The organism is Halosimplex rarum, assembly GCF_047715405.1.
Classification (GTDB): domain Archaea; phylum Halobacteriota; class Halobacteria; order Halobacteriales; family Haloarculaceae; genus Halosimplex; species Halosimplex rarum.
Genome location: NZ_CP180412.1, coordinates 998,308 through 1,222,055 on the forward strand (window position 1 = coordinate 998,308; position 223,748 = coordinate 1,222,055).

210 protein-coding genes, 2 tRNA genes and 1 pseudogene (2 of these 213 only partly in view) are annotated in these 223,748 nt (G+C 68.2%); 108 read left to right on the forward strand and 105 right to left on the reverse strand.

The genetic code is table 11. The features are described from left to right. The 3 genes in view from ACMGFH_RS04910 to tpiA are tightly spaced (at most 47 nt apart) and all read right to left on the reverse strand, a layout consistent with a single transcriptional unit that may run on beyond the window. Positions 1-637, reverse strand: the 5' portion of a protein-coding gene (locus ACMGFH_RS04910) for a CynX/NimT family MFS transporter (RefSeq protein ID WP_415381681.1). It extends 692 nt beyond the left edge of the window; 637 of the gene's 1,329 nt are visible here — the first part of the coding sequence; its start codon is at positions 635-637; its stop codon lies beyond the left edge, outside the window. A gap of 7 nt (positions 638-644) precedes the next feature. Continuing rightward, the gene (locus ACMGFH_RS04915) at positions 645-818 is read right to left on the reverse strand and encodes a hypothetical protein (protein WP_415381682.1); all 174 of its coding nucleotides are present in this window, start codon (positions 816-818) and stop codon (positions 645-647) included. 47 nt (positions 819-865) lie between these two features. Continuing rightward, entirely contained in the window at positions 866-1,516 is a 651-nt protein-coding gene (gene tpiA, locus ACMGFH_RS04920; protein ID WP_415381684.1) for a triose-phosphate isomerase, read from the reverse strand. Positions 1,517-1,687: 171 nt separating this feature from the next. On the opposite strand from tpiA, the gene ACMGFH_RS04925 reads away from it, so the two are divergent. Continuing rightward, positions 1,688-2,248 (forward strand): response regulator, encoded by a 561-nt coding sequence (locus ACMGFH_RS04925; RefSeq protein WP_415381685.1) that lies wholly within the window; start codon positions 1,688-1,690, stop codon positions 2,246-2,248. A 108-nt stretch (positions 2,249-2,356) separates the two neighbouring features. Here the strand turns inward: ACMGFH_RS04925 and ACMGFH_RS04930 are convergent, their stop codons facing one another. Then, positions 2,357-2,896: a multiprotein bridging factor aMBF1 gene (locus ACMGFH_RS04930; protein ID WP_415381686.1), complete on the reverse strand. Its 540-nt coding sequence runs from the start codon at positions 2,894-2,896 to the stop codon at positions 2,357-2,359. Between the two features lie 122 nt (positions 2,897-3,018). On the opposite strand from ACMGFH_RS04930, the gene ACMGFH_RS04935 reads away from it, so the two are divergent. Then, complete coding sequence (locus ACMGFH_RS04935; protein ID WP_415381687.1) at positions 3,019-3,897, forward strand: aldo/keto reductase; 879 nt, start codon at positions 3,019-3,021, stop codon at positions 3,895-3,897. A 69-nt stretch (positions 3,898-3,966) separates the two neighbouring features. Here ACMGFH_RS04935 and ACMGFH_RS04940 read toward each other — a convergent pair whose 3' ends face one another. Further along, a complete protein-coding gene (locus ACMGFH_RS04940) occupies positions 3,967-8,268 on the reverse strand; it encodes an Ig-like domain-containing protein (RefSeq protein WP_415381688.1) in 4,302 nt (1,433 codons plus the stop codon). Between the two features lie 238 nt (positions 8,269-8,506). On the opposite strand from ACMGFH_RS04940, the gene ACMGFH_RS04945 reads away from it, so the two are divergent. The 5 genes from ACMGFH_RS04945 to ACMGFH_RS04965 all read left to right on the forward strand — a co-directional run bounded on the left by ACMGFH_RS04945 (position 8,507) and on the right by ACMGFH_RS04965 (position 14,262). After that, positions 8,507-9,307: a helix-turn-helix transcriptional regulator gene (locus tag ACMGFH_RS04945; RefSeq protein ID WP_415381689.1), complete on the forward strand. Its 801-nt coding sequence runs from the start codon at positions 8,507-8,509 to the stop codon at positions 9,305-9,307. Between the two features lie 129 nt (positions 9,308-9,436). After that, the gene (locus ACMGFH_RS04950) at positions 9,437-10,618 is read left to right on the forward strand and encodes a thiamine ABC transporter substrate-binding protein (protein ID WP_415381690.1); all 1,182 of its coding nucleotides are present in this window, start codon (positions 9,437-9,439) and stop codon (positions 10,616-10,618) included. Between the two features lie 4 nt (positions 10,619-10,622). After that, a complete protein-coding gene (locus tag ACMGFH_RS04955) occupies positions 10,623-12,365 on the forward strand; it encodes an ABC transporter permease (protein WP_415381691.1) in 1,743 nt (580 codons plus the stop codon). After that, positions 12,358-13,386: an ABC transporter ATP-binding protein gene (locus tag ACMGFH_RS04960; protein WP_415381692.1), complete on the forward strand. Its 1,029-nt coding sequence runs from the start codon at positions 12,358-12,360 to the stop codon at positions 13,384-13,386. The genes ACMGFH_RS04955 and ACMGFH_RS04960 overlap by 8 nt, the downstream gene beginning before the upstream one ends. 93 nt (positions 13,387-13,479) lie before the next feature. Continuing rightward, positions 13,480-14,262: an SAM hydrolase/SAM-dependent halogenase family protein gene (locus ACMGFH_RS04965; RefSeq protein WP_415381693.1), complete on the forward strand. Its 783-nt coding sequence runs from the start codon at positions 13,480-13,482 to the stop codon at positions 14,260-14,262. 3 nt (positions 14,263-14,265) lie between these two features. Here the strand turns inward: ACMGFH_RS04965 and ACMGFH_RS04970 are convergent, their stop codons facing one another. The 4 genes from ACMGFH_RS04970 to hisC form a co-directional block, all read right to left on the reverse strand. After that, positions 14,266-14,838, reverse strand: a complete 573-nt coding sequence (locus ACMGFH_RS04970) for a helix-hairpin-helix domain-containing protein (protein ID WP_415381694.1) — start codon at positions 14,836-14,838, stop codon at positions 14,266-14,268. Between the two features lie 528 nt (positions 14,839-15,366). After that, positions 15,367-15,975 carry a CDP-alcohol phosphatidyltransferase family protein gene (locus ACMGFH_RS04975; protein WP_415381695.1) on the reverse strand — a complete coding sequence of 203 codons (609 nt, stop codon included), beginning with the start codon at positions 15,973-15,975 and terminating at the stop codon, positions 15,367-15,369. Between the two features lie 10 nt (positions 15,976-15,985). Next, positions 15,986-16,513, reverse strand: a complete 528-nt coding sequence (locus tag ACMGFH_RS04980; RefSeq protein ID WP_415381696.1) for an adenylate kinase family protein — start codon at positions 16,511-16,513, stop codon at positions 15,986-15,988. Between the two features lie 55 nt (positions 16,514-16,568). After that, positions 16,569-17,651, reverse strand: coding sequence for a histidinol-phosphate transaminase (hisC, locus tag ACMGFH_RS04985; RefSeq protein WP_415381697.1), 1,083 nt, complete (start codon positions 17,649-17,651; stop codon positions 16,569-16,571). Between the two features lie 152 nt (positions 17,652-17,803). Here hisC and ACMGFH_RS04990 point away from each other — a divergent pair, with 152 nt between their 5' ends. After that, positions 17,804-18,259: a CopD family protein gene (locus ACMGFH_RS04990; RefSeq protein WP_415381698.1), complete on the forward strand. Its 456-nt coding sequence runs from the start codon at positions 17,804-17,806 to the stop codon at positions 18,257-18,259. A gap of 17 nt (positions 18,260-18,276) precedes the next feature. On the opposite strand, the gene ACMGFH_RS04995 is transcribed toward ACMGFH_RS04990, so the two are convergent. Further along, a complete protein-coding gene (locus ACMGFH_RS04995; protein WP_415381700.1) occupies positions 18,277-19,896 on the reverse strand; it encodes a GMC family oxidoreductase in 1,620 nt (539 codons plus the stop codon). A 689-nt stretch (positions 19,897-20,585) separates the two neighbouring features. On the opposite strand from ACMGFH_RS04995, the gene ACMGFH_RS05000 reads away from it, so the two are divergent. Both ACMGFH_RS05000 and ACMGFH_RS05005 read left to right on the forward strand, forming a co-directional pair. Further along, the gene (locus ACMGFH_RS05000) at positions 20,586-21,218 is read left to right on the forward strand and encodes a hypothetical protein (RefSeq protein WP_415381701.1); all 633 of its coding nucleotides are present in this window, start codon (positions 20,586-20,588) and stop codon (positions 21,216-21,218) included. A gap of 37 nt (positions 21,219-21,255) precedes the next feature. Beyond that, positions 21,256-21,651 carry a hypothetical protein gene (locus ACMGFH_RS05005; RefSeq protein WP_415381703.1) on the forward strand — a complete coding sequence of 132 codons (396 nt, stop codon included), beginning with the start codon at positions 21,256-21,258 and terminating at the stop codon, positions 21,649-21,651. Position 21,652: 1 nt separating this feature from the next. On the opposite strand, the gene ACMGFH_RS05010 is transcribed toward ACMGFH_RS05005, so the two are convergent. After that, entirely contained in the window at positions 21,653-22,492 is an 840-nt protein-coding gene (locus ACMGFH_RS05010; protein WP_415381704.1) for a lysostaphin resistance A-like protein, read from the reverse strand. Between the two features lie 541 nt (positions 22,493-23,033). Here ACMGFH_RS05010 and ACMGFH_RS05015 point away from each other — a divergent pair. The 5 genes from ACMGFH_RS05015 to ACMGFH_RS05035 all read left to right on the forward strand — a co-directional run bounded on the left by ACMGFH_RS05015 (position 23,034) and on the right by ACMGFH_RS05035 (position 27,975). Further along, the gene (locus ACMGFH_RS05015) at positions 23,034-24,221 is read left to right on the forward strand and encodes a DnaJ domain-containing protein (protein WP_415381706.1); all 1,188 of its coding nucleotides are present in this window, start codon (positions 23,034-23,036) and stop codon (positions 24,219-24,221) included. Between the two features lie 93 nt (positions 24,222-24,314). Next, complete coding sequence (locus tag ACMGFH_RS05020; protein WP_415381707.1) at positions 24,315-25,517, forward strand: ArsR/SmtB family transcription factor; 1,203 nt, start codon at positions 24,315-24,317, stop codon at positions 25,515-25,517. Positions 25,518-25,618: 101 nt separating this feature from the next. Further along, the gene (hisD, locus tag ACMGFH_RS05025) at positions 25,619-26,905 is read left to right on the forward strand and encodes a histidinol dehydrogenase (protein WP_415381709.1); all 1,287 of its coding nucleotides are present in this window, start codon (positions 25,619-25,621) and stop codon (positions 26,903-26,905) included. Positions 26,906-26,965: 60 nt separating this feature from the next. Next, positions 26,966-27,469, forward strand: coding sequence for a GNAT family N-acetyltransferase (locus ACMGFH_RS05030; RefSeq protein ID WP_415381710.1), 504 nt, complete (start codon positions 26,966-26,968; stop codon positions 27,467-27,469). A 137-nt stretch (positions 27,470-27,606) separates the two neighbouring features. Next, the gene (locus ACMGFH_RS05035) at positions 27,607-27,975 is read left to right on the forward strand and encodes a HesB/IscA family protein (protein WP_415381711.1); all 369 of its coding nucleotides are present in this window, start codon (positions 27,607-27,609) and stop codon (positions 27,973-27,975) included. A gap of 18 nt (positions 27,976-27,993) precedes the next feature. Here ACMGFH_RS05035 and ACMGFH_RS05040 read toward each other — a convergent pair whose 3' ends face one another. The 5 genes from ACMGFH_RS05040 to ACMGFH_RS05060 form a co-directional block, all read right to left on the reverse strand. Continuing rightward, on the reverse strand, positions 27,994-28,194 hold the full coding sequence (locus ACMGFH_RS05040; RefSeq protein WP_415381713.1) for a dodecin: 201 nt from the start codon (positions 28,192-28,194) through the stop codon (positions 27,994-27,996). A 62-nt stretch (positions 28,195-28,256) separates the two neighbouring features. Further along, entirely contained in the window at positions 28,257-28,913 is a 657-nt protein-coding gene (locus tag ACMGFH_RS05045) for a hypothetical protein (RefSeq protein ID WP_415381714.1), read from the reverse strand. Next, positions 28,910-29,548 carry a hypothetical protein gene (locus ACMGFH_RS05050; protein WP_415381715.1) on the reverse strand — a complete coding sequence of 213 codons (639 nt, stop codon included), beginning with the start codon at positions 29,546-29,548 and terminating at the stop codon, positions 28,910-28,912. Before ACMGFH_RS05050 ends, ACMGFH_RS05045 begins: the two co-directional genes overlap by 4 nt. A gap of 90 nt (positions 29,549-29,638) precedes the next feature. After that, positions 29,639-29,944: a hypothetical protein gene (locus ACMGFH_RS05055; protein ID WP_415381717.1), complete on the reverse strand. Its 306-nt coding sequence runs from the start codon at positions 29,942-29,944 to the stop codon at positions 29,639-29,641. Positions 29,945-30,111: 167 nt separating this feature from the next. Beyond that, a complete protein-coding gene (locus ACMGFH_RS05060; RefSeq protein ID WP_415381718.1) occupies positions 30,112-30,351 on the reverse strand; it encodes a DUF5816 domain-containing protein in 240 nt (79 codons plus the stop codon). Between the two features lie 85 nt (positions 30,352-30,436). On the opposite strand from ACMGFH_RS05060, the gene ACMGFH_RS05065 reads away from it, so the two are divergent. Continuing rightward, a complete protein-coding gene (locus tag ACMGFH_RS05065) occupies positions 30,437-31,792 on the forward strand; it encodes a bifunctional metallophosphatase/5'-nucleotidase (protein WP_415381719.1) in 1,356 nt (451 codons plus the stop codon). A gap of 74 nt (positions 31,793-31,866) precedes the next feature. Next, on the forward strand, positions 31,867-32,268 hold the full coding sequence (locus ACMGFH_RS05070; RefSeq protein ID WP_415381720.1) for a universal stress protein: 402 nt from the start codon (positions 31,867-31,869) through the stop codon (positions 32,266-32,268). Positions 32,269-32,295: 27 nt separating this feature from the next. Here ACMGFH_RS05070 and ACMGFH_RS05075 read toward each other — a convergent pair whose 3' ends face one another. Then, entirely contained in the window at positions 32,296-33,393 is a 1,098-nt protein-coding gene (locus ACMGFH_RS05075; protein WP_415381721.1) for a mechanosensitive ion channel family protein, read from the reverse strand. 107 nt (positions 33,394-33,500) lie between these two features. Here ACMGFH_RS05075 and ACMGFH_RS05080 point away from each other — a divergent pair, with 107 nt between their 5' ends. Continuing rightward, positions 33,501-34,253 carry a proteasome assembly chaperone family protein gene (locus ACMGFH_RS05080; protein WP_415381722.1) on the forward strand — a complete coding sequence of 251 codons (753 nt, stop codon included), beginning with the start codon at positions 33,501-33,503 and terminating at the stop codon, positions 34,251-34,253. Positions 34,254-34,288: 35 nt separating this feature from the next. Here the strand turns inward: ACMGFH_RS05080 and ACMGFH_RS05085 are convergent, their stop codons facing one another. Both ACMGFH_RS05085 and ACMGFH_RS05090 read right to left on the reverse strand, forming a co-directional pair. Further along, positions 34,289-34,525 carry a hypothetical protein gene (locus ACMGFH_RS05085; RefSeq protein ID WP_415381723.1) on the reverse strand — a complete coding sequence of 79 codons (237 nt, stop codon included), beginning with the start codon at positions 34,523-34,525 and terminating at the stop codon, positions 34,289-34,291. 90 nt (positions 34,526-34,615) lie between these two features. Then, positions 34,616-35,467: a translation initiation factor eIF-2B gene (locus ACMGFH_RS05090; protein ID WP_415381724.1), complete on the reverse strand. Its 852-nt coding sequence runs from the start codon at positions 35,465-35,467 to the stop codon at positions 34,616-34,618. A gap of 159 nt (positions 35,468-35,626) precedes the next feature. On the opposite strand from ACMGFH_RS05090, the gene ACMGFH_RS05095 reads away from it, so the two are divergent. Continuing rightward, on the forward strand, positions 35,627-36,097 hold the full coding sequence (locus ACMGFH_RS05095) for a type IV pilin (protein WP_415381725.1): 471 nt from the start codon (positions 35,627-35,629) through the stop codon (positions 36,095-36,097). A 22-nt stretch (positions 36,098-36,119) separates the two neighbouring features. On the opposite strand, the gene ACMGFH_RS05100 is transcribed toward ACMGFH_RS05095, so the two are convergent. The 4 genes from ACMGFH_RS05100 to ACMGFH_RS05115 all read right to left on the reverse strand — a co-directional run bounded on the left by ACMGFH_RS05100 (position 36,120) and on the right by ACMGFH_RS05115 (position 40,551). Then, entirely contained in the window at positions 36,120-37,583 is a 1,464-nt protein-coding gene (locus ACMGFH_RS05100; RefSeq protein WP_415381726.1) for an RtcB family protein, read from the reverse strand. Between the two features lie 287 nt (positions 37,584-37,870). After that, on the reverse strand, positions 37,871-38,965 hold the full coding sequence (locus tag ACMGFH_RS05105; RefSeq protein WP_415381727.1) for a DoxX family protein: 1,095 nt from the start codon (positions 38,963-38,965) through the stop codon (positions 37,871-37,873). A 69-nt stretch (positions 38,966-39,034) separates the two neighbouring features. Then, positions 39,035-39,451 (reverse strand): archease, encoded by a 417-nt coding sequence (locus ACMGFH_RS05110; RefSeq protein WP_415381728.1) that lies wholly within the window; start codon positions 39,449-39,451, stop codon positions 39,035-39,037. After that, positions 39,448-40,551: a DUF502 domain-containing protein gene (locus ACMGFH_RS05115; protein ID WP_415381729.1), complete on the reverse strand. Its 1,104-nt coding sequence runs from the start codon at positions 40,549-40,551 to the stop codon at positions 39,448-39,450. The genes ACMGFH_RS05110 and ACMGFH_RS05115 overlap by 4 nt, the downstream gene beginning before the upstream one ends. Before the next feature lie 107 nt (positions 40,552-40,658). On the opposite strand from ACMGFH_RS05115, the gene ACMGFH_RS05120 reads away from it, so the two are divergent. The 3 genes from ACMGFH_RS05120 to ACMGFH_RS05130 all read left to right on the forward strand — a co-directional run bounded on the left by ACMGFH_RS05120 (position 40,659) and on the right by ACMGFH_RS05130 (position 43,855). Further along, positions 40,659-41,144 carry a GNAT family N-acetyltransferase gene (locus tag ACMGFH_RS05120; protein WP_415381731.1) on the forward strand — a complete coding sequence of 162 codons (486 nt, stop codon included), beginning with the start codon at positions 40,659-40,661 and terminating at the stop codon, positions 41,142-41,144. Positions 41,145-41,697: 553 nt separating this feature from the next. Continuing rightward, on the forward strand, positions 41,698-42,858 hold the full coding sequence (gene priS / locus ACMGFH_RS05125; RefSeq protein ID WP_415381733.1) for a DNA primase small subunit PriS: 1,161 nt from the start codon (positions 41,698-41,700) through the stop codon (positions 42,856-42,858). 22 nt (positions 42,859-42,880) lie between these two features. Beyond that, complete coding sequence (locus tag ACMGFH_RS05130; RefSeq protein WP_415383196.1) at positions 42,881-43,855, forward strand: hypothetical protein; 975 nt, start codon at positions 42,881-42,883, stop codon at positions 43,853-43,855. A 45-nt stretch (positions 43,856-43,900) separates the two neighbouring features. Here ACMGFH_RS05130 and ACMGFH_RS05135 read toward each other — a convergent pair whose 3' ends face one another. Then, on the reverse strand, positions 43,901-45,064 hold the full coding sequence (locus ACMGFH_RS05135; RefSeq protein WP_415381734.1) for a S1C family serine protease: 1,164 nt from the start codon (positions 45,062-45,064) through the stop codon (positions 43,901-43,903). Between the two features lie 155 nt (positions 45,065-45,219). Between ACMGFH_RS05135 and ACMGFH_RS05140 the strand changes: the two genes are divergently transcribed. Then, positions 45,220-47,151 carry an ABC transporter ATP-binding protein gene (locus ACMGFH_RS05140; RefSeq protein WP_415381735.1) on the forward strand — a complete coding sequence of 644 codons (1,932 nt, stop codon included), beginning with the start codon at positions 45,220-45,222 and terminating at the stop codon, positions 47,149-47,151. Positions 47,152-47,192: 41 nt separating this feature from the next. Here ACMGFH_RS05140 and ACMGFH_RS05145 read toward each other — a convergent pair whose 3' ends face one another. Further along, complete coding sequence (locus ACMGFH_RS05145) at positions 47,193-48,605, reverse strand: serine hydrolase (RefSeq protein ID WP_415381736.1); 1,413 nt, start codon at positions 48,603-48,605, stop codon at positions 47,193-47,195. 130 nt (positions 48,606-48,735) lie between these two features. Here ACMGFH_RS05145 and ACMGFH_RS05150 point away from each other — a divergent pair, with 130 nt between their 5' ends. Further along, a complete protein-coding gene (locus ACMGFH_RS05150) occupies positions 48,736-49,086 on the forward strand; it encodes a hypothetical protein (RefSeq protein ID WP_415381737.1) in 351 nt (116 codons plus the stop codon). Between the two features lie 17 nt (positions 49,087-49,103). On the opposite strand, the gene ACMGFH_RS05155 is transcribed toward ACMGFH_RS05150, so the two are convergent. Beyond that, complete coding sequence (locus ACMGFH_RS05155) at positions 49,104-49,454, reverse strand: hypothetical protein (protein ID WP_415381739.1); 351 nt, start codon at positions 49,452-49,454, stop codon at positions 49,104-49,106. Positions 49,455-49,548: 94 nt separating this feature from the next. Between ACMGFH_RS05155 and ACMGFH_RS05160 the strand changes: the two genes are divergently transcribed. Then, the gene (locus ACMGFH_RS05160) at positions 49,549-50,280 is read left to right on the forward strand and encodes a metal-dependent hydrolase (protein WP_415381740.1); all 732 of its coding nucleotides are present in this window, start codon (positions 49,549-49,551) and stop codon (positions 50,278-50,280) included. Positions 50,281-50,385: 105 nt separating this feature from the next. After that, a complete protein-coding gene (locus ACMGFH_RS05165) occupies positions 50,386-50,784 on the forward strand; it encodes an OsmC family protein (protein WP_415381742.1) in 399 nt (132 codons plus the stop codon). A 13-nt stretch (positions 50,785-50,797) separates the two neighbouring features. On the opposite strand, the gene ACMGFH_RS05170 is transcribed toward ACMGFH_RS05165, so the two are convergent. Beyond that, positions 50,798-51,100 carry a PRC-barrel domain-containing protein gene (locus ACMGFH_RS05170; RefSeq protein ID WP_415381743.1) on the reverse strand — a complete coding sequence of 101 codons (303 nt, stop codon included), beginning with the start codon at positions 51,098-51,100 and terminating at the stop codon, positions 50,798-50,800. Positions 51,101-51,244: 144 nt separating this feature from the next. Between ACMGFH_RS05170 and trxA the strand changes: the two genes are divergently transcribed. Further along, positions 51,245-51,694, forward strand: a complete 450-nt coding sequence (gene trxA / locus ACMGFH_RS05175; protein WP_415381744.1) for a thioredoxin — start codon at positions 51,245-51,247, stop codon at positions 51,692-51,694. A 500-nt stretch (positions 51,695-52,194) separates the two neighbouring features. Here trxA and ACMGFH_RS05180 read toward each other — a convergent pair whose 3' ends face one another. Continuing rightward, positions 52,195-53,271, reverse strand: coding sequence for a CNNM domain-containing protein (locus ACMGFH_RS05180; RefSeq protein ID WP_415383198.1), 1,077 nt, complete (start codon positions 53,269-53,271; stop codon positions 52,195-52,197). A 212-nt stretch (positions 53,272-53,483) separates the two neighbouring features. Here ACMGFH_RS05180 and ACMGFH_RS05185 point away from each other — a divergent pair, with 212 nt between their 5' ends. After that, positions 53,484-54,158, forward strand: coding sequence for a metal-dependent hydrolase (locus ACMGFH_RS05185; RefSeq protein WP_415381746.1), 675 nt, complete (start codon positions 53,484-53,486; stop codon positions 54,156-54,158). Positions 54,159-54,192: 34 nt separating this feature from the next. On the opposite strand, the gene thrC is transcribed toward ACMGFH_RS05185, so the two are convergent. Then, positions 54,193-55,440: a threonine synthase gene (gene thrC, locus ACMGFH_RS05190; protein WP_415381747.1), complete on the reverse strand. Its 1,248-nt coding sequence runs from the start codon at positions 55,438-55,440 to the stop codon at positions 54,193-54,195. Positions 55,441-55,565: 125 nt separating this feature from the next. Here thrC and ACMGFH_RS05195 point away from each other — a divergent pair, with 125 nt between their 5' ends. The 3 genes from ACMGFH_RS05195 (at position 55,566) to ACMGFH_RS05205 (ending at position 57,486) form a co-directional block, all read left to right on the forward strand. Beyond that, positions 55,566-56,252: a helix-turn-helix domain-containing protein gene (locus ACMGFH_RS05195; RefSeq protein ID WP_415381748.1), complete on the forward strand. Its 687-nt coding sequence runs from the start codon at positions 55,566-55,568 to the stop codon at positions 56,250-56,252. Positions 56,253-56,309: 57 nt separating this feature from the next. Then, positions 56,310-56,645: a hypothetical protein gene (locus ACMGFH_RS05200; protein ID WP_415381749.1), complete on the forward strand. Its 336-nt coding sequence runs from the start codon at positions 56,310-56,312 to the stop codon at positions 56,643-56,645. A 136-nt stretch (positions 56,646-56,781) separates the two neighbouring features. After that, a complete protein-coding gene (locus tag ACMGFH_RS05205; RefSeq protein ID WP_415381750.1) occupies positions 56,782-57,486 on the forward strand; it encodes a protein sorting system archaetidylserine synthase in 705 nt (234 codons plus the stop codon). 48 nt (positions 57,487-57,534) lie between these two features. Here ACMGFH_RS05205 and ACMGFH_RS05210 read toward each other — a convergent pair whose 3' ends face one another. Then, positions 57,535-58,821 (reverse strand): hypothetical protein, encoded by a 1,287-nt coding sequence (locus ACMGFH_RS05210; RefSeq protein WP_415381751.1) that lies wholly within the window; start codon positions 58,819-58,821, stop codon positions 57,535-57,537. 135 nt (positions 58,822-58,956) lie between these two features. Here ACMGFH_RS05210 and bioB point away from each other — a divergent pair, with 135 nt between their 5' ends. From bioB to bioD, 5 genes are all read left to right on the forward strand, one after another. Beyond that, positions 58,957-60,186: a biotin synthase BioB gene (bioB, locus tag ACMGFH_RS05215; protein WP_415381752.1), complete on the forward strand. Its 1,230-nt coding sequence runs from the start codon at positions 58,957-58,959 to the stop codon at positions 60,184-60,186. A gap of 24 nt (positions 60,187-60,210) precedes the next feature. Then, entirely contained in the window at positions 60,211-61,377 is a 1,167-nt protein-coding gene (locus ACMGFH_RS05220) for a transcriptional regulator (RefSeq protein ID WP_415381753.1), read from the forward strand. 75 nt (positions 61,378-61,452) lie between these two features. Then, positions 61,453-62,052, forward strand: coding sequence for a hypothetical protein (locus ACMGFH_RS05225; protein ID WP_415381754.1), 600 nt, complete (start codon positions 61,453-61,455; stop codon positions 62,050-62,052). Between the two features lie 69 nt (positions 62,053-62,121). After that, entirely contained in the window at positions 62,122-63,333 is a 1,212-nt protein-coding gene (locus ACMGFH_RS05230; RefSeq protein ID WP_415381755.1) for an aminotransferase class I/II-fold pyridoxal phosphate-dependent enzyme, read from the forward strand. Positions 63,334-63,407: 74 nt separating this feature from the next. After that, entirely contained in the window at positions 63,408-64,073 is a 666-nt protein-coding gene (gene bioD / locus ACMGFH_RS05235; RefSeq protein ID WP_415383200.1) for a dethiobiotin synthase, read from the forward strand. A 254-nt stretch (positions 64,074-64,327) separates the two neighbouring features. Here the strand turns inward: bioD and ACMGFH_RS05240 are convergent, their stop codons facing one another. From ACMGFH_RS05240 to ACMGFH_RS05250, 3 genes are all read right to left on the reverse strand, one after another. After that, positions 64,328-65,392, reverse strand: coding sequence for a phosphotransacetylase family protein (locus ACMGFH_RS05240; protein ID WP_415381756.1), 1,065 nt, complete (start codon positions 65,390-65,392; stop codon positions 64,328-64,330). Next, the gene (locus ACMGFH_RS05245) at positions 65,389-67,491 is read right to left on the reverse strand and encodes an acetate--CoA ligase family protein (protein ID WP_415381757.1); all 2,103 of its coding nucleotides are present in this window, start codon (positions 67,489-67,491) and stop codon (positions 65,389-65,391) included. The genes ACMGFH_RS05240 and ACMGFH_RS05245 overlap by 4 nt, the downstream gene beginning before the upstream one ends. A 108-nt stretch (positions 67,492-67,599) precedes the next feature. After that, complete coding sequence (locus ACMGFH_RS05250; protein ID WP_415381758.1) at positions 67,600-68,073, reverse strand: YbaK/EbsC family protein; 474 nt, start codon at positions 68,071-68,073, stop codon at positions 67,600-67,602. Positions 68,074-68,127: 54 nt separating this feature from the next. Here ACMGFH_RS05250 and ACMGFH_RS05255 point away from each other — a divergent pair, with 54 nt between their 5' ends. Next, the gene (locus ACMGFH_RS05255; RefSeq protein ID WP_415381759.1) at positions 68,128-68,514 is read left to right on the forward strand and encodes a hypothetical protein; all 387 of its coding nucleotides are present in this window, start codon (positions 68,128-68,130) and stop codon (positions 68,512-68,514) included. A gap of 190 nt (positions 68,515-68,704) precedes the next feature. Next, positions 68,705-69,253 (forward strand): DNA starvation/stationary phase protection protein DpsA, encoded by a 549-nt coding sequence (gene dpsA / locus ACMGFH_RS05260; RefSeq protein WP_415381760.1) that lies wholly within the window; start codon positions 68,705-68,707, stop codon positions 69,251-69,253. 12 nt (positions 69,254-69,265) lie between these two features. Here dpsA and ACMGFH_RS05265 read toward each other — a convergent pair whose 3' ends face one another. Then, on the reverse strand, positions 69,266-69,448 hold the full coding sequence (locus ACMGFH_RS05265; RefSeq protein WP_415381761.1) for a hypothetical protein: 183 nt from the start codon (positions 69,446-69,448) through the stop codon (positions 69,266-69,268). Positions 69,449-69,594: 146 nt separating this feature from the next. Here ACMGFH_RS05265 and ACMGFH_RS05270 point away from each other — a divergent pair, with 146 nt between their 5' ends. The 3 genes from ACMGFH_RS05270 to ACMGFH_RS05280 all read left to right on the forward strand — a co-directional run bounded on the left by ACMGFH_RS05270 (position 69,595) and on the right by ACMGFH_RS05280 (position 72,269). Continuing rightward, the gene (locus ACMGFH_RS05270; RefSeq protein WP_415381762.1) at positions 69,595-70,692 is read left to right on the forward strand and encodes a Gfo/Idh/MocA family protein; all 1,098 of its coding nucleotides are present in this window, start codon (positions 69,595-69,597) and stop codon (positions 70,690-70,692) included. 85 nt (positions 70,693-70,777) lie between these two features. Then, a complete protein-coding gene (locus ACMGFH_RS05275; protein WP_415381763.1) occupies positions 70,778-71,608 on the forward strand; it encodes a hypothetical protein in 831 nt (276 codons plus the stop codon). A gap of 169 nt (positions 71,609-71,777) precedes the next feature. Continuing rightward, positions 71,778-72,269 (forward strand): HTH domain-containing protein, encoded by a 492-nt coding sequence (locus ACMGFH_RS05280; RefSeq protein WP_415381764.1) that lies wholly within the window; start codon positions 71,778-71,780, stop codon positions 72,267-72,269. 135 nt (positions 72,270-72,404) lie between these two features. On the opposite strand, the gene ACMGFH_RS05285 is transcribed toward ACMGFH_RS05280, so the two are convergent. The 5 genes from ACMGFH_RS05285 to fabG all read right to left on the reverse strand — a co-directional run bounded on the left by ACMGFH_RS05285 (position 72,405) and on the right by fabG (position 76,707). Beyond that, positions 72,405-72,782, reverse strand: coding sequence for a Zn-ribbon domain-containing OB-fold protein (locus ACMGFH_RS05285; protein ID WP_415381765.1), 378 nt, complete (start codon positions 72,780-72,782; stop codon positions 72,405-72,407). Then, positions 72,782-73,930, reverse strand: coding sequence for a thiolase family protein (locus ACMGFH_RS05290; RefSeq protein WP_415381767.1), 1,149 nt, complete (start codon positions 73,928-73,930; stop codon positions 72,782-72,784). The genes ACMGFH_RS05285 and ACMGFH_RS05290 overlap by 1 nt, the downstream gene beginning before the upstream one ends. An 80-nt stretch (positions 73,931-74,010) precedes the next feature. After that, positions 74,011-74,349 carry a hypothetical protein gene (locus tag ACMGFH_RS05295; RefSeq protein ID WP_415381768.1) on the reverse strand — a complete coding sequence of 113 codons (339 nt, stop codon included), beginning with the start codon at positions 74,347-74,349 and terminating at the stop codon, positions 74,011-74,013. Next, the gene (locus ACMGFH_RS05300) at positions 74,349-75,962 is read right to left on the reverse strand and encodes an acyl-CoA carboxylase subunit beta (RefSeq protein ID WP_415381769.1); all 1,614 of its coding nucleotides are present in this window, start codon (positions 75,960-75,962) and stop codon (positions 74,349-74,351) included. The genes ACMGFH_RS05295 and ACMGFH_RS05300 overlap by 1 nt, the downstream gene beginning before the upstream one ends. A 1-nt stretch (position 75,963) precedes the next feature. Beyond that, positions 75,964-76,707, reverse strand: coding sequence for a 3-oxoacyl-[acyl-carrier-protein] reductase (gene fabG, locus ACMGFH_RS05305; protein WP_415381770.1), 744 nt, complete (start codon positions 76,705-76,707; stop codon positions 75,964-75,966). A 304-nt stretch (positions 76,708-77,011) separates the two neighbouring features. Between fabG and ACMGFH_RS05310 the strand changes: the two genes are divergently transcribed. Genes ACMGFH_RS05310 through ACMGFH_RS05335 form a run of 6 tightly spaced genes read left to right on the forward strand, consistent with a single transcriptional unit; the run spans position 77,012 to position 84,868 of the window. Then, positions 77,012-78,172, forward strand: a complete 1,161-nt coding sequence (locus ACMGFH_RS05310; protein ID WP_415381771.1) for an alpha-1 4-glucan-protein synthase — start codon at positions 77,012-77,014, stop codon at positions 78,170-78,172. Between the two features lie 53 nt (positions 78,173-78,225). Then, a complete protein-coding gene (locus tag ACMGFH_RS05315; RefSeq protein ID WP_415381772.1) occupies positions 78,226-79,449 on the forward strand; it encodes an extracellular solute-binding protein in 1,224 nt (407 codons plus the stop codon). Beyond that, positions 79,446-81,056 carry an ABC transporter permease gene (locus ACMGFH_RS05320; protein ID WP_415381773.1) on the forward strand — a complete coding sequence of 537 codons (1,611 nt, stop codon included), beginning with the start codon at positions 79,446-79,448 and terminating at the stop codon, positions 81,054-81,056. The genes ACMGFH_RS05315 and ACMGFH_RS05320 overlap by 4 nt, the downstream gene beginning before the upstream one ends. Before the next feature lie 17 nt (positions 81,057-81,073). Then, on the forward strand, positions 81,074-82,237 hold the full coding sequence (locus ACMGFH_RS05325) for an ABC transporter ATP-binding protein (protein ID WP_415381774.1): 1,164 nt from the start codon (positions 81,074-81,076) through the stop codon (positions 82,235-82,237). A 1-nt stretch (position 82,238) separates the two neighbouring features. Further along, positions 82,239-84,269 (forward strand): ArnT family glycosyltransferase, encoded by a 2,031-nt coding sequence (locus ACMGFH_RS05330; protein WP_415381775.1) that lies wholly within the window; start codon positions 82,239-82,241, stop codon positions 84,267-84,269. Beyond that, positions 84,266-84,868 (forward strand): gluconate 2-dehydrogenase subunit 3 family protein, encoded by a 603-nt coding sequence (locus tag ACMGFH_RS05335; RefSeq protein WP_415381776.1) that lies wholly within the window; start codon positions 84,266-84,268, stop codon positions 84,866-84,868. Before ACMGFH_RS05330 ends, ACMGFH_RS05335 begins: the two co-directional genes overlap by 4 nt. Before the next feature lie 12 nt (positions 84,869-84,880). On the opposite strand, the gene ACMGFH_RS05340 is transcribed toward ACMGFH_RS05335, so the two are convergent. From ACMGFH_RS05340 to ACMGFH_RS05365, 6 genes are all read right to left on the reverse strand, one after another. Further along, complete coding sequence (locus ACMGFH_RS05340) at positions 84,881-85,528, reverse strand: dolichyl-phosphate hexose transferase (RefSeq protein ID WP_415383201.1); 648 nt, start codon at positions 85,526-85,528, stop codon at positions 84,881-84,883. Positions 85,529-85,789: 261 nt separating this feature from the next. Then, positions 85,790-86,635: a helix-turn-helix transcriptional regulator gene (locus tag ACMGFH_RS05345; RefSeq protein WP_415381777.1), complete on the reverse strand. Its 846-nt coding sequence runs from the start codon at positions 86,633-86,635 to the stop codon at positions 85,790-85,792. Between the two features lie 362 nt (positions 86,636-86,997). Continuing rightward, on the reverse strand, positions 86,998-88,056 hold the full coding sequence (gene trmB, locus ACMGFH_RS05350; RefSeq protein WP_415381778.1) for an HTH-type sugar sensing transcriptional regulator TrmB: 1,059 nt from the start codon (positions 88,054-88,056) through the stop codon (positions 86,998-87,000). 87 nt (positions 88,057-88,143) lie between these two features. Continuing rightward, positions 88,144-89,241, reverse strand: a complete 1,098-nt coding sequence (locus ACMGFH_RS05355) for a glucose 1-dehydrogenase (RefSeq protein WP_415381780.1) — start codon at positions 89,239-89,241, stop codon at positions 88,144-88,146. A 294-nt stretch (positions 89,242-89,535) separates the two neighbouring features. After that, positions 89,536-90,600 (reverse strand): Gfo/Idh/MocA family protein, encoded by a 1,065-nt coding sequence (locus ACMGFH_RS05360; RefSeq protein ID WP_415381781.1) that lies wholly within the window; start codon positions 90,598-90,600, stop codon positions 89,536-89,538. 140 nt (positions 90,601-90,740) lie between these two features. Further along, positions 90,741-92,018, reverse strand: coding sequence for an HAD family hydrolase (locus ACMGFH_RS05365; RefSeq protein WP_415381782.1), 1,278 nt, complete (start codon positions 92,016-92,018; stop codon positions 90,741-90,743). A gap of 165 nt (positions 92,019-92,183) precedes the next feature. On the opposite strand from ACMGFH_RS05365, the gene gfcR reads away from it, so the two are divergent. After that, positions 92,184-92,819: a transcriptional regulator GfcR gene (gfcR, locus tag ACMGFH_RS05370; protein ID WP_415381783.1), complete on the forward strand. Its 636-nt coding sequence runs from the start codon at positions 92,184-92,186 to the stop codon at positions 92,817-92,819. A gap of 145 nt (positions 92,820-92,964) precedes the next feature. Here gfcR and ACMGFH_RS05375 read toward each other — a convergent pair whose 3' ends face one another. The 4 genes from ACMGFH_RS05375 to ACMGFH_RS05390 all read right to left on the reverse strand — a co-directional run bounded on the left by ACMGFH_RS05375 (position 92,965) and on the right by ACMGFH_RS05390 (position 96,290). Beyond that, a complete protein-coding gene (locus ACMGFH_RS05375; RefSeq protein WP_415381784.1) occupies positions 92,965-93,420 on the reverse strand; it encodes a hypothetical protein in 456 nt (151 codons plus the stop codon). A gap of 136 nt (positions 93,421-93,556) precedes the next feature. After that, positions 93,557-94,849: an MFS transporter gene (locus tag ACMGFH_RS05380; RefSeq protein WP_415381785.1), complete on the reverse strand. Its 1,293-nt coding sequence runs from the start codon at positions 94,847-94,849 to the stop codon at positions 93,557-93,559. A gap of 92 nt (positions 94,850-94,941) precedes the next feature. Further along, a complete protein-coding gene (locus tag ACMGFH_RS05385; protein ID WP_415381786.1) occupies positions 94,942-95,733 on the reverse strand; it encodes an HD domain-containing protein in 792 nt (263 codons plus the stop codon). A gap of 80 nt (positions 95,734-95,813) precedes the next feature. Continuing rightward, on the reverse strand, positions 95,814-96,290 hold the full coding sequence (locus ACMGFH_RS05390; protein ID WP_415381787.1) for a redoxin domain-containing protein: 477 nt from the start codon (positions 96,288-96,290) through the stop codon (positions 95,814-95,816). A gap of 149 nt (positions 96,291-96,439) precedes the next feature. Here ACMGFH_RS05390 and ACMGFH_RS05395 point away from each other — a divergent pair, with 149 nt between their 5' ends. The 3 genes from ACMGFH_RS05395 to ACMGFH_RS05405 all read left to right on the forward strand — a co-directional run bounded on the left by ACMGFH_RS05395 (position 96,440) and on the right by ACMGFH_RS05405 (position 97,702). Continuing rightward, positions 96,440-96,748 carry a twin-arginine translocase TatA/TatE family subunit gene (locus tag ACMGFH_RS05395; RefSeq protein WP_415381788.1) on the forward strand — a complete coding sequence of 103 codons (309 nt, stop codon included), beginning with the start codon at positions 96,440-96,442 and terminating at the stop codon, positions 96,746-96,748. Between the two features lie 82 nt (positions 96,749-96,830). Beyond that, positions 96,831-96,903, forward strand: a tRNA-Arg gene (locus ACMGFH_RS05400). A gap of 349 nt (positions 96,904-97,252) precedes the next feature. Further along, the gene (locus ACMGFH_RS05405) at positions 97,253-97,702 is read left to right on the forward strand and encodes a hypothetical protein (RefSeq protein ID WP_415381789.1); all 450 of its coding nucleotides are present in this window, start codon (positions 97,253-97,255) and stop codon (positions 97,700-97,702) included. A 6-nt stretch (positions 97,703-97,708) separates the two neighbouring features. Here the strand turns inward: ACMGFH_RS05405 and ACMGFH_RS05410 are convergent, their stop codons facing one another. From ACMGFH_RS05410 to ACMGFH_RS05425, 4 genes and pseudogenes are all read right to left on the reverse strand, one after another. Beyond that, positions 97,709-99,058, reverse strand: a complete 1,350-nt coding sequence (locus tag ACMGFH_RS05410) for a cytochrome P450 (RefSeq protein WP_415381790.1) — start codon at positions 99,056-99,058, stop codon at positions 97,709-97,711. A gap of 106 nt (positions 99,059-99,164) precedes the next feature. Continuing rightward, positions 99,165-99,896, reverse strand: a pseudogene (locus ACMGFH_RS05415) (enoyl-CoA hydratase/isomerase family protein); the annotation flags it as partial. A gap of 216 nt (positions 99,897-100,112) precedes the next feature. Continuing rightward, positions 100,113-100,391, reverse strand: coding sequence for a UPF0058 family protein (locus tag ACMGFH_RS05420; RefSeq protein ID WP_415381792.1), 279 nt, complete (start codon positions 100,389-100,391; stop codon positions 100,113-100,115). 66 nt (positions 100,392-100,457) lie between these two features. Further along, positions 100,458-100,673 carry a ribbon-helix-helix domain-containing protein gene (locus tag ACMGFH_RS05425; protein WP_274323873.1) on the reverse strand — a complete coding sequence of 72 codons (216 nt, stop codon included), beginning with the start codon at positions 100,671-100,673 and terminating at the stop codon, positions 100,458-100,460. Positions 100,674-100,928: 255 nt separating this feature from the next. Between ACMGFH_RS05425 and ACMGFH_RS05430 the strand changes: the two genes are divergently transcribed. Further along, complete coding sequence (locus ACMGFH_RS05430) at positions 100,929-102,275, forward strand: isochorismate synthase (RefSeq protein ID WP_415381793.1); 1,347 nt, start codon at positions 100,929-100,931, stop codon at positions 102,273-102,275. Between the two features lie 55 nt (positions 102,276-102,330). Continuing rightward, complete coding sequence (gene menD, locus ACMGFH_RS05435) at positions 102,331-104,106, forward strand: 2-succinyl-5-enolpyruvyl-6-hydroxy-3-cyclohexene-1-carboxylic-acid synthase (protein WP_415381794.1); 1,776 nt, start codon at positions 102,331-102,333, stop codon at positions 104,104-104,106. Between the two features lie 17 nt (positions 104,107-104,123). On the opposite strand, the gene ACMGFH_RS05440 is transcribed toward menD, so the two are convergent. After that, positions 104,124-105,347: a J domain-containing protein gene (locus ACMGFH_RS05440; RefSeq protein WP_415381795.1), complete on the reverse strand. Its 1,224-nt coding sequence runs from the start codon at positions 105,345-105,347 to the stop codon at positions 104,124-104,126. Between the two features lie 147 nt (positions 105,348-105,494). Here ACMGFH_RS05440 and ACMGFH_RS05445 point away from each other — a divergent pair, with 147 nt between their 5' ends. The 10 genes from ACMGFH_RS05445 (at position 105,495) to ACMGFH_RS05490 (ending at position 116,385) form a co-directional block, all read left to right on the forward strand. Further along, positions 105,495-105,881, forward strand: a complete 387-nt coding sequence (locus tag ACMGFH_RS05445) for a RidA family protein (protein WP_415381796.1) — start codon at positions 105,495-105,497, stop codon at positions 105,879-105,881. An 86-nt stretch (positions 105,882-105,967) separates the two neighbouring features. Beyond that, positions 105,968-106,870: a 1,4-dihydroxy-2-naphthoyl-CoA synthase gene (locus tag ACMGFH_RS05450; RefSeq protein ID WP_415381797.1), complete on the forward strand. Its 903-nt coding sequence runs from the start codon at positions 105,968-105,970 to the stop codon at positions 106,868-106,870. Positions 106,871-107,237: 367 nt separating this feature from the next. Further along, positions 107,238-110,285: a 5'-nucleotidase C-terminal domain-containing protein gene (locus tag ACMGFH_RS05455; RefSeq protein ID WP_415381798.1), complete on the forward strand. Its 3,048-nt coding sequence runs from the start codon at positions 107,238-107,240 to the stop codon at positions 110,283-110,285. A 72-nt stretch (positions 110,286-110,357) separates the two neighbouring features. Next, positions 110,358-110,885, forward strand: a complete 528-nt coding sequence (locus ACMGFH_RS05460) for a hypothetical protein (RefSeq protein ID WP_415381799.1) — start codon at positions 110,358-110,360, stop codon at positions 110,883-110,885. Positions 110,886-110,979: 94 nt separating this feature from the next. Further along, on the forward strand, positions 110,980-111,936 hold the full coding sequence (locus ACMGFH_RS05465; protein ID WP_415381801.1) for a 1,4-dihydroxy-2-naphthoate polyprenyltransferase: 957 nt from the start codon (positions 110,980-110,982) through the stop codon (positions 111,934-111,936). After that, positions 111,933-112,997 (forward strand): o-succinylbenzoate synthase, encoded by a 1,065-nt coding sequence (gene menC, locus ACMGFH_RS05470; RefSeq protein ID WP_415381803.1) that lies wholly within the window; start codon positions 111,933-111,935, stop codon positions 112,995-112,997. Before ACMGFH_RS05465 ends, menC begins: the two co-directional genes overlap by 4 nt. Before the next feature lie 2 nt (positions 112,998-112,999). Continuing rightward, positions 113,000-114,589 (forward strand): class I adenylate-forming enzyme family protein, encoded by a 1,590-nt coding sequence (locus ACMGFH_RS05475; RefSeq protein ID WP_415383202.1) that lies wholly within the window; start codon positions 113,000-113,002, stop codon positions 114,587-114,589. A gap of 71 nt (positions 114,590-114,660) precedes the next feature. Continuing rightward, complete coding sequence (locus tag ACMGFH_RS05480) at positions 114,661-115,464, forward strand: NRDE family protein (protein ID WP_415381804.1); 804 nt, start codon at positions 114,661-114,663, stop codon at positions 115,462-115,464. Between the two features lie 26 nt (positions 115,465-115,490). Then, positions 115,491-115,835 (forward strand): helix-turn-helix transcriptional regulator, encoded by a 345-nt coding sequence (locus tag ACMGFH_RS05485; protein WP_415381805.1) that lies wholly within the window; start codon positions 115,491-115,493, stop codon positions 115,833-115,835. A gap of 73 nt (positions 115,836-115,908) precedes the next feature. After that, positions 115,909-116,385: a phosphatase gene (locus ACMGFH_RS05490; protein ID WP_415381806.1), complete on the forward strand. Its 477-nt coding sequence runs from the start codon at positions 115,909-115,911 to the stop codon at positions 116,383-116,385. Positions 116,386-116,394: 9 nt separating this feature from the next. Here ACMGFH_RS05490 and ACMGFH_RS05495 read toward each other — a convergent pair whose 3' ends face one another. The 4 genes from ACMGFH_RS05495 to ACMGFH_RS05510 all read right to left on the reverse strand — a co-directional run bounded on the left by ACMGFH_RS05495 (position 116,395) and on the right by ACMGFH_RS05510 (position 119,085). After that, positions 116,395-116,847: a hypothetical protein gene (locus ACMGFH_RS05495; RefSeq protein WP_415381808.1), complete on the reverse strand. Its 453-nt coding sequence runs from the start codon at positions 116,845-116,847 to the stop codon at positions 116,395-116,397. A 40-nt stretch (positions 116,848-116,887) separates the two neighbouring features. After that, positions 116,888-117,235 carry a hypothetical protein gene (locus ACMGFH_RS05500; RefSeq protein ID WP_415381810.1) on the reverse strand — a complete coding sequence of 116 codons (348 nt, stop codon included), beginning with the start codon at positions 117,233-117,235 and terminating at the stop codon, positions 116,888-116,890. Further along, positions 117,232-118,251, reverse strand: coding sequence for a PGF-CTERM sorting domain-containing protein (locus tag ACMGFH_RS05505; RefSeq protein ID WP_415381812.1), 1,020 nt, complete (start codon positions 118,249-118,251; stop codon positions 117,232-117,234). Before ACMGFH_RS05505 ends, ACMGFH_RS05500 begins: the two co-directional genes overlap by 4 nt. Before the next feature lie 78 nt (positions 118,252-118,329). After that, positions 118,330-119,085, reverse strand: a complete 756-nt coding sequence (locus tag ACMGFH_RS05510; protein WP_415381813.1) for a DUF2797 domain-containing protein — start codon at positions 119,083-119,085, stop codon at positions 118,330-118,332. Positions 119,086-119,238: 153 nt separating this feature from the next. Between ACMGFH_RS05510 and ACMGFH_RS05515 the strand changes: the two genes are divergently transcribed. Beyond that, positions 119,239-119,700, forward strand: coding sequence for a YbhB/YbcL family Raf kinase inhibitor-like protein (locus ACMGFH_RS05515; protein ID WP_415381814.1), 462 nt, complete (start codon positions 119,239-119,241; stop codon positions 119,698-119,700). 42 nt (positions 119,701-119,742) lie between these two features. Here the strand turns inward: ACMGFH_RS05515 and ACMGFH_RS05520 are convergent, their stop codons facing one another. After that, positions 119,743-120,666 (reverse strand): NAD-dependent epimerase/dehydratase family protein, encoded by a 924-nt coding sequence (locus tag ACMGFH_RS05520; protein WP_415381816.1) that lies wholly within the window; start codon positions 120,664-120,666, stop codon positions 119,743-119,745. 139 nt (positions 120,667-120,805) lie between these two features. Here ACMGFH_RS05520 and ACMGFH_RS05525 point away from each other — a divergent pair, with 139 nt between their 5' ends. The 13 genes from ACMGFH_RS05525 (at position 120,806) to ACMGFH_RS05585 (ending at position 130,649) form a co-directional block, all read left to right on the forward strand. Next, complete coding sequence (locus ACMGFH_RS05525) at positions 120,806-121,471, forward strand: DsbA family protein (protein ID WP_415381817.1); 666 nt, start codon at positions 120,806-120,808, stop codon at positions 121,469-121,471. 67 nt (positions 121,472-121,538) lie between these two features. Then, complete coding sequence (locus tag ACMGFH_RS05530; RefSeq protein WP_415381819.1) at positions 121,539-122,084, forward strand: tRNA (cytidine(56)-2'-O)-methyltransferase; 546 nt, start codon at positions 121,539-121,541, stop codon at positions 122,082-122,084. A gap of 156 nt (positions 122,085-122,240) precedes the next feature. After that, positions 122,241-122,771, forward strand: a complete 531-nt coding sequence (locus tag ACMGFH_RS05535; RefSeq protein WP_415381821.1) for a transcription factor — start codon at positions 122,241-122,243, stop codon at positions 122,769-122,771. Then, positions 122,771-123,457: a DUF2110 family protein gene (locus tag ACMGFH_RS05540; protein ID WP_415381822.1), complete on the forward strand. Its 687-nt coding sequence runs from the start codon at positions 122,771-122,773 to the stop codon at positions 123,455-123,457. Before ACMGFH_RS05535 ends, ACMGFH_RS05540 begins: the two co-directional genes overlap by 1 nt. Further along, complete coding sequence (locus tag ACMGFH_RS05545; protein ID WP_415381823.1) at positions 123,454-124,242, forward strand: DUF5803 family protein; 789 nt, start codon at positions 123,454-123,456, stop codon at positions 124,240-124,242. Before ACMGFH_RS05540 ends, ACMGFH_RS05545 begins: the two co-directional genes overlap by 4 nt. Positions 124,243-124,350: 108 nt before the next feature. After that, a complete protein-coding gene (locus tag ACMGFH_RS05550) occupies positions 124,351-125,043 on the forward strand; it encodes a competence/damage-inducible protein A (protein ID WP_415381825.1) in 693 nt (230 codons plus the stop codon). Positions 125,044-125,286: 243 nt separating this feature from the next. Continuing rightward, positions 125,287-126,369 (forward strand): ATP-NAD kinase family protein, encoded by a 1,083-nt coding sequence (locus ACMGFH_RS05555; protein WP_415381826.1) that lies wholly within the window; start codon positions 125,287-125,289, stop codon positions 126,367-126,369. Between the two features lie 179 nt (positions 126,370-126,548). Continuing rightward, complete coding sequence (locus ACMGFH_RS05560) at positions 126,549-127,601, forward strand: PhoU domain-containing protein (protein ID WP_415381827.1); 1,053 nt, start codon at positions 126,549-126,551, stop codon at positions 127,599-127,601. A gap of 105 nt (positions 127,602-127,706) precedes the next feature. Beyond that, a complete protein-coding gene (locus ACMGFH_RS05565) occupies positions 127,707-127,904 on the forward strand; it encodes a hypothetical protein (protein ID WP_415381828.1) in 198 nt (65 codons plus the stop codon). Positions 127,905-127,940: 36 nt separating this feature from the next. Further along, positions 127,941-128,165 (forward strand): hypothetical protein, encoded by a 225-nt coding sequence (locus ACMGFH_RS05570; RefSeq protein WP_274323849.1) that lies wholly within the window; start codon positions 127,941-127,943, stop codon positions 128,163-128,165. Positions 128,166-128,200: 35 nt separating this feature from the next. Further along, the gene (locus tag ACMGFH_RS05575; RefSeq protein WP_415381829.1) at positions 128,201-128,629 is read left to right on the forward strand and encodes an SRPBCC family protein; all 429 of its coding nucleotides are present in this window, start codon (positions 128,201-128,203) and stop codon (positions 128,627-128,629) included. Continuing rightward, positions 128,626-129,435 (forward strand): nitrilase-related carbon-nitrogen hydrolase, encoded by an 810-nt coding sequence (locus ACMGFH_RS05580; RefSeq protein WP_415381830.1) that lies wholly within the window; start codon positions 128,626-128,628, stop codon positions 129,433-129,435. The genes ACMGFH_RS05575 and ACMGFH_RS05580 overlap by 4 nt, the downstream gene beginning before the upstream one ends. Positions 129,436-129,494: 59 nt before the next feature. Next, a complete protein-coding gene (locus tag ACMGFH_RS05585; RefSeq protein ID WP_415381831.1) occupies positions 129,495-130,649 on the forward strand; it encodes a DUF4349 domain-containing protein in 1,155 nt (384 codons plus the stop codon). A 914-nt stretch (positions 130,650-131,563) separates the two neighbouring features. Here the strand turns inward: ACMGFH_RS05585 and ACMGFH_RS05590 are convergent. Together ACMGFH_RS05590 and ACMGFH_RS05595 are read right to left on the reverse strand one after the other, a co-directional pair. Further along, positions 131,564-133,096 carry an aldehyde dehydrogenase family protein gene (locus ACMGFH_RS05590; protein WP_415381832.1) on the reverse strand — a complete coding sequence of 511 codons (1,533 nt, stop codon included), beginning with the start codon at positions 133,094-133,096 and terminating at the stop codon, positions 131,564-131,566. Between the two features lie 109 nt (positions 133,097-133,205). Then, positions 133,206-135,407, reverse strand: a complete 2,202-nt coding sequence (locus ACMGFH_RS05595; protein WP_415381833.1) for an AAA family ATPase — start codon at positions 135,405-135,407, stop codon at positions 133,206-133,208. A 486-nt stretch (positions 135,408-135,893) separates the two neighbouring features. Between ACMGFH_RS05595 and ACMGFH_RS05600 the strand changes: the two genes are divergently transcribed. Both ACMGFH_RS05600 and ACMGFH_RS05605 read left to right on the forward strand, forming a co-directional pair. Continuing rightward, positions 135,894-136,976 carry a class I SAM-dependent methyltransferase gene (locus ACMGFH_RS05600; RefSeq protein ID WP_415381834.1) on the forward strand — a complete coding sequence of 361 codons (1,083 nt, stop codon included), beginning with the start codon at positions 135,894-135,896 and terminating at the stop codon, positions 136,974-136,976. A gap of 120 nt (positions 136,977-137,096) precedes the next feature. Beyond that, entirely contained in the window at positions 137,097-137,231 is a 135-nt protein-coding gene (locus ACMGFH_RS05605; protein ID WP_268895806.1) for a hypothetical protein, read from the forward strand. 48 nt (positions 137,232-137,279) lie between these two features. On the opposite strand, the gene ACMGFH_RS05610 is transcribed toward ACMGFH_RS05605, so the two are convergent. Further along, positions 137,280-137,708 (reverse strand): DUF5796 family protein, encoded by a 429-nt coding sequence (locus ACMGFH_RS05610; protein ID WP_415381835.1) that lies wholly within the window; start codon positions 137,706-137,708, stop codon positions 137,280-137,282. Between the two features lie 193 nt (positions 137,709-137,901). Here ACMGFH_RS05610 and ACMGFH_RS05615 point away from each other — a divergent pair, with 193 nt between their 5' ends. Then, entirely contained in the window at positions 137,902-138,756 is an 855-nt protein-coding gene (locus tag ACMGFH_RS05615; protein ID WP_415381836.1) for a shikimate kinase, read from the forward strand. Continuing rightward, positions 138,753-139,055 carry a chorismate mutase gene (locus tag ACMGFH_RS05620; protein WP_382260925.1) on the forward strand — a complete coding sequence of 101 codons (303 nt, stop codon included), beginning with the start codon at positions 138,753-138,755 and terminating at the stop codon, positions 139,053-139,055. Before ACMGFH_RS05615 ends, ACMGFH_RS05620 begins: the two co-directional genes overlap by 4 nt. 80 nt (positions 139,056-139,135) lie before the next feature. Here ACMGFH_RS05620 and ACMGFH_RS05625 read toward each other — a convergent pair whose 3' ends face one another. From ACMGFH_RS05625 to ACMGFH_RS05635, 3 genes are all read right to left on the reverse strand, one after another. After that, positions 139,136-139,774, reverse strand: a complete 639-nt coding sequence (locus ACMGFH_RS05625; protein ID WP_415381838.1) for a plastocyanin/azurin family copper-binding protein — start codon at positions 139,772-139,774, stop codon at positions 139,136-139,138. Between the two features lie 215 nt (positions 139,775-139,989). Continuing rightward, a complete protein-coding gene (locus tag ACMGFH_RS05630) occupies positions 139,990-140,583 on the reverse strand; it encodes a cupin domain-containing protein (RefSeq protein WP_415381839.1) in 594 nt (197 codons plus the stop codon). 177 nt (positions 140,584-140,760) lie between these two features. Further along, on the reverse strand, positions 140,761-141,756 hold the full coding sequence (locus ACMGFH_RS05635; protein ID WP_415381840.1) for an ArsR family transcriptional regulator: 996 nt from the start codon (positions 141,754-141,756) through the stop codon (positions 140,761-140,763). A gap of 165 nt (positions 141,757-141,921) precedes the next feature. Here ACMGFH_RS05635 and ACMGFH_RS05640 point away from each other — a divergent pair, with 165 nt between their 5' ends. From ACMGFH_RS05640 to ACMGFH_RS05650, 3 genes are all read left to right on the forward strand, one after another. Beyond that, on the forward strand, positions 141,922-142,386 hold the full coding sequence (locus ACMGFH_RS05640; protein WP_415381842.1) for an Lrp/AsnC family transcriptional regulator: 465 nt from the start codon (positions 141,922-141,924) through the stop codon (positions 142,384-142,386). A 488-nt stretch (positions 142,387-142,874) separates the two neighbouring features. After that, positions 142,875-144,362, forward strand: a complete 1,488-nt coding sequence (locus tag ACMGFH_RS05645) for a proton-conducting transporter membrane subunit (RefSeq protein ID WP_415381843.1) — start codon at positions 142,875-142,877, stop codon at positions 144,360-144,362. Next, positions 144,352-146,757: a DUF2309 domain-containing protein gene (locus ACMGFH_RS05650; RefSeq protein ID WP_415381844.1), complete on the forward strand. Its 2,406-nt coding sequence runs from the start codon at positions 144,352-144,354 to the stop codon at positions 146,755-146,757. The genes ACMGFH_RS05645 and ACMGFH_RS05650 overlap by 11 nt, the downstream gene beginning before the upstream one ends. 30 nt (positions 146,758-146,787) lie before the next feature. Here the strand turns inward: ACMGFH_RS05650 and ACMGFH_RS05655 are convergent, their stop codons facing one another. The 7 genes from ACMGFH_RS05655 to ACMGFH_RS05685 form a co-directional block, all read right to left on the reverse strand. Then, positions 146,788-147,468 (reverse strand): carbonic anhydrase, encoded by a 681-nt coding sequence (locus tag ACMGFH_RS05655; protein WP_415381845.1) that lies wholly within the window; start codon positions 147,466-147,468, stop codon positions 146,788-146,790. 82 nt (positions 147,469-147,550) lie between these two features. Then, complete coding sequence (locus ACMGFH_RS05660) at positions 147,551-148,336, reverse strand: NAD(P)H-hydrate dehydratase (protein ID WP_415381846.1); 786 nt, start codon at positions 148,334-148,336, stop codon at positions 147,551-147,553. 99 nt (positions 148,337-148,435) lie between these two features. Further along, positions 148,436-149,248 carry an aminoglycoside N(3)-acetyltransferase gene (locus ACMGFH_RS05665; protein WP_415381847.1) on the reverse strand — a complete coding sequence of 271 codons (813 nt, stop codon included), beginning with the start codon at positions 149,246-149,248 and terminating at the stop codon, positions 148,436-148,438. 72 nt (positions 149,249-149,320) lie between these two features. Then, positions 149,321-150,721: a hypothetical protein gene (locus ACMGFH_RS05670; RefSeq protein ID WP_415381848.1), complete on the reverse strand. Its 1,401-nt coding sequence runs from the start codon at positions 150,719-150,721 to the stop codon at positions 149,321-149,323. Positions 150,722-150,829: 108 nt separating this feature from the next. Beyond that, positions 150,830-151,621 (reverse strand): 5'/3'-nucleotidase SurE, encoded by a 792-nt coding sequence (surE, locus tag ACMGFH_RS05675; protein WP_415381849.1) that lies wholly within the window; start codon positions 151,619-151,621, stop codon positions 150,830-150,832. A gap of 578 nt (positions 151,622-152,199) precedes the next feature. Further along, positions 152,200-153,678 (reverse strand): small ribosomal subunit Rsm22 family protein, encoded by a 1,479-nt coding sequence (locus ACMGFH_RS05680; RefSeq protein WP_415381850.1) that lies wholly within the window; start codon positions 153,676-153,678, stop codon positions 152,200-152,202. Next, entirely contained in the window at positions 153,675-154,499 is an 825-nt protein-coding gene (locus tag ACMGFH_RS05685; RefSeq protein WP_415381851.1) for a prephenate dehydrogenase/arogenate dehydrogenase family protein, read from the reverse strand. The genes ACMGFH_RS05680 and ACMGFH_RS05685 overlap by 4 nt, the downstream gene beginning before the upstream one ends. Positions 154,500-154,624: 125 nt before the next feature. Here ACMGFH_RS05685 and ACMGFH_RS05690 point away from each other — a divergent pair, with 125 nt between their 5' ends. Next, positions 154,625-155,404, forward strand: coding sequence for a fumarylacetoacetate hydrolase family protein (locus ACMGFH_RS05690; protein ID WP_415381852.1), 780 nt, complete (start codon positions 154,625-154,627; stop codon positions 155,402-155,404). Between the two features lie 30 nt (positions 155,405-155,434). On the opposite strand, the gene ACMGFH_RS05695 is transcribed toward ACMGFH_RS05690, so the two are convergent. Beyond that, the gene (locus ACMGFH_RS05695; protein ID WP_415381853.1) at positions 155,435-156,796 is read right to left on the reverse strand and encodes an NAD(P)/FAD-dependent oxidoreductase; all 1,362 of its coding nucleotides are present in this window, start codon (positions 156,794-156,796) and stop codon (positions 155,435-155,437) included. 131 nt (positions 156,797-156,927) lie between these two features. Between ACMGFH_RS05695 and ACMGFH_RS05700 the strand changes: the two genes are divergently transcribed. Both ACMGFH_RS05700 and ACMGFH_RS05705 read left to right on the forward strand, forming a co-directional pair. Then, positions 156,928-157,380, forward strand: coding sequence for an acyl-CoA thioesterase (locus tag ACMGFH_RS05700; RefSeq protein ID WP_415381854.1), 453 nt, complete (start codon positions 156,928-156,930; stop codon positions 157,378-157,380). Between the two features lie 70 nt (positions 157,381-157,450). After that, positions 157,451-157,909: a hypothetical protein gene (locus tag ACMGFH_RS05705; RefSeq protein ID WP_415381855.1), complete on the forward strand. Its 459-nt coding sequence runs from the start codon at positions 157,451-157,453 to the stop codon at positions 157,907-157,909. Between the two features lie 22 nt (positions 157,910-157,931). Here ACMGFH_RS05705 and ACMGFH_RS05710 read toward each other — a convergent pair whose 3' ends face one another. Next, the gene (locus ACMGFH_RS05710) at positions 157,932-158,075 is read right to left on the reverse strand and encodes a rubrerythrin-like domain-containing protein (RefSeq protein ID WP_415381856.1); all 144 of its coding nucleotides are present in this window, start codon (positions 158,073-158,075) and stop codon (positions 157,932-157,934) included. Positions 158,076-158,392: 317 nt separating this feature from the next. On the opposite strand from ACMGFH_RS05710, the gene ACMGFH_RS05715 reads away from it, so the two are divergent. Then, the gene (locus ACMGFH_RS05715) at positions 158,393-158,581 is read left to right on the forward strand and encodes an HEWD family protein (protein WP_415381857.1); all 189 of its coding nucleotides are present in this window, start codon (positions 158,393-158,395) and stop codon (positions 158,579-158,581) included. A 156-nt stretch (positions 158,582-158,737) separates the two neighbouring features. On the opposite strand, the gene ACMGFH_RS05720 is transcribed toward ACMGFH_RS05715, so the two are convergent. Together ACMGFH_RS05720 and ACMGFH_RS05725 are read right to left on the reverse strand one after the other, a co-directional pair. Continuing rightward, positions 158,738-158,811: transfer RNA gene (locus ACMGFH_RS05720), tRNA-Thr, on the reverse strand. Positions 158,812-158,822: 11 nt separating this feature from the next. Further along, a complete protein-coding gene (locus tag ACMGFH_RS05725; protein ID WP_415381858.1) occupies positions 158,823-159,305 on the reverse strand; it encodes a GNAT family N-acetyltransferase in 483 nt (160 codons plus the stop codon). A 363-nt stretch (positions 159,306-159,668) separates the two neighbouring features. Between ACMGFH_RS05725 and ACMGFH_RS05730 the strand changes: the two genes are divergently transcribed. The 4 genes from ACMGFH_RS05730 to ACMGFH_RS05745 are packed head-to-tail and all read left to right on the forward strand — an operon-like array spanning position 159,669 to position 164,083. Continuing rightward, the gene (locus ACMGFH_RS05730) at positions 159,669-160,943 is read left to right on the forward strand and encodes a branched-chain amino acid ABC transporter permease (protein WP_415381859.1); all 1,275 of its coding nucleotides are present in this window, start codon (positions 159,669-159,671) and stop codon (positions 160,941-160,943) included. Further along, on the forward strand, positions 160,940-162,370 hold the full coding sequence (locus tag ACMGFH_RS05735) for a branched-chain amino acid ABC transporter permease (protein WP_415381860.1): 1,431 nt from the start codon (positions 160,940-160,942) through the stop codon (positions 162,368-162,370). Before ACMGFH_RS05730 ends, ACMGFH_RS05735 begins: the two co-directional genes overlap by 4 nt. Continuing rightward, complete coding sequence (locus tag ACMGFH_RS05740) at positions 162,363-163,274, forward strand: ABC transporter ATP-binding protein (RefSeq protein ID WP_415381861.1); 912 nt, start codon at positions 162,363-162,365, stop codon at positions 163,272-163,274. Before ACMGFH_RS05735 ends, ACMGFH_RS05740 begins: the two co-directional genes overlap by 8 nt. Further along, the gene (locus ACMGFH_RS05745; RefSeq protein WP_415381862.1) at positions 163,271-164,083 is read left to right on the forward strand and encodes an ABC transporter ATP-binding protein; all 813 of its coding nucleotides are present in this window, start codon (positions 163,271-163,273) and stop codon (positions 164,081-164,083) included. Before ACMGFH_RS05740 ends, ACMGFH_RS05745 begins: the two co-directional genes overlap by 4 nt. Before the next feature lie 50 nt (positions 164,084-164,133). Here ACMGFH_RS05745 and ACMGFH_RS05750 read toward each other — a convergent pair whose 3' ends face one another. The 4 genes from ACMGFH_RS05750 to ACMGFH_RS05765 form a co-directional block, all read right to left on the reverse strand. Then, positions 164,134-165,501: an ABC transporter substrate-binding protein gene (locus ACMGFH_RS05750; protein WP_415381863.1), complete on the reverse strand. Its 1,368-nt coding sequence runs from the start codon at positions 165,499-165,501 to the stop codon at positions 164,134-164,136. Positions 165,502-165,730: 229 nt separating this feature from the next. Next, positions 165,731-166,309: a cyclic nucleotide-binding/CBS domain-containing protein gene (locus tag ACMGFH_RS05755; RefSeq protein ID WP_415381864.1), complete on the reverse strand. Its 579-nt coding sequence runs from the start codon at positions 166,307-166,309 to the stop codon at positions 165,731-165,733. Between the two features lie 112 nt (positions 166,310-166,421). Further along, positions 166,422-167,210: a GTP cyclohydrolase III gene (locus tag ACMGFH_RS05760; RefSeq protein WP_415381865.1), complete on the reverse strand. Its 789-nt coding sequence runs from the start codon at positions 167,208-167,210 to the stop codon at positions 166,422-166,424. Positions 167,211-167,293: 83 nt separating this feature from the next. Then, the gene (locus ACMGFH_RS05765; RefSeq protein ID WP_415381866.1) at positions 167,294-167,674 is read right to left on the reverse strand and encodes a hypothetical protein; all 381 of its coding nucleotides are present in this window, start codon (positions 167,672-167,674) and stop codon (positions 167,294-167,296) included. Positions 167,675-167,931: 257 nt separating this feature from the next. On the opposite strand from ACMGFH_RS05765, the gene glmU reads away from it, so the two are divergent. From glmU to ACMGFH_RS05780, 3 genes are all read left to right on the forward strand, one after another. Continuing rightward, positions 167,932-169,116, forward strand: a complete 1,185-nt coding sequence (gene glmU / locus ACMGFH_RS05770) for a bifunctional sugar-1-phosphate nucleotidylyltransferase/acetyltransferase (protein WP_415381867.1) — start codon at positions 167,932-167,934, stop codon at positions 169,114-169,116. 99 nt (positions 169,117-169,215) lie between these two features. Then, positions 169,216-169,398, forward strand: a complete 183-nt coding sequence (locus ACMGFH_RS05775; RefSeq protein WP_415381869.1) for a hypothetical protein — start codon at positions 169,216-169,218, stop codon at positions 169,396-169,398. Between the two features lie 307 nt (positions 169,399-169,705). Further along, entirely contained in the window at positions 169,706-170,947 is a 1,242-nt protein-coding gene (locus ACMGFH_RS05780) for a mandelate racemase/muconate lactonizing enzyme family protein (RefSeq protein WP_415381870.1), read from the forward strand. 78 nt (positions 170,948-171,025) lie between these two features. On the opposite strand, the gene ACMGFH_RS05785 is transcribed toward ACMGFH_RS05780, so the two are convergent. Beyond that, entirely contained in the window at positions 171,026-171,655 is a 630-nt protein-coding gene (locus tag ACMGFH_RS05785; protein WP_415381871.1) for a hypothetical protein, read from the reverse strand. A 123-nt stretch (positions 171,656-171,778) separates the two neighbouring features. Here ACMGFH_RS05785 and ACMGFH_RS05790 point away from each other — a divergent pair, with 123 nt between their 5' ends. Beyond that, complete coding sequence (locus ACMGFH_RS05790) at positions 171,779-172,519, forward strand: DUF6293 family protein (protein WP_415381872.1); 741 nt, start codon at positions 171,779-171,781, stop codon at positions 172,517-172,519. Between the two features lie 373 nt (positions 172,520-172,892). Here the strand turns inward: ACMGFH_RS05790 and gfo6 are convergent, their stop codons facing one another. The 3 genes from gfo6 to ACMGFH_RS05805 all read right to left on the reverse strand — a co-directional run bounded on the left by gfo6 (position 172,893) and on the right by ACMGFH_RS05805 (position 176,473). Continuing rightward, on the reverse strand, positions 172,893-173,960 hold the full coding sequence (gfo6, locus tag ACMGFH_RS05795; protein WP_415381873.1) for a D-xylose 1-dehydrogenase Gfo6: 1,068 nt from the start codon (positions 173,958-173,960) through the stop codon (positions 172,893-172,895). 133 nt (positions 173,961-174,093) lie between these two features. Further along, the gene (locus ACMGFH_RS05800) at positions 174,094-175,680 is read right to left on the reverse strand and encodes an AMP-binding protein (protein ID WP_415381874.1); all 1,587 of its coding nucleotides are present in this window, start codon (positions 175,678-175,680) and stop codon (positions 174,094-174,096) included. Further along, positions 175,673-176,473, reverse strand: coding sequence for an alpha/beta fold hydrolase (locus tag ACMGFH_RS05805; RefSeq protein WP_415381875.1), 801 nt, complete (start codon positions 176,471-176,473; stop codon positions 175,673-175,675). Before ACMGFH_RS05805 ends, ACMGFH_RS05800 begins: the two co-directional genes overlap by 8 nt. A gap of 297 nt (positions 176,474-176,770) precedes the next feature. Between ACMGFH_RS05805 and ppc the strand changes: the two genes are divergently transcribed. Beyond that, entirely contained in the window at positions 176,771-179,467 is a 2,697-nt protein-coding gene (ppc, locus tag ACMGFH_RS05810; RefSeq protein WP_415381876.1) for a phosphoenolpyruvate carboxylase, read from the forward strand. An 83-nt stretch (positions 179,468-179,550) separates the two neighbouring features. Then, positions 179,551-179,994 (forward strand): universal stress protein, encoded by a 444-nt coding sequence (locus ACMGFH_RS05815; protein WP_415381877.1) that lies wholly within the window; start codon positions 179,551-179,553, stop codon positions 179,992-179,994. Positions 179,995-180,030: 36 nt separating this feature from the next. Here the strand turns inward: ACMGFH_RS05815 and ACMGFH_RS05820 are convergent, their stop codons facing one another. The 3 genes from ACMGFH_RS05820 to glpA are packed head-to-tail and all read right to left on the reverse strand — an operon-like array spanning position 180,031 to position 184,458. Next, positions 180,031-181,407: an anaerobic glycerol-3-phosphate dehydrogenase subunit C gene (locus tag ACMGFH_RS05820; protein ID WP_415383204.1), complete on the reverse strand. Its 1,377-nt coding sequence runs from the start codon at positions 181,405-181,407 to the stop codon at positions 180,031-180,033. A 44-nt stretch (positions 181,408-181,451) separates the two neighbouring features. Next, positions 181,452-182,729 (reverse strand): glycerol-3-phosphate dehydrogenase subunit GlpB, encoded by a 1,278-nt coding sequence (gene glpB / locus ACMGFH_RS05825; protein ID WP_415381878.1) that lies wholly within the window; start codon positions 182,727-182,729, stop codon positions 181,452-181,454. Further along, complete coding sequence (glpA, locus tag ACMGFH_RS05830) at positions 182,719-184,458, reverse strand: anaerobic glycerol-3-phosphate dehydrogenase subunit GlpA (RefSeq protein ID WP_415381880.1); 1,740 nt, start codon at positions 184,456-184,458, stop codon at positions 182,719-182,721. Before glpA ends, glpB begins: the two co-directional genes overlap by 11 nt. Positions 184,459-184,849: 391 nt before the next feature. On the opposite strand from glpA, the gene glpK reads away from it, so the two are divergent. The 3 genes from glpK (at position 184,850) to ACMGFH_RS05845 (ending at position 188,802) form a co-directional block, all read left to right on the forward strand. After that, entirely contained in the window at positions 184,850-186,382 is a 1,533-nt protein-coding gene (gene glpK / locus ACMGFH_RS05835; protein WP_415381881.1) for a glycerol kinase GlpK, read from the forward strand. A 1-nt stretch (position 186,383) separates the two neighbouring features. Continuing rightward, complete coding sequence (locus ACMGFH_RS05840) at positions 186,384-187,529, forward strand: hypothetical protein (protein ID WP_415381883.1); 1,146 nt, start codon at positions 186,384-186,386, stop codon at positions 187,527-187,529. 97 nt (positions 187,530-187,626) lie between these two features. Then, positions 187,627-188,802: a Cdc6/Cdc18 family protein gene (locus ACMGFH_RS05845; RefSeq protein WP_415381884.1), complete on the forward strand. Its 1,176-nt coding sequence runs from the start codon at positions 187,627-187,629 to the stop codon at positions 188,800-188,802. A gap of 29 nt (positions 188,803-188,831) precedes the next feature. On the opposite strand, the gene ACMGFH_RS05850 is transcribed toward ACMGFH_RS05845, so the two are convergent. The 4 genes from ACMGFH_RS05850 to kdgK1 all read right to left on the reverse strand — a co-directional run bounded on the left by ACMGFH_RS05850 (position 188,832) and on the right by kdgK1 (position 193,719). Continuing rightward, positions 188,832-189,812, reverse strand: coding sequence for an ROK family protein (locus tag ACMGFH_RS05850; RefSeq protein ID WP_415381886.1), 981 nt, complete (start codon positions 189,810-189,812; stop codon positions 188,832-188,834). Between the two features lie 154 nt (positions 189,813-189,966). Then, a complete protein-coding gene (locus tag ACMGFH_RS05855; RefSeq protein ID WP_415381888.1) occupies positions 189,967-190,653 on the reverse strand; it encodes a rhamnogalacturonan acetylesterase in 687 nt (228 codons plus the stop codon). Positions 190,654-190,804: 151 nt separating this feature from the next. Next, on the reverse strand, positions 190,805-192,580 hold the full coding sequence (gene pyk, locus ACMGFH_RS05860) for a pyruvate kinase (RefSeq protein WP_415381889.1): 1,776 nt from the start codon (positions 192,578-192,580) through the stop codon (positions 190,805-190,807). Positions 192,581-192,762: 182 nt separating this feature from the next. After that, a complete protein-coding gene (gene kdgK1 / locus ACMGFH_RS05865; RefSeq protein ID WP_415381890.1) occupies positions 192,763-193,719 on the reverse strand; it encodes a bifunctional 2-dehydro-3-deoxygluconokinase/2-dehydro-3-deoxygalactonokinase in 957 nt (318 codons plus the stop codon). Positions 193,720-193,999: 280 nt separating this feature from the next. Here kdgK1 and ACMGFH_RS05870 point away from each other — a divergent pair, with 280 nt between their 5' ends. From ACMGFH_RS05870 to ACMGFH_RS05880, 3 genes are all read left to right on the forward strand, one after another. Continuing rightward, entirely contained in the window at positions 194,000-195,922 is a 1,923-nt protein-coding gene (locus ACMGFH_RS05870) for a HAMP domain-containing protein (RefSeq protein WP_415381892.1), read from the forward strand. 2,642 nt (positions 195,923-198,564) lie between these two features. Next, positions 198,565-199,002: a DUF5805 domain-containing protein gene (locus tag ACMGFH_RS05875; protein WP_415381893.1), complete on the forward strand. Its 438-nt coding sequence runs from the start codon at positions 198,565-198,567 to the stop codon at positions 199,000-199,002. Beyond that, entirely contained in the window at positions 198,995-200,023 is a 1,029-nt protein-coding gene (locus ACMGFH_RS05880; RefSeq protein ID WP_415381895.1) for a tyrosine-type recombinase/integrase, read from the forward strand. The genes ACMGFH_RS05875 and ACMGFH_RS05880 overlap by 8 nt, the downstream gene beginning before the upstream one ends. Before the next feature lie 666 nt (positions 200,024-200,689). On the opposite strand, the gene ACMGFH_RS05885 is transcribed toward ACMGFH_RS05880, so the two are convergent. Beyond that, positions 200,690-202,141, reverse strand: coding sequence for an aldehyde dehydrogenase family protein (locus tag ACMGFH_RS05885; RefSeq protein WP_415381896.1), 1,452 nt, complete (start codon positions 202,139-202,141; stop codon positions 200,690-200,692). 165 nt (positions 202,142-202,306) lie between these two features. Here ACMGFH_RS05885 and ACMGFH_RS05890 point away from each other — a divergent pair, with 165 nt between their 5' ends. Both ACMGFH_RS05890 and ACMGFH_RS05895 read left to right on the forward strand, forming a co-directional pair. Continuing rightward, positions 202,307-203,545, forward strand: coding sequence for a mandelate racemase/muconate lactonizing enzyme family protein (locus tag ACMGFH_RS05890; protein ID WP_415381897.1), 1,239 nt, complete (start codon positions 202,307-202,309; stop codon positions 203,543-203,545). Positions 203,546-204,441: 896 nt separating this feature from the next. After that, positions 204,442-205,203 (forward strand): IclR family transcriptional regulator, encoded by a 762-nt coding sequence (locus ACMGFH_RS05895; RefSeq protein WP_415381899.1) that lies wholly within the window; start codon positions 204,442-204,444, stop codon positions 205,201-205,203. Positions 205,204-205,577: 374 nt separating this feature from the next. Here the strand turns inward: ACMGFH_RS05895 and thsA are convergent, their stop codons facing one another. From thsA to ACMGFH_RS05945, 10 genes are all read right to left on the reverse strand, one after another. Next, positions 205,578-207,254 carry a thermosome subunit alpha gene (gene thsA, locus ACMGFH_RS05900; RefSeq protein ID WP_415383206.1) on the reverse strand — a complete coding sequence of 559 codons (1,677 nt, stop codon included), beginning with the start codon at positions 207,252-207,254 and terminating at the stop codon, positions 205,578-205,580. Positions 207,255-207,428: 174 nt separating this feature from the next. Further along, on the reverse strand, positions 207,429-208,613 hold the full coding sequence (locus tag ACMGFH_RS05905; RefSeq protein WP_415381900.1) for an ABC transporter ATP-binding protein: 1,185 nt from the start codon (positions 208,611-208,613) through the stop codon (positions 207,429-207,431). Positions 208,614-208,616: 3 nt separating this feature from the next. After that, positions 208,617-209,744, reverse strand: a complete 1,128-nt coding sequence (locus tag ACMGFH_RS05910; RefSeq protein WP_415381901.1) for an ABC transporter ATP-binding protein — start codon at positions 209,742-209,744, stop codon at positions 208,617-208,619. Positions 209,745-209,780: 36 nt separating this feature from the next. Beyond that, on the reverse strand, positions 209,781-210,806 hold the full coding sequence (locus tag ACMGFH_RS05915) for an ABC transporter permease (protein ID WP_415381902.1): 1,026 nt from the start codon (positions 210,804-210,806) through the stop codon (positions 209,781-209,783). 2 nt (positions 210,807-210,808) lie between these two features. After that, on the reverse strand, positions 210,809-211,831 hold the full coding sequence (locus ACMGFH_RS05920; RefSeq protein WP_415381904.1) for an ABC transporter permease: 1,023 nt from the start codon (positions 211,829-211,831) through the stop codon (positions 210,809-210,811). A gap of 38 nt (positions 211,832-211,869) precedes the next feature. Beyond that, complete coding sequence (locus ACMGFH_RS05925) at positions 211,870-212,592, reverse strand: hypothetical protein (RefSeq protein ID WP_415381906.1); 723 nt, start codon at positions 212,590-212,592, stop codon at positions 211,870-211,872. 19 nt (positions 212,593-212,611) lie between these two features. After that, positions 212,612-213,586 (reverse strand): AAA family ATPase, encoded by a 975-nt coding sequence (locus ACMGFH_RS05930; protein WP_415381907.1) that lies wholly within the window; start codon positions 213,584-213,586, stop codon positions 212,612-212,614. A gap of 91 nt (positions 213,587-213,677) precedes the next feature. Beyond that, positions 213,678-214,208: a hypothetical protein gene (locus ACMGFH_RS05935; RefSeq protein WP_415381908.1), complete on the reverse strand. Its 531-nt coding sequence runs from the start codon at positions 214,206-214,208 to the stop codon at positions 213,678-213,680. After that, positions 214,209-216,227, reverse strand: a complete 2,019-nt coding sequence (locus ACMGFH_RS05940) for a DUF58 domain-containing protein (RefSeq protein ID WP_415381909.1) — start codon at positions 216,225-216,227, stop codon at positions 214,209-214,211. Beyond that, positions 216,217-217,224, reverse strand: coding sequence for a DUF4129 domain-containing protein (locus tag ACMGFH_RS05945; RefSeq protein ID WP_415381910.1), 1,008 nt, complete (start codon positions 217,222-217,224; stop codon positions 216,217-216,219). The genes ACMGFH_RS05940 and ACMGFH_RS05945 overlap by 11 nt, the downstream gene beginning before the upstream one ends. Before the next feature lie 288 nt (positions 217,225-217,512). Between ACMGFH_RS05945 and ACMGFH_RS05950 the strand changes: the two genes are divergently transcribed. Continuing rightward, the gene (locus ACMGFH_RS05950; RefSeq protein ID WP_415381912.1) at positions 217,513-219,330 is read left to right on the forward strand and encodes an ABC transporter substrate-binding protein; all 1,818 of its coding nucleotides are present in this window, start codon (positions 217,513-217,515) and stop codon (positions 219,328-219,330) included. Positions 219,331-219,456: 126 nt separating this feature from the next. On the opposite strand, the gene ACMGFH_RS05955 is transcribed toward ACMGFH_RS05950, so the two are convergent. Beyond that, positions 219,457-221,493, reverse strand: coding sequence for an ABC transporter substrate-binding protein (locus tag ACMGFH_RS05955; protein WP_415381913.1), 2,037 nt, complete (start codon positions 221,491-221,493; stop codon positions 219,457-219,459). A gap of 353 nt (positions 221,494-221,846) precedes the next feature. Between ACMGFH_RS05955 and ACMGFH_RS05960 the strand changes: the two genes are divergently transcribed. Beyond that, positions 221,847-222,221 carry a hypothetical protein gene (locus tag ACMGFH_RS05960; RefSeq protein ID WP_415381914.1) on the forward strand — a complete coding sequence of 125 codons (375 nt, stop codon included), beginning with the start codon at positions 221,847-221,849 and terminating at the stop codon, positions 222,219-222,221. 119 nt (positions 222,222-222,340) lie between these two features. Here ACMGFH_RS05960 and ACMGFH_RS05965 read toward each other — a convergent pair whose 3' ends face one another. Both ACMGFH_RS05965 and ACMGFH_RS05970 read right to left on the reverse strand, forming a co-directional pair. Further along, positions 222,341-222,589: a hypothetical protein gene (locus tag ACMGFH_RS05965; RefSeq protein WP_415381916.1), complete on the reverse strand. Its 249-nt coding sequence runs from the start codon at positions 222,587-222,589 to the stop codon at positions 222,341-222,343. Between the two features lie 125 nt (positions 222,590-222,714). Next, a protein-coding gene (locus ACMGFH_RS05970; RefSeq protein WP_415383208.1) for a glycoside hydrolase family 3 N-terminal domain-containing protein crosses the window boundary here: on the reverse strand, positions 222,715-223,748 show its 3' end. Its footprint extends 1,252 nt past the window's final position; only the last 1,034 of its 2,286 coding nucleotides appear in the window; the start codon falls outside the window, past its right edge; the stop codon is at positions 222,715-222,717.

Consider the following 223,748-nt stretch of genomic DNA (forward strand, 5'->3'; position numbering starts at 1 on the left):
CGCCGAGCGCGCGGAAGGTCGGGCGCCACCCGCCGAGCGCCGGGCCGAGGATCGCCCGACCGACGCTGTATGCCGCGGCGGTCCCCGCGTAGGAGCCGAGGATGTACACCGTCGACATCGTCCCCAGCAGGCGCGCGGGGAAGACGCTCGCGACGAGTTTCGGCAGGCCGAACGTGATCCCGGTCGCGCCGACGGCGAACAGGACGGTCGTGGCGAGCATCCCGGGGAAGCCGGCGGTCGCCGAGCGGAGCAGTTGCGCGACGGCGAAGATACCGACGGCGAGGGCGATCCCGCGACGCGCGCCGATGCGGTCGAGGACGAGCCCCGAGAGCAAGGAGAGAGGGACGTAGGTCAGGGGGACGGCGCCGACGAGCGCACCGGACTGGGTGTCCGAGAGGTCGAGGCCGTCCGCGATGGGGTCGAGGAAGGCCGCGAGCGCGAACCAGTTCGCCATCAGCAGGAGGTAGCTGAGCGCGCCGAGGACGACGAGCAGGTAAGAGCTGGGCGGGACGACATCGCCGGCGTCCGTGGTGTCCGGGTTGCCGGGGGCGGGGCCGTCCAAGTCGCTGGGGCCGTCCGAACCGGCGACGATGTCCGCGCCGTTCGAGCCGCCGGCGGAGTCGGCGTCCTCGACCATGAGTCCGCTAGCGACGGACGCCCCCTAATAAGCTCCGTCGCCTCGTTCGCGGCGCGCTCGTCGCCTCGTTCGCGGCGCGCTCGTCGCCTCGTTCGCGGCCGCCGAGACGGTTCGCGACCGCGTCGCCCTCCCCGTGGTCGACGCCCGAGACCGATTCCACGAGCGGGGCGACGGAGGCCATTCCGCGCCGGTGAGACGAAGCTTCCTCTGCGACCGGGGTGACGAGGCTTATTCAACGAGCGGTGCGACGAGGTCTTCGAGCGCGGCCCGCGGATCGTCGGCCTTGGCGACGCCGCTGGCCAGCAGGACGCCCGAGGCGCCCAACTCGCGCGCGGCGTCGAGGTCGTCGCCCGTCGAGATGCCGGCGCCGCAGAACACGTCGACCGAGTCGTCGACCGCGGTGGCCGCCTGGACCGCATCGGTGACGATGTCGGGGTCGGCCTTGCTGACGGGCGTCCCCGTGCCGATGAGTTCGGGCGGTTCGACGGCGACGGCGTCCGGGCCGAGCGCGGCCGCGGCGCCGACCTGCCCGGGGTTGTTCGCGCAGACCACCGTCTCCAGCCCCGCGCGCTCGGCCGCGTCGAGGCCCGCGTCGATGTCGGCGAGCTTGCGCCGGGCCTCGGAGTGGTTGAGGAGCGTACCGGTCGCGCCGGCGTCGGCGACGGCCTCGGCGAGCGTGCTACCGGTGTGGCTGCCGTGTTCGACGGGGCTGACGTGCTGTGCCCACGTCTCGACGCCGGTCTCGGCGACCGCCGAGAGGTGGGCGGCCTGCGGGGCGACGGCGACGCGGACGCCGCTCTCTTCGCTCACGTCGCGGGCCGCCTCGGCGACGGCGACCGGATCGCACGGGTAGGCTTTCAGATTGACCAGGACGAACATACCCGGGAGGCGAACCCGGACGGAGAAATAGGTTGTGAGTCCGGCGAGACTGGCGCCGCGGTCGCCCGAATCGTCGGGCGGAGGGTCCGCCCGAGAACGCGGAGGCGTCGGCGACCGACGCGGCCGCCGAGGGTGAGAGTTAAGGCGGTGTCCTCGTAACCTACGTCCGTTGTGACACAGGGGACCGAAAAGCGAGGGACGGTGCTGGTCGTGGAAGACGAGACCCACCTCGCGGAGCTGTACACAGAGTACCTCGACGGCGAGTACGAGGTGCGGACGGCATACGGCGGCGTCGAGGCGCTGGAGATGCTCGCTTCGGACCTCGACGTCGTGCTGCTGGACCGGCGGATGCCCATCGTCTCCGGCAACGAGGTCCTCGCGGCGATCGAAGAGCGGGCCCTCCAGTGCCGGGTCGCCATGGTCACCGCCGTCGACCCCGACTTCGACATCATCGACATGGGCTGTGACGACTACGTGGTCAAGCCGGTGACCCGCGACGACCTCGAAGCGGTCGTCGACCGACTGATGAAGCTCTCGGAGTACAACGACCGGATGCGGGAGCTCACCTCCAAGCGGCTCAAGCGGAACGTCCTCGAAGTCGAGAAGACCGAATCGGAACTCGCCGAGAGCGACCTGTTCCGTCGCCTCCAGCGCGAGATCGCAGAGATGGAAGACGACGTGCAGGGCATCGCCGACGAGCTCGGCACCGACTACGTGACCAGACAACAGTAGCCTCGCGCCCGCGACCCAGCGGGGCGCGGTCTCTGCCCACCGATACCGTCCGCTTTCTCGACCTATCGTCTGTGTAGAGCGGCCGTCCCGCTCGTTCGCCCGCGACCCTCAGGAGTCCTTCCGCTCGACGACGTCGCCGAGCGTGTACTCGCCGGTCGAGTCGCCGCCCGACCACTCGGACTCGTCGGCGGTCCCGCCGGCCGAGAGGTCGACGTCGAGGGCGCTCTCGAGCTTGGTCTGGACCTCGTCGCTCGGCAGCGTGTCGCCGCGCTCGATCTTTCGGATGAGGCTCGCCTTCTCGTTGAGCTTGCGCGCCAGGTCCTCCTGGCTCAGACCCGCGGACTCGCGCGCCGAGCGGACGGTCTCGTCGTAGTCCTGTGCGAGCTCGTCCATCTCGTCGAACATGTCCCGCCGCGGACGCGAGGACCCACCGCCGGAACTCGAAGACGACGAAGACGAGGACGAGGAGGAAGACCCGTCCGACGAACTCGACGACGTGGAGTACTTCGTCGACGCGCCGGAGGAGGACTGCTGTTTCACCTCGGTCCCGAAGTCCGTGCACTCGTCGCAGACGTCGAGCTCCGCCCCCTCGATCTTGACGCGGTTGGGGGAACTCGTCTCCTTCCCGCACATCTCACACTGAACCATGGTCCACCCTTACCGGCGACTGTTGATAAAGTATACGCCAGCGACGGCAGGAACGCCCGCGCGGCGGCCGCGGCCGCGCCGATGCCACCTGCCTTTTTGCCGCTCTCGCCCGTATCTCGCGTATGGAGACCAGACCCCTCGGCGACACCGGACAGGAGAGCAGCGTCCTCACCTTCGGCGCCATCGCCCTCGATTTCCTCGACCAGGACGAGGCGGACGAACTGACCGACGACGTCCTCGACCGCGGCGTCAACCACGTCGACGTGGCGCCCCAGTACGGCACCGCGGAGGTCAAGCTCGCCCCGACGCTCGCCGACCGCCGCGACGAGGTGTTCCTCGGCTGCAAGACGCTCGAACGCAGCTACGAGGGCGCCTGGGAGAAGTTAGAGGAGTCGCTCGACCGGCTCGGGACCGACCACATCGACCTCTACCAGTTCCACGCCGTCACCGAGTCTTCGGAGGTCGACGCTATCACCGCCGACGACGGCGCCCTGAAAGCCTATCGCGAGGCCCAGGAGGAGGGACTCGTCGACCACATCGGCCTGACGAGCCACGGCTCCCCGGACGTGATCCGCGAGGCCGTCGAGCGCATCCCCGACCTGGAGACGGCGATGTTCCCCGTCAACGCGACCGTCGCCGCCAAGGACGACGCCGCCCACGAGTTCCCGGCGCTCGCGCGCGAACTCTCCGAGCGGGGGATGGGCGTGCTGGCGATCAAGACCTTCGCGAAACAGCCGTGGCCCGACGACCTGGCCGACGAGGAGCGACCGTACAATACCTGGTACGAACCGTACGACGACCCCGCGGAACTCCGGCGGTGTCTCCGCTTCACGCTCGCCCAGGAGGGCGTCACGACGCTGACCAACGCCGGCGACCCGCGACTGGTCGACCCCATCCTCGACGCCGCGGCCGACTTCGAGCCGATGGACGACGACGAACGGGCCGCGATGGTCGAGGAGCGCCGGTCCGACGAGTCGCCCGTACCGACGGTCGACATCTGACCGCGACTGCGTGGCCCGGCCGCGGACGGCTCTCTCGACCGCGCGGACCGAGGGAGGTACAGGCGGGTCTCACGGACCGGAACCGTCGAATCTCCGGTACAGCACGAAGCCGGCGAGGACGAACGGGGCACCGACGACCGCGAGGAACCGCACGTCGAAGCCGCCGTCCTTCCGCGCGGATTCTGCGCTGACCGTGACCACTGGTGACGCGGACTCCGCAGTAGGTTGGGGTGCTGTCGCCGTGGATCTCCCGGAAGACCGGTCTCCCGTGGCCGTTTCCTCGACCGTCGCCGGTGGCGGGGATCCCGCATCGGACGGGGTCGCAGTCGGCGACGGTTCGGGCTCGGTCGAGTCGACCGTCACGGTGGAGAGGACTTCGTTCTCGAGGGCGAGCTCGTAGGTCCCCGGCCGGTCGAACCGGTGGGCGAACGTGACGGTCGAATCGCCGAACGCGCCCACAGAGAGATTCTCGCTCGCGACGCGCTCGCCGTTCGCCAGCAAGTCGGCCGTGTACGTTCCCGAGACACCGCCGGTGTTCTCGACGGAAGCGGTGACGGTCGCGGTGTCGCCGACGGTGGCCGTCCTCGCGGAGCGGTCGGTGGCCGTCACGTCGAACGCCGGGACGGTCGAGCCGACGACGAACAGCGACAATCCCGGCGACGTGGCTTCGAAGACGTACTCCCTGTCGGTCTCGTCGACGAGCGCGGCGTCGAGTTCGCGCCACTGCGTGCCTTCGTCGCGATAGAGCGCCACCGCATCGGCGTCGAGACCGGCGGACTCGACGGCGGCCTTGCCGAGGCGGAAGCGGAACGTGACATTCTCGATATCCGCGTCGCTCACCGAGTGGTTCACCACGACGTACCCCGCGGGCGTCGCGCCCGTGTCCCGATGGAACGACGCCTCGTCGGTCGGTGCCTCGGCGCGTTCGTAGGTGGCGACGTCGAGCGAGAAGTCCGCCTCGGTCGTGACGTTCATCGTCAACCGGGAGACCGACACGTTCCGACCGAACGTGCCCGGCGAGCCCCCAATTTCGTCGTCGTCGAACTCGATGACGACGGGCTCCCCGGGACCGGGGTCGCTGACGGAAACGGTCGCCCGGCCGCTCCCGGTCTCCGCGGACCGGTCGACGACGACGGTCGGTTCGGGATCCGCGTCCGTAGCGGTAGTGCCGCCGCCACTGCCACCGTCGTTCGACGGAGTCGGGTTCGATGGCTGTGGGCTCGATCGCACGGTCACGTTCCGAACCGCCGAGTCGGAATTGCCGGCGGCGTCGGTCACCGTCAGCGCCACCGCGTACGTGCCTGCCGCGTCGTACGTGTGGGCGGCCGTCGCGCCGGTCGCGTTCGCACCGTCGTCGAAGCCCCACTCGTAGCTCGCGACGCCGACGTCGTCCGTCGAGTTCGTCGCGTCGAAGGCGACACTGTCCCCGACTCGAACGGTCGTGTCGTTCCCGACGAGGGCGGTCGGTACGGTCCGGTCGGTTACCGTGACGACGATCGTGTCGGTGTCACGGTTGCCGCTCGTATCCGTCACGGTCACGTCGACGGAGTACCTCCCCGGTTCGGCGAACGCGTGCGTCACGTTCTCGCCGGTCGCATTCTCCTCCTCACCGAACGTCCACTCGTAGGCGGCGATGCCGACGTTGTCGCTCGACTCGTTCGCGTCGAACGTGACGGCGTCCCCGACCGCGACGGTTCGGTCACCGCCCGCATCACCCGTCGGAGCGGTCGTATCGACTGTGACGCTCAGTGGCGACGACCGGCGGGTGTTGCCGGCCGCGTCGGTGATCGTCGCGGTGAGGCCGTGTGTGCCCTCCGAGAGCGCCGCCCCCGGGGTGAACGACCAGTCGCCGCTCCCGTCGACCGTCGCCGTCCCGAGCGACCCGTCACGGTCGGAGGCGATCTCGACGGTCGCGCCGGCCCTCGCGGTCCCCGAGAGCGTCGGCGTCGTCTCGTTGGTCACGCCGTCCGTGTTCGACGCCCCGGTGTCGCTCGCATCGGTGAGGGCGAGGACGGGCGGTGGCGGTGCCGTCGAGTCCACGACGACGAGTGTCGGCGACGACTCGGCGGTGTTACCAGCGCTGTCGGCCGCCCGCGCGACGATCCCGTGGGCACCCTGGGAGAGGGCCGTCCCCGGAGTGAGCGACCAGTCGCCGCTCCCGTCTGCGGTGGTCGTCCCGAGCGTCCCGTCGATCGACGAGATCACGGTGACCGCCTCACCGGGACCGGCAGTTCCCGTGATCGTCGGCGTCGTCTCGTTGGTCACGCCGTCCGTGCTCGACTCACCGGTATCACTCGCGGCCGCGAGGCCCGGAACCGACGGCGTCGCGGGCGGGGTCGTATCCACGACGACGGTCAGTCCGGGCGAGAACGAACCGGTGTTCCCCGCGGCGTCGGTCGCTCGCGCCGTGACCGTGTGGGCGCCTTCGGAGAGGGCCGTTCCCGGGGTGAACGACCAGTCGCCGTCGCCGTCGGCTGTGGTCGTCCCGAGCGTGCCGTCCAGGTCCGAACGCACCTCGACCACCGCGTTCGCCTCGGCCGTTCCCGTGATCGTCGGCGTCGTCTCGTTGGTCACGCCGTCCGTGCTCGATTCGCCGGAATCGCTCGCGGGGGCGAGGGCCGGAGCCGACGGTGCCGCGGGCGGGACAGTGTCCTCCACGGTGACGGTGAGCGTATCGGAGTCGGCGTTCCCGGCGGCGTCGGTGGCGGTGAGCGTGACGGTGTACGTTCCGGGGTCGTCGTAGGTGTGTGTCGGCGTCCGGCCGGTCGCCGTGTTCCCGTCGCCGAAGTCCCACTCGTACTCGTCGATACCGACGTTGTCGCTGGAGGCGCTCGCGTCGAAGGTAGTCGCCGCGCCCTGATCGACGGTCTGGTCCGCGCCGGCGTCGGCGGTCGGCGCGGTCCTGTCCTCGACGGTCACCGTCTCCGTGACGCTCGCATCCCCGCCCGAGACCGAGACCGTGTGGTCTCCGACGTCCCACAGCCGTTCCGTGGTCGTGATCGTTGTGGATCTCCCGCCGGGGACGATGCCGTACTCCCTGGCGACGACCGTACCGTCGACCGCGAACGACACCGCGTACTCGGCGTCCGCTTCCCCGGTGTTCGAGACCGTCACTTCCGCCTCGACGGCGCCACCGGGCGTGAGCGTCGTCGGCGAGACGACGGGCTCGGAGTAGTCGAGGTTCGCCGACGGGAGCGCCCACTGCAATTCCGGGTACGACTCCGTCATCGCCCACGTCGAATCGAAACCGAGGTCCATGTTCTCGGCCGCGTCGGCGCCGGTCATCTCCGCGGTGGTGAGGCCGGTGCCGGCGTCTGACGACGACTGCCCACTGGTCTCGGTGTCCCAGTAGGACGACGTGACGGTGTCCAAGTTGTAACCCACGAGACCGCCCGAGTCCATCCCTGAAACGGAACCGGTCGCGTACGACCGAGTCACGGTGTCCAAGTTGTAACCCACGAGACCGCCCGATTCCGGCCCTGAAACGGAACCGGTCGCGTACGACCGAGTGACGGTCCCCCTGTTCCGGCTCACGAGACCGCCTGCGTAATCTCCCGAAACGGAACCGGTCGCGTACGACCGAGTCACGGTGCCCGAGTTGTAACCCACGAGACCGCCCGAGTCCATCCCTGAAACGGAACCGGTCGCGTACGACCGAGTGACGACCCCGTCGTTCTCGCTCACGAGACCACCCATAATACCGGATCCGGAGACGGTGGCCGACGACGAGGCGTTCGTCACCGAACCGCTACTCCCGACGATTCCGACGACCCCACCGACGCGGTACTTGTCCCCGACGACCGTCCCGTTTGTGCTGACATTCATCAGGGAGCCGTCGCTCTGCCCGGCGAGGCCACCTACGCCGTCCGGGTACGCGCCGTTTCCGTGAACATCGATGTCTTCGAGGGCCACGTTCGCGACGGTCCCGCTACTCCCGATATAGCTGAACACCCCGACATCGTTCTCCGACGGACGGTCGATGGTCAATTCCGAGATCGCGTATTCGTTCCCGTCGAACGTGCCGGTGAACTGGTTCGCCGAGTCACCGATCGGGTCGAACCCCGACCCGCCGTTCCAGTTGGCGGTCCCGCTCGCGTCGATGTCGGAGACGACCTCGTAGTGGCTGCCCAGCGCGTCGGCCCTGTCGACCGCGTCGCCGTGGTTTTCGCCGAGACACTGGAGCTGTGCCGCGGACCCTATCTGATAGGGGTTGGCTTCGCTCCCGTCCCCGGCGTAGTTCACGTCGCTACAGACCGGGGCGGCGTTCCCTGCGGCCGCGACGCCGGCGAACCCGACGTTCGCCGTCGCGGCGGCCACACCCAACAGCACCACCAGATACAGCGCACGCGTCCGAACGGGCGCTCGCGTCACCGAACCCACCCGCCCGAGCACCCTCGACAGTCGTCTGCGAATCGTTCGCTCGCCCGCCTCGGAGCCTCGCGGGCCACCCACCCGTTCGACCGTGGCCGATCTACCATTGCCGCAGTCTTCGCCGTAGATCCGTTATAGCCATCGGTAAACTGAGAGGTCGATCGTGAACAGGCTGTTCACGTCCGAACAGCCGGTTCGAGGGGAGAACGGTTAAGATAATTGCCCCGTCAGAAGCCGCATGGACGGGTCGGATACCGACGAAGCGGTCACGCTCCTCCGTCGAGCGACCGTTCTCTCCGCTTGTCAGGAGGCGGCGTTGACGAGGCGCCAGCTCACCGAGCGTGTCGACACCTCCCGGACGACGATCTACCGGGCGACCGTCGCGCTCGAAGAGCGGGGGCTAGTGCAAAAGACCGGCAAAGGGTACCTGACGACGCCGTACGGTCGGGCGCTGGTCGCCGCGACCGAGGCCTTTCTGGACGCCGTCGAAGCGGTCGACCGCCTCGAACCGCTGCTCGACATCGTCGACCATCCAGACCTCGTCGAACACGCCCACCTGTTCACGGACGCGCGAGTGACCGTCGCCGACGCGTCCGATCCCTACCGCGTCGTCGACCGCGTGATGGAGCGGCTCGAAGGGACTACTCGGTCCCGCGGCACGCTCGCGAGCGTGACCTCCGTCCAGGCGCTCGAAGGGGCGACGCCCCGGCTCGAAGGGACCGACTCGATCGAACGGGTCTTCGCCGCGAGCGCGCTCGAAGGCCACGAGACCACCGGTGGCGAAGCGTTTGCCGACGTGGTGGCCGACGATACCGTCACCGTCCTCGTCGCCGACGACGACGCCGTTCCCTTTTCGTTCGCGATCGACGACGAAGGCGTCACTATCGTCGGCCACGACCCGGCGACCGGGCTCCCCACCGTCCACGGCGAAAGCGATTCCGCTACCGCTCGCTCCTGGCTCGAAACGCTGTACGAACAGTGTCGGGAAGGCGCGCGACCGATCGAGTTCGATATCGCATCCGAGCGCACCTCCGAGTGAGAGGGTCTCCGCGGTTCGTTTCGGTTCGTTGTCTGTTTCTCACGATTAGGCACCAGAACGGGCGAATTTGTCCGGATCCGCCGGTCTCGGATCGCGGGGTATTTCATTCGCCGCCTGTATTCCTCGGTTATGGACCGACGACGTTTCGTCAAGGCGGCGGGTGCGGGAGTGGCCGGACTCATCGCGGGGTGTAGCGCCGAACCGACCGGGGACGGCGACGCGACCGACACCAGCGACGGATCGACCGACAGCGGCGACGGCTCGACGGACTCGACCGGGACGGCCGACGGCACCGTCACCGGGACCGCGTCCGGCGGGACGCCGGTGCTCCGCGTGGGGACGTACCCCTCGTTCGTCGACGCGCCGAGTTCGAGCCCGGGCCCGTGGCTCAAAGAGCAGTTCGAGGCCGAACACGACGTCGAACTGAAGTGGTTCCCGCCGGAGAGCAACATGGACTACTTCCTCCAGCGGCGCCAGCAGAACGTCACCATCGACACCGACCTCTTCCTGGGTCTCACGCCCGAGAACCTGGTCAAGGCGGACCGCGGGACCGGCGACGGCGAATCGCTGTTCACCAGCGTCGACACGTCCGCGCTCTCGAACGCGGGCCACGTCGTCGACGACTACCGCTTCGACCCCCAGGAGCGCGCCATCCCGGTCGGCGCTTCGTACATCAGCCTCGTCTACAACCAGAACGCGCTGGACGAGCGCGGCGTCGGCGCGCCGGAGACCTTCGACGACCTGGCGAGCGACCCCTACGAGAACGGACTGCTCGTCCCGAACCCGCAGAACAGCGAGACCGGGAAGGAGTTCCTCTTCTGGACGATCGACCACTTCGGCGAGGACGGCTACCTCGACTACTGGAGTCGGTTGATGGACAACGGCACGCAGATCCTCAAAGACTGGGGGACCGCCTACGACGCCTACTCGAACGACGAGGCGCCGATGGTCGTCTCGTACTCGACCGACCAGGTGTACGCCGACCGCTACGACCAGGACATGGCGCGCCACCAGGTCGGCTTCCCGAACGGTGAAGGCTACGCCTACGTCGAGGGCGCCGCACCGTTCGCCGGCACCGACAAGATGGGGCTGGCGACGGAGTTCATCGACTTCGTGCTCCAGCCGGACGTCCAGGCCGAGATCGCCCAGCGCAACGTCGCGCTCCCGGCAGTCGACAACGCCGACCTCCCGAAGGACTTCGACGACCTCGTCCACGAGCCGGAGACCATCGTCAGCTTCGGCTACGACGAGCTGATGGGCAACGTCGAGCCGTGGCTCAACGACTGGTCCCAGCAGATAGCCAGCAACTGAGCCGATGAGCGCCGGCCGGGTCGTCGAGCGCGTCGGCGTCCCCCTGCTGGCAGTGGTGACGCTCGCGCTCCTCGGACTCGTCTTCTTCTACCCGGTCGGGATCGTCCTCGTCGAGTCCGTGCGGATCGACGGCGTCTACTCGCTGGCGACGTTCGCCGACGTCCTCGCCGACGAGTTCTACTTCGGCGTGTTCACGCAGGTGTTCTCCGACCCCGCGGTCCTCGTGCGCTCGTTCCCGGACTACCGGCTCGGCCTGTTCGGCTTCACCGCGTACCAAGCGCTGCTCTCGACGATCGCGAGCGTCCTGCTCGGGCTGCCCGGCGCGTACGTCCTCGCGCGGTTCGAGTTCCCCGGGCGAAAGACGATCCGCTCGCTGACGGCGCTGCCGTTCGTGATGCCGACGATTCTCGTCGCTATCGGATTCGTCGCCACCTTCGGGAAGAACGGCGTCCTCAACGTCGCGCTCGGGGCCGTCGGGCTCCCGACGTTCAACCTGCGCGGGACGCTCGCGATCATCGTCCTCGCCCACGCGTTCTACGACGCGCCGCTGATCGCCCGGATCACGGCCGCCGCCTGGGAGGGCGTCGACGCGGAGATGACCGAGACCGCCCGATCGCTGGGCGCCTCGCCGCTGCGCGCGTTCCGCGACGTGATCGTCCCGCAACTGCTCCCGGCAATCCTGACCGGGGCGCTGCTCACCTTCATCTTCTCGTTCATGTCGTTCGCCATCGTCCTCGCGCTGGGCGGGCTCAGCCTCGCGACGGTGGAGGTGTGGGTGTACCACCGGATCAGCCAGCTCGACTACGGGACCGCCTCGACGCTGGCGGTCCTGGAGATGCTCCTCTCGCTCGCGCTCACGTACGCCTACCTGCGCTACGAGGCCCGCCAGCGCGCCGCGAGCGCGGCCCGCCCGCCCGAGCGGATGGACCTCTTGGGCTCGGTCACGAAGAGCCGGCTGTTCGCGTGGGGATACGCCCTCGTCGCGGTCGTCGTCTTCGTCGTCCCCATCGTCAGCCTCGTCGTCGCGAGCGTCACCGGACCCGAGGGGTTCACGCTGCGCAACTACCGGTTCCTGATCGAGCGCCAGGCCACCGCCTACGAGTTCCAGGTCAAGCCGCTGACCGCCGTCACGAACTCGCTGCTGTTCGGCGGCGGGACGCTCCTGCTCGCCGTCCCGATGGGCGTGTTCCTCGCCGTCGTCAGCACGCGTAACTTCCGCGGACGGAAGCTGATCGACACGCTCGCGATGGCGCCGTTCGCCGTCAGCGGCGTCGTGGTCGGCCTCGGCCTCCTCCGCGGGTTCGTCTTCGGCACCGAGGCCTTCGGCTACCGGTTCACGGTCGCCGGGCCGCTCGCCATCGTCGCCGCCCACGCCGTCGGGGCCTATCCCTTCGTCACCCGGAACGTCGCGCCGGCGCTGGCTGGCATCGACGACTCCATCGTCGAGTCGGCTCGCTCGCTGGGCGCGTCGCGGGCCCGCGTCATGCTCGACATCGAACTACCGCTGGTCGTGCCGGCCGTCCTCGCGGGGACGGCCTTCGCGTTCGCCATCAGCGTCGGCGAGTTCGATTCGACGGTTATACTGGCCACGGGCGGAACCAGTTACACCATGCCAGTGGCGATCGAGCGGTTCATCGGCCGACGGCTCGGCCCCGCGACGGCGATGGGCGTGGTCCTGCTCGTCGTGACCGGCGTCAGCTTCGTGATAATCGACCGCCTCGGCGAGGGGAGTGGTTTCGGTGGGTAGACTCGAACTCGACGACGTTCGCAAATCCTTCGCCGACACCGTCGCGCTCGACGGCGTCACCCTCGACATCGCCGAGGGCGAGTTCTTCACGCTCGTCGGCCCGTCGGGTTGCGGGAAGACGACGACCCTCCGCACGATCGCGGGCCTCGAAACCCCGACGAGCGGCACCGTCCGCTTCGACGGCGTGGACGTCTCCGGCGTCCCCACGGAGGACCGGGACGTCGGCATCGTCTTCCAGAACTACGCCCTCTTCCCGCACATGAGCGTCCGCGAGAACGTCGCTTACGGCCTCAAGTTCGCCGACCCGCCGGACGGCACGTCCATCGACGAGCGCGTGACCGAACTGCTCGACCTCGTGGACCTCTCGGGGATGGGCGACCGCGAACCCGACCAGCTCTCCGGCGGGCAACAGCAGCGCGTCGCGCTCGCCAGGGCGCTGGCGCCCGCCCCCGAGATCCTCCTGCTCGACGAGCCGATGTCGGCGCTGGATGCCCGCCTCCGCGAGACGCTCCGCCGGCAGGTCAAGCGCATCCAGGCCGAACTCGACGTGACGACGGTGTACGTCACCCACGACCAGGAGGAGGCGCTCGCCATCTCCGACCGGCTCGCGGTGATGAGCGACGGCCGGGTCGAACAGGTCGGCACGCCCCGGGAGGTGTACGAGCGGCCCGCGACGGAGTTCGTCGCCTCGTTCGTCGGCGAGAACAACCTCTTCCGCGGCGAGGTCGTCGACCGGACCGGCGCGGCGACCACCGTCGCCGTGAACGGGACCGAGTTCACGGTCGACGACGGCGACCTCGCGACCGACGACCTCACCTTCTGCGTCCGCCCGGAGGATCTGGTGGTCGACGCCGACGAGAACCGGTTCGGCGTCGCCGTCGACACGGCGGAGTTCCTCGGCGAGACCACCCGCTACTACGCCGACTGGGGCGACCGGACCGTCGTCTTCCGGACCCCAGAGCCCCACGACGACGAGTCGCTGACGCTCGGCTTCGATCCCGCCGACGCGCGGGTGCTGTGACTGATTCGCGCCCCCGCCGCGTTCCGGTGGTCCAACCCGACGACTCGGATCAATACCGAGTGAATTAACCGACGAATACTCCTGTACCAGCGTATGATAACGCTCGCTTCGGACTTCCCGAGCCCGTACCCCGCGGCGATGCGCGGCGTGATCTGCTCGCGCACCGACGCGCGGATCGAAGACATCGCCCACGACTTCCCCCGCCAGGACGTGCGAGCGGCGGCCTTCTGGCTCCGCGAGGTGCTCCCGTACTTCCCGCCCGCCACCCACTGCGTCGTCGTCGACCCCGGCGTCGGGACGAACCGGGCGGCGGTCGTCGTCGAGGCCGGCGACCACCAGATCGTCGCGCCTGACAACGGCGTCGCGATCCCGGTCGCCCGGGAACTCGCCAGTGAGAGCGATACCGGCGAGAGCGACGACAGCGACGGCTTCACGGTCTGGGACGTCGACTACAGCGACGACGAGACGGCGAGCAACACCTTCCACGGGCGGGACGTGTTCGCCCCGGCGGCCGCCGACGTCCACGACGCCGACTCGGTCGGCGAAATCGACCGCTGCGCCCGGACCGACGAGTGGGTCGACCTGACCTTCCCGGAGCCCGAGGTCTCGGAGTCCTCGGCACGCGGCGAGGTGCTCGTCGTCGACGGATTCGGGAACGTCATCACGAACGTCCCGGGGGGCACCGTGGCAGACCGAGATAGCGTCCGCGTCGGCGGCGAGTCGGTCCCGGTCCGAGACGCCTACGCGGCGCTCGACGTCGGGGAGCGGCTCGTCACCGTCGGCAGCCACGGGAACGTCGAGTTCGCGGTCAATCAGGGCCGCGGCGACGACGCCTTCGGTCTCGACGTCGGCGACGACGTGCGCCTGGAGTGGTGAGTCTCAGTCGACGAACTCCCGGAGGTTTTCGAGGTTCTCTTGGCCGATCCCGGCGACCGAGAGCAACTCGTCGTCGCTCGCCGCGCGCACGTCGCGCTCGGTGACGTAGCCCGCGGTCCGGAGCTTTCCGGCGGTGGTCGGGCCGATGCCGGCGACCTCCTCGAACGGGACTTCGGTCTCGCTGTCTGCGTCGTCCTCGTCGTCGGCCTCCTCCGACTCGTCGGCCTCCGCGCCGGAGAGGATGTCGAGCGCGTCGCGGAGCGCGTCGGCCTTGTGTTTGGCTTTCCGCCCGTCCTCGCGCTCGTAGGCGGCGAGGCGCTCGCGGAGCCGCTCGTACTGCCCGGCGTCGCTCGGCATCTCCGCGCCGGGGCGCGGCCGGTAGCGCGTTCCGAGCTCGGCGTCGAAGCTGCCGCGCCTGACGAGCGTGGTCCCGCCCGATTCGTCCCGGAGGAGGACGACCTGCTCGTCGGTGTAGATGACCTGCCGCAACTCGGCGGTCCGCTGGTCTTCGAGGACGAGTCCGATCTGCGTGCCGATCCTGTTGGTTCTCGATGGATCGAGGTGTGCGTCTGACATGGTGTGCGAAGTCGTGCCTGGTTGTTTCACGGCGGCACGCGCTCCGTACAATTACCACGTCTTCAGGCGATTTGGGCCTGTCGTTTCGATGCTCAGTACAGCCCGTAGAGTGAACAATCGCGGTGGCGCGCGCTGTCGAGCGTGCCGAGCGACAGCGAGGCCGCGAGACGAAGCCGTGCGAGGGATGAGCGAAGGAGCGGACGCGACTGAGCGAATCGGCTGGGGAGGTGTGAGGCGCGGTGCTGTGCGGTGGAGGTGCTGTCTTCCTGGCGGAATGAAAGGGCGAGGCGTGCTCGCGTTCAGTTTAGTCGCCTGAGCGGGCACTATCCGAGCGAAGCGAGGATATCTCGCTCAGCGACCGCGAGCGCGCCGAGGGCTTTCAACGCATGCTGTCCGCTGCAGTCGCGCTCATCTACCTTCATTCCATGACTCGATCCATAGTAACAACTACTCAGTTCGCAGGCTATACTGAACAAAACCGTCGTTCAGTTCTACTGTGACGAGCGATCCAGATCAGCGATGTTCCACTCAGAGCGCCTTCATCGCGTAGTAGAACCGCTGGAGCGCGGTGAAGTGACCGACGACGGCGAAGAAGACGAGCAGCCAGCCGACGACGGTCAGCCCCGAGAACGACTGCGTGACGAAGCCGGCGACGACGCCGACGGCGACGACCAGCGCCAGGCGGTCCGCGCGGCCGACGAGGCCGCCGTAGACGCGGTCGAGGCCGACGGCCTGGGCCTGCGTCCCGAGGTAGGAGGTCATCAGCACGCCGGTCACGGCGGCGAGTCCGATGGCGTAGGCTTCCAGCCCGGCGGCGAGGCCGGCGATGATGACGATGTCGGCGTAGCGGTCGATGACGTGGTCCAACAGGTCGCCGGCGGCGCTCCCCGTCCCGAGATCGCGGGCGAGCTCGCCGTCGACCAGGTCGAGCCAGCCGTTGAGCGCGACGGCGACGGCGCCGCCGACGTACAGCAGCGGGTCGCGCCGGGGCGCGAGCGCGAAGGCGGCCGCGCCGACGACCGCGAGAACGAGGGCGATGACGCTCACGCCGTTGGGCGTCAGACCGACGCGCTTGGCGAGGGTCACCGACGGCGCGAGGGCGCCTTTCACCGCGGGGCGGAACCTGTCCAGGGTCATCTGGGGGTGGTCATAGATAGTCGAGGAACGAAACAGTACCGACCTGTGGCTCCCGCTCGCCCGCGACGACCGCCTCGATTTCCGCCGCGACTGCCTCGGGGTCCAGGTCCGTCGCGTCTATCTCGTAGACGCTCTCCTCGCCGTTGCGCTCGACGGCCTCCGAGAGGATCACGTCCAGCGCCTCCGACTCGGCGTTCTCGGTGGCCTTCGCCGTGGGTTCGCCGCGGTCCGTGAGCCGCCGTTCCAGCTCTTCGGGGTGACAGCGCAGGACGACCACACGATCGGCGTCGAAATGGTGCGCGAGGTGTGACTCGAAGAGCACGTCGTCGCGGTCGGCGAGGTAGTCGGCGAGGGCGTCCAGATCGGCGACGGCCGAGTCGCGCTCCTCGTCGTGTTCGACGACGAAGTCTTCCTCGTGGATCACGTCGTTGAGGTGGAGTACGTCGAGGTCAGCAGCGGGGCCGTCGGCTTCGGCCGCGAGCAGCTCGACGGCCGTCGTCTTGCCCGTCCCGGGCGTGCCGGTGACGGCGACCCGCATCAGGCGACCTCCGCGGTCGGCGCGCGCGCCGCACCCGCGGCACTCGCCACCGCCATCAGGCCGAGACCTCCGCGACGACCTCGTTGACGGTCTCGACGGCGCGACGCGTCTGTTCTCGCGTCCCGCAGGTGATCCGGATGCACTCGGGCAGGCCGAAACTGGAGCAGTCCCGGACGATGACGCCCCGGTTCTGGGCTGCGTCGGCCACGGCGCTCGCGTCGCCGACCTCGACGAGAACGAAGTTACCGCCGCTCTCCCAGGTCTCGGCGTCCAGATTCTCGTGCATGTACTCGCGGGCCCACCTGGCCGTCTCGACGGTCTTCTCGACGTGTTCGTCGTCGTCGAGCGCCGCGAGGCCGGCACGACAGGTCAGTTCGGTCACGCTGAAGGGCGTGTTCACGCGGGCGTAGGCGTCGGCCCACGACTTCGGCGTGACGGCGTAACCGAGGCGCATCCCGGCGAGGCCGTAGGCCTTCGAGAACGTCCGCACGACGGCCACGTCGTCGCGTTCCTCGACCAGATCGACGGCCGACGGCGACTCGGTGAAGTGGATGTACGCCTCGTCGTAGACCACGAGCGTCTGGTCGTCGGTCTCCTCGGCGACGGTGCGCACGTCGTCCAGGCTCATCTCCGAACCCGTCGGGTTGTGCGGGCTCGTGACGTAGACGATGCGGTGGCCGTCGTAGGCCGAGAGGACGCTCTCCGGCGTCTGCGCGAAGTCGTCGTCCTTCGCCAGTCGGTACTCGTCGACCTCCCCGTGGTGGTAGCGGGCCGACATCGGGTAGTAGGCGAAGCCGGGTTTCGGGACGAGGACGCGCTGGCCGGGGTCGATGAACGCCCGAGCGAGGTAGTCGAGCGCGGTGTCGCCGCTCGGCGTCAGCCAGATCTGCTCGTCGTCGACCCCGTGGCGGTCGGCGATCTTCGCCGTGAGGTCGGTGTGGGAGGTCTTCGGATAGCTCGCGACGCGGTCGGCGTGCTCGCGGACGGCGTCGGCCGCCTTCGGGCTGGCGCCGAAGGGGTTCTCGTTCGAGGAGAGTTTGACGAGGTCGTCCGGGTCGAGCCCTCGCTCGCGGGCGACCTCCTCTATCCCTCTCCCGGCGCGGTAGACGGCGTGGGCGGAGAGGTCCCGTGGTTCCATACCCGTGAAAAACGCGCCGCGGGCCTTAAGCGTGCTCACACGCCGTGAGCCGTTCACAGGGACTCCGGACACTCGGCGAGCGACACCGTCGACGCGGACCGCTCCGGCGCGAAGTGGGTACGTTCAAGGTGGTCGCGTCCTCGCGGTCGGACATGTCAGCACTGGACTTCGCGATGTACGTGCTCCACCTCGTGTTCGCCGGGGTGTGGGCCGGTAGCGTGATCTTCGTGACGCTCGGGGTGTGGCCGACGGCACGCGACGGTACCGCGAACGCGAAACCGCTGCGGTTCGTCGTCGAGCGCCTGCGGTGGATCTCTCGGGCGAGCGCGCTCGTCCTCTTCGCCTCCGGCGGACACATGGCCGGACAGCTCTACACCGTCGAGCGGCTGACGGGCCAGCCACGCGGGCACCTCGTGCTGACGATGGTCGCGCTGTGGCTCGCGCTCGCCGGTCTCGTCGAGGTCGGGTCGAGCAAGCTCGCGGACGGGTTCGACCAGAAGAAGGTCCGCCAGCCGGCCCGCGACGCTCGCCCGTTCTTCCTGGCCGCGTCGGTCGTCGCCGCACTGCTCCTTGTCGTCGGGGGACTGCTCGCTGGCGGCTACACCTGAGGCAGGTCTCCGCCCTCTCAGAGGTCTTCGTCGAGGTGGTCGGCCGCCTTCAGCGCCAGCGCCGCGATAGTGAGCGTCGGGTTCATCGCACCGCTCGTGACGAAGACGCTGGAGGAAGCGACGGAGAGGTTGTCCACGTCGTGGGTCCGCAGTCGCGGGTTCACGACGCTCGATTCGGGGTCGGTCCCCATCCGCGTCGTCCCCATGTGATGGGCCGCTGGCCCGGTGTTGTCGGGGCCGACCGTCCACCCGACGTCGACGTCCAGTTCGTCCAGCATGCGGCCCTGAATCTCGTTCGCCTTGGCGAGGGTGCGCCGCGTTCGGTCGTCCAGCGACCACTGCACGTCCGGGACCGGGTTGCCGTGAGGGTCCGTCGTCGACGGGTCGAGCGCGATCCGGTTCGACTTTCGGGGTAACTGCCCCACGAGCCCGCCCATCGCGACGTGGGTCCCGTAGTCCGCCCGCAGCGATTCGAGCAGATCGTCGCCCCACTCGTCGACAGTGAGCGCCTGTTCCACGGGCGAGGGGCCGGCGTAGTTGAGGAACTCCAGCTTCATCGGGCCGACGCCGTCGAAGTCGTTGTCGTAGAACTGGTGGCACTCACTCGTCATGAAGCCGACGTGGTTCTGCCGCGTGGGTTCGTCCAGCGTCCCGCCCGTCCCGGCAAAGAGGTGCTCCATGAAGTACCGGCCGATGAGCCCGCTGGAGTTGGCGAGGCCGTCGGGATGGGTCTCCGATTTCGACAGGAGCAGCAGTCGCGGGATCTCGATCCCGCCGGCCGCGAGGACGAACTGCCGCGCCTCCTGGCGGTGTTCGACTCCGTCGGGTGTCGCGTAGACGGCCGCCTCGACGCGCTCGCCACTGCGATCGGTTTCGAGGCGCTGGACGGGCACGCGGTCGAGAACTCGCGCGCCCGATTCCTCGGCGGCAGCGACCGTGTGGTCGGCGCTGTACTTCGCGCCCGAGGGACAGACCGGGTCGCAAGTCCCGTAGCCGACGCACTCGCCGCGGCCGTCGTAGCCCTCCGAGTTCCGGGCGTTTGGGACCGAGTGCATGGCGATCCCCAGTTCCTCGCAGGCCTCGGCGAACAGCGAGTCGCTGTAGGAGGGCCGGAAGGCGGGCATGGGATGGGGTTCCTCGCGCGGCGGCGCGAAGGGGTTGTCCGACGCCCCAGCGACGCCGATTGCGGACTCCGCCTCGGCGTAGTAGGGCCGGAGGTCCGCGTAGTCGATCGGCCAGTCGGCGGCGACGCCGTCGCGCGAGCGCCGCTCGAAGTCGGACTCGTGGAGGCGCATCACCATCCCCTGCCAGTGGAGCGTCGACCCGCCGACGCCTTTCACCCGCATGGCGTTCAGCGGGTAGAACAGCTCGCCGCTCGCGCTGAAGGCATCGCGCTCGCCGCCCATCTCCCAGACGGAGTGCGGGCCGTGGGCTGGTCGAATCGCCCGTTCCATCCGTTCGCGCCGACTGTCGAAGTCGAACCGCGGTCCCGCTTCGAGGACGACGACCTCGTGCTCGCGGTCGGCCAACCGATTCGCGACCAGCGCACCCGCCGGCCCCGCGCCGACGATGCAGACGTCGACTCGTTCACTCGGCGTCCGGTCTCGTTCGTCGCCAGCGGGGTCTGCCGAACTCACGGCGTGTCACCTCCGGTCGCGCCACAGCGACCGCTCTCGGGCGGAGTCCCGTGTTCGACGCCGGCCCGACGCCAGGTCATTGCCCTCGAATTAGGCGAACCTAAACTTATGGCTTGTCATGACAGTCGGGCGCGTGCACGAGCGGCGGTGCGGAGTGTTTAATCGTCCGCGGCGGGTAGAGAGAGTGCGTGCCTTTAGTCCCCGCCCGAGCGTACCCGGATGGGAGCGATGACAGTGCGGCGAACCCGGGCACGCGACACACGAGTGGCGCCGTAAGCGCCGATCCGCCGAGCGGCTGACGCCGCTTCGGCAACTGGAGGCGCCTGACGGCGCCTCCCGCCTCGGCGGTTCACACCGCCTCGGCATTCGGTCGCCCTGACGGGCGACCCGCCCCAGCGGGCTTCGCCCGCTTCGGCATTCGGTGGCGCTACCGCGCCACCCGCCCGGCACGAGGGTTTCCCGGCTGACCCGGCACGCCGCCAGGGATGATGTCGGTCGTTAGTGTTCCGGGCGATATCTCTCAGGCAGAGCGATGGCTCTGTCAGTTTCACTGGTGAGTCGGAGATCACGACATCAGTTACACGTCCGATGGTATGGGTCCGACAGCGGTTGCAGGTTGCTTACCAGTTACCCATTCTCAGCTACAGTTATATCAAATTTGATATGATGTCGGGAAGATAGTAACCAGTATGGATATCGAAGATGATAGCGAATCAAAGATACTAGCGGAACATAAACGGAACGGCTGGGACGTATCGGACTCAGATGGGAGGGAAACGACGCTGGTCAGGACGACGAACGGATCGATTCGGAATCACGTGATAATTGCAGCCCTCACGATCTGGTGGACGTTCGGGGGTGGAAATGTCGCGTACCTGATTTACTCGCGGTTGAACCCGGAGACGAAGGTGATAGTCGAAGGAGCTGCTCACAGTTCGGGTTCCCAGGTAGGAACCGACGTGGAACGGGCGACGGACGAGGCCGACCAGGAGCAGACACCGGCGCCGTCACAGGGGGACGCGGACTCCGGTGGTTCACACGGGCGTTCCGAGCCTACCGAGCACGAACACGACCCCGTATACGGGGCCGAAGAACGTCGAGAACTCGCGTACAGTATGGGGAAAGCGACGTCGTCAGTTCCGCTGTCCGGATATTTCGTGCGGCCGGTGATCTGGTGGTATCGACTCACCCTCACGCTCGTCCCGGTCCTGTTCGGGGCTCTTGGAAAGCGGGAACTCGGCGAGCGGCTGCGGAACGACAATCAGATCATCACCGAGCACGTGATGGCCGGTCACCGAAACGAGCCCCAGCCCACGAAGTGACCCACCGTTAAGGGACCCCCTGACAAACCCCGTAGCAATGCCTGTCGTCGCCGAGACTGCCCTCATCGTGCTCGTCTCCCTTGCGGGTGCGACGGCGGTCGCCGTCGTCACGCTCCGGCACTACGAACCGCCGCCGCGGGAGGGCGAGGAGGAGACGCCCGAACCGTACTTCGAGACGGCGGCGTTTTTCCTCCTGACCGCTGCCTTCTTCGCTATCCTCGGATACGCTATCGCGACCGCGGGGGAACTGGCGAGCCCGTACGGCCGGATCGCCACGCTGCTGTTGACGCCTCTCGGGTTCTATTCGGCGTACGCGACGTACACGGGCCGGATAGCCGAGAGCACGGACGAGGCGGGCGGGTTGATGGGCGTGATCAGCGCGCTCGTTCTCGGGGTCTATCCGATCGCGTTCGACGTGATCTCGCTGCTCTGAGTCAGAACAGGGCCAGCACCGCGGCGGTCGAGTTCTGCGGGTCGGGGAGCTGGTCGCTGAAAGCGACAACGACGTACAGCAGCGAGAACAACGTCGCGTTGTAGATGCCGTGGATCAGCGCGGGGACGACGATGTTGTCCGTCACCTCGTACGCCGCGCCGAAGACGAGCGCGGGACCGACGAGGATGCCGAGCGCGACGAGGTTGCCAGTCGGGGATCCGCCGCTGAGGGCGAACCAGTGGAGCCCGGCGAAGACGGCGCTCGGAATGAGCACGCCGGAAACCGGTCCGAACACCTCGCGGAGGCGCCCCTGGACGACCCCGCGGAAGAGCAGTTCCTCGCCGGGACCGATGATCAGTATCGAGGCGGGGATGAGGATGAGGAGGATGGCGGGGTTCTCCATCCCCATCTCGGCGGCCTGGTTGGTCCCGGTGTCGACCTGCAGGAGCGTGATGAGAATCGACCCGGCGAAGGCGCCACCGAGGGCGAGGACGTAGCCGCCGACGACGATCGCTACCTGTCGGAGCGAGGGCACCGCGGCGTCGATGTCGAACGGGCCGGGAACGCCGTCGAATCCCAGGAGGGACCGGATCTTCGGGGCGACGATCGGTCTGAGCTTGAGATATGCGAACGCGACGCCGGCACAGCCTACGCCCTGGACGAAGACGAGGCTGAGGACGATCTGTGCAGTGTCTGGCAGTTCGAGACCCAACCCCACCACCAACACGGCGAGCGTGAGAGTCACCAGTGCGAATCCGAGCAGCAAGCCCCCGGCGCCGAGACCGACGGCGGACACCAGCGCGACAGCCGCCCGCAGCGGGGACCATTCTCTCGTTGACATACCCGCCGATTGGCCCGACTGCCTGAAAAGCCGTTCCCTCGACCGCGAGGCCGCGCGTGTCACCGCGATCGCCGGGACGGACCGACTGATTCCCGGCCTGCGAATCGGAACAGGCAGACACCGGGATGGTGTATTAGGTCCTTTTACGCTATCCCGATACGTAAACTCACGTTTAGGGCAAGGTATATGTGAACGCTTGCCACACATAGTAGTACGATGGTAGAATGTGACCACTGCGGCGACGACGTGTTCCACGTATGGAGGCGACGCGAGCGCACGGAGACGATGACTCACCGGACGGTCGTCTGGGTCTGCCGGAACTGTCATCCGGAACTGGGAACCACCGGGAAAACCGACGCGTCGGCGACCAGAGCCGTAGCGGACGGTGGTCGTCGGAGCACGTCGGGATAACCGATCGACGGCCCACAGTCGCGCCGACGAGGTACGTTTCGCGGTCGAGAACGCGAATATTACGTTTTACAGCGGTAGGAAAGTACTTGTAGGATAGGCTGGAAGAGGCAACTTATACGGACTGGGGCGCATGAGTACGACGTTCTACGGCGTGCTGGGGGTGGGGCCCGACGCCGGCGACGACGCGATACGCGCGGCCTACCGGGAGCGGGTCAAAGACCACCACCCGGACGTGAGCGCCGCGCCCGACGCCGCCGAGCAGTTCAAGCGCCTCACCGCGGCGAAAGAGGTGCTCCTCGATCCGAAAGAACGGGGCCGGTACGACAGACTCGGCCACGCCTCGTACGTCGACGCTCACTGCGACCCGTCCCTCTGGGTGGTCGGTGCGGGATCGGCCGGCGGGGAGTCGGCGGCCTCCACCGCGCCGACGCAAGCGGGGCCGACCGCGACGTCGCGTTCCAGAAACGGCCGCAGTCGGTCGACGTCGCGTTCCAGAAACGATGGTAGTCGGTCGACGTCGCGACCCGGGTCGGACGTCGGATCGGCCGCTCAGTCGGGAACGGGCGAACGGTCGAGAAGGGGCACGTCGAACCGCGCCCGCACCGCGGAGTCCGACGAACCGGACGACGCTACGGCGTCGGCGGATAGGTCGGCGACTGGGACGCAGGGCAAGTCGGTGACCAATTCGGCGGATCGGTCGGCGACTGACTCTGTGGGTGGAACGGCGACCGACTCGTCGGATGCGGCGGCTGATCCTACAGGCGCGAGGGCGACCGGCCCTGGACCGTCCTCAGCGTCGGCGGGCGCCGCTTCGTCTGCGTCGTCGCCGACTGGTTCCGCGTCGTCGCGGACCGGACCCGAATCGCGGAGGTCTGACTCGACGGCGACGGGCCGCTCGTCGGCCAACTCCACGCAGTCCGGCGGTACACCGGGGAGCGGCACTCGGTCGTCGAGACGGGACGATCAGTCGCGGAGAGGGGGGACGACAGCCGGTGAGCGGCGCCGGCGGAGTGCGTCGGCGACGGCCGGTTCGTACGCTCGGAGCAGTTTCTGGAACGCCACCGACAACGAGGTTTCGGGCGCCGCTCGATCCGACCCGCTCACCGAACGCGCGGTCGGGGTCCTGCAAGCGCTGGGTGCCTGGGTGCTCGTCCACCTGCTCTTTCTCTCGCTGGCGGTCGGGACCGGGTGGTACGTCTACGCCGTGGTCCTGCCGCCAGCGGCGCGGTCGCTGCCGCTCCTGTTCGTCCTCGTCGGCGAAGTCGGCCTGGCGGTAGTTCTGTCGTCGTTGCACATACTCTCTCGCGTGTACAGATAACGCCGCGCGGGCCGCTGAGGCCTCGACTGGTGCTTCAAACGAGTTTTTGTGTCTTGGGAAAAGCCATTAAGCTAGGCCCACTCAGGACGCACAATGGGTCGTCTGCTGCCGTTCAAGTCGGAACCTACCCGGACGCCTGACGAGCCTCGCGTCCTCGACCTCGACGACGAGGCGACCGAGGAAGCCCTCTCCGCGCTCTCCTCCGACACCGCGCGGCAGATCCTCGGGACGCTCTACGAGGAGCCGAAGACGCCGCCGGAGATCCGCGACGAGGTCGGGACCTCCCTGCAGAACGTCCACTACCACGTCGAGCGGCTGGAGGACGCCGAGCTGATCCAGCCGGCGGGCGAGGGGTACTCCGAGAAGGGCACCGAGATGACCATCTACGCGCCGGCCAGCGAGGCGCTCGTCCTCTTCGCGGGCCGGGAGCACGACCGTTCGCGACTGAAGACGGCGCTGACGCGCCTGCTCGGTGCGGTCGGCCTGCTCGGACTCGCCAGCCTCGCGGTCCGGCGGCTGTTCGGCGAGACCGGCGGACGCTTCGGTCAGTACGATATCTCCGTCGGCATGGGATCCAGCGGGGACGGCGGACGCCCGCAGTCGGAGGGCGCCGACGGCGGCGACGGCGGTGCAGGCGCCGCCGGCGGCGGTGACGGTGGCGGTGACGGTGGCGACGGCGGAGCGGACGCCGGTGACGGCGGCGACGGCGGAGCGGACGCCGGTGACGGCGCCGAGGAACTGACGGAGACGCCGACGCCGGAGGACGACGTCGGCATCTTCGGCGGTCAGGACACCGCGACCGACGCCGGCGAGGCCACCTCGACGCCCGAACCCACGCCGACGGCGACGCCGGAGGCGACGGAAGCGCCGACTGCGTCCGCGACGGCTGCCGGGACGCCTTCCTCCACGCCGGCCGGGACGCCGTCTCCAACGCCCGCCGGAACACCGTCACCCACGCCCGCCGGGACCCCGACGCCGCAGGCGACGCCGACCGCAACGGCGACGCCCGCACCGACGGACACGCCGACCGCGACCGAGACCGCGACGCCGACGGCAGCGATGGACACGCCGACGCCCACCGAGCCCCCGTCGCCGACCCCGGAGCCGACCGGCATGGAGTCGGGGACGGCCGGGCCGGCGACGGACCCGAACCTCACCGCGCAGACCGTCGACAGCGCGCGCCGGATCTCGGAGAGCGGCGGCGACGGACTCCTGGCGGACCCCGCGGTCGCCTTCTTCCTGGGCGGTCTCTTCATGATCCTCGTCGTCACCGCCTGGTGGTACTACCAGGGCTGACGGCGACTCGCCCCTCGCCGATCCCGTGACGCCGACCGCCGGCGCCCGGCGACTCGCCCGCGATAGCAAGTCGTATGGGTCAGTCGCGGCAACGGAGACGCATGAACGTACGAAGTGTGGACGCGCTGGGCCCCGACGACCGGGCCGCGCTGTTCGACCGCGACGCGGGCGTGGACGCGGTCCGCGAGGACGCTCGCGAGATCGTCGAGCGCGTGCGGACGGAGGGCGACGTCGCCCTGCGGAACCTCTCGCGGGAGATCGACGGCGTCGAGGTCGGGAACGTCGACGTGACCGACCAGGTCGAACGCGCGTACGAGGAGATCGACGACGAGGTCCGGCGGGCCATCGAGGACGCCGCCGAGAACGTCCGCGCGTTTCACGAGCGCCAGCGCCCCGAGGACTGGACCGAGGACTTCGAGGGGCGGAAACTCGGCCGGCGGTTCCGCCCGCTGGAGACCGTCGGCGTCTACGCCCCCGGCGGCACGGCCGCCTACCCCTCCAGCGTCCTGATGGGCGTCATTCCCGCGGTCGTCGCCGGCGTCGAACACGTCGCCGTCGCGACGCCGCCCGCGGAGGAGCTCGACCCCGTCACGCTGGCGGCCATCCACGTCGCCGGCGCGGACGCGGTGTACCAGGTTGGCGGCGCGCAGGCCGTCGCCGCGCTCGCCTACGGGACCGAGACGATAAACGCCGTCCAGAAGGTCGTCGGCCCGGGCAACCAGTGGGTCACCGCAGCCAAAGCCGAGGTCCGCGGCGACGTGGAGATCGACTTCCTCGCCGGGCCGAGCGAGATTCTCGTCGTCGCCGACGAGACCGCCGACCCGTCGCTCGTCGCGGCGGATCTGGTCGCGCAGGCCGAACACGGCGAGACGAGTTCGGTCGTCGCCGTCACCGACGACGAGGAGACCGCCGAGGCCGTCGCGGCCGCGGTCGACGACCACGCGGCGGGTCGCGAGCGCGAGGAGACGATCCGCGCCGCCCTCGACAGCGACGCGAGCGGCGTCTTCCTCGCCCGCTCGATGAGCGAGGCGGTGCTGTTCGCCGAGGAGTACGCGCCCGAACACCTCTCGATCCAGGCCGACGACGCCGACTCGCTGCTCGACCGGATCCCGAGCGCGGGGAGCGCGTTCCTCGGCCCCTACAGCCCGGTCGCGGCCGGCGACTACGCGACGGGGACCAACCACGTCCTCCCGACGAACGGCAAGGCGAAGGTCACCGGCGGCCTCTCGGTCGACACCTTCCTCCGCTCGACGACGGTCCAACGGCTCTCCCGGGACACGCTGGGCGACCTACGGGAGACGGTCACGACGCTCGCCGACGCGGAAGGACTGGAAGCGCACGGCCACAGCGTAGACGCGCGTTTCGACGGCGAGGACGACGACGAATAGGGCCGTCCAATTCCGCCGTGGGCCGTCAGGTCTTTCTGCGATACCCTCGTTCGGTCGGGCATGACTGCAGATCCGCTCTACCGACCGGCGCACATGGCCGACGTGGCCGGCATCCAGCGAGTCGCGCGCGAGTCCTGGCACGCCGCCTACGACGACATCCTCGGCGAGGACGTCGTCGACGACGTGCTCGACGAGTGGTACGTCGACGACGCCATCGAGTCCGGCATCGACCACGACGCACAGGACTTCTTCGTCGCCGTGATCGACGACGAGGTCGTCGGGTACATCCACGTCGGGCCGCACCCGCCGCGCCGGGTCCACCAGGTGTACCGCCTCTACGTCGACCCCGAGCACTGGCGAAAGGGCATCGCGCGGAACCTCCTCGCCGAGGCCGAGCAGTCGCTGTACGACCGCGACGTGGGCATCTACGAGGCCGAGGTCCTCGCCGAGAACGAGCGCGGCCTCGCGTTCTACCGGTCGACCGGCTTCGAGCAGGTCGACGAGCGCGAGACGGACCTCATGGGCGCAACTGCGCCCGAGTACATCGTCCGCAAGCGACTGTAGCGGACGCAGGCGAGCGACACACAGCCGCTGTCGGGGCGGCAAGAAACCGCAACGCGACCGCTGTCGAGGCGACGAAAAACCGGCGAACGGATCCCCTCGCCAACAGGGTTAACACGTTCGGCGAAAAACTCTCGTGTATGAGTTCCACGACGGACGCGCCCGAGCCGGGCGGCGAGGAGATCGAGGTGACGGAGGCGGCCGCCGAGGAGGCGCTCTCGCTCCTCGAAGACGAGGACATGGACACCGACATTGCCGGTCTCCGCCTGTTCGTCCAGCAGGGCGGCTGCGCGGGGCTCTCCTACGGGATGCGCTTCGAGTACGAGCCCGATGAGGACGACACGGTCTACGAGCACCACGGGCTCAGGGTGATCGTCGACCCGGCGAGCAACAACTACGTGGAAGGCTCGGTGCTGGACTTCGAGGGCGGGCTGCAGGGCGAGGGATTCCACGTCGAGAACCCCAACGTCGTCAGCGAGTGCGGCTGCGGCGAGAGCTTCCGCACCTGATCGCCGCGCTCGACCCCGTCAGTCTTCGAGTTCGAACGCCACCTCGACCTCGGCCTGGTACTCCCTGTTCTCGACGCTCGCCATCTCGACGCCCATCTCCTCGACCTCCACCCAGTAGACGTTCTGGAGCGTCTCCTCGGCGCGATCGACCGCGTCGTCGACCGCTTCGTCGAAGCTCTCGGTACTGGTCCCTATCAGCGTGATCTTCTTGAACACCATCGCGATCGAACAGTACGGCGCCCCGACACAAAAGGCTCGGGCGCGCGAGGACTGAAGGCAGGTCAGGCCGTTCGCTGTTCGAGGCGGTCCTCGATGTACCGGCTGATGCCGTTGAGGTGCGCCGTGCCCCAGGTCGCGACGACGACGGCGCCGAGGGTGTTGTAGATGAGGTCCCACAGCGAATCGTTGAGGCCGTACTGGGTCAGGATGGTGTCGGTCCCGGCCATCGAGGCGACTACGCCGATCGTGAACTCGAGAATCTCCCAGAAGACGCCGTACGCGAGGGTAAACAGCAGGATGAAGACGAAGATGAACCGTGGCGGGAGCGTGATATCGTCGGAGTGCTCGTCGAGCGCGCGGACGGTCGCGTAGCCGACGCCCGCGACGACAGACGACGACAGCGCGTGGGTCATGTGGTCCCACCACCAGACCGTGGCGTAGAAGCTCTGGCTGCCGGGGACGCCGATCGTCCCGAAGGCGTGGAGGAAGACGGCGCTGGTGATCCACAGCGTCAGTCCGGCGTCGAGCGGGACGCCGTAGTCGCGTTCGAGGACGGGGACGAGCTGCGCGATGAGCAGCGCGACGCCGGCGTTGGCGATGATCTTCACGTTCACCTTCCAGACGCCGACGAGGAAGACGCCCAGCATCACCAGCTCCATCAGCCAGGTCAGCTGGCGCTGGCGTCGCTCGCTGATACCGAGACGGTCACGGACTCTCATGCCGTCCCCTCCGGGATGCGCTCGTCGACCGTCGCCCGATGGCGGACGTAACTCTGGAAGACGATGCCGGCGACCAGCCCCGCGATGCCCGAGCCGACGAACTCGACCATGAGTTCGTGTTCGATCGATTCGTAGTCCGCCTCGGTGAGGACGCCGTCGGGCCCGGGATCGAGCAGGAGCGCCGTGCCGAGGTGGACGTCCGACCCCCAGCGGGCGAGCGCCCACAGGCCCGCGGCCGCGAGCGTCGTGACGACGACGAACAGGACGGCGAAGCCGACGCTCATCTCGACCGGCGTGAACATGTGGAGGTTCACAGCGACCAGCAGCGCGAACGCGGCGATCGAGAGGTAGACTGCCACGTTCCCAGTCACCTGGAGAGTCGCGACGGCACGGCCGACGACCGGGAGCCCCGCGAGCAGGACGACCTCCGCGGGCGGCATCGCTCGCAGGTCGCCGAGCGCCAGCGCGGGGAGGACGACGACAGCGCCGACGACAAGCGCGAAGGCCGCCCACAGGTAGTCGCTGGTCAGCACGCTCTCGACGGCGACCAGCCCGAACATCCCGACCAGGACCCACGCGATCCCCGCGTTGATCCGGGTGTCCGTCAGCAGCTCACCGAGGTTCCCTTGTGCCATCTGTACTCCCTCCCATTCGACTCCACCAATGAAACGCTGACGGCTGGCGGAGTCGGCTGGTCACTCGGAGAAACGCGATATCGCGGCCGGTCAGACCGCGTGCCGCCGGGCGACCTCGTAGTCGCCGTCCTCGTCGACCCCGATTATCGCCCACTCGTAATCGGGGTCCGCCGCCTCGAGTCGCCCTTCGAGTTCCGCTACGTCGTCCGCCCACGCGACGAAACACCGGTACTCACCCGAGTCCGGCGTCTCGTCGAACTCCTCCGCCGGTGTGACGTGGACGGCCCGCCACTTCCGTTCGGCGAGATACTCGCCCCCGCGATCGGTCACCGTGTATCCGAGGTCTGCGAAAATCGACCGGGCCTTCTCGTCGAGGTGCTTGGTAACAGCCCTCATTCGTCCATGGATACCACGGCCCACCCAATAAGTGTTGCTACGTTTCACGTTCCGTTGCAGCGTCCCTCCCCGAAAACGGGGGGTAGTAGCCACCTACTGACCGTTTTACCCGCTAGCACTCCGGAGGGTCGAGATCAGTCGTCGCCGTGGCCGGGCGTCACCGGGGCTTACTCGTGGGCGGCGTCCCACTCGTCGGGTTTCTTGAAGTTGCCGCAGTCGGTGCACTTGATCCGGCCCATCGAGTCCATGGCCGTCAGGAACGACTCGCAGTTCCCGCAGTAGTAGCCCCAGCGGCGCTCCCGGTCGGGCGTCCGATAGACGACGAAGAACGGGCCGTCGGACCCGCGTTCGGCGTCGTCGGTGTCGACGTACAGCGTCTCTTCGTCGGGGCCGGTCTTCGTCTCCATGCCTGGCGTATCGGGGAGGGCGCCCTAAACGCTTCCGTCGCGGCATCGAAGCGGATTTGGCCGCGCGGGGGCTGGTCGGAGACAGATGTCGCCACGGGTCCTCCACTACACCGATCTCGAGAACGCCTACGACACGCCCGAACGGATCGCACGCGTGGCCGGGCTCCTCGCCGACCGAGGGGGCGCGGACGCGCTCCTCGCCGGGTCCGGTGACAACACCGGCCCGGGCGTCCTCTCGCTGGTGACCGACGGGCGCCAGTCCCTGGATTTCTTCGACGCGGTCGGCCCGGACGTCGAGACGGTCGGCAACCACGACTTCGACCACGGGTTCGACGCGCTCGAATCGCTCGTCGCGGACTCCCCCCAGCAGTGGGTCCTCGCGAACGTCCGCCTCGACGGCGAGCGGTTCGGCGCCGCGGCGGGCGCCGACCCCGTCACGACGGTCTCGGTCGACGGGTCGACCGTCGGCGTCGTCGGTGTACTCGACCCCGCGACGCCGGAGATGACTCCCGGCACGGACGCGCTCGACTTCGCCGACCCCGTCGAGACAGTCGCCGAGTGGGTCCCGCGCTTGCGCGAACGTGGCGCCGACTACGCGCTCGCGCTCGCTCACACGACCGACGACGACGCGCGGGCCATCGCCGCCGAGACGGACGTCGACGCGGTACTGGCCGGCCACTCGCACCACCAGCACGCCGGCGCGGTCGACGGCACGGCCCTGACCAGGCCCGGCGCGACCGGCCAGTACGTCTACGAGGCCGACCTCGAATCCGGCGACGTGACACTCCACGACGCCCAGGAGGCGGACCCGGACCCCGCCGTCGAGGCGGCGCTGCGCGACCGGATCGCGGCGGAGGGGCTCGACGAGAACGTCGCGCACGTCGACGACCCACTCTCGCGCGACCGCGAACGGCGCCTCGCGGGCGAGTGGCGGCTTGGGAACTTCGTGGCCGACGCCTACCGGTGGAAGACCGGTGCCGATGTCGCGCTCCAGAACGGCGGCGGGATCCGCGAGGGACCGCCGCTGTCGGGCGACGTGACCGTCGGAGACCTGGTGAGCGTGAGCCCGTTCGAGGAACCGGTCGCCGTCGCCTCGGTCACGGGCGACGAACTGCGCTCGGTCGTCGAGGAGGCCGACGGCCGCCGCGTCGACGGCCTCAACGACTACTGGTACGGCCACGTCAGCGGGATGCGCGTCGCCGCGGAGAACGGCGGGTACGTCCCCTACGTGGACGGCGAGGCGGTCGACCCGGACGAGCGCTACACCGTCGCGGTGCCGAACTACATCCTGATCACCGACCTCGAGTTCCCGACGCTCACGGAGGACCACGCGGTCGAACACGACGACCTGCAGTACGAGGTCGTCGTCGACTACGCCCGCGAGCGCGGGATCGACGCGTCGATCGAGGGGCGGATCCCCGACGCCGTCGCGCGCGAGTAGTCCCGCGCGGACCTCGGTTCCTGTTGCGAGTGCAATAGAAAGCTTGACGCGGGGCGACGGTGAACTCCCGCGGGATGACGCAGGTCGTCGTCCCAGTCCGCTATCCGCTCTCCGACCACTCGGAGGCCACGCTCGCCCGGGCGATCGAGATAGCCGATGACAGAGACGCCCAGTTGACGGTGATCCACATCAACCAGTACCAGGACAATCACCAGACCACTCGCCGCGAGCTCAAAGACGCCGTCGAAGGGGCGTTCGGTTCGCTGACCGACACGCGCTACGTCGTCCGCCGCGGGCTGCTCGTCGAGGAGACGCTACTCGACGAGATCGTCGCCGAAGACGCCGACATCGTCGTCATCGGCAAGAAACAGGCCGGCCGCTGGCGTCGGATGATCCGCCGCCTCGTCGACGACCCCGATGTGGAGACGTTCCTCCGGGACGAACTCGACTGCGACGTCGTCACCGCCGAACTCTGACCGCGACCGCTCGTCGCGAATGGATCTTCAGGACTGGTCGTCCTCGCTCGGTCCGCGCTCGCCGTCGATCGCCGACCCCTCGTCAGGGACCCCTGGATCGACCTCCGGGCGGGCCCCGCCTCGGGCTCGGTCGCCGACCGCGACCTGCATCTCGCCGCTCGTCTCGTCGAAGACGTGGTGCTGGTGCGGGTAGGCGATCTCGACGTCCTCGTCGTCGATCGCCTCGGCGAAGGCCGTCTGGATCTTCGAGCGGACACGCAACAGCCAGTAGGGCTCCTCGATCCAGTAGCGGAGCCGCAGGTTGATCCCGTGGTCGCCGAACTGGTCGATGTAACACGTCGGCTTCGCCGGGTAGCGCGCGGCGCCGACGCGGATCTGGGGCCCGCCGCTCACTACGCCGTCGACGTTCCGGGCGGCCTGTTCGACGAGTTCCCTGGCCCGGGCCACGTCGCTCTCGTAGGTGATCAGCACGTCCAGTGCCTGCCGGGTCCGGGTGTCTTCGGCGGAGTAGTTGACCACGTCGCGCTCGCGCATCGTGCCGTTCGGGATCACGAGGAAGGTGTTGTCGAGCGTGAAGATCTTCGTGTAGCGGAGGGTGATGTCCTCGACGAAGCCGCGCTGGTTCCGCTCGGCGAGTTCGATCATGTCGCCGATCTCGTAGGGCTGGTCGGCGAGCAGGAACACGCCGCTGATGATGCTGCCGACGATGGGCGCGAGGATGACACCGACCACCGCCGAGAACACGGCGACGGAGAGCGTCAGATCGCTGAGGCTGTAGTCGTAGATGCCCATGATCGTCAGCGTCGCGAAGATGAAGACGACGAGCCTGATCCCGCGCAGCGCGGTGCGCGTGAGGCTCGGCCGTCGGAAGCGGCGGGCGATCCGCCGTCCGAGCAACTGGACGAGCAGCTGCGAGACGGCGTAGGCGAGGACGATGACGACGACCACCTGGAAGAGCTGTATCACCGGCGTCGGCAGCCCGTTGACGAACGTCCGCACGCCAGGCGGTACCCACGCCGGTCCCGCCGGCGTCCCCGCAGCAGTCGCGGTCTGGGTCGTCGCGTCGCCGCCGGGCGTCGCTGTCTGACCCGTCAGCGCGGCGAGTGCCCGCAGCCAAGCGACCATGCCCACAGCACCATCGCACCCGGCAAAAGAATTGCGTCCCCGGATCGCCCGCCGACGCCCCGGGCGACCGCGGAAAGCGACTTGTGGACGGTGACCCTATTGACAGTATGGACGGACCAGCGACCGCGGAGCCGACGTTCGACGTGCAGGAGTCCGGCGACACCGACATCGACGCCGACGCGCTGATAGCCGGGTTCTCCGAGTTCGGGCTCGCGGGCCTGACGGCCGTCGACTACCTGGTGCAACAGCTCGAACTGACCCCGGCGGGGCGCGTGACGACGCGCGACATGCCGACGATCACGCCGTTCGACGGCGGGAGGCCCCGCCACCCGGTCCGGTTGTTCTCCGCCGATGAGGTCGACGTCGCCGTCCTCGTGAGCGAGCTGTTCGTCCCCGCGACCGCCGCTCGCTCGTTCAGCGACGCGCTCCTCGACTGGACCGCCGCGGCCGACGTCCCCGAGACGGTCGTCCTCTCGGGCGTGCAGATGCCCCACGCCGAGGAGGACCACCGCACGTTCTTCGTCGCGACCGACGACTACCGCGAGACCCGCCTGGAGGACGCGGACGTCCCGCCGATGGCGAGCGGCTTCACGGACGGCGTGAAGGCCAGTCTGCTCGCCCGCGGCATCGACTCGCCGCTCCGAGCGTGCGTCTACGCGACGCCGGCCCACCCGCAGGCACCGGACGCGGAAGCGGCGCTCAGACTCGTGGAGACAGCCGACGAGGTGTACGACCTCGGCGTCGACACCGAGCCGATGAAATCGTTCGCGGCCGACGTCCAGCAGCACTACCAGGACCTGGCCGAGCGCATCGAACAGGCCCGCGACGAGCAACAGCCCGAAGACCGGATGTACATGTAGCCGACGGACCGACGCGCCCGTCGGTTCGACGGCGGCTACTCGACCTCGCCGCCGAGGCTCGTCAACGGCGACGCGCCGCCGACGATGGCCGCCGCGGCCAGGATCGCCGCCGAGAGCGCGACGAAGTCGCCGGACGGCGAGTACCCGGCCAGGCCCGCGCCGGCCTCGACGATGAACACCGTGATGAAGAAGCTCACGATAGCGAAGACCAGCAGGACGATCGAAGCGACGATGCTACTGACGAGCGCGCCGAACGAGTCGAGAACTCCCATATCTGTGATACTCCGTCCCTCCGTATGGTCGCCAGACACATATGATTACGTGCGGGTCGCGTCCCACGCCGGGACGAGAGACGGGTTCGCTCAGTACTCGTGGACCTGTTCGTCGGTGATCGCGGCGTCGATGAGCCGCGTCGGCGTCGCGTCGTAGGCCGGGTTCTCGACCGCGAAGCCGTCGGCGGGTTCGCGGATGACCTCGCTCGCCTGGCGGTGTTCGTTCTCGAAGGCGAAGCCGCCGGTGACCATCTTCGCCTCGGCGCCGACGACGCGAACGGGGACGCCGGCGTCGCTCGCGGTCGCGGCGAGCGGGTACGTGCCGACGCGGTTGTACAGCGTGTCCTCGACGATGCAGTCCATGCCGACGACGACCTGGTCGACCTCGGGGAGGAAGTGCCCGGCGGCGCCGTCGACGATGAGGTGGGCGTCGACGCCGTCCAGATCCGCCAGCGTTCGCACCATCTTCCGCCCGAGGTAACGGGGGCGCGCCTCGGTGCAGTAGACCTCCAGCGAGGCGCCCTCGTCGAGGGTCCGCTCGATGGCCTCCAGCACGGTCGAGGAGTAGTCGTGAGTGAGGATCGTCCGGTCCGTGCTGAGGTACTCGACGGCCCGCTCGGCGGCGCGCTCCTTCGCGGACTCGACGCGGGTGACGACGGACTCGACGACGTCCCGGGTGCGCTCTTTCGCGGTCGCGACGGAGTCGTCCTCGGCGTCCTCGACGGTCGAGACGATCTCGCGCTGGGTCGTCTGGAGCGATGCGTGCGAGGGGTTCGCCCGACGGAGCGCGTGGCTGTTGCGCTCCAGCGTCCGGACGTACTCCTCGACGGTCGGATACTCGCGCTCCGTCAGCGCCAGCAGGGCCTCGGCCGCCTTCACCGCGACGACGGACGAACTGTGCGTCTGCATGTCCGCGATCTCCTCGACCGTCCCGTCTATCATACTGAATACGTCGCCACTCGCTCTCAAAGGCTTTCCCCTCCCGGCACTCGATTTCGTCCGCGACCCCGCGGGTCGACGCCCGCCGGGCCGCGCGGCTATCGGATCTGATACTCTCGCCGAAGCTGGTTTAGTCGGTGCTCGTCCTATTCCGACTACACGATGGCCGAAGACGGCGCCACCGCCGGGGACGAGCGCGACAGGTCGGGAGGGGGGACCGAGCGGGCCGTCTCGGAGTTCACCGGCGTCGCCATCCTCGTCGCCATCACGCTGCTCGTCACGGGGTCGGTCGGGCTGTTCGTCCTCGTCGACCCCGGATCGGAGGGCCAGGGGCCGAACGCGAACTTCACCTTCCAGTACATCGACGCGTCGTCCGTCCTCATCGTCACGCACGACCGCGGCGACTCCTTCGACGCGGGGAACCTCTCGATCAGGAGCCGGGGAACCACCGTGACGTGGGCCGCGCTCGCGAACACGGACAACTCGACGGTCGTCGGACCCGGCGCGACAGTGCAGCTCAGCCGCCGGAACGCCTTCGGGAGTCCGGTCCCGGCAAGCGGTAGAGCGCGCGTCCTCTACAAACCGCCGACCGGCAACGAGACGGTGCTGGAAACATGGGACGGGAGCGGCTGATCCGACGACCGCCGTCGCGCGGTCAGCCCTTGATGTTACAGACGGGGAACGTGCGCGCGACGCGGTCGCCGATGCCCAGCGCGTCGGAGACCCGGACCACCTCGTCGACGTCCTTGTAGACGCCCGGCGCCTCCTCGGCGACGGTCGCGCCGCTCTGAGCCTTGACGTAGACGTGGCTCTGCTCGCGGAGGTCGTCCTGCACGTCGCCGCCCCAGAACTCCTGTTTGGCCTGCGTCCGGCTCATCAGCCGGCCGGCGCCGTGGGCGGTCGACCCGAAGGTCTCCGAGAGCGACTGCTCGCCGCCGCGCAGGACGTAGCTGCCCGCGCCCATGCTTCCGGGGATGATGATCGGCTGGCCCACGTCCCGGAAGGCGGGCGGGAGCTCTGGCCGGCCAGCGGGGAACGCTCGCGTCGCTCCCTTCCGGTGAACGAACAGCTCGCGCTCCTCCCCCTCTTCTACTTCGTGTGTCTCCCGCTTCGCGATGTTGTGCGCCACGTCGTAGAGGAGGTCCATCTCCAGAGCCTCCCAGGAGGTGTCGAAGGCGTCCGCGAAGACCTCGCGGGTGCGGTGCATGATGAGCTGGCGGTTCACCCAGGCGAAGTTTATGGCGGCGCACATCGCGCCGTAGTAGTCCTCCGCGAGCTGCGAGCCCGCGGGCGCCGCGGCGAGTTCCTTGTCCGGAAGCTGGTCCAGTAGTCCGGCGTGGGCCTGTTCGATGTCGCGCAGGTAGTCGGTACAGACCTGGTGGCCCAGCCCGCGCGAGCCGCAGTGGATCAGCACGACGATCTGGTCCTCCGCGAGGCCGAAGCGCTCGGCCACGTCGTCGCGGTAGACGTCGGTGACCCGCTGGACTTCGAGGAAGTGGTTGCCGCTCCCGAGGCTGCCGATCTGGTTCTTCCCGCGGTCCTTGGCCTTCTGGGAGACCCTGTCCGGGTCGGCGTCGTGGCGGACCCCCTCGTCCTCGCAGTGCTCCAGATCCTCGGGGACGGCGAAGCCCTCCTCCAGCGCCCACTCCATGCCGCGTCCGAGGATCGCGTCGACGTCGCCTTTCGTCCCCTCGTAGACGCCGCCCCCGCCCAGGCCGGACGGGATCCCCTCGAAGAGGGCGTCGACGAGTTCCTCCTCGCGGCCCTGCACGTCCGCGTAGGTGAGGTTCGTCTTCATCATCCGGACGCCGCAGTTGATGTCGTACCCCACCGCTCCGGGCGAGATACAGCCGTTCTCGGCGTCGATGCCGGCGACGCCGCCCACGGGGAAGCCGTAGCCCTGGTGGCCGTCGGGCATACAGACCGCGTACTTCCGGACGCCGGGGAGGTGCGTCGCGTTCTTGAGCTGCTGGAGCGTCTTGTCCTCGCTGATCTCGTCGAGGAGGTCCTCGCTGGCGAGGACGCGCGCCGGCCGGTTCATCCCGCCTTCCTGCGGGATCTCCCAGACGTAGTCCCTGACCTTCTCCAGGGTGATGCCGTCCGCGTCGTAGGTGGTCATGGGCGTAACTCCGCCGCGGGCGCCGGAATAGGTTTCGCTGTCAGTGTGTGCGATCGCGTTCGATTTTTTCGTGTCCCTGTCGCAGTTGTTTCTGGTCGATTGGTCGTGACCGGAAGTCGAACCGGAGTGACTCCACGATCCGTTAGGGGTTGAAAGCCCCCGGCGCGCTCGCGGTCGCTGCGTCTGCTCACGGGCGGCGAAGCCGCCCGTTCGCATGGTATGAGGGACCTTCGGTCCCTCACTAGTCGCGCCACCGCAGTTGATCGAACCTTCTCCGGGTGATCGAATCAGTCGAGCGCCGGTGCTGGTTCGTCGCGGTCCCGGTCGCGTCGGTCGGCAGTCGCGAGATAGGCGTCCAGCGAGAGCGGGCCGGCGCCGAGCGTAAAGACGGCCGAGAGCATCCCGAACAGCGTCACGTGGGCGAGCACGGGGTCGTCGGGCAGGCCGAACAGCGTGAGCACGAGCATCGAGAAGGCGACCGCCGCGGTTCCGCGGGTGTAGAGGCCGACGATCAGGAGCAGGCCGACGCCGATCTCGGTCAGGCCGGCGCCGACCACCCACAGGCCGGCGTCGACGGGGACGACGCTCGTCAGGTCGTACCGGTCGACGACGAGCAGCGCCTGCGAGGGGTTCGCGAGCTTCTCGACGAGGCCGAGGTAGGCGAAGGCGACGCCCAGCCCGACGCGGAGGACGGTCGCGACGTAGCGCTCGTAGGACTCCACGAGCACAGCGAACCGCTCGGCCGCACCGTGAACGGGGTCGATCCGGCCGTAGTAGGTCCCGGGCGCGCTCGCGACTTGCTTGAGCATGTGGTCGGCACTGGGGCGGCCGCTGCCCAGCAGGACGATGGCGAGGAAGCCGGGGATGTACTCAATCGCGAGGACGAGTACGGGGTTGAACGCCAGCGCGGTCAGGTAGGATAGGAGACCAGCCACGGCGACCGCCCGCGTCGCCAGTCCGAACAGGATCAGGAACCCGAGCGAGACCTGCAGGAGTCGCGCGTTGACCTCGACGGCGGGGCTGAAGAGGTAGCCTGCGAACCCGGCGCCGATGAGCGGGAGGCCGATGCTCAGCCGGAGCATCCAGGGGACGTACTCGCGGTAGGAGGCGAGCGCCTCGCGGAGCGCGTCCAGGTCGGGGACGATCGGCCGCAGGAGAACCAGCGCACCGAGGAGCACACCGACCGCGACGGTCCCGCCGCCGAGCAGCGCGGCATTGGTCGGGTTCGAGAGGACTTCGGCAGCGAATTCGACGGCGTCCCGCGCCGCCGTCGGCGGGTCGGTGACGTAGTCGACGTGCGCGCTCGCCCGCCCGGCGAGCGCCGCGAGCGCGACCGCCCAGAACCCCGCACTCAGCGCCATCCGCCGACCCGTTGTTGACATACACGCGGCTAGCCGCCCGGCGGGGATAAAGCCACAGAACCCGCACCGGCGACAGCGACCCGGGCCGGTTCAGACGTCGAAGACGACGTAGGCGTGCCAGCCGTCGGCGCTCTCCGAGAGGTCCATCTCGGAGTAGGTCACGGCTTTCAGGTCGCGCGCCTCGACGCGGTCGAACCCGATCCCGCGCGCAGATCCCTCGACGCGCCACTCGCCGTCCGATTCCTCGACGACGGCAGCCTCGTTGTCGACGGGGAGGACCCCTCGCACGTCGCGCTCGTAGATGAGTTCGTCCAGGTAGTCGAACAACAGGGCCTCGCGGCTCTCGGCCGCGACGGAGAACGAGAATCGGTCACCTCCCTCGGCCGGGATCTCGTCGCACATCGCGGCCGCCATCCCGTCGGCGACGGCGCCGAAGACGGCGTCGAGCGAGTCGCCGGTGGCCTCCACCGCCACGTCGGCGGTGTGTTCGCGCAGGTCGAAGCTCACGCGTCACCACCCGCCGACGTCTCGTCGCTGGCGCCGTCGAGTTCGCGTCCGCCGGACCGGTCGCCGTCGCCGCTCGGCCGATCCCCGTCGGTCGGGTCGCCGTCGACGGGACGGCCGTCGTCTCCCGATCCGTCACCGTCGCCGGGTCGGCTGCTGACGGTGTTCTCGTGGCCCTCCTCGGTCCCGAACTCGTCGAGCATGTAGTGGCGGACTTCCTCCTCGTCCTCCAGTTCCGACGCGTCGAGGTCGGGGTGGAGGGCAGCGAACTCGTGGTAGGCCTGCTCGCGGATGTCGCCGGCGGCCTTGCCCGTGAAGTCGCTCAGGTCGGCGGCGGTCTGGGTCCCCCAGTTCCCGAGGTCGTGCACGCCGTCGCGGGCCTGTTCCCGGATCGCTTCGAGGCTCGCGATCTCGCGGTCGCCGTCCACCGCGTCCGAGTCGCCGGTCGCGACGCCGCTGGTGACGATGGAGCGGATCCCCTCTTCGACGGTGAGGTCCACGTCGTAGACGCGCTCGGAGGAGACGTGGATGACGTACCCGCCCATCACGGGGTTCGGTGCCATCGGCATGAACAGCGTCGTCATGTCCTCGTGGCCGGTCGTGTCGGCGATGGTCGGCGGCGACTCGGCGGTGACGAACGCCAGCGAGTACGACTCCGAGCGGGGGAATTCGACGAGTTTCACCTCGCGGAAGCTCTCGGCGTCGTTCGACAGGAGCAGTTCGGTCATCTCGTTGAAGCTCGTGTAGAGGGAGCCGATGCCGGGGATCCGCGCCATCGCCGTGTCGAACACCCGTTCGAGCTGGTTCCCCGATCGCGTCTCGGCGACGAGTCCGAGGACGAACACCATCCCCACGAACGTCGCGATGGCGAGCAACTTCATCGTCAGATCGTCGACGTCCTGCCCGATCCCGAACCCCTCGTTGATGACGAGCACCACGGGCGTGATAGCCTGCAGGATGAAGTTGATGACGAAGACGAGGATCATGACCGTGACGACCAGCGGGATGGTCAGCGCGGCGCCGGAGATGAGAATCTGTCTGACCTTGCCCCCGAGCGTCGGGCCAGACTCGCCCGAGGCGGGAGCGGATGACAGCAAAACCATACGGGTGGGTCACCTCGGTCCGCCGAAAGTCTTTCGGGGTTGGTAGGTACGCGGCCGTTGCCCGCTGCCGATGGAATTATAGTGACTTGCGCGTTATTGCACCGATAGTGAGCGTCAACGTCGAGCGACGGGTCGTCGATCCGGGGGACGCCGACTACGTCGAGCAGGCCTGGCAACTCAAAGAGCGCATCCGCGCCGAGGACGGAGTGCTCCGCCAGCGCCGCGGCTTCTTCGAGAACGCCTACAGGCGTTCGACCGTCTACCTCTTCGTCGACAGGGGCGACCGCGGCACGCTCGTCGGGTTCGCGGCCGTCCGCCGCGACGGCTACATCCTCTTTCTCGCGGTCGACGACGACTATCAGGGCGAGGGGTTCGGCGAGGCCCTCGTCGCTCGCGTCGCCGAAGACTACAGTTCCGTAACCTGCCACGCGCGGACGACCAACCGCGACGCGATCCGCTTCTACCAGCACATCGGCTTCTCCATCGAGCGCCGCATCGACAACTACTACGAGGACGGCGGCGACGCCTACTACCTCAAACTCGGCGAGGAGGAGGGGCTCGCGGACCGGTTGTCGAAGTTGCTGGGGGGATAGCGGGACGCGAACAGAGTGAGCGTCCCGGAGATAACGAGCGGGGAGCGGAGCGACCCGCGAGTAGGGAGGTCGACCGAAGGGAGACCTCCGGGAAGGCGAGCGGGGTCCTGTCGAACGAAGTGAGACAGGGCTCGGAAGACGAGCGGAGCGAGTCTTCCGGTGAGCGGAGCGACCCGCGAGTAGGGAGGTCGACCGAAGGGAGACCTCTGGGAAGGCGAGCGGGGTCCTGTCGAACGAAGTGAGACAGGGCTCGGAAGACGAGCGGAGCGAGTCTTGCGGTGAGCGGAGCGACCCGCGAGCAGGGAGGTCGAGCGGAGCGGGACGCGAACAGAGTGAGCGTCCCGGATATTGTGAACGGGGAGCGGAGCGACCCGTGAGCAGGGAGACCTCCGAGAGAGCGAGCGGCGACCACCGGGGAGCCGCGAGCAGCGGATCGCGAACGAAGTGAGCGTCTCGAAATTGCGAACGCCGCCAGTACTGATCGGCGGCTTCCGACGTGCGCGACGATCCGTGAGCGCAAACGCTTTAGCGCCCCGTTCGAAATCGGGTAGCCGTGCAGGAACAGACGCGGGCGTACCTCCGGGGGCGCTTCGGCGACCACTACCGCCGGACGGAGTTTTCGCCCCCGCCGGACGCCAACGAGCGCGAGTGGGGCTACATCCCGTGGACGGAGGGCCCCGGCGAGACGATGGTCCGCCACCGCTCGCTGCTCGACATGGGGTCGCTCGACGACTTCCTCGCCCGCGAGCGCCCGAAACACGTCTACTTCTCGGCCGGGCGCTACGACAGCCCGGCCGCGAGTTCGATGAGCGAGAAGACCTGGCGCTCCTCGGACCTGATATTCGACCTCGACGCCGACCACCTCCCCTCGGTCACCCTCGGCGAGGACAGCTACGCCGAGATGCTCGACAAGTGCAAGGACGCGCTGTTCCGACTGCTGGACTTCCTCGATTCCGATTTCGGCTTCGAGGACACGACAGTCGTCTTCTCGGGCGGTCGCGGCTACCACGTCCACGTCCGCGACGCCCTCGTCCAGGAACTCGGGAGCGACGCGCGACGGGAGATCGTCGACTACGTCCGCGGGATCGGCCTCGATCCGGAACTCGTCGAGACGACGGAGATGCGCGGCGGCGTCAGCCGGCGCGTCCTCGAGACGCAGGGCGGGTGGGGCCGCCGCGTCCACGAGCGCCTCCTCGACTTCGTGGACGAGATTCTGGCGATGGAGGAGGACGAAGCAAAGGCCCGCTTGCAGGAACTCGACGGCATCGGCGAGGGGCGGGCGAACACCGTCTACGGCGCGCTGGAGAACAACGCCGAGGCGGTCGAAGCGGGCAACATCGAACTCGGCGGCGTCGGGCTGCGGACGCTACTGGACGCGTTCGTCACGGAGGTCGTCGAGAAACAGAACGCGCCCATCGACGAGCCAGTGACGACCGACGTGAACCGGCTAATCCGTCTGCCGGGGAGCCTCCACGGCGGGAGCGCGCTCGAAGTCAAACGGCTCTCCCGCGACGAGCTAGAGGTGTTCGATCCGCTGGTCGACGCGGTCCCGGAGACGTTCGTCGGTCACGAGATCAACGTGCAGGTGACGGACCCCGGAACGGTCGAGCTGAAGGGCGATAGTTTTAATCTCCAGGCGGGTGAGGTTTCCGTTCCGGAGTACCTGGGCGCGTTCCTGATGGCCAGAGGGCGCGCCGAGAAGGCACCAGAATGATCGAGGGAGACGAACAGCGATGATGGACCTGGACGAACTGCGCTCGGTGCAGAGTCGCGAACGGCAGACCGACAGCCTCCAGCAGCTACGGGAGTCGTTCTACCAGGACGCCGGCGAGTTCATCCAGCAGCTCCACCGCGAGCGCGAGCGGGCCGCCAACGAGGCCGACGACCCCTGGGACGCCCCGGAGGTCACGCGCTTGAGCGACGACATCGACACGGCCGAGCAGACGGTCGAGGCGATCTACGAGCGCCGCGTCGGCAAGATCGTCAAGATGGCGTCGCTCGCCGCCGCGGACATGCCGACCGAGGACGAGGGGCTCACCGCGGAGGAGCAGACGCTGTTCGACACGCTCGTCGACGCCATCGAGCGCAACCGAGCCAACGTCGAGGCCGTCATCGACGGTGAAAACCCCGCCGAGGCCGTCGCCGACGCCGGACCGGATCCGGCGACCGCCGCTGACCCGAGTCCCGGCAGCCAGGCCGGTTCGGAGCGAGACTCGGGTCGAACCGACGTTCCGACCGACGCCGCGGCGGCCGCGGACGAATCCGGGCCGACACCGCCGGATTCGCCCGCGGGCCCGGCCGAGGGCGGTGCCGCGGCCGAATCGGGCGTCGATGCGGCCGACCTGATGGGCGGCGACGGACCCGAGGAAACTCGGGCTGAAGCGGAGGCCGGGGACGACGCCACGACGGGCGCCGATGTCCCCGCGGAGCAGGGGACCGACCGGCCGACTCCGCCCGACGAGGGCTACGGCGAGCCCGACGCGTCCGCACCCGATTCCGACGGCCCGTCCGGAGCAGACGGAGCCGACGAAGCGGATACGGCAGACGCCCCGTCGGTCGACCGCACGACGGTCCGGATCACGACCGACGTGGGCGAGATATTCGGCGTCGACCAGCGCGCCTACGACCTCTCGACCGACGACGTCGTCCAACTGCCCGAGGCGAACGCGGGGCCGCTCGTCGAGCGCGACGCCGCAGAGCGACTCGACTGAGTGGGGTGTTTTCTGCGAGAGATCAGGGTCCGACAGCGACGCCGCTCAGGACCGCGGATCCGGTCGCGATCCGAGCGTGAGTTCGACGGTCTGTTCCTCGCCGTCACGGAGGACGGTCACGTCGATGGTGTCGCCGGGACTGGTCTCCAGCGCGAGGAAGCTGGCGAGCGCCTCACGGGTCGGAATCGGCGTGTCCTCCATCGCGACGACCACGTCGCCGCCGGTCGGGACCGACTGGCCGTCTATCGTGGTCTCGCCGCTGTTGCCACGGAGGACGCCGTCCGATGGACCACCCTCGCGCACGACAGCGATGTAGACGCCGACGCGGTCGTCGACGCCGTTGGCCTGGGCGAGCAGCGGTCCGGCGGTCTGGAGGCGCACGCCCATGTACGAGTGCTCGTACTCGCCGTCTTCGAGGAGCGCCGGGATCACGCGGCGGACGAGCGGCGCGGAGATGGCGAAGCCGATGTTGTCGCCGCCGCCGGAGTTGATGACGCCAGTGACGTTGCCGTCGAGCGTGACGAGCGGGCCGCCGGAGTTACCCGGGTTGACCGGGGCGTCCGTCTGGATCGCGTCGGGGATCGAGAAGTCGTTCGGCGCGGGGAGCGTCCGATTGACGCCGCTGACGATACCCGAGGAAACCGAGCCGACGAACCTACCGAACGGGTTGCCGATGGCGACGACCTCCGTCCCCACGGCGGGGTCGGACTCGCGCAGCGCCAGCGGCTGGGCGCTCTCGGGTAACTCCGCGACTGAGAGGACCGCGAGGTCGCTGTACACGTCGGCGCCCTCGACTGTCGCGTCGAGCCAGCCGCCGTCGCTGAACCGGAGATAGATCGCTTCGGCCCCCTCGACGACGTGCTGGTTCGTGACGACGTGGCCGTCGCTGTAGACGAAGCCGGTGCCGCTCGACGGGTTCGGTCCGCCGGTGTGAACCTGGATCTGAGCGATCGAGTCCACCGTGGACTGGTAGACGTCGGCGTACGCGCCGTCCTCGGACTCGCCGGACTGGTCGAACTGCTCGAAGTCGCCGGCCGCGCCGCCGTCGTCGACCGGCGTCTCCGTCTCCGTCTCCGGATCGACCGGAGTCGTGTCCTCGGTGTCGCTCGGACCGTCGCCGAACAGGCCGGAACAACCGGCGGTCCCGGCCGCGAGCGCCGTCCCGCAGGCCGCGAGGAAGCGGCGCCGTGACGAGTCGGGGATGTCCATAGGGGCCCGTCGGCGACCAGCCTGAAAAATCCGCGGACCGACTCGCGACACCGCCTCCGTCAGGCGGCCCTCGGTACCCGTTGACAGGCGAATCCAGCGAATCTCTCCCCCTAAGGGGGGTTTTTGGGCGTCTACGGTCAAGCGGAGTCGACCGAATGGCACGTCCAGACCCCCACGGCAGTTTCGACGAGATCCGCGACGAAGTCGACGGCCACCCGATGCTCAGCCTCTTCCGGTACGCCGTCCCGTACTGGGCGCCGCTGGCCCTCGGCGTCGTTTCGACGATGATCAACCGCGTCGCGCGGCTGTTCCCGGCGTTGCTGATCGCCGCCGCGATCGACCTCGCGGTCAACCCCTCGGGCACCGCGAACAGCGTCCTGTCGGCGATCAACCTCGTCCCCTCGGAGCCGGTCCCGCTCGACGACAGGCAGGCGCGCCTCGACATGCTCTACTACCTCGGCGCGCTGGCGGCGGGCGCCTACGTCGTCCAGTCGATCAGTCACTTCGGGTCGCGCTACTTCTTTCAGACGACGGCCCAGCGCATCCAGCACGACCTCCGACTCGACACGTACGACCACATGCAGCGGCTGTCGCTCGACTTCTTCAACAACCACCAGACCGGTGGGATGATGTCGATCCTCAACAGCGACATCAACCGGCTGGAAGACTTCTTCAACGCCGAGATCCGCGAGATCACCCGCGCGATCATGATCTTCGGGCTCGTCGGCGGGTGGATGATCTACACGGCCCCCCGCCTGGGACTGCTCGTGCTGGTCCCCGTGCCGATCATCGCCCTGATCACGGCGAAGTTCATCATGTGGATCGAACCGAAGTACAAGCGGATCCGCGAACTCGTCGCGCGGATGAACACCCGCCTGTCGAACAACCTCGGCGGGGCGGCCATCGTGAAGTCCTTCGACCGGTACGACGTGGAACGCGACCGCGTCGCCGAGCAGTCCGGCGGCTACCGCGACGAGAAGATCGGCGCCATCACCGTCCGGAAGGCGTTCTTCGCCTCGTTGCGGCTGCTCGTCGGCGCGATGTTCGTGACGATCCTCGTCCTCGGGGGGACCGACGCCGTCACCGCAGGCGGCCTGACCGCGGGGACGTTCGTCACGTTCTTCATGTTCCTGCGCTACCTCGACGGACCGATGACCCGGATCGGCAAGACCGCCAACAACTACCAGAAGGCCAAATCCAGCGCCGAGCGCGTCTTCGGCGTCCTCGGCTACACGGCCGACGTCACGGACGCCGCGGACGGGTACGCGCCCGACGAGGTCGACGGCCGCGTCGGCTTCGAGGACGTCGACTTCAGCTACTCCGAGGGCGGCGACCAGATCCTCGACGGCGTCGACCTCGACGTCGAAGCGGGCGAGACGGTCGGCTTCGCTGGCACCAGCGGCTCGGGCAAGTCGACGCTCCTGAAACTCCCGCCGCGGTTCTACGACGTCGACGACGGCGCGGTCACCATCGACGGGACGGACGTGCGCGAGTACGACCTGCAGACGCTGCGCAACCGGATCGGTGTCGTCGAGCAGGACCCGTACATGTTCTCGGGGACTATCCGCGAGAACATCGCCTACGGCGACGACGAGCTGTTCCGGTCGGTGCTAGAGAACTTCGGTGACATTCCCGACCACGTCGAAGCGCAGGTGCGCGAAGCGGCGAAGGCCGCCGGCGCGCACGCGTTCATCACGGACCTGCCCGACGGCTACGACACGATGGTCGGCGAGCGCGGTGTGAAGCTCTCCGGCGGGCAGCGCCAGCGCATCTCCATCGCCCGCACGCTCCTGAACGACCCCGACGTCATCGTCCTCGACGAGGCGACCTCCGACGTGGACACCGAGACCGAGGAGCTCATCCAGCGCAACCTGGAGACGCTGACGGCCGACCGCACGGCGTTCATCATCGCTCACCGCCTCTCAACCATCCAGGACGCCGACCGCATCGTCGTCATGGACGAGGGCGAGGTCATCGAGACGGGGAGCCACGACGACCTCGTCGACCACGGCGGCGCGTACGCGGGCCTGTGGGCCTCTCAGACCGACGAGGACGCCGCCCCGGGCGTCGCCGGCGCGGACGACTGACGGCCGCCCCGAGCCGCCGGCCCGCTTCTCGTCGCTTCAGATCACGCCTCGGCCGAACCGTCGCCGCGAGGCTCGCCGACGCGACGGAACAGCATCCCCTCGAACAGGAGTTCGACGGACTCGTCCGCAGTGAAGAACTCCGCGTCCGTCGTGCTTTCGACGCAGTCGACGTCGGTGAATCGACAGCAGTGGGACGCCAGGTCCGTGGGGAGCAGTCGGATCTCGAACCCCTCGACTTCGCCGCCGAACTCGACGTTGAGACGGGCGCCATCTTCCGTCACCGTCGCCCGGTGGTTGCCGCTCGGGGTCTTGTAACGGCCGGTCAGGGCGCGAACGCGCCGCTCGATGGACCGGACCGGGTCGACCGAATCGGGATCGTGCCCGGCCGCGAGTGCGAGGGCGTCCCGAGCTGGGCCCCCAGGGTCGGCGACTCCGTTACACGCGATTGCGATCCCGATGCCCTCGTCTTCGAGAAAGCCGACGTAGGCGCCCGAAGCGCCCGTGTTCCCGCCGTGGCCGACCAGCGCGTCGGTCCCGAACGGTCGGATCTCCCACCCGTAGCCGTACGTGAACTCGGTCCCGTCGACCAGACGCTTGCGAGTGGCCAGGGGTTCGCGCATCCGATCGAGCGACGCGTCGTCGACGGACGAACCGCCCTCGATGTGCGCCTGTATGAACCGTGCGAGGTCTGTGACGCTCGCGATCAGCCCGCCGGGTCCCCGCAACACGTCGCTGGACAGAACGGGGTTGTCGGACACCGGTGCCTCGCGGAATTCGCCGTCTTCGGTGACGTAGGGGCACATCACGTCCGCAGACGGGTCTCCCAGCACCGAACTGTCGTACGTCGTCCCATCCATCCCGAGCGGGTCGAACACCTCGCGCTCGACGAACGACTCGAAGTCCGTCCCGGACACTGACTCGACGAGGTGAGCCAGCACGGCGTATCCGGAGTTGTAGTACAAGAAACGGTCGCCGTCGGTCCGCCGCCGGTCGAGCGTCCCGTCGACGAACGCGCGGAAGTCGTCCCAGCCGTCGAGGTCCCCGGCCGCGAACGCGAGGTCGTCGTTCGGCATCCCCGACGTGTGCGAGAGCAGTTCGGCGACGGTGATCGGGTCTCCGGGAGCGCCCTCGAAGTACGACAGGTACGCGGAGACCGGGTCCACTACGTCGATCCGGTCGCGGTCGGCGAGAGTGAGGACAGCCAGCGCGGTCACCGGCTTGGAGACGGACCCGACGGCGTAGCGAGTGTCCGCGGTCGCGGGCGCGCTCGGGTCGAGCGTCCGTTCGCCGAATCCGATCGCGGCGAGGACCTCCGACCCGTCGGTCAGCGCGACGCTCGCGCCCGGGCAGCCCGCGTCGTCGAACCACGATTCGACGCGGGCGAGCGCCGCTTCGACGCGGTCGGCGGATGCTCCGGTATCGCCGCGATTCGCAGAGGGGCTGTCGGGAGCCATCGTCCGTTGCTGTCGGCTGGGCGACGTATATCGGTTGGTGGTTCCGGCTGCTCGGAGTGGTCGCCGCTCGTCGGGGGATCCCCGTCCGCGCGGGGTAAAGTACAACACCGAGTTCCCCAAAGGGAAGGGCATGGCTCCGAAGGTCGCGACGGACGGCTCCGGACGGCCGGACTGGCGACGCCCCGCGCTCCGGGTCGGGCTGGAGATCGCGCTCGTCGCGCTCGTCGCGGCCTACCTCGCGATCCACCTCTCCTCACCGCTCGTCGTCGCGCTCCTCGTCGTCGCGGCCGTCGTCGGGTCGGTCGCGTTGCTGTTCCGCGAACTCGACCGGCAGGCCTACGCATGGGTTCGGTACGCGAGCAATCGCGCACAGCAGAACCAGCAGAAAAAGCGGCGCGAGCGGGAGAAGCGACGACGACAGCGAGAGGCCGCCGCGAAGCAGGCGTCGGACGGACGACGGCAGCAGTCCAAAGACGGCTAGACGCCGTCGAGCGGCCGTTAGTTCGCGGCCACCACGACGAACACGATGGCGAATCCGTATCCGGAGAGTCCAAGCAGGAACAGCACGAGCGGGATCTGGCCCGGGAACCACTGCGTGTTCATCCGGCGGCGGGTCGCGCTGGACAGCGTCACGCCCGCGTCGGCGTTCGCGCCGACGGTCGCGATCCCGGTGTCCATTGCCCCGAAGACGAGACACGCGCACAGGAAACACCCCACCATGAGGAGGCTTCCGAGGACCGTCAGCGAGAGACCCAGGATCAGGGTGAGGACGGACAGTCCCACCGCGACGGCACCGGCTCTGACGATCGTGTACTCCCAGATGGCTCGTGCGAGAGCCGCTACGTCCATACCCGATCATGTATATCAGTCAACCAAAACTCCGGCGATGAACTGCCGCTGGTCGTAGCATTAAGTGTGTCTGCGCCCTATCACGAGGCGAACCATGGAACTGACCTGGCACGGCCACTCGACCTGGCTCGTCACGGTGGGGAGCACAGATCTGCTGATCGACCCGTTCTTCGAGAACCCGAAGACGGACACCGACCCGGAGGAACTCGACCCGGACTACGTCCTGCTCACGCACGGGCACGCGGACCACATCGGCGACGTGGACCGCTACGAGGAAAACACGCTGGTCGCCTCGCCAGAGGTCGTCGAGTACTGCCGCGACCAGTACGGCGACTTCGACGCGGTCGGCGGGATGGGGATGAACCTCGGCGGCACCGTCGAGATCGGCGACGCCTTCGTCACGATGCATCGCGCCGACCACACCAACGGCATGGACACCAGCTACGGCACCTCGGGCGGCATGCCCGCGGGCTTTATCATCTCGGACACGAAGCCGACGCAGGTCGCGGACGAGGAGTCGACGACGTTCTACCACGCCGGCGACACGGGCCTCATGACGGAGATGCGCGACGTGATCGGGCCGTTTCTGGAACCGGACGCCGCCGCGCTCCCTGTCGGCGACCACTTCACGATGGGCCCGATGCAGGCCGCCATCGCGTCCGACTGGCTGAACGTCGACCACGTCTTCCCGATGCACTACGACACGTTCCCGCCGATCGAGATCGACACCGACCGGTTCGTGAACGAGGTGGCCGGGACCGGTAGCGACGCCGAGGTCCACGTCCTCGACGGCGACGAGACGTTCGACCTCTCCGAGGGCTACTGAGTCGCTCCCGACGGGTCGGCCGCCGGACCGACTGGGGTCCAGGCGGCGGCCGAACACGGTCGGTTAGGTATTCTTTAGGAGTGGGGGGTCGATGTGCCGAGTGCAATGTCCGATATCGAAGTCACGAGCGTCTGTGAAGAGGGATACACGGTCGAAAACGAGATCGACGGCGAGTGGTCGCTCGTCGTCGACGCGCTATCCGAGGACGGCCCCACCGCCAACCAGGTGCTGGCGGCCGACTACGTCTCCTGTTACATCCCGGCGCTCCGCGTCGCTGCCGGCGAGTACGACTACGACGACATCGGCCGCGTCGAGGCCGAAGTCGGTGCCGACCTCGACGAGGACGACGACCTCGAGTCGATGACCTGGACGCTCAAGGTCGAAGCCGACCTCGGGAACGACGGCCAGGACATCGTCGAACGCGGCGAAGAGATCTGCCACGTCCACTCGGCGCTCCGGGACGAACTCCACGCCGACATCACGCTCGAAGACGACGCGTTCTAGAAGCGGACCGCGGTCAGGCCGGGACTTCTTCCTCGCCGTTTCCTTCGTCGCCGTGGACGCGCTCGACGACGTCGTTGACGATGACGATGTCGCCGACCGCCTGCACCCAGCGATACGGGACGATGATGCCGCGGGAGGCGCTCACTTCCGGATCGAACAGCTCGCCGTTGATCTGGTGGAGCGCCAGCCCGGTCACCTGCTGGACGTCGAGGTCCAGGCGCAAGTCCTCGACTTCGCCGACGAACACGCCGTTTTTGGTGTAGACTTCCCGCCCCACGAGCGTCGTGATCTCCTGCGGCGCCGTCTCGGGATTCATATAGCGTACCTCGTGTGGCGGGGGCTTAAAATCTTGTTCTACGTCTGACGCCCCGGCTTAGCCACCGTCTGTCGGCCGTCGTTCGTGCGTCCGACGGACACGACGCCGAGGGGGTTAAACGGGACAAGACCGTACGGACCGGCGATGAGTGAAGCGAGTGACGACGCGACCGACGAGGAGCTCGAACGGATCCGCGAGCGAAAGAAGGAACGACTCCGATCGGAGGGTCCGGACGCCGCCAGGGCGTCGGACGGCGACGGCCAGGCCGCCGACGAGACGCCCGACGAGCCGGTCCACGTCGAGGACCAGGCTCACTTCGAGGAGGTCGTCGCAGACGGCGTCGTCCTCGTCGACTTCTACGCGGACTGGTGCGGCCCGTGCAAGATGCTCGAACCGATCGTCGACGACATCGCGGAGACGACCGACGCGACCGTCGCGAAGGTCGACGTCGACGCCCAACAGGGGCTGGCCCGCGAATACGGCGTCCAGGGCGTCCCGACGATGTTCCTGTTCGTCGACGGCGAGGCGACCGAACGCCGCGTCGGCGTCCAGGACGAGGGCGCGCTGCGCGACCTGATCGCCCAGCACGTCTGACCGAACGAACGAGGCGTATAGATTTCCGGTTACGGCGGTTCTATTAGCGGAATATCCGGGAAACTGGCCGATCTGTGGTGCGTGCTTACCTAGCAGTGGTTTCTGTGGGTTCGATTGAGTAATGAAGTCGAGTTACCGGGACCGTTACTAACAGCAAGCGATGAAATCCCTCGGCGCGCTCGCAGTCGCTGAGTCGGATATCCTCGCTGCGCTCGGATAGTGCCGACTCAGCCGACTACATAAACGCGAGCGCGCCTCGCCCTTTCAGTCCGCCAGGACCGCAACCACACAGCACCGCGCCTCACGCCTCCCCAACCGATTCCCTCGGTCGTTGCGCTCCCTCGGTCATCCCTCGCGCGGCTTCGTCGCGGCACGGAGGCCGCGACAGCGCGCGCCACCGCAGTTGTTCACTCTGAAAGCCGAACTAACTGGCTCGCCTCATCGGAGAGAACCGTGTGAGAACTACGCTTTGGCTCCCTCGAACGGACGGTTCTCTGCCATCAGTCGCCGGGAGTGGCCGCGCCGGTGTCGATCGGGTCCTCGATGTCCCCCGTGACCGACTCCAGCAGGTCGGTCACGGTGACCATCCCGACGACCTCGCCGTCTTCGATGACGAGCGCGAGCTCCTGGTTCTCCGCCTGGAACTGGTCGATAGCGTCGCTGACGTCCGTGTCCGGTGACATCGTCACCGGCGGCGCGGCCAGTTCCGCGAAGTCGACGTCGCCGTCACCGGCCAGCCGCTCGCGGTTGCGCATGAGGACGGGCAGGTAGACGACGCCCCGGAAGTCGGTCAGGTCCTCGCCGACGAGCGGGTAACGGGTGTGCGGGTGAGCCTCGATCCGGTCGAAGTTCTCCGCGGTGTCGACGGCGGTCGACAACGGAGCGATGTCCCCCGCCGGGACCATCACGTCGCGGACGGGCTGTTCGCCGATTTGGAGGGCGTTCATGACCTCGTCGCGGCGCTCCTCGGAGAGGTCGCCCTCGTTGAGGACCGAGCCGAGTTTGTTCCGCAGGTCGGCGCGCGACTCGATGACGTCCTCCTCGGTCTCCAGCCACGCGCCGGTCATCTCGATACCGAACAGCCGCAGCGTCCACTTGGCGATCGAGTCGCCCAGCGTGATCAGCGGCGAGATGGCCCAGTTGAACCAGTAGAGCGGCGCGGCGCCGTACCGACAGACCATCCGCGAGCGCTCGACGCCGAGGTACGTCGGCGTCTGCTCGCCGTGGGTGAGGTGGACGAGGTTGATGATCAGGAAGGCGATGATAGCGCCGGCGCCGACGGTCGCCAGCCGCGTGCCCTCGAACACCGGGTAGAAGATCGCCGCCAGCGCCGGTTCGGCGACGATACCCACCGCGATACTGGAGGCGGTGATCCCCACCTGACAGGTGGTGAGGTAGATCTCGAGGTTGTTCGTCATCTCCCAGGCCCGCTCCAGGGCCGCGCTGCCGTCGACGAACTCGTCCTCGGTGAACTGCCGCGCCCGCGTCAGCGCGAACTCGATCGCGACGAAGAAGCCGTTGGCGAGGATCAACCCGACGCCCGCGACCAACCGGATCCCGACTTCCAGGGTGTTCATCGAGCCGTGCGCCTGCGCTACCCCGACGCCCGCGACCAACCGGATCCAGGTCTCCAGGGCACTCATCGCCGCCGGCTTCTCCTTCGAGGATTATAGAAGCGGCGGAAGGCCCGATACCGCTGTCGAGCGGTGCTGTGGAGTCTCTCCGAACGGTTGCCGTGATCTCCGAAGCGCCCTGAAAGATTATGCTATTGCGTCCCACAGCCACGGGTATGCCTTCGACGCTGGTCCATCTCGCCTTCGGCGGGATGATCGCCGCCGCGCTGCTGGGGTCGGTCTTCGACCGGCGGTCGCTGCTGGTCGTCCTCGCCGTCGTCGCCGCGCCGGATCTGGACTCGTTCATCGCGCTCGTCTCCGTCGCCGGCCACCGCACCGTCCTGCACACCTACCTGATCCCGATCAGCGCGGGCCTCCTGCTGTACGCCGACACGCGGATCCGCGACCGCTCGTTCGTCCGCGGCCGCTGGGGACCCGAGGGGGCCCGCCTCGCCTGGGTCAGCGTCGTCGCGCTCGCGTTCGCCGGGATCGGCCTCGACTTCGTGGACCACGGCGTCAACCCGCTGTGGCCGCTGCACGACCAGTTCTACGTCCTCGACGGGCGCTTCGAGATCTCCGACCAGCGCGGGATCGTCCAGTCGTACGTCGACCTGAGCCCCGACACCGAACAGTCCGGCCCGCGGAGCCGCGGCTCCTCCCAGGAGGTCAACATCTCTACCGGCGTCGACCCGAACCCGGGCGGGGAGGGCGGCGGGCCCGACCCGGACACGGTCGAAGACCCCGAACGCATGTTCCCGGTCGTCCGCCACGGCTGGCAGCTCGCCATCCTGGTCAGCGGGACCGTCGTGACCGGCGCACGCCTGTGGATGGGCGACGTCGACGAGAACTGAACTGCGTCGGGAACACGACTGAGGCGCCGAACGGTCAGAGGTCGTCCGGGAGCCCCTCGCCGGCGGCGTCGACGGCGATCACGTCGTCGACAGCCCGGCGCGCGCTGGCGGTGTCTTTGAGGCCGGTCCCGGTGGCGACGACGGCGACGCGCTCGCCGGACGCGACTGTCCCCCGCTCGCGCGCGGTCCGGACGCCGGCGACGGCGGCCGCGCTCGCGGGCTCGGCGAAGACGCCCTCGCACTCGCCGAGGAGGCGCTGGGCGTCGAGTATCTCCGCGTCCGAGACGACGACCGCGTCACCGTCGCTGTCCCGGAGCGCGCGGCAGGCCTTGCCCGCGTTGTGCGGGACGCCTACGTCGATGCTGTCGGCGGTCGTCTCCCCGTTTCCATCGGTAGGACGACCCGTTCCGCCGTCGTTGCGGTCGTCGGGCCCGTCCGCTGACTCGGTGACGAACCGGTCGTAGATCGCGGTCGCGCCCTCGGCCTGGACGCCGAGCATGCGCGGCGTCTCGTCGAGGAACCCGAGGCGCTCGAACTCCCGGAGGCCCTTCCAGGCGCCGGCGAGCGAGCAGCCGTTGCCCATCGGCATGGCGACCCAGTCGGCGTCGGGTGCCTGCTCGGCGAGTTCGAACCCCAGGGTCCGCTTGCCCTCGACCGCGTAGGGGTTCATCGCGGCGTTGCGATTGTACCAGCCCCGCTCGGCCGAGACCTCGCGACAGAGCTCGTATGCGTCGGCGTAGGTGCCGTCGACCCCCAGCACGGTGGCGCCGTAGAGGCGCGGCTGGACCGCCTTCGCTTCGGGGAGGTCCGCGGGGACGAAGATACGGCACTCTAGATCGGCGCGAGCGGCGTAGCCGGCGAGGGAGGCGGCGGCGTTCCCGGTCGAGGCGCAGGCGACCACGTCGTGACCCTGCTGGCGGGCGCGCGAGACGACGACGGCGCTCCCGCGGTCCTTGTTCGACCCGGTCGGGTTGCTCGTCTCGTTTTTCACGAGCGCCTCGACGCCCAGCGCGTCGCCGAGGGCGGGGGCGTCGAGGAGGTCGGTCCCGCCGGCGCCGAGTCTGACGGGCTCGCCGTCGACCGGCAGGAGCGGTCCGTAGGTCCACAGATCCTCCGTCGGGCCGTCGAGCGCGGCGGCCACGCGCTCGCGAACGGCATCGTAGTCGTAGCACACGTCGAGGATGCCGGCGACGCCGTCGTGGTCCGGGCAGGTGTACTCGACGTCGTCGGGGGCGTAGCGCCGACCGCAGCGTTCGCAGGCCAGGGCCTCGACGGAGGTCATCTGTTGGTTCGGTTCCCAGTCGGTCCGACCGTCACAAATGCCTTCTGGGTTTCCGGCGGACAACTGGTACCGATCCGCACGTAGCCCGCAAACGACGTTTTCCCGGTGAGCGCGCAAGCCCGTTTGTGAGCCTCTTCGCCGAGTTCCAGATCCCGTCGACGGATTTCGCGCTGTCCTCCACGCTCGACCGACTGCCCGACCTAGTGGTCGAGATCGACCGAGTCGCCGCGACAGACGAACTGCTGACGCCGTACTTCTGGGTGTCCGACGTCGACCTCGACGTCTTCGAATCGGTCGCGGCCGAAGACCCCACCGTGTCCGACCTCCGCCGACTCGACGACTTCGAGTCGGCGTCGCTCTACCGGGCCAGCTGGACGGGCGACGTCGACACGGTCGTCTACGCCTACACGCAGGGCGGGGCGACGATCCTCGAAGCCAAGGGCCAGGACGGCGTCTGGGACATCAAGATCCGCTTCGACGACCGCGACCCGTTCGACGAGTTCAGGGCGTTCACCGACGACCGCGACGTCTCCTTTCGCCTCGAACAGCTCTACGAGACGTCCCATCCGCGGACCGGGAGCCGATACGGCCTCTCGGAGAAACAGCACGAGGCCCTGAACATCGCCTGGGAGCTGGGCTACTTCGAGGAGCCACGCGAGACGACGCTCGACGCGGTCGCGGAGGAACTCGGCATCACCAGGCAGTCCCTCTCGCAGCGGCTGCGACGGGGCCACCACGCGCTGGTCGCCAACACGATCCGGGTGACGCCGCTCGACGAGGAGAAAGCGTCGCTTTCCCCGACCGGTGACTGATAAACCCCTGCCGTGCGCAGTACGAAGGCCTACCCGGATGGCGCCACACATCTCTGTATGGAAACCCATCCGGCCGACGAGACGACATCGGTAACGGACGCCTTCGGGCTGCTCGGCCACCGGTATCGTCGGTACACGGTCCGGACGCTCGACGAGCACCGGTGCGAGCTCGCGCTGGCGGACCTGGCCGACGAGGCCGCGCGCCGGGAGTACGACGCCGACCTGAGCGCCATCGCCTCCGAAGACGTCCGGGAGCTGTATCTGTCGCTCTATCACACGCACGTCCCGAAGCTGGCCGCGGGGAACGCCATCGCCTACGACCAGGACGCGGACATCGTCGCCCCGCTCGACCGTATCGAGTCGCTCGCGCAGGTCCTCGACGCCATCGAGTGAGACCCGTCACGCAGCGCTGAACGCGAATGCCCAGCGGTGCGTGAACACCGTGCCGCCGGGTTCCCGCCGCGGACCGGAGATCGGTCACGGCCGCGCTTCCCCGTGATTGATGTACCCCGTCACCGACAGCGGTGGTATGAACGAGGGGTTGCGGGTGCGCGAACGGATCGGCGTCGCCGACGTCGTCACGCTCGCGAACGCCGTCGTCGGCTTCGTCGCCGGCGTCGTCGCGCTGTCGGACCCCGCGCTCGCCGCGCGACTCGTCCTGCTGGCCGCCATCGCCGACGCGCTCGACGGCATCGCCGCCAGACAGTTCGGCGGTACCGAGGTCGGCCCGCTGCTCGACTCCGTGACGGACGTGGTCTCCTTCGGCGCGACGCCCGCCCTCCTCGTGTACGGCATCGCGGCAGCGGAGTGGGGCTGGCTCGGCGACGGGCTGGCCGCGGCGCCGCCCGCTCAGGCCGCCGCCGCGCTCGGGACCGGCTCGCTGTTCGTGGTCTTCTCGATCGTCAGGACCGCCCTCTACAGCGAGTTCGTCGGCGAGGGCGAGAACCGGCCGGGCATCCAGAACACGCTCGGGGCGACGATCCTCGCCGCCGCGTACCTCGCCGGGCTGACCTGGATCCCCGGCCTCCTCGCGGTCGCGTCGGTCCTCTCGCTGGCGATGGTCGCTCCCGTTCCCTACCCGAAACTTCGGGCGCGTGACGCCGGCGTGCTCGGCGTGGTCCAGGCGGCCGCTATCGTCGCGCCGCTGGCGTTCTCACGGGCGTTTCCGCGAGTTCTGCTGGTCTCCGCGCTCGCGTACATGATCCTCGGGCCGCGCTACTACTGGGGAGAGTGACCGGGACGACTCCGCAGCGACCGGCCGGACCGGCGTGGTCCGCCCCGGCTATCGCTTGACGACCGCCAGCCGGTTTCCGGAGGCCGGGGCCGAGAGAGTGCGCTGACCGCCGCCGCTGACGACGTCCGAATCGGTCCAGGCCGCCTCGTCCGCGTCGAGCCAGCGGACCTCGAACGATCCGTCCGTCCCGGTGAGGTCGAGGTCGACCGCACCCCCCTCAGGGAAGTAGACGACGTACGCGCTCCCCGGGTCGGCGGCGCAGTACGCTTCGTTCGGATCCCGGTCCGAGAGCAGGTCGTTCCGCGGGGAGAGGGCGAGAAACGGAAGTTCCTCCTCGATCATGCGGACGGAACGGATCTGTGCCCTGGCGCGCTCGTCCAGTCCGATCCCCCACCGGGTCGGGCGATGGAACCGGGCGGACGCGGCGCCGCCGAGCAGGTTCCGCCAGAACCGCTCGACGGCTTCCGCGGCGCTGCCAGCCGAGGCGTTCTCCGCGTCGGTGCCGTAGATCTTGACGTTGTTGAACGGTCGCGGACCGACGTGTTCCTCGATCTCCTGGCGCCAGTCCCGGAGGGCGTCCCAGTGGGCCTGTCCGGTGTACCCTTTCGAGTCCTGGTTCGCCTGCGACACCTCGACGAACGTGATCGTCTCCGGGTACCGACGGGCGACAGCGACCGAGCGCCCGGGCCACATGTTCATGCTGGTCACGTCGACGTCTCTCCCGACGCTGTCGGCCCGCTCGTGCACGTACTCCGCCCAGTGACGCTCCCACTCCTCGCCGGTCGTCGACTCGTTGTTGACGTTGTAGATGACGTGCTCGTACTCGAACGCGACGTCGAGGACGCGGTCGACGAAGCGCTCGAGGTGCGGGTAGACGACCTCGTTGCGGTCCACCGCCTGGTGGATGTCCGCCGCGCTCGCGATCCCGGAATCGTAGCGGCCGTAATTGACGTTGTTCTGGTGGGCGAATGGGTGACTCTCCGAGAGGTCGTGCTGGTCCCAGAGTGTGAGATGCACGACGATGTCGCGAGCGGCCGTCTCGTCGAGGAAGTCCTCCAGCCGCTCGAAGTACGTCTCGTTGAAGGAGGTGAGGTCGTAGGCGCCGTCGTAGACCTCGTCGAACGCGTGGACGTCGTTGCCCCCCCGGTCGGACATCGTGTTCCGGATGTAGTTTCCGCCGACCGCCACCAGTTCGTCGAGGTGGTCGCGAAGCTGGTCCCCGGTCCACTGGAACGGGTTGTCAGTGTTCGATCCCCCGACGAGAAGCGTCGGCTCGCCGTCGTACTCCCAGTACCACGGGTCCTCCCCCGCGACGCCGATTCCCGCGTCTGCCATGACGTCACATCTCCGATGTCCCTGAAATACTTTGGCGAACAGGAGGGACGCGCTGGATCGGTTGCCCGGGGACCGCGGCCTGTCTCCCCGGAGACCACCCGAACCTTTTTCGGCCAGTCAACCGACGGTCGAACCGTGGTTTACGAGACGGGAAATCGCACGATTGACGACGCCGTCGAGCGCGTGCTGGCGGGCGAGCGACTCGACCGTCGGGACGGGCTGGCGCTGATCGCCCAGCCGGTCGACGAACTCGCCGCGGCGGCCGACGCGGTCCGCGCGCACTTCGGCGACGGGACGGTCGACGCCTGTTCGATCGTCAACGCGAAGGCCGGCGACTGCGCCGAGGACTGCGGCTTCTGCGCCCAGTCGGTCCACTTCGACACCGGCATCGAGACCTACGGCTTCCTCGACCCCGAGTCGATCCTCGAATCGGCCAAGCGGGCCGAACGCGACGGGGCCCAGCGCTTCGGCATCGTCGTCGCCGAGAAGGGCGTCTCGAAGGAACGCCGCCCCGGGGAGTGGGAGGAGGTCCTCCGCGCCATCAGGTTGGTCCGCGACGAGACCGACGTGGAGGTCGACGCTTCTCTGGGCATCCTCACCGAGGAGGAGGCCGGGATCCTCGCCGACGAGGGGATCAACCACTACAATCACAACATCGAGACCTCGCCGAACTTCTTCCCCGAGATCGTCGACTCGCACGCCTTCGAGGACCGGGTTGAGACGCTCGAAGTGGCCAAGGAGGCGGGAATGGACCTGTGCGCCGGCGTCATCCTCGGGATGGGCGAGAGCCCGACCGACCGGGTCGACGCGGCGATCGCATTACAGGACGTCGGCGTCTCGTCGCTCCCCGTCAACATCCTCAACCCCGTCGCGGGGACGCCGCTCGGCGAACGCTTCGACGACGGGGCCGAGATCACGACCGAGGAGATAATCCAGACCATCGCGGTGTACCGGCTGCTCCACCCCGAGGCGCGAGTCCGCCTGACCGGCGGTCGGGAGGCGAACCTCGCCGAGGACGAGCAGCACCTGCCGTTCGAGGCGGGCGCCGACGGCATGCTCACCGGCGACTACCTGACGACCGAGGGCCAGTCCGCCGCCGACGACATCGAGATCGTCGAGCGCGCCGGACTGGAGCCGAATCGCGACGCGAACGACTTCGACCCCGATGTGGTGAAGGAGCGCGCGGCCGACCGACGGGCGGCCGCGGACGGAGCGAGCGGCGATAGCGCGGAACGGAGTTCCGCGGGCCGTTCGAGCGAGCCTCGCTCGCGAGAAGAAGCCGCGAGCCGCGACCGGGAGGGAGCGACGGCCGACGACGAGACGGACACCGCCGCGGGCAGCGCGACCAGCAACGTTTCGGACTGACGACGCAGCGACGACACTCACACCATGGACGACGTGACATTCGCGGTACTCGGCACCGGTGGCATCGGCAGACGAACGCTCGACGTCTCCCGACACAAGGAGGGGCTCACCCCGGTCGCGGCCTGCGACCGCGACGGCGTCGCCGTCGACGAGGAGGGCCTCGACGTGGCGGAACTCCTCGACGCGACCGAGGGCAACGTCGCCTCCGGTCCCGAGGAATCGGCGGACGGTACCACGCCGGCGACGCCGACCGACGACTACGCCTCGGACGGCGGTCTCGCGAGCAGCGCGAGTGAGACCTCGTCGGACCCTCGGTCCGACGGCGGTGCGGCCGCGGTCGAGGGATCCACCGCCAGCGACGGCGTGAAACAGACCGGGGAGGGCGCCGGAATCGTCGCCAGCGATCAGGGCGAACCGACGGAGACGCCCATCGACGACGTGATCGCCGAGAGCGACGCGATCGACGCCGTTCTGATCGCGCTCCCGAACCTCGAACACGACTTCATCCCGCGGATAGCCGAGCGTTTCGCCGACGCCGGCTACGAGGGCGTCCTCGTCGACGTGCTCAAGCGCTCGCGCGTCATCGGGATGCTCGACGACCGCGCGGAGGCCCTGGAGGACAGCGGCATCACCTTCGTCTGCGGCGCAGGCGCGACGCCGGGCTTTCTGACCGGCGCGGCCGCGCTCACCGCCCAGTCGTTCGTCGAGGTCGAGGAGGTCGAGATCTGGTGGGGCGTCGGTCTCAAGTCCGGCTACGAGGACAACCGCGGGACCGTCCGCGAGGACATCGCCCACCTCGACGGCTACGACGTCCAGACGGCCCGCGAGATGAGCGACGAGGAGATCGAGGACCTCGTCGACGAGCACGACGGCGTGCTGGAGTTCCGCGACATGGAACACGCCGACGACGTCCTCCTCGAACGAGCGGGCATCTGCGACGCCGACGACGTGACCGTCGGCGGCGTGCTCGACGTACGCTCCGACGAGAAGCCGACGACGACCACCGTCCGCGTGACCGGCCGCACTTTCGACGGCGAGCGCGGGACGAACACCTTCGAACTGGACGACGCGACCAGCATGGAAGCCAACGTCAACGGCCCGGCGCTGGGCTACCTGAAGGCGGCCGTCCTCCGCAACCGCGCCGGCGACTACGGCGTCTACGGCCCCGCCGAGATCATGCCGAGTTTCTGAACCGCCCTCGAACTGGTCCGTGGCGCGGTGGCACGTATCGAGCATCGTTTTGTGCCACCGGTCCGGACGGTCGATATGGTCGATCTGGCGCCGTTCGTGGAGTACTGCGAGTTCGGCGGAGACCGGGTGTATCTCCTGCTGGCGATCGCGCGGTCGAAGGAGAACGAGAACCCGGGAGGCGCCGACGCGCCGGCGATCCGGAAGGTCGTCGAGAGCGAGGCCGACCTGGAGCGGAAGACGGCGGAACTGGCCCACGCGACGACCCGCTTCGAGGAGCGGTTCCGCCTCTATCTGACGGTGAACGCCCGTGACGCGCTCGATGCCACGTTCGCGCTCCGGCGGTCGATGGACGACTGGATCGAGGCACGGCTCCACGGCGACGAGGGCGTGCGTGCGAAGTTCAAACGTGTCGACAGCGAGTTCAAATCGGCGCTCCAGTCGGACGGCTGCCGCGACGAGACGAACTTCCTCTTCGACCTCGACGACGCGACCGCCGCGGACCGCGACCAGTTGCGCTCACAGCTGGACGGGCACACGACCGTCTCCCTCGTCAGGGAGACGCCGAACGGCTACCACCTCGTCACCGAGCCGTTCGACTACAACCGACTGGAGACGGACGTCGCGTACGAGCTGAAGACCGACGGCCTGGTTTTCGTCTCGTATCTCGGAGAGTGAGGGTCCCGCAGAGACCGGCCGTTCGGTGGAACCGAAAGGACGAGGGACCACCCGGGCGGGGGAACTGGTATGACCGACCGCGGGTTCGACCTCCAGAGGCGGTTACGCGAGCGCGAGCGGCAGGGGCTCCGCCGGGACCTCAGGCCGGCCGAGGCGGTCGGAGCACGCGCCCGGTTCGCCGACGATCCGCGCGGCGACGCGCCCGACTACGGCGCGGAGTCGCTCGTGTTCGCCTCGAACGACTACCTCGGACTCACCGGCGACCGTCGGGTCCAGCGGGCGGCCGAACTCGCCGCCCGCTCGGTGGGCACCGGCGCCGGCGCCTCGCGGCTCGTGACCGGCGACACCGGGCTTCACCGCGCGCTCGAACGCGACCTGGCCGACTGCAAGGGGACCGAGCGCGCGCTCGTCTTCTCCTCGGGCTACGCCGCGAACGTCGGGACTATCGACGCGCTCGCGCCCGACGTGGTCTTCTCCGACGAACTGAACCACGCGAGCATCGTCGACGGCTGCCGGATCGGCGCCGACGAGACGGTCGTCTACGACCACGCCGACCCCGACGACCTGCGTGCGAAGATGGCCCAGCGAGCGACCGAATCGCTCGACCGCGGTGCCGAGGAGGACTGGCTCGTCGTCACGGACTCCGTGTTCTCGATGGACGGCGACGCGGCGCCGCTAGAAGCGCTCTGCGACGTCGCCGACGCGTTCGGCGCGTGGGTGATGGTCGACGAGGCCCACGCGACGGGACTGTTCGGCGACGGCGGCGGGATCGTCCAGCGCGAGGGGCTCTCCGACCGAGTCGACGTGCAACTCGGGACGCTCTCGAAGGCGCTGGCGAGCCAGGGCGGCTATGTCGCCGGTGACGAGGCGCTCGTCGAGTACCTGCTGAACGCCGCCCGATCGTTCGTGTTCTCGACCGGGCTCGCGCCTCCGGCCGTCGGCGCGGCGCGCGAGTCGTTGCGGATCGCCCGCGAAACCGGCCGCCCCGACCGCCTCTGGGAGACGGTCGAGACGCTCCGCGCGGGCCTCGAAGCGATGGGGTACGAGGTGCTCGGGGAGACGCAGGTCCTCCCCGTCCTCGTGGGTGACCGCGACGACGCGCTCGCACTCGGGGACCGGCTCGCCGAGAAGGGTGTCGTGGCGCCGGCGATCCGTCCACCGACCGTCCCCGAGGGGACGGCTCGAATTCGGGGGGCGCCGACGGCGACGCACACTGCCGAGGAGGTCGACCGCTGTCTGGAGGCCTTCGAATCGGCAGGTCGGGAGGTGGGACTGCTGTGACGGATGCGAACTCGGCTCCGGATCGGGAGACGGACGCGACCGCAGACGGCCCGTCGGAGCTACACGCGGACGACGTGACTGACTTCGCCGTCGTCGGGACCGACACCGGCGTCGGCAAGACCGTCGTGACCGCAGGACTGGTCGGGTGGCTTCGCGAGTCGGGCATCGACGCCCGCGCCGTCAAACCGGTCCAGACGGGCTACCCGCCGGACGACGACGCGGGGTTCGTCGCAGAGGCTTGCGGGACCGACGACGCCGCGACCTGCCTCGAACGGTTGGAACCTCCGCTCGCGCCGGCCGTCGCCGCGAAGCGAGAGGGCGTGGAACTCTCGTACGAGCGCATCCGCGAGGGCTGCGAAGACGCGCTCGCCGAAGCGTCGGTCGGTGTCGTCGAGGGGATCGGTGGGCTGCGCGTCCCGCTGGCCGGAGATGCGGAGGTCGTTGACCTGGTCGCCGACCTGGACGTCCCCGCGCTCGTCGTCGCTCGGTCGGGACTGGGGACGCTCAATCACTCCGCGCTCACGGTCGAGGCGCTCGAACGCCGCGGGTGCAGCGTCCACGGGATCGTCCTGAACGAGTACGCAGGCGTCTCCGTCGCCGAACGCACGAACCCGGAGACGCTGCGAGCGATGACCGGCTGTCCGGTGTGGACGCTCCCGCCGCTGTCACTCGAGGACCCGACGGTAGCGGTCACGGGCGTCCGGGAGCGACTCCCGAACGGCGCCGTTCCGGGCACGTGACCAGCGGTCGGCCGCGAACCGCTGTCCGGGTAGGGGTATAAAGGGAACGGTGGGGCGCGAGCCCCGGCGTGTGACACTACGGAGCCAACTGACTCCAACGGAAACAGCGCATTTCGCCATATAAGTGCCGTCTATCGTTCTAGCGCTATACGCGCCTTTGAGTGCGGTAGCGCGACGTTATCGCTGTCTGAAACCTGGAATGGGGGCGCTACCCACGGGCCGAACCCCTGTTTCGACTGCGACGCCGTCGGTCGTTAATCACCGCTTTCGAGGAGATCGGCGAGGTCGGCGTGGTCCGAGAGGAGTTCGACCATGCGGTCGACGGTCTCGGGGTCGCGCGTGCGACCGGTGCTCAGCACGTCTTCGAGGCGGTCGACGGTGATCTTCGTGTCCGACTGGACGAGCAGGATCGGCACGTCGGCCTCGGCGGCCTTGCCGAGGATGGCCCCAGACGGCCTGAGCCCGCCCGTGAGGACGATGCACTCGATGCCCGGTGCTTCGAGCGCGGCGGCCTGGATCTCCGCGCGGTCGCCGCCGGTGACCATCGCGGCGTTGCGCATGCGCCGGAAGTGACGCAGGGCGGCGTCGCTGCCCATCGCGCCGACGGCGAAGCGCTCGACGAAGCCGTCCATCGAGGCCTGGGGGTTCAGAACGTCCGCGCCGAGCGCGTCCGCCAGGTCGGCGACGGTGACACCGGCCAGTTCCTGCACTCGTGGGACGATACCCAGCACCGGGATGTCACGGGTCTCGAGGAACGGGACGACGTCGGTGTTCAGCGACTCGAAGTTGCCGTCGGCGACGGCGTTGAACAGCACGCCGGCGAGGTTGCCGTCGAACTGGCGCGCGGCCGCGAGCACTTCGTCCACGTCGGCGGGATTCGTGTAGCCGCCGACGAGGAGCGTCCGCGCGTCGAGCAGTTCGGCCACGTCGGGGTCGGTCAGGCCGACGATGCCGCCCGTCTCCAGTCGGCCGCCCCCCTCGATGACGACGAGGTCGTACGCCTCGGCGAGGGCGTCGTAGTGCTCGCGGACGCGCTCGCGCACCTCGCCGTCGCGGTTGCCGCGGATCGCCTCCTCGATGAACGCCGGCGAGTACACCACCGGTTCGAGTTCCGAGAGGTCGCGGTCGATGCCGAGCATCTCCTTGGCGAGGATCGGGTCCTCGTCGCGGGTTTTCCCGACTGGGCTCTTTAGACGTGTGCCCTTCGGCTTGAAGTAGCCGACGTCGAGGCCCTCCTCCTGGGCGAGTTTCGCGACGGCGATCGCGATGGCTGTCTTGCCGGTGCCTTCTCCGGTCGAGGTGACGAATATCGGTTTCATAGTTGCTCCTGGTCGATGGTGAGTCGCACGTCGACGGCCCGGACGCCGTCCGGCGTCGCGACGAGCGGGTTGATGTCGAGTTCGACGATGGCGGGGAAGTCGGTGACGAGCTGCGAGAGGCGCTGGATGGTCTCGACGACCGCCGCCTCGTCGACGGGGTCCCGGCCGCGAGCCCCTCGCAACAGCGGCGCGGCCTCGATCTCGTCCAGCATCTCCCTGGCCGACGGCTCGCTGACGGGCGCCACGCGGACCGTGGTGTCTTCGAGCACCTCGACGAAGATGCCGCCGAGGCCGAAGAGGACGAGCGGCCCGAACTGCGGGTCGCGGTTCATCCCGGCGATGGTCTCGACGGCGCCGTCCATGTCGAGCATCTCCTGGACCTGCACGCCGAGGATGGTCGCGTCCGGCTGGTAGTTCCGCGCCCGAGTCACCAGGTCCTCGTACGTGTCGGCGACTTCTTCGGGCGGGACGCCGACGGCGACGCCGCCGATGTCCGATTTATGCAGGATGTCAGGGCTGACGATCTTCATGACGACTTCGTCGCCGCCGCCCACTCGCTCGGCCGCCTCGACCGCGCCAGAGCGCGAGTCGACGATATCGGACGCGGGCGTCGGGATGCCGTAGGCGTCGAGCAGTCCCATCGCCTCGACACCGAGGCGATTGGTGTCGCGCCGACCGGCCGATTCGAGGATCTCGCGTGCCGCCTCGCGGTCGACGTCGAACGTCTCGGGTTCGGCGTACTCGCGGCGACTGATCTCGCGGTACTCCCGGAGCGCGTCCAGGCTTCGGACGGCGCGGGCGGGGTCGAAGTACGTCGGGATGCCCGCCGCCGAGAGCGTGTCGTTGGCCGCGCGCGTCGACGACCCGCCCATCAGCGTCGCCGCGACGGGCATCTCGTACTCGGCCTGGAGGTCGACGACGGACTCGGCCAGCGCCTCGTAGGAAAGCGTCGCCGTCGGACACGCGACCACGACGGCGGCGCCGACGCTCGGGTCGGCCAGGGCGATGTCGAGGGCTTCCTCGAATCGCTCGACGGGCGCGTCGCCGATGATGTCCACCGGGTTGTAGACGTTCGCCTCGTCGGGCAGCGCTTGCTGAAAAGTCTCGATGGTGTCGTCGGTGAACGACGCCAGCGAGAGGTCGGAGTCGCCGACGGCGTCGGTCGTCATCACGCCGGGGCCGCCGGCGTTGGTGACGATGGCGATGCCGTCGCGCTCGGGCAGGGGCTGGCCCGCGAGGATGCTCCCGAAGTCGAAGAGATCCTGGACGGTCTCGACGCGGAGCACGCCGGCCTGGTCGAGCGCCGCCTCGTAGGCGGCCTCCGACCCCGCGATGGCGCCGGTGTGGGAGGCGGCGGCCGACGCGCCGGCCTCGGTGCGGCCCGACTTGACGACGACGATGGGCGTGTCGGACGACACCTCGCGGGCCGACTCGACGAACGCCCGGCCGTCGACCACGTCTTCGAGGTAGCCGAGGATGACGTCTGTGTCGGGGTCGTCGCCCCACTCCGCGACGAAGTCGCTCTCGTCGAGGACGGCCTTGTTACCGAGCGAGACGACGTTGTGGAAGCCGAGATTGCGGTCGTTCGCCCAGTCGACGACGGCGGTGACGAACGCGCCCGACTGGCTCATGAACGAGATCGAGCCGGGTCGGGCGTTTTCGGGGCCGAACGTGGCGTTCATGCCGAGATCGGTGTTCATGATGCCGAGGCTGTTGGGACCGACGAGGTTGAGGTCGAACTCCGCGGCGAGTTCGCGGAGTTCGCGCTCGCGCGAGGCGCCCTCGCTGCCGGACTCGCCGAAGCCCGCGGTGATGACGACCACGTCGCGGACGCCGGCCTCGCCGGCCTCGCGGATGGCGTCGAGGACGATGGAGGGGGGCACGACGATGACGGCCACGTCTACATCGGGAACGTCCGTCACGCTGTCGTGTGACTCCAGACCCAGCACCTCGTCTTTCGTGGGGTTGACGGCGACCACGTCCCCCTCGAAGTCGGCGAGGAGGTTCGCCGTGATCGCGCGACCGACGGACCCCTCGCGGTCGGTCGCGCCCACGACCGCGATACGGTCGGGTTCGAACAACGTTGCTAACTGGCCCATCTACTCCCGACTTCGAGTCGGGTCCGTTTATAAACTGTCCCGGTTCTCAGACCGCAAGAAGAGGCGGCCCCCCGGTCTCCACCGACGGCCGCCCCCAAGTGGAGTCCGTCACCCCTCGGCGACGACCGTCGGCGTCGCGTCGGCGAGTTCCTCGATCCGGTCGGGAGCGATCGGGAAGACCGCCTCGGGCGTGCCCGCGGCGGCCCAGACGGTCTCGAACTCGCGGAGCCACTCGTCGATGTAGACGGGGACGCTCGTGTCGTGACAGAACGGCGGGACGCCGCCGATCGCCCAGCCCAGCGTCTCCTTGATTTCGTCGGCGTCGGCCATCCGCACCTCTGCGGTGGAGACGCCCCGGAGGTCGGCGAGACGCTGCTCGCTCACTCTGTGCGCGCCGCTCGTCACCACGACGACGAGTTCGTCTGCGACCATCGCGATGGAACTCGCGATCTGGGCCACGTCGCAGCCGATCGCCTCGGCCGCGTCCGCGGCGGTCTTCGTCCCTTCGGGGAACTCCCGTACCTCTAGGTCGACGCCGAGTTCGGTCGCGCACCGTTCGAACTCACTCGCCCGCGGATGCATGCGGTCTCCTACGGAGCAGGATTATAAATGCGCTGGCACCGTCGATCCGACCCAATGACCAGGGACGAACTGGCGGCGTTCGACGACGCGGTTCTGGCCGACGCGGCCGACGACAACGACGTTTCGGTCGACCGACTCGCGGCGCTCGTCCGCACCCACCAATCGAACGTGCGGGACCTCCCCGGCGTCGAGGACATCGTCTACGAGTGGCGCAACTACTTCCACCAGGATCCGCTGGTCGGGCGGACGGAAGGCGCGTACTACCTGGCGCTGCCCGACCACGTCTGGGAGGAGTTCGTGGAGGACATGGGTATCGAAGGCGCGGAACGGGCGGCGCTCCTCGCAGTCCACGACCGGCAGGCCCGCACCGCGGAGCCCGCCGCGGGCGTCGACGCGGCCCGTCTCGACGGTGACGCCGCCCTCGTGCTAACTCGTCCGTAAGCCCATCCACCTCGGTTTCGTCGACGTTCTACCGCTTGCGAGCCACGGATCTCGAACCCGTTCGGGCACAGATCGAGGGCAGACTCGAACAATCTAGATTTCTTTAGCAACAATCCTGTTTTCGGTTGTCCAAAATTATTCTTTTCGAGTGCCAAACCTTAAGTGCGGAGCGAACGAACAAACGGATGTAATGAGCACCCAGAAACACGTCCTGCAAGAGGCCGGCACGGTCGAGGAGAACTCGCTGCGGCTCGAACAGGGGAAGGCCGAGCAGATCGTCGACGCGTTGAACACTGACCTGGCGGCGACGTACGTGCTGTACCACCAGCTGAAGAAGCACCACTGGAACGTCGAGGGCGCGGAGTTCCGCGACCTCCACCTGTTCCTCGGCGAGGCCGCCGAGCACGCCGAGGAGGCCGCCGACGAGATCGCCGAGCGACTGCAGGCCCTCGGCGGGACGCCGGTGTCGAACCCGGTGAACATCGCCGAGACGGCGCCCGTCGAGTTCGAGGGCGACGACGTCTACGACATCCGCACGTCGCTGGCGAACGATCTCGAGGTGTACGGCGACATCATCGAGTCCCAGCGCGAACACGTCGAGCTCGCCTCCGACCTGGGCGACCACGCCTCCGCGGAGATCCTCCGCGAGATCCTGGTTCAGACCGAAGAGGACGCCCACCACGTCGAACACTACCTCGAAGAAGACACGCTGGTCACCGACGCCGCGATCGAGAAGTAACGAGTCGCCGCGCTACTGTCGGACGTCGACGGTGAGGTCCGTCGCGATCCACCCGTCGCCGTTGTCCGATTCCGTGAACACGGTTTTCGTCTCCGTGGTCGAGTACGCGGATATCTCGGGAGATTCCGCCTGCGGGTGTTCCTCCGACGGTTCCGACGGCCGCCGTCCGTCCGCCGACTCGTCCGTTGTTTCCATGCCTGAGTTTAGGCGAACCTAAAGGAATAAGGGTTGCGGTCGGTCCCGTTATTTGACGGCACGTCGCGGTACCCGTCGACCGCGCTCTCCCCAGAAGATCAGACCGGAGTCCGTGGGGTTGAGTAGGGCGGTCGCGAAGGCAGTGCATGGAACCTCTTTCGGTCGGACTCGTCGGCTGCGGGAACATCAGCGAGCGATACCTAGACGCCGACGACGTGTTCGACGCGTTCGAACTGGTCGCCTGCGCGGACCTCGACGAGGACCTCGCGCGGTCGACCGCCGAGGAACACGGCATCGAGGCGCTGCCAACCGACGAACTGCTCGCCGACGAGTCGGTCGAGGCGGTCGTCAACCTGACGCCGCCCCACGCTCACGCACAGGTCATCACGGAGGCCCTCGAATCGGGTAATCACGTCTACACAGAGAAGCCGTTCGCCACCACGGTCGAGGACGCCGCGGACATCGTCGAAACGGCGGCCGAGCAGGACCTCCTCGTCGGCTCCGCGCCCGACACGTTCCTCGGGGCGGGCCTCCAGACCGCCCGGCAGGTCATCGACGAAGGCCGGATCGGCGAGCCGGTCGGCGCGACCGCTCACTGGACGTCTCCCGGACACGAGCGCTGGCACCCGAACCCGGACCTCTACTACCAGGAAGGCGGGGGGCCGCTGTTCGACATGGGGCCGTACTACGTCACCGCGCTGGTGTTCCTGCTCGGGGGCGCGACCCGCGTCGCCGGGTCGGTCTCCCGGCCGCACGACACCCGGACGATCGGGAGCGAACCGCGTAAAGGCGAGGAGATCGACGTCGAGGTGCCGACCCACGAGACCGGCCTCGTCGACTTCGCGAACGGCGCGACGGCGGACCTGCTGATGAGCTTCGACGTCGAGGCGTCGACGCTCCCCTCCCCGGCATTCGAGATATACGGCACCGAGGCGACGCTCGCGCTCCCGGACCCGAACCACTTCGAGGGACCGGTCCGGATCCGCAGCGACGACGACGACGAGTGGGAGACCGTCCCGCTCACGCACGACTACACCGCCGGCCGCGGCGCCGGCGTCGCCGACCTCGCGTACGCGGTCCGAAGTGACTGGGATCACCGCACGAGCGGCGACCTGGCCGCGCACGTGCTCGAGATCATGTCGGCCGTCCGGACCTCGTCGGCCGAGAGCGCGTTCGCGACCGTCGACTCCGACCCCGGCCGTCCCGCGCCGCTCCCGGCGGCGTTCCCGGACGTGGACCTGTGAGGTCGGAGTCGGGTCGTCCTGCCGACCCGTCGCCGACCCCGTGCGAGTAGTGACGTTTTTTCCGTCGGCGCTCGAAGGTCGGGACATGGCCGACGACGATTCCGGCGAGGACCTCTCGCGGCTGGTGGCCGACCTCGTCCGGACCCTCCGCGAACTCGAAGCGGAACTGGAGCCGCCCAGCCCCGAGGACGGCCCGCGCCTGCCGACCCCGCGGGACCTGCGCCGGCTCACGAGCGAGGTCGCGATCCCGGGCCTCATCCTCGTGCTCGAAACGAACATCCGCGCGCTCAGACTCCTCCAGCGCGCGCTCCGCATGGCGGAGGGCGCCGACCGGGCACAGGAGGGGACCGAGCAGGTCCGCGAGCGCGCTCGCGCCGCGAGCGAGACCACACTCTCGCGCCTCGACGACGCGCTCGTCGAGTTACAGGACGCCGTCGAGGGACGCCCGAGCAACGACGAGGCCGCCGACCTGCTCGACGACGCTCGCGAACTGCGAGCGGAGATTCAGGAGCGCATCCGCGAGAGCACTCAGTCCGCGGGGAGCGACGGAGGCGGCCCTTCGGACGGATCCAGCGAGGGCGGCGAAGCGGCGGGAAGCGACGAGGCCGACGACGACGGCGAAGATAGCGAAGCCGAGAGCGATCCGGCGGCCGCCGTCGACGTCGACGCCGAACTCGAATCGATCAAGCGCGAACTCGACGACCTGCCCGGGACCGGGGACGGCGCCGTCTCGGCGTCGGGGCCCGCTTCGCCCTCGGAAGACGGCGACGACGGAACGACGCAGTCGGACTCGCAGGGGCCGGAATCGCCGGGCGAGGAAGAACCGGACGACGGTTCTGCAGACAGTCGCGGCGACGCCGGAACCGATAGCGCGGACGCGGGCGACGACGCGGGCGGATCTGACGACAGCCGGTAGCGGAATCGGTCACACCGGCGGCGAGTCACAACGCGTCGACTCGCCGGTGCGGTCCGGGGATCTCACTTCTATCGGACGGTGCAGGAGCGGCCGGTGTCCACAGCCCACAGAATCATGAATGGAAAAACATAATGATTTATTATGCACCACCACCTGCGTTCAGATACCCATGACGCCGACCGAGCGAATCGGGGACCGGCGCGCCGAACTGTACGTCCGGGAGACGCTCCCGGCGCCCGCGGCGCGACAGCGAGCGCGACTCCGGGACAGACTCCGCGCCTTCGAAGCCGAGGGCCGCGTCGACGGGTTCGACGTGTTCGACTGTCCGAAGCGGATCCGTTGCGAGAACCCGGCCGACGTAGACGCTCGCGATCGATACCTCGCGTTCACGCGGTGGGCGCGCGAGCGAGGGCTCTCGCTCGCTCCGCCCTTCCAGACGCGTGAGTGCTACGCGATGGACACCGGCGAGAAGAGCGAGTGGCTGGTGTTCCCCGCGATCTCGCTCGCCGTCTACGACGACGGCGACCTCGTCGCCGTCTACCCGCACGCCGACGGCGAGACGTACCGCTCGGTCGCGGATGGGTTGTCCGCGCTCGCCGGGGCCGACGACGACGACTCTGCCGAGGACACCGAACCCGCACCCATCACCACTGCCGACTGACTCTGATCTGTCAACAGAGGGTCACCACGGGTTCCCACGGTTCGCGCAGTCGGTTCGACCCCGGCAGAACGACCGGTTCACTCCGGTCCGGGCGCGCCTCGACGCTCGTTGCTGCGAGAAACCGTGCTTCGACGATTACGCCGGCTCGAACCGATACCCGTCCCACTCCTGGCTCTCTGGAACCTTGATACCGACATCGGGGTCACGGAGTTCCTCGGCGTAGACCGGTTCGACCGCATCGCCCGTCTCGACTTCCTCGGTCGTGACCTGGCCGATGGCGCGGACGTACCCGTCGGCGAGGTCCTCCCCGGAGAGGTCGAACTCGACGATGGCGAGCGTGTTCGGTTCGCGGACGCCCGGCGGCGTCTTCGTGCTGTGGGTCCAGGTCACCACTTCGCCGGTGCGGTCGGCCAGGTCGATCGTTTCGGTCTGTTTCTCGCCGCACTCCGGGCAGAGGGTGTGTCCGGGGTACGTGACGTGTCCGTTCTCGCAGACGTGGGCGTCGAACGACATTATCGTGCCTCCATGATGGTTGTGATGACGCAGTTCCCGAACCCGCCGACGTTGCACGCGAGGCCGGTGTCGGCCTCGACCTGCCGCGGTCCGGCATCGCCGACGAGTTGTTTGTATATCTCGTAGCCCTGTGCGACGCCGCTCGCGCCGAGCGGGTGGCCCTTCGATTTGAGTCCGCCCGAGGTGTTGATCGGCAGTTCACCGTCACGCTCGGTGCGACCCTCGTCCATCTGCTTCCAGGCCTCGCCGTGCTCGGCGAACCCGCAGCCCTCCATCTGGAGGAACTCCAGGATGGTGAACATGTCGTGCAGTTCGGCAACGTCGACGTCCTCGGGGCCGAGCCCGGCCATCTCGTAGGCCTGGTCGCTGGAGTCGACGACGCCGCCCATGACTGTCGGGTCGTCGCGCTCGTGGACGACGTGGGTGTCGGTCGCACCGGAGATGCCCGATATCACCGCGTAGTCGTCGGTGATCGCTTTGGCTCGCTCCTCGGTCGTGAACACCATCCCCGCACTCCCGTCCGTGATGGGACAGAAGTCGTACAGCCTGAGGGGGTCGGCAACGATGGGGCTCTCCAGCGCGGTCTCGATGTCGATCTCCTTCTGGAACTGCGCGTGGGGATTGTCCACGCCGTTCTTGTGGTTCTTGACCGCGACTTTGGCGAGCGACTCGCGGGGAGCGTCGAACCGTTCGAGGTAGTGTCGGGCGGTCATGCCCGCGAACGAGGGCAGGGTGAGCCCGTGTTTGTACTCGGCAGGATGGGTGATCGAGGCGATGATGTCCGTCGCCTCGGCCGTCGAGCGGTGGGTCATCTTCTCGCCGCCCACGAGCATCGTCATGTCGCTCGCGCCGGAGGCGATCGATTGCCAGGCCTCGTAGATGCCGGCGCCGCCCGACGAGGAGGTCTGGTCGACCCGTTCGCTGTAGGCGGGCATGAGGCCCAGGTCGTGGGCGAGGGCGTTCATGATCCCGCCCTGGCCCTCGAACTCGCCGCTGGCCATGTTCGAGACGTACAGGTGCTCGACGTCGTCGGGGGTTATCCCGGCGTCTTCGAGCGCGGCCTCGCCCGCCTGGGCGATGAGCTCGCGTATCCAGGCGTCGCGCTGACCGAACTTCGTCATCGACGCGCCGATCACTGCGACTGTCATGTGCGAAGCGTCGAAGGGGTGTAATGTGGGTGTTACGGTGGATCCACCCAGGAGCGCGTCAGTAGAACGAGCGGCCCCGCTCAGTAGAACGAGCGCGCCGCCGCCTTCCACTCCTCGCCGCGTCGCACGTCTTTCGGCCAGCGACTGCGACCGCGCGCTTTCATTCGACTCGCCAGCTTCCACGAGTCGACCCGGTCGGGTTCGTCGTCCGCGGCTGCGGCAGCGGCCGCCGCGACCTGTCGGTCGTGGAGGTGGGCGCCCACCGCCGACGCGATCGCCGCCGCTTCGGCCTCGTCCGCGTCCGCGGGGATCGACACCGACACCTCGGAGTCGTCGAGCGCGACCGTCACCGTCTCGTCGCCCTCGGTCGACTCGTTCGACGCCTCCGAACCGCCGTCTGAGAGCTCTGCTTCGGCCATTACAGTGGGATGTTGCCGTGGTCTTTCGGCGGGCTGTCCTCGCGCTTGCGCTCCAGCATCTCCAGGTCGCGGATGAGGCGCTTGCGCGTGTCCTTCGGTTCGATTACGTCGTCGAGGTACCCGCGCTTGGCGGGGCCGTAGGGGTGGGCGAACTCCTCGCGGAACTCGTCCATCAGCTCCTGGCGGCGGGCGTCGGTGTCCGCTGCTTGCTGGAGCTCCTTCCGATAGAGAATGTTCACCGCGCCGCGGGGCCCGAGCACCGCCATCTCCGAGGCGGGCCACGCGTAGTTCACGTCCGACCCGAGGAACTTCGAGGACATGACGATGTAGGCACCGCCGTAGGCCTTGCGCACCACGACGGAGAGCAGCGGGACCGTCGCCTCCGCGTAGGCGTAGATGAGCTTCGCGCCCCGGCGGATGATCCCGTTGTGCTCCTGATCGGTGCCGGGCATGAACCCCGGCACGTCGACCAACGAGACGATGGGCACGTTGAACGAGTCGCAGGTCCGGATGAACCGGGCCGCCTTCTCCGAGGCGTCGATGTCGAGCGTGCCCGCGCTGACGCGGGGCTGGTTGGCGACGATGCCGACGACTCGCCCGTCCATCCGCGCGTACCCGACGACGACGTTGCGCGCCCAGTTCTCGTGGACCTCGAAGAAGGAGTCCTCGTCGACCACTCGGTCGATGACCTTCGTCATGTCGTAGGGCTTGCGCGGCGCCTCCGGGACGATGTCGGTGATCCCGTCGAGCTCCCGGTCGGGGTCGTCCCACGACGACACCTGGGGCGGATCCTCCATGTTGTTCTGGGGCAGGTACGAGAGCAGTCGCCGGATGTTATCCAGCGCCGCTTCCTCGTCCTGACAGGCGAAGTGCGCGACGCCGGACTTCGTGGAATGGGAGCCCGCGCCGCCCAGTTCCTCCTTCGACACCTGCTCGCCGGTGACCGTCTCGATGACGTCCGGCCCGGTGATGAACATGTGCGAGGTGTCCTGGACCATGAACGTGAAGTCGGTCAGCGCCGGCGAGTAGGTCGCGCCGCCGGCGCAGGGACCCATGATGGCCGAGATCTGGGGGATCATCCCCGAGGCCTTCGTGTTGCGCTCGAATATCTTGGCGAACCCGACCAGCGAGTCGACGCCCTCCTGGATGCGCGCGCCGCCCGAGTCGTTCAGGCCGACGACCGGAACCCCCGCCTCGGTGGCGCGGTCCATCACCTTGCAGATCTTCTCGGCGACCACTTCCCCCACGGAGCCGCCGAGGACGGTGAAGTCGTGGGCGAAGACGAACACCTTGCGTCCGTTCACGTCGCCGTAGCCCGTGACGACCGCGTCGCCGGGGAACTCCTTTTCGTCCATCCCGAAGTTGGTCGAGCGGTGCTCGACGAAGGCGTCGATCTCGGTGAACGTGCCGTCGTCGAGGAGGTACTCGACGCGCTCGTGGGCGGTCATCTTGCCGCGGGCGTGCTGGCGCTCGATGCGCTCCTCGCCGCCGCCCAACCGCGACTCCTCGCGACGCCGCCGGAGCTCCTCCAGCGGTGACTCCTCGCCCGCGGTGTCGTCGCCCGCTGCTGTGCCCGGCCCGTCTGTCGCGTCGTCGGTCTCGTCGCTGCTCATCTCACCACTCCATGCCGCCGTTGACGCCGATGACCTGTCCCGTCATGTAACTCGACTCCTCGCTGGCGACGAACGAGACGATCCCGCAGATGTCCTCCACAGTCGCGAAGCGGTTGAGCGGGATGTCGCGCAGGATCTTCTCCTGGACGCGTTCGGGGACCTCCTCGAGCATGTCGGTCGCGACGAACCCCGGCGCGATGCAGTTGGCCGTCGACCCCGACGAGGCCATCTCCAGGGCGAGCGTCCGCGTGAACCCGAACAAGCCGGACTTCGTCGTCGCGTAGTTGGCCTGGCCGTAGTTGCCCTGCTGGCCGACGACCGAGGAGATGTTGATGAGTCGGCCGTGGCGCGACTCCTTGATGTCGTCGAAGAACGTCTTCGTGCAGTTGTACACGCCGCCGAGGTTGACGTCGATGACCGCCTCCCAGTCGTCGCGGCTCATGTTCTCGAACTTCTTGTCGACGGTGATCCCCGCGTTGTTGACGAGCACGTCGACCGGCCCGAGCGCGTCGCGGATCTCCTCGCCCATCGCCTGCACGTCGTCGAAGTCGGACACGTCCGCCTGCGCGGCGATCGCCGTCCCGCCGTCGTCTTCGATCGACTCGACGACCGCCTTCGCTTCCGCCGCCGACGAGCGGTAGTTGACCACCACGTCGGCACCGCGGTCCGCGAGGTCCTCCGCGATACCCTTCCCGATACCCCGGGAACTCCCCGTCACGAGACACGTCTGGTCGTCCAGGTTCATGGGGAACACCCCCCGTCGCGTCGGTGCGTTCTCATGTCCTACAGTGGCCCCCGGAAACGGGTTAATAGTTCCCCTTGGACTATTTACATAATATATCGATCCTCTCCGGACGGGGAGACGACGGGAAGCGCGGACGAGCGACGATAGACGGCCCGTCGCGGCCGATCCGTGACCGCCGGACACATCCCGGACACGTTTCTATTCCTACGAAGGTAATAGGGCATCCGTCCCGGTCGACAGCCGTCCGGGGACCGATAACGACAGTTTCTTTAGGCCGACCTAAACACGTACGAGTACGAGACCGATGACACGGGACATCTGCGTCGTGGTGCCGACGATACGGGAATACGAGTGCGTGCGGGCGTACGCCGAGAACGCCCGCGAGCACGGGTTCGACCTCGACAGACTGCAGGTCGTGCTCGTCACCGAGGACTTCTGCGAGACCGACGAGATGGCGGCGATGCTCGACGAAGAGGGGCTCTCGGGGGAGGTCTTCGACGGGACTCGCCGCGAGCAGTGGTACCGCCGCCACGGCGTCGCCGAGTACGAGCACGTCGTCCCGGCCGCGAGCCACGCCGAGACGAGTTTCGGCCTGCTGTACATGTGGGCCGGCGACTACGACGTCGGTTTCTTCATCGACGACGACACGCTGCCCCACGAGGAGTACGACTTCTTCGGACGCCACCTCGACAACCTGGCGTACGAGGGCGAGATAACCGAAGTCTCCTCGGACGAGCGATGGGTGAACGTCCTCTATCAGAACGTCGACGACCACGAACTCTACCCACGGGGCTACCCCTACAGCGCGATGGGCGAGACCGTCGAGACGGACGCGACGGACGTCGACGACGTGGTCGCCTCGCAGGGCCTGTGGACGAACGTGCCCGATCTGGACGCCGTTCGCATCCTCATGGACGGCGACTTGCAGGGGCAGGCCCAGACACGGCTCAGCGCCGACGACTACGGCGAGGACTTCGTCGCCGCCGAGGGCGACTACCTCACCGTGTGCTCGATGAATCTGGCCTTCCGCCGCGAGGTGATCCCCGCGTTCTACCAGCTACCGATGGACGACAACGAGTGGGACGTGGGCCGCTTCGACGACATCTGGAGCGGCGTCTTCCTCAAGCGCGCCTGCGACGTGCTCGGCAAGCAGATCTACAACGGCGGACCCCTCTGTGAGCACAACAAGGCGCCGCGCTCGACGTTCGGCGACCTCAACAACGAGGTGCCCGGGCTGGAACTCAACGAGCACGTCTGGGAGATCGCGGACGGGGTCGGCGGCGACGCCGACAGCTTCGCCGGCGTCTTCGAGGCCATCGCGGGCGCGCTCGCCGACGGCGAGTTCGACTACGAGAACGGGGAGTTCCTCAACTTCGTGGGCGACCACATGCGCGACTGGCTCGCCTGTCTCGACGCGCTCGACGCATCGCGCCCCGAGCGGAGCGCGGCCGCCACCGACGACTGACGCCCCGGAACGATACCGGGAGGTTTTTATTTCTTTAGGGTAGCCTAAAACACATGACGGAGCACGCGCGGTACGGACGGCGTCGCATGCTGAAGACACTCGCGGCGGGCACCGCTGTGGGGCTCGCGGGGTGTTCGGGGCTGTCCGGCGGTGACGGGACGGAGACGGACGACGGGAGCGCCGACGGCGAAAGCGATGGAGGCGACGGTGGCGATACCACTGGGCAAGGTGGGAGCGTCGATATCCCCTCGCTCACGGAGTTCCGCGGGTCGGGGACGCTCGCCTCCGGGCGACCCGCGCCCGAGGGGACGTCCCTCCAGGACCTGCCGGACCTGTCCGGCGACCTGAACCTCTACATCGGCGGCGGCGAGGGCGGCATCTACTACCAGTTCGTCGAGATGCTCCAGGAGATCTACCCTGATTTCAACGTCTTCTCCTCGGACGCGGGATCGTCGTCGCTGGCCTCTCGCATCGTCGACGAGGTGGACGCCGGGTCGCCCAACGCGGACGTGTTCTGGTCCATCGACGCCAGTTCGCTCGGCTACGTCGCCAACAACGACGCGTACGATCCCCTCCCGGAAGAGACGGTCGACCCCGTCCCGTCGGGTTTCCGCGGGTCGGACAACGCGTGGGTCGGCGTCGCCGGTCGAGCGCGTGCGGTCCCGTACAACACGGACGAACTGAGCGCCAGCGACGTCCCGTCGAAGGTCGCCGAGTTCCCGAGCGCGGACGCGCTCCAGGACTCGATGGGATGGGCGCCGACCTACGGCGCGTTCAAGTCGTTCGTCACCGCGATGCGGCTCATCGAGGGGAAAGACGCCACCCGACAGTGGCTCACCGACATGCAGGACGCCGGGACCGAGCGCTTCGGGAACGAGTACGTCGTCTCCCAGCAGGTCGCGGACGGCGCGCTCTCGGCCGGGTTCGCGAACCACTACTACGCGATGCGCGTCAAGAACCAGCGGCCGGACGCGCCCATCGACCTGGCGTTCACGGAGGGCGACGCCGGCGCGCTGGTCAACGTCGCCGGCGCGCTCGCCATCAAGGGCACCGAGAAGCAGGAGCTCGTCTCCAACTTCATCCGACACCTGCTCTCGGCGGAGGCCCAGGAGTTCTTCGCGACGGTGAGTTTCGCCTATCCGATGATCCCCGGCGTCCAGCCGGTCGGCGGCCTGCCGACGGTCGACGAGCTCAGTCCGCCGGACATCGACCTGGCGGAGCTGGCTAACATCGAACCGACGCTGCAGCTCATGCGCGACGCCGGCGTCCTGGGATGAGCGTCCGCGAGCGGGTCGCACCGGCGGTCGACCGCGTTACCGGTGACGCCGACCGCCTCGTCGGGGTCGGCGTCGGCGTCCTGGCGACTGTCATCGCCGTCGCGCTCGTCTTCCCGCTCGGCTGGCTCGCCGTCGACGCCGCGACCCTCGGTCCGCGCGCGCTCGAACTCGCCGTCGACTCGCAGACGCTCGCCGTCCTCGGTCGCAGCGTGGCCCTCGTCGCGGTCGTCACCGGCGCGGCCGCCCTGATCGGTGTCCCGTTGGCCGTGTTGACCGTGCAGGCGGCCATCCCGTTCCGGCGCTTCTGGACCGTGCTCGTCGCGCTCCCGCTGGCCGTGCCCAGTTACCTCGGCGCCTTCGCCGCGCTCTCGGCCTTCGGTCCCCGGGGAGCGCTCTCTGACGCGCTCGCGCCGCTCGGAATCACTGTCCCGACCGTCGAGGGGTTCGCCGGTGCGGCGCTGATCCTGACGCTGTACACCTACCCGTACGTCTTCCTCACGACACGCGCGTCGCTGCTGTCGCTCGACGCGTCGCTCGTCGAGGCGGCGCGGACGCTCAACTGCGGCCGGCTGGGGGCGTTCCGCCGGGTGACGCTCCCCCAGATACTCCCCGGCATCGCCGCTGGCGCGCTGCTGGTCGCGCTGTACACGCTCGCGGACTTCGGGACGCCGAACTTCATGAACGTCGACGTGTTCACGCAGTTCATCTACAGCCGCCACCGGGCCAACCTCGACGGCTACGCCGCGCTGCTGTCGATCCAGTTGCTCGCGGTGACCGCCGTCATCCTGGCCGCCGAGTCGCGGATCGGCGCCGACGACTCGGGCGCGTACGCGAGCCGGGGCAACCGCGGCGCCGCGGAACTCGACCTCGGGCTGTGGCGCTATCCCGCGCTGGTCCTGCCGGCGCTGGTGGCCGTCGCCGCGCTGGTCCTCCCGATCGGTATCTTCGCGATGTGGCTAGTCCGCGGGGGGCCCGGCTACGAGTTCGCCCGCCTCACGTTCTCGTGGTCCTTCGGCTGGAACTCCGTCTACGTGTCGCTGCTCGCCGCGGGGGCCTCCGTCCTCGTCGCGCTCCCGGTCGCGCTCCGGTCGGTGGCCGCCGACTCCCGCCTCTCGTCGTTGACGGCCCGGGTCCCCTACGTTGGGTACGCGACGCCGGGGATCGTCCTCGCCATCGCGCTCGTGAGCTTCAGCCTCGACGTGGTGCCCGCGCTCGACCGAACCATCCCCATACTCGTGTTCGCCTACGTCGTCCGGTTCATGCCCCAGGCAATCGGGTCGATCCGGACGTCGACGATGCAGGTCGACCGACAGCTCGTCGAGGCGGCGCGGACGCTCGGCCGGTCGCGGGCCGAGGCGTTCCGGGCCGTGACGCTCCCGCTCATCGTCCCGGGCATCGTGACGGGAGCGGCGCTCGTCTTCCTCACGTCGATGAAGGAGCTGCCGGCGACACTGCTGCTGCGGCCGCTCGGCTTCGACACGCTGGCGACGTTCATCTGGCGGGCCGAGGAGGCGGGTATGTACGGACAGGCAGCGATCCCGGCGTTCGTGCTCGTGGCCGTCTCCGGCCTCTCGATGGCTGTGCTTTTGGCACAGGAGGACGACTGATCCCCTAACCCCCGACGATGATCGAACACACTGTCCCATCGGCGGCGAACGAACGCGTCGGCGCGGAGCGCGAGCGCGGGGAGTCCGTGCTGGAACTCGACGGCGTGACGCGCGCGTTCGGCGCCGAGCGGGCGGTCGACGACCTCTCGCTGACCGTCTACGAGGGGGAGCTGCTCACGCTCCTCGGTCCGTCGGGCTGCGGGAAGACGACGACGCTCCGACTGCTTGCCGGGCTCGACCGCCCGGACGCGGGGTCGATCGGCGTCGACGGCGAGTCGGTCGCCGGCCCCGACACCTTCGTCGCGCCGGACGACCGCGACGTGGGGCTGGTCTTCCAGTCGTTCGCCCTCTTCCCGCACCTCACCGTCGCGGAGAACGTCGCCTTCGGCATCGAGCACTGGCCGGCCGAGGAGCGCGAGGAACGGGTCACAGAACTCCTCGACCTCGTGAGCCTCGGGGAGTACGGCGACCACAGCCCCGACGACCTCTCGGGCGGCCAGCGCCAGCGCGTCGCGCTCGCGCGGTCGCTCGCGCCCGAACCCGACGTCCTCCTGCTCGACGAGCCGTTCTCGAACCTCGACGTGAGCCTCCGGACCGAAATGCGCGAGGAGGTTCGCAACATCATCAAGGAGACAGGCGTCACGGCCGTCTCGGTCACGCACGACCAGGAGGAGGCGCTCTCGATCAGCGACCGCGTCGCCGTGATCCACGATGGGAGCGTCGAGCAGGTCGGCCGCCCCGAGGTGGTCTTCGAGCAGCCCGAATCGCGCTTCGTCGCGGAGTTCCTCGGCCAGGCCGGCTTCGTCTCGGGCGAACTCGCCTCCGGCGCCGTCGAGACCGACCTCGGGACGCTCCCGGTCGACGTGATCGAGGGGCTCGGCCCCGAGTACGACGGCGCGCTCATCGACGTGATGGTCCGGCCGGACGACCTCGTGGCGACGCCCGCCGACGAGGACCCGGGCCACGAGACAGCGACGAGCGCCGACGCCGATGCGGACTCGGGCAACGGCGAGATCGTCCACCGGCAGTACACGGGACCGTCGTTCGTCTACCAGGTCGAACTCGACGGGGGCGACGTGGTGTACTGCGAGCACAACCACGCGGACGACCTCGCGCTCGACCAGCGCGTCCGGGTCGACCTCCGCGTCGACCACCCGCTGGCCTGGTTCCCCGCCGAGTGACATGCGTCGGCGCACAGCGACCGTCGGCACGGCCGCCGTCGCGCTCCTGGGCGCCGTCGTCGTCTGGCTCGTCGCGAACCGGCTGTTTCCGTACCACTCGCTCAACCACGACGAAGGCGTCTACCTCCAGCAGGCCGCGATACTCCTGGAGGGACAGCTGTACCTGCGCCCGCCGGTCGAGGACATGTTCCGGCCCTGGTTCTTCGTCGAGGGCGACGACGGCCTCTACCCGAAGTACTCGCCGGTGCCCGCCGCGATGTTCGCGCTCGGGAAGCTCGCGGGCGGGTACCGCCTGGCGCTCGTCGCCGTCGCCGCGGGCAACGTCGCCCTCGTCGCCGGCGTCGTCCGCGAGGCCTTCGACGACTGCCGGACGGCGCTCGTCGCCGCCCTGTTCGTCCTCGCCTCGCCGCTGTTCGTCCTCAACTCGTCGGTGTTCCTGCCGTACGCGCCGACGACGCTCCTGAATCTGCTCTTCGCGTACTCCTACCTCCGGGCGGACCGGACCGGGGATCGGCGGTGGGCCGCCGCGGCCGGCGCCGCGGTCGGACTGGCCTTCTTCTCGCGCCCGTTCACGGCCGTCCTCTTCGCCTCCCCGTTCGTCGTCCACGCGCTCTGGACCCTCCGGCGCGATTTCGGCGGCAACCTGCCCCGGCAGGCGACGACGGCGGCGCTCGGTCTCGTCGGCGTCGCGGTCGCCCTTGGGTACAACGCCGTCGTGACGGGGTCGCCGCTGGTCTTCCCCTACGAGGCGTTCGCCCCGCTCGACGGGCTCGGGTTCGGCGAGCGACGCATTCTCGGCCACGAGATCGAGTACACGCCGGAACTCGCGCTCCGCGCGAACGGCCGCGTCCTCTGGCTGTTTTTCAGCGAGTGGGTCGCCGGCGGCCTCGTCGGCGCGGCGCTCGCCACGGGCGGCCTGGCGGTCGCGCTCCGGCGCGGGCTCACCGCGCGGCAGGCGACCCTCGCGGGCGTCTTTCTGACCGTCCCCGCCGGAAACGTCTACTTCTGGGGTAATTTCAACGTCCTCGGCGACCTCGAACGGGCCGGCGACGGCCTGGTCGCCGCCCTCGGTCCGTACTACCACTTCGACCTGCTCCTCCCGACAGCGACCTTCGCCGCGGTCGGCGTCGTCGCGCTCGCGGGAGCCGTCCGCGACGCGCTCGCCGACAGACCGCCGCTCGACGCGCGGGCCGCTCGGGTCGGGTTCGCCGCCGTGCTGCTCGTCAGCGCCGGCGTCGTCGGCGTCGTCACCGCCGACACCGTCGACGAGCGGGTCGAGCGCAACGCGGAGGTGACCGAGACCTACGAGACCGCCTACGAGCCCTTCGCGGGCGGTCCCCCCGCGAACTCGCTCGTCCTCCTCCCGGACCCGTACGGCGACTGGCTCAACCACCCGTTCCAGGCGCTCCGGAACGACCCGGGCTACGACGGGCGGGCCGTCTACGCTATCGACGACAGACCGTTCGAGACGGCCGACGCCTTCCCGAACCGGACGCTGTATCGGTACGTCTACCGGGGTCCGTGGGCGCCGTTCGACGGGTCGCCGCGCGCCGCGCGGCTCCAGCGCGTCGCGGACGTCTCCGGGCCCGGAGTCGCGATGAACGCGACGGTCGGCGTCCCCGCCAGGGCCGACGGCGTCACGTTCAGACTGGGGACCGACGAGGAGAGCGTCTACCACGTCGCGGGTCCGACGGACGACGACGCGACCGTCGGATTCCGCCTCGCCAACGGGACTGTCGGGCTCTCGGGGACGGATGGGCCATCGAACCAGACACTGGCCGTCTCGGGACGCGAGACGGTTCGGCTGAGCGCCTTCGTCGACTACGGACCCGGCGGGAGTTTCACCTACCGCTTCGACCTGCCCGTCGACGCGACTGACGGCCGCGTCCGCGCGTTCACGCCGCGGGTCGAACTCTGCCGCGGCGCGCGTTCCTGCGGGGGCGAGGCGGCGTACATCCCGGAGACGGCGCCCGACGGCGTCTTCGTCGAGACGAACCTGACCGCGACCGACTCCGTCACTGACACACCATGACCGACTCGAACTCCGCGAAACTGTCTCGTCGGGACGCGCTGGCCGCGCTCGCGGCCGTCGGCGTGGCCGGCGGCGGTGCGCTCGCGCTCTCGGCGGCGGACGGCGACGACGGCGACGGTGACGACGCCGAGACGGCCGAGAACGGTCAGGACGGGGGCGACGCCCCTCCCTACGGTGCCATCACCGCCGACGACCTCACTGTCCTCACGGCCGTCGCGGAGACGGTCTATCCGAGCGAAGTGGAGGGAGTCGACTCGTTCGTGACGGCGTTCGTCCGCGGGCGAGCGAGCGCGCAGCCCGACCACGCGGCCGGTATCGCGGACGCCGTCGGGTACCTGTCGGAGTGGACCGGCGCCTGGTACGAGGAGTCGTTCGCGTCACTCGACCCGGCCGGCCGCGAGGAGGCGCTCGACCGGATGGGCGTCCGCGAGGCCGACCCCGACCCGGACGGGTCCGACGCGGCGCGCGTCCGCTACTACGTCGTCAACGAGTTGCTGTTCGCGCTGTACTCGTCGCCGACAGGCGCCGAACTCGTGGGGATAGAGAACCCGCAAGGCCACCCCGGCGGAACGGAGAGCTACCGTCGCGGCCCGGACTGACGGTCGCGCTCGCTATCGGCGTCGCTCTTCCAGACAGACCTTCACGATGGACTTCGCGATGGCCGCGCCGCCGGATAAGGGGTCGAGTTTCGTCTCGCCTTTGCGCTCGTCGTAGTCGATCGCTCGCTCTCGCACGTCGTAGCCGCGCATGAGCGGGCGGATGAGCAGTTCCGCGGAGAGCCCGGTGTTCTCCGTCCAGGATATCTCCTGGACGACCTCGCGGCGGTAGGCGCGCATCCCCGTCGTCGTGTCGCGAACGCGACGTCCCATCAGGACGCTCGCGAGCAGTGCGAAGGCGCGGTTGCCTTGCCGATTGAGCGTCGGCATGGCGTCGGCGCCGGGCGTGATGCGGTCGCCGCTGACCACGTCTGCGCCGTCGTTGATCGCCGCGAGGAACTCCGGCAGCGCGTCCATCGGGTAGGTGTCGTCGCAGTCCGTCGTGACGACCACCGGCCGATCGGCGGCGAGGACGGCCTCGCGGACGGCGACGCCGTACCCCTGTGGTTCCTGTTCGATGACGCGGGCGCCGTGGTCGCGAGCGATCTCCGGCGTCCGGTCGTCGGAGCCGTCCACGCAGACGACGTTCGCGCGCCCGTCTGTCACGCGCTCGACGTCCTCCAGAACCGTCCCGATGGCTTCCTCCTCGTTGTACGTCCCCATCACGACCGTCAGGTCGTCGAACGCGTACGTCCCGGCGGCCGTCTCGGCCGACGACTCTACGTCCGTCGCCCCCCGCTCGCTCGTCGCATCTCCAGCGCTCGTCGGTTCCCCGCTATCGGTCGCGGCGTCGTCTCGCTGGCCGTCCGACCCGTCTCGCTGTAACTGACTCATTGCTCGTCACTCTCGGCTCGACCCCCTTGAATTTTTAGGTTCGCCAAAAATACTGTGCGTGTTCCGCGTAGGGACGGGAGCGACTCGGGGTCACTCGAATTGTTCGGCCAAGAACGCTTCGTTGGGGACGGCACGGTCCCAGTAGTACTCGAAGAGGTCGCGGCCCCATTCGATGGCCCGCTCGTCCTCGGCCAGCACCTCGGTGCGTGAGTCGTACTGTCTGTCGATGGTCGGGAGCGAGAGCATGACCTCGTTGTCGGTGACGCCGACGCCGACGGGCGCGTCGAGGACGCGGACGGGGGTCTCCTCCCACTGCCGGGCGTCGTCCGGCGAGTCGATGCGGTCGAGCGCCTCCAGCGCGACGGTGGTGTCGACGACGAGTCGCGAGTCGGGCGAATCGGGCATGACCGCCTCGTACTCCGCCTGGTAGATCGGCGTGACGATGTGGACGTCCGTGCCGGCGCGTTCGACGCGGTCGCGCACCTCCCGAACGATGGCGTGGGGATCGGTGTCCGTGGCGCGGAACACTTCGGCGTCCGCGAGTTCGGTCAGCCGGAGTCTGAACCGGCGAGGGAGCGCGGCGACGTCGTGCGTCCGCCAGTAGTCGTCTTCGAGCAGGCGACAGAGGTTCTCCTGCTGTTCGAGCAGGTCGGCGACGAGCTGCCCGCTGCCCGTCGCCACCCGTTTGCCGTCGACGGTTCTGACCAGGCCCTTGCGTTCGAGTTCGCCGACCGCGTTGTACACGGCCGACTCGCTCGCATCGATCGAGTCGATCAGCGCGTCCACGGGCTGTCGCTCGGCGACCACCGACGAGAGCACGTCCGTTCGAACCGAGGAACTCAGCACGTATCCGACGATCTTCTCCGTGGTCACGACCGGTTCACCCCGCCAGCCGACCGGACGCGCCTGTCTCTCGCTCCCATTATCGGATTCCATATGTATTGGAGCTACTTCGGTCTTCTGGAACGTTATTTGAAGACTGGAATACTGTGCGGGTGAAAAGTTCAAGATTTATACCGTTGCGGGGACGAGGACAGGATGCGGTTCGATGGGGGATGCAGGGTCCCTGCTGGCTACTCGACCTTGAGGGGGGAGAGCGGCCCACCTGGCGATCACCCGTCACCTCTTTCGAAACGCGTTCTCTCTTCCCCGGCGCGATGCCCGCGGGTCGCGGTCGATTCTGCCGGTAGTCGACGGTCGCGAGCGCAGTCAGTTCTCGGCCGGTCGATGGAAACTGAGTGCGGACGTGACCGAGAACACGGATCGAGAGGAAACCGCGGACGGACGAAGCCGAGCGGTCAGTCCGCCGGTTCCGGGGGCGAGTCGCGACCGATGTGGATCTCGAATGATTCGATGTCCTCGAAGGCGGCGACCTGGCCGCCGACGGTGATACGTTCGTCGTCGGTCTGGACGACGAGCGACGCCTCTTCGAGGCTCGGTGTGAGGTTCGCCTCCGCGACCTTCCCGGAGACGACGATCTCCTCGCCGGTGAGGACGTCCCGCCCCTCGATCGTGGCGTAGAACTCGCCCTCCAGCGCGGCGACGTCGGCGATCGCGCGGCGGATTGTCCCGTAGCGGCGCGGGAAGTCCAGTTCCTCGCCGTTCTCCGTGACGGTCTCGGCGGTCGTCCACAGGACCGTGTTCATGAACATCGATACGAGGAACCCCAGCTCGGACCGGTCGAAGATGACGCCGTAGCGGTCGGTGTCGCCCTTGAGGCTCTCGCGGGTCGCGTAGATGGAGTAGCGACCGTCGGCGACGGCGATGACCGGCGTCGTGACGCCGCGGCGCTTCTTGACGGTGCTCGCGAGCGATTCGTAGTCGTACTCGTCGGTGGCCGGGACCTCCGCGGCCGGCGACAGCAGGATCTCGATCGCCACGCCCTCCTCGTGCTGGCGGCGGAGCTGGCTCTCGAAGCGGTCGAGCAGTTCGGGCGTCAGCGACAGCATTAGCTCGTAGTCAGCCGAATCGATCACCTCAGAGAGGTAGCGGAGGATCGTCGGCCGGGACTTGACCAGCGAGACGGCCTCGGTCCCGCGGGCGGGCTCGGTGTACTGCTGTTCGAGGCCGTCGACGAGCGTGTCGAGCGACTCCTGGAGGTCGTCGAACGCCTCCGCGGGGTCGAGCGCGAGGACCTTCATCGGACGTGACTCCCGGAGTTCGACGAGGCCGATGTCGCTGAGGCTCCGGACCGTGTCGTAGACGCGGGGTTGAGGGATGTCCGTGTAGTCTGAGATCTCCGAGGCAGTCACCTGGCCGTGTTCGAGGATCGTGAGGTACGCCTTCGCCTCGTACTCCCCGAAGTTGAACCGCTCCGAGACGGCTTCGAGGGAGTCGAGGAGGTCGTCACCAGCCATGTCGGTTCCACCTTCCGCGAGCGACCAAATCAGTCTGTCCCTTCACACAGTCGACCGTTCGACCGCTCGGACCGCGCCGCGTCGCGCTCATAGCGTATCGAACTCGACGACGGCCTTGATCTGGTCGTGGCCGTACTCGAAGGCGGGGGCCACGTCCTCCGGCGTCGCGACCGTCGTCACCAGGTCCTCCAGCAGCCACCCCGGGAGTTCCTCCAGCACGTCGATCGCGCCCTCGAAGTGCTTGACGTGAGAGTTGACCGTCCCGACCAGGGCCTTGTTGTGGAGGACGAGTTCGTTGTGGATCCGTCCGCCGTCGACCTCGAACTCCCAGGAGTCCGGGATGCCTAGCAGCGCGCCGACGCCGTTCGGGGCGAGCGCCTCGACCGTCTCGAACGCGTGGGGAGCGTACCCCGTGGCCTCGTAGACGAAGTCCATCGGCTCGAAGTCCTCCGGGACCGCGTCCAGCGGCGTCTCGTTCGAGTTGACGTACGTCGCGCCGATCTCCTCGATGATGTCCACCGTCAGGTCGGGCCGCTCGCGCCGGCCGAGGCAGTACGTCCGGTCGAAGTCGTGCTCGGCGAACGAGCGGTCGCTCTCGACGCCGAATTCCAGCATCGCGAGCGTGATCAGGCCGAGCGAGCGGTTGCCGAGCACCAGCGCGGACTCGGGCGACCAGTCGAACGCCGACCGCGACGCGTATGCGTGTTCGAGCGCCTTCTCGGTGATGCTGACCGGCTCGGCGAAGAAGCCGAACTCCCACAGGTCCTCGGGGAACGGGACCAGGTACTCGGGGGAACTGGTGAAGTACTCCGCCATGTAGCCGTGGTCGCCGACGATCCCGCGCTCGACGTACTCCCCCTCGGGGGCCATGTCCGGTTCGCCGCGCTCGAAGTACTCGTTCGTCCCGTCGGCCGGAGGGCGACGGACCGTCGGAACGACCACGTCGCCCTCGTCGAGGTCGGTACCGTCGGCGTCTTCGACCACTGCGACGGCCTCGTGGCCCAGCACCATGTGATCCTCGCCCTCGGGGAAGCCGCCGTGGGACCCGCCGATGACCTCGTGATCGGTCCCGTCGACCCCGACCCGGAGCGTCCGTAACAGGGCCTCTCCCTCGCCCGGTTCCGGCCTCGGCTTCTCGATCACCGCGGGACCCTCCGAGCCCCGCTCGACTGCGATTGCTTTCATCAGTTGGTCGAAAAATGTACTCTGTTCCGAGTTAAGTCTTTCTGGAACGGGTCGGGGCCGCCGAACGGACCGGCCACTGTCGGGCGGGATCCGGCGTGTGACGGGCTCTCACCCGAGAGACCGACTCGTCGGCGAGTGTCGAGAGGCGCGACTGGAATCGAGAGAACCGGGCGGGATCGAGGGGCGTACCGGCGGGAGTCGGGGGAACGAAGCGGAGAGGGTGCAGGCAGAAACTGGGAGAGAGTGGAGTCAGAAGCCGGGAGCGGAGAGAGCGAGACTCGGCGGTTCGCGTCGTCAGTCGTCGACGGTGACCGCTTCGCCGCTCTCGCTGGAGCGGTAGATCGCGTCGAGGACGCGCTGGACGGTCAGGCCCTGCTCGACGGTGTTGCGTTCGGGCGTCTCGCCGCGCGCGCAGTGTTCGAGGAAGTAGGTCTGCTCGGCCGCGTGGGGGTCGTTGTTCTGCGTCTCGATGTCGGCTTCGACCATGTGGCCCGCACCGTCGACGCCGGACTCGTGGAAGGTGACGCCCTCGGCCGGGCGGAAGGTGGCGCCGGACTCGGTGCCGCGGAGGACGTACTCCTGTTTCTTCGGTCGGTTGACCGCCCAGGCGACCTCCAGGGAGATGGTTCGGTCGTCGGCACAGCGGATCAGCGCCGTCGCGGAGTCGTCGACGTTGAACCCCTCGGGACCCTGGTCCTCGCCCCACATCTGGATGTAGGTGTAGTCGTCGCGGCCGCCGAACTGCGAGCGCGTGACGCCGCTGACCTCTTCGACCTCGGGGTAGCCGAGCAGGTACAGCGAGAGGTCGACGGCGTGAACGCCGATATCGATGAGCGCGCCGCCGCCGGCGACTTCCTTGCTCGTGAACCACGAGCCGCGGCCGGGGACGCCCCGCCGGCGGATGTAGTTGGCTTCGACGTGGCTCAGATCGCCGAAGCGGCCCTTCTCGCGGTAGGCGTTGATGACCTCGACGGGGTTCTCGAAGCGGGTGTGGAAGCCGACCATGCAGAACCCGTCGGCGTCCTCGGTGGCCTCCGCGATGCGCTCGGCGGCCGGGAGCGTGCTGGCGAGGGGCTTCTCGACGAGGACGTCCAGGCCGGCGTCGAGCGCGTCGACGACGTACTGCTCGTGGAACTTGTTCGGCGTCGTGACCGCGACCGCGTCGACTTCCTCGTAGAGGTCGTGGTGGTTCTCGTACGTCCGAACGCCGAACTCGTCGGCGAACGACGCGCGAGCGCCCTCCGCGATGTCGACGCCGCCGACCAGGTTGGCGCCCTGGTCGACGAACCGCTCAGCGTGGTGGTGTCCGATGTTGCCCAGTCCGACGATGCCGAGTCTGACAGATGAGATATCGACCATGATGTTGACTCCGTGAAGTTCTACGGAAAGGTACGCACGGACTACCGTAAATATCCCGTCATACGCGGCTCGAAATTTCGCTCGCCGTGAACGTTACCGCGAACCGGAGCGCGCGCGGGATTACCTGGCCCGACGCGCGCTCACTCGACGGAGACGAGCCTGTTCAGCGCGTAGACGGTCCGGAGCACGTCGCCGGCGTCGCCCGCCGGGAAGACCAGGTCGTCCGTCGACCGGACGTGCTCCAGGACCACGGCCGAGGCGTGCTCCGGCGCGGCGGCGATGCCAGCGTCCTCCTCGTCGATCCACTCCATGACCCGCAGGTCGCTCTTGCTGTCGCCCAGCACCAGCGCGAAGGGGTCGTCGATCCCCAGCACGTCGAAGGCCGCGTCGACGCCGACGGGCTTGTTGAGTTCGCGGCTGACGACCTCCGCCGCGTCGGCCTCGTAGTACGCCACGTCGACGCGGTCGAGGAAAGACGACACCGCGCCGGGCACCTCGACGTCTTCGGTCGCCTCGCCACGCTCGTCGAGCACCGCGCTGATCTCGGGGTCGCGAGCGGCGTAGAAGGCGCGGGTCCACTCGCCGGCCGCCGCGCCGACGATCCGCTCGTCGCTTCCCTCGTTCGGCGCTTCGACCGCGTCGAGGAAGTCGGCGACGGCGACGCCGAGGAGGTCGAGCAGGTAGACGAGCGCGTCGTCGATCACCTCGCCGGCGGCCTCGCTCCCGGTCTCGAAGTTCGGCTTCAGCGTGACGTTGAACTCGTTGCCTTGCAGGTGGCAGCCGCGGGCCACCGCCTCGGGCGCGTCCGTCAACACGCGCTGGCGGAGCCGCTCGAACACCGACCGGACCTCCTCGTCGAGGTCCTCGTAGAGCAGTCGCTTGGTCTCCGGCCCGTGGCCGGGCGTGAACACGCCGGTCCCGCTCTCGTAGACGACGCTCACGTCGCCGGAGTTGACGACGGCGTTGCCCAGCCCCTGGCTGAGAAAGCCCTTCACGTTCTCCAGGGTCTGGCCCGTGCAGACGACGATCGGGACGCCGGCCTCGTGGAACTCCGTCAGGAGGTGCAACGTCTCGCGAGGGATCTCGTTGTCCGTCGTCCCCGCCGAGCGGAGCGTCTCGTCGACGTCGAGGACGAGCGCGTTCACCGGCCGGCCGTACTTGGTCGCCAGGTCGAGCCCGGTAAAGGCCTGGTCACGCGTCGCGTGGGCGGCGACGGCCGCGTACGTCTCGCCCGTCCCGGGGAACGCGTCGCGTATCTCCCCGCGCAGGGCCGCGAGCTCGTCGCTTGCGTCTTCCCAGTAGGTGAGCGCGACCCGCGAGTCCAGCGGCGGGAAGAGGTCGACGAACGCCTGATGGGCCCGCAGCGTGTCGGTGTCGAACTCGTCGTAGAGCCGATAGAGCTGGTCGTAGCGTTCCATTGCTGGAGGGTAGTGTGGGGCACCGTTGTGTAGGTTGGGATCGGCCGATCCGGCGCTCTCGCGGGCCGCGGTCCGTCGCGGCCCGCCGACGCCGCGGGTGTGCCACGCCTCGGCGAGAACCCACAACGGGTAACACCCCCGCGTGCGAAAGAGCACGTAACACGCATGAAGAACATCGACGATCTCATCGACAGCGCGGCCGAGCTGGCCGAGCGCGGTCTCTCGAAGGGGGAGATCGCCGACGAGCTGAACGTCTCGAAAGAGACCGCCTCCTGGCTCGTCTCCCGCAGCGGCGCGACGACTACGACCGACACCGCACCGAAGTCCCACAGCCCCCACGACATCCACGTCGACTGGAGCGCGATCGGCCGGGACAGCGCCCGGCTCACCCACGTCGGCCGGGCCGTCGCCGACCTGCTCTCCAAGCAGGGCGACGAGGTCGACCTGACCATCGGGATCGAGAAGGCCGGCGCGCCCATCGCAACGACCGTCGCGCGCGAGCTCGACACCGATCTGGGGACCTACGCCCCGAGCAAACACCAGTGGGACGACGGCGAGACCGAGGACCTCTCGGGGTCGTTCTCGCGGAACTTCTCGCAGATCCGCGGCCGCGAGTGCTACGTGGTCGACGACACCATCACCAGCGGCACGACGATGACCGAGACAGTCGAGGCGATCCGCGAACAGGGCGGCGAGCCCGTCGCCTGCGCCGTCCTCACCGATAAGCGCGGCGTCGAAGACATCGAAGGCGTCCCCGTCTACTCGCTCGTCCAGGTCCTCCGGGTCGGACAGTCCGAGTAACCGCGCTCCCGACCGCCGCGGTCGGTCCGCTCCGGTTCGACCGACGCCGCTTCTCTCTTCTCGGCCGGCCGAGCGGCCGCTCCGGAGCGTCGCTCGGCGGCGTCAAAACGAGATGTAACATCCGAGGTGACGGCTCTTCCGGGAGTCAGCGCCTGACGTCTTCCCAGTGGGTCGAGGTGATGTGGGCGTCCGGGTCGTCGGGCGCGCGCAGGGTGAGTTCGTCGTCGTTCCAGCGCACGATGAGATCCGGCCGGTCGTCCGTTGGCCCGTCGCGGTCCGAGCCGTCCCCGGTCCGGGCCCGGACGAGGTCGTCCGTCACCGCGCGTCCGTCCCCCTCGAGCACTTCCTCTGTCAGTCCGACGCACTGGACGGAGCGCGACCGATCGGACCGGACCGGAAAGTTCGCTCGCTCCGCGGATTCGATCCCGTCGTAGTCGTCGGATCGTTCGGTCACGGTCGAAAGCCGGGCGCGCAGGGATCGTCCGACCGACCGGAGGCGGTCGACCACCCGATCGAACACCGAGACGGACTCCGTTCCGCGGTCGGCGTCCGCGACGCTCCGACCCTCCCTGTCGGACCCGTCGAGGGGGGACTGGCTCATACATACGCTTGGGGCGGGACGGTAAAAATCATTGTGCCAACCAGTGGCACGCGCGTGGTACTACCGGTTTCCCGTCAGGTCGTTTCGGCCGTTCCGGCGGCGGAGTTCGCCCCCCGACCGCCACCCGAATCTGCTCTCAGTCCCCGGCGGTCGGAACGTGTTCGGGCGCGGGTTCGACGTGGTAGAGGCCGAGGAACGCCACCGCGGCCACGGCGATGAACGCGCTGGCGGTGAAGAACGCGGCGAACACCGACGTGGCGTCCCAGAGCGCACCGACGGAAACGGGGCCGGCGACCTGCCCGACCTTCCACGCGATAGAGCGCAGCGAGAGGCTCCCCGCGACGGCATCGAAGTGCTCGCCCTCCTCGACGAACAGCGCCATGCTCGCCGGCAACCGGATGCTGTCGGCGACACCGCAGATGGCGAAGGCGCCGAACAGCGGGAAGAAGGCGGGCGGGAGCGTGGTCGACAGCGACCCGACGGCGACCGTCATCGGCGCGAACCAGCCGACCGCGTACTCGGCGAAGGGGATGACGGCCGCGCCGACCGCGTACAGCACCGCGCCCGTGAAGACGAACAGGTGCTTGTGGCCGAGGCTGTCGGTGTACGACCCGACCATCCCCTGGGTCAGCGACTTCGTGAGTTTCCCGCCCGCGAGGATACCGCCGACGAGAATCGGGTTCATCCCGAATCTCGTCCGCGCGTAGATGGGCAGAAAGAGGATGACGGCCATCTTGCCGAAGCTCAGGCCGAACCGGAAGACGACCAGCGCGCGGACGGCCGAGCGCCCGAGCAGCAGCCGCAGCGTCTCGACGCCCGTGGCCTCCTCCGGGTCTGACTGGCCGCCGGGGTCGTCGCGGAGGAAGAAGTAGACGCCCACCGCCGCCAGCAGCGTCACCCCGCTGAGGACGCTGTACGTGAGCGTGAACCCGCTCGTCGCCAACAGGATGCCGCCGACCAGGTCGCCGGCGAGGCTCGAGAACGCCCCGACCTGGTTGTAGGTCCCGAGCCACTGGCCGCGCTCGGCGTCGGGACTGATCTCCCCGACGACGGCCGATCCGGTGATCCACAGCAGGCTCGCGCTGAACCCCTGGAGCACGCGCATGAGGATGACGTGGTCCACCGTCTCGACCATGGCGAACCCGACGAAGACGCCGACGTTCAGGACCAGCCCCACGAGCAGGTACCGCTTGGCGTTCCCGGTGTCGATCGCCCGCCCCAGCGGGAGGACGATGATCAGTTGGACGAGCGCGAAGGCCGTCCCGAACAGCCCTTCGACGGTCCCGGAGGTCGCGAAGATGTCCGCGTACAGGGCGAGCGCGATGGCGATCGTCGAGTAGGCCTGCGAGCGAGCGAACGCGGTGCCCGCGAGGGCCAGGAACTCCGGGTTCCGGAGCAACCGCAGCGATCCGCTGGACTCACTGCTCACTGGATCCGACTTCGACTACGGAAAAGAAGGCGTTTCGACCGCGGCGGTCCCTTCCGCCTGTCGGTCCACCGAGACGAGCCCGATCGCGCGGTCTACAGTTCGATCCGCTCGACGATGTTGTCGCCGCCGTCGGAGGAGTTGACGGCGACGATGCGGACGTTGTCTTCAAGGCCCGACCCGTTGAGCTTGGCCTTGAGCAGCTCGTCGACCTGGTAGACGCCCGCGGCGTTGTCCATCTCGATCTCCACGAGGACCGCCGCGTCCTCGCCGGCGTCGAGCGACACCGACCGGATGGCCTGGCTCGACACCGTGTTGATCCCGCGACCGCCCCGCTCGTAGGGGTACCGCGACCGACCGTGTTCCATGTCCAGCCCGTCGGCCAGCCGAACGATGCCCGCCTCCGTGGTCAGGGGCGTCTCCGGCGTGTGGTGACAGAGGATCGCGTGCAGGACCTCGCCCTTCACGCGAACGGCGTCGCCGGTGTCGTAGAACTCCGGGAGGATGCGGTCGAGCAGGTCCGCCGCCAGCGGGATGGAGTAGTAGGGGTGTTCGTCCCGGTGGACGACGTGCCCGATGTCGTGCAGCGTCGCCGCGAGCCCGACGATCACGGGTTCGTCGGCGACGTCGAGACCCTGATCGGCCGCACCGTTGAACTCGACGTCTCCGGCGTGGAGGAGTTCGTACAGCGTCAGCGCGCGGTCGCGAACGATGCTGACGTGTTTCGCGCCGTGGTCGTTGTAGCGCATGCGCGCCACCGGATTGACGTTCTGGGCGTCGAGGTACGTCTGGACCTCCTCGTCGTCGTCGATGTATGCGAGCACCTCGTTGAGGCGCTCGTCGGGGAAGTCGTGCGCGGCGTCCGGGTCGTACGATTGGTCGCTCATGGCAGTACGGTCCGCCCGCGGACGCAAAAACCCCTGCCCCACCGGATCTCAATTCCCTTCGATTCCGCGCACGCCGCCGATCACGAGAGCGTTTCGACCGCCTCGTGCACCTCGTCGTAGTCCGGTTCGATCCCCGGATCGTCGGCCACCCAGGCGTACCGGACCTCCCGGTCGCCGTCGATCACCAGGACGGATCGTTTCGCCACGTCCTCGACACCCATCGACGCGAAGTCCATGCTCAGGTCGTAGGCGTCCACGATCCGCCTGTTGGTGTCGCTGATCAGCCCGTACGTCAGGCCGCTGTCCTCGCGGAAGGCGTTCAGTGCGAACGGCGTGTCGACGCTGATCCCGTAGACTGTTGCGCCGAGATCGTCGAACTCCTCCAGCCGTTCCTCGAAGGTCTCCATCTCGTGCGTGCAGACGCCGGTGAACGCGCCCGGGAAGGAGGCGAGGACGAGCGGTGCCTCGTCCAGTCGCTCCGAGAGCGCGAACTCGGCCACGTCCCCGTTCGCCAGCGGTGCGGTGAACTCCGGCGCGGTGTCTCCGACGTCGACCATACGCGAGGGTCGGACTCCCCCGGAAAGGGCCTTGCGCCACCGGACGAGCCGTCCGGATCCGGGGCCGGCGAAAGATTGATGAGAGCGGTTCTACCCCATGATAGACAGCAAAAAGGTTATAATCGGCACCGAGTAACCGTCGGGTAGAGATGTTGCAAGAAGCACTCATCCCCCTGTTCCCGGTCGGGGGCATGCCGGGCGGGACGGAGCTGATCGTCATCCTGCTCATCGCCGTGTTGCTGTTCGGCGCGAACAAGATCCCGAAACTCGCGCGGTCGACAGGTCAGGCCATGGGCGAGTTCCAGAAGGGTCGCGAGCAGGTCGAACAGGAGCTCGAAGAGATGAAAGAGGGCGCGACCATCGACGACGAGGGTAACATCGTCGACGAGGACGGCGAGATCCTCAAGACCGAAGCCGAGCGCGAAGCCGACAAGGAATCGGCGACGTCCAGCGAATAACGGTCCGTTCTCTCCCCCCTCTCTTCACAGCCCCGCCGAGCAACAGCAAGGGTTTTTCTCCCGGCGCTCGCTGGCTCCGGTAGGGCGTGTGGCCTAGGGGACAGGGCGAGGGGTTCCTAACCCCTCGATCGCGGGTTCGAATCCCGCCACGCCCGCTTCGCGGTTCCTCACGTCCGTTCGGAACACGCTCGCGGCCGTGGCGTAGTTCGCAAACGCTTCGCGTTTGCTCACTCCCGCCACGCCCGTCAGCGAACGCAGTGAGCGAACCGGAACGGGATTCTAATCAGGGAAGACACGCGCAGCGAAGCGAGCATGTCTGACATGGTTCGAATCCCGGAAGACGCCGTAGACGTCTTCCGACCATCGCGAAACCGGAGGTTTCGCTCAGTCCCGCCACGCTCGCGTGCGTGGCGTAGTTCGCAAACGCTTCGCGTTTGCTCACTCCCGCTACGGCACCTGTCGATAGGACAAGACTTACGCCAGTCAGGGAGCGAGAACTGACCGATGGATTACGAGGGCCGGCTTGCTACCGAAGCAAAAGAGCTCGGCGCGCTCCTCGTGGCGTACGTCTTCGTCGGACTGCCAGTCGGGACCATCGCGACCCGGCTCGTCCAGTCGATGGATCGGCCACTGCCCCTCACCGCGATGGAGGCCGGGCTCGTGCTCGGTGCAGGCGTGATAGCCGTCACCGAGATCACCGGCAATCGGCCCGGAACCCTGGAATCGATCGGATTCTTCGCTGCCAACGTCGCAGTTCGGGTGCCGCTCGTCATCGTCGTCGCGCTATCTACCGAGAGCGCCTCGATCATGGCTGTCGGCCACCTCGTCGCGGCGCTGGTCGCGTACGTCCTCGCGATCCGTTGGGGTGCCGCTGAGACGGTCCGTCGATTCAGGAACGGACTGGGACGGCTCACCTGGGTCCCCGACCGCGAGAACCCGGCAGAGCGACGATGAGATTCGTTACTCTCGCTCGTGGACCCGCATCAGCACCGGATTCCGCGGTCGCGCGGTGATGGTCGCCACGAGGTCGAGCGACGGGTCGGAGACGAGTTCGAGGTGGTACCGCTGGAGCAGGGTCGCGAGGACGACCTTCGCCTCCAGCATCGCGAAGCGATCGCCGACGCAGCGGCGCGGCCCGGCGGAGAACGGGAAGTAGGCCAGCCGCGGCAGCGACTGCTCCATCTCGTCGGTCCACCGGTCGGGTCGGAACGCCATCGGGTCGTCGTAGAGATCGGGATCGCGGTGGACGGTCCACTGGTTGATCGAGAGCGTCGATCCCTCGGGGATCGTGTAGCCCGCTATCTCGTCGCGACCGACCGCCTCGCGGACGATCGCGGGCACCGGCGGGTAGAGCCGCATCGATTCCTTCACCACGTTTTCGAGATACGGGAGATTCCGCACATCCCCGACGGTCGGCGGGTCGCCTCCCAGATGCTCGTCGAGTTCCGCGAGGAGGCGCTCCTCGACGGACGGATGCTGCGCGAGCAGGAGGGTGGTGAACGTCAGCGCGAGCGCGGTGGTCTCGTGGCCGGCGAGCAGGAGCGTCATCACCTCGTCGCGGATCTGCTCGCGGGACATCCCTTCGCCCGACTCGTCTTCGACAGCAAGCATCCGGGAGACGACGTCGTCGCCGGGGTTGCGGGCGCGCTCGTCGACGATCCGGTAGACGACCGATTCGAGGTCGTCGATGGCGCGCTGGAGGCGGAACTTGCCCGGCGTCGGGACGTCCACGGGGAGCATGTCGGCGCTGAACCCTTCCTGGTAGTCCATCACGACCTGCAGGGAGGAAGCGACGGTGTTCACGTCGCGGCCCACGTCGACGCCGAACAGCGCGTCCGCGACGATTTCGAGGGTGAGCTCCATCATGTCCTCGTTCACGTCGCGGACGGCGCCGTCGCGCCACTGCGCGGCCGTCTGCTCGCTGCGCTCGACCATCGTCTCGGCGTACTCGGCGATGCGGTCGGGCTCGAACGCGGGGCCGATGAGATGACGCTGGCGCCGCCAGAACTCCCCTTCGCTGTTGAGCAAACCGTTGCCGAGGACGGGGCCGAGCGACTCCTGGAACAGCTCGCCCTTGACGTAGTTCCCGTTGTTGTGGACGAGGACGTGTTCGATGCCCTCGGGACTGTTCACCTGGTAGAACGGGGTTCCGAGCACCTCGTAGTACGCGAGGTCACCGTACTCGCGGGCGCAGCGCTCTCTGAAGGCGTACTCGTCACGCAGGAACTCGAAGAGGCTGCCGACCACCGGCCGACCGCTCGGCCCCGGCGGACGGACGACCGTCGTCTCCGTCGCGGACGCGTTCTCCATACTCGTGATACGGGCGCGACAGGAATAACCGATCGGGCGGTCGGCTCGCGTGCCGACCGACGATCGGCGTCCGTGCCGACCGATTATCGGTGTCGCTGCCGACAGATCACTCGCCCTGGAACTCGGGGTCGCGGTCCTCCCGGAACGCGCGGCGGCCTTCCTCGAAGTCCTCGGTCGTGGTGAGGAAGCCGAATCCCTGACTCTCCATCGCCATCCCGGCGGCGAGACTCGTGTCCTCGGCATTGTTCAGAACAGACTTCGCGACTTTCAGCGCCAGCGGCGGCCCGCTGGTCAAGTCGTCGACGTAGGACTCGACGGTCTCCTCGAACGACTCGGGAGAAACCGCGCGGTTGATCAGCCCCCAGTCGGCGGCGCGCTCAGCCTCGATACGGTGACCGCGGAAGACGAGTTCCTTCGCCCGCGCCTCGCCGACGAGTCGGACGAGTCGCTGGGTCCCGCCGCCGCCGGGGAGCAGACCGAGGTTGATCTCCGGAAAGCCGAACTCGGCGTCGGTCGACGCGACGCGCATGTCGCAGGCCAGCGCGAGTTCATGGCCGCCGCCGAGGCAGTACCCCCGAATCGCCGCCAGCGTCGGTCTGGGGTACTCGGCGACGACTTCGTACAGCGGCGTCACGTCGATTGCCTCGGCTGGGGTGCGATCAGCGACGCTGTCGATGTCGGCACCGGCGCTGAAGGCTTTCTCGCCAGCGCCCTCGAACGTCACGCAACGGACGGCGTCGTCGTCGACGCGGTCGAGGAGGTCGGGTATCTCCTCGCGGACGGCGTCGTCGATGGCGTTGAGGCTGTCGGGGCGGTCGATGGTGACCGCGAGGCGGCCGCGGTCGTCGATCTGACAGGCGATCGCTTCGCTCTCGCGGTCGATGTCCGCGACGCTCATGCGTCGACTGCGCCCGGAGGCGACAAGTAGCCACCGGCGACCGGCGTTCCACCCGAGTCATCCCCGGCTCCCGACCGGGGCCACCGAGTTACTGCCCGCCTCCCGTTCTGCGGATCCCACCCCGAGGGGACGAACTGTCTCCGAGAGAGCCGCCGTCTAGAGCTTCTTCTCGGCGTCTTCGGCGAGCTCCTTCATGCGCTTGCCGACGCGGCCGGCGTCGGAGAACTCGTCTTCGCTCATGGCGGTGGCGAGGGCGTTGCCGAGGACGAACACGGCGTGTTTGTGTTCGCTCTTGGATTTGTGGACGTCGTCGGGCGTGACGTCGAGTTCCTCGTAGGGGTCGAACAGCGTCGAGTCCACGTCTTCGAGGTCGGCGAAGTAGTCCTTGATCATCACCATCTGCGCGTGGAGTTCCAGCAGTTCGTCCTTGTGCATGCGGGCCAGTACGGTAACCGCCGGTTTAAGAATTGTCCGTCAGTGGGTCACACAGGAGTCGCGCGGTCAGAAGACGTACTCGTCTTCGTGGCCCATCATCCCGTCGTCCTCGTACCCCGCGTCCTCGTCGTCGTCCATCGGTCCGCTCGTCTTGTATGCCTTCAACCCCGTCGAGAGCAGGTCCTCGATGGCTTCCTCCCGGTTGAGGAACTCACCCTGCTCGACGAGCTGGGTGATACGCATTTCGAGGTGTTCGGGGATCGTGAGATCAACCTTGGGCATCGGATCGGTCGAATCTTCGGTGAGGGGGTATTTAAGTCTGGCGGGGGTTATATCCGGCCCGGACAGCCCCCATCGTGCGGTTTTTCGCCGGTTCGGCACGGCGCGCTCGCCGGATTCTCGGACGGGTGGCCGATCGCTCGGGGACCGGGCGTCAGCGGCGCATCGCCGCGCCGCGAGACCGCGGCGCGAGACCGCGGCGCGCCGGCCGGGGCGAAGTAGTTAGGCTGAAAGGCACACGGTGCTAAGCGCCTGGAGATGGAACCTCTGCGTGGTGACGAGCCGTCGGTCGACCCCGGCGAGACGACCATCGCGACGCGCGGCCGCGAGGTCGGTCCCGTGCCGGTCGGGGCCGTCCTGCGCGAACTGCCCCGACCGACGGTCGCCTGGTCAGAGGCCGGCCAGCAGGTCGCCGCAGGCGGGTCGGCGGCGACGATCACGGCCGACGGAACCGGTCGCTTCGAAGCGGTCCGGCGGGCGGGCGAAGCGCTGTTCGCGGGGCGGACCGTCGCGCCGGACCTACCGCGCGCCGCACGGCCGCGACTGTTCGGCGGTTTCGCCTTCCACGAAGACGACAAAGACGACGGACAGTCCCCGTGGGCGGGCTTTCCGGACGCGCAGTTCGTCCTCCCGGCCGTGCAGGTCGTCGCTGATCCCGACGGGTCGACCTGGGTCGTGGCGACCGCGACCGGCCCGACCGCGGCCTCCACCGCCGACGCGCGACTCGACGAGTGGGCCGAACGCGTCGCCTCGCTCGCGGACGAACTGCCGACCGGCGGCCCCGGTATCGAGCGACGGACGTACACGCCCGACGACGCGGGCTGGCGCCGGCAGGTCGAGGCAGCCGTCGAACGCATCGAGCGCGGCACGCTCCGCAAGGTCGTCCTCGCCCAGGCGCTGACAGTCGACCTGCGCGAGGAGCTTTCGGTGCCGGCGGTGTACGCCCGCCTCTCGGAGACCTATCCCGACTGTTTCCGGTTTCTCGTGGCGCCCGAGGGCGGCGGCCAGTTCTTCGGCGCGACGCCCGAGCGGCTGGTCACGCGGGACGGCCGGACGGTCACGACCGAGGCCCTCGCCGGATCGACCGGCCGCGGGGACACCCCGGAAGAGGACGAGTGGCTCGCGCGCGAACTGCAGGAGAGCGCGAAGGACAGCCACGAACACGAACTCGTCGTCGAAGCTATCAAGTCGCAACTCGACCCGTTCGCTACCTCGATCTCGACGGGCGACCGCACGGTGCGCCGGCTTGCGACCGTCCAGCACCTACAGACGCCGGTGACCGCCGAGCTCGCCGAGGACGACCACGTCCTCTCGCTTGTCGAAGCGCTCCACCCGACGCCCGCGGTCGGCGGCCTCCCCCCGGACGAGGCGCTGGAGACGATCACGGAGACCGAGGCGTTCGAGCGGGGCTGGTACGCCTCGCCGGTCGGCTGGTTCGACGCCGAGGGCGACGGGACCTTCGCGGTCGCGATCCGCTCGGCGGTCGCGGACGGCCGGCAGGCCACGCTTTTCGCCGGCAACGGCATCGTCGGCGACAGCGACCCGGACCGCGAGTGGGACGAGGTACAATTGAAGTACCGCCCGGTCCTCGACGCGCTCGAATGACCGAACGCCCAGCGGGTGACCGCACCACAACCGCACGGAATCGGGTGAGGACTGCGTGACCGCACCGAACCGCGCGACGCTGTGGGGCCGGACGCTCGTCGACGAACTCGCCGCGAGCGGCGTCACCGCTGCCTGCATCTCGCCGGGGAGCCGCTCGACACCGCTGACTGTCGCCTTCGCGGAACATCCCGAGGTCGAGACCTACTCCGTCCTCGACGAGCGTTCGGCCGCGTTCTTCGCGCTCGGTCGGGGTCGGCGGACGGGCGAGGCGACGGCGCTGGTCTGCACGTCGGGGACCGCCGCCGCGAACTACCACCCGGCGGTCGTCGAAGCCGACCAGTCCCGGGTTCCGCTGCTCGTGCTCACCGCCGACCGCCCGGCCGAACTGGCTGACAGCGGTGCCAACCAGACCGTCGACCAGACGAAACTCTACGGCGACGCCGTCCGCTGGTACCGCGAACTTCCCGAACCCGCGCCCGAAGCGCGCCGCCTCCGCTCCCTCAGGGTTGCCGCCGACCGCGCCGTCGCGAAGACGACCGGCGCGAACCCCGGACCGGTCCACCTCAACGTCCCCGTCGCGAAGCCGCTCGAACCCGTCGACCGACCGGACGACGTACCCGATTCGCTCGCCGAGACCGCGCCGCTCGGGAACGGAGGACGGGACGGTCCGTTCGTCAGGACGGCGAGCGGGACACTCACGCCGGACGACCGGATCGTCGACGACCTTGCGGCCGCCGCGGAGTCCGCCGAGCGCGGACTGGTCGTCGCCGGGCCGCTGAACCCCGGCGTCTGCGACCCGGAGGTGGTCGACGCGCTGCTCGACGCGACGGGCTGGCCGCTGCTCGCGGACCCGCTGTCGGGGCTCCGGTACGGCCCGCTCGTCGAGGACCACCTCGTCTGCGGCGGCTACGACTCCTATCTCGACGCCGAGGTGTGGCCGGATCCCGACGTGGTCGTCCGCGTCGGCGCCTCGCCGACCTCGAAGGTCCTGCGGACTTATCTCGCGGACGTGGACGCCCGGCAGTTCGTGGTCGATCCGGCCGGCGACTGGCCCGAAGCCGAGTTCACCGCCACCGACTACGTCGAGGCCGACCCGACTGCGGTCGCGTCGGCGCTCGCCGACCGACTGGGCCACGGTGCGGACGCGAGCAGGCGTCCCGACGAGTGGCGCGACCGCTTCGCGCGCGCCGAGGCGACCCACTGGGAGACCGTCGAAGCGGGCGCCGACGAGCGGCTGTTCGAGGGGGCGATCCTCGCCGACGTCGTGGCCGGAGCGCCCGATCCCGCGACCGTGTTCGTCTCGAACAGCATGCCGGTCCGCGACTGCGACCGGTTCGGACGGCCCAGGCCCGCGGACTTGACCGTGTTAGCCAACCGCGGCGCGAGCGGCATCGACGGGATCACCAGTTCCGCCCTCGGCGCCGGCAGCGCCGCGGACGACCCGCTGGTGCTCGTGACCGGCGACCTGGCGTACTACCACGACATGAACGGGCTCCTCTCGATCGCGCGCTGCGGGGTCGACGCGACTATCGTCCTCGTGAACAACGACGGCGGCGGCATCTTCCACGTCCTCCCCATCGAATCGTTCGACCCCCCGTTCACCGACCAGTTCAAGACGCCTCACGGGCTCGACTTCGAGCCCACCGGCGACCTCTACGGACTGGAGTTCCGGCGGGTCGGCGACGCCGACACGTTCGCGGAGGCCTATCGCGACTCGCTCGCCAGCGACGGCACGCAGGTCATCGAAGTCCGCGTCGACGGCGAAGCCAGCCACCGCTTCCGCGAGACGCTCCACGACCGGGTCTGCGAGCGCGTCGCGTCCGACCGCTGAGTACGTTTTCCTTTCCGTCACGGTCGCACCAGCGAGTAGGTCAGCACGGACAGCCCGAGCGGGACCCACGTCGCGACGAGGCCGACGACGCCGAAGATGGAGAACAGGCTCACGCCCGGCAACCCGAGCAGAACGAGCGGTATCAAGAGGCTCCAGAGGCCGAACACGGCGATCGCGGCCTCCGGGATCGAGAGGAGGTAGGCGAACGTCAGGAGGGTACAGACAGCGATCGCCAGCCGCGCGGGGAGCGGGAACCGCGGATAGAGCGCGCTCGCGACGAAGAAGGGATAGAGGAAGAATATCGACCCGAGCATGACGAACGACTGGCCTGTCGGGAACAGCCGACTCGGGCTGAGCCGCCGCCCGTTCGACCCCTGGCGGACGGCCCACGCGCCGGTCGACTCCCAGGCGTTCCACGACCAGTCGACGTTGGGCCCGTCCGTCGACCCCGCCGCGGCCTGGCGCTGGGCCGACGGGGAACCGTCGGTCGCACCGCCGCCGGTCCCCCTGCTGGCGGTCGACCCGTTCGATTGCCACGTCGGTCCCGTCGAGTCGCCGCGGGAGCGGGTCGTGCCGTCCCCGGGGGACCGATGCCGACCGCTCTCGGACGACCAATTTCGACCGCTCTCGGACGACCGATGCCGACCGCTACCGGATGGCCCTGCCGAGCCGGTATCTGCGTCTGACGCGTCGTCGGCGTTGGCTCCTCCGCCCTCGTCGCCGGCCGGTCCGACGTCGAACCCGCCACCCGGACGGCGGCCGCCGCGGTGTGACTTTCGCCGGCGACCGGAGCGCCGACCCCGCTGTTGAGACCCGCGCCAGGTGCTCTCCTCGGACGAGCGGTCCGTCTCGCCCGAGCGCCAGCCGCGCCCGCCCGCGGCCGACTGGCTCCAGCCGCCGGCCGAACCGCCAGCGTTCGATCCGCTCTCACCGGCGTTCGGTCCCGCGTCCGTCCGCCGATCCGAGTCCGTCCGGTCTGCCCGGTTCCCCGCGTTCGAACCGGACCGGGTGGGGCCGTCACCGGTGTACGTCTCGTGGCCCAGGCGGTCGTATCGGGCGCGCTCGTCCTCGTCGGTGAGGACGCGTTTCGCCTCGTTGAGCCGCTTCGTGCGCTCGCCCGCGTCCACGTCGTCACTCACGTCGGGGTGGACCCGCTTGATGGCCTCGCGGTAGGCCGTCTCGATCTCCTCGGTGGTCGCGTCGTCGGCCACGCCGAGGCGGTCGTAGAACGTCTCTGTCATGGCGAGCGCTGGTGAATTACTCCGTCTTCGGAGGCCGATACTAAAACGCCTGCGGCCGAGTATCGGTGGCGATAGCCGGCGCTGTCGGCTTCTCTGGACCGTTCGACGACCGGAAGACCGAGGTGCGCGGGGCGTCAGTCCACGCACATGTCACGCCAGACCGTCTCCAGCGGAACGGAGTGGGAGTCGCACGTCGGGTACTCGCGAGCCGTCGCCGTCGACGGCCAGGTCCACGTCTCCGGGACGACGCCAGTCGACGACGAGGGGGAGGTCGTCGGTGGCGGACCCTACGAGCAGACGCTCGCGGCGCTGGAGATCGTCGAGGGAGCGCTGGATGAAGCGGGAGCGTCCGTCTCCGACGTCGTCCGCACGCGGATGTACGTCACCGACATCGACGACTACGAAGCGGTCGGTCGCGCCCACGGCGAGGTGTTCGCGGACGTCCGCCCCGCCGCGACGATGGTCGAAGTGAGCCGCCTCGTCGACGAGGCGTTCTGCGTCGAGATCGAAGCGACGGCCGTGATATCAGAGTGACACCGCTCGGCCGAGCGGCAGCGGTCCCGTTCCGCCGAACGGCCGACTGAGGAATCTTTTTGCGCGGTCCGACCGGAGCACCGGCCATGGTTTCCGAGATCTTCGATCCCGACCGGTGGGAGCCGGTCGAGGCGTTCGACTTCCGCGATATCACCTATCACCGCGGGGCCGACGTCGACGCCGTCCGCATCGCCTTCGACCGGCCCGAAGTCCGCAACGCCTTCCGCCCCGGTACCGTCGACGAACTCTACACCGCCCTCGACCACGCCAAGCGCCAGTCCGACGTCGGCTGCGTCCTCCTGACGGGGAACGGCCCCTCGCCGAAAGACGGCGGTTGGGCCTTCTGCGCGGGCGGCGACCAGTCCGTCCGCGGCGACGAGGGCTACGAATACCGAGGTGACGATGGCGAGAACGAGACTCAGAGCGCGGCAGAAGCGGGCCGCCTCCACATCCTCGAAGTCCAGCGGCTCATCCGTCACATCCCCAAGCCCGTCGTCTGCGTCGTTCCCGGCTGGGCCGTCGGCGGCGGCCACTCGCTGCACGTCGTCTGCGACCTCACCCTCGCCAGCGACGAGCACGCGAAGTTCCTCCAGACCGACCCCGACGTCGCGAGCTTCGACGCCGGCTTCGGCTCGGCGTACCTCGCCCGCCAGGTCGGCCAGAAGAAAGCCCGCGAAATCTTCTTCCTCGGCAAGACCTACGACGCCGACGAGGCCGCCGACATGGGCATGGTCAACGAGGCCGTCCCCCACGAGGACCTCGAAGACACCGCCCTCGACTGGGCCGACCGCATCACCAGCAAGTCGCCGATGGCCATCCGCATGCTCAAGTACGGGTTCAACATGGCCGACGACGGCATGGTCGGCCAGCAGGTCTTCGCCGGCGAAGCCACCCGCCTCGGCTACATGACCGACGAGGCCAAAGAAGGCCGCGACGCCTTCAACGAGGGCCGCGACCCCGATTTCGACGACTACGACTGGTACTACTGAGACCATCTTTTTCCCGCCCGGGTTTCCTCGCGCGCCGGAGGCGCGCTGCGGGGAACCCGGGCGGCAAAAACATGGGTGAAAAAGCCGGACGACTCGGTCGCTCCGCTCCCTCGCGTCCGGTACTCGACCCAGTGCCACCGCCACCGCGACCACCACCGCAACCACCACCGCAACGCGACTCTATCCTCGGACCGAGTTCGCTGCACTGCCGCGAACGCTCGAACACTGTCCGCTCGGGAGCCCACCCCATCGCTCCATATCACTACTCACTGTCAATATCAAGTTTCAAATGGTGGTTATTTTGATGTGTATGTGAACCGTGACTACAGATCATTCGCAACCGAGTCGCACAGTTCTCGCAGTAACGATGGCGTTGCTGCTGGTCGCGTCGGCGGTCCCCGCCGTCGTACCGACCGCGGCGGCCCAGGCCGGCAACGCACAGGTCTCCATCGAGGAGATCCAGCGACCCGACGGTCCGACGGATGCCTCGCCGTACGCGGGGGAGAACGTCACCACATCGGGGACGGTGACGGCCGTCGTCGCCGAGGGGTACTACATCCAGAACGGCACTGGCGGCTACAGCGGCGTCTACGTCTACACCGGGGGACAGCCGACCGTGGCACAGGGCGACGCGGTCGAGGTGACGGCGCCGGTCACCGAGTACTACAACCTGACCGAACTCGACGCGACCGCCGAGAGCGCGTCGGTCACGGTGACGGGCACGGCGCCGACGCCCGACCCGGTCGCGCTCGACACCGGTGCGGTCGGCGCCGAGCGCTACGAGGGCGTGCTCGTCACGGTGTCGAACGCGACGGTCTCGTCCACTCCCGGGCAGTACGGCGAGTGGGCCGTGGACGACGGGAGCGGAGAAGTCGCGATCGACGACGTGACCGCGGGCGACGCGACGACGCCCAACGAGACCGGACGGGTCGTCGCGAACCTGACCGGTCCCGTCTTCTACAGCTTCGGCGCGTTCAAGATCCAGCCCCAGGCCGTCGGGCCGATCACCGCGGCCGACGACGGCTCGGAGGGCGACGACGGTGCGCCCGGCGACGACGTGTCGGGCAACGCGACGACGTTGACGGTCCTCTCGTACAACGACGTGCAGACGGCGGCCTCGAACCCGATGGCGATGGGCCGGCTCGCGGGCGCGGTGAACGAGCGGCGGGCGGCCCACGAGAACCCGACCGTCGTGGTCGGCGGCGGCGACCAGGTGAGCCCGAGCTCGCTCTCGCCGGTCAGCAACTGGACGGTCCCTGTCGCGGCGACCAATGCCATCGACCCCGCGGCCGACGTGGTCGGCAACCACGACCTCGACTACGGGTTCGACGCCGTTCCGAACTTCACGGCCGCCTCGGAGTACCCGTGGTTGCTCGCGAACGTCCGCGCCGATGACGGCGGGGGCATCCCCGGGACGGAGAACTACACCATCGTCGAACGCGACGGCGTCCGCGTCGGCATCGTCGGCCTCGTCGACGACGCCATCGAACCGAAGACCGCCGTCGACTTCGACGAGGCGGGCTACGAGGTCGCCGACTACAGCGAGGTCGGCGGCGAGGTCGCGACCGAACTCAAGACCGAGGAGAACGTCGACGTGGTCGTCGCCGCGGCGCACATCGGCGTCGGCGACTCGAAGGAGCTCGCCCGCGAGACCGAGAACATCGACGTGATCGTCACCGGCGACGACGAAGTGGCCTACGAACCACAGGTCACCGACGGCGCGGTGATCATGGAGGCCGAGGGCCGCGCGGCCTACCTCGGCGAACTCAACCTCACCGTCGGCGCGAACGGCAGCGTCGCGATGGACGACGGCCGACTGCTGTCCGTCGCCGGCGAGGAGAGCGTCCCGGTCAACGAGACCGCCGAGGGGATCGTCTCCTCGGCCCGTGGGAAGTTCCTCTCGGAGGTCATCGGGCGGACGACGGTCCCGCTGAACTCCACGTTCGCGGCCAACTACCACGACGAGACGGCGTGGGGCAACCTCGTCACCGACGCCTTCCGCGCGGAGACGGGCGCCGAGGTCGCGGTCACGAACGCCGGCGGCATCCGCGGCGACTTCGTGATCGAGCCCGGTAACGTCACCTATGACGACGTGTATACCTCGCTGCCGTTCGGCAACACGCTCGTCACCAAGCGACTCTCCGGCGCCGAGCTGCGAGACCTGCTCGCCAGCCAGGTCGTCACGCTCGAATCGGGCAGCGGCCAGCAGTACGGCCAGGAGGCCCAGCTGCAGGTCAGCGGCGTCACCTACGACATGGTGGCCCACGAGGGCGCCGACCCGGTCGTCCGCGACGTTTACGTCGACGGCGAGCCGCTGCGGCCGAACGCGACGTACAACGTGACGGTCAACTCCTACATGGCCGGCTGGGACGACCTCGCCGACGACCCCACCGTGAGCACCGACCTCACGCTGTACGGCACCGCGGTCGCCGACTACATCGAGCGCCAGGGGACCGTCTCACCCCGCGACACCAACCGCATCCGCCGCGTCGACCGCGAGGTCGGCACCGAGTGGGTGTTCGGCGCGAACAACGGTTCGGTCCCGGTCCACTACGAGGTGCCCGACAGCGTCCTGTCGGTCGATAACTCCTCGGTGCGCGTCGAGAACGCTACGGGCGCAGCCCTCGCCGCCGAGCGGGTTCGCCTGACCGGCGACGACCTGATCGTGTACTTCGATCGCGGCGAGTTCGGCTCGTTCGCGGCCGCGAGCGACCACCTCGGGCTGTACGCCGGCTACACCGACGCTGAGTACGACGGCCAGCGGAGCTACTTCGACCGCTCGGTGCTGAACGGCGACCTCGACGGCTGGGAGGCGCTCGCGACGGAGAACGAGTCCGCCCCGGACGACGGCGGTGACGACGCTCGCGTCGACCCGCGAGCGCTGAAGGCCAACGCCGTCGAGCTGACCGACGCGCTCGACGCCGACGGCGGTCGCTACGAGTCCGCCCGCGACCGCGCCAGTGAGCGGTTCGACGACTCGCGCGATCACTACCGCGGGCCCGTCCGCACCGAGTCGGCGAAACTGTTTACCGACGACGCCATCGGCGTGCAGGCGCTGACCGCGTTCGCCGGCACCGACGCCGAGGCCAACGCCACCGCGGCCGCGGACCTGGTCCTGCGGGCCGACAACCGGACGGCGCACCGGGAACTCGTCGACGCGCGGCGGCTGCTGAACGAGTCGCGCGAGGAGCTGGACAACGAGGGGGTCGTCCGAAGCATGGAGTCCCACCTCGACAACGCCGAGCGCACGTACGACCGCGCCGAACGGACGATGGACCGCGCCCGGAACGCGGACGGCCAGCGCGCGATCCGGCTGCGGGCGAGCGGCGTCCGACAGCTCCGGCAGTCCTGGCGGCAGGCCCACCACGTCGTCGAACGGGCCGTCGAGCGCACGGACGCGACCGCGCCCGAGTGACCGGCCGCCCGAGGCCACAGTGGGATCTGGGAGCGGCGTAACGTTCACCCCGCCGTCGCTCCAAGTGGGGGTATGTCCGACGGTGTCAAGCGACGGTTGAGCTACCGACTCCGCCGGGCGCTCGGCCCCTTCCTCGACAGGGCGATGCGGGCGGTCACCGACGAGACGATCCGCGTGTACCCGAGCGGGTACGCGGGGACGGTCCACTGCGAGATCGACCGCCTGGAGTCGGTCCTGTCGGAACACGGGTTCGACTGGAACCCGGTGAGCACGTACCACTACACGCGCCTGGGCAAGCAGACGAACGGCAGCTGGGTCTCCCGCGAGTCGCCGTTCGCCGACCGGCAGCTCCACGCCGTCCTCGTCAGGCAGGCGCGTGGGCAGATCGACGTGTACGCCCACGAGGAGTACAACTGGCACCGACACCCGCTGAAACACACCCGAGACGCCGGCATCGACCGCGAGCGCGGAGTCGAGCGGATGCGAGCGGTCCTCGACGACCTCGACGTCGACGACCGCCGGGAGTCGTACGTCCGGCGGAAGGTTGGCCACCTCGGCCGGCGGGCCCGTGCGGGGCTGGCGCGCATCGCCGACGCGTGAGCCTGACCGGGCGTAGGCGCGCGATCGGCCCCCGACGCGCGAGCGCCCGACCGGGATGCCAACTTTGACACTCGGCGGGTTCTCAGATCCGCGTATGTCGACCGCAGACGCGCAGATATCGAAGACGCGCGCCTGGCTGATGGCGGCCCGGCCGCAGACGCTTCCGGCGGGCTCGGCGCCGGTGATCGTCGGCGCGGGGCTGGCCGTCCACGCCGGCGCGTTCGCGTCACTGCCGTGGCTGGCGGCGCTCGTCGGCGCGCTGCTCATCCAGGTGGGGACCAACTTCGCCAACGACTACTACGACGCCGTCAACGGCGCCGACACCGACGACCGCGAGGGGTTCACTCGGGTCACCGCCGGCGGGCTCATCCCGCCCGCACAGGTCAAGTGGGCGATGGTCGCCACCTACGGACTGGCCGTCGTCGTGGGGGCCTACCTCGTCGCTATCGGCGGCCTCCCGATCCTCGTCGTCGGTCTCTCTTCCATCGCGGCCGGGATACTCTACACCGGCGGCCCGGCCCCCTACGGCTATCGCGGCCTCGGCGATCTGTTCGTCTTCGTCTACTTCGGGGTCGTCGCCGTCACCGGGACCTACTACGTCCAGGCCGTGACGAACGCCGACGTGGGACTGTTCCCGATGGGGATCCCCGACGGAACGCTCCCGCTCGCGGCCGTCGTCGCGAGTCTCCCCGCGGCCGGGCTCTCGACCGCGATCCTCGTCGTCAACAACGTCCGCGACCGCGAGACCGACGCCGCCGCGGGCAAGCGGACGCTCGCAGTGATGCTGGGCTACGCGTGGAGCCGGGTCGAGTTCCTCGCGCTCGTCGGGATGGCCTACGTCGTCCCGGTGATCTTCGCGCTCGACCCAGAGTACGGGCTCTGGTCGCTCGCCCCGCTCGCCTCGCTTCCGCTCGCGGCGAGCGTGAGCAAGACCGTCCTCGAACGCACCGACGGGGAGGCGCTCAACCCCGCCCTCGAACGGGTGGGCCAGACGCTGTTCGTCCACTCGCTCCTGTTCGCGGGCGGCCTCGCCGCGCCCGCACTGCTATGAGCGGCGACCGCCCTGCATCGATCCGGTCGTTCTCTCTCCCGCTCGAATCACCCCTCTCGACCGCCTCCGGGGACGTCGACGAGCGAGAGGGATTCCTCGTCCGCTACGACCACCGCGGCGAGACGGGCGTCGGCGAAGCCACGCCGCTGCCGGGGTGGACCGAGTCGCTGGACGACTGCGAGGACGCGCTCGATCGCGCGCTCGCCGCCGGTGTCGACGGCGACCACAGCGCGGCCCTGCTCGAACTTGATGCGGACGAGGCGCGCGCCGCCCGGCACGGGTTCGCGACGGCACTCCTCGACGCCGACGCGCGGGCCGACGGCGTCCCCCTCTATCGCTGGTTCGACGACTCGCGGACCGTCCACCGCGTCCCCGTCAACGCGACCGTCGGCGACGCCGACCGCGAATCGACGGTCGAGCGGGCCGTAGAGGCGGTCCAACGAGGGTTCGACTGCCTCAAACTCAAGGTCGGCGCGCGGTCCGTCGACGCCGATATCGAACGAGTCCGCGCGGTCCGCGAGGCGGTCGGCGAAGACGTGACGTTCAGGCTGGACGCGAACGGCGCGTGGACTCGCGAGGAAGCCGAACGTGCCATCGACGGCCTCGCCTCTGTCGACGTGGCGTACGTCGAACAGCCGTTGTCGGCGGACGACCTGTCCGGCCTCGCGGCCCTGCGGGAGCGGAGCGACGGCGTCGATATCGCCGTCGACGAGACGCTCGCCGAACGCTCGATGGCCGAGGTGTTCGACGCCGGGGCGGCGGACGTCGTCGTCCTGAAACCGATGGTACTGGGCGGGCCCGGCACCGCGCACACCCTCGCGATGCGGGCCCGCGACGAGGGGATCGAACCCGTCGTGACGACGACCGTCGACGCGGTCGTGGCGCGCACCGCCGCGGTCCACGTCGCCGCGGCGATCCCGGACGTGGCTCCCTGCGGACTCGCCACAGGCGAACTGCTCGCCGAGGATCTGGCGCCGGACCCCGCACCGGTATCGGACGGCTCGATCGCCGTCCCGCAGGATCCGGGCGTCGGGATCGACGCGTCAGAGGTGGGGCTGTGACCCTGCCCGGGCCAGGCGAGTGGCCGGTCGACGATCCCGTGGGCGACTCGTCCGTCGACCTCCTCCGCGACCGTGCGGCATCGACACCCGACGCGACCGCAGTCGTCGACGCCGACGAGGGGGCCGAATGGACCTACCGCGAGTTCGACGAGCGCGTGTCCGCCCGGGCCGCTCGGATCGCCAACCGATTCGACGTCGTCGACGACGACTCGGTCGAGGGCTCTCGGGGTCGCGTCGGACTCCTGTTCGGGACGCGCGTCGCTTTCGCCGACTGCTACTTCGCGATCGGTCGACTCGGCGCGAGCGCCGTCCCGCTCAACGTCGAACTCCCAACCGATCGGCTCCGCTCGCAGGTCTCACGGGCCGACGTCGACCTGATCGTCTGCGGAAGAGAGACCGAAGCGTTGGCAACGGAGATCACGTCACCGGGCGTCCCCGTCGCTTCTGTCGACGAACCGGTGTCGGACGCGGTCGCGTCGCTCCAGCGGAGCGGGGCGGCGGTCCGGGAACCGACCACCACGTCGGTCGAGGTCCCGCTCGACGCGGAGCGCGTCGTCATGTTTACCTCGGGCACGTCGGGCGAACCGAAGGGCGTGCGCCTCACTCGCGGGAACCTCGTCGCCAGCGCCGTGGGGTCGGCCCACCGTCTCGGCGTCGACCCCGGCGATCGCTGGCTGGTCTGTCTCCCGATGTATCACATGGGCGGGCTCGCGCCGCTCGTCCGGTCGACGCTCTACGGCACGACGACGGTGATCCAGCGAGAGTTCGACGCCGATGCGACGGCGCGCGTTCTCGACGAATTCGACATCTCGGGGGTATCGCTCGTCCCGACGATGCTCACGCGCCTGCTCGACGACGGATGGACGCCATCTGATTCGCTCCGGTTCGTCCTGCTCGGCGGCGCGCCCGCCTCCCGCGACCTGATCGAGCGGTGCGCCGACCGCGACGTGCCGGCCTACCCGACCTACGGCATGACCGAGACGGCGTCGCAGGTGGCGACCGCGACGCCCGAGGAGGCCCGCTCGCATCCCGACACAGTCGGTCGCCCGCTCCGGAACACGAGCGTCACGACCGTCGATACCGACGGCTCCACTGCCGATTCCGACGAACCCGGCGAACTCGTCGTCGCGGGGCCGACCGTGACGCCAGGGTACCTGGACGACGAGCAGACCGCTGCGGCGTTCGGTGACCGCGGGTTCCACACCGGTGACCTGGGCTACGCCGACGAAGCGGACCGCCTCTGGATCGTCGGGCGCGTCGACGACGCAATCGTCACCGGCGGCGAGAACGTCCACCCCGCTCGCGTCGCCGACGCGATCCGCGAGGTCGACGGCGTCGAGGACGCAGCAGTGGTCGGGCTCCCAGACGAGGAGTGGGGCGAGCGCGTCGCCGCGCTGGTCGTCCCCGCCGGCGATTCGCCGGAGACCGCCGCGGTCACCCCAGACAGAATTCGCGACGCCGCTCGGGAGCGACTGGCGGACTTCGCCGTCCCGAAGACCGTCGCCTTCGCAGACGCCCTCCCGCGAACCCACTCGGGGACCGTCGACCGCGACGCCGTCCGGGCCGCGACGAGTCGCTCCCGGACCGACTGAGTCCCGTCGACCGGCCACGGGGATCTCCCGCCGCCGCGACGTTTAATCCCGTTCCGCGCCTACGCGGAGTCGTGTGCACGCTCGTCTTCGCCTGGCAGGTCTTCACCGACGCCCCGGTCGTCGCGGCGGCCAACCGCGACGAGATGCACGATAGACCGTCGACGGCTCCCGAGATCATCGACGAGTCGCCGCGCGTCCTCGCGCCGCGCGACGAGGAGGCCGGCGGTACCTGGATCGGCTACAACGAGCACGGCGTCTTCGTGGCGATCACGAACCGCTGGACAGGCCGCGAGGCCGAGCGGAGCGAGGCCTCGAAAGGAGCGAGCGGGGACGAAGGACCCGCGAGCCGCGAGGGCGCAGCCGATCGCTCGCGCGGCCTGCTCGTCCGCGACGCGCTCCGACAGTCCTCGGCCGAGGAGGCCGCCCGGCTGGTCGAGCGCGAACTCGACGACCGCCGGTACGACGGCTTCAACCTCGTCCTCGCCGACGCGAAGGCGGCGCTGTTCGTCGAGTGGGACGGCGACAGCCGCCGGGTGCGGAACTTCGACCCCGGCGTCCACGTCGTCGTGAACGTCGGCGCGGACGGCGATTACGTGATCCCGGAGGCCCGCGCAGAAGCGGGTGAAGCCCAGGCGGAGAACGCCGGGAAGGTGGCGACGGCGCTGCAGGTCGAACCTGGAGAGACCAGTACGGCGTGGCTCGACCGCGCCGCGGACGTGATCTCGGACCACGAGTACGGCGTCTGCATTCACCGGGACCACTTCGGGACGCGCTCGTCCTCACTGGTCGAGATCGGTCGCGAGGGGTCCCGGTACCGGTACGCCGACGGCCCGCCCTGTGAGACGGCCTACCGGGAAGTCGACAGCCAAATTTAAACGGCCCAAACACGGACCCTACTGGTATGGCCGCTGCCGAAGCCGACCTCAACGAGGACGAGCGAGCGGGACTGGAACTCATCCGCGAGACGGGTGGCATCCACCAGAGCGACTTCTGGAAGGAACTGGACGTCGGGTCCCGCAAGGGCAGCCGGATCGCCGACTCGCTGGCCGATCAGGACCTCATCCAGCGCGAGGAGACGGTGTACAACGGCCACAACACCTACTATCTGGAGCCCGCGGCCCGCGACCTCGAGTTCTCCCTGCTGATGGCCGGCGACATGCTCTCGCCGTTCGTCGGCGACGACGAGGTCAACGCCCACAGCGACACCTTCTCGCAGTTCGTGATGAAACTCGCGTACGACGAGTAACGCCCGCGAACCGCGCTACTTCGCCGCCGAACCCGTCGCTCGCACCGGCGCTCGATCGCATCGCTCAACAGCCATGCATGGCCCCGACTGGTGGCGGGACGGACGCGCCGTCGTCCGCCCGTTCGGCCACCGCCACGACGACGCCATCGTTCGGCGGATCGGCGACCGCGACCTCCTCCTGGGGAACGTCCACGCGGCGGACCCGGACCGGTGTGACCGCTCGTTCGACGCCGTGCTCTCCGCGACGCGCGAGCCGCAGCCCTCGACGACGCATCACCGACCGCTCGTCGACGGGCCCGAGGCCGACTGGCCGGCGTTCGAAGCGGCGGCAGACGCGGCCTGTCGCCTCCTCGGCGAGGGATCGCTGCTGATCCACTGCTCCCACGGGGTCTCCCGGAGTGCGGCGCTCGCGGCCGTCGCGCTGGCGGTCGCGGAAAACCGGCCGCTCCGGGGCGCGCTCTCGGCGGTCCAGTCGGCGCGGCCACCCGCCCAACCGCATCCGGCGCTGCACGAGCTGGCCGTCGTCTATCTGGCGGAGAAGAGCGACTGAACTACGCGTTCAGTCTTCGAGCGCGTCGGCGATGCGGCCGAGTTCGCGCCGGGCGTCGTGGACCTCGTCGCGCAGCTTTCGGACCTCGCGGACGAGTTCCTCGTCGGTTTCGGACGACTCCTCCTCTCGGCCGCGGCCACCGGGACCGCCGCCCATGCCGGGCGGGCCGCCGGGGCCGCCACCGCCCATCATACCGCCCATCATCTGTGCGAACGGGTTGCCGCCGCCACCGCCGCCCATGCCGGGCGGGCCGCCGCCGCCCATCATCTCTTCCATGCGCTCCTCGCGGCTCTTGCCCTCGCCGCCGTCGTCGCCCTCTTCGGCGCGCTGCTGGCGGATCTCCTCGACGCGCTCGCGGAAGGACTTCGATTCTCCGTCGCTCTGGTCCTCGCCGCCCTCGGGAGCCTCGTCGGTCGACTCCTCCGCGGGCGCGTCGCTCTCGTCGGAAGGATCGTCTGCCATAGTCTCGCTTTGCCGCGGCGTCCCAAAAGGGTTGTCGTACTCAGGCGATGCGACGCACCAGCACCGAGATGCCCAGCGCCGACGCGACCAGCACGAGCAGGTTGAACACCGCCTGGAACACCGGCACGAAGTCCGGGCTGAACCACACGCGGATCGCCTCCGAGACGGCGAAGTAGAACCGGAAGGTCGCCACGAGCGCCAGCAGACAGAGGATGGCGAACGCCGCCCACTCGACGTAGGTCACCAGGCTGCGGCTCTCGGGCTCGCAGGTCGCCGTCGCTCCGCCGTCGGTCGAGCGGCCGACCGCCGTCTCTGGCTCGGACGTCGGGTCGTCCGTCGTCGCGTCGGTTCGCCCTCCGTTCGCGTCGTCGGTGTCGGTGTCAGTCATTGGTTCCTCCGTGCCGCAAACGCGGCGAGCGCGACGAGCGCGGCGAGCGCGCCGACCGCCCCGAAGCCTGGGCCGCCACTGCTCTCGGTCGGCTCCGGGGTCTCCTCCCCCCGGTCAGGTTCCGGCTCGGGGGTCCCCGCGAAGTCGCCGGCCTGGAAGTCGACCTCCTCGCGGGTGGTGTTCTCCGGAACGGGCCGGCTCGGGTCGAGCATCGCCGAGGCGGTCACCGTGTCCACGAGGACGCCGTCCCGGTAGAGGAACCCGTCGAGGTAGTAGTTGTAGTTCGAGGGCACCTCCAGATCGGCCGTCTCGTTGACCGTCCGACCGGGGCCGATATCGCCGACGCGGACCGACACGCGGTCGGCGACGACGTTCGACTCGACCTGCCGGGCCGTCACGACGAGTTCGAGGCCGCCGGCGGGTTCGCTCCCGCGGTTGGTCAGCGCCGTCGCGGTCTGCAGCGTCGTCCGGTTGTTCCGCTCGGCGAGCACCTGCGCGGAGATGACGGGAGGGCTCGTCGCGCGGTCGCCGAACCGCTCGAAGCCGACGCTGGTCTCGGCGTAGTCGGGCGTCAGCGAGTCGACCCCGCTGACCCGCGTGCTCCCGGTCTCGATCCGGCGGCCGTCCTCGTAGACGCGGACGTCGAGGCGGTAGCCGCCCTGGCGCTCGACGGTGACGTTCATCCGGGTCCGCACCTCGCGGTTCCCGCTGATGGTACCCAGGTTCTTGCGTACGGTCGTCGCGACCAGGCCGGTGTCCGTGTCGACGGCCTGCACCTCGACGGTGACGTTCCGCGCGTCGCCGCCCCAGTGGTCCATCCGCAGATCCAGCGAGAGTTCGGCGCGCTCGCCGCCGATCTCGCCGGCGGCGACCCGGGGTTCCTGGAGGGACAATCTGCTCGGCCGGACGTCCTCGTCGGTCTGCTCGGCGAGCGCGCCGGGGGCCAGCGCGACGAGGCCGGCGGCGGCCGCGACGAGCAGGAGGGCGAGGACGCCGAGCCACGCTTCTCGATTCACGTTCCCCAGCGCTCTCCGGGCTGGTATATGTTTTGTGTCCGACACCAGTTGCGGAGAGCGGCGACCGGTGAGGCCCGCTCACCCGAACGCGCCGAGGCTCGACTGCAGGTTCCGGTCGCTCTCTCCCGATTCGAGGTCGTACCCGACCAGGTCGCGCATGTCGACGGCGTAGGTGCTGCCGCCGTTGTCGAGTAACAGCACCCTACCTTGCGCGCCCCTGACAGTCCCCGAAGCCAGCGTCTCGGACACGGGCCGGTCCGCGAGGTCGACGCCGTAGTCGAACTCGAACGTCTCGATCGGGTCGAAGTTGGCCAGGAGAGCGTCCCAGGCGGCCTCGTCGACGGACTCGTGGAGCCCGCTGACCTTCGTCGGGACGCGGACCCGGTCGCCGATATCGGTCGCGATCTCGGCCTCGATCTGCCGGGCGACGCGGCCGTCGGCGACGGTCCGTAGGTGGGCGGCGCGGTCCGCGCCCTGCTCGCGGAGGCGGGTGTCGAGTCGCCAGGAGCGCGTGACGCCGACCTTGAACGTCTCGGGCGCGAACGCCGCGAGGTAGATGGCGTGTTCCTCGCGGCAGGTCTCCAGCGGGAGCGAGCACTCGCCGGTGCAGCGAGCGCAGGGCCATCGTGAGGCGTGTCTGTCGCAGTAGGGGGCGTCGGCGGCGGAGCAGGGCGTGTGCGCGCCGTCGTCGAGCACGCCGGCGCAGTGACGGTCGCCCAGCGAGTAGGACAGTTCGGTCCCCGGCTCCAGCGACTCGGCGGTGACGGCGCCGTCGCGCGCGATCAGCAACGCCGGCGGCCCGTCGACGCCCGTCTCGTACCCCACGACTTGCACGGCCGCGGGTTGGCGGTGCCCGGATATAGGCGTGGCGCTCGCCGCCTCCCCCCTGCGATCCCCGCCCGGTCGGCCGATTCGCTCCTGTGACCCAGCCGAACGGTGAGGCGGCTTTATGAGTCGGGCGCTCCACGGTCCGCGATAGAGCACACCATGGTGGACCTACAGCTCACCAGTCCGGCGTTCGAGGACGGCTCCCGGATCCCCGAGAAGTACGGGTACACCGCGGAGAACGTCAATCCCCCGCTGGAGATCGCGAACGCGCCGTCGAGCACGGAGTCGTTCCTGATCGTCGTCGACGACCCCGACGCGCGCGAACCCGCGGGGAAGATCTGGGACCACTGGGTCGTCTGGAACGTCGACGGCGACACCGAGTCGATCCCGGAGGGATGGGACCCGGCGAGCGACGGCGCCACGGCCGGGGAGAACGATTACGGGGAAGTGGGCTGGGGCGGGCCCAACCCGCCGGACCGCGAGCACACGTACCGATTCCTGCTGTACGCGCTGGACGACACCCTCGATCTGTCCCGGGACGCCACGAAAGACGACGCCTACGACGCCGCCGAGGGCAACGTCGTCGACAAGGCGCAGCTCGAAGGGACCTACGAGCCCTGATCCCTCTCGATCACGGAGCCGAAACCCGCGAGGAGCGGCCGCTCACTCGGCGAGCAGTTCCCGCGTCGCCCGCCTGACCGCGTCGTCGCTGGAGTCGTCGGGCTCCCAGCCGAGCGCCGAGAGCTTCTCGATGGAGAGGCGCATCCGCGGCACGTCGCCGACCCACCCGCGGTCGCCGCCCGTGAACTCGTACTCCGGATCGAGTCCCATCTCGTCGCTGATGATGTCGGCGATGGCCGTCACCGAGGTGGTCGTCCGCGTCCCGAGGTTGTAGACGTTGAAATCGTCGTTCGCGTGCTCGACGACGTGGCACATCGCGTCGACGCACTCCTCGACGTACATGTAGGACTTCTCCTGGCGACCGTCGCCGAGGATGGTGAGTGAGGTGGGGTCATCTTCCAGTTTGTCGATGAAGTCCGGGATCACCGCGCCCAGTTGCAGGCGCGGGCCGACGATGTTGGCGAAGCGGTACACCCAGACGGTGAAGTCGTGGCTGTGGGCGTACACCGACAGGAGGCTCTCCTCGCCGAGTTTGCTCGCGCCGTAGATGCTGATGGGTTCGAGCGGCGCGTAGTCCTCGGGCGTCGGTCGCGGGGCCTCGCCGTAGACCGTCGAGGAGGAGGTGAAGGCGATGTTGTCGACACCCACCTCGTCCATGCGTTCGATGACCGTCTCGGTAAGGCGGTTGTTGAAGCGGTACTGGTCGACGTCGTCGGCGGCGGCGTTCTTGTTCGCGGCGAAGTGGAAGACGCCGTCGACGTCCTCGGTGATCGCCTCGGCGGCGACCGCCGGGTCGGTCAGGTCGCCCTCGACGACGTCGACGCCGTCGGGGAGCCACTCGCGTTCGCCGTTCGAGAAGTCGTCGACCGCCACGACTTCGTTGTCGTCGACCAGCCGCGAACAGAGGTGCGAGCCGACGAAGCCCGCCCCGCCGGTCACGACCAGTCGCTTGCCGGAGAGTTCCATGCGCCGACATCGTCCACCGTCGACATGTGCGTTCCGGTCGAACGGGGGCGCCCCCTCGCGGCTCGCGAGCGGTCCGCGAGATCGGCCTCCCGAACGTGTAACCGACAGCGGTAACAGGAGATGCCGATTAGGGGGACACATGCAGGATTCGGGGAGACGTACGAGGAGCAGACGACGGTTCCTCGCCAGCGCGGCGGCGGGGATCGCCGCGGGCCTGGCCGGCTGTGGCGGCCTCGTATCGAGACCGAGCAGCGGCGGGACGGCGACGGCGCGGGACGTGTCGCTCCCGGCACCGACGCTCGGAGCGGAGGATGCGCCGGTGACTCTCGGCGTCTACAAAGACTTCGCCTGTCCGGCCTGTCGCCAGTTCAACGCACAGACCAAGCCGAACGTCGTGAGCGAGTACGTCGAGGAGGGCGTCGTCAGACTGGAACACTACGACTTCCCGCTGGACATGCACGAACCGATGTCGTACACCGCCGCGAACGCCGCGCGGGCCGTCCAGCACGAGGCGGACGACGAGACGTTCTTCGCGTTCGCCGACAGTCTGTTCGAGAACCAGTCGGATCTCGGTTCGGCGACGTACGCCGACCTGGCCGACGAGGAGGGCGTCGACAGCGACGGCGTCCGGTCGGCGGCCGAGGGCCGGACCTACCGAACCGTGATCCAGGAGGACAAGCAGCAGGGGATCGACGCGGACGTTCGCGGGACGCCGACGGTGTTCGTCGACGGAGAGATGCTCGACGGGTTCGACTGGGGGACGGTCCGGTCCGCGGTCGAGAGCGCGCGACCGGACGGCGAGTGAGCGGATGCGAGGACGCGTCGGATTTCCTTCGGAAGGCTCCTAAACGGGGCTCGCGTAGCCGCGGAGCATGAACGACGAACCCGAAGTCGCCGTCTTGCGCCTGGGTCACCGGCCGGGACGCGACGACCGGATGACGACCCACGTCGGCCTCACCGCGCGGGCGCTCGGCGCCGACCGCGTCGTCTTCGGCCCGGAGGCGTCCTCACCCGCGGACACCGTCCGCGACATCACCGACCGCTTCGGCGGCCCGTTCGACGTGGAGGTCACCGACTCGCCGAAGGCCGTCATCCGCGACTGGGACGGCCTGGTCGTCCACCTCACGATGTACGGCCTGCCGGTCCAGGACGTCGAGGGCGACCTCCGGGAGGCGCTCGACGACCGCACGCCCGTCCTGTTCGTCGTCGGCGCCGAGAAGGTGCCCTTCGACGTGTACGAGCGGGCCGACTACAACGTCGCCGTCACGAGCCAGCCACACTCCGAGGTGGCGTCGCTCGCGGTCACGCTCGACCGGCTGTTCGACGGGCGCGAACTCGACCGCGAGTGGGAAGACGCGGACCGGACGGTCGTCCCGAAGGACACCGGCAAGAAAGTCGAGGACACGAGCGGCGAGTGATACGCGGCGCGTTTCGGGGCGTTCGGTCTGGAGGCGGCCGGTCTGGAGGCGGCCGAGTTCGGTTCGACCGACCGAGCGAGGCGGTGAGCGAAGGGGAGTTGCCGACGGCCACGTGGTCCGGTGCTTTTAAACGCCTCACGCACTGAGAACACCGTAATGGCGTTTGACGACCTTCTGGAGGACCCCGTTATTCAGAAGTACTTACACGAGCTGGTCGGCCCGAAAGGGATGCCGGTGGCGGCGGCGCCGCCGGACGGCGAGGTGACCGACGAGGAGCTCGCCGAGGAGCTGGGGCTGGAGCTCAACGACGTGCGCCGCGCCCTCTTCATCCTCTACGAGAACGACCTGGCGAGTTACCGCCGCCTGCGCGACGAGGACTCGGGGTGGCTCACGTACCTCTGGACCTTCGAGTACGAGAAGATCCCCGAGCAGCTCGAATCGGAGATGTACCGGCTGCTGGAGGCCCTCGAAGAGCGCGAGGACTACGAGAAAGACAACGAGTTCTACCTCTGTGAGACCTGCGGCATCCGCTTCGAGTTCGGCGAGGCCATGGAGTTCGGCTTCGAGTGCCCCGAGTGCGGCAACCCGGTCGAGGCGATGGAGAACACTCGCCTGACCGACGCGATGGAGCGGCGCATCGAGGAGCTCCGGGACGAACTGAACGTCGAGCACGGAACCGAGGCCTGATGGTCGTACTCGCCACCAAGGTCTACGTCGAGGGCGACGCGCGCGAGCGCTCGCTGGATTCGCTACGCTCGCTGGTCGACAACGCCGTCGGCGACCTCGACGTCTCGTTCACGGTCGGCCTGCGCGACGACGAGTTCCCGACGGTCACCGTCGAGGGCGACGACGAGACCGCCGCGCGCAACGTCCTCGCCGAGGAGTGGGGCGAGCTGACGCCCCAGTTCGAGCCCGGCGAGGAGTACGTCGGCACGCTCGATTCCTGGGACGACGACGGGTTCGTCCTGGACGTCGGCTTCGGCAACGAGGTGCGGATCCCAGCCGCCGAGATCGGGCTCGGCCAGGGGACGCCCGAGCAGATCCGGACGCGGTTCGGCCTCGTCCAGCACCTCCCGATGCGCTTCGTCGCGGCCGACCCCGACGAGGGCGAGCCGGCGCGGCTCGCCGACGCCGAGCGTGACCGCCTCTACGAGTGGACGCGCGGGAGCGGTCGCGTGAACGTCAACTCGGCGACGCGAGCGGAGGCGCGCGCGACGGTCAACCGCGCGGGCCACGCGCAGGACATCGTCACCGTGGAGCGCCTCGGCCTGCTCGAACAGAGCATCGTCTGCGGCGAGGAGACCGATCCGCCAGGGCTCCTCGCGAGCATCGGGCAGTACATGCCCTCCGAACTCCTCTGCGTCGTGCCATGAGGCGCCGGCTGGTTCCCGCCCTCGCGCTGCTCGCCGTGCTGGTCGTCCTGGCTGGTTGCAGCTCCCCCTTCGGCGGCGGACCGGACGAGACGGAACTCAACCGGAACGCCAGTTACGACTGGGACACGAACGCGACGACGACGTACAACGTCTCCAGGGGCCAGTTCGCCGGCATCGTCACCGTCGAGAACCAGTCCTACCTCGAACTCTACCAGCGCGACGAACTCGGCACCGAAGCGCCGTTACAGATCGCGTCGTTACGCTTCCGGTTCCCGAACGGCACAGTCGTCGCGCCGGCTAATCGGTCGAATCTCGGAGTGGAACACGGGCAGTCACGCGCCAACGTGACGCTCCCGCAGGCGGGCGGTCAGGTGGCGTTCACGGCCGAACGGCCGAACGCCAAACGGTTCGCGACGCCGCTGTTCCTCGACTCGCCGCACTCGGTCGATGTGACGCTGCCGCCGCAGGCGCGCGTCGGCGTCCCGCTCCTCTCGAAGGTGTCGCCGGGTGACTACACGACGACGCTGAACGAGGAGACGAACCGGATGACGGTCCGGTGGGAGTCGGCCGAGCGCGGGCCGATACTCGTCAGGTACTACCTCGCGCGGGACCTGCTGCTGTTCGGCGGTATCGGGGGCGTCCTGACGCTCGTCGGCATCGGCGGCGCGCTGTACTACCTGCGGCAGATCCGCGTTCTCGAACGCAGGCGCGAAGAGATCGGGCTGGACGTGGAGACGGAGACCGACGAGTTCGACGACGACGACCCGCCGCCGGGGATGCGCTGACCGCGGCCGCGCTGGGTGCGGACACACTGACCCCCGTCGTGCCGACGGCAGCGGCGGTCGGCGGCCAGAAGCGGGCGACCTTTTACGGGTACGGTTCCTACGGCGGGTATGCGCGTTGCCATCGTCACGGTCGGCGACGAGTTGCTCGTCGGCGACACCGTGAACACCAACGCCGCCTGGCTGGGAGAGCGACTGCACGAGCGCGGCGTCGACGTCGAGCGGATCACGACGCTGCCCGACCGCGTCGCCGACATCGCCCGCGTCGTCAACGAGTACCGCGCCGAGTACGACGCGGTGATCGTCACGGGCGGCGTCGGCCCGACCCACGACGACCTGACCATGGACGGCGTGGCCGCCGCGTTCGGTCGCGAAGTCGTCGAGAGCCAGGAGGTGCTGGACTGGCTGGAAGCGGCGGGGGGCTACGTCGCCTCCGACCTCGCCGAGGGGACCGCGGACATCCCGCGCGGCGCTCGACTGCTCGAAAACCCGGAGGGCGTCGCGCCGGGCTGTGAGATCGGGAACGTCTACGTCCTCCCGGGGGTCCCCACCGAGATGAAGGCCATGTTCGAGACGGTCGCCGACGACTTCGCAGGAGAGATCAAACACGTCGTGACCGTCGTCGCGGACGAACCCGAGAGCGCCCTCTTGGACCGCATCGCAGACCTGCGGCAGCGGTTCGACGTAACCGTCGGGAGCTACCCCGGCGACTCCGTCCGCGTCAAGATTCAGGGCGAAAAGGGGGACGTCGAGGACGCCGCGGCGTGGCTGCGCGAGCGGGTCGACGCGCCCGAATCGGAGTGAATCTGTCGGTCTACCGGTAGAGGACCTTCCACCAGATCGCGGTCAGGAGCAGTCCGCCGAACAGTAGCACGTACCCGGCGAGATTGACGAGTCCGCCCTGCACGCCTTCCTGCAGTGGGATGAACATGGCCGTGCTTTCGGACCGTCCGATGTAAAACCGCCCGATTTTCCGCCGGACTCCCTGCGGAAATCGGTGTCGGCCGATGCGGGTCGCTTTTGACCGCACCTCCCCAATCACGGGCAATGCGATGGATCGGCGTCGTCGTCAACCCGATCGCCGGCATGGGCGGGCGCGTCGGGCTGAAGGGGACCGACGGGAAAGTCGACGAGGCACGCGAGCGCGGCGCCGAGCCGCGCGCCCCCGAGCGGGCGCGGGCGGCGCTGGACGCGCTCGCCGAGACCGATTCCGGCGTGGAGTTGCTCGTGTTCGCCGGTCCCATGGGCGAAGACGCCGCTCGCGCGGCGGGATTCGATCCCGTCGTGGTGGGCGAACCGGAGGGTGAGCGGACGGGAACGAGAGAGACCACGGCGGCTGACACGCGTGCGGCCGTCCGGGCGTTCGTCGACCGCGACGCGGACCTGATCCTGTTCGTCGGCGGCGACGGGACGGCAGTGGACGTGGCGGAGACGCTCGACGAGATCGACAGCGAGATCCCGATCCTCGGCGTGCCGGCGGGCGTCAAGATCTACTCCTCGGTGTTCGCGGTGCGTCCGAGGGAAGCCGGGATCGTCGCCGCATCGTTCGACGACGTCGAGACCGGCGAAGTCAACGACGTCGACGAGGACGCCTACCGGGCCCAGGAGGTGTCCACAGAGCTGCGAGCCATCGCGAAGACGCCGGTCGCCGAGGAGCGCCAGGCGAGCAAGCAGACCGGCGGCGGGACGGTCGAGACCCTCGCCGAGGGGGTCGCCGAGGAGGTCGAGCCCGGCGTCACGTACGTCCTCGGCCCCGGTGGGACCGTCGGAGCGATCAAGGCGAACCTCGGTTTCGAGGGGACGCCGCTCGGCGTCGACGTGTATCGCGACGGCGAGGTGGTCGTCCGCGACGGCGGCGCGTCGGCGATCGAGGCGGCGCTGGGCGACCGGAACGTGGTCGTCGTCTCGCCCATCGGCGGCCAGGGGTTCGTCTTCGGGCGCGGAAACCAGCAGATCGCTCCCGACGTGATCCGTCGGTCGGACGTCGAGATCGTCGCCACCCGCGCTAAACTCGACGGTCTCGACGTCCTCCGCGTCGACACGGGCGACCCCGATCTGGACGCCGAACTCCGCGGCTGGCATCGCGTCCGGGTGGGTCGCTACGAGCGCCGACTCGTGAAGATCGAGTAACCGCAGCGATATTCGACCGCGTTCTGCGCCGATCGGACCCCCTCTACGACCGGGTGTGCCACTCCCTCAGCCGGAGAGCGGGAGGTTTCTGGACGTGTGTCCAAGAAGAGTAATAGTATTCGGACGAATATTATACCGTGTATAGATACAATTAAGGTCACGAGTAGATAAGAAAGGGTATGGAAACACGGAAAGTCCAGCGGCTGGGTCCGTCGACGCTGGCGATGACCTTGCCTGCGAAGTGGGCCAAAGAGCACAACGTCGAGAAGGGCGACGAGGTGTCGCTACGGATGGGCGGCAAGGGGACGCTCACGGTGATGCCGGAGTCGGTCCAGGGCGAGGAGTCCGAAGCGATCATTCACGCCGAGGACCTGAACGCCGACGCCCTGGAGCGGGCCATCCTCTCGCAGTACGTGCTCGGTCGACGCATCATCCACGTCGACGCCGGCGAGAACGGCACCCTGGAGAGCTCGCACATCAACGCCGTCTACAACGCCGAGACGCAGCTGATGGGCCTCGGCGTCGTCGAGGAGACGCCCGAGCGCATCGCCATCCGCTGTTCGGTCGATCCGGAGGACTTCACGCTCGACAACCTCCTCGAACGCCTGGAGAGCACGGGCTCGACGATGCGGAACGAGGCCGTCAAGGCGCTCGCTCACGGCAACCCCGACCTCGCCCAGCGAGCGCTGAACCGCGAGCGACAGGCGAACAAGATCTTCGTCCTGCTCCTGCGGCTTATCTTCACCTCCTACCAGAACCCGAACCTCGCGCGCGCCGTCGGCCTGAACGACGGCTTCCCGCTCATCGGGTACCGCTCGATCGCGAAGAACCTGGAACTCACCGCCGACAACGCCGAGGATATCGCCGAGATCGCCCTGGAGACCGACGGGCACTCGCTGAACGTCGACTCCGCGACCATGCGGCGCATCCGGGAGTTCACCGACCAGGTCAACGAGATCACCGAGCGGGCCGTCGAGGCGGCCGTCGAGCGCGACTACGACATCGCCGTCGAGGTCCGCGAGATGTTCGCGCAGGTCGGCGACCGTGAGGCGGAGATCCTCTCGGACCTCGACGAGATGTCCAACGAGGACGTCCTCCAGGTCCGCGAGGTGCTCGTCAGCCTCCAACAGACCGCCCAGTACGCGGTCCGCAACGCGGAGATCGCCACGAACCTCGCGCTCAACGAGGAGTCCGAACACACGACGATCCAGTCGGACTCGACCGGCGACTGAGGCGGTTCCGCCGTCGTGACTGTCCGCGACCGCCGACGGGCTCGGGCGTTCTCCGGTCCGTCCGGATCCCGGTGAATTAAGTACTGAGTGACGGAATACTCGGGCATGACTGAGGCAGCCGCTGGGTCTGACATGAGCATCGGGCTGGGACTGGCGTTCGCAGTCCTCGCGGTCGTCGGCGCCGCAGGGATGCTGGTGGCGTACCACGACCAGGTCGTCGCGGGCTGGAGTTTCGCGCTGGCGATAGCCGGCGGCGTGCTCTCCATCGCGGCCATTCACCTGTACGGTCATCGGAACGCGTAAGGAATTGTTAAGGGCGTTCGAGACCTACAGAGAGCCATGAGCGAACTCGGCGAGGAGGATAGAGAGATTCTGGATTACCTGCGCGACAGCGTCTCGCGCGGGCAGAGTTATTTCAGAGCCAAGAACATCGCGGACCACATCGGTCTGTCCTCCAAGCAGGTCGGTGCGCGCCTGCCGAAACTCGACGAGGAGTCCGACGAAGTCGAGATCGAGAAGTGGGGACGCGCGCGCTCGACTACCTGGCGTGTCACGCTCAGTTAACTGGCTTTTTAGGTGACGCGGTCCGAAGTGGGGCCATGACTGTCCGGGTGGAGCGGTCGTTCGAGTTACCGGCCGACCGCGAACGAGTCTGGGAGTTCATCGCCGATCCCGGGAAACGAGCCAGCGCGATCAGCGTCGTCGACGACTACACCGTCCACGACGACGGGAGCGCGACCTGGCACATCCGGCTCCCGATCCCCGTGGTCGACAGGACCATCGCCATCGAGACCGAGGACGAGGAGCGTCGCGCCCCCGAGTACGTCCGCTTCGTCGGCCGCTCGAAGGTGATGAACGTCGTCGGCGAGCACGAACTCACCGAGACCGAGACGGGGACGGAACTCACCAACCGCTTCGTCGTCGACGGGTCGCTGCCCGGCGTCGAGCGCTTCTTCAAGCGGAACCTCGACGACGAACTCGACAACCTCGAAGCCGCGCTCGTCGAGGACCTCGAGGTCGAAGTGTGAGACTCGCGCTGGCGCAACTCCGGATCGAGCGCGGAGCGGTCGAAGACAATGTCGAGCGCGCCCGTTCTGCGGTCGCCGACGCCGCCGCGGCCGGTGCGGATCTGGTCGCGCTCCCGGAGATCTTCAACGTCGGCTACTTCGCGTTCGACCTCTACGAACGCCGCGCCGAGAGCGTGACCGGGCCGACGGTCTCGGCGCTCGCCGAGAGCGCCCGCGAGCACGGCGTCGGCGTCCTCGCGGGCAGCATCGTCGAGGACCTTGCGGCCTCCCGCGAGGCCGGCGTCGAGACGCCCGCGCCGGAGGGGTACGCCAACGCCTCCGTGTTCCTCGACCGCGACGGCGAGCGCCGGGCCGTCTACCGGAAACAGCACCTCTTCGGCTACGGGTCGGCGGAGCAGGAGCTGCTGGTCCCCGGCGAGTCGCTCCCGACCGTTGCGTTCGACGACCACGTCGTCGGGATGACGACCTGTTACGACCTGCGATTCCCCTCGCTGTACCGCGACCTCGCCGACGCGGGCGCGACGCTCGTGCTCGTGCCCAGCGCGTGGCCCTACCCCCGCGTCGAGCACTGGCGGCTGTTCCCGCGGACCCGCGCCGTCGAGAACCTCTGTTACGTCGGCGCGGTGAACGGCGTCGGGACGTTCGACGAGTCGACGCTGCTGGGTCGCTCGGGGGTCTACGACCCCTGGGGGACGACGGTCGCGAGCACTGGCGACGAGTCGACCCTCCTCACCGCGGACGTGGACCGCGACCGCGTCGAGGAAGTCCGGAGCGACTTCCCCGCGCTCGACGACCGCCGCCGATAGCTCAAGCGGGTCTTTGATCCCACGGTATCCATTTACATGCGCCGCCGGATCGACCCGGTATGGTTCGGAAATCAGCGCTGCTCGTCGTCGTGCTCGTCGTTCTGGCGGGCTGTTCGGGAATGGGCGGGAACGACGGCGGCGATGGCGCCGCCGACCTCCAGGCGGACCGAGGTGCCGACGCGGGCGCCGGCGGCGGCGATGACGGCGGCGACGGGGCAAGCGGCGGTGGCGGCGACGGCAGCAAAGAGCCGGCGAACGAACAGTTCAGCGCCGACGACGCCGAGGGCGGAGGCGCGGCCGCCAGCGTCGATCGCGCGCTCATCAAGACCGGAACGGTGCGGGTCGAAGTCGGGAACTACTCGGCGGCCGAGGCGGCGGTCGAGTCCCGGGCGGCCGAACTCGGCGGGTACGTCTCGTCGTCGGAGGCGACGCTTCACCGCACCGACAACGAGACCTGGCGGACGGGCTACGTCGAGGTGCGCGTCCCCTCGTCCAACTTCACCGCGATGTTCGAGTCCTCGCGCGGGCAGGGAACCGTGCTGTCGGCCGATTCGAACACGAAGGACGTGACCGACCAGCTCGTCGACCTGAACGCTCGGCTGGAGAACCTCCGAGCCCAGCGCGACCGACTTCGCTCGCTGTACGAGTCGGCGAACACGACCGAGGAACTGCTGCACGTCCAGGAGCGGCTCTCCTCGGTCCAGGGCGAGATCGAACGCCTCGAAGCCAAGAAGCGCTCGCTCCGGGACCAGGTCGCCTTCTCGACGCTCAGAGTCGAGCTCCGGGAGCCCGAACCCGAACCGGAGTCACCGCCGACGGGCGAACGCACGCCGTTCCACGAGCAGTCGCCCGTCGCCGTGTTCCTCAGTTCGGTCGCCGGGCTCGTCCGATTCGCCCGCACCGCGTTCATCGCCGGCGTCGCCGCGCTCCCCTGGGTCCTGGGCATCGGACTCCCGGCGCTGCTCGCAGTTCGGGTCGGCCGCCGATTCGGTGGCGCCTCGCGGCTCCCCGTCGTCGGGGGTCGGTCTGATTCTGCGAGATTCACGGAACGGGACGGCGACGTCGTCGGTGACGTTCGGCCGCCCGCTGAATCTGGTCCAGGGATGGAGCAGACGGAGTCAGACTCGGCTGGAGACGAACCAGACGACTCCGCAGATACCGACGGTTCGGACGGGAACTCCGAGTCCGACGGCGGCGAGGTCGACGACAGCTAATCGACGATCGGTCACATGCGGTCGCTTTCGTCCGTCGTCGCCGCACGCCACCGTCCCTCAGTCACGAAGTTTATACCAGTGGACCCGTTACAGACACCTGCCGGCGAGACGCTTTTCACGTCGTACCCGGCACAACAACCGCGCTCGGCCAGGCCACGTCGACCGGCCGCGGCACCTGTCCGGACAGGTCGTCCGCGGCCCGCCTCCTCGTCCACGGCTCGTCTCCTCTCGCTTTCCGCGTTCGAGTAGTGCCGTCTATTCGTCTGGGGGTTGTATCCGGGTTCGTGACTGCCGCTCGACAGACAGACCCGCTGGAGACGACAGCAGGCGTCGAAAGCCCTTGGTCCGCTCGCTAGCAGTCGGAATCGCAGACGACGACAAGCGATGAAAGCCCTCGGTCCGGTCGGGCGGTCTGTGCGGGATATCCTCGGTCGCTGTCGCTCCCTCAGATAGGGCCCGCGCAGACCGCCCGACCGTGCTCACGGCTCGCTTCGCTCGCCGTTCGCCAATCGTGGCGCTCCCTGCGTCTGCTCACGGGCGGCGAAGCCGCCCGTTCGCATGGTATGAGGGACCTTCGGTCCCTCACTAATCGCGCCACGCGCGCCTCGCCCTTTCAGTCCGCCGGAAGACTCACTCCGTTCGTCTTCCGAACCGTGACTCGCTCCGCTCGTCACGACGCCAGGAGAGCACGCTCTCCTGAGCCCGCGCTCACTTCGTTCGCGCGGACATCAGGGACAGCAAGACCGCCCGCACAGTACCGCACCGCGCCACACGCCTCCCCAACCGACTGCGGTGCTTCCTCGCTCCGCAGGCTCCGCTCGGTGCGCTCCTCATCCCTCGCACGATTCCTGTCGCGTGACGAGACGCGCGACAGCGCGCGCCAAAATCAATGTCGCTTCCTCGAAACAGCGTTCTCAGTCCTCTTCGGTCTTGATGTCGGCCGAAAGGCCCTGCGCCATCTGGATGTCCTTCGAGTTGTTGAGCGTCCAGGCAGTCCGCTCGGTGACGGCTTCGATGACCTCGCGGGCGCTCGGGGAGCCCTTGCCCGACTTCTTCACGCCGCCGAAGGGGAGCTGGACCTCCGCGCCGATGCAGGGGAGGTTCCCGTAGGCCAGTCCCACTTCGGCGTGGTCGCGGTAGTAGTTGATCTCGCGGTAGTCCTCGGAGACGACCGCGCCGGCGAGGCCGTACTGGGTGTCGTTGTGGATCTCGACCGCGCGCTCGATGTCGCCGTCGTACTCCAGCAGCCCGACGTGCGGGCCGAACACCTCCTCGTGGGTACAGCGCAGGTCGGCGTCGGGGTCCGCCTCGTAGACGAACGGCCCGACCCAGTGGCCGTCCTCGTGGCCGTCGGGGATCTCGTCGGCGTCGAGATCCGTCCGGTCGACGAGGACGTTCACGCCCTCCTCGCGGGCGAGATCGGCGTATTCCTCGACCTTCACCCGATGGGGGTTCTCGATGAGCGGCCCCATGAACGTGTCCTCGTCGAGCGGGTCGCCGACGGCCACGTCCTCCGCGAGGTCGACGAACCGCTCTTTGAACTCGTCGTAGACGTCGGTGTGGACGATGAGGCGCTCGCTGGAGACGCAGCGCTGGCCGGTCGTCTTGAACGAGGACATCACCGCCGAGTGCACCGCGATGTCCAGGTCGGCGTTCGCGGTGATCACGATGCCGTTCTTGCCGCCCATCTCCAGCGCGGCGTCGCGGCCGGGCACGCCGCCGAGCTTCTCGTCGATCTTGTGACCCACTTCGGCGGAGCCGGTAAACAGAATCGTCGAAACGCGCTCGTCCTCGACGATGGCGTTGCCGGCGTCGCCGAAGCCCTGGACGACGTTGAACACGCCGTCGGGGACGCCCGCGTCGACCATCATCTCGGCGACGATCTGGCCGCACCAGGGCGTCTGCTCGGCGGGCTTCCAGACGACGGTGTTGCCCTCGACCAGCGCGACGGCCATGTGCCAGAACGGGATGGCGACCGGGAAGTTCCACGGCGTGATGCAGCCGACGACGCCGCGGGGCTTGCGCCGCATGTAGGCGTCCTTCGCGGCGATCTCCGAGGGCACCACGTCGCCGTGAGGGTGCCGAGCGTTGCCGGCCGCCCACTCGACCATGTGGGCGGCTTCCACCACGTCGGCGCGGCCCTCGCTGATCTCCTTGCCGCACTCCCTGGTGACGATTTCGCCGAGTTCGTCGGTGCGGTCGCGGAGTTCGTGGTAGACGTCCCAGAGCACTTCGGCCCTGTCGATGTAGGACATCGCACGCCACTCCTCGTACGCGCCCTCGGCGGCCGATACCGCCCGCTCGACGTCCGCGGGAGTCCCCTGGTAGAACTCGCCCAGCGTCTCACCGGTCGCCGGATTCTGACTGACGAACGTCTCCTCGCTCTCGCCCGCCGTCCACTCGCCGTCGACGTAGTGCCGGTGGGGCTCCTCGGGCTGGTCGCTCATGATTCCGGTAAATCTTGCACCGGCGACGTGAAAAAGGCACCCGTCGGGCGCGTCCGACCCGGCCGGCCCCTTGCGGTTTCAGCCGGGCTGAACCCGGCGCGTCCGTTCGCTACTGCGCAGCGTCGATCCGTTCGAGTGCCGACTCGAAGTCGTCCTTCCCGATGACGACGTCGTCGGCTCGCTCGTTGGCTTCCGCGGGGTCGACGCCAGCGGCGACCTCGCTGATGGCCCGCATCGACGCCGCGCGGACCAGCGACTCGACTTGCGCGCCGGAGAGTCCCTCGGTCTCGGTCGCGAGGTCGTCCAGGTCCACGTCGTCGCCGAGCGGCTTGCCCTCGGTGTGGACGGCGAGGATCGCTCGCCGGCCCTGCTCGTCCGGGTTCGGCACTTCGACGTGCTGTTCGAGCCGGCCCGGTCGCAGGAGCGCGTCGTCGAGCATGTCCCGCCGGTTCGTCGCCGCGAGGACGACGATGTTCGGGTTCTCCGCTGCGCTGTCGAGCTCGGTGAGGAGCTGCGACACGACTCGCTCAGTCACCTCGCTGCCGTCCATCCGACCGCCCGCGATGCCGTCTATCTCGTCGAAGAACACGATGGCCGGCGCGGTCTGGCGGGCGCGGTCGAACACCTCGCGGACCGCCTTCTCGCTCTCGCCGACGTACCGATCCATGAGTTCGGGGCCGGCGACGCGAATGAAGTTGACGCCACTCTCGCCAGCGACTGCGCGGGCCAGCAACGTCTTGCCCGTGCCGGGCGGCCCGTAGAGCAACACGCCCGAGGGCGGGTCGGTGTTCGTCGCCGTGAACAGCGGGCCGTACTCCAGCGGCCACTCGACGGCCTGTTCGAGCGTCGACTTCGCCTCGGCCAGCCCACCCACGTCGTCGAAGGTGACCGTCGGCGACTCGGCGACGTACTCGCGCATCGCCGATGGCTCGACCGCCCGCATCGCCGCCTCGAAGTCCTCACGCGTGACCTGCGGGTCGTCCCGCGTCCGCCGGAGCGCGTGCATCGCCGCCTCCGTTGTCAGCGTGTGGAGGTCGGCGCCGACGAACCCGTGCGTCCGGGACGCGACTCGTTCCAGTTCAACGTCGTCGGCCAGCGGCATCCCACGGGTGTGGACGTCCAGGATCTCGCGGCGGCCGGTTTCGTCGGGGACGCCGATCTCGATCTCCCGATCGAAGCGCCCGCCACGCCGGAGCGCGGGGTCGATGCTGTCGACGCGGTTGGTCGCGCCGATGACGATGACCTGCCCGCGCTCCTCGAGCCCGTCCAGCAGCGTCAGCAACTGCGCGACGACGCGGTTCTCCATGTCCGAGTCCTCGTCGCGCTCGCCCGCGATCGCGTCGATTTCGTCGATGAAGACGATCGCGGGGGCGTTTTCCTCGGCGCGGGCGAACGCCTCGCGCAGGCGCTCCTCGCTCTCGCCCTTGTACTTCGAGACGACCTCCGGCCCGGAGATCACGTCGAAGTACGCGTCGACCTCGTTGGCGACGGCGCGGGCGATGAGCGTCTTCCCCGTGCCGGGAGGCCCGTGCAACAGCACGCCGCGGGGTGGTGAGATCCCGAGGCGAGTGAACAGGTCGGGCTCGGACAGCGGGAGCTCGATCATCTCCCGGACCTGATCGAGTTCGTCGTCCAGGCCGCCGATATCCTCGTAGGAGACGCCCGTCCGCGAGGCCGACTCGTCGGGCGTCGATCCGGATCCCGACCCGTCGGCCGAACCGGCGGAGCCGCCGGTCCCGCCGGTCCCGACGCCGCCCGCTCCGCCGGTGCTTCCCGTCCCGCTCGCCGCGCTGGCGTCCGTTCCGCCGGTCCCGGTCCCGCCCTGGATCGGCGGCAGTACGGTGATGTCCGTCTCGTCGGTGACGCGCACCGCACCGGCGGGGTCGGTCCCCGAGACGGCGAACGCGCCGACGCCGTCGATGTGGACCTGCTCGCCCTCGCGGAGCGGCCGGTCGAGCAGCGCCCGTCGGACGGCCGACTCCTGCTGTTTGTCGTCCAGTCCGACCGTCTGCGCGAGTCGGACGGTGAGGCTGTCCGCCTCGCGGACGGAGGTCTGTTCGACGGTGACCGTGTCGCCGATGTTCACGCCCGCGTTGGCGCGCGTGTCGGCGTCGATGCGGATGTACGCGCCGTCGCCGCTCTCGGGCCAGGCCTTCGCGACCGTCGCTCGCTCGCCCTGGATGACGAGCGGGTCGCCACTCAGCACCCCGAGTTCCGACCGGACGCGCTCTGGGACTCTCGCGATCCCGCGACCGGCGTCCCGCTTGTTCGCGCCCTCAACGGAGACCTCGATGGCGTCGCCGCTTCCCATATCCGCCCTATCGGGCCGACGCTCTTTATGCTTCCTCAACCACCTTTTTGGCTCGGGGGTCGCTCGCGATGCTTGCGACCCCCGAGCCAAAAAGATGGGGCAAAAAGGCCGCATCTCGGCCTGCGGCCTCGATGCGGTGTCCGCAGGAGTGAGCACCGCGAACGACTGCGGGTTCCTCAGCGCTTCGCCTGGCGGCGAATCGCACTCACTCCGTTCACGCGACTGCTCACTGCAGCGGAACGAGGGACCACGCCAGTCGTCGACGTATCCACCTGTCGAGAGTGGCGTGCTGAATACAGAGAATCTATTCAGCACGTCTCCTTCTATCAATAGCTGATGTCGCTTCTATCACAACGAGTTAAGGTGGTATCTGTTGGCACGTAACGATTCGTCCACCCCGTTCGTACTAGTATTGATGCCTGGTATCACTGGTCAAGGGACAACCGCTCTCTTGGCCGAAATACAACCACGCATTGGGGGAAATCCATGGCTACAGAAACCAAAGCTGACTCGACTCAGATCGACGAGCAGAAACTGAACGAACTAGTGGAGACGTCGCTCGTCGACCTCGGTGCGACAGTTCACGCCTCGCTGGCCATCATCGGCGACGAACTCGGCCTCTACGCGGCACTCGACGACGCCGGGCCGCTCACGTCCGCCGAACTGGCCCAGGAAACGGACACCGCAGAGCGCTACGTCCGCGAATGGCTGCGTTCACAGGCCGCCGGGGGATACGTGACCTACGACCCCGAGACCGACCGATACGGTCTCACCCCCGAACAGGCATACGTGTTGGCCAACGAGGAGAGTCCGGTATTCATGCCGGGGGCGTTCCAGCTGGTCGCATCGGCGGCCCAGATCGAACCCGATCTCCGCGAAGCGTTTCGGACGGGGGAGGGCATCGGCTGGCACGAACACGACGACGACGTATTTCACGGTACGGAACGCTTCTTCGGACCGTCTTACGGGGCGTACCTGATCGACTGGATCGAGTCGCTCGACGGGGTCGACGAGAAGCTGCAAGCGGGCGGCCGGATCGCCGACGTCGGCTGTGGACACGGCGCACCGACGATCCGCATGGCCGAGGCGTACCCCGACTCGACGGTCGTCGGCATCGACTACCACCAGGAGTCGATCGAGGTGGCGCGCGAGCGGGCGGAAACTACGGGCGTCGCCGACCGGGTCGACTTCGAGGTGGCGACCGCGTCAGCGTACGATGGGACCGACTACGACCTCGTGACGATGTTCAACTGCTTCCACGACATGGGCGATCCGGTCGGGGTGGCGGCCCACGTTCGTGAGACCCTCGCGGACGCCGGGACGTGGATGATCGTCGAGCCCTACGCCGAGGACCGGGTCGAAGACAACCTCACGCCGTTCGGCCGCCTCGCGTACTCGATTTCGACAGTGGCCTGTACGCCGAACTCGCTCGATCAGGAGGTCGGTTACGGACTCGGCGCCCAGGCGGGAGAGCAACGCACCCGCGACGTAGTCACCGAAGGCGGGTTTACTCACTTCCGCCGGGCAGCTGAGACACCGACCAGTCTGGTCTTCGAAGCGAAGCCGTAACGTCACCCTCGATCGATTTTTTCGACCACTTCAGACCTCTCGGTGGTCACTTCGAACTCGCAACCGACCGTCGGGCAGACCGGAGAAACGCCTTTACCGGTTGCCGACGCACACCCTACCATGGTCGTGACTACCGAGCGCGACGAGATGACCTGGTACAAGTGCGAGGCCTGCGGGTTGATGTTCGACGACCAGTCCGACGCGCGACAGCACGAGGAGAACTGCGACGCCGAGGAACCGTCGTACATCCAGTGAGGGGGCCGGCGGACCGAGGGGAGGGAGACTGACCGAACCAGGCGGCCGCTACGCGTTCTCGACGATCTCGTAACTGCGCTCGCCCATCTCGTCCTCGGCGAAGACGAACACGCGCCCGTCGACGACCGACAGGTCCGCCTCGATCTCGACGCGGTGGGCCTCGGCGCGGGCGGTCACTCCCTGGAACAGCGTCTCCTCCGCGCCGTCGTCGATCATGACGCGGCCGACGCCGGTCTCCTGCAGGATGTCGTCGTGGGTGTTCAGGTCGTTGATGTAGAGCATGATGCCCTGCGTCTCGGTCTCGTCGGTGACCAGCACGTGGACGTCCTTGCCCGGGCCGGCGCGGACGCTGTCCTCGACCGCCGTCGGGACGCCGCGGTAGAAGACCTCTCGCCCGTCGTGATACTCGACGGCGACGCCGTCCTCGGTCAGCTCGACACCCAGCGTGTCCGGCGGCACGTCGTTGCGCGCGCTCATACCCGACAGTTCCCGCCAGCGCCCCAAAAGCACCGCGTTCCCCTGCCGGGCGGCCGGGACACCTCCGCCCCGGGCCGCTTGCCGGATTTCCGACGAGCCCGCTCACGTCTGTTCGCTCCCTCGCCGACTTCCCGTTCTCTTCGTTCGCGGGAATCCCACAGAGGTAAATACCGCCCGGGAAGACAGGCAGACGATGGAAGGACAGGCAGTCGCTCCCGCGGCGGGGACGGTGCTGAACGCGCTCGCGACCGGCACCGGGTCGGCCTTCGCCATCGACGAGTACACCACTGCGACGGTGGAACTCGACCCCGAGGCGGACGCCGTCACCGGCACCGTCGCCGAGGACCCTGACGCCGACACGGCGCTGATCGAGCGGTGCGTCGCCGCCGTCACCGACCGCTTCGGCGACGGCGAGGGCGGCCGCGTCCGCACCGAGAGCGACGTGCCGATGGCGTCGGGCCTGAAGAGTTCGAGCGCCGCCGCGAACGCGACCGTGCTGGCGACGCTCGACGCGCTCGACGCCGCCGACGCGGTCTCCCGCGAAGACGCCTGCCGCATCGGCGTGCAGGCCGCCCGCGACGCCGGCGTCACGGTCACCGGCGCGTTCGACGACGCCAGCGCGAGCATGCTGGGCGGCGTCACCGTCACCGACAACACCGCCGACGAACTCCTCGCCCGCGAGGAACGCGACTGGGCGGTGTTGGTCTGGACGCCGCCCGAACGGTCGTTCTCCGCGGACGCGGACGTCGAGCGCTGCGAGCGGGTCGCGCCGATGGCCGACCTCGTCGCCGACCTCGCGCTCGATGGCGACTTCGCGCGGGCGATGACGGTCAACGGCCTGGCGTTCTGCGCCGCGCTCGACTTCCCGACCGACCCCGTCGTCGAGGCGATGCCCGTCGTCGAGGGCGTCTCGCTGTCGGGAACGGGACCGAGTTTCACCGCCGTCGGCGAGCGCGCGGCGCTGGAGACGCTGCGCGAGCAGTGGAGCGAGCGCGAGGGCCGCACCTGGCTGACGACGACGCAAACGGAGGGCACACGAATCACATGAGCGACGACGAATCCACCCAGTACGCCGAGGAGATGAGCCTGGACGAACTGCGCGAAGAGATCCGGACGATCGACCGCGAGATCGTCGAGTTGATCGCCCAGCGGACCTACGTCGCCGACACGATAGCGCAGGTCAAAGACGAACGCGACCTGCCGACGACCGACGAGGACCAGGAACAGGCCGTCATGGACCGCGCCGGCGAGAACGCCGAGCAGTTCGACGTCGACTCCAACCTCGTCAAGGCCATCTTCCGCCTGCTCATCGAACTGAACAAGGTCGAGCAGCGCGAGAGCCGGTAGTCGAATCGAGCAGACGGTTCCCGTATCCTCCACTTAGCTATACTCGTTCACAGAAAGGGGAAGTCGAAATAGGCGAGATCTCAGGTTGGGCCTGGGGCCGTTATCGTTACCTCGAGATCGATACCCAGGTCGTGCCCGGAGATTGGCCCGTTGTCGACGATGTTCTGCGGTTCCATGTCTGGATGGCCGATGTCCCCGTCTAGTCCCGTCCCGAGGAGTGCACCGGTCAACGGAAGCGGTGGACGACCAGGAGCCCGCACGACATCACCGGGATCGTCTCCGACGACGATTCGCATGCCCATCCCGCCCCACTCGTGGGGGGCACAGAACAGGTCGTACACGCCTTCTTCCTCGAAGCGATAGAGCCAGAACCCGTGGTGCTCGTTGACCGTCGACGAGAACGCCGGAACGCCGTCGGGGACGCGTTGCTGGCGCTCTTGATCAGTGTGGTACGCCGTCGCCGAGTGTTCCGGCGTTTCGAACTCGAATTCGACTATTGCCCCTGGATCTACGTGGAGTCCCACGGGGGCGAAGTGGAACGCACCGAACTCGACCGTTAGAGCCGGGAGATTCGAATCGTCGATTTTGTCCTCGTCGACGTGGAGTTTCACCGTCTCGTCCGGTTCCAACCGGTCCGGAATCTCGTCCTCACTCGTCCCTGAATAGCCGAAGTGGGAGTGGATCTTCGGTGGCCGGGCGGTATCGGTCTCGTCCCGCACGTTTGACGGTTGGCAGGCACTCTCTTTCGCCTTCGCGGCTCCTCCGAATATCGGGAGCGCCGCACCGAGTCCGGTAGCTCTGAGCACGGCTCTACGTCGACAGATCGGTCGACTGTTCGACGTGTCTGATTTCTCCATTCGTTGGTCTGATGATCGTGTCATTGTCGATTTCGAATCGTATTGCTGGAAGTTACTGGTGTAATCTGCGGTGTCGGTTAGTCAGGAAGCCGGTATCCCAACACACGTCCGAGGACGGCCAGGGCCCTGAAGGCCCAATGCGGCGGGCTCACCGCGTAGATATCCTCCTCGTGTTCCGTCGTCAGCATCGCTAACAGCAGGATGTCGTTGAACCCCTCCGGAGGCAATGACACCCCTCGCTCGGTGACGAGCCGATGGAACCTCCGAAAGAACTCCTCGTGCTGTAGCGCGGGCTGGTGGACGTTGACGACCTCAACCGGCGTCTTGTTCCTGAACGTGTGTGGCGTCCCCGGCGGGACGATGTGTTCCTCACCAGCCGAGACGTCCATCCACTCCCCGTCCACGTACACTTCCAGCACACCTGAAACCACCTCGTAGCGCTCTTCGGCGTGTGGATGGGTGTGGACGAACGGGCCGTCTTCAGGGACGGTTTCGATGTCGAACCTCATCTCCAACAGTTCGCCGTTTGTATCCGCTGTCGATCGCGTGATCTCCCAGTAACCTGGGAAACCGCCCCAGTCGAGGATTCGGTCCTGCTCGCCGCAATCTACTGTCGTCGTAGCGTTGCCCCCGCCAACACCCTCGCCGTTCGGCATTGATTTCCTTGTCATGGTCCGTGGTCACCTCCTGTAGCGTCCATTCCGCCGCTCGATATCGCCCCGGGCGCTCCACGTCACGGACGCCAGTTGCTCGATTCTGACCCGAGCCGAGCAGCTAATGCTATCGGCGGGACCGGGTTTATTTGTTAGGAGAATAATATTTCTCTGAGCGAACGAGACGTATCCGGGTCACGAAACGACGGCGTCAGTCCGGGGTTCTCGGTCGAACTCGACGATATTCATCTCATCGTCCAACGTGAGAGTGAACGCCGTCGTCTCGACCTCGATACGAAGTGATACGCGGAGGGGCTCCGTCGAAACGTCCGTCTCGACGTTGTTCTGAAGCAGTTCGATGGCCTCGTTTACCGCAGGTGATTCGATGTCTAGCTCGGGGCTGCCTGTCAGTTCGGTCGCAAGGACGAGACCAGTCACAAACATCTCGACCGGTAACCGCTTGGCGAACCCACAGGTATCACACTTCATGTCTGCCCAAACCGGGAACGGTGTTCTACAGGTGTCGCAGGGCTGACCATCCTCCACTTCGTGCGCGTCACAGACCGTCACCGACGACGAGATCTGGCCCGCACACTCGCGACAGATACCGTACATCAGATAGGTTATGTCCAGACCACACCGATAGAGACCGGTTGCGAGCGCTTGCTCGGAGTCACGGGTCGTCAGACCCGCTGCTGGATAGCTCGTGAGGAAGAGCGTCCCAGTCGGTGCCTGATCGCCGAACAGTCCGTAGCACTCGGTACACCTGACTCGGAGCCATTGATCCTCGTAGGTGACCGCAACGGCTGCCCCGCATAACGGACACCTCTCCTCTAGCTCCCGAGAGAAGTCGAGGTGCCCCGTACCGGATACGGCTATCACCGTTCTGGCGATCTGCTTCCCTGCACTGCTCAGCCGGTATCCGTCGTCACTTCGTCGGACGAAATGAGGAGCGAGTTTCGAGAGGTGGTAGTTGAACTTCCCGTTATCGTCGACGTCGATCTCGGCCTGTAACTCTGAATACGGCACTGTCTCGACGGCGTCAGAGCCGTCGTCGTATTCGTAGGTGGCACCTGCCCGCCAGAGTACGCGGATGACGTCTAGCCGTATTTCGTTCCCCAGAATGGCGAAGGCCTCGTCCGGGGAAAGCTCGTCGAGTTCGAGATCGGGAGTGAATCGAGTTTGTCCCATGCTAACGATACACACTCAAAATTCATAAAACGCACCTCCAGACTCCCGTCACCGGCGCTCCGTCGGAAACGCTTCGACATTGCCACTGAGTGCATACGGACGGCTTCGCCAGTGCACACACCCACAGCCGAAGTTCCTTATGTTCTCCGCGGGGAAACGATGCGTATGGCCGACTACGAACTCGACGAGACCGACCGGGAGATCCTCGCTGCGCTGCAGGAGGACGCCCGGAATCTCTCTTCCGGCGAGATAGCCGAGCGGACGGAGGCGTCGTCGAGCACGGTCCGAAAACGCATCCAGCGGCTCGAATCCGAGGGGGTCGTCAAGGGGTACAGCGCCGACGTCGACTACCAGAAGTCCGGCTACCCCCTCCGAATGTTGCTGTTTTGCACCGCTCCCATCCCGGAACGGGGCGATCTCATCGAGGACATCCTCGACATCTCGGGCGTCGTCTCGGTCCAGGAGCTGGTCACGGGCGAGAAGAACCTCCTCGTGACGGCCGTCGGCGAGGCAGACGACGACATCACGCCCGTCGCGCAGGAACTCCTCGACATGGGACTGACCGTCGCCGACGAGGTGCTCGTCCGCAGTCACGAGTCCACGCCGTTCGACGACTTCTCCTCGCGGTGAGGACGGCCACCGCCCGATCCCCACGGGAGCGCGTTCTCGACGGCCTGTCCATCGTAACGACCGGTTCGACACCGCTATCGCGCTCGGGACGAACGAACTGTCGAACGGGGGCGGAGACTGACGACCGGATCGTATGAGACTGTTCGGTTTCCACGTCTCCGAGACCAATCTGTTCTCGACACGGGCGTGTCGTCTCGGCCGCTCGCTTCTGAGTCCCCATCGTCGCGTCTCCGGCGCCTCTCCAGACCGCTGCGGAACACCCGACATTCGGCCGTTTCGTTCGTTTCAGGATTCTATCGACCGGCCGAGAGAGGTAGTACACCTTAATGACCATAATGTTCTTTCAATACTTTCTACCGAACAAATTCGTAATATCGAAGAACATAATAACCAGATTGTTCTAACGTAGTGCAACGACGACCAGTTCGTGTGAGGTGGGCGCGATTCAGCGCCGTGGAAGCGAGACAGACTGGTCGGGGATCCAACCGATGACTGGCCAAACGCGAGCGAACGACGCCGTACAGCCCTCTGAGAACGCGACTCCGTCGGCTTCGTTCCTCCCCCGAGCGACGACGGCGGCGGTCTGGGTCCTCTTCCTCCTGAGCGTGGGGACGCTCGCGCTGACAGTCACCGGTCGGTCCGCGTGGGGGTTCGCGGGCGCACTCGTAATCGACGGGCTGACCGCGGTCGTGTGGGTCGTTGTCACCTTCTTCAGCGGGATCGTCCACAGCTACTCCCGCCGCTACATGGCCGGCGACCGCTACCTCGACGCCTTCTTCGCCCGCATCTTCGCGTTCACGCTCGTCGTCATGACGATGACCGCGGCCGACCACGTCGCGCTGTTCGCGGGGGCGTGGCTGGCGATGGGACTCCTCATGACCTCGCTCATCGGCCACGTCCGCGACTGGCCGCAGGCCCGGGCCGCGTCCCGGACCGCTCGTCTGTACTTCCTCGCCAGCAGCGGGCTGCTGACCGCCGGTCTCCTCACGCTGGTGTGGGCGACCGGCGCGACCTCCATCACCGGGATCCTCGGTCAGGTCGAGACCCTCCCCCGGGCCGTCGCGCTCGTCGCCGTCGGGTGCGTCTTCCTCGCGGCGATCATCCAGTCGGCGCTCTTCCCGTTCCACTCCTGGCTGCTGTCGTCCATGACCGCGCCGACGCCGGCGTCGGCGCTGATGCACGCCGGGTTCGTCAACGCGGGCGGCATCCTGCTGACTCGCTTCGCGCCGCTGTTCGCCGGCGAGACCGCCGTCATGTCGGGAATCGTCGTCGTCGGCGCGCTCAGCGCGCTGCTCGGGCAGGCGCTGCTCCTCGTCCAGACGGACGTCAAGCGCAAACTCGGCGCCTCGACGATGGCCCAGATGGGCTTCATGATACTGCAGTGCGGGCTCGGCTTCTTCGCCGCCGCCATCACCCACCTCGTCCTGCACGGGTTCTACAAGGCGTACCTGTTCCTCTCGTCCGGCGAGGCGGTCGAGCAGACGGCTCCCAAGAGCGCGAAACGCGAACGCCTGTCCGTCCCGGGCGCCGTCGTCAGCCTGCTCACGGCGCTCGGCGGCGGCGCCCTGTTCGCCGTCCTGACCGGGAAGGGGACGCACATGGACAGCGGGCTCTTCCTGGCGTTCGTCGTCGTCCTGACGACCATGCACGCGGCGCGCGACGTGCTCCGGCGGCCGTCCCTGTCGCCGTCGGTCAGGCTCGTCAGCGTTCCCCTCGTCGTCCTGACCGCCATCGGCGCCTACGGCGTGCTGTTCAACGCCGTCTCGACGGTGATCGCGGGCGCGCCGATGGCGAAGGCGCCGACCGAGCTGACGGTCGTCCACGTCGGCGTCGCCGCCCTGTTCGCCCTGTCGTACCTGGCGACGGAGCTCGGCTGGCACCGCTCCAGCGGGCGCCTCTACGTCGCGCTGTTGAACCGCTCGCAGCCGGATCCGGACACGATTCTCACCCGCAAGGAGGACTACAATGACGCTTGAACGCACCACCCTGGAAGACAGCATCGACCGCGCGGCCGAGACCGTCGGCTCGGTCTGGCCGCTGCATTCGTTCGTCACGGCCAACCCCCTCGCGGGGTTCGAGGACCGACCCTTCCACCGCGCCGTCGCGGAGGCCGGGCAGCTGTTCGGCGGGCGCGGCTATCCCCGGCCGTCGGTGTTCCGCCGGGCCTGGGAGCAGGGCCGAATCGATCCCGACGTACTGGCCGAAGCACTCGACGTCCACGGCGTGTCCGGGGAGCCGGAAGCCCTGCTCGACGAGATGGCCGCGGTCGAATCGGAGCGGGGGACCGAGCCCGACACTGCGACGGAGACAGTCGACCGCGTGCTATCGAAGTGGCTCGCCGCGTTCCTCGACCAGGGACAGGCCCAGTGGTCGATGCCGGGCCGCGAGCAGGGATTTTACGCCGCCTGGCGCGACCTGGCACCGTACGACGACGAGGTGCCCGGCTGTGACGCCCCCTCGGACCTGCCCGAGATCCCGACGGCGGCGCTGGAGTCGGTCCTCTCGGACTACCCGCAGGGGCGCTGGGAGGCCATCTTCGAACAGCACCTCGCCGCGCTGCCGGGGTGGACCGGGTTCATCAAGCAGCGGGCCGACGGGCACGCCGGACCCTGGCAGGAAGCGTGCCCGATCTCGCTGCTGGAGTACCTCGCGGTGCGGCTGACGCTGGCCGACCTGCTGGACGCGCCCGTCGAACCCGACGAGAACGAGGGCGAAGCCTCCGACGCAACTGAGGGGGCCGACAGGGACGTTCCGCTGCCCGAGATCTGGCTGACCGCGTGGGAGAAAAGCTACCGGAGTCGCCTGCTCGACGGCATCGACGAGTCGGTCACGAAGCCCTCCACTGAGAACGACGAGCGGCCGGCCGCACAGCTCGTCTTCTGTATCGACACCCGCTCGGAGGTCGTCCGTCGGCACATCGAGACCGCCGGCCCGTACGAGACCCACGGATACGCGGGGTTTTTCGGCATCCCCATGCGCTACGAGGGGTACGACTCGGCCGTCGATATCGACGCCTGTCCCCCGATCGTCGACCCGCAACACCGTATCGCCGACCGCCCGGAACACGACCACGACGACAGGGCGGCGCACGACCGCTGGACCCAGGTGGCGTCGGCCGGCCGGAAGCACCTCAAGTCGCTCAAGACCAACGTCGCCGCCGCGTTCACCTTCGTCGAGGGCGGCGGGAGCGCCTACGGCGCCGCGATGGCTGCGCGGACGCTGGTCCCGTCGGCCGTCGCCGACCTCTCCGCCGCCGTCGACGAGCGGGTGCCGTCTCGGAACGAGTTCTGCTCGCCGGCGCTCGACCGCCGCGCCGACGGGGGAGCCGAAGGCGTTCTCCCGCAGGGGATGACCCTGGAGGAGAAGGTCTCCTACGCGGAGACGGCGTTCGACCTGATGGGCTGGGCGGAGTTCGCCCGGCTGGTCGTCTTCGCCGGCCACGCGAGCGAGACGACGAACAACCCGTTCGATTCGAGCCTCGACTGCGGCGCCTGCGCCGGCAACCCCGGCGGCCCGAACGCTCGCGTGCTCGCCGCGATCTGCAACGACGAGGAGGTCAAGACCGAACTCCGCGAGCGCGGGTTCGACGTCCCAGCGGACACCGTCTTCCTCGCCGGCGAGCACAACACGACGACCGACGAGATCACGCTGTTCGACGACCAGGTGCCCGAGAGCCACAGCGAGGATCTCGGCCGCCTCCGCGGGGACCTCGAAGACGCGCGGGCCGGCGCCGCGGGCGAACGCGCGGAGTCCATGCGGGGAAGCGACCCCGACGAGGCCGTCCGCGACACGGAGCGCCGGACGGCCGACTGGGCGGAGACCCGCCCCGAGTGGGGGCTTGCGGGCAACGCCTCGTTCGTCGTCGGCCCGCGCGAGTTGACCGAGGACCAGGACCTCGACGGCCGGGCGTTCCTGCACTCCTACGACTGGACGACGGATCCGGACGGGGAAGCTCTGGAGGCCATCGTGACCGGCCCGCTCGTCGTCACCCAGTGGATCAACAACCAGTACTACTTCGCGACGGTGGACAACGCCGTCTACGGGAGCGGGTCGAAGGTCACGCAGAACCCCCGCGGCAACGTCGGCGTCGTGCAGGGCAACGGCGGCGACCTGATGACCGGGCTCCCGCTCCAGTCGCTCATGCTGGACGACGAGCGACCCTACCACCAGCCCCTCCGGCTCACGGCGGTGATCCACGCCCCGGTCGAGCGCGTCACCGATATCCTCGCTCGCCACGAGGAAGTCGCGGAACTGTTCGACAACGGCTGGATCTCGCTCACGGTCGTGAACCCCGAACAGGACAACGCCGCGTTCCACTACCAGGGCGATCTGGAGTGGGAGCCCACCCTGGCGAAGCCGCTCGTCCACTGAATAGGCGTCTCGGATCCCCTCGGCGGTGTGTCAGTACGTCCAGATGCGGTCGATCCGGTCGGCGACCTCGGTGTGAGCGTCCCGGAGCCTGTCGACGCGCCGCTCCCCATCGACGTTGATCACGTGAATCTCGCCGCGTCCGCCGCTGTAGACGTCCTGGAAGTCGTAGACCGCGCCGACCAGATCGACCGACGAGGGTACCTCGTCGCTCCCGACGAGGAACTCGATCTGCCGATCGACGTTGTACTCGACGAGACGGTTGACCGCGGAAGCCCCGTCGACTCCGTCCGGCAGCGCCTCGACGCCGGGTTCGATGTGCGGTTCGAGCAGGCCGAGGCAGTGTTCGATGCCGGCCGGCTCCGAGAGCCCGTCGGTCAGCGCCTGGTAGGTCCCGGTCACCGCGCCGCAGCCGGTGTGGCCGACGACGACGGCGGCCTCGGTCCCCGTGTGGGCGATCGGGTAGAGCACGTCGCCGGAGACCTCCTCGCCCCCCTCGGCCCGCTGGACGACGCGGTTGCCGATGTTGCCGACGGTGAAGAGGTGCCCCGGCTCTTCGTTGCCCCACATCTGGTCCTGGAGGACCCGCGAGTCCGAGCAGCAGACGGTGACCGCGTCCGGGTGCTGGGCGTCCTGCACGTCGTCGAAGCGGTCGGCGAACGCCTCCGCGTGGACCGCGTTCCCCTCCAGAAGTTCGACGATCGTCTCGTTCATAGTGGAATAGTCACGAGCCACTGGGTTGACTTCTTCGCTCGGCCGACTGCCCGATTCGGCACTGACGGGTCCCTCTCCGGCGTCATCGGCCGCTATCGATCGCCGCCGGGACCCGCTCGATCACGTCGGTCGCGACCATCCCGGTGCCGTACTCCTCGGCAGCGAGCTCCCCGGCGCGTCCGACGATCCACGGACCGAGCCGGGCCGCGTCGACGGGGTCGAGGCCGCGGCCGAGCAGCGAGCCGACGACGCCCGCCAGCGTGTCTCCGGTGCCCGCGACGGTCATCGCCGGCGTCCCCTCGTCGTTGACGTACCGGTCGTCGCCGTCGTAGATCACGTCTTCGGCCCCCTTGGAGACGACGACGGCCCCCGTCGCCCGGACGAACTCGTCGAGCGAGCCGTGTTCGTCCTCGATGCGCTCGACCTCCGCGGAGTCGGGCGTGAGGACCGCACCCTCGAAGTTCGCGCCCAGCGCGGGCTCGATCGCCGTCGCGTCGACGACAGTCGGGACGTCGGTCTGGTCGAGGATGCCCTCGATCGCGTCCGGGTGCGGCGTCTCCAGTCCCGGTCCGACGACGAGGGCGTCGCTCCACTCCGCGACGGACGCCACCTTCCCGACGGAGTCAGCGGTGAGCACGTCGCCGATGAACCGGTTCGTCAGGAGGTTCGGGGAAAAGCCAGCGACCACTTCGATAGCGACCTCCGAGGTGAGGACTTTCACCACGTCCGTCCCGGTCCTGAGCGCCGCGAGTCCGGCCAGCGCCGGCGGTCCCGCGAACTCGATGCTTCCCCCGACGATGCCGAGGCGTCCGTTGTCTCCCTTCTTCGAGTGCGGGCCGCTGTCGAGTTTCGTCAGGAGTTCCTCCATGCGGGCGATTGGGGCCGCGGCGTGAACAGTGCACGGCCGGCAGACGAGGGGGATCCGGGACCGACGGGCAACCGCTCGCCCCGCGGCGCCGGCCGGGGATCAGCGGTGCGCGTCGAACCACTCCGCCGCGAAGTCCACGAGCGCGGGCTGGTCGACGAGTCGCGCGTCGGCGTCGCCGACCGACCCGCGGTCGACGGCGTCCCCGCGTTCGGTCTCGAAGGCGGCGCCGACGTCCTCGAAGTCCGAGGTGTCGGTCGCCATGTCGTCGTACTCGACGCGGACGACCTCGCCGCCCTCGACCACGGGCGCGTCGTTCCTGACCGTGTTCTTCGGGAACTCGGCCCGGTACTCGGCGAGGTGGAGCGACGTGTTCGTGTCGTAGCTCGTCCCGAGCATCAGCACCGCCCCGTCGCGGTCGTAGACGCGCGCGAGCGGCGAGTGCTCGCCGAGCCCGTAGTCGTAGTGGTGGTCCTCCACGATCGCCTCGGCGTCGGCGCCCCACGCCGCGAACGAGAACGTCGGATGCCGGCTCCTGACGGCGTCCGGGTAGGCGCGGAAGACCTCGGGGACCACGCCGACGGCCCTGGACGGGGTGGTCTCGGGCCGGAACGGCGGTCGCTCGTCGCGGATCGTCTCGATCCACTCCTCCGGGACAGGTGGGTTCGACCAGAGCTCGGGGTCCGTGTACTGCCCGGTGTGCGTCGGGACGACGAGCGTCCCCCGGTCGGTCACCGCCTCCCGGAGCGCGTCGACGACCGCCTGGGCGTCGCCGCAGACCCAGCCGAGCGCGCTCAGCGAGGAGTGGACCAGCAGGGTGTCGCCCGTCTCGACACCGAGGTCGCGAAGTTCCTCGGCCATCGCCGACACCGTCACCGGCTCGTCGACGCGGTCGACGGCGGCGTGTTCTCCCATGGCCCGCCTTCGGGCAGCGGGAATTTGAGTGTTGTGCGACGAGCGGAGACGAATACGAGCGCGCGACTGCGGTCAGTTACCGGTCGCGACGGTCACGTTCCCGTTCGTGCCCGACGCGGTGGCGTTCGCGACGAACGCCTCGTCGCCGGCGAACACCGCGACCGTCTGGGAGTCGACGCGAGCGAGACGATAGGCCGTCTCGTCGCTCGCGGGCCGCTCCGCTCGCCAATTCTCGAACGCGCTGGCGAACTCGCCGGCCTCGCCGGCGTCGTCCCATCGAAGCGCCCAGGCGAACCCGTGGCGACTCCTGTTGTCGGCGTGGCGCAGGCGAGCGACGTGGTCGCTGCCCCACCCCGCCGCGGCCGTCGACGCGACCGAGCGGTTCAGCTCCGCGCGGAGCATCGTCCGGACGACGACTTCGCCCTGGGTGTCGTAGTGTCGAGAGATGTCCGTCCAGTTTCCGCTCGCGTTCACCGCGATAGTGAGGTTGCGTTCGGGCTCCTCGCTCGGCGTGTAGCCGTGGATCAGCTGTTCGGTGGTGACGGGGGTCGGCGTCGACTCGTCGTAGAGCCAGGAGACGTTACGCGGGCTCTCGACCTGCGAGTGGATGTACTGGGACCCGTACAGGTACCGAGCGCGGAAGAGCCGGCGACCCGCGGGACCCTCCTCGTACTGCTCGCGAAGCTCCTGTGTCTGGTTCCAGGACGTGTTCAGGTACCGGTCGACGTACGCGTCGGTGACGTAGACGGACGCGCCTTCGACGAGGCCGGCGGCGACCTGCTGGGAGTCCGTGTCGTCGACGAACCCGCCGAAGCCGCTGGTGTCGGCCACGTCGCTGTGGAACTGCATCCAGTGGACGTACTCGTGGGCCAGCAGCGTCTTGACCTGCCGTTCGCTGGCGTTCTTCGGCATCACGATAATTCGGTCGGGGCTGGCCTGGCCGTGGTAGACGCTCGTGTTCACGAACTCGTCGCCGTAGCCGAACGCGTCGTAGAACGGGTCGGCCGCGAGCTGGTCGTTGTAGCGTTCGAGCCGGGGCATCTCGTCGCGGACGTAGACCGTCGGCGGCTCCACGTCGGTACCGAGCAGTTCCTGAACGTCCGCGTACACGGCGTCCTCGTCGACCGAGAGGGGACCCCCGCGGAGGTCGACGTCCGGATCGTCCGAGCCGTTCGGCGTCGCGGTGGGCGTGGCGGTCGGCGTCTGTGTTGCCGTCGACGTAGCCGTGGACGTCGGCGTCTCGGTCGGTGTCGCCGTCTCAGTCGGTGTCGGCGTCGGGGAATCGGTGGCCGTCGGGGAATCGGTGGGTGTCGCCGTCGGATCGGCCTCCGTCCCGTCGGGCGTCGCTGTCGGTTCCGCAGTCGATGCGTCGGTCTGTGCCGGCGTCGCCGTGTCCTGTCCGCCGAGGGGGCTCCCGCAACCCGCGAGCAGGAGGAGGGCGACGACGCCGACGGTGGCGACTGTCTGTCTCATTGGAGAGACCGCTAGAGGGCGGTTCGCTCGGAATGTCACTTGGCTGCAGTGTATACGTTACGATCGGTTGTCCGACGCCTCCGCAGTCTCCCGGCAGGCGCTCTCCAGTCAGGCGCTCTCCGTGAATCGGTCGGCCAGTGCGTCGAGTTCATCGTGGTGTTCCGTGGTGTGTGGCGCCGTCAGCGGCGAGACGCTCACGTCGCCGTCGACGACTGCCCGGCGGTCGCTCCCCTCGGGGTCGGGGATGTCTCCCTCGGCCATCCGCTCCCAGATGCGGTCGTGCAACTCGATCGCCCCCTCCTCGCGAGTAGCGGTCATCTGGTACACCTCCGACGGGAACGTGACCTGCATCCCGGCGGGGCCCCACTCCGCGACGGGCGCGTTGACGTTGAGATAGTCGGCGTTCTTGAACACGCCCGTCCCCGGAGTGCGCTCGACGAGATACTCCGTCGCTCGCGCTGCCTCCGCGTAACTCTCGGGGTCCACCTGCACGTCCTCGTAGGCCGCGTCGTCGCGCACGGGGATGTACATCGAGACGGCGATCGCGGGCACGTCGAAGAACGTCGCCTCGACGGCGGCGGAGACCGTCCCCGAGCGTCCGAGGACGTACGACCCGAGGTTGGCGCCCTGGTTGCAGCCGGCGACGACGATGTCGGTGTCGGGGGCGACCGACCCCAGGCCGGCGACGGTGCAGTCCGCGGGCGTCCCCTCGATGGCGTAGCCGAGGTCGTGCTCGCGGACGGTCACGTCGTGCGAGAGCGACCGGCCGACGGCGCTCTGGTCCACTGCCGGGGCGACCACGGTCACGTCGCCCACGTCGGTGAGCGTGTCGTAGAGCGCGCGCAGCCCGGCGCTCTCGATCCCGTCGTCGTTCGTCAGGAGGATCGACGGCTCGTCCATACGCCTCCTGTCGTCGGTACGGGCAAAAGCGCACCGGCCCTCGAAAGTACGTGTCTCCCGTAGCTCGTTCGCTGGTGGTTGTGGGTGCCGAGAGAACAGCAGGCGATGACCGGTATCGGTGCGTTCGCTAGCGGGAATCGCTACCGCAGAGATCGCTGGAAGTTGAAAGCCCTCGGCGCGCTCGCTAGGAGAGTCTACACCCGCAGACGACTATATGCGATGAAAGCCCTCGGCGCGCTCGCGGTCGCTGAGTCGGATATCCTCGCTCCGCTCACGGGTCGCTTCGCTCCCCGTTCGCATTCGAGGTCTCCCTGTGGTCGACCTCACACCGCTCGGATAGAGCCGACTCAGGCGACTACACTTCGTCGCGAGCCCGCCTCGCCCTTTCAGTCCACCAGGACCGCAATCGCGCAACACAACACCGCACCCGCATAGCACCGCAGACGGCCACACCCCTCCCCAGCCGATTGCGATGCTCACTTCGTTGCGCTTCTCATCCCTCGCACGGCTTCGTCTCACGGCTCTCACGATGTTCGAGCACGCTCGACAGCGCGCGCCACCGCAGTCGACTCCTGGCCTCAGACCGGGACCCGGTCGACAACGGTCTCGCCGTCGACGACGAGGTTGTACGCCTCCTCGTCGTCGTTCCAGAGAACGAGGACGTTCTCGAACGACAGCACGTCGCCGTAGTCGGCGGCGCGCAGGTCGGCGTTGAGCGTCGACTCCTCGGTCAGCACCGCGAAGTGGTCGACCTGCTGGCTGCCGTCGCCCACCCGGAACAGGTCGTTGCCGCCCTCGGAGAGGTCGTGGCTGAGCTTCGCGGCGTAGTAGTTCAGCCGGTCGGTGACGTGGTCGTCGCTGTCGGCGAACCGCGCCACTCGCGAGTCGTCCGGTGTGAAGTCTACGCGCCGGCGCCCGTCGCGCCGGAGGAACGTGTAAGCGTACTGCACGTCGGCGTTGACGAACTCGCCGTCCCGCCGCTCAGGTCCGTCGAGCCCGGACTCGCCGGGGTCGCCCTCGTCGAGGCGGCGCTGGAAGGCCGGAACCTCGATATCGGGTTTCACGTCGAACGACCAGCAGTCGTCGGCGGGCGTCACGCCCGGCCAGAGCCGGACGGTGGGGCCGTAGATGGCGAGCGGGCCGCGGTCGGCGACCGCGCGCTCGACCTCGCGGAGGCCGATAGCGGTGTTCCGGTCCGCGGGCGCCAGCCCGACGATGGTCCCGTCGGGAGCGAGCGCGTCGGTGTACCGCCGGACGACCGATTCGGGGTCGTCGAGCTCGCTCAGCACGTTCGAGAAGAGGATCAGATCGAAGCCCGCCCGGTCGTCCTCGTCGCTGCCGCCACCCGACTCGCCTTCGATCAGCGCGGCTGGATCGAACGATTCGGCGGTCTCACGGTGGATCGTCGGGTAGACGTTCCGGCCGGTCTCCGCGAGCATCGCCTCCAGCACGTCGGCGGCGTCGCTCGGCTCGACCGCGTGGTAGTCCACGAGCGCGTCCTCGGGGAGGAGGTCGTGGAGCCCCAGCGCAGGGCCGCCCACGCCGGCGCCCACGTCGAGGACGCGGAGTCGCTTCGGCAGGAGCCCATCCCGGATCAGGTCCGCGAGGACGTACTGGGCGACGGCGTAGTAGTCCGGCAGGTGGTAGACGGCGTACGCGAGCGCCGTCTCGGCGTCGTAAGCCACGTCGCGCTGGTGGTAGTAGTCGTCCTTGATCGCGCGGATCCGCTCGCGGAGGCGGTCGCCTGAGTCGCCGTCCGGCCAGCCCGCGCCGTAGCGCTCGACGAGCATGTCCTCCAGCAGGCGACCGTGCTCGACCGGGAACGCCTCCACGCCGTGGAACGCCGTCGAGAGCGGCTCTTCGTCCACGGGTTTGAAGGTTCCGTCCTCGCGTTCGACGAGGCCGAGGTCGACGGCCGACTCGCGGAGCACCTGTTTGACCGCCGCGGGGTGGGGCTGGCCGTCGACGTACTCGTGGATTTCGTCGGGGTCTATCGGCCTGACCTCACGCAGGTACTTCGCGTTCGACCGCACCTGTTCGCGCTGGTCTGCGTTCATCGAGCGTCTCCGTCGGACTGCCGCGCTCCCTCTTCGGGTGACGGCGCGCCTTCGAGCGCGGGCGGTTTTCCCTGTCCCGCTTCCCGGTACAGTTCCTCGAAGCGCTCGCGGTCGGCGTCCGCGATCTCTCGGGCGGACTCGGCGACGCTGCCGGCGCCGTCGAAAGCGGTCTGGATGTCGGCGTAGACGCCCGGGTCGTTGCCGGTCACCGTCTCCAGCACGTCGAACAGCGCGGCCGAGACGGGGGTCTGGAACTCGTCGGGGACCGGTTCGGCTGCGAGACCGAACGCGAGGACGGCGGCGTGAGCGCGGGCCTGGACGGTCTCCATCGCGCGGTCGTGCTCTCGTGCTGTGGTCTCGAAGCAGTCGTTTCCGGTCTCGGCCAGCGCCGCCCGGATCTCGTCGGTGACCGGTCCGGGCGCGTCGGCGACGACCGCGACGTTTCCAGGGGCGTTCGCGGCGGCGAACAGCGGGTGGAAGCTCACCCGTTCGAGGTCGGGACCAGCGGCCTCCATCGCGTCGACCGCCCGCCGCATCACGCCGGTCACGTCCACGAGCGCGCGGTCAGCGCGGTCGGCGTAGCTCTCGATCGCCGACTCGACGGCGGGGATCGGCACGGCGACGGCGACGACGTCGAAGGTCTCGCCGGCGTCGGTCGGGACCGCCCGAGCCGGGGTCTCCTCGAAGGCGTCGGCGGCGTCGCGGGCGACGCTCGGGTCGGCGTCGGTGAAGGCGATCGACGGGGGGTCGGGCGTCCCGACGGCGAGCGTGCGGGCGAACCACCGCCCCATCTCGCCGGCGCCGACCACGAGCAGGTTCATGCGGCGTGGCTACTGTGCCGGCTTCCAAAAGCCGTTCGGTCACTTCTCTCTCCGCCCGGTCCGGCGGTGTGTCACACCTTCCCGTTCTGAAAACGCTTATCAGTCGGCCCCGAGATGTCCGTCCCATGAGACGCGTCCGCTTTCGCGATTCTGCCGGCAACGTGCGCGGGGGTCGATGGACGACCAGAGACGGGGAGGACGTCGTGACCGCCGCCGCGGGTCCGTACGGACGCATCGCGTTCGGCGACGAGACGTTCGACCCCGAAGAGGTAGACATCCTCGCTCCCTGCGAGCCCACCAAGATCATCTGCGTCGGTCGAAACTACGCCGACCACGCCGACGAGCGCGACGAGGAGGTACCCGACAGGCCGCTCCTGTTCATCAAGACGCCCAACACCGTCGCGACCCACGGCAGCACCGTCACGCTCCCGGCGGGCAAGGAGCGCGTCGAGTACGAGGCGGAACTCGGTGTCGTTATCGGCGAGCAGTGCCGCAACGTCGACGCCGTCAACGCCGAGGACGTCATCGCCGGCTACACCTGCTTCAACGATCTCTCCAACCGCGACGACCAGGATATCGAACAGAACTGGGTCCGCGGCAAGGCCTTCGACAACGCCGCGCCCATCGGACCGGTCATCGCCACCCCGGAGCACCTCGCGGACGACGCCACCATCGAGGCCCGCGTCAACGGCGAGACGCGTCAGTCCTCGACCATCGACCGGATGATCTTCTCGATCCCGGAACTCATCGAGGAGATCACGACCTACATGACGCTGGAGCCGGGCGACGTGATCGCCACCGGCACGCCCGAGGGTGTCGGCCCGCTCTCGGACGGTGACGAAGTGGAGATAGAGATCGACGACGTGGGGACCTTGCGCCACTCGGTGCGGTTCCCGGACGCGTAGTAACGCGGTCCGCTCGGCGTTCGCTCGTTCCTACACGGAGTACTCGTCCTGCCGGATCTGCACGTACTTCCCGTCGCCGAAGCCGCGCTTGGTCCACTTGTAGTCGGCGACGATCTTCAGCGCCGTCGTCCCCGACCGCAGGGCGCCAGTCCAGTCGTAGCCGCCGCGGTTTTTCATCGCCCTCGTCGCCGCGAACACGCGGTCCCAGTCGTCCGGTTCCCACCCGCGGACGACCTCGGCGAAGGCGACGTTCCGCAAGACCTCTTCGCCGATGGCCTCCTTCCACTCGCCGTTGTAGGCCATCAGTCGGTCGTTCGCGGCGAGTTCGCCGGCGATCTTGCCAGTGCGGACGGCCACGTGGTCGCCGCCTTCGTGAAACGCCGACGTGGTGCCCATCGCGCCGCCGACCACGGCGATCCCCGCGCTCGTCGGCGAGTCGATCGGCCGGGTCGAGGAGATCGGGTAGGCCTCGGTCCCGCGGGACTTCCCGCGGTCCTCGACGAGCGGGAAGTCGTCCAGGTCGTAGCCAGGGTACTCCCGTTCGAGCAGGCGTCGCAGGTAGACCGCACCGGCGGGGATGCGTTCGTCGTCCGCGTCCAGCAGCGCGTAGTCCTCGGGATTGGCCACGTCCGCGAGTTCCAGGTCCATCGGCATCGTCAGGCCGACGCGGGCGACGTTGTCGTCGTTCGGGAAGATCCACGGGTAGGCGGTGTGACCCGGGATGACGCCCCACCAGAACTTGATGTGGGCGGGGTCGAACAGTTCCTCGGGGATGCGGCGGTGCTCCTGGTAGGCGATGTGGTTGGCCTCCTTGGGCCCGAGGGAGTCCGAGACGCTGCGGCCACTGGGCAGGAACTGGTCCAGCACGCCTGTCGTGATCGTCCGCTGGGGTCCGTCGGCGAGGATCAGGTAGTCCGCGCCGACCTCGTCGCCGTCGGCGAGGGCGAGCGTGTGCCGCGGGTCGCCCGAGAGGTCGGTCTCGACGTCGGTGACACTCGTGCCGACGCGGTAGGTGCCGCCGGCCTCCTCGGCACGGTCGCGGAGCCAGTCGTCGAACTTCGCGCGGTGGAAAGCGAACCCGAAGCTGTCGTACGAGGCGTCGATGCCGGTCTCTTCGAGCGTGACGGACTCGTTCGGGCCGATGAACTCGGCGCCGTCGAGCACGCTCAGGATGACGTCGTCGGGGAGCTCCTCCGCGGGGATGCCCATGATGTCGACCCAGTAATCGAGCATGCCGGCGGCGTCCGTGGAGTCGGGGCCGATCCGGTCGCGGTCGGCGCGGGGGACGCCCTTCTCGACCACGAGGGCGTCGGCGCCCTCGCGGGCGGCCGCCCACGCGGCGGAGGTGCCGGCGGGGCCACCGCCCACGATCGCTACGTCTACGCGGTCCATACCCCTATCCGTGCTTCGGCGGAGTATAAATCCCCCTTTCATTCCCCGACCGAGAGGGCGGAGGGCACCGCTCCGAGGCGGGGAGGGCGCGAACGGTCAACCCTATCAGTGCGCTCGTCCAATCGCCGCCGATGCCAGACCTGATGGAGACGTTTCTGGAGAACCGCTGGATGGTCCAACCGAACCACGCGAACTCCCTCGGGACCACCCACGGCGGGAACGTGCTCAAGTGGATGGACGAGGTGGGCGCGATGTCGGCCATGCGCTTCGCCGGGCGCGATTGCGTCACCGCACGGATGGACCAGGTGGACTTCAAACAGCCCATCCCCGTCGGCGAGACCGCCCTCGTCGAGGCCTACGTCTACGAGACCGGCCGCACCAGCGTCCGCGTCCGCCTCCGCGTCTTCCGCGAGAACCCCCGTTCCGGCGAGCGCGAACTCACCACCGAATCCTACTCCGTCTACGTCGCCATCGACGACGACCGCGACCCGGTTCCCGTCCCGGAACTCACCGTCGACAGCGAGGAGGGCCAACGGCTCCAGGAGGAGGCCCGCAACGGCGACGACAAGGAGAGCACGGCGTAGCGACACAGACCCCAGGCGAGCGCCCCCGCGTGTGCGTGGACTTTTCCCCCCACCGGGCGTATCACGACCCATGACGCTGGACGTCGACCCGCCCGATCCCCCGGAACTGGAGACCATCGACCCGAACGAGTACGACGACGCGCAGGTCGTCGACGACACGGACTACCGGCGCGACGAGATAGAGGATTACCTCCGCGACGGCGCGTGGGACCGGGCGTTCGAGGAGTGGGCCGACCGGACGGACATGGACGAGGCCACCTTCGCGATCGTGGCCGACCTCGACCTCATGGAGCGCTTCGACTTCTTCTGGGACTCCTACGCCGAACGGGTCGGCTACCACGCGCCCGGGCTCCCCGAGGACTGGAAACACCGGGACATCCATCCCGACCTCGACTCCTGGGGAACCGTCTCCGCGATCAACGCCGGGCTGACCGAACTCGGGCAGGAAGTGTGCGACGTGCTCAAAGACGAGTACATCGAGTGGGAGACGGCGTACGAGGCCCCCGACGACCTCCCCGACTTCGAGTAGCCGTCGGCGACGCCGAGCCGATTCACTCCCGCGGGACGGCCACGTTCCGCATCCGCCCTCCGCAGTCCGGACAGGAGCCGATCGACCCGTCGGTCGTCACCCTGTTCAGGCAGTCGGTGCACTCGTACCGCGATTTCTCCGCCGTGTAGGGATCGTCACTGAACATGCGACAAACGTTGACATATGTCAGCAAAAGCGTTGCTGTAAGGAAATACTAGGAGTATAACTCCGTTGAACCACTCCAAACGTCCACTACTGGTCGACGGAGGAACGTCCTCGCCGGTGCCGGTGCCGGTGTATTTCTCCGTGGGGCTCCCGTCGCTCTCGAACGCTGTCGGCGAAGAGGAGCGTTCCGCCCGCGATCCAGATTCGACGGCAGGATACCGAGGTCGATGGTGCGGTCGGTCGACCTGTCAGCGTGGGAATCACCTGGCCGGCGACGAGTACAGGAAATTAATTACCCCCCGTAACAGAGACTGGGGTATGACAACTATCGTCCCCCCGAAAGAACGAGTCTGCGAACGCTGCGGTCGAACCGACGTCTGGGACGACGACGCCGGCACCTGGACGGTCGTCACCGACGACGAGGGCGAGCGCCTCACGGGCGATCGCTTCTGTCTCCACGAGTGGGACATCAACGGGACGTACAACCCGCTCGAAGGAGGCGCCTGAACCCGACCCGATCCAGTCGGATTTTCTGCGGTCGTCCGCTCAGTCAGCGAGTGAGAAGATCGAAGCCAGGGCAGGGATCGGAACCACGGTCAGAGCAAAGCTCTTCGCTGATTCAAATCCGCCGGCTTCCGCTCCTCACGTCCGTTCGTCGGAGGAAGCCAGGGCAGGGATTTGAACCCCGGGAGTCTCGATTACAAGTCAAGTGCTTGAACCACCCAAGCTCCCCTGGCGCGGGTAGGTGTTACTCCCCCTCCTTTGAGAGGTTATCGCTTTCCAGCGGTTTCTCCAGTTGCACCCGGTGGGTGTCGTACCCGTGCCGGCGGTAGAACCGCCGGGCTTCGAGGTTGTCGGCCATCGCCTCCAGGACGACCGTATCGGCGCCCAGGTCGTCGAGTCGCCGCTCCGCCGTCGCCAACAGCTCGCCGCCGAGCCCTTCGTTGCGGTACTCGGGGCGGACGTAGAGATTCTCGACGACGCCCTGGGTCACGTCCATCTCGTAGCTGCCGCGGTCGAGCGTGAACATGACGAAGCCGGCGACGTCGTCGCCCTCGGTCGCGACGACGAGCCGGTCGGTCACGGCGTGGCGGGTCAGCTCGTCCGCGACGACGCTCTGATTCCGATCGGCGAGCACGTGCGAGTCGTACTGGGTCTGCTCGTCGGCGAGTTCGACCCACAGGTCGGTGACGGCCTCCGCCTGCTCCACCGTCGCGAACTGGATCTCCATCGGGGACTCGAACATCGATACCGACCGACAAATCTCTTCGGCCCCGGGACGTGGGAGAGTTTTATTTCCTCGGGGTCTCCACTGTGAGAGGGGGATACGGTATGTTAGCTCACAACACGACAGGTCGCCGGGGTCGCTCCAGAATTGCGCGGGTGAGGGGGGTCAGACCGGCGTCCGGGTACCGCAGACGCCCGTCGACCGACGGCGCGCGGCTCCGCTTGCTGGGGACTCGGACCCGGCCGTCGCACACGACGAACACGTCGCGACCAGTACTGGCGCGCCGTCGGACACCGACAGCGAGGACCCGTGACCGCTCCGGATCCACGTTCGGCCAGTCCGACCTGGCGGCACCGACACCGAACCATGGCCACGAGTGAGCGCGTCACCGACTGGTCTGTAGCTGTCGCGGAGCGGCCGAAGACGGCACTGTTCGGCGGTTTGGTGGTCCTTCTCGCCGTCGACCTCCTGTTCAGACTCGTCGGGTTCGAACTCACAGTCGGCTCGGCGACGCTCCTCGGCGGGAGCCTCGCCGTCGGGCGGCTGATCACGCTCGTCTGGGACGGCATCGTCGTCGGTCTGGGCATCGGCCTGGCCGGAATCGGCCTGTCGATGACCTACAGCATCCTCAGTTTCGCGAACTTCGCACACGGCGACTACATCACGAGCGGGGCGTTCGCCGGGTGGGGCGTCGCCTTCCTCGTCGCCGGGTTCGGGGGCGGTCTCCTGGAAGGGAACGCCCTCTACCTCGCCACGGTCGGCTTCGGTCCGGCCGGGCCGAGCGCTGCCGACATCTCCGTCAGCGTGCTCCAGACGCCGCTGGCGGTCTTCGGCGGGCTGGTCGTGGCCGCGCTCGCTACCATCGCGCTGTCGCTCGTACTCGACCGACTCGTCTTCGAACCGATGCGCGACCAGAGCGGGATCGCCGTCCTCATCGCGAGCATCGGCGTCGCGCTGGCGCTGCGTTACGTCGTCGTCTTCGTCTTCGGACCGCGCAACCGCGGACTGACCGCCGACGGCGCCAAACTCGTCGTCGCCGGCGTCGACGGGGCGCTCGCGCTCGCGACGAAACGCTCGACGATCATCCGCGCGCAGAGCGGCGACGTGTCCGCGGACACCTTCTACGCGGAACTCCCGGTCCTCGACTTCGGCGCCTACTCCGCCGAACTGCTCACCGTCACCGGCGCCGAGGTGACGCTGGTCCTCACGTCGCTGGCGCTGATGTACGCGCTGCACGTGACCCTCCAGCGGACGAAGCTCGGCAAGGCGATGCGGGCGATGGCCGACAACGAGGACCTGGCACAGATCACCGGCATCCCGACCGAGCGGGTCGTCCGCGCAACGTGGATCATCGGGGGCGGCCTCGCCGGCGCGGCGGGCTACCTCCTCGCGCTCGAGCGCGGAACGCTCGCGTACAACCTCGGGTGGCTCCTGCTGTTGCTCATCTTCGCCGCCGTCATTCTTGGCGGGATCGGGTCTATCTATGGCGCGATCATCGGTGGTCTGCTCATCGGCCTCACCAACTCCGTCTCGCTGGTGTGGATCCCGTCGTCGTTCTCGACGGCCGCCGCGTTCGCCATCATGATCCTCGTGCTCGTGATCCGGCCGGACGGCCTCTTCGGAGGGGTGACGACGGCATGAGCGGCGCGGACGCGACCGACGGGGAACGCCCTGGAACCGCCTTCCGCGGGCGCCTCGCCGAGGAGATCCGTGAGGGCGACGCGGGCTTGATCGCCCTCGTCGTGCTCGGCATCTACGGGCTGTTCACGGTCTTCGCGATCCTCGGCCCGTCGGAGGGCGTCGGCGGCGTCGTGGCGGCGCTCCAGGGGGTCACCTTCTGGGCGGCGCTGTACGCGATGCTCGTCCTCGCGCTGAACCTCCACTGGGGGTACACCGGCCTGTTCAACATCGGCGTCGCGGGCTTCATGGCCGTCGGCGTGTACACGTTCGCAGCGCTGACCGCACCGACCGGTGGGAGCCCGCCCGGCCTCGGCCTGCCGCTGTGGGTCGGTGTCGTCGGCGGGATGGCGATGGCCGCGGTCGCGGGCGCGGTGGTCTCCCTCCCGGCGTTGCGGCTCCGCGCCGACTACCTCGCCATCGTCACCGTCGCCTTCTCGGAGATCGTGCGGCTCTCCTTCCTCTCGACGACGATGCAGGAGTTCACCCTGTTCGCCACCCTCGACTTCGAGATCGGGGGCGTCGAGATACTCCCCGATCTGGCGCTCGGCACGGGCGCCGGTCGGGGGATCAACATGCCCATCAACCCGACCATCCCGGTGAAGGCGCTGTTCTACACGAACCCGGGGAACCCGGCCAGCGGCGGCCGGACTGTCTTCGGCGAGGCCGTCCTGTCGGCGTTCGCGACGATCGGGGTCAGGGAGACCGTCGTCGTCTCGCTGGCGTACACGTTCGTCCTCATCGGCTTCGTCGCCCTCTTCTACTGGCTGCTCCGCCGGATCGGCAACTCCCCGTTCGGGCGCGTGCTCAAGGCCATCCGGGAGGACGAACTCGTCGCGAACTCGCTCGGCAAGGACACCCGGCGATTCAAGGTCACGGTGTTCATGGTCGGTTGCGCGCTGATGGGGCTCGGCGGGATCCTCTGGGAGACCCAGCGCGGGTTCACCGACCCCACATCGACGACGTTCCGCCCGATACAGACGTTCTACATCTTCATCGCGCTCATCATCGGCGGCGCGGGCTCGAACACCGGGAGCGTCATCGGTGGTGCGCTGTTCGCGGCGCTGCTCTTCCAGGGACCGCTGTACGTGAGCCGCATCTTCTCGAAGTTCATCGCGACGGGCGACGCCCCCGGCACGTTCGGGGGCGCCGTCGCACCCATCGCGTCGCTGAACCTCTCGCCGTTCCTGGCCTACACACTCCAGAACATCTCGACGCTGCGGTTCGTCCTCGTCGGCGTCGTGCTGATCGTCCTGATGCACCGCAGGCCGACCGGACTGCTCGGCCACCGGAAGGAGGTCGCGTCGAGTATCGACCTGTCGAAGCGCGGCGACCGGACCGGCTCGAACCCACCCCGGACGGCGGCCGACGGAGGTGGTCGCGATGACTGAGGACGGGACGACAGTCGGGGGAACCGGGGAGTCCGCCGAATCCGACGAGCCCGGCGAGGCGGCCGAGATTGACGGTTTCGCCGACGAGTCGGCCGCCGTCTCCGAGGCGGTGACCGACCGCGTGCTCGACGAGGAGGCGGCGTCGCTGGTCGTCGACGACCTCCGCAAGTCCTTCGGGGGAATCCGCGCCGTCGACGGCGCCTCGTTCTCGGTCGAGCGCGGGACGCTGACGGGGCTCATCGGGCCCAACGGCGCCGGCAAGTCGACGACGTTCAACCTGATCACCGGCGTCCACGAGCCCGACGGCGGGCGCGTGACCTTCGAGGGGCGGGACCTCACCGGGATGCGAACCCACGCTATCGCCAACGCGGGACTCGTGCGGACGTTCCAGATCGCCCGCGAACTGGAGGAGATGACCGTCCTGGAGAACCTGATGCTCGCGCCTCGAAACCAGTCCGGAGAGAGGCTCGTCAACGCGGTCACGCCGGGTCTTCGCGGCCGCGTCCGCGAGGAGGAGCGCGAACTGCGCGAGCGCGTCTGGGAGACGCTCGAACTGTTCGAGATCGACCACCTCGCCGAGGAGTACGCGGGCAACCTCAGCGGCGGCCAGCGCAAACTCCTCGAACTCGCCCGCGCGCTGTTGCTCGACCCGTCGATGATGCTGCTGGACGAGCCGTTCGCCGGCGTCAACCCGACGCTTGAGGAGAAACTGCTCGACCGCGTCCACGAACTGCGAGACGAGGGGCTGACCTTCCTGCTCGTCGAGCACGACATGGACCTCATCATGGAGCACTGCGAGCACGTCATCGTCATGCACCAGGGGCAGGTGCTCGCCGAGGGCCCGCCGGCCGCGATCCGGTCGAACGAGCGGGTCATCGACGCCTACCTGGGGGAGGACGTATGAGCGACGCGAGCGAGCCGACCACGGAGTCACGGGACGGAACGAGCGCGACGGGCACGGCGGACGCGTCGACCGCGACAGACGCGACGGACGCATCCACCGTCGACGACTCGCTGCTCGCCGTCCGTGACCTCGACGCCGGGTACGGCGACCTCCAGATCCTGTCGGCCGTGGACCTGGACGTGGCCGACGGCGAGTACGTCACGATCGTCGGTCCCAACGGCGCCGGCAAGTCGACGGTGATGAAGTCGGTGTTCGGACTCACTCGCATCTTCGATGGATCGATCTGCTTCGACGGCGAGGACATCACCGGCGCCGCGCCCGACTCGCTGGTCCACCACGGCCTCGGCTACGTCCCGCAGAACGAGAACGTCTTCGCGGGACTGTCGGTCCGCGAGAACCTGGAGATGGGGGCGTACGTCCTCGAGAAGTTCCCCGAGGAGCGCCTCGCCGACGTCTACGACCGCTTCCCCGTCCTCGAAGAGCGCGAGGGCCAGCGCGCCGGCACGCTCTCGGGCGGCCAGCAGCAGATGCTCGCGATGGGGCGGGCGCTGATGCTCGACCCCGACCTCCTCCTGCTCGACGAACCGTCGGCGGGGCTCGCGCCCGATCTCGTCGAGGACCTGTTCGAGCGCATCGACGCGATCAACGACTCGGGCACCGCGATCCTGATGGTCGAACAGAACGCGAAAGAGGCGCTCCGCCGCTGCGACCGCGGGTACGTGCTCGTCCAGGGCGAGAACCGCTTCGTCGACGCCGGCGACGCCCTGCTCGCCGACGACGAGGTCCGCCAGCAGTTCCTCGGCGGATAGCTCGCGTTCGGACGGAAAAGCCCGATCGCTTCCGCGACGCCGTCGGGCGCTCACTCCGAGTACTCGATGTCCTCGATCACCTCGAAGCCGCCCTCCTGGTAGCGGTAGAACTGGTAGGTCGCGGCGCCGATGTCGCCGGCGTCGTTGAACTGGATGTTGCTGGACGCGCCCTGGTAGTTGATCTCCGTCCCGTCCGCGGCCATCTCCAGCCCCTCGGCGAGGTTGTCGGCCGTGACCGTCTCGCCGCCGCTGTTGGCGACGTTCGCCATCTGGTCGCGGATCGCCTCGCCGTCGTTCTCGCCGGCCGCCGCGTTCGCGAGCGCGAGGACGGCGACGGCGTCGAACGACTGGGCCGTGAACGGGCTCTCCGACGGGTCGCTGTCGAACTCCTCCTGGTACATCGAGTCGAACGCGTCGCGGCCCGGACCCGTCGAACTCGGGGCCGTCCCCCAGACGTTGCGCATCGAGTTGCCGACGTTGCCGGGCAGGCTCCCGCTCTGGAGCCCGTCGGGGACGACGATGTCGCAGAAGTCCTGGGAGTAATCGCCGTAGAAGTCCCGGAAGATCTGGACGCCGCTCTCGGGGTACCCGACGATCATCAACAGGTCTGGTTGGTCCTGCAGCGCGGAGCTGAGCTGGGACGTGTACGACCCCTGGCCCGGTTCGAAGCTGACCTCGTTCTGGACGGTGCCGCCGGCGTCCTCCCAGGCGGAGACGTACTCCGCCGCGAGCCCTTGCCCGTAGTCGTTGTTCAGCGCGAGCGTGGCCGTCGATTCGGCCTCCAGCCGCTCGCGACCGACCGTCGTCATCACGGAGGCCTGGAGCCCGTCACCGGGCGTCGTCCGCCAGAGGTAGCCGTTGTCTTCGAGGTCCGAGAGCTGCGGGGACGTGCTCGCGGGCGAGCACTGGACCACGCCGTTGGGCACGAAGACGTTGTTCGCCGTCTGGATCGTCACTGTCGACGACAGCGCCCCGGCCACCATCGGGTAATCGGCGCTGACCAGCGCTTCCGCGCTCGATATCCCCGTGTTCGGGTCGGTTGCCGTGTCCTCGAACTGGTAGTCGATGGTGAACGCGTCGCTCTCGCTGTCCATGTGCTCGGCGGCGAGCTCGGCGGCCTGCCGGATCGGCGGCCCGAGCTCCGAGAGCCCGCCGGTGACGCCCATCAGAATCCCGACCCTGATGGTCCGCGACCCCGACCCGCCGCCGTCCCCGGTATCCGTCCCCGTCCCGCCGTCGGACGCGGGCGTCTCGGTGGGTGTCTCCGTCGATCCACCGTCGCCGTCCCCGCCGCTGCCGTCGTCACCGTCGGCCTCCGTCGGCGTGTCCTCCCCCGCCTGCGCGCACCCGGCCAGACCGGCCACACCGGCGACGCCGAGCCCCCTCAGTAGCTTCCGTCGTCGTATCTTGCGAGACATCTCGATCCGTTTGTTAACAAGGCGCAAATATAAAGGTGTGCCACAACCTGTCACGTCTATTGTCCTATAGGTAGTGCCTAGCGCCGCTGGGTAGCCCAAAGAACGTCCGATCGGGTCGAGGGAGTGAACACCGCCGATTTCGTACCAGAAAGAGATCACGTACTTTGTGCTTACCTGCAGGGTAGATACGACCGGGCACCATGCCAGACCGTTGGGGGGCCGGTCCCGTTTAGATGTCCCGACAGTCGGCGCAGAGCAGTTGCCCGTTGAACGGCGAGAGGCCGCGCGCGAGCGAGCCGCAGGCCTCGCAGACCGACTGGTCGGTGTACCGATCGTCCCTGCCGGGTTCGGTCGCCCCTGCCCCCCGGCCGGCCGAGACGCCCGCGACGGCGCGCTCGCCGACCTCCGACGCCGGCCCGCTCGCCGTCGGCGCGAAGGGCGAGGCGGACAGCAGGTCGTGCTCAGAGAGGACGCCGAGGAGTTCGGACCCGTCGGAGACGAGCACGCGCTGGGTCGACTGCGCGGACATCTCGTCGGCCGCTTCGGCGATGGTCGTCTGCGGTGAGACCGTCGGGACCGAGTCGGTCATCGCCTCCGAGACGTCGGCGGACTCCCCCTCGGCCCTGACGAACGTGGCCAGCGCGTCCCGCTCAGTCACGACGCCGACCGGGTCGGCCCCCCGCAGCACGACCGCGCTGTCGGCCCCCTCCTCGAGTATCAACTCGGCGGTCTCCCGGAGGCCGTCCGACTCGCTGACCCCGACGAACTCGCGGTCCATCACCTCCTGGACGCTCACGTCTCGTTCCATGTGGGGACGTTTCGCACACTTCGCCTAAAAGCTACCTGCACCACCCTTAAGACGCCAGAACGCGTAGATCCGGACTCCGAAATCGACCGGCAGAGACCGACTCACGCGGGCGTCAGACCGGCGGTTCGGCGTCGGTGGTCGACCGGTCGACGCTGACCTCCTCGCCCGTCGCGCGGCACTCTTCGAGCGCGTGTTTCGCGGCCATCCCCGCCTCGTGGGCGACGGCGCCGCGACCGACGCCGACCTGGAGTTCGACGTCGACGGCGTCGCTCACGTGAGCGACCGCGTCGCGGTAGTCGTCGGCGTCCATGGCCGAGCAGACCGCGATGATGTTGTCGCCGCCGACGAAGAAAGAGAGGGAGTCGTAGGCCTCACGCATGTACCGCATCAGTTCCGCGTAGCCCTGCTCGATCTCGATGAACGTGTCGAACTCGTTGAGTTCGTCCGTGTACTTCCCGGTCGCGTCGACGACGTCGAAGTGGGCGATCTGCAGGTCGTCGGCGGTCCGGTAGTCCTCCTCGATGGCGCGGCCGCGGAGGATCTCCCGGCGTGACTTGTCCTGGGCGCTCCCGGCCTCCTGGAGCTGCTCGGTGGCCGTCCCGAGGGCCTCGGCCGGGGTCGTCCCGGTCGCGACGCTCAGGCTCATCGTCACGGGGTAGCGGTTACCGACCGACTCCTGGATCAGCGCGTGGTCGTCGATCGTCAGGCCGTTCGTCACGGCGACCATGTTGTCGAATCGCGAGAAAAACACGTAACCGCCCCGGTTACCGACGAGCTGCGAGAGGTCGGCGTAGAGGCGGGACTGGAGCGTCTGGAGGTCGACTTCCCGGCGCGGCTCGGGCGTGACCGTCCAGGGGCCGTAGTTGTCGATCTGGACGTGCGTTACCTGCGTGTTCGTCACAGTACCGGCCCGTTAGACACCTGCCTGTATTGGTCTTTCCGTTCCGGACCGATCGTCGTTCCGTACCGGACGCCCCCGCCGGATCACTCCCCGTCGGCGCCGGAGGACGCGCGCGACTTCGTCTCGACGTCGTCCCCGAACAGCCGCTCGTCGTCGACCGCCAGCTCGACGGTGGCGAGAAGCGAGTCGTACCGGACGACGCCGGTCGCCGTGAGCTTCGGCAGGTGCCGCTGGAAGATGTCGCGGCGGACGGGGTCGGCCGTTTCCCTCGACACTTCCTCGACCGCGCCCGCTTCCTCCGCCGCCGCGACGCGCCGGGCCAGGTCAGAGACGGGCAGCGGCCGCTCGGACTCGGCGAGCCGATCCAGGACGCGGCGGCGACGGCCGTCCGCACGCAGGTCCGCGATCACCGACTCCGGGAGCTCCGACCCGTTGTTCGGCTCCGCTTCCTCCTCACTGGTCACGAGCGACCCCTCCCTCGGCCCCTCGCTTGCACTCGATTCCGGACATCGTTCTCTGCCGCCGAACTACGGGTCGGCCGCATTAGTATGTGTCGCGGTACCACGCGGGGTGGGGCCCGTTCCGGTGCTAGCGCCGACCGTCGGGCTCCGACATCGGGATTTCCGGCACAGCGGCGGTCGCCTCTCGGTCGGTCGATTAGCGGTGTGCCACCAATGCCCGCGGCGGTACCTCTTTGGGCCGTCCGGGCGACGACGCCAGTATGCAAGTCGTCCTCTTGACGGCCGGGGAGGGTACCCGGATGCGGCCGCTGACAGAGTCGCTGCCGAAGCCGATGCTGCCGGTCGCCGACCGACCGCTCGTCGCCCACGGCGCCGACGCCGCCGTCGACGCCGGCGCCTCCGAACTGGTCCTCGTCGTCGGGTACGAGGCCGAGGCGGTCAGGGAGTACTTCGGCGAGGAGTATCGCGGCGTCCCGGTCGAATACGCCGTGCAGGAGGAGCAACTCGGCACGGCTCACGCGGTCCAGTGCGCGAGCGAACACCTCGACGGTCCCTTCGTCGTCCTCAACGGCGACGACCTCTACGACCGCGCGAGCGTCGACGCGCTGCTGTCGGCCGAGGGACCCGCAGTCGGCACCTACCGGGTCGACGACCCCACGAGCTACGGCGTCTTCGAGGTCGAGGACGGCGTCGTGACCGGCATCGTCGAGAAGCCCACCGATCCGCCGACGGACCTCGTGAACGTCGGCCTCTACCGCTTCCCGGCCGAAGCGCGCGAGTGGCTCGACGTCCCGCTCAGCGAGCGCGGCGAACACGAGATCACCGACGTGCTCTCGAAGGTGATCGCCGAACGCTCCGTCACCACCGTCGGGGTCGAGCGCTGGCTCGGCTGCGGCCGTCCCTGGGAACTGCTCGAAGCCAACGAGTGGAAGGTCGGCGAACTCGACCGCGACATCCGGGGCGACGTCCACGAGCGCGCCGACCTGCGCGGTCCAGTCGTGGTCGAGGAGGGAGCGACGGTCGACGCGGGCGTCGTCGTCGAGGGGCCGGCGCTGATCCGCTCGGGCGCCGAGGTCGGCCCTAACGCCTACGTTCGCGGCGCGACGCTGCTCGCGGAAGACACCCACGTCGGGAACGGCGTCGAGATCAAAAACAGCGTCGTCATGGAGGGGACGCACGTCCCGCACCTCTCGTACGTCGGCGACAGCGTCCTCGGCCGCGACGTGAACTTCGGGGCAGGAACGAAGGTCGCGAACCTCCGCCACGACGGCGAGTCCGTCCGCTTCACCGTCAAGGGCGACCGCGTCTCGACCGGCCGCCGGAAGTTCGGCGTCGTCGCCGGCGACGGCGTCAAGACCGGCATCAACACCAGTCTGAATCCCGGCGTACGTCTCTCGGCCGGCGCGACGACGAACCCTGGCGAGTCGGTCACGCGAGACCGCTGAAGCCCGGTTCGGTCGGTTTCCTACCGTGGTGGCCGGACGCACTCGCGCTCGCGTTCGATGTATGCGATTAAGTGGGTCGATGTCTTCGAGTGGGACAAGATGGTGGATCCGACCTCCGATCTCAACGAGGACGTGGCCGAGGACGAGGCGCCGACGTGCGCCGTCTGCGGCGACGCGCTGGTCCAGAATCCCGACCACCGGGTGACCACGCGCGTCGTGGACGGCGAGGTCGAAACGACGCACTTCTGCAGCGAGGCCCACCGCGACGAGTGGGCCGAGTGAGCGGACGGCGAGCGCCCGCCGGTTCGCCGGCCGACAGCGAGAGCGCTCGGAGCCCGTGACGGCCGACCGCGAGCGAATCGAGCCAGGGCGACGGTCGGTCTGTCGCTACCGATGCGATCCGTTATCGCCGCGTCGCCGACTCCCCTCGCCGGACTGCGGATATTGTCTCACAACCCGTCACAGCAGCGCATTCGGCGGAATCGGTCGCCCCTTCTCCACCAAACGGTTCCGCCCGACGTTCCGTAGAGCCGAACGTCGTAGAACCAATTCCTCCACACTTTAGTACGGTCCAGCAGTAGCCGGCGGCATGGGACGCGATTACAGGGATCTGCACGATCCGAACGCGGAGTACACGATGCGGGAACTGTCGGCGGAGACGATGGGGGCCGCGGCCAAGCGCGGCGGCGGCCGCGACGTCGAGATCACCGACGTCCAGTGCACCATGGTCGACGGGAACTTCCCGTGGACGCTCGTCCGCATCTACACCGACGCCGGTATCGTGGGGACCGGCGAGGCCTACTGGGGCGCGGGCATCCCGGAACTGATCGAGCGGATGACGCCGTTCCTCATCGGTGAAAACCCGCTCGACATCGACCGCCTCTACGAGCACCTCATCCAGAAGATGTCCGGCGAGGGGTCGGTCGAGGGCGTGACGGTGTCCGCTATCTCCGGTATCGACGTCGCGCTGCACGACCTGGCGGGCAAGATCATCGAGGTCCCCGCGTACCAGCTGCTGGGCGGCAAGTACCGCGACGAGATGCGCATCTACTGCGACTGCCACACCGAGGAGGAGGCGGACCCCGACGCCTGCGCCGACGAGGCCGAGCGCGTCGTCGAGGATCTGGGCTACGACGCCCTGAAGTTCGACCTGGACGTCCCCAGCGGGTTCGAGAAGGACCGCGCCAACCGCCACCTCCGCCCGGGCGAGATCCGCCACAAGGCCGAGATCGTCGAGAAGGTTACCGAGCGCGTCAAGGACCGCGCCGACGTGGCCTTCGACTGCCACTGGACGTTCTCCGCGAACTCCGCCGAGCGCCTGGCCGAGGCCATCGAGGACTACGACGTGTGGTGGCTCGAAGACCCCGTCCCGCCGGAGAACCTCGAGGTCCAGAAGAAGGTCACCGACTCGACGACGACGCCGATCACCGTCGGCGAGAACCGCTACCGCGTCACCGAGCACCGCCGCCTCATCGAGGACCAGGCCCTCGACATCGTCGCGCCCGACATGCCGAAGATCGGCGGCATGCGCGAGACGAAGAAGATCGCCGACGTCGCGAACCAGTACTACGTCCCCGTCGCGATGCACAACGTCTCCTCGCCGGTCGGCACCGTCGCGAGCGCTCACGTCGGCACCGCCGTCCCGAACTCGCTGGCCGTCGAGTACCACTCCTACGAGCTCGACTGGTGGGAAGACCTCGTCCAGGAGGACGGTCTCATCGAGGACGGCTACATGACCGTCCCCGAAGAGCCGGGCCTCGGCGTGACCCTCGACCTCGACACAGTCGAAGAGCACATGGTGAACGGCGAGACCCTCTTCGACGAAGCGTAAGGTTCGTCGAGCACGCTGAGCTTTGCTCAGCGGCGTTCGATGAGACGTCGCCGACGGCCGGACTCGTTTTTTCGGATCTCAGTCGAGGAAGAACCGGATCAGCGCGTCGTGGCCGGGCGCCGCGTCGTCCGGAACCTCGGTGAACCACTCCAGGTCGGGCCGATCGGCGATGTCGTTCGGTCCGGGCGGTCCGTCGTCGCCGCTGGTCGCTCCGTCGCCGCTGCCGGTCGATGCACCGCCGTCGGCCCCGCCGGAACCGTCCGGCCCGGAACCCGGTGGCGCGGCGTCGGTTGGCCCGATTCCGCTCCCTTCCATCCCCCGGAGGAGCGAGGCGCCGAACACGACGCTGTAGCCGACGACGCTCTCGTCGCCGCTCTCCGTGCGCGTTTCGGTGCGGACGACGAGTTCCGGCGCCCGGACGTCGACGGGGACGCCGATCGACTCCTCGCACCAGCGGTCGGCCGCGATGGCCCAGTCCTCGTCGACGCCGACGGGGCCGTTCGGGAGCGTCCACCCGTCGATGTACTCCGAGTCGACCAGCAGGAGGTGGCCGTCGTGACTCGTCAGGCCGACGACGACGAGCCCGCTCTGGTCCTCGGCGCCTGCCGCGACCGTCTCGAACTCGGTCTCGTCGACGACGCGCGTTTGCTCGCGGAACTCGACGCCGGGTGCATCCCGGAGTTCCTCCGGGTCCCTGATGCCTGTCATGGACTGACAGTGGGCGGTGGTGCGGTTAAAGACTAACGGGAACGCGAGGTGTCTCGTACCCACTCGCCGGGTTCGGTGGTCCCCACCGAAACGCTCACCACCGTCCGGCGCGCGCTCCCTCGCATGCGAACCATCGACGAAGTCCACGTCGTGCCGCTCGGCTACGAGCACGACCGGATCCTCCGACCGGTCCGCAAGCACGACGCGGACGTGGTGTACCTCCTCGCGCCGGACGGCGAACACACCCCGCTGACCCCCTACCAGGAGGCGCTCGTCGAGGAACTCGGTGGCGACGGACGGACCATCCGCTTCCGGGAGACGGACCTGACCGACCTCTACGACGTACTCGCGGTCGTGACGACGGTCGCGGCCGACCACGAGAGTGACGTCGTCCGTGTGAACGTCTCCAGCGGCGGGAAACTCGCCGCAATCGGGAGCGCCATCGCCTGCATGGCGACCGACGCGACCGCCTACTACGTCCACGTCGACGAGCACGTCCCCGACCTGGAGTCGACCCCGCGAACGCGCGGGATGCGCGACGACGAAGTGCTGCCCTCCTACCCTATCGAGGCTGTCTCGCGCGATCAGGTGGCGATCCTCGACTACCTGGAGGGGACCAACGACGAGACGTACACCGCCAAGAAGTCCGACCTCATCGACTTCGCCGAGTCGGCGGCCCTCTCGTTCATCGCGGACGCCGACCCCGCCAACGACAAGGCGAAGTTCGCCCTCCTGAACGCCAACATCGTCGACCCGCTCGTCGACGACGGCTACATCGAGGTCGAACGCGTCGGTCGGCAGAAACAGATCCGCCTGACCGAGACCGGTGAGAACGTCCTCCACGCGTTCCGCCACAAGCTCTGAGTCGGCCGACCGCTGCCGCCGGGGTGGCACCCCCGCCGTTCGATCGTTCGTCCCGTAGCGACGCCGCCATCGCCGACAGTGTATCTGGTACGTATAGTATGGATAGTTTTGATACAATACATTGTATCTCGATAGAGCTTACAAATAACCGGTCTGTAGCACGTAGTGGGCGCAGCCCGGTGGGTCGGACGGTGCATCCGCCGTCCCCCAACGGTCTCCCCGACGCTTCGGCCCTCCCTCCGTCCGCTGCCGGACTGCGCCGCTGGTGTATCGTAACGGACAATCGCTGCCTCTGACACGGCGAAGCGGCCGGCGACCGGCCGCTCCGCTCGCGTTCCGACGAACGCCCGAAAATCGTCGAGAGAACCGCTCGTTACAGTTCGACGCGCTCGCCCGACTCGGCGGCCTCGTAAACGGCGTCGATGGCGCGCTGGTCGACGAGCCCGTGTTCGCCGTCGCCGAGGATCGGCGTGTCGGTCAGGACGTGGTCGGCGAAGTACTCCAGCGAGCGCCTGGTCTCCCTGATCTGGTCGAACTCCGTCGTGATCGTGGTGTCGCCGCGCGTGACCGTCAGTTTCCGCTCGCCGCCGAGGAAGGCGTCTTCGAGGAGGAGTTCGCCCTCGGTCCCGACGACGCGAAGACTGCTCGCTTCCTGGGCGTTCTGGCTGGCGGTGCAGGAAGCGAGGACGCCGTCGGGGAACTCGACGGTGAAACTCGCCCGTTCGTCGGGGACGTCGTCGAAGGCCTCGTGGTCGGACCAGGTCGCGCCGGAGACGGCCACCGGGTCGCGGTCGATCACGAACCGCGTCGTGTTGATGGAGTAGACGCCGAGGTCCGTCACGGACGCGCCGGCGCCGGCCATGTCGGGGTTGAGCCGCCACTGGTCGTAGTCGTCGTTTATCGAAAGGAGCGGCTGCGACATGTTGCCGTGGACGAGCGCCACGTCGCCGACGAATCCCGAGTCGACGAGTTCGCGCATCGTGCGAACCGCGGGCTGGACGTGCATCCGGTACTCGACGCCGAGGGTTACGTCCTCGGCGGCCTCGACGAGTCGCTCCGCACGTTCGACGTTGGCTTCCAGGGGTTTCTCGCAGAGGATGTCCTTGCCGAACTCGGCGGCCGCTTCGACGTAGGGCAGGTGGAGCGCGTTGGGCGTTCCGACGTAGACGGCGTCGTAAGCGTCGGTCGCCGCGCCCTCCTGGAATTCGTCGTAGGTGAGCGCGTGCTCGATGGTCTCGTGGTCGTCGGCGACGCCCTGGGCCTTCTCCGTCGTCGAACTGACCACCGTCGTCGTCTCCAGGTGGTCGAGTTCGTTCGTCGCGGGGATGGCGTAGTCGAGCGTCCACCACCCGAGCCCGATCATCGCGAAGCGAACCGTCCCCTCGTCGGCTCGCGGCCAGTCTTTCGCCGTGAAGTCGTCGAAGTACTCGCGCAAATCCATGGGCGTGTGCGCGGACGCGACCGGCATAAGTGATGCGAAGACCGCAGAAATTCGCCGGTAGGGCTCGTCAGATTCGGCATCCCGGGACAGTGGGCTGGCGCGTTCGGGCGCGGAGTTCCCCGGACCGGATCGCTCACTCCCCGAACGCCGCCTCGACGGCGTCGCGGTCGATCTTCGACGGGCCGCTCGTGGGGAGTTCGTCGACGAATGCCAGTTCCCGCGGGTGTTTGAACCGCGCGAGCGTCCCGTCGAGGAACTCGCGGAGATCCGGAAGCGCGAGGTCGGACGCGTCGGCCTCCGGGACGAGTTCGACGACGGCTTTGCCGACCCGTCCCCACTGGTCGTCGGGAACCGGGACGACGACCACGTCGGCGACGGCGGGGTGGTCCGCGACGGCGGCCTCGACCTCCGCCGGGTAGACGTTCTCACCGCCGCTGACGAACAGGTTCTTCTTGCGGCCCTCGATGGAGACGTAGCCCGCTTCGTCGACCCGGGCGAGGTCGCCCGTCGACACCCACCCGCCGAACGTCTCGGCGGTCTCCTCCGGAGCGCGCCAGTACCCGTCTGCTGCGTGGGGCGACCGCAGTTCGAGTTCCCCGATTTCGCCGGGCGGGACTTCGCGACCGTCGTCGCCCACCACGCGGGCGTCGACGTGGACGTTCGCCACGCCGACGGTGTGGGCCTTCTCCCGCGGCCAGCCGTCGGGCATCGCGAAGTTGTTTGGGCCGCACTCCGTGAGGCCGTAGCCCTGGGAGAGGTCGACGCCGCGGTCCCACCACGCCTCCATGACCGACTGGCGGCAGGGACCGCCGCCGGACTTGACGAACCGGATCGACGAGAGGTCGGTCTCACCCCAGCGGTCGTGTTCGACCATCGCCCGGAGCACGGCGGGCACGGCGACGAGGACGCTCGCCGACCGGTCCTCGACGACGCCGAGGATCTGCCCGGGGCCGAACTCGCGGTCGATCACGATCTGACCGCCCATGTGGAACATGGGGACGGTGAGGACGTTCCACCCGCCGGTGTGGAACATCGGGAACACCATCGGGGTCACGTCGTCGTCGCGCAGCCCCCACGCCGTGATCGTGTTCACCGAGTTCCAGACGACCGCCTCGTGGGAGATGACGGTCTCCTTCGGCGTCCCCGTCGACCCGCCGGTGTGCAGGAACAGGTGCGAGTCGCCGGGCGCGACGGTCGGTCCGTCGAACTCCCCGTCGTTCTCGGGGAGCGCCGACTGGTAGGAGTCCCACGTCGATCCGCCGTCGACGGGCAGCGACAGGATCGGACAGTCGCCGGCCCAGTCGTTCGCCTCCGTCGCTTCGTCCACGAGGTCTGCGAACGGTTCCTCGACGACCAGCAGTCGGGGATCGACGGCGTCAAGCAGTTCGGCGAGCTCGGGCGGCGCGAGCCGGTGGGAGAGCGGTGCGAGGACGCCGCCGGTCTTCGCCGTTGCGAAGAAGAGATCGGCGTACTCGGGCCGGTTGCGGGAGACGACCGCGACCCGGCCGCCGGCGCTGTCGGTCTTCTCCCCGCTTTCGCCCCCGTCCAGCGAGACCCCGCGGTCCGCGAGCAGTCGCGCACAGCGGTTCGCCCGCCGGTCGAGTTCGGCGTAGGTGTACTCCGCGCCGGTGGCGGCGTCCACGAGTCCGACGCGGTCGGGCGAGAGCGCGGCGCGCTTGGCGCTCCAGGCCCCCACCCACGCCTGGGGTCGGTCAGTCATCGGGCAGGAACTCCCGGAGTTCGTCGTTCACGCGCTCGGGCCGCTCGATGAAAAAGAGGTGCGAACCGCCGTCGATCTCCACGAGGGTCGCCTCCGGGATCAGGTCCGCGAGGAGGCGGCCGTTCTCCACCGGGAGGACGCGGTCGTCGGCGCCGTGGAGGACCAGCGTCGGAAGCGTGAGGTCGCCCAGGCGGTCGCTCGCGTCGAACGCGGCGGCGGCCGCGCTCTGCCACTCGTACGCCCGATCGGATGGGTCCGTGTCGAGCCGCCAGTCGACGATGCGGTCGACGACCTCGGGTTCGCGCTCCCGGAACTCGTCGGTGAACGCCGGTCGCATCTTGTGGCGGACCCTCTCGGCGCGGTCGTACTCCTCGGGGACGTTCAGCATTCGGGCCTGCGTCTCCTCGGGGACCGGTACCGCGTCGTCGCCGCCCGGCGTCGTGCAGCACAGCGCGAGCGACTCGGCGCGGTCGTATTCGAGGGCGTACTCCTGGGCGATCATCCCCCCGAGGCTAGCGCCGACGAGGTGCGTGCGGTCGACGCCTGCATCGTCCAGCACGGCGTCGAGGTCGCCGGCCATGTCCGCGACTGTGTAGGGCCCCTCGGGCTCGTCGGAGTCGCCCGTCCCCCGGTTGTCCCAGACGAGCGTCCGATGCGCTGCGAACGCCTCCCGCTGCCAGTCCCACATCCACGTCCCGTAACTCAACCCCTCGACGAACGTCACGACCGGCGCGTCGTCGGGCCCGTCGATCTCGTAGGCCAACCGCGCGCCGTCGTTCACCGCGTATGCCATGTGACAGTCATCGAACTCGTCGCCCTTCAACCCGGTCGGTCACGAGCCACCCGCGCGCCTCGATCCGAACGCGAACCGTCGTCACCGACGACACCACCGTCGCGTCCCGAACCGGTTCGACAGACGGGAATTTCGTTACCGATGTGTTCGGCATTCGGGAACCAGTCGAAACGAGGTTCGACCGTTGTCGATAGGGTGCGTCGACCCCGACGCCGCGGTCGGTAGATCTCGCATACTCGTCCCTGAGGGTTTTGGAAGTCCGCTACAATTATACGAGTGGCCCTGACACGGACTGTTATGGATTTGCATGCCAGAGAGGTGAACCAGGACGTCAGGGAGTTAGGGGAGCTCCTTGGAGAGATCATCAAAGAGCAGGTCTCCGAGTCTGCGTTCGACATCGTGGAACAGATTCGGACGGCGGCCGTCGCCTATCGGCGTGGGGACGCGACGGACCGCGCGGTCATCCACGAGACGCTGGACGGCCTCTCCGCCGAGGAGCAAGACGTCGTCGCGCGGGCGTTCACGACGTACTTCGAACTCATCAACCTCGCCGAGGAGCGCCAGCGCGTCCGCGAGATCCGCGAGGGAAGCCAGGACGGGACGCTCGAAGACAGCGTCCGCGACGCGGTCGAGGAACTCGCCGAGCGCGACCTGCGCGCCGAGACGGTCGAGCAGGTGCTGGACGACGTGCTCATCCAGCCGACGTTCACGGCCCACCCCACCGAGGCGCGTCGCAAGACCGTGAAGGCGAAGCTCCGGTCGGTCTCGGATCACCTAGAGACGCTCGACGAGGTGCGGCTGACTACCGACGAGCAAACCGACGTGGAGCGGGATCTGGAGGCAGAAGTGACCAGCCTCTGGCAGACGCCGCAGGTCCGCGACCGCCGACCGGAGGTGACCGACGAGGCGCTCAACGTCCAGTGGTACCTGGAGAACGTCCTGTTCGTCGTCATCAGCGAGGTGTACGACGCGCTCGAACGCGCCGTCGAGGACGAGTTCGACGACGAAGTCGACGTGCCGAAGCTCTACGAGTTCCGCTCGTGGGCCGGCAGCGACCGCGACGGTAACCCGTTCGTCACGCCCGAGGTCACCGAGGAGACGCTCGACCGCCAGCAGTCGGTCGCGCTCCCGCTGTACCGCGACCGACTGAAGGCCCTCTCGGGGATCCTCAGCCAGGACGGCCGGCAGCTCGACACGGGCGAGCGCTTCGACGAACGCCTCGAAGCCCACCGCGAGCGCCTCCCCGGCGTCGCGAGCGAGGCCGAGGAGCGCTACCCCAACGAGCCCTACCGGCAGAAGCTCAAGCTGATGCGCGAGAGCGTCCTGCGGGTCAACGACGTCCGCTCGGGCGGCTACCAGGAGGAGTCCGAGTTCCTCGCGGACATCGAGACGCTGGCCGAGAGCCTGCGCGCCAACGGCGCCGACGTCATCGCCGAGTCGCAGATCGACCCGCTGTACCGCACCGTCGATACGTTCGGCTTCAACCTCGCCAGCCTCGACCTGCGCGACCACCGCGCGAACCACACCAACGCCATCGCCGAGGCCGTCGACCGCGAGGGGATCGACTACGAGGCCATGTCCGAGGACGAGCGAGTCGACTTCCTCACCGAGGCCATCCTGCAGGACGAGACCGTGATCGACGTCGACGACCGCGACGGCTACTCCGACGACGCCGAGCGCGTGCTACAACTGTTCGCCGAGACCGCCGAGTGGCAGCGCGACTACGGCGTCGACGCCATCGACACCTACGCCATCAGCTGGTGCGAGGAGCCCAGCCACGTCCTCGAAGTCCTCTTCCTCGCCGACCAGGCGGGCATCGTCGACCTGCCGGGCTACTGCGGGCTCGACGTCGTCCCGCTGCTCGAATCGAAGTACGCCCTCGACGGCGCCCGTCGGATCATGGGCACGCTCTTCGAGAACGAGGCCTACCAGCAGGCCCTCGACGCGCGCAACGGCGTCCAGGAGATCATGCTCGGCTACTCCGACTCCAACAAGGAGAACGGCTTCCTCGCGGCGAACTGGAGCCTCTTCCGCAACCAGCGCCGACTCGCCGCGATCACCGACGACTACGACGTGGAGATGCGGCTGTTCCACGGCCGCGGGGGCTCCATCTCCCGCGGCGGCGGCCCGATGAACGACGCGATGCTCGCCCTCCCGAACGAGACGGTCTCTGGGCAGATCAAGTTCACCGAGCAGGGCGAGACTATCTCCGAGAAGTACGCGAACCGGTCGATTGCCGAACGTAACCTCGAACAGATGCTCAACGCCCAGATCCGCGCGCGCCACAACGCGATGGAGGAGCCGGTCGAGGAGGTCCCAGAGGAGTGGACCGCGGCGATGGAGACGGCCGCCGAGGCCGCCCGCGAGGAGTACCTCGACCTCCTGGAGACCGACGGCTTCGTCGAGTTCTTCGAGACGGCGACGCCGATCACCGTCATCGAGAACCTGAACCTGGGTTCGCGCCCGGCCTCCCGCTCGGAGGACCGTAGCGTCGACGACCTGCGCGCCATCCCGTGGGTGTTCTCGTGGACGCAGGCCCGCTGTATCCTCCCGGGCTGGTACTCCCTGGCGACTGGGATCCAGGCGTACCTCGACGACGGCGGGGACATGGAAACCCTGCGGGAGATGTACGACGAGTGGCTGTTCTTCCAGACGACGCTGGACAACGCTGCGCTCGCGCTCGCGCGCTCGGAGATGGAGATCGCCGAGCAGTACGCAGACCTCGCGCCCGACGACCTGCGCGACGAACTGTTCCCGCGCATCCGCGAGGAGTACGAGGACGCCGTCGACGCGATCACGGAGATCACCGGTCGCGACAGCCTGCTGCGGCGCGAGTGGCTCGAAGAGAACCTCGCGCGGCGAAACCCCTACGTCGACCCCCTGAACCTCCTGCAGGTGCGCCTGCTCTCGCAGTCCCATCTCACCGAGGAAGAGACGCGGACGCTTCGCCTGACCGTTCAGGGCATCGCGGCCGGCATGAAAAACACCGGGTAAGCGCAGCCTATCGCGGGGTTCGCGTCGATGCCGGGCCGGGACCGTCGAAAACGGCTTCACGCGAGCGGTCGAACTTCCCGCGTATGGCGCTCGAAACAGTGCTACTCGCGGTCGGCCCGGACGCGGACGACCGCATCGAGGCGTTGGCGGACGCGGTCCGGGACGTCGCGGGTCCGGCCGGCGCGACCGTCGTGCTCGGGCACGTGTTCACGGAGGAGGAGTTCGCCGACTACACCGACCGGATGGACTTCGACCAGGGCGGCGATCCGGACAGCATCGCCCGCCGCCATCGCACGGTCAAGCGACTCCGCGACCTGCTCGACGGGTCCGGCATCGACCTGCAGGTCCGCGGCGCCGTGGGTCCCCACGGCGAGACGATCGTCGACCTGGCCGAAGAGGTCGACGCCGACATGGTGTTCGTCGGCGGGCGCAAGCGTCGACCGACGGGGAAAGCCGTGTTCGGCTCGACCGCCCAGACCGTCCTGCTCGAAGCGCCCTGCCCGGTGACATTCGTCCGCGCGGGCTGAGGCTCCGGCTCGGACGGTCGGTTCACTCCCTGGTTTTCACGTTCCGTCGACGAGCGCGGCTTCGAGCACTTCCAGCGGGTGGCGGATCTCGTAGCCCGTGCCGTGCTCCATCTGCATCGCGCAGGTCGGGCACTCCGTCATCCCGGTCTCGCCCTCTGCGTGCTCCATGTGCTCGAACATCTCCTCGCCGATGGCCATCGACGTGTCGTACTTCTCCTCCTTCCAGCCGTAGGTCCCCGAGATGCCCGAACAGGAGTCGCCGACGTCCTCGACGTCGACGCCGTCCAGGTCCCGGAAGAGCTCGACGGCCTGCCGGTCGAGGCCCTGGTTGCGGGCGTGACACGGCGCGTGGTAGGCGAACTCCTCGGCGAGTTCGCCGGCGACGTCGGCCTCCGCGACGGCACCGGAGAGATCCTCGTGGATGCGCAGGTACTCCACGGCCTCGTAGGTGTGGGCCGCGACATCTGCGGTCCCCTCGAAGTCGAACAGCTCGGGGTACTCCTGACGCAACGACATCGAACACGACGTACACGAACAGATGGCGTCGTACCCCTGATCGACGAGATCCGACAGGGAGGAGACGTTCACCTCGGCGTCGCGGCGCGCGTCGTCGAGCATCCCGTTGGCGAACATCGGCGTGCCCGAACAGCCCTGCTCGGGGACGACGACCTCGTAGCCGAAGTGCTCGAACAGGGAGACCAAAGCCTTGCCGACCTCGGGCGTGTTGTAGTTGGCGTAGCAGCCGTGGAAGTACGCGACGTTCTTGTCCGCGTCGACGGGTTCGCCACGGCGGTCGCGGTTCGCTCGGGCGCGCTTTCGCGACCCCGCTGCGGCTCCCTCGCTCGCCCACCACTCGCGGAACGTCTCCGTAGCGAACGCCGGAAACTCCCGCTCGCTGGTGATGCCCATCGTCTTCTCCATTACCCACCGAGCCGGTCCGAAGTTCATCGCGAAGTTGGCGAGTCGGGGGACCTTACTGGCGAAGAACGCCGAAGTCCGGTAGTTGGCGAGGATTCGATTCCGCCAGTACTCCACCGAGAGCTTGCTCATCTGCTCGTCGACGTAGCGGCCGCGCGTCGTGTTGTGCATCTGGCTGAGCGGGACGCCCGACGGGCAGGCGTCGTCGCAGCGCATGCAGTTCGAGCAGGACATCACCGACTCGTCGACCTCGAAGTCCTCGTCGGTCTGGGTGAGCCGCCACTGCTCGGGCCCCTGGAACTTCGGCCCGGGGAAGTCGTCGTCGACCTCCGCGACCGGGCAACTGGTGTCGCAGGAGGAGCACTTGTAGCAGGAGTCGGCGCCGGGCCGCAGGTCGAACTCTTCGGCGTCGCCGAAGACGTCGACCGCCTCGTGTCCATCCGTCGCGTTCGGTTCCGCCGGTTCGAATTCGCTGGTGTGTTCCGTGTCGCTCATCGTCTGTTGGGTCGCGTCTGTGGCCGCGCCGTCGTCCGCGTCGCTCATCGCACCGCCTCCGCGGCGGCCGTGCCAGCCGCGTGTCCCGTCGCGATGGAGACGCCGCTGCCCGACTTCTCCGCCGCGAAGTCGTATCCGCCCAGCACCGACCCCGCCGCCCGCAGGTTCTCGAACTCGACCGAGCCGTCGGCGTCGAGCGGACGGAGCGTCCCGTCCGTGCGGACGCCGAAGCGGGCGAAGTCGTGGTCGCCGAACGCGTCGCCGTCGAACCACTCGTAGCGGTCCGCGGCGTGCGGGACGTGGCAGTCGAAGATGGGCTCTCGGACTCCCTCGCGGTCCGAACCGATGCCCTTCCCGACGAGCCCGCCCGTCGCGAGGACGAACTCGTCTGCGGCGAACGGGATCCGCGCGCCGTTGCGTTCGACGACGACTTCCTCGATCCGTCCCACGCCGTCGTAGTCGACTACCGGGTTGCCCGTCTCCATGCTGACGCCCGCGGCGTCCATCGCCGCGTAGAGGTCGTCTTCGAGGCGCAGTCCCGGCAGCGACGGCGGCCCCATCGGCACTTCGAAGACGGGAACGCCGAGCGCGGCGTCGAGAGAATCCCGGACCGCGGCGGGGTCGTCGTCGCCCAGCACCGCCGGGAACCCGATGCGCTCCGCGTCGTCGAGGTGCCGTTCGACGGTCGCCGCGAGCGCGTCTCGGGCGCGGGGCCGCCGGCCCTGCTCCGTCTCCACTCTGGCGTCCTCGTCGAGCAGTTTCGCGTACCGGGTCACCTTCGCGTCGGCCCGCAGGTCGCCGGGGAACTCGACGCTCACGCCGCGGACGTCGAAGGGAACGCCCGCGTTTCGCAGGTGGGCGGCCGCGTGCGGCGCGTCGAAGTCCACGAGCGACTCGAACCCGACCAGCAGCGCGTCGCGGTCGTCGCTCGCGAGGCCTGCAGCGGCGCTCGCGGGATAGCGCGCGGTGGGTTTGACCGTCCCGCCGTGCGTGGGAAGCAGGGCGTTCCGGTCGGTGTGAGCGCCGCGGTAGCGGTCGGTTACCTCGTCGAACAGCGCCATCGCGTCGCGGACGCCGTCGACGCCGACGGCGCTGTATGGGTGTTCGTCGCGGAGCGCGGGAATGGCCTCGTAGGGGTCGACCACCGGTCCATCGCCCTCTGGGGTGTACCCCTGCAGGTCGACGAGTCCCGACGCCTGCGCGAGCGTGCTCTGCTTGTACGAGAGGAGTCGAACGTCGGCGCCTTCGCGAGCGGCCGCGAGCGCGGAGAAAACGCCCGCGAGACCGCCGCCGATCACTGCGACTTCGGACTCAATCGCCATCGCGGCCTCCGTCGGTCGCGACGCCGGAGTCCGCTGCAGTGCGCAGGTTCCCGTCGGCCCCCCGGCCGTCGTCGAACGCGCCGAAGTCGACCGGTTCATCGCGGTCCGCAGGGTCGCGGTCGCGGTTCTGGGTGGTCGCGTGCAGCGCGTAGTTGAGCATCGCCTGCGAGAGCTGTTCGCCCCAGAGAGCGTGTCGCTGTCCTTTCCAGCGCTCCTGCAGGAGTTCGTCCCACGCCTCCCGGACTGTCGGCTCGTCGTAGCTGTCCTCCAGTTCGCCCGCCAGACGGTGGACGCAGAAGCCGCCCTGGCAGTTGCCCATCGAGGCGCGGGTCCTGATGCGTACCGCGTTGAGGTCCGACCCGGACTGCTCGATGGCGTCTTGCACCTCCGCGCGGGTGACCGCCTCGCAGTCGCAGACCGTCGGGTTCGGGCCGTCGGTGTCGAGGACCTCCTCGGCGCGCGAGCCGAGCCGCTCGACGCTTCGGCGACCGATCGGCGAGCGCAGGCCGAACTCGTCCATGTAGTCCCGGAGGACCGAGAAGTCCTCGCTGCCGGGGAGCGGCACGTGCGCGGTCCGGCAGGCGGCGTCGACGCCGAAGCGGTCGCAGACGTGGTCGGTGATCTGCTCGGCCATCATCCGGTAGGTGGTGAACTTCCCGCCGACGATGCTGGTCATGCCCGGCAGGTCGTCGCGCTCGTCGTGGTCGAGCAGGAAGAAATCGCGCGTGATGTCCGTCGGGTCCTCGCTGCCGACGTCCGGCGGTTCGTACAGCGGGCGGACGCCCCAGAACGAGCGGATCGTGCGTGCCTCTTCGAGCATCGGGATCAACTCGGAGAGCGTCTCGATCATCGTGTCGACCTCCCACTGCTCCTCGGGGTAGTCCTCGGGGTCGTCGACCTCGACGTCGGTCGTCCCGAGGATCGCGGTCGTCTCGTGGGGGACGACGATGTCGGCGTCGCCCTTCGGCCGGCAGCGGTTGATCACGGTGTCGACCTGCCGGACGTTCATGATCGTCATCACGCCCTTCGAGGGTCGCACCTCGACGTCGAGGCCGGCCATGTCGCCGATCCGCCCGGCCCACGCGCCCGTCGCGTTGACGACGTGGTCGGCGCGGATCCGCTCGGTACCGCCCTCGGTCCCGTGGACGCGGACGCCGGGGCCGGAGGCGTGTTCGACTTCGAGACCGACGACCTCGCCGTCCTCGACGAGCAGGTCGGTGACCGTCGAGTGGGTCTCGACGCGCGCGCCGTGATTCATCGCGCTCGCGGCGTTGGCGACGACCAGCCGGAACGGGTCGACCGCGCCGTCCGGGACCGAGATAGCCTTCTCCACGTCGTCGGCGAGATGCGGTTCCCGGGCGCGAGCCGCTTCCCCCGAGATCACCTCGGCGGGGATCCCGCAAGCCTCACAGCCCGCGAGTTTCTCCTGGAAGTACTCCTCGGAGTCCTCGGGTCGCTTGACGAACATGCCGCCGGTCAGCTCCACGCAGTGGCTCGCGATGTCTCGGAGCACGCGGTTCTCCTCGATGCACTCGGTCGCGCTCGCCTGGTCCGAGACCGCGTAGCGGCCGCCGCTGTGGAGCAGCCCGTGCATCCGCCCGGTCGTCCCGTGCGTGAGATTTCCCTGCTCGACGAGCGTGACGTCGAAGCCGCGCATCGCCAGGTCGCGCGCGACGCCCGCCCCCGTCGAACCGCCCCCGATGACCGCGATGTGGGGTGTCGATGCCATCTGTCACCCTGCCCGTTCGCGGGCCAGCCACTTTACTTCACCGACGCCCGGACAGCGACGATAAATACGTTGATCGTACATGATGTCTCGTCCGATCGAAGGAGGACCGTTCCCGATCGGGACGCTCCACCGAATCGGCGATCGGAGACGACTTTCAGACGGTAGCGATCGCGTATTCCCAGATTATCACCCGTATAAGGCGACACTACCGAGAGTTATCGCTCCCGAAAGAGTCGCCGCCGTCCGGATCTATCGCACGCTGTGCCGGCAGTTCGACCGTGACCCACCGACCGACGAGCAACTGTCGACAACATTTATAATGATTCACTATATTGTTTACTCTCAAGGCGGAAGTTGAGGTAAACTGCCGCCCGACGGAGAACACGCAACTATGGCAGACACGTACATCGGTGCGATCGACCAGGGGACGACCGGAACTCGCTTCATGGTGTTCGACCACGGCGGGCAGGTCGTCGCGAACGCGTACGAACAACACGAGCAGATCTACCCGGAGCCGGGGTGGGTGGAGCACGACCCGGTGGAGATCTGGGAAAACACGAAGGAGGTCGTCACGCGCGGGCTCGCCGACGGCGGGCTGGACGCCTCGCAACTGGAGGCGCTGGGGATCACGAACCAGCGCGAGACGACGCTGGTCTGGGACGAAGAGACGGGCAAGCCGGTCCACAACGCGCTGGTCTGGCAGGACCGCCGGACCACCGACCGCGTCGAGGAGCTCGAACGCGAGGACAAGATCGAGTGGATCCGCGGGAAGACGGGTCTGGAAGCCGACGCCTACTTCTCCGCCACCAAGACCGAGTGGATACTCGACAACGCCGAGCCGCTGAAGCTGTCGAGTTCACGCTCGGAGAACCTGCGCGACCGCGCTCGCAGCGGCGAGCTCATGATGGGGACTATCGACACGTGGTTGATCTACAACCTGACGGGCGAGCACATCACCGACGTCACGAACGCGTCGCGGACGATGCTCTACGACATCGAGAACCTCACCTGGGATCCCGAACTCCTCGACGAGTTCGACGTGCCCGAGGCGATGCTGCCCGAAGTGCGTCCCTCCTCCGACGAGGAGACCTACGGGACCACCGACCCCGACGGCTTCCTCGGCGCGGAGGTCCCGGTCGCGGGCGCGCTCGGCGACCAGCAGGCCGCGCTGTTCGGCCAGACCTGCTTCGACGAGGGCGACGCCAAGAACACCTACGGCACCGGGTCGTTCTACCTCATGAACACCGGCGACGAGGCCGTCTCCTCCGAACACGGCCTGCTGACGACCATCGGCTTCCAGATGTCCGGTGAACCGGTCCAGTACGCGCTAGAGGGGTCGATCTTCATCACCGGCGCGGCGATCGAGTGGCTCGAAGACGTCGACCTCATCAACAACGCCGCACAGACCGCCGAACTCGCCCGCTCGGTCGACTCGACCGACGGCGTGTACATGGTCCCGGCGTTCACCGGACTGGGCGCCCCTCACTGGGACGGCCGCGCGCGCGGCACCATCGTCGGCATGACCCGCGGCACCCGCAAAGAGCACATCGTCCGGGCCACCCTGGAATCGATCGCCTACCAGACCCGTGACGTGGCCGAGGCGATGGAGGCCGACTCCGGCATCGAGACGACGAGCCTGCGCGTCGACGGCGGCGCCGTCAAGAACAACTTCCTCTGTCAGCTCCAGTCCGATATCATCCAGACCGACATCGTCCGCCCGCAGGTCGACGAGACGACCGCGCTCGGGTCGGCCTACGCGGCCGGCCTCGCCGTCGGGTACTGGGATACTGTCGACGAGCTCCGCTCCAACTGGCAGGTCGACCGCGAGTTCTCGCCCGAGATGGACACCGCGGAGGCGGACCGGCTGTACGGCCGCTGGGACGACGCGATCGAGCGCTCGCTCGACTGGGCGCAGGAGGAGTGAGATGTTCGCGCCCGTTCTCCAGGTTCCGGTCATCGGGATGGAGGTCGAGCAGTTCCTGCTCCTGCTCATCACGGCCGCGGCCGGCGGGGCGTTCGGTGCCGCGCTCGGTGCGCTCCCCGCGTTCATCTTCACGGGCTTCGTCGTCTTCCTCGGCGAGGGTCTGGCGATCCTCCAGCGCGCGATCGGCGGGGCGTTCCCGGAGGTCGGGCAGGGCGAACTCGCCACCGGCGTGACCGGCGTCATCGGGTTCGGGGCGGTTACCGGTCCGCACATCGCCTTCGCCGGCGGCGTGGCCGCCACGGCCTACGCCGGGAAGAAGTACCCCGAGATGGAGCCCGACGGCTGGGACTACCACTTCGGGAAGAACATCCTCTACGCCTTCGGCACGAAGCCGGACATCCTCGCCGTCGGCGCGGTCTTCGGCGTCCTCGGAATGCTCATCAACCAGTTCGGGGCCGCCCTGCTCGTGGTCGGCGGGACCGGCCTCACCGACACCATCGCCCTGTCGGTCGTCGCCACCGCGTTCATCGCCCGCGCCGTCTTCGGCTACCCGATCGTCGGGAAGTCCGCGGGCGGCAGCCTGCTCGACATGTCCCCCTTCGAGCGCGAGGAGCCGAGGATGGCCGCGGACGGGGGGATCGCGAGCGAGGAGAGCGATCCCTCGTCGGAGCCCCGGTCCGACGGTGGCGAAGTGCCCCTGGAGCACGAGGGGAGGCTGGCGACCGAGCCGTGGCTCCCCCACCAGTACAAGTGGTCCGGCGTCGCGACCATCGGGCTCGTCGGCGGGATCCTCGGCGGCTACATCTGGATCCAGACGGGGAGTATCTTCCTCGGCTACGCCATCTCGGCGATCAGCCTGCTGTTCCTCAACCTGGGCGTCGAGAAGATCCCCGTGACCCACCACATCACGCTCATCGGCGCCGTCGGCGCGGTCGTCTTCGCTCCCGTCGCGGGGAGCGTCGTCGCGCTGCTCGCCGCTGGCGCGTTCGGTGCCGTCAGCGGACTCCTCGGCGAACTCACCCAGCGGCTGTTCTACGCTCACTCGGGGACGCACGTCGACCCGCCGGCGATGGCTATCGCCATCGCCATGTTCGTCGTCGCCGTCCTGGCGATCCTCGGCGTCCTGCCGAACGCGGGGTACGTCTGATCCCCGCGTCGCCTCCCCGACGGCGACCCCGTTGACTCACCGTAGCCCTTTTGTACTGTAGCAAGAACTGCTCACAACGAACCGACCCAGATCTCACATGGACATCGACGCTCGGATCAAACGACGACAGCGCCGCTCCGACGGCCCACGGCTCGTCGAGGACTACGAGTCGCTCTCGCCCGTGTCGCACGTCGACGAGCCGTCGGATCGCGGCCCCGTCCTCGAGCGACTGCTCGACCACCTCGACCCCGTCTTCGACGGCCAGCTGCCGCCCAACGCGTACGTCTCCGGTCCGTTCGGATCGGGGAAGTCCGCGGTCGTGACGGCGCTGTTCGCCCACCTGGACCAGCTGTCGACCGAGGCGCGCTCTATCATCCACACGAGCACGCGCGCGGCCACGCCCGCGACGCCGGGGTTCGTCACCGTCGACATGCGCCAGACCACGAGCGAGTTCGCCTTCTACCACGCCGTCCTCGACGCCCTCGTCGAGGAGTCCGTCCCCGATCACGGGATCAGCACCGAGGAACTCAGCGACCGCCTCCACGAGGTCCTGGGCCGGTCGCGGTCCGGCGTCGTCGTCGCCGTCGACCACGTCTGCGAGCCCGACGGCACCGACGCGGAGGAACTCGTCGACCTGTTCGCCGGGCTGCCGAGCAACGTGAGCTGGCTCGCGATCGGTCGGGTTCCCCCCGACGACCTCTCGCTGACGGAGTACACCGCCACCGAGATCCGCGTCGACCGCTACCGGCGCGAGATGCTCGTCGACCTGCTGATGACGCGGGCCTCGCTCGGGCTCACCCAGCAGGGGCTCGACCACGACCAGGCTCGCCGGATCGCCGACTGGGCCGACGGGAACGCCCACGACGCGATGGCGGCGCTGTTCGTCGCCGCCGACCGCGCGAGCCGAACCGACCGGACTCGCATCGCCGAGACCGACGTCGGCGCGGCCATCGGCGAGTTCCCCCGCTCGTCCGTGTCACTTGGCCGCGTCCTGGCCCTTCCCGCGAACAAGCAACTGGTCCTCCGGAAGCTCGTCGACCTCGACGCCGACGACCGCGCGTCGGTCACGGCGACGACCGAGGCGATCAGCTCGGACCCGTCGGTCGACCTCTCGGCGGGGACCGTCAAGCGCTACCTCTACGAGATGGCCGAGGTCGGCGTGGTCGAGCGCGTCCGCTCGGAGGTCACCAACGAGAAGGGACGACCGCCGAGCCGCGTCGAGCTCCGGTTCCCGCCGACGGCGTTCCGCCGGTTGTCGGAACTCCGGGAGTGACGGCCGGGTGTGTTCGAGCCGACGACTGCTCAACTCGACCGCACGCGCGAGCGGTCGCCGGTGCCCGACGTGAGCGCGCTGGCCAGCGCGCCCTTGACGACGACGTCGTCGCCGAGCGTCGTCAGTTGCACGTCGGGGACGTTCGAGAAGACGACGTCGTCGAGCCGTTCGCGGAGGGGTTTGAGGACGCGGTCGGGGTTGTTCAGCGTGACGGCGCCGCCGACGTAGATGACCAGCGGCGCGAAGGCGTGGACCATGTTCGCGATGGCGACGACGTTCCACTGCGTGACCTGGTCGAGGACGTACTCGGCGAACTCGTCGCCCTCGTTGGCGTGGGCGAACACGTCCGCCGACGAGAAGTCGGCGCTCTCCAGGGGCATCGACGTCTCGACGGGGTCCTCGTCGTGCAGCCGCTGGGCGTAGCGGAAGATGTTGTTGCCCGAGCAGTAGGCCTCCCAGTGGCCGTCGATGCCGCAGCCGCAGGTCATGAAGCCGTTGGGGTCGACCGTCATGTGGCCGACCTCGCCGGCGTTGCCGTCCCACCCCTGGACGACGTTGCCGTCGACGCAGACGCCGGCGCCGATGCCGCTGGAGATGGTGAGGTAGATCATGTCGTCGGGGTTGCGGTCGGAGTAGAACCGCTCGCCGATGACGCCGGCGGTGGTGTCGTTGTGGAGGTAGACGTCGTCGCTGTCGACGAGTTCGCCGATCGGGCCGGTCAGCGGGATGCGGTCGATCGAGTCGGGGAGGTTCGCGGGGTTGTCGATCACCCCGTCCGCCAGGTCGAGCGGGCCGATGGACCCGATGCCGACCGCGACGACCGCCGTCGGGTCGACGCCGGCCTCGTCGCACGCCCCCCGGAGCGCGTCGAGGACCGCCTCGGTGACCGCGATGCCGTTCGGTCCCTGCGGCGTCCCGGTCCGACGCGAGGCGAGGACGCGCCCCGACTCGTCGCCGACGACGGCGCGGATGTTGGTCGCGCCGAGGTCGACTCCTGCGTAGGTGGCCATTGTAATCGGTGAGTCGTCCCATCGCTACTTAACTGCACATATTCACCCGTCCCCGAGTACCCGTTTCGACGCGGCCGCCACACCGGCGGGAGTGCGAGGCCGAATCGCCGTCGACACCACGTGACCGAAGATCAGACCGACGGGAGCGCCCTGTTCACTCCCCGTCTCGGACGACGTGAGCGGCCAGTTCGAGGTCCAGTTCCTTGACCCCGTCGAGGACCAGTTCGGCCATCCGGCGCGCGCCCTGTTCGCTGAAGTGCGTGTCGTCGGACACGCCCTCAGGGTAGTTGGGGTGTTCGCCGGCAGCCAGGTGGTTGTACAGCGACTTCGACTCCTCCGGTCCCAGTTCGCGCAGGAGCGCCCGGCTCCGCTCGTCGGCGTCGATCAGCGGCACGTCCCGATCCTGTGCCACGTCACGGGTCAGGTCCGCGTACTCTCGATGGGTGTCCTCTAGTCGCCCCTCGTCGTCGAAGTGTCGGCGTGCGATAGACGTGAGCAGCACCGGGTTCGCCCCGCGTTCGCGCGTCTCGTCGACGAACTTCCCGAGGTTGTCGACGAACGCGTCCGGGGGCGTGTACTGCTCTTTCGATGGCACCTCGTCGTTGTGCCCGAACTGGACGAACACGTAGTCGCCCTTGGTCAGGGCGTCCACCACGGGGCCCCAGCGCCCCTCCTCCAGAAAGGTGCGGGTGCTGCGACCGTTGCGGGCGTAGTTCTCCACCGTCACCGATCCGTCGACGTATTCTGCGAACGGCGTCCCCCAGCCCGTTTCGGGGCGTTCGTCCGGGTCCTTCTCGGCCATCGTCGAGTCCCCGATCAGGTGAACGGTGAGTGTCGGCATTTCCGTGGTACTGGGCGAGGCGAGGCATATGTGCATCGATACCGATCAAGAGCGACGACCGCGCCGGACCGGGAACGGCGACGACTCGGATCGCGACGGGTCGCGAGCGCGAACTAACCCCGACCCAGCCCAGCGGGGTGCGGCGAGCGGACTACAGCGATTCGCGTTCCGTCGCGCGCTCGCGCGCCCGGCTCTGGATCGCCTCGTCGTAGACGATGCCCCGCTCGGCGTCGAGGGTGACGACGGTCCCGGAGTCGACGTCCCGGGGGAGCGACGCGTTCGAGATCATCGGGAGTTCGAGCTCTCGGGCGACGATCGCGGCGTAGCTCGTCATGCCGCCGTGACGGTCGATGACGCCCGCGAGTTTCTCCACGTCGCCGGCGAACTCGCCGTCAAAGTCCTCCGGCACGGCGAGGATCGCGCCCTCGGGGACCTCCGAGAGGTCGCCGTCCTCCGTCCAGTGGAGTTCGCCCGAGACGAGGCCCTCGACCACTGACCGCCCGGAGGCGATCGTCTCAGAGGCGACGTGGACCTTGAGCATGTTCGCCGTGTTCACGCCTTCGAGTTCGGTCATCATGCCCGAGAGGACGACCACCGTGTCGCCGCTCTCTGCCGCACCGGTGTCCAGCGCCGACTGGACGGCGTTGTTGATGACCGCGTCCGCGCCGTCCGCCGTGTACGGCGAGCTCTTGGGGATGATGCCCCACGAGAGCGCGAGCCGTCGCCGCACGTCCTCGCTCGGCGTCGACGCGACGATCGGGATCGACGGCCGGAACTTGGCGGCCTTGAGCGCCGTGTAGCCGGATTCGCTGGCGGCGACGATGGCGCTCGCGTCGATGTCCCGCGCGAGGAACCGCGCCGAGCGGGCGAGCGCGTCCGTCCGCGTCTCGTCGGCCGTCGGCACGCGCTGTTCGCGGTTCTCGGCGTACTCGGGCGACTCCTCGACGTCGCGGACGATCCGGTTCATCGTGTCGACGACCCGGATGGGGTGGTCGCCGATGGCCGTCTCGCCGGAGAGCATGACCGCGTCCGTGCCGTCGAGGACGGCGTTGGCGACGTCCGAGGCCTCCGCGCGCGTGGGCCGACGCGCGTGGATCATCGAGTCGAGCATCTCCGTCGCCGTGATGACGGGGACGCCCTCCTCGTGACACCGGCGGATGATCCGCTTCTGGATCATCGGCACGTCTTCCAGCGGACACTCGACGCCGAGGTCCCCGCGCGCGACCATCACGCCGTAGGCGGCGTCGATGATCCCGCCGAGGTTCTCGACGGCGACCTCCCGCTCTATCTTCGCGATGATCGGGATGTCCGCGCCGAGTTCGTCCAGCGCGCCGCTGATCTCGTAGACGTCCTCGCCGTTCCGGACGAAACTCGCCGCGACGAAGTCGACCTCTTTCTCCGCGGCCACCTTCAGTTCCTCGCGGTCCTGGTCGGTGATGACTGGCAGCCCTAGTTCGACGCCGGGGACGTTGACGCCCTTGCGCGCGCCGAGGTCGCCCCCGTTCTCGACGGTCGCGGTGACGACCCCGTCGGAGACCGACTCGACTGTCGTCTCGATGCGCCCGTCGTCCAGCAGGACCCTATCGCCCGGCTCCACGGCCGAGATGTCGTGCGAGACGCCGATCTCCTCGGGCGTCGCCTCCTCGCCCTCGACGAACCGGACCGTCGACCCGCCTTCGAGCGTGATCTCCTCGCGGATCGGCGCCGTCCGGACTTCCGGGCCCGGCAGGTCGAGCATGGTCGCGACGGGACGGTCGATGCGACGGTCGACCGAGCGGATCCGGTCGACGAGTTCCCGACGGTGTTCGGGCGTGCCGTGACTGGCGTTCATCCGCGCGACGGACATCCCAGCCCGGGCGAGCCCCTCGATCGTCTCTTCGGACTCGCTGGCGGGACCGAGCGTGCAGACTATCTTCGCGCTGCGCATCTCAGACCGTGGCCCCCGTTCGAGCGTTCGTTCGGTTCATGTGAACGGATTCCGCCGGCAGGGATAAAAGTGCACCCGTCCCAGAATACGCGACGGCTCCCCGATCGGCGGTCTCCGCCCGCCTATCCCGGCCGTCGCCCTCTCTCGCGCCACCGCAGTGGACTCACGGTCCCGGTGGGCCGTTACCGTGAAATACCGCTCTGTTCGCCCTGGTCGACGACGCGCTGGACTTCTTCGGGCGTGACGAGCGCGACGTCGCCGGGCATCGTCCGTTTGAGCGAGGCGGTCGCTGCGCCGTACTCCAGGGAGTCGGGAACGCTGGCGCCGTCGAGCCACGAGGCGAGGAAGCCGCCGACGAAGGCGTCGCCCGTGCCGACGGTGTCGTACTCGTCGGCCTCGAAGACGCCCTGCTCGTGCACCTCGCCGTCGCTGAGGGCGAGTGACCCCTCACCGCCGCGGGTGATCAGCGTCAACTCGAAGTCGAATTCGGCGGCGAGGTCGCGGGCGATCGCCTCGGCGTCGCCTTCGCGGTCGAGGACGGCCCGTGCGTCGCGCTCGGCCACGACCAGCACGTCGATGTCTCCGAACAGCCCCTCTAACGTGTCACGCGCGTCCGCGGGCGACCACAGCTTCGAGCGGTAGTTCACGTCGAAGACCGTCGTCGTGTCGTGGTCGCCGGCGAGCGAGAGGAGGTCGCGGCTGGTCTCCAGGAGCGTGTCCGACAGCGCCGGGGTGATACCGGAGGTGTAGTAGGCGTCGGCCTCGGCGATCCGGTCCGTGTCGAGTTCGTCGGTCGTCGCCGTGGTCACGGCGGAGTCGGCGCGGTCGTAGATGACGTTCGTCCCGCGGGGTTTGCCGGCCATCTCGACGTAGTACGTTCCCATGCGCGCCTCGTCGTCCCAGATGACGTCGGCGTCGACGCCGTGGGTCCCGAGCGCGCTCGTCGCTCGACGGCCAAGCGGAGAGTCGGGTAGCTTCGAGAGCCAGACCGTGTCGAGGCCGAGGCGCTCGGCGGCGACGGCGACGTTGCTTTCGGCGCCGGCGACGTGGACGTCGAGACTGTCGATCGCTTCGAGGCGCTGTTGGCCCGGCGGCGAGAGTCGGAGCATCGACTCGCCGAAGGTGACGAGATCCGTCATGGCTCCCGATGGGACGGGTCCGTGCTTAAATCCGCAGGGATCGGAGCGATCGGCGGCTTCGGGAGACGACGATAGTTACCGGTTCGATGCGGCGTGTGCGTTATCTCGTTGTGAGAACGCTAGATGTACTCCAAAACTATATATGAGATAGTCGAACATGAAATCCTATGCGCAATTGGGGTAATGTAGACGAAACGGACAGTAGATCCGTGGTGCTGCCCAGGGTGGAAGCGACTCGGAGACAGGACGACGACCGAGATACGGAACGGGGCGTGGAACGATGAGCGGTGAAGACGGCAGTGGCGGTGGCGGTGGCCTGATGGGGATCGTTCGGACTATCGTCCCGGACTTCGTCAGGAAGCGGTTCGCGCTGAAGTTCCTCATCGTGCTGCTGGTGATGGGCCTCGCCATCGGCGCCGTGGGGCTCGTCGGCACCCAGCAGTTCAGTGATCACACGCGCAACCAGACTGAGAGCGAGTACAGCGGCCTGGCGGTACAGGAATCGAATCTCGTCGAACAGTGGCTCGAGAGCAATCGTCTGTCGACGCGGCTGGCGTCGAGTTCCCCGGCCTTCGCCGGCCAGGACCGGTCGCGGATGTCCGAAGCGCTGCAGTCGCAGATGGCGGACGTGATGACCGGCGACGTGAGCGCGATGCACCTCGTCCAGCGGACCGTCAGCGGCTACACGTTCGTCGCCAGCACGGGCTCGCAGAGGGGGAACTCGCTCGCGGGCACCCAGCGATCCTGGTTCATGGGTCACGATTTCGGCGGGGTCAACGACGTGGCGGTGTCGAACGTCTACCGCCCGTCGAACAGCGGGAGTCCGGTGGTCGGACTCGCCAGCCCGGTCAACGGCACTTCGGACCGGTATCTCCTCGTCGAGGTTGGAACGACCAACATCGCCGGCGATCTCCAGGGGCACGACCGAGCCGATGGCGGGTTCACGATGGTCGTCAACGAGACCGGCTCCATTCAGATCGACGAGAAAGGAGTCACCGCCGATTACGACGCGTCGGACGACGAAACGCTCGGTAACTACGGCGACCAGCGCACCGTCGACCGCGCGCTCTCGCTCTCGGACGACCCCAGCGGCGTCATCTCGAGTCGGACGAACGGCGACGTCATGGACGAGGAGTACGCCGTCGGGTACTCCCAGATCATCGTCCCGGGTAGCGACGACACCTGGATCGCCCTCGTGCACGCGCCCACGGACGTCCTCTTCGGCGACGTCCAGCAGGTAACGCAGTTCGGGATGTTCGCTACCGGCGGCGCCGTCCTGCTGATGCTGTTCATCGGCGCCGTGCTCGGCTACAACACGTCGTCGTCCATCGACCGCCTGAAAGGCAAGGCTCAGGAGATGGAGGAGGGCAACCTCGACGTCGAGATCGAGTCGGGCCGGATCGACAGCATCGGCCAGCTCTACGGAGGCTTCGCGTCGATGCGCGACTCGCTCCGCGAGCAGATCGACGAGGCCGAACGGGCCCGGAAAGAGGCGGAAGTCTCGCGGGCCGAGGCGATGGAGATGAGCAGCTACCTCCAGGAGAAAGCCGAAGAGTACTCCGAGATCATGCAGGCGGGTGCCCGCGGCGACCTCACCCAGCGGATGGAGCCCGAGGGCGAGAACGAGGCGATGGACCAGATCGCGAAGGACTTCAACGAGATGCTGACCGAACTGGAGATGACGACCGGCCAGCTGAAGACCTTCGCCGTCGAAGTCGAGGAGAGCGGTCGATCCGTCCAGCAGAGCGCGGAGACGGTCCGCGACGCGAGCGAGCAGGTCGCAGACTCCATCCAGAAGATCTCCGACGACGCCTACGACCAGAAAGAGCGCCTCCAGCGCATCTCCGAGGAGATGGACGGCGTCGCCAGTCAGCTCGACGACTTCGAGGACGACAATCCGGGCGTCGACTTCGGCGACTCGCTGGACAGCATCCGCGACGTGGCCGGGATGATAGACGAGGCCGCGGACCTCGCGGAGGACACGATGTCCGAGAGCGAGAACGTCGCGGGCGCCGCGGAGGAGCAGGCTGCTGAACTGAACGAAGTGTCCTCGCGCGCCGAGGAACTGGTCCGGTACGCCCAGTACCTCGGCGACGGGCTGAACAACTTCGAGACCGAGGAGGAACACGAGTTCGTCTTCCAGACCGGCGCGGGCGGTCCCGATCCCGCGCCCGGTCCCGACGGTGACGGCGCTGGCGAGTAACGCTCGGGAGCGACTTCCCGGGGGCTACCGGACCGACGGCATTTTTCGAACGACAGTCGCCATTGAGCCCGCGGCACGGCGCTCACTCGTCTGTGACGCGGGACCGTCCACGTTGTACGGCTCCTCGAACCAGTCACGTCCCTTGGCCTTTCTCGGTTCGTGTCAAGCCGGTCAGTCGGGACTTCGAAGGGCCCCTGCGAGGCTGTGATGTCGACTTCGGCCACGCACCTCGTCGGGGCCCTCGACCGCGTTCGGTGAGTGGCCGGAGTCACGGTCTCGCGTCGCCCGTCGACAGGAGAGGGAGCCGCCGGTAGCACGTTCGTGGGTGGACGATCGGTACTATCGAGTGATCGAGTGATGACTCGATGGTGGACGGGAGTCCCGATGTCAGTGACGTCGAGCTTCCCGGAGTGCCGATGGTTCCACCCTGACGGACGGAGTCACCAATCCGGCTCGAGCACCGATCCCGCGAGGCGAACGGGCCGAAGCTTGGGAATTCGTTCGCTGAATTCGGCCGGGAGAAACGCGGGGGTTGGGACCACGAGTTCGGCTGACGTGCAGCACGAATACGACATTTCGGTCAGAGGGTCACGGACGAGGAGCGAGTTTGCTGAGTACGGGACGACGCCGGTTTGAAGCCGGTGCGGTTTCGAGACGCTGCACCTGCATCGGGACTTGTCGAACAGGCCTTCCAGACCGGACGCGACGCTGGAGCAACGATCCCGATCCGGCAACTTACTGTTCCCTGTCCGGGACCGAATTCACGAATCCGACTCTCGTGCTGTTTCTCGGCCGTTTTCCAGTGTCTCACTATTGGCCGTGTAACACAAATAGATCGCAATTCGATATAGCGATTAGTGGTTTATCCGAACGGTATTGGGCACGGTTCGAAGCCGAAAACCGTGGTAAGTGACACGAAAACTTCGAGCTAACTGGTTCTGTGCGTGATCGAGGGTTGGGCTGGATTTGGAGTCGAATCCGACTGTCAGTATACGTTCTATCGGGCCCAAAACTCGTGGCAGATGTCGATATCGCGCTCTGGGGTGTCTCGGATGCGGATCCCTGTGAGATCGGATCGTCGGATTCCGTTCCACGCTCTGTGTCGAAACGATATCCCGACTGATCCCCATCGCGTCGCGACTCCCGTCCGAGGTCCGGTGCGCTGGGGACGTCCTGGAGCGCCATTCTATCAGAGCCGCTCGAGCCGACACGAGCTTGGCTGATTCGTGGTCCCGTCGGAAGCTTCTCAGGGTGAGATCCACGGCCGATCCATCTGGGATCAAGGTCGCGAATAGGACATCGCTCGACAATCACCATCACGTTATATTGTCGACGAAACGGCCGGGCAGGTCGGCTCGGCTGACCGTCTCAGCTGGAGACCGATATCCCGTGGATGGTCGCAGAGTATTCAGCGGGTCTAACCGAGATAAGCGAGTCGGCTCCCGCAGTCGGGAGTCCCGTTCGTTGCCAAAGCGACCGGTCTCGACTCTGCCAATCTCTGCCACAGGTGCCTGATGACGGAGATCAGGCGACCCTCTAGCGCCTTGATTTCGCCGCAGGCCGGCTCAGAGCGGTATAGATACCTTCAGCTTCTGTCGATCGGTGATTGTCCCACTGAGCGGAGATGCCGCTCAAATCAGCTGCAATCGCGCCTGTGTGGTCCGGAAACGACGTAGAACATCGTCGCTTTATCAGGGGCCACCGCGAGGTCTCGTCGAGAAATCGCCTCACGGGGAATCCGCGATTCAGTATCGATCCGTCAAGAGGTACCGACTCGAATATCACCGCCTCTACTTGTACTGGGACGCCATCGGTACCCTGTTCGAAGCGTCTCCGGGTCTCTGTTCGGTGAATCCCGTCGGCGATTCTCAGTTCGGCTCGTTCGACTGGAGTTCGACCGCGATTTCTCGGTGCGCTCGATATCCGTGGGAAATCCGGTAACGCGAGCTTACGAGTGACGGCGGACGATCGGTGGGGGTCTCGTCGTGGTTCCGTAGTCCCGGTCTAACGGATTGATTAGGCGCAGAGGCCCCATCTTGAACAGAATATGGTGTCGGACGATATCGAACCACGTCGAACGAACGCCCGTCCGACGACGCAATGGTGCACCCGACGGTGGCGAAGTGCCCCCCACAGGGGGCGGATGCGACGTTCGGTTGTAGAGGGGCGTGAAGCTGTCTTGGGTGAGTCCACAGGCCCCGATTCGTCGCGCTGTTTCCATCTCTGGGCAGTCCACACTGTGCTCTTGCGGGTCAGACGCAATGCCTACAATCAACATTCGCCATTCTATTCGGAAGGTACGGGCAGCGTCGATCAGTAGCCCACGCGCCGACGTCGTCAATCACGGCGCGTTCTCGAGCGGCAATCCGAGAGAAGTGCCCCTGTGAATCACTCGCTACCCAAGAACGATCGTGGACTCTCAACGAGATCACATACGCCCTTCTGGTGAAAAAGTGTCAACTGTTCGTTTGTAGGGCGTATAATAGTTAGATGTGAACTTGATTATAACGCCAAATATGACACCATATACACGCCTAATTGAATGTCATACGGGGATTGGAGAGCACTCCACTCACAAATAAGGGTCTTTATCCGGGAACGTGGCGATAGATTGATTGGGGCGGGGTGAGACTGTGCCTTCGATGGCAGAGAGCGATGTCGATACGTCGCGCGTCTCGGTGCGGACCTACGTACCGACCTACCAGCGATCCGAGTGGGACGACCACGCTGACGAACTGGGGATGAGTCGCAGCGAGTTCGTCCGGACGATGGTCCAGGCCGGACGACGTGGGTTCGGTGGATCGAAAACCGGGCCGACAGTGTCTGAAACAGACGATCCTGAATCAGAATCCGAGGAATCGCCTGCAGCCCCTTCTCCGGACGCTGACCCCCAGGGTACAGGCCTCGAAGACAGGGTCGTCAGCGTCCTGCGTTCGGCCGAGTATCTGTCGTGGGACGAACTCCTCGATGCGGTGACCGACGACATCGAGGCCGAACTCGAATCGACGCTCCAGGATCTCCAATCGAGTGGTCGCGTGACGTACAGCGGCCGCAACGGAGGGTACACGATCGATGAGTAGGGCAGACCGCGGTTCGTCGGCCAGTGAGGATCCGATCGCCTACTTCTTAGACGACATCACGTTCCAGGGGAAGACGCAGCGAACACGGGACGCCTACGAACGGGTCCTCCGGGAGTTCGAGTCGTACCTGGACGAACACGGAATCGGGCTCGCGGAAACCAACCACCGGGACTGTATGGCCTGGGTGCACCAGCTCAGGGGCGCCGTCGGCGAAAGTACTGTCGCGACGTACGCCTCGTACCTCCACCGGTTTTACAGCTACATGAGCGAAGTGGGAACCTTCGAAGAGAACCCGATGACGCTCGTCCTCGAAGAGATCGACGAGTCGATCAACGTCGACCCCGACCGTCGGGATATCTCTGTCCCAGCGATGCGGTCGTTCGTCGCCGATATCGGCCATCCGCTCGACCGTGCCGTCGTCGTCACGCTCCTCAAGACGGGGATGCGAGCCGGAGAGCTCTGCAATCTGGACACCAGGGACCTCTACGTAGCAGCCGCCGATTTCGAGACCGACCACAGGCCCCAACTGGACGGCAAGCCAGACTCCGTGTACGTCGACGACGCGCCCTCGGCGAACAGCGAGTACAACGGCCAGGTCCGGACCGCATCCAACAAACGAAAGCGTGCGACGACGGTCCCGGTCGACGAAGAACTCGCGTCGGTACTCGTCGAGTGGCTCGCGGTCCGACCCGATCCGCGCTCGGCGGTAGCGGACCCGCTGTTCGTGAGCACCGCCGACGAGTGGGGGAAGCGCCTGACGCCCGATATGGTTCATCATCTGGTCGAGACCCACGCCCGAGAACAGGGCTGGTATCGCGACGGCGGCGGCGCCGAAGAGAACGTCACACCGCATTACTTTCGGCACTTCTTCACCACGCATCTCCGCGACCGGACCGGTGACCGGGGTATCGTCAAATACCTCCGGGGCGACGTCGCACAGGACGTCATCGATACCTACACCCACGACTGGGGAGACCGCGTCCGCGAAGTCTACGAATCCAACATCTACCGTCTCCTCTGACCCCGTTTTCGGCCGAGATTTGGTTCCAGCGACGCATAGGTGTCAGGAATCCATCCAGTTCGCCTGCCCGGCGTCGAACTCATAAACCTCATATCGCTATATTGAATCTAGTCTAGATCGCACATTGGCGGACAGCATTCTGACGTGTCCGATGGTGGGATGAGAAGGCAAGAGCGCATCTCGAGTTCGTTCACTGAATTCCACGGTGCGTGGAGTACAGTGCGGGCCGACATCCGACGAAAGGTCGAACTTCGCGGCGGGATTACAGCCGTAGTACTGTCATGGGCCGTATTCCCATTTCCTATGCCTGGACCTTCCAAAACCACTGTTCCATATGTATGAACATTAGTTGGGAAGAGTGAGACGCCCGTCCAGGAACGATCGCGAGAAACTTGTTGCGTGATTGTCCGTAGGCGCTGATCTGGTATTCAGTGGAACGAGAAGGTTTAGAACGAGCGTTCGTTCAGACTGAACAGAGGATCGGGGCTGAGCCAAGAATAGATCTCGGATACGATCAGATATGTGAAGGGTAGTGAGGGAGACACCGTACCAGACAACCCAGGTATCCGGTAATACAGAGGACGAACGCGCGGTGTTCGACAGAGAAGCGGCGCGTGTGCAGTCAGCGAAGCGGGAGGTGCGCTCCCGATTTTCGGAACGACGCGGTTACGTGTTCAGGTAGACGGTCTTGATCTCGGTGAAGAAGTCGAGACCGGCGTCGCCCTGTTCGCGGTAGGTGTTCGTCGAGGAGTCCTTCACGCCGCCGAAGGGGACGTGGAGCTCGAGCCCCGTCGTCTTCTCGTTGACCTTCGCGACGCCCGCTTCGGTCCGCTCGATGAACTCGTGGGCCTCGTTCAGGTCGGTCGTGACGACCGAGGAAGAGAGACCGAACTGGCTGTCGTTGGCGGCCTCGATGGCGTCGTCGAAGTCATCGACTTCGGTGACGGCGAGAACCGGGCCGAAGACCTCTTCCTGGAAGATGCGCATGTCGCGCTCGACGTCCGAGAAGACGGCCGGGGAGACGTAGTACCCGTCGTCGTACTCGTCGCCTTCGAGGCGCTCGCCGCCCGTCTCGTGGGTGGCGCCCTCGTTGGCAGCGACGTCGACGTACTCCAGCGTGGATTCGAGTTCGCCCTGGCTGACGTGCGGGCCCATGCCGAGGTCGTCGCGGCCGTCACCGATATCGATGGATTCGGCGTACTCGACGATGCCTTCGACGAACTCGTCGTAGACGTCCGTGTGGACGATGGCGCGGGAGCAAGCCGTACAGGCCTGGCCGGTCACGCCGAACGCGCCGGCGCCGACGATGTCGACCGCCTCGTCGACGTCCGCGCTGTCCGTGATGATGGCCGGGTTCTTGCCGCCCATCTCGGCCTGGGCGCGGGCCATGTTGTCGGTCGCCGCGTCGTAGACGTGGTGGCCGACCTCGGAGCTACCAGTGAAGGAGACGGCGTCGACGTCCTCGTGAGACGTCAGCGTGCCGCCGACGTCGCTGCCCGAACCGGGGACGAAGTTGATGACGCCGTCCGGGAGACCGGCTTCTTCGAGCGCCTCGACGATGCTGGCCGCGGGGCCCGGCGCGTTCGAGGCGGGCTTGATGACGACCGTGTTGCCCGTCGCCAGCGCGGGGGCGATCTTCCAGGCCGGAATGGCGATGGGGTAATTCCACGGCGTAACGAGGCCGGCGACGCCCAGCGCCTCGCGCTTCGTGTAGACGGACGTCCGACCGCCGCTCGCTCCCTTCCGGTTGCCTGCGTTGTCGGCCGCCTTCTCGGCGTAGTAGTAGAAGATGTCGATGGCCCGCTGGACCTCGGGGCTCGCCTCGGAGAGCGTCTTGCCCTCCTCGTGAGAGAGCTGCTCGGTCAGTTCGTCTTTCTGCTCTTCCAGCAGCTTGGCCGTCTCGCGGAGGATGGAGCCGCGGTCCGGGGCGGGCATCGCTTCCCAGTCGGCCTGTGCGTCCGCAGCTGCGGCGATCGCGCGTTCGGCGTCCTCGGTGGACCCCTTCGCGTACTCGGCGACTGTCTCCGTCGTATCCGCGGGATTCTCGACCGCGAAGGTGTCCCCGCTCTCGGCGGACACCCATTCGCCGTCGATGTATAGGTCGGTGGTCTCTGTCATGCAATATTACGGTCGTCTGGCGTCCACTTACGAGTTTCCATACAGGATATCGTGGGCCGATTTACGAGTTTCCATAGCGGCTACGTTGGACTGTATCTCGATCGCGCGCCCACCCGGACTGATGTGGGAAACTTTATACCAGTGACCTCGGGAGATGTAGCCGTCATGGTCGATTTCGACAAGATCAGCGACCCGAACGCTGAGTACACGATGCGGGACCTCTCCGCCGAGACGATGGGCGTCTCCAAGGAACGCGGCGGCGTACGCGACGCCGAGATCACCGACGTCCAGACGACGATGGTCGACGGCAACTACCCCTGGATCCTCGTTCGCGTCTACACCGACGCCGGCGTCGTGGGCACAGGCGAGTCCTACTGGGGCGGCGGCGACACCGCGATCATCGAGCGAATGAAGCCGTTCCTCGTCGGGGAGAACCCGCTCGACATCGACCGCCTCTACGAGCACCTCATCCAGAAGATGTCGGGCGAGGGCTCGATCTCCGGAAAGACCATCTCGGCTATCTCCGGCATCGAGATCGCCCTCCACGACCTGGCGGGCAAGCTCGTCGACCTGCCGGCCTACCAGCTGCTCGGCGGCAAGTACCGCGACGAGGTCCGCGTCTACTGCGACCTGCACACCGAGGACGAGGCGAACCCGCAGGCCTGCGCGGAAGAGGCCGACCGCGTCGTCTCCGACCTGGGCTACGACGCGATCAAGTTCGACCTCGACGTCCCCTCTGGCCACGAGAAGGACCGCGCCAACCGCCACATGCGCGCCCCGGAGATCGAACACAAGGCCGAGATCGTCGAGGCAACCACCGAGGCCGTCGGCGACCGCGCCGACGTCGCGTTCGACTGCCACTGGTCGTACGCCACCGGTAGCGCCAAGCGCCTCGCCAAGCGCCTCGAAGAGTACGACGTCTGGTGGCTCGAAGACGTCGTCCCGCCGGAGAACCACGACGCCCAGCGCGAGGTCACCCAGTCGACCGCCACGCCGCTGGCGACCGGCGAGAACGTCTACCGCACGCACGGCAACCGCGACCTCATCGAGAACGAGGCCATCGACATCATCGCCCCCGACATCCCGCGCGTCGGCGGCATGCGCGAGGGCCGCAAGATCGCCATGATGGCGGACATGTACTACATCCCCGTCGCCATGCACAACGTCTCCTCGCCCATCGGCACGATGGCCTCCGCGCAACTGGGAGCCGCCATCCCGAACTCGCTGGCCGTCGAGTACCACTCCTACGAGCTCGGCTGGTGGGAAGACCTGGTCGAAGAGGACGACCTCATCGAGGACGGCTACATGGAGATCCCCGAAGAACCCGGTCTGGGCCTGACCCTCGACCTCGACGCCGTCGAGGCGAACATGGTCGAAGGCGAGACCCTATTCGACGAAGCGTAAGGTTCGTCGAGCTGGACAGACGAACGAAGTGAGTCTGTCGGTGTTCGACGAAGCGTAAGGTTCGTCGAGCTGGACAGACGAACGAAGTGAGTCTGTCGGTGTTCGACGAAGCGTAAGGTTCGTCGAGCTGGACAGACGAACGAAGTGAGTCTGTCGGTGTTCGACGAAGCGTAAGGTTCGTCGAGCTGGACAGACGAACGAAGTGAGTCTGTCGGTGTTCGACGAAGCGTAAGGTTCGTCGAGCTGGACAGACGAACGAAGTGAGTCTGTCGGTGTTCGACGAAGCGTAAGGTTCGTCGAGCTGGACAGACGAACGAAGTGAGTCTGTCGGTGTTCGACGAAGCGTAAGGTTCGTCGAGCTGGACAGACGAACGAAGTGAGTCTGTCGGTGTTCGACGAAGCGTAAGGTTCGTCGAGCTGGACAGACGAACGAAGTGAGTCTGTCGGTGTTCGACGAAGCGTAAGGCTCGTCGAGCCCGATCCATCGGTGGCTGTCGAGGCCTGACCCCTCGTCGAACCGGCGAATCTTCTCTCCGACTCGTTCGACGAGCCGAAACGCCGAACGAGCTATCACCTGCTGCTTCCCGAGCATCGGTTGGGACTCCGACCTCGCGAGCCGAAAGACCGCCGAGTCACTGTCCCGATACCTACTTATCAGGTGATTCTCCCCGGTCACGCTCGACAGCCGAACGGCCTCGCTGTCAGATTACAAATCGCGCGATTCTAATTTGGAAGGTTTCACCAAATGAAACGGAAATCGGGGGAATTCCACTTATACGCGAGGGGGGCCGATTCGTGGGCGACACCCGCCGACAGGAACACGGTCGCAGTTTCCGGCCTGAGAACGAGATTCCCTCGAACAGAACAGGTAAGTGATCCGCTGTGGATACTCGGGTATGGAACAGCCGAAGCATCCAGTCACGACTGTCGACAGGACGTTACAGATAGTCGAGATAATACAGGAGCTGGACGGGGCGGGCGTCTCGGAGATCGCCGAACGGGTCGACGTGGGGAAAAGCGCCGTTCACAACCACCTCAACACCCTCGCGAACCGGGAGTACGTCGTCAAGGAAGGCGACGAGTACCACATCGGACTCGCCTTCCTCGGTCTCGGCGCGTACGCCCGCCAGCGCAACGAGATCTTCGACGCCGCCCACAAGGAAGTCGACAACCTCGCCGACGAGACGGGCGAACTCGTCAATCTACTCGTGGAGAAAAACGGGACGGGCATCTACCTCTACCAGTCGCAAGGAGAGAACGCGGTCGAACTCGACACCTACGAGGGCAAGCGCGTTCGCCTCCACTGCACCGGCCTCGGCAAGGCCATCCTCGGCTTCCGCCCGGACGAGGAGGTCGCCGAAATCCTCGACGAGCGCGGTATGCCCTCCGAGACCGAGCACACTATCACCGACAGGGACGCGTTCTTCGACGAACTCGCCGAGATCAACGACCAGGGCTACGCCATCGACGAGGAGGAACGGCTCAACGGCCTGCGCTGCGTCGCGGCGCCCATCACGGACGACGACGACCGCGCTATCGCCGCCATCAGCGTCTCCTGTCCGGTCCACCGTGTCGACGACGACCGCTTCTACGACGACCTCAGGCAGGCCGTGCTCGGTGCAGCGAACGTCGTCGAACTGGAGCACAACTACTCCTAGAACCCATGTTTTTCCGCTGGGGGTTTCCTCGCTCGGCCTTCGGCCTCGCTGCGGGAACCCCCGAACGCAAAAACATGGGTGAAAAAGGCCGAATCCTCGCTCCGCTCGGATTCGGTGTCCGCGGGAGTGAGCACCGCGAACGACCGCGGGCTCGTCAGAAATTCGCTCTGAGAGTGAACCGCCTCGCTCCGCTCGGCGGATGCTGAAGTCTGAGTCGGAGATCCAATCTCGTGAGACTACGCTACTGAAAGAACGAACGTCCACGCTCAGCAGGCGCGCGGAACCGAAACCACATTCCACGGGTCGCCAGCCCTGCGGCGATAAAACCGAAGTGCGGAGAGAAAACGTTCGAAGTGAGTTGCTCGTCGCCTAGCCTACATCGCGCCGCCCATGCCACCCATGCCGCCCATGCCGCCGCCGGGCGGGCCGCCGGCCTCCTCTTCCTCGTCGTCGCCGACGGAGAGGTCACCGGCGGAGATGACGTCGTCGATGCGGATGATCATCGTCGCCGCGTCGACCGCGGAGTCGACGGCCGTCGTCTTCACGCGCAGCGGCTCGACGACGCCGTCCTCGAACATCTCGACGAGTTCGCCTGTGTCGGCGTCGATGCCGACGTTCACGTCGCCCGCGTCGTGGCGCGCGGTCATGTCGACCAGCGCGTCGATGGCGTCGTGGCCCGCGTTCTCCGCGAGCGTGCGAGGGCCGTCCTCGAAGGCCTCGGCGAAGGCCTCGACGGCCAGCTGCTCGCGGCCCTCGACGGAGTCGGCCTCCTCGCGCAGGGCGAGCGACGCCTCGATCTCCGGGGCGCCGCCGCCGGGCAGGACGTAGCCGTCCTCGATGGCCGCGGAGACGACGCCGACGCTGTCGACGACGGCGCGCTCGACCTCGTCGAGGACGTGCTCGGTACCGCCGCGGAGCAGGATCGTCCCGACGCCCTCCGTGGGGAGGTCGCTGAAGATGGTCGTGCTCTCGTGGTCGGCCTGCCGGCGGACGGTCACGTCGCGGATGACGCGCTCGCTGACGCTGCCGGCGAAGCCCAGGTCGTCCTCGGAGACCGTGTCGAGGTCGCCGACGCGCGTGGCGCCGGTGGCCTGCGCGAGGCGCTCGCGCTTGTCGTCGTCGACGCGGCGGTAGGCCGTGATGCCCTCCTTCGCGAGGCGCTCGGCGGCGAACTCGTCGATGCCGCCGTCGGCGAGGACGATGTCCGCGCCCGTCGCGGCGATGCGGTCGACCATGTCGGCGAGCTCGGACTGCTCGCGCTCGACGAAGCCCTGCAGTTCGTCCATGTTGCCGACCGTCGCCTCGGCGCCGACCTCCGTCTCCGAGACCTCGATGGAACCCTCGTAGATGAGGACGTTCGCGTCCTCGTGCTCGCGCGCCATGTTCTGGTTGACCGGCTCGATGTCGAAGAGGACGCCGTCGACGAACTCCGAGTCGTCGATCGAGGCGCCGTAGAACTGGCGCACGACGACCGAGTCCTGGTCGACGGTGCCGTCGTCACGGACGGCGCCCTGGACCGCGGAGACGACCATGGACGAGAGCAGTTCCTTCGCCGTCTCGGCGCCCTTGCCGGTCATCGCGGTGCCGGCGACCTGCTTGAGGACCTCCTCGTCGTCGGGGTCGACCTCGGTCGCCATGTCCTCGAACACGTCGAGGACCGTCTCGGCCGCGTGGCGGTAGCCAGCGACGATCGAAGTCGGGTGGATGTCCTGTTCGAGCAGGTCCTCCGCGTTCGAGAGGAGCGCGCCCGCGAGGATCACGGCGGAGGTCGTCCCGTCGCCGACCTCGGCTTCCTGGGTCGTCGCTACGTCGATGATCATGTCTGCTGCCGGGTGGTCGACGTCCATCTCTTCGAGGAGCGTCACGCCGTCGTTCGTGACGACGACGTTGCCGCCCTGGTCGACGAGCATCTTGTCCATCCCGCGGGGTCCGAGCGTCGTGCGGATCGTCTCCGCGACTGCTCGCCCCGCCTCGAGGTTCATCGACCGGGCATCCTCGCCCGACGTGCGCTGCGATTCGTCGGAGAGGACCACCATGGGTCCGTCGGCCATCTGTCGTGCCATGTGTGCTCACAACCGCGTCTGGCGGAAATAAGATTTGCTTTCCGAACGTCCTCTCCCTCGCGACGCGAGCGGAGAGTCGCGGGTCGCGAATCGCTCCACTGCGGGACGTCTCGGTGTGTTATCGCGCGGAATCTGCGGAAAAACGGAACAGCAGGTGACGACTCAGTCGCCGAAGTTGGACTCGGACTCGGCGCCGTACTCGTCGTCGGGGCCGGCGAGTTCGGCGCTGTTCCAGTACTCGTGCGTTTCGAGCGCGCGGAAGCAGGCGGCGTCGGACTCGCCCGCCGTGTCGTACAGCCCCGGTTCCTCCCGCGTGCAGACCTCGCGGGCCTCCGGACAGCGCGTGTGGAACTTGCAGCCCGAGGGGGGATCCTCGGGGTCGGGCACGTCGACTTCGCGGACCGGCGGGTCCTCCTGGATGCGCTCCCTGGCCAGGTCCGGGTCGACGGTCGGCGTCGACCACTTGAGTACCTTCGTGTACGGGTGCGTCGGGTTGTTCAGGATCTCCTCGGGCGGGCCGATCTCGACGATCTCGCCGAGGTACATGATGGCGATCCGGCCGCCGGCGCGCTTGGCGAGATACCGCGCGTTCGCCAGGTCGTGGCTGATGAAGATGTAGGAGGTGTCGAACGTCTCCTGCAGGTCGAGGATGAGGTCCATCATCCCGACGCGGAGGCTCACGTCCAGCGCGGAGATGGCCTCGTCGGCGAGGATGACGTCCGGGTTCATCAGCAGCGCGCGACCGAGCGCGACGCGCTGTTTCTCGCCGCCCGAGAGCTGGTGTGGGTACCGCTCGGCGTAGTCCTCCGGGGGCATCATGTCCACGTACTCCAGGAACCGGTAGATGGTGTCCTCGCGCTCCTTGGGACCCAGCTCCGTCCGCCACTTCTTCAGCGGGTCGGAGAGGATCGCCTTGACGCGTCGCGAAGAGTTCAGCGCGTTGGCCGGGTCCTGGTGGATGATCTGCATCGCCCGGCGGATCTCCGTGAACTCCGTCTCCGCCTCCCGGGGATTCTCCTTCGCTTGCCAGATGTCCTGACCGCGATAGGAGACCGTCCCCTCGGTGGGTTTCTCCAGGCCGACCGCCGTCTTCCCGAGCGTGGTCTTCCCGCAGCCGGACTCGCCGACGAGGACGACGATGTCGTTCTCGTAGAGGTCGAAGCTGACGCCGTCGACCGCGCGGACCTTCTTGTCGGTCAGCGCGCGCTTGACGATGCCGCCGGGCTTGTAGTGGACGTTCACGTCCTCGACCGAGAGGACGGGTTCGCCGCGCTGTTCGACCGTCGACTCCTCGCCCGAGGCCTCGTCGGGCGTGACGTCGTCCGCCGTGGGTTCGTCTGTGCTCATGGGTTACTCCTCCCTCGCCCCGTGATCGAGCGAGTACTCCAGTTCGCCGCGCGCCTGGTCCGTGTAGAAACACGCCGCCTCGTGGTCCTCGTCGACCGTCACGAGGTCCGGGTCCTCGATCTCACACCGGTCGTCCGCGATCGGACACCGCGGGTGGAACGAACAGCCGGTCGGGATGTTCACCGGGTCCGGCCGCGCCCCTTCGATGGGCTTCATCGAGTCGATGTCCGAGTCGATGCTCGGCACCGAGCGCAGGAGCGCGCGCGTGTACGGGTGTGCAGCGTCTTTCAGTAGCGACCGGGTCTCGCCGACCTCGATGAACTCGAAGGCGTACATGACGCCGATGCGGTCCGAGAGGCCGGCGACAAGCGGCAGGTCGTGCGTGATGAACACGATGGTCAACTCGAACTCGTCGCGCAACTCGCGGAGCATCGAAATGATGGACCGCTGCATGAGCAGGTCGAGCGCCGCCGTCGGCTCGTCCATCACGAGCACTTCCGGTTCGAGCACCAGCGCGAGCGCGATGAGCGCGCGCTGTTTCATGCCGCCGGAGAGCTCGTGCGGGTACGAGTTCATCACGCGGTCGGGGTCGAGGTGCAGCGCCTCGAAGAGGTCGTAGACGTGGTCCATACGCTCTTCGAGGACCGCGTTGTGGGCCTGGATGGTCTCGTGGAAGTGCCCCTTGATCTTCATCGTGGGGTTGAACGAGTTCATCGCGCCCTGGAACACCATCGAGACCTCCTCCCAGCGGAACGACTGCAGTTCGCCGTCGCTCATCTCCAGCACGTCCACCGAGTCGTCGCCGACGGCGTCGTAGTCGCCGATCTGGTCGGTTGTCGGCGTGGCGCTCTCGTCCGACTCGCGCGGGTAGTAGGTGACGTCGCCCGAGAGGTGACCGGGGTCCTCGACCGCGTCCATCAGGGCCGCGGCGAACATCGACTTGCCCGACCCGGACTCGCCGACGATGGCGAGGATCTCCTCGCGCCGGATCGACAGGTCGACGTCGTTGAGCACCCACGCTTGCCCGCGGTTCATCCCGAACTGCACCCGCGCGTTCCGTACGTCCATGACGATGTCCTCGTCGGCATCGTCGCCGTCGTCCGTCGACTGGTTCTGTTGTCCGATAGCCATGTCAGTTCACCTCCGACCGTCGGGTGGGTCCGCACATCAGAGACCACCCGCGTCTTCCTGTTCGTCTTCCGGCACCGTCTCCGAGTGGCGGGCGAGCAGCCGGGGGTTGAACACGCGGTCCAGCCCCTGCGAGAAGAGGATGAGCGAGAAGCTCATCCCCGAAATCGCCAGTAGCGGGAAGAACATCCAGTGGCCCGCCCGCCCGGGCGCCGCGATCGCGTTCCCCTGTCGGTAGGCCATCTGCATCATGACGCCCCAGTTGAACGAGCTGAAGGGGAGCACGCCGATGAAGTACAGCGCGACCGACTGGAAGATGACCGCCACCGCCGCGCCCGCCGCCGAGATGAGCACGAACGGCGCCACCTTCGGGACGAGTTCCTGCCCGACGATGGTCGGCGTCGAGAGCCCGATGGAACGGGCCGCCTCGACGAAGTCCTCGTCGCGTAATGCAAGCACCTGTGAGCGCAACATCCTCGCGAGGCCGGGCCACTGGTCGATCGCGATGATCGTCCCGACGATGAACGGGTTCTCCGGCGAGAAGATCGCCGCGAGGACGATGATGAGCGGCAGGCCCGGGAGCGTGATGAACACGTCGGCCATCGTCATCAGCATCGTGTCGATGACGCCGCCCTTGTAGCCGGCTATCATGCCGACGAGGACCGCGACGCCGACGGAGAAGACGACCCCCGCCAGCGCCATCTGCATCATCGCGGGCGTCGAGTGGACGAGCGTCTTGAAGACGCCCCGCCCCATGCTGTCCGTTCCGAGCGGCATCGTCCAGTCGACAAACGGCTTGAGGTAGTACGGACCCTCGTTGATCTGTGGCGGCGGCGTCAGCCAGACGCCGACCGTCCCCAGAAGCAGGTAGAAGAGGACGCCGGCGCCGCCGATGCGGGTCCGCCAGTCGCCCCAGGCGACCCGGAACGGCGTCGCGACGTAGAAGTCGAACGCGCGCCGGGCGCGCTCGGCCGGCGGCGTCCGCCGGCGCTCGACCTCCTCGTCGGTGCCGAAGATGCTTTCCTGCGTCACGCCTCCGTCGCTTTTCGGCGTTTTCTCGGACATCGTTAGTAGCTCTCCCTCGTCGCGCCGGTCCCGGCTCGCGGGTCGATGAGCCCGTAGGTGAGGTCAGCGACCAGGATGGCCGTCACCGTGATCCCCGAGAAGAACACGAACGCGGCCATCACGAGCGGGTAGTCCTGATTCGTCGCCGCTTCGAGCATGAACCAGCCCACCCCGTGGTACTGGAAGATGCGCTCGGTGATGACGTTCGAGCTGAACATTCCCGAAATGCCGAGCATGAAGCCGGTGTAGATGGGGAGGATCGAGTTTCGGGTCAGGTAGCGGCTGAGGATGCGGTTCGTGCTGAGCCCGCGCAGCCGCGCCGAGCGCAGGTAATCCGCGCCGATGACGCGGACCGACAGCGCCCGCATCCCGATGGCCCCGCCGGCGAAGCCGACGATGAAGTTCGACAGTATCGGCAGCGCCGCGTGCTGGGCCACCCCGATCATGAACTCGAGGTTGAACCCGGGGTCGGCCGCCGGGGGCGCTCGCCCGCCAGTCGGGAAGATGCCCCACTGGAAGGCCAGCACCGAGAGCATCACGATGGCGGCCACGTAGTAGGGGATCGACCGCATGACGAGCACGAACACGGTCAGCCCGGAGTCGATCTTCGTCCCCTCGTGCCAGGCCATGAAGACCCCGACCGCGATGGTCGCCGTGAACCCGAACAGGAGGCCGTACACGCTCAGGAAGATCGACCACGGCATCCCGCGGAAGAGGATGTCGAAGACGGGGTCCTGGAACATGATCGACTCGCCGAAGTCCTGGTACAGGACGATGTCCCGAAGCCACTCGTAGAACGAGATCGGGATCGGTTTGTCGGGGTTGATCCCCGTTAGTTGCTCGGCCATCTGGGCGAGTTCCTGTTGGTCGACCGTGTCGCCTTGCTCCCGCATCTGTTCGACGCGGTCGGCCATGAGCGCCTGCACCGGCCCACCCGGAACGAGTCGATACAACGCGAACGTGATGAACATCCCCAGGACGAACGTCACGATCGCTTGCACGAACCGACGTATGTAATAGTTCATAGTGTGTGTTGGTGTCTCACAATCTCTTAATACTTCCGTCAGAGCGCGGTGACCGCGCTGTAGACGATGTACAAGGCGTATCCGGCGGCCGGGACCGCGGCCACTTTGTACGCCTCGTCGACTGTCAGGTCACGCACGTCCTTGATGGCGTACGCACCGATGTAGCCGGCCCACAGGGCGAACAGCACGCCCGCGAGCGTGGCCGCGAGGACGACCATCTCGCCAGCCGCCTGCGACCAGATGGCCTGCGCGACGTCGCCGGCGAGTCGCGACGAGGGGTTGACGTCCCCCGGGGCGATCTCCATCGTGACCGAGTAGTACGCCATCGCCGCGGTGTGAATGAGGTTCGCGATCAGGACCGGGACCAGCGCCCAGGCCGCTCGCTTCATCGCGAGGTACGTCGTCCCGATGGTCGTGTAGAGCCAGGCGACCGCGTACATCCCCACGCCGTACCAGATCCACACGAGGAACGCGCCGATCAGCGGTTCGAGCACGCGCTGCTGGAGCTGGAACCTGACGTCCTGGTTGACGACCACGGCCTGGATGCCGTCGATCTGGGCGATCAGTTCCTGCAGGACGAGATAGTTCCCCACCGCACCGACGACCCCGACGACCAGCACGAGCGCGAGCTCGGACTTGAGCCCGCGCGTCCCGATGTACTCGTCGTAGAACCCCTCCGGGTCTACCAGTAGCGACCGGTACAGCCCCAGCGTCCTGCTGAGGTACGACCCCGGATTCCGAACCGCGTTTGAAACTCCCATTGTAGTCCTCCGGAGTGGATTAGGCCGGCGCCTCGATGGTCGGGACCGGGATCTCTTCGAGGACGTCGTCGACGATCTCCGACTTGTCGACGTCGTTGACCTGTGACTCCGCCGTCAGGCCCATTCGGTGGGCGATGACGGGCTGGGAGACGGTCTTGACGTCGTCGGGCGTCACGTAGTTGCGACCCTCGATGACCGCCTGCGCGCGTGCGGTCTCGTAGAGGCGCTGGGTCCCGCGGGGGCTCATCCCGGTCTCGACCCGGTGGTCCTCGCGGGTCGCTCGCGAGACGGCCGCGATGTACTCCAGCATGTCCTCGGTGACGGTGACCGTGTCGGGCACCGCCTGCAGGTCCATGACCCGCTGGTGGTCGAGCACCTGCCCGACGGTCGGCGTCGTCGACGTCCGGTCGTTGCGGCGCCGGAGCAGTTCGACCTCGCCGTCGACGTCGGGGTAGCCGATGGAGGACTTGACGTTGAACCGGTCGATCTGCGCCTCGGGCAGCGGGAAGGTCCCCTCCTGCTCGACGGGGTTCTGCGTCGCGATCACGAAAAACGGCTCGGGCAGCTGCCGGGTGTCACCCTCCGTCGTCACCTGCCCCTCGCCCATGGCCTCCAGCAGCGCCGCCTGCGTCTTCGGCGGCGCGCGGTTGATCTCGTCAGCCAGGACGATGTTGGCGAAGATAGGACCCTTGTTGAACTCGAACTCACCCTCCTGCTCGTTGTAGATGTACGTCCCCGTGACGTCGTTCGGGAGCAGGTCCGGCGTGAACTGGATGCGGGAGAACGACAGTCCCAGCGCCGTGGCGAAACTGTTCGCCGTCAGCGTCTTCCCCGTCCCGGGAACGTCTTCGAGCAGGACGTGCCCCTTCGAAAGCAACCCCACAAGCACGGTCTCCAGGAACTCCTCGTCGATGATGACCGACGACTGTATCTCGTCGATCACGGCATCCAACTCGTCACTGGCCTCCTGGATGGATAGGTCGGTCTGTGCCATGGTAAGATAGCCCGTGCTTCTCCTCTTAATACTGACGGTGTAAGAGCGTTCCGTCCCCGAGAAAAACTGACCGAACGACCGATTCGTCCGGTTACTGCCGGATCGACCAGATCAGGAACAGCGCGGCCAGCAACAGCAGGGCCAGGGCCGGGATCGTGAGCCCGCCGGAGGGCACGAGGTAGATCCCGTAGGCGATGCCCGCCGCGACGACGCCGACGAAGATGGTCGCCGCCGCGTGGACGGACTCGCCGCGCTGGGTGTCGGTCTGTTCGGAGAGCTGGCGGCCCACGCTGAACGCGTTCGACCCGAGGTCGAACGAGACGATGGTCGCCAGGGTGGCGAACAGCACGATCTCCGGGACGCTGGAGAAGAAGCCGCAGGCGATGACGCCGACGAAGACGATGGCCGTCCCCGCGATCGTCAGCCGCTCGGACTCGAAGACGAACAGTCCCGCGGCGACGCCTGCCAGCCCGAACAGCCCGATCGGCGCCGACAGCGGCGCGAACAGGCCGGTGACGACGACCGCGAGTAGCGCTGCGGCCACCGAGAGGATGCTGCTGAACCGCGCCGGTGCGTGCGTTACCTCGACCGCTCCCGTGTCGCTGTCTGTCTCGTAGCTCATTTACGCCCACCTCGTCTGTGCCTTCTGGATCTCGAGCGAGAGCCGCTCGCCGGGGTCCCAGTCGAGCACGCGGATGCCCCGTTCGCGGAGATACCGGACCCGCGCCGTCCGTTCGATGCGCGTGAGCCGCTGGCCGACCGTCTCGTCGACGGTCACGTCCGGACTGATGACGGTGACCAGGTGGCCCTCGGAGTCGAGCCTGCGCGCCACTTCCGCCGCGTAGTCGTCCGCCAGCGGCGAAAAGAGGAAGATCTGCGACGTGCTCGGCAGGCGCCGGCGCACGTGCGTCATCGGGTCGATGTACTGGCTCTCGTGGTCCTGGCGCTCCGGCGGCCGGGGCGACAGCGCCGGGTGCTGGGCGAACAGCACGCGGGCGTTCTCCAGGTGTTCGCTCCCCGCGCCGGGGGCGTACCAACAGGGCACCGTGTCGAAGGCGGCGACGCCGACGAGGTTACCCTGGTCGTACAGCGCGCCGAACACGTCGCTGGCGGCGTGGACCGAGTGGTCGACGGCGTGCGGTTCGTCGGGGCCCGCCGAGATGTACGCGCTCTGGCGGGTGTCGAACAGGATGGTGACCGTCGCGGCCTTCTCCTGGCGGAAGTCGATCGTCGCGAGTTCGCCCGTGCTCGCGACCTGCTTCCAGTTGATGCGGTTCATCGGGTCGCCGGGGCGGTAGTCGCGCACGGAGTAGAACTCCAGGCCCGACCCGCCCTGCTTGGTGTCGACGTCGCCGGCGTACTGGGTCGTCTGGGCCCGCACCGGCACGTCGTTGGTGACCCGCAGCGGCGGGACGATGCGCATCCCCGCGTCGGGCGTGACGAGCGAGGTCCGCTCGACGCCGCCGCTGAAGTCCCGGGCGACGACCAGCAGTGGCCACTCGTACTCGCCGCGCTCGACGCGGACGGTGTACTCGATCTGCGCCTGCGCGCCGGCCTGTAGCGCGGTGTGCAGCCGCGGGACGCCGTCGGTGACGACGAACGCATCGGGCACGGCGTCGATCAGTCGCAGGTCGGGCAGCATCGAGCCGCTCTCGTTGCGCACCGTGAGCGTCACCTCGACGAGGTCGCCCGGCTCGGGCTCGTCGGTGTCGAACTCGCGCTCGACGACCAGCCCCTCCGTCCGGGGCACCGCCGAGACCCGCGCGTAGATTGTGTACGCGACGCCGACCGTCCCGGCGAGCATGAGTCCCGGATTGAAGGTGATCGTCCCGATGCCGACCGCGACGAGCGCGAACGCCGTCACGCCGAGCCAGCGGTTCGTGTGCTGGAGGGACACGTCCTCGAAGGGCTCGCTCGTCTGGAACGTCGGGATCGAGGAGTTGGCCTCGTTCCAGTTCGACTCGACGCCGTCGTCTTCGTCGTCGTCGTCGCCGGAGCGACCGAGCAAGCGGTCGACGAACGAGCGGTCGTCCTCGGTGTCCACCTCGACCGTGTGGCTCACGTCGACGTCGCCGACCCGAATGAGTTCCTCGACGGTCTCGCGGAACTGGGTCTCGAAGGCGGCCACGTCGTCGGTGCCCGACAGTAGCGACTGCGAGAGACCGGCCTCCTCGGCCGCGGTCCGCTCGCCCTCGAAGAACGCCGCCGCCTGCTCGTTGTCCGTCCACTCGCCGGCGTTCAGGATCCGCCGGGCCTCCTCGACCGAGCAGTCCTCGCGGTTCCGGATGACCGCAACGGCGAGGTTCTCCAGGCGGTCTTCGAGGTGTTCGCGGTTCTCGTTGACTCCCTGCCGCAGGTGGGTCATCTCGTAGAGCATCCGGTCGACGTCCTCGCCGGGCATCGGGTTGCCGGCGGGGCGCTCGGGATCGGGCGTGACCGTCTCTTCGATCTCGCCCTTGAGGCGGCGGCGGACGACCCCGAAGCCCGTCACGGCGCCGAGCGCGCCGATGACGAAGATGACCTCGTTGCCGAAGGGGAGCGCGCTACCGGCGCCCGGGGCGACGATGAGCGCCACCGCGCCCACGAACAGGAGCGCGCCGATGGCGATCAGCAGCCGGTTGAGGACCTCCTCAATATCCATCGTCGCCCTCCGTGCCGTCGGCACCGACGTCGGAACTCCGTCCGCCCGAGCCTCCGTACTCCGCTTCGATGTTCCGGAAGACGTCGATGGCGAGCTGCTCGCGGCTCTCGGCGTCGCGCTCGCCGTAGCGGACCTCCTCGAACAGGCGGGTCAGCTCGCGGACGTCGTCCTCGCCGAGGCCGACGTCGACGGCGGCGTCGGCGAACTCGCCGGGCGTCGCGCTGTCGGGGTTCGGGACGTCGAGCATGCTCGTCATCTCCCACCACGCGCGGTAGACCTCGTTGTCCACGTCCGCGTTGTGCTTTTCGAGGCGGTCGGCCGCGCGACCCGCCGCGGCCGCTAGGTCCATGACGTCGGCCCCGGACCCTTCGTCGGCCTCCTCGGGTTCCATCGTGGTGATGTCCTGGTCGCCGGACGCGCGCATCAGGACGGCGGCCGTCGCCACGAGGACGACGCCGAAGACGCCGAGGATGACGGCCGGCGGGATGTCAATCGAGGCGACCGGCGACTGGGTGCCGTTGGCGATGGCACCCCGACCGCCGTCGCCCAGGCCGGGTCCGCCGACGGTGGCGCAGTCGGTCCCGAGGAAGTAGCCGAGCAGGACCGGCGGCGCGATCGCGTACAGGCCGAGGAACGCGGCGCCGAACGAGTAGCGGCGCTTGACCAGGTAGACCAGCATGGCGGCCGCGCCGAAGTACGCCAGGCCGCCGTACCAGTTCGAGAGCGGTTCGATGCACGTGGTGTACTGGACCGCCTTGTTGCCGGGGTCCTCGTTGCTCCGATTTATGGGATTGCCGCCGCCGCCGGAGCTGTCACCGCCGCCTCCACCCTGGTTGTTCTGGGGGCTCTCCCCCGGGTTCTGCGGCGCTTCCCCACCACCGGGAGCCCCCGTGTCCACGGTCGCCGTGATCGTCGCGGCCCCGACCGCGATAGCGGCCATCGCGACGAGCCCGATCACGACGAACCGGAGGGCTTCCTGTGACACATAATCATCCATACTAAGGTTTGTACGATCCACAGTATATGTTTTTTCCGCTTGATCGAAGCACGGAAACCGATCGATCGGCGCGAGAAATCCGCGAGCCGGGCGCCCTCTCCGGCCGTGACGGCGTGTGAGAGAACGGTTGGCACCGGCAGCCGACGGGAGGCCGCTGGCGGTCACAGATACGATATCTGACCGGAGCGCGCGACCGGTCTGGAGGCGGCGTCTCCGGCCGCGTTCGGCCTGGATCGGTCGTCTGACGGACGGTGGCCTTATACACCCCCGTCCGCTATCCTCGCGCCAATGAACACAGGTGCGGACCGGCGCGGTGACGGACGGGAGCGCGCGGGGTGGACGCGAAGGGAGTATCTCGTCGCGCTGGGCGCCGGGGGCGCGGTCGGGTCGCTCGCCGGCTGCACGGAGACGAACGACATCGTGGACTCGCCGGAGGTGTTCGGCTACCAGTTCCCGTACGACTCGGAGACGACCCACGTCGGGCCGTGGTCGACGTCGGACCCCGAAGGGTTCTACCCGCTCATCTACGAGGCGCGGTCCTATGCGACGCCGGCCCGGGACCGGCAGCTCGGGGACGTCGTCGAGTCGGTGGACGTCGACGGATCGACGGCGACCGTCTCCTACGCGGAGGGGTTCACCTGGTGGTCCGGCGACCCGGTGACCGCCCGCGACACCTGGGTGCACGACGAGATTCAGCGCCACGTCTCGGCGGACCCGGGCCCCAGCGTCGAACTCGCCGACGAGTACACGCTCCGCTACGAGTTCGAGCGGCCGCTGGACGGGCCGCTCGTCCGCTCCGCGGTCGCCAGCGGCGCCGTCCGGACGCCGATCGAGTTCTACGAGCCCTGGCTGAACCGGCTCCGGGAAGCGACGACCGACGACCGGGAGGCCGAAGTGATCGAGAACCTGCGAACGGGGAGCCCCGGGCTCGAAACGCTCGCCGACGAGGGCCTGGGCTGCGGGCCCTACGAACTGACGGAGGTCTCTATCAACCGGCTCATGCTGGAGCGATACGACGACCACCCGCGGGCGGACACGATATCGATCCCGCGGCTGTGGCTCCCGGTCGTCCAGGAGGTGTCGATCGAGAACCTGATCAAGAAGGGCTGGCTCGACGGCGGGTCGGGCATGCTCGACGACGAGGGCGGGTCGCCGGCGGGCAACCTCGAACAGATCGCCCGCTACCGGACCACCTCGGGGTCGAAGCTCGTCCTCGACTGGCGCAACGACCACCTCGCCCGCCGCGGCGTCCGCCGAGCGGTCCTCGCGGCGATACCGCTCGACGACGTCGCCGAAGTGTCGAACTGGGGCGAGCCCACCGAACTGCAGACGGGGCTGGCCGCACCGGCCGAGCGGCGGTGGCTCCCCGAATCCGTCCGCGAGTCGCTCCACGAGTACCCCGTCGCGGCCGACGCGGAGCGAGCGGCCGAGTACATGCGGGAGGCCGGGTACACGCGAGACGAGAACGACGTGTGGCGCGACGAGGACGACCGACGGGCGCGGTTCAACATCGGGACGCCGGTGTGGGACGGATTCGTCTCCGCCGGGAGCATGGTCGAGTCGAGCCTCCGCCGCTTCGGCTTCGACGTCTCGATCGACCGCGTCCCGAACACGCGGATCTACTACGAGGTCTCCAACCACACCTACGACGTCATGCTCTGGAGCTTCGACGGGCGCCCCCACCGGGCCTACGACGTGACGAGCGACGGCGCCACGTCGATCGGCTACGGCGTCTCGGACGCCGCGACGACGACGTCGAGCCAGGGCAAGCCCGTGGAGGTCGCCGTCCCGGAGACGCCGGGCGACGTCGACGCACCCGAGAGCGACCGCCGGGCGCTGAACCTTGTGGACGCCTGGCGCACGATCCAGCGGCCGACCGACCGCGAGGCGACCGTCGACGCCGTCTCGACGATCGCTACCTGGTGGAACGACGCGCTCCCGGACGTCTACCTCGGTACCGAGGTCACCGGCCTCTGGGGGAACACCCGCGACTTCGAGTGGCCATCCCACGAAACTGGTTCAGAATATGGAACGGCCGGTCCGGGTGGGAACCCGATATTCCATATGCTGAAACGCGGGACGATCGAACCGGCGACCAGCGAGTGAGAAGGGAGGGGTCCGGACCGGCTCGCAGTCCCGGTCCGGGTCGGGTGTCAGAGACCGCCGGGGTCGATCGGCGGGAGGATCAGTCGGGGGTACGACTGGTCGTCGAGCGCGCGATGCGTGACCGCGTCACTGGGGCGGTTCGAAGTCGGTGTCGGTACTCGCCTGGGCGATGCCCCCGAGAACGAGCACGTCCTCGATGCCGAACGAGCGCTCGTAGTCGAACGCCCGGCCGCTCGGGTCCGGCCAGTCGAAGTCGCGCACGTCACCGTACGAACCCGTCAGGTACTGGTGGAACGGGAAGTGCGGGACGTAGAAGTTGTAGTACTTCGCGCAGGTCCGGTAGAGCTCCTGAAGCTCTTCCTCCGAGCTACCCGGTTCGCGGATGGCGTTGACCGTCTCCACGAGGTTGACCTCGGTCGCGTCGTCGAGGTCGGGCGCTCTCCCCGCCTCCTCTGGCGCTTCGAAGGCGCCCGGTTCGTTGGGCACCTGCTGGACGATCGGTTTGTTCTGCGTGTCGACCTCGTCGTCGGGGTCGGCCTCGTAGGGGCTCTCGGCGGTCGGGCTGCCGGCGACGAGCGCCTCGTCCCACCACGCGCCGCGGTCGTGGTAGTACTGGAAGATGTACGGGTCGCCGTGCCAGAACACCGTCGAGTCGTAGTTGAGCCCGCCCTCGGGCTTGAGGTTGCTCTGCCACGTCGAGTTCGCCTGCGAACTGAGGTTGACGCCGAAGCCCCATCGCGAGAGGTTCGCCTTGATCGTCTGGCCCGCCTGGATGTGCGCCGGGATGTTCGACGTGGCGATCAGATCGATCTCCGCCGCGTTACCGTCTCGGTCGATCCACTGTCCGCCCTGTTTCGAGTACCCTGCCCGCTGCATGTACTTCGTCGCCCGCTCCTTGTTCGACGAGCGGGAGTAGGTGTGCAGGTTGTCGAGGAAGTCCTCCGAGAAGTGCCGTTCGGCCTGCGAGTCGAGCATGAACGTGTCGTGTTCGAGGACTTGCGACCCCTCTTCGCCCCAGCCGTTCGCGCTGACGGCGTTCCAGTCGATCGCTTCGACGAGCGCGCGGCGCACCCAGAGGTTCTGGAGGTGCTTGTTGTGCCAGTTGAGCTTCCACATGTCCCCGCCCGTCGCGCGCAGCCAGCGGGTGAACTCCTGGATGTGGTCCGGCAGCGCGTCCCGGGTCATCGTTCCGCCGGGGGTGATCGCGCCGTTACTGAGGTCCAGGACGCCTTCCGTCATGAGCGTGTTCGCCCGGTCCCCTTCCGCCCAGTAGAGCGCGAGCTTGTCGACGTTCGTGTACTCGGCGTTCGGGTGCTCCTCGTCGAGGTGCAGGACGACCTTCTCCGACCCGACGTCGTCCATCGATTCGAGGACGTAGGGGCCCGATCCCGCCAGGTGTTCGTCCGTGCCGCCGTTCAATGCCATCCGGTCGAGGCTGATGCGGTCGCTCGTCAGGTCGTCGGTGATGCTGTTGCTCTCGTCTTCGGTCCCGGCGTCGCGGTAGCGCTCCAGATACGGTTCCGTGAAGTCGGGATGGATCGGCGGATTCCCGTCGACGGGCCCCGCGTTGGATTCGAGTATCGGCCGGCCGACCGGGTTCGCCTCCTGCTCGGCCACGTCGCCTTTGTCTTCCCAGCGGTGGAGCGTCCACTGACTCTCGGCCTCCTGGTTGAACGTCGTGCCCTCGGAGAACTTGTTCCCCTGCTGGAAGAAGTTGACGTGGTTGTGCTTCACCCGGGCCTCGGCGTCGTAGGGGTCGCCGTTCCAGTAGGTCGACCGTTCGTCGTGGTGGTCGCGCCAGTCGTAGGGCGGTTCGACCTCGTAGTCCGAGATCCACGTCATGATCTCGATCTCGTCGTGGTCGGGCTTGTGCGGGGTCGGCACGGTCGTCCCGCTGTAAGAATTCTCCGTCGTGTGGACGTTCCGCAGCCCGTGGAGCTCGGACATCCACAGGTCCCCCGCGGTGTTGTCCTGGGGAGGCCACGGGTTCCAGTTGAACACGTCGGCCGAGTTCGGCACCGCGTAGTTGATCGTATCGGTGACCGTCTCCCGGTCGGTCGTCGTGTCGGTGTCGTCGCCGCCGCTCGTCTCCGTCCCTCCGTCAGTCCCGCCGTCGGTTCCACCGTCGCCGCTCGGTGTCGGCGTCGGGGTCGCGGTACTCACGCCATCACCACCGTCGCCGCTGTCGCTCGGGCAGCCGGCCAACCCGGCGACCCCCATTCCAGCCAGTATCTGCGCATACCGGCGTCGCGATAACTCCTTGCCACGGATGCTGTCAAGCTTCCGCATACCACTACCTTTTGCGACTTGTTTATAAATGTAATTATAATTTTCCTACTAACTAGCACCGAATTAATTTTCCGCCGGGATCGTCCATCCGATTCGAACTCGCCAGACACCACCGACGACGTCGATCAGGGCCGGTATAGCGCAAATCGGTATTCGTGTCGTGCGCGCGACGGGCGGGCCCGCGCAAGCGGAAGTTTGAAATACATGTGTGAAACAGTCTATCGCACATGAGGCAGGCCATGGAACGAGCCCGGCAGGAGTCGAGTGGTGGGAAAGCGTACGCGCTGGCCCTGTATTACTTCGTCACGGGGAACATCTCGCTCGTGATCGTCCTGTTGGGCGTCGCGTGCATCGGTCTCGGTGCGACGTTCGTCAACGGAACGCCCGCGATCGTCGTCGGCGGCGACGGGTTCATCTCGGTCATGAACGGCCTCCCGGAAGGCGAGCGGAGCTTCAACGCGGTCGAGGGGACGGTCCTCGCGCACAAGGTGTTCGCCGGGATGATGGGTCTGTTCGGTGTGACCCTTATCGGCCTCGGCGCGAGCATCTACGGGTTCCTGTTCGCGAACAAGCTGTACGCGCGGGCGACCTCGTCGGTCTGACCGACGTTCTCCTTCTTCCGCTCGCTTTCGACCCGGAGGGACGGGTCCGTTCTCGCCGTGACTCTGTGCGCTCGACGTTCGTTCACCCCGCTGGACGCCGACACACGCGAACCGGCGGTTCACTCCGACTGCTGACTGCAGAACCAGAGCGCGCTCCCGCTCGCGACCGCGAAGGCGCTGCTCCCGATCACGTTGAGCGTGGCGACGACGAACAGCGACGAGTCCTGGTCGACGACGAACAGGTACGGCACCTGGATCAGCAGGAACACGACCGCGATCGTGAACACGCCCAGGATCTTCCGCGACTGGTCGCAGAGGGCTTCGACCGCCATCTCGCGACCGCTCTTCTCCCCGGCGGCGTCACTCACGGCCGGACACCCCCTCGTCGACCGCCCGTTGACTGCGCATAGCGCTCCATCGGCAGTCTGCGAAAAAAGCGTTGTCACACCGACCGGTCGGACGGCCCGACACCGATGGTTTCCGATCGACCGAGTCAGGCCTCGTCGACGCTCGTCTCGGTGACGTATCGCCGGGCGCTCCGGGGGACGGTCTTCGAGTCGGTCACCGAGAGGGTCGCGGTCTCGGCGATCTCCGCGGCCGAGTGACCGACGCGCAGTTCGTAGTCGCCCGCCTCGACGGCGAGCGTCATCGAGCGGTCGTGGTACGCCAACTGGCTCGCGCCGAGTTCGAACGAGACCCGTGCGGACTCGCCGGCGTCCAGATCGACCCGCCGGAAGCCTTTCAGTTCCTGAACGGGGCGAGCCTGGTCGGGATTCTCGGCGGAGACGTACAACTGGACCACGTCGCTGCCCGAACGGTCGGCCGTGTTCTCGACGGTGACGCTCGCCGTGACAGTGTCCGACGGACCGATCTCGACGTCCGACACGTCGAGGTCCGAGTACTCGAACTCGGCGTAGCTCAGCCCGTGGCCGAACGAGTAGACCGGCTGGGCGTCGTCGTAGACGTAGTCCTCGGTGAACGTGTTCGGTTTGCGGCTGTAGTGGACCGGGAGCTGACCGACGGACTTGGGCATCGAGACCGGCAGGTGGCCGCCGGAGTCGTGGCCCTCGAAGACGACGTCGACGATGGCGTTACCGGCCTCCTCGCCGGGGAGCCACGCCTGGACTACGGCCGCGGCGTCCTCGTCGATCTCCGGAATCGCGTGGGGCTTGCCGCTGACGAGCACGACGACGACTGGGGTGTCGGTCTCCTGGACCTCCTCGACGAGCCGTTTCTGGACGCCCGGGAGGCCGAGGTCGGTCACGTCGCAGCCCTCGCCGCTGGTCGGCACCATCGGCTTCTCGCGCTTGTCGCCCTCGGCGTCCGAGAAGTCGACGGCCGAGCGCGCGCCGACGAACGCCAGCGCCACGTCCGCCTCTTCGGCGGCCTCGACGGCGCGGCCGATCTTGTCGGTCGAGTCGCCGGTCGCGGTGCAGCCCTGCGCGTAGTGGACGTCTGCGTCGACGCGGTTCTCGACTGCGTCGAGCGGCGTGTCGGCCTCGAACTCGTACTCCTCCTCGGGGTAGT

Excerpts from the sequence above, each read along its gene's own strand:
- ACMGFH_RS04915 (WP_415381682.1), bottom strand. The coding sequence starts at position 818 with ATGGCCTCCGTCGCCCCGCTCGTGGAATCGGTCTCGGGCGTCGACCAC.
- tpiA (WP_415381684.1), bottom strand. The coding sequence starts at position 1,516 with ATGTTCGTCCTGGTCAATCTGAAAGCCTACCCGTGCGATCCGGTCGCC.
- ACMGFH_RS04930 (WP_415381686.1), bottom strand. The coding sequence starts at position 2,896 with ATGGTTCAGTGTGAGATGTGCGGGAAGGAGACGAGTTCCCCCAACCGC.
- ACMGFH_RS04935 (WP_415381687.1), top strand. The coding sequence starts at position 3,019 with ATGGAGACCAGACCCCTCGGCGACACCGGACAGGAGAGCAGCGTCCTC.
- ACMGFH_RS04945 (WP_415381689.1), top strand. The coding sequence starts at position 8,507 with ATGGACGGGTCGGATACCGACGAAGCGGTCACGCTCCTCCGTCGAGCG.
- ACMGFH_RS04950 (WP_415381690.1), top strand. The coding sequence starts at position 9,437 with ATGGACCGACGACGTTTCGTCAAGGCGGCGGGTGCGGGAGTGGCCGGA.
- ACMGFH_RS04955 (WP_415381691.1), top strand. The coding sequence starts at position 10,623 with ATGAGCGCCGGCCGGGTCGTCGAGCGCGTCGGCGTCCCCCTGCTGGCA.
- ACMGFH_RS04965 (WP_415381693.1), top strand. The coding sequence starts at position 13,480 with ATGATAACGCTCGCTTCGGACTTCCCGAGCCCGTACCCCGCGGCGATG.
- ACMGFH_RS04970 (WP_415381694.1), bottom strand. The coding sequence starts at position 14,838 with ATGTCAGACGCACACCTCGATCCATCGAGAACCAACAGGATCGGCACG.
- ACMGFH_RS04975 (WP_415381695.1), bottom strand. The coding sequence starts at position 15,975 with ATGACCCTGGACAGGTTCCGCCCCGCGGTGAAAGGCGCCCTCGCGCCG.
- ACMGFH_RS04980 (WP_415381696.1), bottom strand. The coding sequence starts at position 16,513 with ATGCGGGTCGCCGTCACCGGCACGCCCGGGACGGGCAAGACGACGGCC.
- hisC (WP_415381697.1), bottom strand. The coding sequence starts at position 17,651 with ATGGAACCACGGGACCTCTCCGCCCACGCCGTCTACCGCGCCGGGAGA.
- ACMGFH_RS04990 (WP_415381698.1), top strand. The coding sequence starts at position 17,804 with ATGTCAGCACTGGACTTCGCGATGTACGTGCTCCACCTCGTGTTCGCC.
- ACMGFH_RS05000 (WP_415381701.1), top strand. The coding sequence starts at position 20,586 with ATGGATATCGAAGATGATAGCGAATCAAAGATACTAGCGGAACATAAA.
- ACMGFH_RS05005 (WP_415381703.1), top strand. The coding sequence starts at position 21,256 with ATGCCTGTCGTCGCCGAGACTGCCCTCATCGTGCTCGTCTCCCTTGCG.
- ACMGFH_RS05010 (WP_415381704.1), bottom strand. The coding sequence starts at position 22,492 with ATGTCAACGAGAGAATGGTCCCCGCTGCGGGCGGCTGTCGCGCTGGTG.
- ACMGFH_RS05015 (WP_415381706.1), top strand. The coding sequence starts at position 23,034 with ATGAGTACGACGTTCTACGGCGTGCTGGGGGTGGGGCCCGACGCCGGC.
- ACMGFH_RS05020 (WP_415381707.1), top strand. The coding sequence starts at position 24,315 with ATGGGTCGTCTGCTGCCGTTCAAGTCGGAACCTACCCGGACGCCTGAC.
- hisD (WP_415381709.1), top strand. The coding sequence starts at position 25,619 with ATGAACGTACGAAGTGTGGACGCGCTGGGCCCCGACGACCGGGCCGCG.
- ACMGFH_RS05030 (WP_415381710.1), top strand. The coding sequence starts at position 26,966 with ATGACTGCAGATCCGCTCTACCGACCGGCGCACATGGCCGACGTGGCC.
- ACMGFH_RS05035 (WP_415381711.1), top strand. The coding sequence starts at position 27,607 with ATGAGTTCCACGACGGACGCGCCCGAGCCGGGCGGCGAGGAGATCGAG.
- ACMGFH_RS05040 (WP_415381713.1), bottom strand. The coding sequence starts at position 28,194 with ATGGTGTTCAAGAAGATCACGCTGATAGGGACCAGTACCGAGAGCTTC.
- ACMGFH_RS05045 (WP_415381714.1), bottom strand. The coding sequence starts at position 28,913 with ATGAGAGTCCGTGACCGTCTCGGTATCAGCGAGCGACGCCAGCGCCAG.
- ACMGFH_RS05050 (WP_415381715.1), bottom strand. The coding sequence starts at position 29,548 with ATGGCACAAGGGAACCTCGGTGAGCTGCTGACGGACACCCGGATCAAC.
- ACMGFH_RS05055 (WP_415381717.1), bottom strand. The coding sequence starts at position 29,944 with ATGAGGGCTGTTACCAAGCACCTCGACGAGAAGGCCCGGTCGATTTTC.
- ACMGFH_RS05060 (WP_415381718.1), bottom strand. The coding sequence starts at position 30,351 with ATGGAGACGAAGACCGGCCCCGACGAAGAGACGCTGTACGTCGACACC.
- ACMGFH_RS05065 (WP_415381719.1), top strand. The coding sequence starts at position 30,437 with ATGTCGCCACGGGTCCTCCACTACACCGATCTCGAGAACGCCTACGAC.
- ACMGFH_RS05070 (WP_415381720.1), top strand. The coding sequence starts at position 31,867 with ATGACGCAGGTCGTCGTCCCAGTCCGCTATCCGCTCTCCGACCACTCG.
- ACMGFH_RS05075 (WP_415381721.1), bottom strand. The coding sequence starts at position 33,393 with ATGGTCGCTTGGCTGCGGGCACTCGCCGCGCTGACGGGTCAGACAGCG.
- ACMGFH_RS05080 (WP_415381722.1), top strand. The coding sequence starts at position 33,501 with ATGGACGGACCAGCGACCGCGGAGCCGACGTTCGACGTGCAGGAGTCC.
- ACMGFH_RS05085 (WP_415381723.1), bottom strand. The coding sequence starts at position 34,525 with ATGGGAGTTCTCGACTCGTTCGGCGCGCTCGTCAGTAGCATCGTCGCT.
- ACMGFH_RS05090 (WP_415381724.1), bottom strand. The coding sequence starts at position 35,467 with ATGATAGACGGGACGGTCGAGGAGATCGCGGACATGCAGACGCACAGT.
- ACMGFH_RS05095 (WP_415381725.1), top strand. The coding sequence starts at position 35,627 with ATGGCCGAAGACGGCGCCACCGCCGGGGACGAGCGCGACAGGTCGGGA.
- ACMGFH_RS05100 (WP_415381726.1), bottom strand. The coding sequence starts at position 37,583 with ATGACCACCTACGACGCGGACGGCATCACCCTGGAGAAGGTCAGGGAC.
- ACMGFH_RS05105 (WP_415381727.1), bottom strand. The coding sequence starts at position 38,965 with ATGTCAACAACGGGTCGGCGGATGGCGCTGAGTGCGGGGTTCTGGGCG.
- ACMGFH_RS05115 (WP_415381729.1), bottom strand. The coding sequence starts at position 40,551 with ATGGTTTTGCTGTCATCCGCTCCCGCCTCGGGCGAGTCTGGCCCGACG.
- ACMGFH_RS05130 (WP_415383196.1), top strand. The coding sequence starts at position 42,881 with ATGGACCTGGACGAACTGCGCTCGGTGCAGAGTCGCGAACGGCAGACC.
- ACMGFH_RS05135 (WP_415381734.1), bottom strand. The coding sequence starts at position 45,064 with ATGGACATCCCCGACTCGTCACGGCGCCGCTTCCTCGCGGCCTGCGGG.
- ACMGFH_RS05140 (WP_415381735.1), top strand. The coding sequence starts at position 45,220 with ATGGCACGTCCAGACCCCCACGGCAGTTTCGACGAGATCCGCGACGAA.
- ACMGFH_RS05145 (WP_415381736.1), bottom strand. The coding sequence starts at position 48,605 with ATGGCTCCCGACAGCCCCTCTGCGAATCGCGGCGATACCGGAGCATCC.
- ACMGFH_RS05150 (WP_415381737.1), top strand. The coding sequence starts at position 48,736 with ATGGCTCCGAAGGTCGCGACGGACGGCTCCGGACGGCCGGACTGGCGA.
- ACMGFH_RS05155 (WP_415381739.1), bottom strand. The coding sequence starts at position 49,454 with ATGGACGTAGCGGCTCTCGCACGAGCCATCTGGGAGTACACGATCGTC.
- ACMGFH_RS05160 (WP_415381740.1), top strand. The coding sequence starts at position 49,549 with ATGGAACTGACCTGGCACGGCCACTCGACCTGGCTCGTCACGGTGGGG.
- ACMGFH_RS05165 (WP_415381742.1), top strand. The coding sequence starts at position 50,386 with ATGTCCGATATCGAAGTCACGAGCGTCTGTGAAGAGGGATACACGGTC.
- ACMGFH_RS05170 (WP_415381743.1), bottom strand. The coding sequence starts at position 51,100 with ATGAATCCCGAGACGGCGCCGCAGGAGATCACGACGCTCGTGGGGCGG.
- trxA (WP_415381744.1), top strand. The coding sequence starts at position 51,245 with ATGAGTGAAGCGAGTGACGACGCGACCGACGAGGAGCTCGAACGGATC.
- ACMGFH_RS05180 (WP_415383198.1), bottom strand. The coding sequence starts at position 53,271 with ATGAACACCCTGGAAGTCGGGATCCGGTTGGTCGCGGGCGTCGGGTTG.
- ACMGFH_RS05185 (WP_415381746.1), top strand. The coding sequence starts at position 53,484 with ATGCCTTCGACGCTGGTCCATCTCGCCTTCGGCGGGATGATCGCCGCC.
- thrC (WP_415381747.1), bottom strand. The coding sequence starts at position 55,440 with ATGACCTCCGTCGAGGCCCTGGCCTGCGAACGCTGCGGTCGGCGCTAC.
- ACMGFH_RS05200 (WP_415381749.1), top strand. The coding sequence starts at position 56,310 with ATGGAAACCCATCCGGCCGACGAGACGACATCGGTAACGGACGCCTTC.
- ACMGFH_RS05205 (WP_415381750.1), top strand. The coding sequence starts at position 56,782 with ATGAACGAGGGGTTGCGGGTGCGCGAACGGATCGGCGTCGCCGACGTC.
- ACMGFH_RS05210 (WP_415381751.1), bottom strand. The coding sequence starts at position 58,821 with ATGGCAGACGCGGGAATCGGCGTCGCGGGGGAGGACCCGTGGTACTGG.
- ACMGFH_RS05220 (WP_415381753.1), top strand. The coding sequence starts at position 60,211 with ATGGACGACGTGACATTCGCGGTACTCGGCACCGGTGGCATCGGCAGA.
- ACMGFH_RS05225 (WP_415381754.1), top strand. The coding sequence starts at position 61,453 with ATGGTCGATCTGGCGCCGTTCGTGGAGTACTGCGAGTTCGGCGGAGAC.
- ACMGFH_RS05230 (WP_415381755.1), top strand. The coding sequence starts at position 62,122 with ATGACCGACCGCGGGTTCGACCTCCAGAGGCGGTTACGCGAGCGCGAG.
- ACMGFH_RS05240 (WP_415381756.1), bottom strand. The coding sequence starts at position 65,392 with ATGAAACCGATATTCGTCACCTCGACCGGAGAAGGCACCGGCAAGACA.
- ACMGFH_RS05245 (WP_415381757.1), bottom strand. The coding sequence starts at position 67,491 with ATGGGCCAGTTAGCAACGTTGTTCGAACCCGACCGTATCGCGGTCGTG.
- ACMGFH_RS05250 (WP_415381758.1), bottom strand. The coding sequence starts at position 68,073 with ATGCATCCGCGGGCGAGTGAGTTCGAACGGTGCGCGACCGAACTCGGC.
- ACMGFH_RS05255 (WP_415381759.1), top strand. The coding sequence starts at position 68,128 with ATGACCAGGGACGAACTGGCGGCGTTCGACGACGCGGTTCTGGCCGAC.
- dpsA (WP_415381760.1), top strand. The coding sequence starts at position 68,705 with ATGAGCACCCAGAAACACGTCCTGCAAGAGGCCGGCACGGTCGAGGAG.
- ACMGFH_RS05265 (WP_415381761.1), bottom strand. The coding sequence starts at position 69,448 with ATGGAAACAACGGACGAGTCGGCGGACGGACGGCGGCCGTCGGAACCG.
- ACMGFH_RS05270 (WP_415381762.1), top strand. The coding sequence starts at position 69,595 with ATGGAACCTCTTTCGGTCGGACTCGTCGGCTGCGGGAACATCAGCGAG.
- ACMGFH_RS05275 (WP_415381763.1), top strand. The coding sequence starts at position 70,778 with ATGGCCGACGACGATTCCGGCGAGGACCTCTCGCGGCTGGTGGCCGAC.
- ACMGFH_RS05280 (WP_415381764.1), top strand. The coding sequence starts at position 71,778 with ATGACGCCGACCGAGCGAATCGGGGACCGGCGCGCCGAACTGTACGTC.
- ACMGFH_RS05285 (WP_415381765.1), bottom strand. The coding sequence starts at position 72,782 with ATGTCGTTCGACGCCCACGTCTGCGAGAACGGACACGTCACGTACCCC.
- ACMGFH_RS05290 (WP_415381767.1), bottom strand. The coding sequence starts at position 73,930 with ATGACAGTCGCAGTGATCGGCGCGTCGATGACGAAGTTCGGTCAGCGC.
- ACMGFH_RS05295 (WP_415381768.1), bottom strand. The coding sequence starts at position 74,349 with ATGGCCGAAGCAGAGCTCTCAGACGGCGGTTCGGAGGCGTCGAACGAG.
- ACMGFH_RS05300 (WP_415381769.1), bottom strand. The coding sequence starts at position 75,962 with ATGAGCAGCGACGAGACCGACGACGCGACAGACGGGCCGGGCACAGCA.
- fabG (WP_415381770.1), bottom strand. The coding sequence starts at position 76,707 with ATGAACCTGGACGACCAGACGTGTCTCGTGACGGGGAGTTCCCGGGGT.
- ACMGFH_RS05310 (WP_415381771.1), top strand. The coding sequence starts at position 77,012 with ATGACACGGGACATCTGCGTCGTGGTGCCGACGATACGGGAATACGAG.
- ACMGFH_RS05315 (WP_415381772.1), top strand. The coding sequence starts at position 78,226 with ATGACGGAGCACGCGCGGTACGGACGGCGTCGCATGCTGAAGACACTC.
- ACMGFH_RS05320 (WP_415381773.1), top strand. The coding sequence starts at position 79,446 with ATGAGCGTCCGCGAGCGGGTCGCACCGGCGGTCGACCGCGTTACCGGT.
- ACMGFH_RS05325 (WP_415381774.1), top strand. The coding sequence starts at position 81,074 with ATGATCGAACACACTGTCCCATCGGCGGCGAACGAACGCGTCGGCGCG.
- ACMGFH_RS05330 (WP_415381775.1), top strand. The coding sequence starts at position 82,239 with ATGCGTCGGCGCACAGCGACCGTCGGCACGGCCGCCGTCGCGCTCCTG.
- ACMGFH_RS05335 (WP_415381776.1), top strand. The coding sequence starts at position 84,266 with ATGACCGACTCGAACTCCGCGAAACTGTCTCGTCGGGACGCGCTGGCC.
- ACMGFH_RS05340 (WP_415383201.1), bottom strand. The coding sequence starts at position 85,528 with ATGGGGACGTACAACGAGGAGGAAGCCATCGGGACGGTTCTGGAGGAC.
- ACMGFH_RS05345 (WP_415381777.1), bottom strand. The coding sequence starts at position 86,635 with ATGGAATCCGATAATGGGAGCGAGAGACAGGCGCGTCCGGTCGGCTGG.
- trmB (WP_415381778.1), bottom strand. The coding sequence starts at position 88,056 with ATGGCTGGTGACGACCTCCTCGACTCCCTCGAAGCCGTCTCGGAGCGG.
- ACMGFH_RS05355 (WP_415381780.1), bottom strand. The coding sequence starts at position 89,241 with ATGAAAGCAATCGCAGTCGAGCGGGGCTCGGAGGGTCCCGCGGTGATC.
- ACMGFH_RS05360 (WP_415381781.1), bottom strand. The coding sequence starts at position 90,600 with ATGGTCGATATCTCATCTGTCAGACTCGGCATCGTCGGACTGGGCAAC.
- ACMGFH_RS05365 (WP_415381782.1), bottom strand. The coding sequence starts at position 92,018 with ATGGAACGCTACGACCAGCTCTATCGGCTCTACGACGAGTTCGACACC.
- gfcR (WP_415381783.1), top strand. The coding sequence starts at position 92,184 with ATGAAGAACATCGACGATCTCATCGACAGCGCGGCCGAGCTGGCCGAG.
- ACMGFH_RS05375 (WP_415381784.1), bottom strand. The coding sequence starts at position 93,420 with ATGAGCCAGTCCCCCCTCGACGGGTCCGACAGGGAGGGTCGGAGCGTC.
- ACMGFH_RS05385 (WP_415381786.1), bottom strand. The coding sequence starts at position 95,733 with ATGAGCGACCAATCGTACGACCCGGACGCCGCGCACGACTTCCCCGAC.
- ACMGFH_RS05390 (WP_415381787.1), bottom strand. The coding sequence starts at position 96,290 with ATGGTCGACGTCGGAGACACCGCGCCGGAGTTCACCGCACCGCTGGCG.
- ACMGFH_RS05395 (WP_415381788.1), top strand. The coding sequence starts at position 96,440 with ATGTTGCAAGAAGCACTCATCCCCCTGTTCCCGGTCGGGGGCATGCCG.
- ACMGFH_RS05405 (WP_415381789.1), top strand. The coding sequence starts at position 97,253 with ATGGATTACGAGGGCCGGCTTGCTACCGAAGCAAAAGAGCTCGGCGCG.
- ACMGFH_RS05410 (WP_415381790.1), bottom strand. The coding sequence starts at position 99,058 with ATGGAGAACGCGTCCGCGACGGAGACGACGGTCGTCCGTCCGCCGGGG.
- ACMGFH_RS05420 (WP_415381792.1), bottom strand. The coding sequence starts at position 100,391 with ATGCACAAGGACGAACTGCTGGAACTCCACGCGCAGATGGTGATGATC.
- ACMGFH_RS05425 (WP_274323873.1), bottom strand. The coding sequence starts at position 100,673 with ATGCCCAAGGTTGATCTCACGATCCCCGAACACCTCGAAATGCGTATC.
- ACMGFH_RS05430 (WP_415381793.1), top strand. The coding sequence starts at position 100,929 with ATGGAACCTCTGCGTGGTGACGAGCCGTCGGTCGACCCCGGCGAGACG.
- ACMGFH_RS05440 (WP_415381795.1), bottom strand. The coding sequence starts at position 105,347 with ATGACAGAGACGTTCTACGACCGCCTCGGCGTGGCCGACGACGCGACC.
- ACMGFH_RS05445 (WP_415381796.1), top strand. The coding sequence starts at position 105,495 with ATGTCACGCCAGACCGTCTCCAGCGGAACGGAGTGGGAGTCGCACGTC.
- ACMGFH_RS05450 (WP_415381797.1), top strand. The coding sequence starts at position 105,968 with ATGGTTTCCGAGATCTTCGATCCCGACCGGTGGGAGCCGGTCGAGGCG.
- ACMGFH_RS05455 (WP_415381798.1), top strand. The coding sequence starts at position 107,238 with ATGGCGTTGCTGCTGGTCGCGTCGGCGGTCCCCGCCGTCGTACCGACC.
- ACMGFH_RS05460 (WP_415381799.1), top strand. The coding sequence starts at position 110,358 with ATGTCCGACGGTGTCAAGCGACGGTTGAGCTACCGACTCCGCCGGGCG.
- ACMGFH_RS05465 (WP_415381801.1), top strand. The coding sequence starts at position 110,980 with ATGTCGACCGCAGACGCGCAGATATCGAAGACGCGCGCCTGGCTGATG.
- menC (WP_415381803.1), top strand. The coding sequence starts at position 111,933 with ATGAGCGGCGACCGCCCTGCATCGATCCGGTCGTTCTCTCTCCCGCTC.
- ACMGFH_RS05485 (WP_415381805.1), top strand. The coding sequence starts at position 115,491 with ATGGCCGCTGCCGAAGCCGACCTCAACGAGGACGAGCGAGCGGGACTG.
- ACMGFH_RS05490 (WP_415381806.1), top strand. The coding sequence starts at position 115,909 with ATGCATGGCCCCGACTGGTGGCGGGACGGACGCGCCGTCGTCCGCCCG.
- ACMGFH_RS05495 (WP_415381808.1), bottom strand. The coding sequence starts at position 116,847 with ATGGCAGACGATCCTTCCGACGAGAGCGACGCGCCCGCGGAGGAGTCG.
- ACMGFH_RS05500 (WP_415381810.1), bottom strand. The coding sequence starts at position 117,235 with ATGACTGACACCGACACCGACGACGCGAACGGAGGGCGAACCGACGCG.
- ACMGFH_RS05515 (WP_415381814.1), top strand. The coding sequence starts at position 119,239 with ATGGTGGACCTACAGCTCACCAGTCCGGCGTTCGAGGACGGCTCCCGG.
- ACMGFH_RS05520 (WP_415381816.1), bottom strand. The coding sequence starts at position 120,666 with ATGGAACTCTCCGGCAAGCGACTGGTCGTGACCGGCGGGGCGGGCTTC.
- ACMGFH_RS05525 (WP_415381817.1), top strand. The coding sequence starts at position 120,806 with ATGCAGGATTCGGGGAGACGTACGAGGAGCAGACGACGGTTCCTCGCC.
- ACMGFH_RS05530 (WP_415381819.1), top strand. The coding sequence starts at position 121,539 with ATGAACGACGAACCCGAAGTCGCCGTCTTGCGCCTGGGTCACCGGCCG.
- ACMGFH_RS05535 (WP_415381821.1), top strand. The coding sequence starts at position 122,241 with ATGGCGTTTGACGACCTTCTGGAGGACCCCGTTATTCAGAAGTACTTA.
- ACMGFH_RS05540 (WP_415381822.1), top strand. The coding sequence starts at position 122,771 with ATGGTCGTACTCGCCACCAAGGTCTACGTCGAGGGCGACGCGCGCGAG.
- ACMGFH_RS05545 (WP_415381823.1), top strand. The coding sequence starts at position 123,454 with ATGAGGCGCCGGCTGGTTCCCGCCCTCGCGCTGCTCGCCGTGCTGGTC.
- ACMGFH_RS05550 (WP_415381825.1), top strand. The coding sequence starts at position 124,351 with ATGCGCGTTGCCATCGTCACGGTCGGCGACGAGTTGCTCGTCGGCGAC.
- ACMGFH_RS05555 (WP_415381826.1), top strand. The coding sequence starts at position 125,287 with ATGCGATGGATCGGCGTCGTCGTCAACCCGATCGCCGGCATGGGCGGG.
- ACMGFH_RS05560 (WP_415381827.1), top strand. The coding sequence starts at position 126,549 with ATGGAAACACGGAAAGTCCAGCGGCTGGGTCCGTCGACGCTGGCGATG.
- ACMGFH_RS05565 (WP_415381828.1), top strand. The coding sequence starts at position 127,707 with ATGACTGAGGCAGCCGCTGGGTCTGACATGAGCATCGGGCTGGGACTG.
- ACMGFH_RS05570 (WP_274323849.1), top strand. The coding sequence starts at position 127,941 with ATGAGCGAACTCGGCGAGGAGGATAGAGAGATTCTGGATTACCTGCGC.
- ACMGFH_RS05575 (WP_415381829.1), top strand. The coding sequence starts at position 128,201 with ATGACTGTCCGGGTGGAGCGGTCGTTCGAGTTACCGGCCGACCGCGAA.
- ACMGFH_RS05585 (WP_415381831.1), top strand. The coding sequence starts at position 129,495 with ATGGTTCGGAAATCAGCGCTGCTCGTCGTCGTGCTCGTCGTTCTGGCG.
- ACMGFH_RS05590 (WP_415381832.1), bottom strand. The coding sequence starts at position 133,096 with ATGAGCGACCAGCCCGAGGAGCCCCACCGGCACTACGTCGACGGCGAG.
- ACMGFH_RS05595 (WP_415381833.1), bottom strand. The coding sequence starts at position 135,407 with ATGGGAAGCGGCGACGCCATCGAGGTCTCCGTTGAGGGCGCGAACAAG.
- ACMGFH_RS05600 (WP_415381834.1), top strand. The coding sequence starts at position 135,894 with ATGGCTACAGAAACCAAAGCTGACTCGACTCAGATCGACGAGCAGAAA.
- ACMGFH_RS05605 (WP_268895806.1), top strand. The coding sequence starts at position 137,097 with ATGGTCGTGACTACCGAGCGCGACGAGATGACCTGGTACAAGTGCGAG.
- ACMGFH_RS05610 (WP_415381835.1), bottom strand. The coding sequence starts at position 137,708 with ATGAGCGCGCGCAACGACGTGCCGCCGGACACGCTGGGTGTCGAGCTG.
- ACMGFH_RS05615 (WP_415381836.1), top strand. The coding sequence starts at position 137,902 with ATGGAAGGACAGGCAGTCGCTCCCGCGGCGGGGACGGTGCTGAACGCG.
- ACMGFH_RS05620 (WP_382260925.1), top strand. The coding sequence starts at position 138,753 with ATGAGCGACGACGAATCCACCCAGTACGCCGAGGAGATGAGCCTGGAC.
- ACMGFH_RS05630 (WP_415381839.1), bottom strand. The coding sequence starts at position 140,583 with ATGACAAGGAAATCAATGCCGAACGGCGAGGGTGTTGGCGGGGGCAAC.
- ACMGFH_RS05635 (WP_415381840.1), bottom strand. The coding sequence starts at position 141,756 with ATGGGACAAACTCGATTCACTCCCGATCTCGAACTCGACGAGCTTTCC.
- ACMGFH_RS05640 (WP_415381842.1), top strand. The coding sequence starts at position 141,922 with ATGGCCGACTACGAACTCGACGAGACCGACCGGGAGATCCTCGCTGCG.
- ACMGFH_RS05645 (WP_415381843.1), top strand. The coding sequence starts at position 142,875 with ATGACTGGCCAAACGCGAGCGAACGACGCCGTACAGCCCTCTGAGAAC.
- ACMGFH_RS05650 (WP_415381844.1), top strand. The coding sequence starts at position 144,352 with ATGACGCTTGAACGCACCACCCTGGAAGACAGCATCGACCGCGCGGCC.
- ACMGFH_RS05655 (WP_415381845.1), bottom strand. The coding sequence starts at position 147,468 with ATGAACGAGACGATCGTCGAACTTCTGGAGGGGAACGCGGTCCACGCG.
- ACMGFH_RS05660 (WP_415381846.1), bottom strand. The coding sequence starts at position 148,336 with ATGGAGGAACTCCTGACGAAACTCGACAGCGGCCCGCACTCGAAGAAG.
- ACMGFH_RS05665 (WP_415381847.1), bottom strand. The coding sequence starts at position 149,248 with ATGGGAGAACACGCCGCCGTCGACCGCGTCGACGAGCCGGTGACGGTG.
- ACMGFH_RS05670 (WP_415381848.1), bottom strand. The coding sequence starts at position 150,721 with ATGAGACAGACAGTCGCCACCGTCGGCGTCGTCGCCCTCCTCCTGCTC.
- surE (WP_415381849.1), bottom strand. The coding sequence starts at position 151,621 with ATGGACGAGCCGTCGATCCTCCTGACGAACGACGACGGGATCGAGAGC.
- ACMGFH_RS05680 (WP_415381850.1), bottom strand. The coding sequence starts at position 153,678 with ATGAACGCAGACCAGCGCGAACAGGTGCGGTCGAACGCGAAGTACCTG.
- ACMGFH_RS05685 (WP_415381851.1), bottom strand. The coding sequence starts at position 154,499 with ATGAACCTGCTCGTGGTCGGCGCCGGCGAGATGGGGCGGTGGTTCGCC.
- ACMGFH_RS05690 (WP_415381852.1), top strand. The coding sequence starts at position 154,625 with ATGAGACGCGTCCGCTTTCGCGATTCTGCCGGCAACGTGCGCGGGGGT.
- ACMGFH_RS05695 (WP_415381853.1), bottom strand. The coding sequence starts at position 156,796 with ATGGACCGCGTAGACGTAGCGATCGTGGGCGGTGGCCCCGCCGGCACC.
- ACMGFH_RS05700 (WP_415381854.1), top strand. The coding sequence starts at position 156,928 with ATGCCAGACCTGATGGAGACGTTTCTGGAGAACCGCTGGATGGTCCAA.
- ACMGFH_RS05705 (WP_415381855.1), top strand. The coding sequence starts at position 157,451 with ATGACGCTGGACGTCGACCCGCCCGATCCCCCGGAACTGGAGACCATC.
- ACMGFH_RS05710 (WP_415381856.1), bottom strand. The coding sequence starts at position 158,075 with ATGTTCAGTGACGATCCCTACACGGCGGAGAAATCGCGGTACGAGTGC.
- ACMGFH_RS05715 (WP_415381857.1), top strand. The coding sequence starts at position 158,393 with ATGACAACTATCGTCCCCCCGAAAGAACGAGTCTGCGAACGCTGCGGT.
- ACMGFH_RS05725 (WP_415381858.1), bottom strand. The coding sequence starts at position 159,305 with ATGGAGATCCAGTTCGCGACGGTGGAGCAGGCGGAGGCCGTCACCGAC.
- ACMGFH_RS05730 (WP_415381859.1), top strand. The coding sequence starts at position 159,669 with ATGGCCACGAGTGAGCGCGTCACCGACTGGTCTGTAGCTGTCGCGGAG.
- ACMGFH_RS05735 (WP_415381860.1), top strand. The coding sequence starts at position 160,940 with ATGAGCGGCGCGGACGCGACCGACGGGGAACGCCCTGGAACCGCCTTC.
- ACMGFH_RS05740 (WP_415381861.1), top strand. The coding sequence starts at position 162,363 with ATGACTGAGGACGGGACGACAGTCGGGGGAACCGGGGAGTCCGCCGAA.
- ACMGFH_RS05745 (WP_415381862.1), top strand. The coding sequence starts at position 163,271 with ATGAGCGACGCGAGCGAGCCGACCACGGAGTCACGGGACGGAACGAGC.
- ACMGFH_RS05750 (WP_415381863.1), bottom strand. The coding sequence starts at position 165,501 with ATGTCTCGCAAGATACGACGACGGAAGCTACTGAGGGGGCTCGGCGTC.
- ACMGFH_RS05755 (WP_415381864.1), bottom strand. The coding sequence starts at position 166,309 with ATGGAACGAGACGTGAGCGTCCAGGAGGTGATGGACCGCGAGTTCGTC.
- glmU (WP_415381867.1), top strand. The coding sequence starts at position 167,932 with ATGCAAGTCGTCCTCTTGACGGCCGGGGAGGGTACCCGGATGCGGCCG.
- ACMGFH_RS05775 (WP_415381869.1), top strand. The coding sequence starts at position 169,216 with ATGGTGGATCCGACCTCCGATCTCAACGAGGACGTGGCCGAGGACGAG.
- ACMGFH_RS05780 (WP_415381870.1), top strand. The coding sequence starts at position 169,706 with ATGGGACGCGATTACAGGGATCTGCACGATCCGAACGCGGAGTACACG.
- ACMGFH_RS05785 (WP_415381871.1), bottom strand. The coding sequence starts at position 171,655 with ATGACAGGCATCAGGGACCCGGAGGAACTCCGGGATGCACCCGGCGTC.
- ACMGFH_RS05790 (WP_415381872.1), top strand. The coding sequence starts at position 171,779 with ATGCGAACCATCGACGAAGTCCACGTCGTGCCGCTCGGCTACGAGCAC.
- gfo6 (WP_415381873.1), bottom strand. The coding sequence starts at position 173,960 with ATGGATTTGCGCGAGTACTTCGACGACTTCACGGCGAAAGACTGGCCG.
- ACMGFH_RS05800 (WP_415381874.1), bottom strand. The coding sequence starts at position 175,680 with ATGACTGACCGACCCCAGGCGTGGGTGGGGGCCTGGAGCGCCAAGCGC.
- ACMGFH_RS05805 (WP_415381875.1), bottom strand. The coding sequence starts at position 176,473 with ATGGCATACGCGGTGAACGACGGCGCGCGGTTGGCCTACGAGATCGAC.
- ppc (WP_415381876.1), top strand. The coding sequence starts at position 176,771 with ATGGATTTGCATGCCAGAGAGGTGAACCAGGACGTCAGGGAGTTAGGG.
- ACMGFH_RS05815 (WP_415381877.1), top strand. The coding sequence starts at position 179,551 with ATGGCGCTCGAAACAGTGCTACTCGCGGTCGGCCCGGACGCGGACGAC.
- ACMGFH_RS05820 (WP_415383204.1), bottom strand. The coding sequence starts at position 181,407 with ATGAGCGACACGGAACACACCAGCGAATTCGAACCGGCGGAACCGAAC.
- glpB (WP_415381878.1), bottom strand. The coding sequence starts at position 182,729 with ATGGCGATTGAGTCCGAAGTCGCAGTGATCGGCGGCGGTCTCGCGGGC.
- glpA (WP_415381880.1), bottom strand. The coding sequence starts at position 184,458 with ATGGCATCGACACCCCACATCGCGGTCATCGGGGGCGGTTCGACGGGG.
- glpK (WP_415381881.1), top strand. The coding sequence starts at position 184,850 with ATGGCAGACACGTACATCGGTGCGATCGACCAGGGGACGACCGGAACT.
- ACMGFH_RS05840 (WP_415381883.1), top strand. The coding sequence starts at position 186,384 with ATGTTCGCGCCCGTTCTCCAGGTTCCGGTCATCGGGATGGAGGTCGAG.
- ACMGFH_RS05845 (WP_415381884.1), top strand. The coding sequence starts at position 187,627 with ATGGACATCGACGCTCGGATCAAACGACGACAGCGCCGCTCCGACGGC.
- ACMGFH_RS05850 (WP_415381886.1), bottom strand. The coding sequence starts at position 189,812 with ATGGCCACCTACGCAGGAGTCGACCTCGGCGCGACCAACATCCGCGCC.
- ACMGFH_RS05855 (WP_415381888.1), bottom strand. The coding sequence starts at position 190,653 with ATGCCGACACTCACCGTTCACCTGATCGGGGACTCGACGATGGCCGAG.
- pyk (WP_415381889.1), bottom strand. The coding sequence starts at position 192,580 with ATGCGCAGCGCGAAGATAGTCTGCACGCTCGGTCCCGCCAGCGAGTCC.
- kdgK1 (WP_415381890.1), bottom strand. The coding sequence starts at position 193,719 with ATGACGGATCTCGTCACCTTCGGCGAGTCGATGCTCCGACTCTCGCCG.
- ACMGFH_RS05870 (WP_415381892.1), top strand. The coding sequence starts at position 194,000 with ATGAGCGGTGAAGACGGCAGTGGCGGTGGCGGTGGCCTGATGGGGATC.
- ACMGFH_RS05875 (WP_415381893.1), top strand. The coding sequence starts at position 198,565 with ATGGCAGAGAGCGATGTCGATACGTCGCGCGTCTCGGTGCGGACCTAC.
- ACMGFH_RS05880 (WP_415381895.1), top strand. The coding sequence starts at position 198,995 with ATGAGTAGGGCAGACCGCGGTTCGTCGGCCAGTGAGGATCCGATCGCC.
- ACMGFH_RS05885 (WP_415381896.1), bottom strand. The coding sequence starts at position 202,141 with ATGACAGAGACCACCGACCTATACATCGACGGCGAATGGGTGTCCGCC.
- ACMGFH_RS05890 (WP_415381897.1), top strand. The coding sequence starts at position 202,307 with ATGGTCGATTTCGACAAGATCAGCGACCCGAACGCTGAGTACACGATG.
- ACMGFH_RS05895 (WP_415381899.1), top strand. The coding sequence starts at position 204,442 with ATGGAACAGCCGAAGCATCCAGTCACGACTGTCGACAGGACGTTACAG.
- thsA (WP_415383206.1), bottom strand. The coding sequence starts at position 207,254 with ATGGCCGACGGACCCATGGTGGTCCTCTCCGACGAATCGCAGCGCACG.
- ACMGFH_RS05905 (WP_415381900.1), bottom strand. The coding sequence starts at position 208,613 with ATGAGCACAGACGAACCCACGGCGGACGACGTCACGCCCGACGAGGCC.
- ACMGFH_RS05910 (WP_415381901.1), bottom strand. The coding sequence starts at position 209,744 with ATGGCTATCGGACAACAGAACCAGTCGACGGACGACGGCGACGATGCC.
- ACMGFH_RS05915 (WP_415381902.1), bottom strand. The coding sequence starts at position 210,806 with ATGTCCGAGAAAACGCCGAAAAGCGACGGAGGCGTGACGCAGGAAAGC.
- ACMGFH_RS05920 (WP_415381904.1), bottom strand. The coding sequence starts at position 211,831 with ATGAACTATTACATACGTCGGTTCGTGCAAGCGATCGTGACGTTCGTC.
- ACMGFH_RS05925 (WP_415381906.1), bottom strand. The coding sequence starts at position 212,592 with ATGGGAGTTTCAAACGCGGTTCGGAATCCGGGGTCGTACCTCAGCAGG.
- ACMGFH_RS05930 (WP_415381907.1), bottom strand. The coding sequence starts at position 213,586 with ATGGCACAGACCGACCTATCCATCCAGGAGGCCAGTGACGAGTTGGAT.
- ACMGFH_RS05935 (WP_415381908.1), bottom strand. The coding sequence starts at position 214,208 with ATGAGCTACGAGACAGACAGCGACACGGGAGCGGTCGAGGTAACGCAC.
- ACMGFH_RS05940 (WP_415381909.1), bottom strand. The coding sequence starts at position 216,227 with ATGGATATTGAGGAGGTCCTCAACCGGCTGCTGATCGCCATCGGCGCG.
- ACMGFH_RS05945 (WP_415381910.1), bottom strand. The coding sequence starts at position 217,224 with ATGGATGATTATGTGTCACAGGAAGCCCTCCGGTTCGTCGTGATCGGG.
- ACMGFH_RS05950 (WP_415381912.1), top strand. The coding sequence starts at position 217,513 with ATGAACACAGGTGCGGACCGGCGCGGTGACGGACGGGAGCGCGCGGGG.
- ACMGFH_RS05960 (WP_415381914.1), top strand. The coding sequence starts at position 221,847 with ATGAGGCAGGCCATGGAACGAGCCCGGCAGGAGTCGAGTGGTGGGAAA.